Below are 230,686 nucleotides of genomic sequence, written 5' to 3' on the forward strand. Positions count from 1 at the left end.
ACACACCCTGCACCCATTCATGCAAAATCAACGTGTCCCCGCGCTCATAATTACGATCTTTTTTCCGAAACTCTGCGCGTTTCTTTCCTTCCAGTACAAGGTCGAAATATTTTGCGTGCAGCTTTACCTCGTGAATTTTTGCCATCATGTCCACTCCATTACTGTTGAGAATCCCGGCCACTCATCAGCGACCGGATACGTGAATTTTTTCCCGTCATAATTTACGGTTGCTCCACGCGCCAGCGCCTCAAGTTCCCATCGCTGAGGCCTGATACCGTTCTGAGCAAGGTCAACGCGGATACGGGTGATCTGCAATCGTTCAGACCTGGTCAGTCTGGCAGATGGTGCAATTTCATGCGGTTTTAACGGGCTTCCGTTTCTTTGCTGACGGTTTGGCGTTCTCATGTCGTATTTTAATGCGCCCCTGAGCGCCCTCACGACCTCCGGTTCATTCCATTCAATAACACCGTCATCAACCAGATTAAGCACTGCTGCGGCGTGCTCAGAAGGTGTGGGAGCCGGTAACGAAGTATCACCACCGGTGAGCTTTCCACAGTTATTGACAGGACTCCGAGGCGCGGCGATGCCGCTTTTTAAAGTCAGAGGCTCAACGACCGGAACTTTCGGCACAATGCGCCAGTCCGTCGTTCTGGTGATATGAATATGACGCGCGCCGAGATGCGGCGCGTAAATGCCGACCACTCTCTCGACTTCTTCCTCGTACTCGTTAACTTCATCCGACGGACTACGGGCGACCCTGACAGTCTGACAATCGCGCGGGACATTTGCCCCACCCTGCGCGCTGATATACAACGCAAAATCACCACTGTCTGCGGCGGCGCGTGCAGCCTCGACGCGCTCGTCAAACTCATCAGCAATGCTGACGCCGCGAGGCAATTTGCGTAGTTCACGGTAAGCCCCCATTGTCGGCAGACCAACCGTTTTAAATTGTGGGATGCGCCACGTTGACGCCCATGCGGTAACAGCCGCAGCAGTGTCTTTCAGCGGTCTGCCGGTATCGTTATCGAGCTGACCATCCAGTGCATAGCCATCGATGTTTTTTGAGATGTATTTCGCGATATACCCCGCAGCACCGCCCTGGTTAAGGTGTTTTGCCTGAAAACGGTTTCGCGCGGCTCCTCTTTCGTCGCCATCCTCTTTGAGCGCATAGCGACGCATGATTTCGATAATCTGGTTACGCTGGCGTGGATTACAAAAAAGCATCATATGCCAGTGCGGCGTTCCGTCGTGGTGTGGCTCGACGACACGCAAACCGTAGACCTGTAAATCATTATCTTTGAATGCCGTGCGCATCAGGCTCCAGATATGGCAGAGATAACGCTGCGCATCCTTTGGATTAAATGCCTCATCGTTCCAGCCGTGATTTAGCTGGACGGTTTTACTTTCGCCTTTTCCGACCTGACGTGTCGGGTGATACTTTGAAGGCGCGGTAAGCGTGATAAACATCCCCACATCACCCTCTGCGGCGGCGTAACGCTCAATACCGGCAATGGTGTTCATCAGCTCCATCCGGCGAATTTCAGGATTAGAAATACTGCCCATCACCTTACTGATAAGGTCGATGCGCTCGCCGGTTTCCCTGTTTTCAAGGTCACACGATTTAAGAAATTCCAGATTTGCCTGGCGGCGTGCACGCACATCACGAATGGCATGTTTACTGGCATAAGGAGAACGGTCTTTATTCACCTCCCCGACAGCAATCAGTAACGCCTCATGCCAGCGCATACGCTGGCCTTTGAGCTGATGAGTCCACCACTCATCGTTAAACAGACGGGCAATGGCAGAATATGCCTGCCTCGTGGTCATCTGTCCTTTACGGTATTTTTTCCAGTAAAGCGGGGAAATATTGAAAGCACGTGCAGCGCCAGCAACATGACCATAGAGGTGAGCCTGCGCCTCATCCGTAAACAGCGATTCTTTTTCGCCATGTGCATCCACCCAGGCATCGCTGAGTTCCTCATACATCATGAAAAGCTGCGATGAGATACGGGCGGCAAACTTTTTCAGCTCCTTGTCATTCATTCCCGGCAGGCGCGCATAGTGGTCACGCTCTGCCAGAAACAGCAACGACGCGTCGGTGTTCATTTCATGGCGCTGATTCACACGCTCAATGCGCGGCCATAAACGACGCTGAAAAGTGGATGTGAGGAAATAAAACCCGTGCACCGGGCTTTTATTGCGCCGGATGTAGTCATAGCGTGAAGTAAACAGCGAGCGCAAAAAGTAAGGCAGGCGGTTAATCGTGGATAAAACACCTTGCATCTGACGCATCTCGTCACGTGTAAGGGGTCTTTCGCGCCCGACGGCCTCGCGTGGCGCGTTCCATGCATAAGCACCGGTAAACATCTTACCGGTGCCTGCGGCAAATGCTGACGGAGGGACAAAACGCCCGGAGGCTTTAACGGCCATATGAGCCAAAAGCCTCTGAACAACGCTTGCTGAGTTGCTCAACCTGCACGTTTAAATCAGCAAAAGACTTTGCGCTTCCGGTCAGAATATCGTGATGCATCAGGCCTGAAACGAGCTGGCTTAATTTCGGGTAATAACCAACCACCGCCAGCCATTCCTGACCGGCGTTTTTACCGCTTTCCGCTCTCTTTTTCTCGTGGAGAATAAACTGAAAGCTGTCACTGGTAACGACATAACGTTCGCCAATTTCAATACGAATACTCATGCCGTTCTCCGGTAATGTTTGTTTTTTGCTTCAAAGACTGACTGACAGGAAACACAACGCGTGGCTGACGGGTAAGCCGCACGACGGGCAGCAGGTATTGGCGCGTCACACTCTTCGCAAACCAGCGCAGAAGCACCGCAATGTTTTACCCTTGCCGCGTTAATCTGGCGCTCCAGTAATTCAGCCTGTTGTTCCTGAATAAAATCTACGTTGTCCGGCATTACCAGTTCCTTTTGTCGTTCAGTTTTTTAAATTCATCAGCGCAATAGCTGGCGATTTCTGTCGTTAATTTCGTCAGTTCATCCACGGAGGAAATTTGCTTGTGAAATACAGCGCGTTTAACAAGTAAATTGACCACATCAGACAGGAGGTTTAATTCACTCTGATAAATCGCGATAACAGATTCAGTTATTTCGCGTTTTTCTTTATCAAGACCAAGTTGAATAAGAGACAAATCGCCATTTTTCATAACGGCGATTTTTAAGGCGTTATTCAGTAATACAACTGCACGAGAACAGAACATCAAAGCACCTCCCCGCGAGACAATCCGATATTGTGAAATTTTTCCGACTCCTGACTGAGCAGCTCGACTATCTCCACGCGGGATAACTCCGCCTTTGTGATGTGGCGAATCATGGCATCAAGATGAGAAGAAAAGCGCGTCGCAGCGTCGGCCTGTGCTTCGGTTCTGGCCTGTTGCAGCAGTAATGCGTATATACCGCACTGATTTTCAGAAACTGTATGCATAACTTTCTCCAGGCAAAAAGAAGCCCCGCACAATTAAGTGCGTTAAAAACTCTGGTTAATTACTTAATGCAGATATTGCTCCGGTTTTACCGACGTCAGAATTGTCGGTGCATACTCAAACAGACTGAATAATTCACGTAATGCACGGAATAAAGCATCACGCCAGTAACATGACTCTTCATTAATTCGCCAGTATGGCTGGTTGAATTCTTTTTCAGTCAATCCGGCATGCATAAATAAAGTACGACGCTGACTGACTGTTAAAAAACTAATATATGCATACTCACTTGCGCCAACCTGACGGCGTTTTGAGAATGCACCACGCAATTCATCAATTGCACATACCAGTCGTTCACGTTCGACGTCGTTCATTTCTTCAAAACACATCGTTGCGTGACGCTGTTTTAACTGAGCATGGAAGCAAACCGTTAACCGTTCGCGCTCCATCATCTGATTATAATAATCACATGTATCCTGCCAGCGAGGAACGGCAAGATGCTTACCAATTATCCGGCGCATAGCTGCTGGCTGTTTTTCAACGAGATTGAGCGTCATCACTGTCATTTCCATACCCTCCGGCTTTTCAGAAAGGTCAGAGCCTTTTTTAACGGACTCTGTTTTTTGGTGCGGATAATGATTCCCTTACGCCCCTTACCGTGGGTGATGGTGAAGTCAATCGCCCTGGGGCTTTCGTTACGCAGTAACTGAGCAATACAACGAGGCTCATTCATACGGTTCTCCTTAACGTGGTTCACCGAGACCTAACCACATCAACCAGCCGTCACGAATCTCTTTAGGGCGGCTTTCATAAGCCAGTTTTAGTCCGTTATTCCATGCCGGAAGGTATACCCAATATTCACCTGCACGACCTGAAGCTGATTGTGGATCGGTCATATCAATTACAGGCAGCTTTCCTTTATCGATCATCCGACGAACCGCTCCTGTCGATTTTCCTATTAGTTTTGCGAACTCCTGATAAGGAATCGCATCAGTCATGAGTGTTACTTGCTTGCTCATGTCGTCCTCTAGCCCTCATGAATTGCGTTTAATGTCTTATAATGCCTTTTAGTGCCCACATCCAAGCACTAAACAATCTACATCTAAACTAAATACTATTGAGATCTAAACACCATGTCAAACACGATAAGCGAGAAGATAGTCTTAATGCGAAAATCAGAGTATTTGAGCAGACAACAACTTGCTGATTTAACAGGGGTTCCGTATGGCACGCTGAGTTACTATGAAAGTGGTCGTTCAACACCTCCAACAGATGTCATGATGAACATCCTGCAGACCCCACAATTCACCAAATACACTTTATGGTTCATGACCAATCAGATCGCTCCTGAGTCCGGGCAAATTGCGCCCGCTCTCGCACACTTTGGGCAAAACGAAACAACGTCGCCCCACTCCGGTCAAAAGACTGGTTAACAATTCATCGTGAATATATTCATCACAAGTGCCTACTATTGGTGGCTAAATTTCAGCCACCACGAAAAAAGCGATTAGTAGTCGCAAAAAAACACACCACTCGGAGGGTTTTCTGATGGCAATCAAAAAACTCGATGATGGTCGATATGAAGTGGACATCCGCCCTACTGGACGTAATGGAAAACGCATCCGTAGGAAGTTTGATAAGAAAAGCGAAGCTGTCGCTTTCGAGAAATACACGTTGTACAACCACCACAATAAAGAATGGCTATCAAAACCAACAGACAAGCGACGTCTGTCGGAGCTGACACAGATCTGGTGGGATTTAAAGGGTAAACACGAAGAGCATGGGAAATCTAATCTTGGAAAAATTGAAATCTTCACAAAAATAACGAATGACCCATGCGCATTTCAAATTACGAAATCGCTTATCAGCCAGTACTGCGCCACCCGAAGAAGTCAGGGTATTAAACCTTCGAGTATCAATCGTGATTTAACATGTATTAGCGGCATGTTTACAGCCCTGATTGAAGCGGAGTTATTCTTTGGTGAGCACCCTATCAGAGGGACAAAAAGGCTTAAGGAGGAAAAACCAGAAACAGGCTATCTAACACAGGAAGAAATTGCCTTACTGCTTGCAGCACTTGACGGCGACAATAAAAAGATTGCGATTCTTTGCCTGAGTACAGGAGCACGTTGGGGAGAAGCAGCTCGTTTGAAAGCAGAAAATATCATCCATAACCGCGTCACGTTTGTTAAAACGAAAACAAACAAACCACGCACCGTCCCGATCTCAGAGGCTGTTGCCAAAATGATCGCGGATAACAAACGAGGTTTTTTATTCCCTGATGCTGATTACCCTCGCTTCAGACGAACAATGAAAGCAATAAAACCGGATTTGCCAATGGGGCAAGCCACACATGCACTAAGGCACAGCTTTGCCACTCATTTCATGATTAATGGAGGAAGTATTATCACGCTACAACGGATACTAGGTCACACGCGGATTGAGCAAACTATGGTTTACGCTCATTTTGCGCCAGAGTACCTTCAGGACGCCATTTCTCTTAATCCGCTAAGAGGTGGTACTGAGGCCGAGAGTGTCCACACAGTGTCCACAGTAGAGTAACGTTTAAGGGCTTTCAGTGGTAATTTATGCCGCTCAAACCCGCATTGTACCGTTGAAAGCCCCTACTGGTGACACCCTAAATCTCCCTTACACGGGCTTATTTTTTTGTACCACGACTTTCATCCTGTTCTGACACCGCCTTTTCTTTTCTGCTCTACACTATCTACAGACCAATCATAAAGGCATACGACCATGGCAGATTTCCCCGCCAGCTTACTGATTCTTAACGGCAAAAGTACTGACAATGAAACATTACGCGAAGCAATTATGCTGCTGCGTGAGGAAGGAATGACTATCCATGTGCGGGTTACCTGGGAGAAAGGTGATGCTGCGCGTTTTGTTGAGGAAGCCCGCCAGCTTGGCGTGGCAACGGTGATTGCCGGCGGTGGCGATGGCACTATTAATGAAGTCTCCACGGCGTTGATTCAGTGTGAGGGCAATGAAATTCCTGCTTTGGGAATATTGCCGCTAGGTACAGCGAACGATTTTGCCACCAGTGTGGGTATTCCTGAGGCGCTGGATAAGGCACTTAAACTGGCAATTGCTGGTAACGCTATTGCAATTGATATGGCACAGGTCAACAAACAAACCTGTTTTATCAACATGGCAACGGGCGGATTTGGAACACGCATCACCACCGAAACGCCAGAGAAATTAAAAGCCGCGCTGGGTGGCGTCTCTTACATCATTCACGGCTTAATGCGCATGGATACGCTGCAACCGGATCGCTGTGAAATCCGTGGTGAAAATTTTCACTGGCAAGGCGATGCGCTGGTTATTGGTATTGGCAACGGGCGTCAGGCTGGTGGCGGTCAACAACTGTGCCCAAATGCGCTGATCAATGATGGTTTGTTACAACTGCGTATTTTCACCGGCGATGAAATTCTTCCAGCTCTCTTTTCAACCTTAAAACCTGACGAAGAAAATCCGAATATTATTGAAGGCGCTTCGGCATGGTTCGAAATACAAGCGCCTCATGAAATCACCTTTAATCTTGATGGAGAACCGTTAAGCGGGCAACGTTTTCATATCGAAATACTTCCGGCAGCATTGCGTTGCCGGCTACCACCAGATTGCCCGTTATTGCGTTAAACAAATTATTCTCTCTTGCATTAAGGAGAATCAGTTATGCCGGATGCGGTGTAAACACCTTATCCGGCCTACAAACTGAACAGATGAATACTACACTGTAATTAATTTCACCCGTGTATTCTGCAATGCCAGTTTATCCACCTCTGACACGGCATCATCAGTAATAATAATGTCAATTTTTTCGATTGGCAGTACCTGATTAAATCCACGGCGGTTAAATTTCGTTGAGTCCAGTACCGCAACCACTTTATTTGCTGCGGTGACCATAGCACTGCTAATCGAATAACCTTCATTAAAGGTGGTAATGCCATTAACCGCATCGATACCGTCCGCACCAACAAACATTAAATCGGCATTGATATCCTGCAATGAACGCTCGGCAATGGAACCATGCATCGAGCGCGTTTTATGGCGTACCGTGCCACCACAAACCACAAGCGTAATATCTTTATTTTCGGAAAGGGCAAATGCCGCAGGGAGACTGTTGGTAATCACCGTGATATTTTTGGCGGTCATTAATCCTTCGGCGATAAGCATTGTCGTACTTCCGCTGTCGAGAATAACGGTCATCCCTTCGTGGATCATTTTTACTGCTGCCTGTGCAATTCTGTTTTTAGGCGCACTGGCGAGCTGAAAGCGATCTTTAAATCCTACTTCCTGTGTCTCGGTTTCGCTATTGCCGGACATTATTTTCGCCGCACCGCCATGAAAGCGCGTGACCACGCCTTTTTGTTCGAGAAAGCGCAAATCGGCACGGATTGTCGCTTCCGAGGCAGCAAATATTCCCGCCAGATCCTGAACAAGCACGGTCCCCTGTTCATTCACTAATTGGATGATCTTATTCCTTCGCTCGAATGAATTCATCGTCATTTACCCATATTCAATTGCGCATAGTGTAAACGAAGGGGGACCATTGGTGAATGATCTGTTTTGCACAACGCCGGGCCAGCATCACGCTGGCCCACGGTTTCAGGGAATGAGTAACACCTTACCCGGCATGGTATTGCGAGCGATGTCACGCACCGCCTGGGCGAAGCTTTCAAAGCTCCCACGGTGAGCGATTAATGGCTCCAGACATAACTTACGCTCTGCCAGCAAGCGGCTCGCTGTTTCCCACTCCTGCCCCGGCCACGGGCTGGAGTAGTTCATCCAACTGCCGATAACCGTCAGCTCTTTACGCAATATTTTGCCAAATGTCGCCGACGTTAAATGCAGATCCTGATGCAACGTGCCCACCAGCGCCAGTTGTGCATGAGGTCCGGCAATCTCTACCGCCAGTTCGACGGTCTGCGGTACGCCAGCCGTCTCAAGGATAAGCTGATTAAAGCGCAGTTCGCGTAAAACAGCCTGCATTTGTGGCGCACTCATTTCGCTGCTGTTAAATGTTTGCGTGGCACCGAAGGATTTTGCCAGTGCCAGTTTTTCTGGGCTAATGTCGATAGCCGTCACACTCTTCGCCCCCAGCGCACTGGCGCACTGGATCGCCAGCAGGCCGATGGTTCCGGCACCAATAATAATGACGTTTTTATTTTCACAGCCTTGCGCTAAATGGAAAGCGTGCAGGCCGACGGTAATTGGCTCTATAAAGGCACCATCCTGAATCGGCATTTCCTCTGGTAGTGCAAAGACATTTTTTCGATTCACCACAATATATTCTGCCAATCCCCCGTTGCGTCGTGATCCAATAAAATCATATTTCGCACACTGGGAATAAAACCCTTTCAGACATTCCGGACATTTAAAACAGGGTAATAACGGCACACAAGCGACCGCATCGCCAGTTTGTAAATCATTTACCCCACTCCCCACGGCATCAACAAAACCACTGAATTCATGTCCCAATGTTATGGGGTAATAATGTGCGCCATTTTTAAATATCCGAGGCAAATCGGAACCACATAATCCTGAACTGGCAATTTTAATCCGCACATCATCCTGATGACAAATTTCGGGTAACTTATGTTCTTCCACGCGGACAATACCATCAGTATCATTAACAACTGATTTCATAAAAACTCCTGAGTGATAAAGGGGGATATTCTCCCCCTTGGATATAATTTATTGTGCGACAGCAGCTTTCTCTTTGTTAATAACACCGCGCGCCCGACGCCAGGTCATAAAAATACCGGTGAGATAAATAGCGCCGATAATAATGAAACCGGGGATATTCTGCGGGGAGAAAACCTGAATCAGTAACCAGGTAATCGGTGAACCGCCCTGATCCATCGAAGCCACCATGCCTCCGGCTTTTAACGCGCCCGCATTGGCAGCCAGTTGGGTATGCAGGCCAATAGTTTGCGTCGCAATCCACAGGGTGATGCTCATAATGATGACGCCAGAGATCAGGGTGCGGAACAGGTTTCCACGATGCACCGCGACCGCCATCGCCACAAAGAAGCCGATGGTGGCAAGGTCGCCAAACGGCAGCACCTGATTACCCGGCACACAAACGGCAATCAAAATAGTGAGCGGGATAAAAATCAGGCTTGCCGACACCACAGCCGTATGCCCCAGCAGCAACGCCGGATCAAGCCCAATCAAAAACTCCTGACCGCCGAACTTCGCCTGTAAACGGCTACGCGCCTGCTTCGCGATGGGCGTTAAACCATCCATGATAGGTTTGATCACCCGTGGCATCAGCAGCATCACCGCCGCCGTTTTTACCGCCAGTTGCAATACGCCTTTGACATCGTAACCGGCAAGAATGCCGATAATCAGTCCCATCACAAAACCCACGGTGACCAGTTCGCCAAAAGGGCCAAATTTGCGCTGAATATCGTCGGCGCTAAATTTAATCCGGTTAATACCAGGGATTTTTTCGATAATGGCATCGACCAGCACCGCAATCGGCCCCATATACGCCGATGTGCCGTGCGGAATGGCAATGCCTTCCAGCTCAAAGAAATCACGGGTATCGCGGGCAAACCAGTCGCCCAACTTATAAACAAACGCTGCGTGAACCACCACTCCCGCGATGCCAATCAGCCATGAACCTGTCGCCAGGTGCAGCAACGCTCCGGTGAAGGTCATATGCCAGATATTCCAGATATCGACATTCACTACCCGCGTCATACGCGTGAGCAGCATTGCCACGTTAACCAGAATTGCAATTGGAATAGCCACCAGCGCAATTTGCGACGCCCAGGTCATTGGAGATGATCCCGGCCAGCCGACATCGACCACATGCAGATTTAAGTCGAAATTTTCCGCCATCGCTTTCGCCGCCGGGCCAATGGAATCCAGCATTAAGCCAATCACCAGACCGATGCCAACAAAGCCAATCCCGATATGCAGACCCGCTTTAAAGCAATCGCCTGCTTTCATGCCTAATATTTTTGAAAAAATAATAATGACAATCGGCAACATGACCGTAGGGCCAAGGTCGAGAATATAACGCATGACTTCTGAAAACATAGGTCACCCCTGTAAGATAGTCAGAATTTTATTTTGTAATGCTTCGATCCCTACACCAGAAACAAAAGGCATACCGTGAACTAACGGAATATCACCAAAACTGCGGTCAACTTTGGCAGTCGTACAAATCAGATGTACACCATCCATATAAGTTTCTATTTCATTAACCCGACACTGGATTAATTCAACAGGGATATTATGGCTCTGACATAACTCTTTAATCTCTTCCGCCGCCATCGTAGAAGTCGCAACCGCGCCTCCGCAAGCGACAATAATCTTGCGTTTCATAAACAGTCCTTTTTATTAGTACAGAGGGATTTTATTCATTTGAATCTAAAACAGATGTTTTGAAATATTCCATTAATTGCACTTCTGGAATGTTGATAAGCGTTTCGACCACATCGGGTTGTTGCAGCTTGCCAAATAAACAACGTAAAAGTTTCAGTTGCTGCTGTGGATTTTCTACAATCAGGGCGATGATTAATGAAACCGCCACTTCATTATCATCATCTGCTTGCTGAAAATTGATTTTATCCGCGAGTCTTAACAGATAAATGGCTGACGTTTTTGCATGAATCGCCTCGCAGTGCGGTATTGCAATGGCGTGCTGTTCCAGCATAATCCCGGTGGGGAATTCCGCTTCTCTGGCAATTAATGCCTGCGGCCAGGAGTCATGAACAACGCCTTGTGCGACCATTTCGTTGCCAATATGGGTGAGTGCTTCGCGGCGATTAGCAAAAAAAATATCGCTACGAACAAATAGCTTTGTCATATTACATCCTTATTATTTTGCACAACCATAACGATAGGCGCGCAGAACATCAAAAATTTTATCCATAATAAGCTGATGTGGTATCGCCTTGAGTTCCTCACTCTGGATGCGTTCAAATTGTTTTGGCAAATACTGACTAATTATACCCAGTGGAATTTCGACACCGTCAAGGTTCGCCATCATCATCTCGACGCTATTTTTAATTCGACTATGCGGCCAGTAATAACGAATACGATCAGAAAGGCTATAACGAATATCCAGCAAAGAATCGTTAAATCCAGCACGGTAATATTTTTTCCAGTATTGCGGTTCGTCGAGCATGACTTCTTCAATCACGTCAAGACAACTGCTGCGATTTTCCGGCGCGATAAGTTCCTGCTCAATTTGTGCCAGCGCAAATATCGCCTCGCGTAAAGCAAAGGTTAATGCTGGCCCTACTTTCAAAATTGCAAAGTGATCGCGTACTAATTCCCGATACGCCGTCTGGGTCTGGTAATCGGTGGAATGTGCTTCATAGACCATTTTGCTGTTTTCTATCCATTGCGCCAGCGCCTGCGCTTCTTGCGGCTGATAATGGATAATATTGCTGTGATCAAATTCAACGCCAGGCTGTACCACTATCGCAATCACGCGCGTTAACGCCTCTGTCAGGCCACGGGCAATAAACGCTTTTTGATGTGTACGTAAAGTATTGGCGGCATCTTCTACCCTTGTGATGTGCACCGACTGAATGGCGCTGGCCTCACCGCCCGGAACCGGAACTTCGGTGCCAATCACATAAGTCAGTTGTTCACGCTGGCAATCCGTCGCCACGCTTTCCGCTGCGTGGCAAAGTACAGCGGCACGTTCAGCAACCGTTTCTGGCGCTAAAGGTACAGGGTCGCCCGCACAGGACATTGACGCATCAAGATGAATTTTACTGAAACCGGCACGAACATATGCCTTTACCAGCTCGACGGATTTTTCCATCGCTGCATCCGCACGTTCTTGCTGCCAGCAGTTTGGCCCCAGATGGTCGCCGCCGAGAATAATGCGCTCGCGCGCAAACCCAACTCTATCAGCAATCGCAAAAACAAATTCGCGAAAGTCTGCCGGTGTCATTCCGGTATAACCGCCAAATTGATTGACCTGGTTTGACGTTGCTTCAATCAGCACTTTGCGTGTGCTGCTGAGATCGAAAGCCAGCGCCGCTTCAATAACCAACGGATGCGCCGAACAGACAGAACATATGCCGATATGTTCACCGGCTTTATGCCGGGCAATTAACGTTTTCATGGTTTTTCCTTGTTAAATGGCAGATGCGTTATGCCCTGCCCTCGCAGCCACAATCGGCAATCACTTTGCTCACCACATCGCACATTGCCAATTTGGCCGACTGCAAATAATTTCGGGGATCGGTCGCCTCTGGATGTTCCGTCAGATAACGTTTTAACGCCTGCGAGAAGGCATTTTTCAGCTCCGTCGCGACATTGATTTTGCAAATACCCAGGTTGATTGTTTGGCGAATGTCCGCAGAAGACAGTCCCGACGCACCATGCAGTACCAGCGGTAGCGCAACCTGCTGACGTATGGCCTCAAGGCGGGAGAAATCCAGCGCCGGGGCACTGGCATACATACCGTGAGCGGTGCCGATGGCGACCGCCAGGGAATCAATTCCCGTCGCTTGCGTAAATTCGCGGGCTTGTGATGGATTGGTATATAAAGCATCGGCGTCATTGACTTGCACATCGTCTTCCTGACCGCCAAGTTGCCCCAGTTCAGCTTCGACGCTGACATCAAAGCGATGGCAAAAATCCACCACTTCTTTGACTCGTGCAATGTTCTGCGTATAAGGCAAATGCGAGGCGTCAATCATCACCGAGCGCACACCGAAGCGCACTTTCTGCGCGATATCTTCAAACTTTGTGTGATGGTCAAGGTGAATCGCCAGCGGATGGTGATACTGCTTCGCCATCGCGCTAACCAGCGCCAGCAAGTTTTCTGTTCCGGCATGGTTAAACGTGCCGGGCGTTCCGGCGATGATGACCGGCGCATTCAGGCTAGCTGCGGTTTCCACCACTACCTGCATCGTTTCGAGATTGTGAATATTGAATGCCGGAACCGCGTAGCCGCCGCGTTGCGCGTTGTTCAGCATCTGCTTTGTCGATACCACGTACATTTTCACATCCTGTCGTTTGCTTTCGATTTCAAAATATAATGAAATTATTTGTTTTTAAATGTCGAGATAATGATCACAAAAACGACAAAATGAAAATAAATCCAGCAATGACAGACAAAAAAACGGCCTCCCAAGAGGGAAGCCGTAGCAAAGTGCGCGTGGTTTTATGCCGGATGCGGCGTGAACGCCTTATCCGACCTACGGGGTAGTGCTGTGTAGGCATGATAAGACGCTTCAGCGTCGCATCAGGCACAGGTTGTCGGATGCGGCGTGAACGCCTTATCCGACCTACGGGGCAGTGCTGTTCGTATGAAGCGTATCAGGCGATAGTAATTTTGCTATCGAGATAAACGTCCTGCACGACGTTAATCAGTTTCACGCCGTCGGTCATCGATTTCTTAAACGCTTTACGACCAAGGATCAGCCCCATTCCGCCTGCACGTTTGTTGATAACCGCAGTACGCACCGCATCGCTAAGGTCAGTTTCACCGCCCGCAGCGCCGCCGGAGTTAATCAACCCTGCGCGCCCCATATAACAGTTAGCTAACTGATAACGCACCAGATCAATCGGGTTTTCGCTGGTCAACTTGCTGTAAACACGGTCGTCGGTGTAACCGTAATTAATCGCTTTATAGCCGCCGTTATTTTCCGCCATTTTCTGTTTGACGATGTCCGCGCCAATGGTCGCCGCCAGATGGTTCGCCTGGCCGGTCAGGTCGGCGGAAACATGGTAATCAACGCCCTCTTTCTTAAAGGCAGAATTACGCAGATACGCCCACAGCACTGTCACCATGCCCAGTTCATGCGCACGTTCAAAGGCCGCAGAAATTTCTTCAATCTGGCGACGTGACTCCTCCGAGCCAAAATAGATGGTCGCACCAACCGCCACCGCCCCCATGTTGAACGCCTGCTCTACGCTGGCATACAGCGTTTGATCGTAGGTATTCGGGTAACTTAGCGTCTCGTTATGGTTGAGTTTGACGAGGAACGGAATGCGGTGCGCGTAACGCCGCGATACCGATGCCAGCACGCCGTAAGTTGACGCCACACAGTTACAGCCCGCCTCGATCGCCAGTTCGACAATGTTTTTCGGATCAAAGTAGAGTGGGTTAGCGGCAAATGAAGCTCCGGCAGAGTGCTCGACGCCCTGATCAACCGGCAAAATGGAAAGGTATCCCGTTCCCGCCAGACGCCCGGTGTTGTACAACGTCTGCATATTACGTAACACCGCCGGCGGGCGATTATTGTCAATCATCACGCGGTCTACGTAGTCATGTCCGGGAAGATAAAGCTGGTCAGAAGGAATAGTCATACAACGATGCTGTAAAAGGTTGTCGGCATCTTTGCCAAGCAACTGCGCAATATCTGTCATTACTATGCTCCCGTAAATTCCGATTGGATATCGGCTATGGATTGTCCTGGCCCGCCTTTGCGGGCAATCATAATCCTGGTCGTTACAGGCTATTTTTTCCATTCTCAGGATGTTTTTTCAGCGTTTTCTGTTGGCTCGATTCATCAGAAAAAGTGTTACAGCGGTCAAGTTTTCACCGCAAAGGTATTTAAAAGGTATTGTTTGATGGTATTGTCAGCGCGTACCTTACATTACCTGTCATGAAGGAATTAAAAGATGAAAACAACAGCAAAGCTGTCGTTCATGATGTTTGTTGAATGGTTTATCTGGGGCGCGTGGTTTGTGCCATTGTGGTTGTGGTTAAGTAAAAGTGGTTTTAGTGCCGGAGAAATTGGCTGGTCGTATGCCTGTACCGCCATTGCGGCGATCCTGTCGCCGATTCTGGTTGGCTCCATCACAGACCGCTTTTTCTCAGCGCAAAAAGTGCTGGCTGTATTGATGTTCGCTGGCGCAGTGCTGATGTACTTCGCTGCACAGCAAACCACTTTTGCCGGGTTCTTCCCGTTACTGCTGGCCTACTCGCTAACCTATATGCCGACCATTGCGCTGACTAACAGTATCGCCTTTGCCAACGTGCCGGATGTGGAGCGTGATTTCCCGCGCATTCGGGTGATGGGCACTATCGGCTGGATTGCCTCCGGTCTGGCATGTGGATTCTTGCCGCAAATGCTGGGTTATGCCGATATTTCACCGACCAATATTCCACTGCTGATTACCGCCGCAAGTTCTGCTCTGCTCGGTGTGTTTGCGTTTTTCCTGCCCGACACGCCGCCAAAAAGCACTGGCAAAATGGACATTAAAGTCATGCTCGGCCTGGATGCGCTGCTCCTGCTACGCGATAAAAACTTCCTCGTCTTTTTCTTCTGTTCGTTCCTGTTTGCGATGCCGCTGGCATTCTATTACATCTTTGCCAACGGTTATCTGACCGAAGTCGGCATGAAAAACGCCACCGGCTGGATGACGCTCGGCCAGTTCTCTGAAATCTTCTTTATGCTGGCATTGCCGTTTTTCACCAAACGCTTTGGTATCAAAAAGGTATTATTGCTTGGTCTGGTCACTGCCGCAATTCGCTATGGCTTCTTTATTTACGGCAGTGCGGATGAATATTTCACCTACGCGTTACTGTTCCTCGGCATTTTGTTGCACGGCGTAAGTTACGATTTTTACTACGTTACTGCCTACATCTATGTCGATAAAAAAGCTCCCGTGCATATGCGTACCGCCGCGCAGGGGCTGATCACGCTCTGCTGCCAGGGCTTCGGCAGTTTGCTCGGTTATCGTCTTGGCGGCGTGATGATGGAAAAGATGTTCGCTTATCAGGAGCCGGTAAACGGCCTGACTTTCAACTGGGCTGGAATGTGGACTTTCGGCGCGGTGATGATTGCCATTATCGCCGTGCTGTTCATGATTTTTTTCCGCGAATCCGACAACGAAATTACGGCTATCAAAGTCGATGATCGCGATATTGCGTTGACACAAGAGGAAGCAAAATGAAAACAGAACGTATTCTCGGTGCTCTTTACGGGCAGGCGTTAGGGGATGCGATGGGGATGCCCTCCGAGCTTTGGCCTCGTTCCCGCGTCAAAGCACACTTTGGCTGGATTGACCGATTTCTGCCTGGACCAAAGGAGAATAACGCGGCCTGTTATTTTAACCGCGCCGAATTCACCGATGATACCTCGATGGCGCTGTGTCTGGCGGATGCGCTGTTGGAACGTGAAGGCGAGATCGACCCGGATCTGATTGGGCGTAATATTCTCGACTGGGCGCTGCGTTTCGACGCCTTCAACAAAAATGTGCTTGGCCCGACCTCAAAAATTGCGCTTAACGCCATTCGCGACGGTAAACCCGTTGTCGAACTGGAAAACAATGGCGTGACCAACGGTGCCGCGATGCGCGTCTCGCCATTGGGTTGTTTGCTTCCGGCGCGCGATGTTGATTCCTTTATTGATGATGTGGCGCTGGCGTCCAGCCCGACCCACAAATCCGATCTGGCGGTTGCAGGCGCGGTAGTCATCGCATGGGCGATTTCTCGTGCCATTGACGGAGAAAGCTGGTCAGCGATTGTCGATTCGCTGCCTTCGATTGCGCGACATGCTCAGCAAAAACACATCACTACGTTCAGCGCCTCACTGGCAGCGCGTCTGGAGATTGCGCTGAAGATTGTTCGTCACGCCAACGGCACCGAATCCGCCAGCGAACAGCTTTACCAGGTGGTTGGCGCGGGCACCAGCACTATCGAGTCCGTTCCGTGCGCCATTGCGCTGGTTGAACTGGCACAAACCGATCCTAACCGCTGCGCCGTCCTGTGCGCCAATCTTGGCGGCGACACAGACACCATCGGCGCGATGGCGACGGCGATTTGTGGCGCGTTGCATGGCGTTAATGCTATCGATCCGGCATTAAAGGCGGAGCTGGATGCGGTAAATCAGCTTGATTTCAACCGTTACGCCACGGCGCTGGCGAAGTATCGCCAACAACGGGAGGCGGTATGAGCGGCGCTCGGTTACACTCGCTGCTGCCACAATTAACGACGCGTCAGCCGGTTATGGTAATTGGCGCGGCGGTCATTGATGTGATCGCCGACGCTTACGCCCTGCCCTGGCGCGGGTGCGATATCGAACTGAAACAGCAGAGCGTAAATGTTGGCGGCTGTGCGTTGAACATTGCCGTGGCGTTAAAGCGCCTCGGTATCGAAGCGGGTAATGCCTTGCCGCTCGGTCAGGGGGTGTGGGCGGAGATTATTCGCAACCGAATGGCAAAAGAGGGATTAATCAGCCTGATCGATAACGCCGAAGGCGATAACGGCTGGTGTCTGGCGCTGGTTGAGCCGGATGGCGAACGCACTTTTATGTCGTTCAGCGGCGTGGAAAATCAGTGGAATCACCAGTGGCTGGCGCGACTAACCGTTACACCTGGTAGCCTGCTCTATTTTTCTGGTTATCAACTGGCCTCGCCCTGCGGCGAATTGTTAGTGGATTGGCTGGAGGGACTGCAAGACGTGACGCCGTTTATTGATTTTGGCCCTCGTATTGGCGATATCCCGGATGCATTACTTGCGCGCATCATGGCTTGTCGACCGCTGGTGTCGCTTAATCGCCAGGAGGCTGAAATTGCTGCCGAACGTTTTCGTTTATCCGCAGATATAACAACGACTGGCAAGCAGTGGCAGGAGAAATTTGCCGCGCCATTGGTCGTTCGTCTGGATAAAGAAGGTGCCTGGTATTTCAGCGACAACGCATCAGGCTGTGTTCCGGCATTTCCAACGCGAGTCGTTGATACGATTGGTGCAGGTGATAGCCATGCAGGTGGCGTACTTGCCGGGCTGGCATCCGGTCTGTCACTGGCAGATGCAGTGTTGCTGGGTAATGCGGTGGCGTCGTGGGTTGTCGGACATCGCGGCGGTGATTGCGCGCCAACGCGCGAGGAACTACTCCTCGCACACAAAAACATATAGATCGCTGCGACAGTGACTGATGCTGTATTCAATTGGCCGTTGCTGTTGGTCAAGCGCCACTTGCTTGATCACCAGCACCGGTATTTTGCTATCTAACTGAATATGTGACTGAAACTCGGCATCCGGCATTCGGGCGCTAACGCGGGAACGGGTACGCTTTGGAAAAATATGCTGACTGCGAAAGTAGTCATAAAGAGAAATACCGATGGCATCAACATCATGAATTAAATGCGCAGGAACCCACGACTCCTCAATCGATACCGCTTCTTCATCCACGTAGCGAATGCGCTTAAGCAAGAAGACATCACTTCCTGCTTCAACCGCCAGCTGCTGCGCGACGTCTTCGGGGCACTCTACCACTCGCTTGTTAACCCACAGCGTGTCGGGCTTTTTACCGCGCAACACCACCTGCTGCGAAAAGCCTCGCGCTTCTTTTAACGAGTATTCGAAAATGTTGTTGATCTGCGTGCCGTAACCACGCGAACGCGTCACCACACCCTCTTCTTCCAGCGCCTGCATCGCCTTGCGCACCGTAATGCGCGAAACGCCGGTTAACTGACTTAAATCGCGTTCGCCGGGCAAAATATTGCCATGCTCCAGCACCCCGCTGCGCACGGCATTTTTTACCGTTTCGGCAAACTTAATATAAAGCGGCGTGTTGTCAGCCGCTAAAATACGTTCGTTCAGTTGGGCGATAAGCTGGGTATGCGCTTGTTCCATTTGTCTTTTTCCTGCCGGGGAGTCTGGTGGGAGTATATCACTGCTTCTTATTTAAGGCGTTTCTTTAATCCCATGAACGAATGCCTGCAACTCCTCCCCCGTGCCATTAAACACATTAAAATCTACCGGACCATTAATGCCATCCACCTGTCCACGGTCGGAATGCTGCCAGAAACGCCAGGCCAGGCCGTCATTGTCCGGGCGACGTTGATAATAGTGAGCCACCCACCACGGATATTCATTGAAATATCCCGCCAGATTAGTGTGATAAAACGTCGCACCAGCATAAATAATCGGCTTTTTGCCCGTGCTCCTTTCAACCATTTTTAACCACTGACTGACCCGCTTGCGTAATTCTTTTGCTGATAATTTTCCCCGCTCTTCTACGTCCAGCACCGCAGGAAAATCATCTTGTGTAAAATCCACCGTTTGCAGAAATAATCGCGCCTGAACCGGCGCAGCTACCGACGGGGAAAAATAGTGATACGCCCCGCGCAGTAGGCCATTTTCGCGGCTTTGACGCCAGTTACGCGAAAAATAGGGATCCACCAGCTTTTCGCCTTCCGTCGCCTTAATAAAGGCAAATTGTAAGCGGATACCGTTATCGCGCATTTTTGCCACCCGCTGCCAGTCGATCCGCTCCTGCCAGCGTGAAACATCTATTCCGTGAATGGTGTAACTGGCAGGAATGCGAATAGCAAAAGATTTGACTGGGCGATAACCGTAAAAGTGAATGTAGTCTTTGATCTGAATTGCTGTGGAATAGAAAAAATTCACCGTCTGGCGGGGATAAATCGCAACGATGGAAATTAGCCCCAGAGCGCATAACAAAGCGGTGAATTTTTTGCGACTGACGATTTTTAGCTGCATTAGTTTCATCCCTGAATTTCAGCGCAAAAAAGCTGACAATAACCAAAGCAGCTATAGTACGGTGCTCACCACCAGGCGTGGAAGTGGTGAACCGGACCAATTCCGTGGCCGACTTCCAGTGAGTCTGCCTGGGCTAACGCTGCCGACAGCCAGCTTTTTGCTTCCTGAACGGTATCAGCCCAGTTTGTTTGACGCGGGCGCAACGCCGCCAGTGCCGCAGAGAGCGTACAACCGGTGCCGTGGGTGTTTTTGGTCATAATACGCGGCGCAGCAAAGCGTTGTTCGCCGTCGCGAGTAAACAGCCAGTCCGGGCTTTGTTCATCATCCAGATGACCGCCTTTCATCAGCACAGCGCCACAGCCCATCGCCAATAATTCACGTCCCTGCTCCAGCATTTCCTGTTCATTACGCGCGTGTGGCGCATCGAGCAAAGCGGCTGCTTCCGGCAAGTTCGGAGTAATTAATGAAACCTGTGGCAATAATCGACTACGCAGCGTGGCTACCGCCGAAGGTGAAAGCAGAGGGTCGCCGCTTTTCGCCAGCATGACGGTATCCAGCACCACGTTTTGGATCTGATAACGTTGCAGCCGTTCTGCCACCGCTTCAACAATATCGGTTTCCGCCAACATACCGATTTTAGTGGTGTCGATTCGCACATCGCTGAACACCGAATCGAGCTGGGCGGCGACAAAATCAGGCTCAATGCGATACACCGACTGTACGCCACGGGTATTTTGCGCCACCAGCGCGGTGATTACCGAACAGCCGTAAGCGCCAAGTGCCGAAAAAGTTTTAAGATCGGCCTGAATCCCCGCGCCGCCGCTCGGGTCAGTACCGGCTATCGTCAGAGCGTTAATCCGTTTCATGCCTGCACCTCCTGCGTCAGCTGCCAGAGCGCATCAAGGAAATGTGGGACGAAACTGCCCGGCCCTTTGCTTCTGATGACTGCGCGTTCTCCCGCTTGTTTCATCCAGTGACAGGCAGATGCGACATTTTTCAACTGATCGCCTGGTAATGCACAACAGGCAGCAACAACTGCCGATAATGCGCAGCCAGTTCCTACTACTCTGGTCATTAACGGGTCACCGCCATGAATGCCAACGGTGCGACAACCATCGGTAACATAATCCACGTCGCCAGTGACCACGACGATTGCGCCAGTTTCCCGTGCCAGTGTTTGTGCAGCGGGTATCGCATTAGCTGCGGCGTCAGTGGTATCCACTCCCCGTCCACCATTAGCAACGCCAGCTAATGCCATGATTTCCGAAGCATTACCACGTATGGCGGTTGGCTTATGAGACAGAAGTTCCAGACAAAAACGGCGGCGATAGTCGAGTGCACCAACCGCAACCGGATCAAGCGTCCAGGGCGTTTGGGAGCGTTTTGCCTGTTCTATGGCGGCACGCATCGCCTGTGCGCGTAGCTGCGTCAGTGTACCAACGTTAATCAGCAACGCACTGGCAATTGCCGCAAATTGACTGGCCTCTTCGGTTTCGATAACCATCGCTGGCGATGCGCCGAGCGCCAGTAAAGTATTGGCAGTAAAGGTTTGCACCACATCATTGGTCATGCAATGCACAAGGGGGGAATATTGGTGAAAAAGGTGTAACACGGGCGCAGATTGCGCCGGACTCAGCAGGTCGACTTGCATAATTTGCTCCTGCCATAACGTGAAGAAGCAATGACCTGGCGGTCTGTGACTTCCCTACGCTGGCATTATCCAGATCAGGTGATACGGGTATTTCTCAGCCTTCACGCAGAAGGGCACCCCGAGTCGTTTGGTTGCGATAATGAATCGCAAAGGAGGATGTTAATGTCCGGCGCGCGCGTTGTAAACGAGGAAAAACGGCAGTATTACAATAACGTTACGGAACTATTTTATATAAGAATCCAGCACCTTAAGGACAACATCCAGGTCTTCTTCACGCTTTAGTTCATCACCCTGGTGAACAATGTGTTCCGTCAGATGCCCTTTAATCACTTCCCGCATCAGACCGTTTACCGCACCACGAATGGCGGCAATCTGTTGTAGAACGGCAGCGCATTCATGCGGTTCATCGAGCATTTTCTTAAGCGCGACGACCTGTCCCTGAATCTTACTGGCGCGCGCTTTCAGTTTCTGTTTGTCGCGGATGGTATGAGACATGGCAACACCTGGTTAACAAGATAATGAAAAATCATAGCACTATTAATCTACTGGGGGGTAGTATCATGTACTGGGGGGGAGTAGAATCTCTGCATCCATTTAATACTAAGAATTATTATCATGACCGAATTTACCACTCTTCTTCAGCAAGGAAACGCCTGGTTTTTTATTCCCAGCGCCATCTTACTTGGTGCGCTTCATGGCCTGGAGCCAGGGCACTCAAAAACGATGATGGCGGCGTTTATCATCGCCATTAAAGGTACGATTAAACAGGCGGTAATGCTTGGACTGGCAGCAACCATTTCGCATGCTGCGGTAGTCTGGTTGATTGCCTTTGGCGGGATGGTGATCAGCAAACGCTTTACTGCGCAGTCGGCGGAACCGTGGCTACAGTTAATTTCTGCGGTCATCATTCTCGGCACCGCATTATGGATGTTCTGGCGCACATGGCGCGGTGAACGAAACTGGCTTGAGAATATGCACGGGCATGATCACGAGCACCACCATCATGACCATGATCACGAACATCATCACCATCACGAACATGGCGAGAATGTCGAATATCAGGACGCCCATGAGCTGGCTCACGCAAATGACATTAAACGACGCTTTGATGGCAGGGAAGTCACGAACTGGCAGATTTTACTGTTTGGCTTGACTGGCGGACTGATCCCCTGCCCTGCAGCGATAACTGTGCTGCTGATTTGTATTCAACTGAAAGCCCTCACTCTGGGAGCAACTCTGGTCGTTAGCTTCAGTATTGGCCTCGCGTTAACGCTGGTCACCGTGGGCGTTGGCGCAGCAATCAGTGTCCAGCAAGTGGCAAAACGCTGGAGCGGCTTTAACACACTCGCCAAAAAAGCCCCCTATTTTTCCAGCCTGTTAATTGGCTTAGTCGGAGTGTATATGGGCGTGCATGGCGTTATGGGCATAATCCGATAACTCAATCCTTTGGGCTTGCATGTTATCTTCAACCCAGGATGATTCTTAAATCAGCTATTTCCGCTGACTCTTCGCCCGATGAGGATGCTTTTACAGCATCCTTTCATTTACACTTTTTACGAAATCATGGGATCACTAACAAAATATCGCTTGTCGGTTATATTGTATGACAGGAAAGATATGCGACTGATTTTACTGATCCCCAACGTGGAGAGTATATGACCATAAGAAATAAGTTATTGTTGGGTGCGCTGTTGCTGGCAACCAGCGTAGCGTGGGCCGCACCGGCCACTGCGGGTTCGACCAATGCCTCTGGAATTTCAAAGTATGAGTTGAGCAGTTTCATCGCTGACTTCAAGCATTTCAAACCAGGCGATACCGTTCCAGAGATGTACCGCACCGATGAGTACAATATTAAGCAGTGGCAGTTGCGTAACCTGCCTGCGCCTGACGCCGGAACCCACTGGACCTATATGGGTGGCGCATATGTGTTGATCAACGACACTGACGGTAAAATCATTAAAGCCTACGACGGCGAAATATTTTACCATCGCTAAAAAAAGCCCCCTCATCATGAGGGGGAAATGCAGACACCTTGTTATTTTTTATTATTAGCCACTTGCTCGTCTTACTTGTTATTAGTCATATTTCACGTTGATTAATGTGGTAGCCTCCAGTGCGCCAGATTTAACTTTGTTTTTATCATAAACATAGTAACTGGCTGTTATTGGAATTGAGACCGTTGTATCTGTAATTTTTGACTTCGCCGCAATTTCCTTTAAATTTGTATATCCTGTACTACTGTCAGTGATATTTAAAAGTGTGACTGGCGAACCATTACTTTCAAGAATAAATCCTACGCCATTATCTTCCGCACCTTTCAGTATCGTGTTACTGCTGGTTAACAAGTCAGAACTTGATAAATACACCTGCATTTTCCGTGATGTTTGATTTTGTTGACCTAATAAATTTTTACAACGCAGAATAATATCCCCTTTCTTGCTATTTATTGTTGTTTTGTTACCTGTGGCTGGTAACTGTGAAACGGGAATACTCTCTAAAGTAATTAATAAATCATCAGGTTTGCAGGTCGTTGTTATCGGGTTGTATGACAATGCCAGACTAAAGGAATAGACACCTGCATTCTGTGCCAATGCATTTCTGTAGCTATTCACACATGCATCCCACGACTTTCCTCCTAACAAACACAGTAAAAATTGTACTGCGGCACTCCCACGCGTTGTTGATGAAGCACTGGATAATGTCGCGACACCATTAATCATCACTGCTCCGCCGCCCCCCGCAGAAACATTCACTTTCGCGTTACTGGCTGCCGATGTCACCGTTACTGAATAACCACTGGTGAAACTGGTCTGGTTATTTGATAATGTGATGCTGCTTTTGTTAGTCCATTCAAAATGTAAATTTAATTTGATGGTATCGTTATAAAACCCAACAATAATATCCGAAGGACTCATGGGGGTAATGGTATTCGTACTCACGCATGACGAATCATTAAAATTATGTTCATATGTCGCTGTTTGTGTTTGAGTTAGCGCAAAATCCCCCTGAACAACCAAATTATGCTGCGCTGACAACTCTCCATAACATGCCGCATAGCTCGCAGGTATAACCATCATCATGAATATAAATAACACTATGTTAATTCTCATAAAGTTACCCGATGCTTATTGGCAAATATAAGTTCTAGTTTCATCAATCACTTTACCGAAGGTGATTGTGCATGAAAGCCCTTGTTGTTTATCAATAGCCACATTAACTGATGGCGGAATTTCATTGGTGCGTATAAAAAGCTGACTTCCCTGACCGACAACGCCAATATTATGACCATGGATATCATTGACTTCATAACCAAACGTTAATGGTTGTCTATCCGCTCTTAACGCTTTTATAAACCAGGGCTTGCGCTGATCGGTATCAAAATTAACCAGCACGACCGCACCGCGATAAGGGGCGGCAATTTTCCGGTTACCGCGTAATTCTGTTTCGCTATCGCTTTGCGACACATCCAGCATCAGGTGATTTTCCCGATAAGAGGTCATTCCGTCGTATACCACCACCCCATTATGATTTGTCGTGCGATATTTTTGTCCATTCACGTAGGCATCTTTAATTCCTGGTGCATACATCACAGCAAACGTTTCAGAAAGACGGTTTGCCAGATTCACACCGCCAGACCAGGCGATAACGCCCCCTGAAATACTGGCTCCAGCCTGCCTATACGTGCTGGACTGACTATAACTACCATTCACTGTCGCCATCGGCGCGTTCCAGGTTAAATTTGCACCAGCTGTCGTTTCATTCCCCTGATGCTGATGACTCAGGTTGACACCATAGTTAAACTGATCGCGGCTCCCAACCGTTCCCGATATTCCTGTATTGTTTGAGGCAATACCCTGATCATCAAACGTCGTTGAGTTAGACATATATATTTGCCGCCGTGGTGTCGTGACGTCATCACCCCAGTCAAAGGGAATCGAGATAAAAATATTAAAGCGTTTCTCTTCATGATGATTCTCGTCATACGCCTGACTTGCTGCGAGGGTATAGCTTATCCGTTGCAAGTTATTGGAGTAACTCAACTGATAATCTTTACTGCTGCCGCTACGCCCCCAGTAATCTCGCCATAACGTACTTAATGACACAGAACCCCAGCCTTCGGGCAATGACTGGCTCATATTGGCAGAGAAGCTATTTTTACGGCCAAAATCATTCTGGTAATAATCGGCAATATCATAGACATCATTTTTATCGCGACGATAATTATCTTTATTATTTGCCCAGACATAATCGTTAAACGTCCGATAATCGCGCGAAGAATAACGCCAGGCTGCCAGGCCAAAACGCGTCGATGTTTGAGTCACAAATTTGTTGTAGGCTATCTGATAACTTTGTCCGTCAAAAACATCGCCATTATCTTGCTTACTATGAGATTTTGTTGCATCGACAGAAATTGCGCCAATGCGTGTATTCCAGCCAGTCCCAAGAGTAAACGCGTAGTAATTATTGGCAATCATCGTGCCGCCATACAGCGTTAATAAATTATTAAAGCCATACTGGTAACCGACCTGAACAAAATCGCTTTGCTTATTTGCTCCTTCAATATGGCTACGACCCGCCGCAAAATCATATTTCGACACGCCCGGTTGCAACATATTTGGCACCGCCGAATAAGGCACCAGATACGTGGTAACCGAACCGTCAGCCTCTTTCACGCTAACATCAAGATCCGCTCCACCACCCGCTAACTGCAGATCAGTAATCGAAAACGGGCCTGGCGGAACCTCCTTCTGGTAAACGACAAAACCGTTTTGTTCAATAGTTACCAGCGCGTTGCTCTGCGCAATCCCCTGCACCCGTGGGGTAAAATTTTGCTTCGAGTCAGGCAACATCTGCATATCGCGAAACAGTCGCACGCCGCTAAAGCGAACAGAGTCAAAAATATCGCTTGAGGTGTACATATCACCAACACGCAGCGTGCCGAGAATTTGTGCAAATCCGCGTTCCAGATATAGGGTATTGCTTTTCCACTCCCCAGGATTGTTATCCGTTTTGCTGAAACTGGCATCAGAATGCAGTTGCCACCCCAGCAGATTTAATCCACTGTTAAAACGAATATAACTACTCTTACTATTACCCGACGCTTTATAGTCGCTGTAATACTGGCTCATATAATAAGAGGTATAAAAAGCATTAATACCCCGTTCCCAGTTTTCCGGCGGAACATAACCACTTTCCAGTTCATCAACCCAGGCTTGCGGAACGCTGAAATCTAAACGAAAAACACCGATATCCCAGGCATAGCTCCCGCCCTGAACAAGTTGCTCTAATGTTAAACATTGACTGCCACTGGCGAAGTTATCGGTATTAATACCTAACCGCTTTATAATTTCTCTCGCCAGGCATGTTTCTTCAGGATTATCCTTAACGATAACCTCGTATTTTCCATACCATTGCTTATTGACATAAATATCGACGTCATACTGACCCGGTAAAGGTTGATTATCATCCATGCGAATATGAGCAACCTGTTGGTCTTTCATTCCCCCCATCATAAAATGGGTATCAAAGGTTTCTTCTGCTGCATGAACTTCAATGCCGAGCAATAACACAACGATTGCTAATGCGAGTGGGGTTATTCTCAACATAGGCAGCTCCTGCAATTAAATTTTGTCGCTAATATAGTTGCCATCATCATCAATAATGGTCAAATGCCAGTTATTCGTATTATTAGTTTTGACGTTAACACTCTGGCTTTCTAATGGCGCTATCATGATGGTTTCATAATTGACCTTGACATTATTCGCTTTTACATCGGAAATAGTCACCCAGTTCGGTGAATTATTTTTTATCACCAGTCCATTGCCGCTACGATTTACCAGCAATTTCTTAAATGTTGCTTTATTTACCGGGGCAATACCCGACGGTCGGTAAAACAATTTGATTCTGTTTTGCATCGCAAACTTCAGTGCATTCTTGCCTTCTTGTTCTGGACTATTTGGTGGAATATCCAGAACATTCAGATAAAAAATACTCTCCTTATTAGTAGGCAGCTTATTCGGCATAATTTTAATTTTTACTTGCTGCCCGGAATTTGCTCCTATTTTTGCCACTGGCGGCGTTAACATGAAAGGAACCTGAATTTTTTCTGGTGGCAGCGACGTGTCGCCATCATCAATCCACGCCTGCAGCAGCGAAGAGCGATTTCCCTGATTCATCAACTGCACCATCACTTCTTTTTTTTCTGCCGGATAAATAATTCGCGTCCCGTAGATGACAATTCCGGCATGGGCGGGAATGCCCATAGAAAAAATGAGTAAAGGTAATAATCCTTTCATCTTAATGCCCCTTGAATTAAAAGGCCGCCATGGGGATAGCGGCCATGTTTATTGCCTGGAGAAACTTGCAAATTTATTTAATTATTAATCCTGAGCCACACGCATAACTAAAGAAGATACCACATCACCTGATTGCACTGAGCTTTCTGTCAGTTTCAGGTATTTTGCTTTAAACGGAATCGCATATTGACCATCCGCTGTTTTATAGCTTTCAATATTAAAAGGCGCTGAAACATCCAGTACATCACTGTTATCACCTAAATAGAGATAATAACCCACGGTATCGTTACTACTGGCTATAGCCTTATCATTTCCGGTTATTTTATCATTGGTGATCAACGAGAGTTTTACACCAGCTACTTCTTTCGGACAGCTAATTTTTAACATACTGCTGGTTACACCGACGGCATCATCATAGGTCGAGTATTTAGCTTTACCTTCAAATACAGTGGTGGGCACAGTCGGCATATTAATACTTACTGAATCACCACCCGCTTCAAATTTACACGGAGACTCTGCAATATTCCCCTTAATGGTTAAAGTTCCGGTATCAACGTCTGCAGCAAATACGCCAGCACTCATGAAAAAAGAAGAAAAGACAGCGGCAGCAATAATTGAATGTTTCATAATAGGTTCCTTAATAGAATTTATTTTGATTGTTAAGACTCTGTATCTCGTGGAAACAAATTTCTCACATCAAAAAGGTTACCGCAATGTAAACACATTGTTTTATTGATTTAAAGCAAATTAACCATTGCAATATAATTACAACAAATACGTAGGGGAATTAAATATTTGCCATATTTATTAATTGACATAAATTACTGTTAACCACATTCTTCAAATAAATAAAAAAGCTCAAATCATTCATAATAGTGATTTGAGCTTTCAAAATATGATTAAAACAGTGTTGCCTGATTAATCGTAGCGATTTAATACGATTCGACGTTTGCTATCGTTGCCCGCTACCAGCTCTGTAGTAACGCCTTTTACCGGCGAAGAAATACGATGACGGGTATCAACGCTTTGCGATACCTGACCGCAATGCTGTTGGAGTTGGCTATTAACAATATCCATACTGCATGTCGGTGGGCTGATCCTGCCATTGATAGTTAATGTGGCAGGATCTGATGAGAACGCGGGTGACGCCAATCCATAAGCGAGAAAAATAATTCCTGACAGCCAATACTTATTCATTGAACGTTATCCCTGTAGTAAAGGTTATGCCTGGATAGATTGAGTGCATAACAAACTATAGCTGTACATCCACTACACAGCCACGAAGGATGATAAAGAGGCTTTACCTGTACGATCAATCTACTTTGTACAGTTTAGGACTAAGATCCGCTGAATATTCGCAGCATTAAAAAAGTGTTCATTTAAAGCCACAAAAATAAATACACCGCATCAATATATTATTGCTGCGGTGTATACGGAATGACCAGAAAGGTTAATACGCGTTAGACCGCGCGGAAGGAAATCTCGCCAGGAATGACTTCACCCTGCCAGTAGAGCTGGGCAGCCACGCGGTCAGCCAGCTGGCGGTAGATAGTGGTAAATTCACTTTCCGGACGACTGATAACCGTTGGCGTGCCTTTATCGAGATCTTCACGTAAGGAGATGTGTAACGGCATCTGCCCCAGCAACTGTGTGTGATATTTCTCGGCCAGTTTCTCTGCACCACCAGTGCCGAAAATCGGTTCATGGTGACCACAGTTACTGCAAATATGGACGCTCATGTTCTCGACAATACCGAGCACCGGAACTTCGACTTTCTCGAACATCACAATGCCTTTTTTCGCGTCGATCAACGCGATGTCCTGCGGCGTGGTGACCACGACTGCACCGGTTACTGGAATGTTTTGCGCCAGTGTCAATTGAATGTCACCGGTGCCTGGCGGCATGTCGAGCACCAGATAGTCGAGATCCGGCCACAAAGTTTCCTGCAACATCTGCATTAACGCCTTGCTCGCCATCGGACCACGCCACACCATCGCGTTGTCGTCAGTGACCAGATAACCAATTGAATTGGTTGCCAGGCCATGAGACATAATCGGTGCCATGTGAGTCCCGTCCGGCGAGGTCGGACGCTGATTTTCTGCCCCCAGCATGGTTGGGATAGACGGACCATAAATGTCGGCATCCAGAATGCCGACTTTCGCGCCTTCCGCCGCCAGCGCCAGCGCCAGGTTTACCGCCGTGGAGGATTTACCCACGCCGCCTTTGCCGGAACTGACCGCGATAATGTTCTTCACGCCGTTAATTCCCGGCTGATTTTTAACGCGTTTCAGGGTGGCAATATTATGCGACAGTTTCCAGTCGATAGCTTTTGCCCCGGTGATACGCAGCAATTCGGCGCTACATTGCTCTTTTAACTCTTCGAACGCGCTATGCCAGACGAACGGCATAACCAGCTCCACATGCAGCGTGTCGTCCATCCAGGCGACATGATGCAACGCTTTCAGCGTGGTAAGGTTATGCTTCAGGGTTGGGTGCTGAAAATTAGCCAGTGTCCCGGCGACCATTGCGCGCAAGGCTTCTGGTGATTTGGCCTGGGATTGTTCGTTCATCCCGACTCCTTATTTATATAGATAAACCATCAGCTAAATAGTTTACCTGAAGAAAATAGATAAGTACTTACTTAACATTTTCCCATTTGGTACTATCTAACCCCTTTTCACTACTAAGAAGTAATGCCTACTATGACTCAAGTCGCGAAGAAAATTCTGGTGACGTGCGCACTGCCGTACGCTAACGGCTCAATCCACCTCGGCCATATGCTGGAGCACATCCAGGCTGATGTCTGGGTCCGTTACCAGCGAATGCGCGGCCACGAGGTCAACTTCATCTGCGCCGACGATGCCCACGGTACACCGATCATGCTGAAAGCACAGCAGCTTGGTATCACACCGGAGCAGATGATTGGCGAAATGAGTCAGGAGCATCAGACTGATTTCGCAGGCTTTAACATCAGCTATGACAACTATCACTCAACGCACAGCGAAGAGAACCGTCAGTTGTCTGAGCTTATCTATACTCGCCTGAAAGAGAACGGTTTTATTAAAAACCGCACCATCTCTCAGCTGTACGATCCGGAAAAAGGCATGTTCCTGCCGGACCGTTTTGTGAAAGGCACCTGCCCGAAATGTAAAGCACCGGATCAATACGGCGATAACTGTGAAGTCTGCGGCGCAACATATAGCCCGACGGAACTGATCGAGCCGAAATCAGTGGTTTCTGGCGCTACGCCGGTAATGCGTGATTCCGAACACTTCTTCTTTGATCTGCCCTCTTTCAGCGAAATGTTGCAGGCATGGACCCGCAGCGGCGCGTTGCAGGAGCAGGTGGCAAACAAAATGCAGGAATGGTTTGAATCCGGCCTGCAACAGTGGGACATCTCCCGCGACGCACCGTACTTCGGTTTTGAAATTCCGAACGCGCCGGGCAAATACTTCTACGTCTGGCTGGACGCGCCAATTGGCTATATGGGTTCTTTCAAGAATCTGTGTGACAAGCGCGGCGACAGCGTAAGCTTCGATGAATACTGGAAGAAAGACTCCACCGCCGAGCTGTACCACTTCATCGGTAAAGATATTGTTTACTTCCACAGCCTGTTCTGGCCAGCCATGCTGGAAGGCAGCAACTTCCGCAAACCGACCAACCTGTTTGTTCACGGCTATGTAACGGTTAACGGCGCGAAGATGTCCAAGTCTCGCGGCACGTTCATTAAAGCCAGCACCTGGCTGAATCATTTTGACGCTGACAGCCTGCGCTACTACTACACCGCGAAACTCTCTTCGCGTATCGATGATATCGACCTGAACCTGGAAGATTTTGTTCAGCGTGTAAATGCCGATATCGTCAACAAAGTGGTTAACCTGGCCTCCCGTAACGCTGGCTTTATCAACAAGCGTTTTGACGGCGTACTGGCAAGCGAGCTGGCAGACCCTGAACTGTACAAAACCTTTACCGATGCCGCCGAAGCGATTGGCGAAGCGTGGGAAAGCCGTGAGTTTGGTAAAGCTGTGCGCGAAATCATGGCGCTGGCTGACCTGGCTAACCGCTATGTTGACGAGCAGGCTCCGTGGGTGGTGGCGAAACAGGAAGGTCGCGATGCCGACCTGCAGGCGATTTGCTCAATGGGCATTAACCTGTTCCGCGTGCTGATGACGTACCTGAAACCGGTACTGCCGAAACTGACCGAGCGTGCAGAAGCATTCCTCAATACGGAACTGACCTGGGATGGCATCCAGCAACCGCTGCTGGCGCACAAAGTTAATCCGTTCAAAGCACTGTATAACCGCATCGACATGAAGCAGGTTGAAGCACTGGTGGAAGCCTCTAAAGAAGAAGTGAAAGCCACTGCCGCGCCAGTTACTGGCCCGCTGGCTGATGATCCGATTCAGGAAACCATCACCTTTGACGACTTCGCCAAAGTTGACCTGCGCGTGGCGCTGATTGAAAACGCAGAGTTTGTTGAAGGTTCTGACAAACTGCTGCGCCTGACGCTGGATCTTGGTGGTGAAAAACGTAATGTCTTCTCAGGCATCCGTTCTGCTTATCCAGACCCGCAGGCGCTGATTGGTCGTCACACCATTATGGTGGCTAACCTGGCACCGCGTAAAATGCGCTTCGGTATCTCCGAAGGCATGGTGATGGCCGCCGGTCCTGGCGGGAAAGATATCTTCCTGTTAAGCCCGGATGCCGGTGCTAAACCGGGTCATCAAGTGAAATAATCCCCTTCAAGGCGCTGCATCGACAGCGCCTTTTCTTTATAAATTCCTAAAGTTGTTTTCTCGCCTTTTTGTCGCTCTGTAACCTGCGCAAATGCTGTTAGCATCTGTATTAAACTGGATAAAATTACAGGGATGCAGAATGAGACACTTTATCTATCAGGACGAGAAATCACATAAATTCTGGGCGGTGGCGCAGCAGGAAAACGAACTGCATATTAGCTGGGGAAAAGTCGACACCAACGGGCAAAGCCAGGTAAAAAGATTTGCGGATGCTGCTGCTGCGGAAAAAGCAGAGCTGAAGCTAATCGCGGAGAAAATGAAGAAGGGTTATGTGGAAGGTGACTCGGTAAATATGGTTCTCCCGCCAGTCACAAAAGAAAGCCCCCCTTCTGAAGTTAAAACTGCAGTTGTAAGTAAAAACAAACGCCCATGGCTTGCTGATGATGCAGTCATTACGTTAACTGACGATATTAATCGATTTGCTTTCCCTCATCGCACCAGGCCAAGAGAAATTAATTATCTGCGCAATAAAGGTGAAGTATGGAAGCGTATTGCAGATAGCACTTATGCATATGATTTAAAAAAATACTACAGTTCTTATCCGGAAAACTGGCAGCAGGCGTTTGCCGAATTACAGTTGCGAATCCAGGATAATCTACAGACAGGTAGTGCGCAGTCTGATGCGGCATTACTCTGGCACTCCTGGAACTCTTACTCAACAGATGAACTGGTCGATGACTTAGTCGTTCGTTGTGGCCTGGAAACTACCGTTGAAATCACCCTTCTCGCTCTTCAACTTAGATATAAAACAGTAAAAGCCGCCGTCACGACCATAATTCCTCCCGATCTCGAAGCAGAATCGCTACCGAACTGGCATCAACGTCTATGTCATCATCTTTCACTCGCTTCAGAAGATGAGTGGCAACGCTGTGTAGATAAAGTACTTGCTGCTATTCCCTCGCTCTCCCCGGCACGGCAACCTTTTGCGGCGCTACTGATCCCTGAACGACCGGATATCGCCAATGCCATGGCGCTACGTTATGCAGATCAAAACGTTCCGGCGATGACCTGGTTAAGACTGGTGGTAACCGATGATACTGCTCTGACTACAGCAGAAAAATACGACTTCCCACCGTTGTATCGTGATTTTCGCGCTTATCTGGCAATGTTGTTGGCAAATAATGGGGTGCGCGGTGTAAGCCGGATACTTCTTGAGTTAACGGAAGACCATTCTGACGACCCGGATTATGTTTTCAATCACATCAGTGAAACCGAAAACCTTGTCAAATGGCTATGGAAAACGAATCACCCGGATGCGATTCAAATTCTGATCCTCGGTGTAATTGGCAAGAAAAAGCACCTGGAATACTTAAGCAAAGCCTGTCAAAAACATCCTGCTGCGGCTATTGCCGCTTATGCTACTTTGTTGGCAATACATGAAGATACACAGTGGCGTAACGCACTTGTCAAACTGATTACCGCCACGCCAGAGTTGGTATGTGACGTTATTCCCTGGGTTAATGCTAAAGCGGCAGGTATCTTATCTGAATGTCGTCCGCAACCTGCGACTGAAGAATGTGAATATGCCACTGCGGATATGTTGCCAGAGCTGTTTACTTCGCCACCGTGGGTAATAAATAAGAAAAAGAATGCAGTACCCGTATTTGATTTACCGATACTTCCCGTTCCTTCCGTCACTGATATCACACCAGGAATTACAGAATTAATCAGTTATACTGACATATCCAGATTTAGTGACATCGCAAAATATCAGGCATCACAGCAAACATTATTTACCGATCTGCCACTAATTGAAAAAGAGAGCTGGGAGACATCTTTCATTCCTTTTACACCAGAACAACAAATTCTCTGGCGACTGGGGTTTAAGGAATGGCGCAGAACCGGAGAAGAACAATACGAAAAAAAAATAATGCCACAAAGCGCAGTTGATGCCCTGTTACGTTTCGATTTCCCGGCGCTGAAAGCAGAGTTTGCGCAATACCATAACAAAGGCAGTAAATCCTGGCAGTTGTACGCTCTCTGTTTCCTACCCACTCAACATGCTATTTCTTTCCTCAATCAAATAATCAATGAAGAAGAATTCTCCGGCGAGAAAGAGATTCTGGCGATTTTTGGTGATGCGGCCATTCCTGCGTTTATGAAATGTCTGCAACGTAAGCCACAACAGTTGTGGATATTCACTCTCTTCCTGGGCGTCAGCGAATTAGCATTACAGATGGCGCAGCGATTACAGAAAACAATGTCTGCTGAAGATGCCCGAAAATGGCTGGCTAAATTCCCACGCCATGCCGCCGCCGGGCTACTTCCTGTGGCACTGGGCAAACAAGGAAAAGATCGTGATTGTGCCCGCCAGGCGCTCCGCCTGCTGGTGAAATTAAACCAGCGAGAAACGATTGAGGAAATCGCCCAAGGGTATAACCAACCTGATGTTTTAGCTGCGCTGGCAACATTGTTCGATAGCGACCCACTGGAAGAATATCCCGCTAAAATCCCCCCTCTGCCCGGCTTTTATCAGTTCAGCTTATGGCGCAGACCACGGCTTAAAAGTAACAACCTGCCTCTGCCAGATGACGCTATGCGCTACCTCGGCACTATGTTGAGTTTTCCTCGCGACATTACCGCCTACGCTGGGCTGGATATCATTAGAGAAACCTTCACCCGCGAATCACTGGCTGAATTTGGCTGGGATCTTTATACCGCCTGGACAGAAGCTGGCGCCCCCGCAAAAGAAAACTGGGCATTTACCTCGCTGGGAATTTTAGGCAATGACGACACCGCACGTAAATTAACCCCGCTTATCCGTGCCTGGCCGGGGGAATCCCAGCATAAACGAGCAGTTTCCGGGCTGGATGTGTTAGCCAGTATCGGTAGCGATATGGCGCTGATGTTGCTTAATGGCATTGCGCAAAAGATTAAATTCAAAGCATTGCAGGAACATGCCCGCGACAAAATCAATATGGTCGCCGAAAATCGCGGGCTGACAATGGCCGAACTGGAAGACCGACTGGCTCCCGATTTAGGACTTGATACCCACGGCTCTCTGACACTGGATTTCGGCTCACGTCAATTCGCCGTTGGTTTTGATGAAACCTTAAAACCCGTGGTTCGCGACGCAAACGGCAAAGTTCTGAAAGATTTACCTAAACCCAACCAGAGTGATGATAAAACACTGTCAACTGACGCAGTTATCCTCTTCAAACAGTTGAAAAAAGATGTTCGTGCTATCGCCAGCCAGCAAATTACCCGTCTGGAACAGGCTATGTGCCAGCGCAGACGCTGGACGGCAGAGCAGTTCCGCCTGTTCCTGGCAGAACATCCGTTGATGTGTCACTTAACCCGACGACTGTTATGGGGGGTATATAACGATGAAAACACCCTTATGACCTGTTTCCGCGTGGCAGAAGACAGAACTTACAGCAATGCACAGGATGAGCTATTCACGCTGCCAGCAGGGAACATCGGTATTCCGCATGTGCTGGAAATCTCCCCTGAATCCGCCGCTGCATTCAGGCAAATTTACGCTGATTACGAACTGCTTCCCCCCTTCCAACAGCTCGACCGTTGTAGTTACCACCTTGCTGACAATGAACGCAGCGCCCATGAATTGACACGCTGGAGCGGACGGCTTTGCCAGGCCGGGCGCATTGTCGGACTGGAACGCAGAGGCTGGCAACGCCTGGAAGAAAGCGGCAGCGTCTATGCAATGCGCAAATCTACCCTTTATGGCGATCTCGAACTTGAAACAGAACCTTTCTCATTGATTTATGGTGAAACGGGTTATGGCGATTTACTACCTGTTGAAAGCGTAAAAATCACTTCGCCAGGGGAACGCTACAGTACACAGTCCTCGCTCACTTTCTCGGCGCTTGATGCCATCACCGCCAGCGAACTCATTAACGATATTGAATCACTGTTTGATTAAAAGGATTTAACAATGAAAACCTATATTTATCAGGACGAAAAATCACATAAATTCTGGGCGGTTGAGCAGCAGGGAAACGAGTTGCATATAAGTTGGGGTAAGGTCGGCACCACCGGGCAAAGCCAGGTAAAAAACTTTGCGGACGCTGCGGCGGCGGAAAAGGCGGAGCTGAAGTTGATTGCGGAGAAAACGAAAAAGGGGTATGTGGCGGAGAACATTGTAATAACACCGTCATCAGCCCTCGCCAAAGTTACCGAAAGCTCTGAAATACCCCCTTTGCCACAAGCCAAACCAACATCTGCTGGAGCTACTCTTCCCTGGCTGGCAGACGATGCCCAAATCATTCTGCCTACAGAAGTAGCCCCAACAACTCTAAGTCATCGACGCTGGCCAGGCAATCCTGTGCCACAAGATGGTAAATTAACTCTACTTCGCACCGTCGCCGCAAATACTCATCGGCGTTTTAAAAAGATGGTCACCTTTGATTACAGCGCCTGTTCACCGGACTGGCAGCAAGCAATAGCCCGGGCTGTCGACCTTATCGACTCCCCCATTCATACCACGCTGCCGCCACAAGTTCTGGCGGTATTGGTTGCTCTGGAACAAGGTTTCAATCGTAATGATCACGAAGAGTTACTGGATCAAATTGTCCAGGAAGGTGGTCTGGAATATGCCACTGAAGTGATCATTGCGTGGCAATCCATCTGTTTTAGCTGGAATTATGACGCCAGTCTTATTACGGTCACTCCGGCTAAGACGCAGCCTGATTATCTGTCACGGTTCGCCGCAATTGAAATGCGCCTGCGTAAGCATCTGTCACCAGCAAATGACGAGGTATGGCAACGCTGCGCCGGCAAACTGATTGCTGCACTCGGAAACATGCCTGCCTGGAACCAGCCACTAGTTGCGTTATTGTTGCCAGAAAAACCAGAAGTAGCTCATGAAATTGCCAGACGTCTTTGCGGGCAAAAAGGGTTATATGCGCTGGAATGGCTAAAACTAGTGGCCACAGATGAGCAGGTATTGACGGAACTGGAAAAATACCATCCTGGGCACCCAGGGCAGGTATTTGATGATTATTACTGCGGTAAAATCTGGTGTGCGACGGTACTTCAGGAACAACGTGTCGCTGCGCTAGCCCGTTTCATCCCTTATGCTTCCGGCGACACATGCGGTGAAGTGTTGATGCATATCAACCACCCGCAGGCACTTACGTCGCTTATCCATGCGAGCGAGCAAGGAAAGCGTTGCCACGAACGGATGATAAAGGCTTTCGCTCGCTTTCCACATGCTGCTATGGCGGCATTAGCTGAATTGCTGGCGCAAAAAGAGGAAAAAAGCTGGCGTATGATGCTGATGACAATGCTTATCTCTCAACCAGCATTAGCAGAACGGGTAATTCCCTGGCTAACGTCGCCAGCAGCTACAGTGCTGAAATCATGCCAGCAACAACTGACACAATCCTCAAACCATGCCTGCGCCGATATGCTGCCAGCCGTAGTAGTCTCCCCCCCGTGGCTTTCGAAAAAGAAAAAATCTGTAATGCCAGTATTGGACTTAGCGCCATTAATCCTCGAACCACTCTGTTATCTGACAAAAGAACTCAGTAATAAACTTTTGACCAAATATATCTGGTATTCAAAACACATCACAGTTAGTCATGAAGAAAGTATGACCAACCTGTTGGCAAGGATGGGTTTTCAACGACGGGTCGATGGTACATATATTAAAGCTCCCGGAGCCGCAGTTGAGGCATGGCTAAATGAAGATTATTCAACATTAATAAGTAAATTTAAGTTGTTTCATTCATCTGCCAGGCATTATTGGAATTTGGGGATATTGACAACATTGCCGATGGAGAAAGCAGTAAAAGCATGGAATGCCCTTACTCAATCCCCACATACCGATACCGAATACGTCATGTTACATCTGGGTCTCATGGGTTTACCGGGGTTAGTGAACTCAATTACACGTTATCCACAAGAAGCTATGCCAATCACCAATTACTTCGCAGCGAGTGAGCTGGCACCCGCTGTCGCTCGCGCCTTCAACAAACTCAAAACCCTACGACAAGACGCCCGTACCTGGCTTCTTAAATACCCTGAACATGCCATTACCGGCCTGCTGCCAACGGCGCTCGGCAAAGCCGGTGAAGCCCAGGATAATGCCCGCGCCGCCTTGCGTATGTTGACTGAAAATGGTCATCAGCCATTACTGGAACAAGTCGCCCTGCGTTATAACCAACCGGAAGTAACAGCCGCCATCAACGCCCTGCTGGCTCTCGATCCGCTGGATAATCACCCGACAAAAATCCCTACTCTTCCGACCTTTTATCAGCCATCGCTCTGGACGCGCCCGGTATTAAAAGCAAACGCCCAATCACTACCAGATAACGCCCTCCTCCACCTCGGCGAAATGCTCCGCTTCCCCCAGGAAGACGCGCTGTATCCGGGATTATTACAGGTGAAAGATGTCTGTACCGCAGACTCACTGGCTGAATTTGCCTGGGATCTATTTATCGCCTGGCAGACGGCTGGCGCGCCATCGAAAGAGAGTTGGGCGTTCAGTGCGCTAGGTGTTCTCGGCAACGATGACACCGCCCGCAGACTGACGCCGATTATCCGCGCATGGCCTGGCGAATCCCAGCATAAACGGGCCACCGTCGGACTGGATATTCTCGCCGCTATCGGCAGCGATATTGCTCTGATGCAACTTAACGGTATCGCCCAGAAGCTGAAATTCAAAGCATTGCAGGAGCGGGCAAAAGAAAAGATTGCCAACATTGCCGAAAGCCGCGAACTCACGGTCGCGGAACTTGAAGACCGGTTAGCACCGGATCTCGGTCTGGATGATAACGGTTCGCTGCTGCTGGATTTCGGCCCACGCCAGTTCACCGTCAGCTTTGATGAAACCTTAAAACCGTTTGTGCGTGATGTTTCCGGCAGCCGCCTGAAAGACTTACCTAAACCCAATAAAAGCGATGATGAATCGCGGGCGAACGACGCGGTTAACCGCTACAAACTGCTGAAAAAAGATGCCCGTACCGTCGCAGCCCAGCAGGTAGCGAGGCTGGAATCCGCCATGTGCCTGCGCCGTCGCTGGTCAGAGGAAAACTTCCGGCTCTTTCTGGTTGAGCACCCACTGGTACGCCACTTAACCCGCCGCCTGATTTGGGGCGTTTATAGCACCGACAACCAGCTACTGGCTTGCTTTCGCGTTGCGGAAGATAACAGCTACAGTACTGCTGACGATGATCTCTTCACTCTGCCAGAAGGAGCCATTTCTATTGGTATCCCTCACGTTCTGGAAATATCACCGACGGATGCCGCCGCTTTTGGTCAGCTTTTTGCCGACTACGAACTGTTACCGCCGTTCCGCCAGCTTGATCGTAACAGTTACCCCCTGACAGAAGCCGAACGCAATGCCAGCGAACTAACCCGCTGGACAGGCAGAAAATGCCCGAGCGGTCGGGTCATGGGGCTGGCAAATAAAGGCTGGTTGCGTGGCGAACCGCAGGATGCAGGCTGGATCGGCTGGATGATCAAACCTCTTGGTCGCTGGTCGTTAATCATGGAAATCGATGAAGGTTTTGCGGTAGGCATGTCACCAGCCGAACTCAGTGCCGAGCAACTTTTAAGCAAACTATGGCTATGGGATGGAAAAGCAGAGCGTTATGGCTGGGGAAGTAATTCAACTCAGGAAGCGCAGTTCTCCGTGCTCGACGACATCACCGCCAGCGAGCTGATTAACGATATTGAAGCACTGTTTGAATAAGGAAAGAACATGAGCAAGGAATTACCGTGGCTGGCGGATAACGCACAACTGGAACTGAAACACAAAAAGGGGAAAACTCCGCTAAGCCATCGCCGCTGGCCGGGCGAACCGGTGCCCGTTGTTACTGCAAGCCTCATTCAAACATTGGGAGATGAATTACTACAACAAGCAGGCAAGAAGAAAAATATCACCTGGCATTATGATAAATGTTCACTGAAGTGGCAATCCGCTATCCAGCAGGCAATTAATTTGATTGGCGAGCATAAACCGTCAATCCCAGCCTTTACAATGGCGGCTCTGATCTGTATCGAGAAAAATGATCGCCAGCAGTTACTTGATGAAATCGTGCAAAAATATGGGCTGGAATATGCGACGGATGTGGTGATAGCGCGTCAGTTCATTGTACAGAGTTATCATGCTGATCCATCAGCAGTGTGTTTAATGACACCGAACGAGAATACGGGCTATGGCTATCGCTCAGAGACTTTTAGCAATTTCGATTTTCGTCTGCGTAAACATCTTTCACTGGCAGAGGAAAATTGCTGGCAGCATTGTGCCGACAAACTCATTGCCGCACTGCCAGAGATCCCCATAGTTCGCCGCCCTTTTATTGCGCTGCTGCTTCCGGAAAAACCAGAGATAGCGAATGAGCTTGCCAGCCTCGAAAACCCATCAACGAGTGTTTACTCAAAGGAGTGGTTAAAGGTCGTTGCTACTGATACTACGGCGGTAAAAAGCCTCGAACGATACTGGAGCCAGGACGTATTTAGCTATCGTGAAGCCAGTTATATGTCGCATGAAAACCACTTCGGTTACGCTGCCTGTGCCGCCCTTTTGCGCGAACAAGGGTTAGCTGCCGTGCCACGTCTGGCAATGTATGCTCATAAAGACGACTGCGGCAGCCTGCTGGTACAAATAAACCACCCGCTGGTCATCCGCATCTTGTTACTGGTGGCTGATAAAAACAAACCCAGCCTGCAACGCGTGGCTAAATACAGTAAAAATTTCCCCCATTCGACACTCACCGCACTGGCTGAGCTGCTGGCGTTAAAAGAACCACCTGCGCGCCCTGGTTATCCAGTCATCGAAGACAAAAAGCTGCCTGCACAGCAAAAAGCACGTGATGAATACTGGCGCACGTTGTTACAAACGTTGATGGCATCGCTGCCACAACTGGCAGAAGAGGTGAGGCCGTGGTTAAGCTCTCAAGCCCAGGCCGTGCTGAAGAGTTATTTATCGGCACCGCCAAAACCTGCTTTCGAGAGTACTCATAGCAACGACCTGCCAGAAATACTTGTTTCTCCACCGTGGCGAGGTAAGAAAAAAACGGCATTGCTGCGCCTTGATCTAGCGCCTCTCGAATTAGCGCCCAAAGCCCGCTGGCAACCGGGCGAGCAAGAGAGGCTTGCCACCACAGAGCCTGCCCGTTATTTCAGCACGGAATCACTTGCGGAACGCATGGAACGAAAAAGTGGTCGGGTTGTACTACAAGAGCTGGGTTTTGGGAATGATGTATTGCTGTTCCTGAATTATATACTGCCCGGTAAACTGGATGCGGCGCGCGAATCATTAGTGGTTCAGTGGCATTACCACCAGGGCAAAGTCGAGGAAATCAACAATGGCTGGCATTCTCCGGAAGCAAAATCAGCAGAACAGGCGCTTCGTAGCGGCGACGTTGAAGCGTTAATTAACACCTGGGATAATGACAGCTACTCGCGTTATCGTCCTGAAAAGAGTGTCTGGAATCTGTATTTATTGGCACAGCTTCCACGTGAGATGGCAGTGACTTTCTGGCTGCGTATCAATGAGAAAAAACATCTGTTCGCGGGTGAAGACTATTTTCTCAGCATCCTCGGTTTGGATGCACTACCCGGCCTGTTGTTGGCTTTTTCACATCGCCCAAAAGAAACATTTCCGTTAACTTTAAATTTCGGCACAACCGAACTGGCGCTGCCCGTCGCCCGCGTCTGGCACCGTTTTGCCACTCAGCGTGATCTGGCACGTCAGTGGATTTTACAATGGCCGGAACATACGGCTACCGCACTTATTCCTCTCGTCTTTACCAAGCCCAGCGACAACCGCGAAGCCGCATTACTTGCCCTGCGTTTACTGTATGAGCAGGGACATGGTGAATTGCTGCAAACCGTGGCAAACCGCTGGCAACGTGCTGATGTTTGGCCTGCCCTGGAGCAATTGCTTACCCAGAACCCACTGGAAATTTACCCGCCGCGCATTCCGAAAGCCCCTGATTTCTGGCATCCGACAATGTGGCGCAGGCCACGGCTTATCAATAATAATCAGCCTGTTACCGATGATGCTCTGGAAATTATTGGCGAAATGCTGCGCTTTACCCAGGGTGGGTGTTTTTATAGCGGACTGGAACAATTGAAAACGTTCTGCCAGGCGCAAACGCTGGCCACTTTTGCCTGGGATCTGTTTACCGCCTGGCAACAAGCTGGCGCCCCCGCAAAAGACAACTGGGCATTTCTGGCGTTAAGTCTCTTTGGCGATGAAAGCACGGCACGGGATCTGACGACGCAGATCCTCAGCTGGCCGCAGGAAGGCAAATCTGCCCGGGCTGCCAGTGGCCTGAATATACTTACCCTGATGAATAATGATATGGCGCTGATACAACTGCACCATATCTCGCAACGAGCGAAATCGCGCCCTTTACGTGAAAATGCTGCGGAATATCTCCAGTTGGTCGCGAAAAATCGCGGATTAAGCGAGGAAGAGTTAGCGGACAGATTAGTCCCAACACTGGGCCTTGATGATCCGCAGGCGCTTATCTTCGATTTTGGTACACGGCAGTTTAGCGTTCGTTTCGATGAAAACCTCACCCCAGTTATCTACGATCAGCAAAACGTTCGCCAGAAAAGTATTCCCCGGTTGCGAGCCGATGACGATCAACGTAAAGCGCCTGAAGCACTGGCTCGCCTGAAAGGATTGAGAAAAGACGCGACTCAGATCAGCAAAGATCTGCTGCCGCGTCTGGAATCGGCACTGCGCACCACCCGACGCTGGTCGCTGGCCGATTTTTACTCTCTGTTTGTTAAACATCCTTTTACCCGACTGGTTGCCCAGCGACTGATATGGGGCATTTATCCGGCAAATGAACCACGTCGTTTGCTTAATGCATTTCGCGTGGCAGCAGAAGGGGAATTCTGTAATGCCCAGGACGATGTTATTGATCTACCTCCAGATTGCCTGATTGGCATTGCGCACCCGTTAGAAATGCCAACAGAAATGCGTGGTGAATTTGAACAACTTTTTTCCGATTACGAGATTATTCCGCCATTTCGTCAACTGGCACGACGCACGGTACTTCTCACGCCAGATGAAGCAGCAAACAATAGCCTGAACCGCTGGCAGGGGAAGTCAGCCACCGTTGGGCAACTGATGGGGATGCGTTACAAGGGCTGGGCATCAGGGTATGAAGACGAATTTGTCTATGGCTTAGGTGAGTATCGTCTGGTGCTTAAGTTTTCACCCGGTTTTCACCACTACAATGTTGATAGCAAGGCGTTGATGAGTTTCAGTTCTCTTAAAGTGTATCGTGACAATCAATCTGTCACTTTTGCCGAACTCGATGTATTTGATTTGAGTGAAGCCTTAAGTACGCCGGACATCATTTTTCACTAACGCACTGCGGGTAGTAACAAAACTGCCCGCTGTCTGACAACTGAGAAAATCCATGATCGTGCAAAGTGAACTGGTCTCTATTTACGACTATCAGGTCATTGATCCTGAAGACCCCTTTTCCTTCCGACTTGAAATACATAAATATGCCCAATTATTTACTGGAACGGTCTATCGACTGGAACGCTTCCGGTTGCATCCAACATTTAATCAATTTGATCGAGATGATAGCGACCCGCTAATAAATGATGCTTTGATTTATATAAGAGATGAATTTATTGATGAGAGAATATTACGAGGTGAATCACCAGAAACTGTAATAGCAATTTTTAATCGTGAACTACATAATATATTCAGTCAACAAATAGAATTATAATTTATTAAAGGGGGAAGAGGTATTCCCCCTTAGATGCGTTTCAATTTGCTAATTACTTCAACAAATCAATCAACCGTAACAGAGCCACTAACAGCTCCAGTACAGCAATGAGCACGGTTAACTTTCGTGTCAGCGTGTCCATTCGCTCTCCTTATTAAGGAGCGCAACACCAGCACCTTACCCTTACGCTGCCTGTCGATGCCGGTTTACGTATGTTGGTACGAAACGTTGCTCTCCGGATCAGGGCACCGCCTGCGGCACCACCCGTCCGGCAGCCAGGACTTGAAATTGGCCCGATCCAGAACAACCTCCCAACGGGCAGGATTATAAATCTCACTTGCTGAATTGCAATGGAGCGTAGGTATGGTTATAATTCATTCGTTGGTACGAAATGTTGCACAATCAGTAAGTTAACATCAAAGTTGTAAATAAAAAACCTGCCTCACCAGCAGGTTTTTTTATTTCCTGTGATCTACTTTCCAGATATTTTTCCACTCAAACAGTTAATGCGCCAAACATTTATTGCGCGTAGAATATCGTTTATTTTATTAATACATTTCAGGGATGAATATATGTCACCGCAAAATAATCATCTGCAGCGTCCGCCTGCCGCTGTGTTATATGCCTATGAACTGGCAAAATTAAAACAAAATGATCACGCGCCCTGCCCTCCCGGCTGGCAGTTAAGTTTGCCTGCAGCCCGTGCTTTTATTCTTGGCGATGAGGCGCAAAACATCAGCCGTAAAGTCGTAATCAGCCCTTCTGCTATCGAACGCATGTTAGTGACTCTTGCCACCGGGCGCGGTTTAATACTGGTTGGGGAGCCGGGTACGGCAAAATCTCTCCTTTCTGAATTGCTCGCAACAGCCATTAGCGGCGATGCTGGTTTAACCATTCAGGGCGGCGCATCAACCACCGAAGACCAAATCAAGTACGGCTGGAACTACGCTCTGCTAATCAACCATGGTCCGTCAACAGAAGCTCTTGTCCCGGCTCCGCTCTACCAGGGGATGCGTGATGGCAAAATCGTCCGTTTTGAAGAGATAACGCGTACACCGCTGGAAGTACAAGACTGTCTGTTAGGTATGCTTTCTGACAGGGTTATGACGGTTCCGGAACTTACCGGTGAAGCAAGTCAACTCTACGCCCGTGCAGGCTTTAACATTATTGCCACCGCCAATACCCGCGATCGCGGCGTCAATGAAATGAGCGCGGCGCTAAAGCGTCGCTTCGATTTTGAAACCGTCTTTCCGATTATGGATTTCGCCCAGGAACTGGAACTGGTCGCCACTGCTTCGGCGCGTTTGCTGGCTCATAGTGGCATTCCGCACAAAGTACCTGACGCGGTACTGGAATTACTGGTGCGTACCTTCCGCGATCTGCGTGCCAACGGCGAAAAGAAAACGTCAATGGATACCCTGACGGCCATTATGTCTACCGCTGAAGCCGTTAACGTGGCACACGCCGTGGGGGTCCGCGCCTGGTTTTTAGCGAATCGCCCGGGAGAGCCTGCCGATCTGGTGGACTGTATTGCAGGCACCATCGTCAAAGATAACGAAGAAGATCGCGCTCGGCTGCGCCGTTACTTTGAACAGCGTGTTGCCACGTATAAAGAAGCTCACTGGCAGGCTTATTATCAAGCTCGCCACCGTCTGCCGTGAGGGAAGTTGTATGAGCGAGCCGTTAATTGTCGGCATCCGGCATCATAGCCCGGCCTGTGCCCGGCTGGTGAAATCGCTAATCGAAAGTAAGCAACCACGATACGTGTTGATTGAAGGTCCGGCCGATTTTAATGACCGGGTAGATGAATTGTTTTTAGCCCACCAGCTTCCTGTTGCCATATACAGTTATTCTCAATATCAGGACAGTAAGGCCACGGGGCGCGGTGCCTGGACCCCGTTTGCCGAATTCTCCCCGGAGTGGCAGGCATTGCACGCCGCGCGTCGCATTCAGGCGCAAACGTACTTTATCGATTTACCTTGCTGGGCGCAGAGTGAAGAGGATGACGATGAATCGGCTGCGGCTGATGGCGGTCAGGCCTTACTGCTACGCGCTACCCGCATGGATAACAGCGACACGCTGTGGGATCACCTGTTCGAAGATGAAAGCCAGCAAGCTGTGCTGCCATCATCACTGGCTCACTATTTTGAACAACTACGGGGAGAAACCCCTGCTGATGCTCTCAACTGCCAGCGTGAAACCTTTATGGCTCGCTGGATTGCATGGGCTATGCGGCAAAACAATGGCAATGTGTTAGTCGTCTGCGGCGGCTGGCACGCCCCGGCGCTGGCAAAAAGATGGCGCGAATGCTTGCAGGAAAGTCAAAAACCAGAATTACCATCACTGCCAGAAGCTGTTACTGGTTGTTATCTCACACCATACAGTGAAAAACGCCTTGATGTGCTGGCGGGATACCTTTCAGGAATGCCAGCTCCGGTCTGGCAAAACTGGTGCTGGAAATTTGGTTTGCAACGCGCCGGAGAGCTGTTACTGAAAACGATTCTAACCCGTTTACGTCAGCACCACTTACCTGCCTCCACCGCCGATATGGCTGCCGCCCATCTGCATTCGATGGCTCTGGCACAACTGCGCGGTCATACTCTGCCGCTACGTACTGACTGGCTGGATGCATTAGCGGGCTCGCTTATCAAAGAAGCATTAAACGCGCCGCTACCGTGGAGCTATCGTGGAGTCATTCACCCGGATACCGATCCCATTTTGCTGACGCTGATTGATGTCCTGACAGGAGATGGATTTGGCAAACTTGCCCCTTCCACGCCTCTGCCTCCTCTACCAAAAGATGTAACGTCCGAACTGGAACGTACCGAAATCACCCTACCATCCGACCTGGCGTTGAATCGCTTTACCCCCGGCGGCCTGGCACAAAGTCAAGTGCTGCATCGGCTGGCAATCCTCGAACTCCCCGGCATCACACGTCAACACGGAAGTACACTGACGCTTGCGGGTAACGGCGAAGAACAGTGGAAATTAACTCAACCACTTAGCCAACATGCCGCATTGATTGAAGCAGCCTGCTTTGGCGCCACACTTCAGGAAGCTGCACGTAACAAATTAGAAGCAGACATGCTGGATGCAGGAGGAATTAGCAGCATCACTGCATGTCTGAGTCAGGCAGCATTGGCCGGTCTGGCGAACTTTAGTGAGCTGTTACTGGAACAACTCGCGTTGCTCATCGCCCAGGAAAATCAGTTTGCTGAGATGGGCCAGGCGCTGGAGGTGCTTTACGCTTTGTGGCGGCTGGATGAAATCAGCGGTATGCAAGGCTCACAGATATTACAATCAACGTTATGTGCGGCCATCGATCGCACGCTATGGCTATGTGAATCCAACGGCAGACCGGACGAAAAAGAATTTCACACCCATTTGCATAGCTGGCGAGCGTTGTGTCATATCCTGCGCGACCTTCATAGCGGCATTCAACTGTCAGGCGTTTCGCTTTCCGCCGCCCTGGCGTTACTGGAACGCCGCAGCCAGAGCACTCATGCAACGGCGCTGGATCGCGGCGCGGCTCTTGGCGCACTGATGCGTCTGGAACATTCCAACGCCAGTGCCGAAGCGGCGCTGACGATGCTAACGCAATTGTCTCCGGCACAGTCAGGCGAAGCTCTGCACGGTTTGCTGGCGCTGGCCCGTCATCAACTGGCCTGTCAGCCTGCATTTATCGCCGGTTTCAGCCGTCATTTAAATCAACTGAGTGACGCCGATTTTATTAACGCCCTGCCCGATTTGCGCGCGGCGATGGCCTGGCTACCACCACGAGAACGCGGGACGCTGGCGCATCAGGTGCTTGAACATTATCAACTGGCGCAACTTCCTGTTTCGGCGCTGCAAATGCCGTTGCATTGCCCACCGCAAGCTATTGCACATCATCAACAACTCGAACAGCAGGCACTGGCATCGCTGCAACACTGGGGAGTTTTCCATGTCTGAACTGAACGATCTTCTGACTACCCGTGAGCTACAACGCTGGCGATTGATTCTTGGCGAAGCGGCAGAAACTACCCTTGGTGCTCTGGATGGCAATGCCCGGCAGATAGACCACGCGCTGGAGTGGCTGTATGGGCGCGATCCCGAACGTATCCAGCGTGGTGAACGATCCGGTGGATTAGGTAGCTCAAATCTCACCACGCCAGAATGGATCAATAGTATTCATACGCTCTTTCCGCAGCAGGTCATTGAGCGGCTGGAAAGTGACGCGGTGCTGCGCTACGGCATTGAAGATGTGGTGACAAATCTTGAGGTGCTGGAACGTATGCAGCCCTCTGAAAGCCTGTTACGCGCCGTTTTGCACACTAAACATTTGATGAATCCGGACGTGCTGGCCGCCGCTCGCCGGATAGTGCGCCAGGTGGTGGAAGAAATTATGGCGCGACTGGCGAAGGAAGTTCGTCAGGCTTTTTCTGGTGTACGTGACCGCCGCCGCCGCTCGCATATTCCCCTGGCGCGTAATTTCGATTTCAAAAGTACTCTGCGCGCCAACCTGCAACACTGGCATCCGCAACATGGCAAGTTGTATATCGAATCGCCCCGCTTTAACAGCCGAATTAAGCGCCATAGCGAACAATGGCAACTGGTTTTACTGGTTGATCAAAGTGGATCAATGGTGGATTCGGTGATCCACTCGGCAGTGATGGCGGCCTGTCTATGGCAACTACCCGGTATCCGCACACATCTGGTCGCTTTTGACACCAGCGTGGTCGATCTCACGGCAGACGTTGCCGATCCGGTGGAGTTATTAATGAAAGTACAGTTAGGCGGCGGAACGCACATCGCCAGTGCGATGGAGTATGCCCGTCAACTTATTGAACAGCCGGGTAAAAGTGTAATTATTCTGGTGAGCGATTTTTATGAGGGAGGATCATCATCATCACTCATCCACCAGGTGAAACAATGTGTTCAAAGCGGCATCAAAGTGCTGGGACTGACGGCGCTCGATAGCACAGCAACGCCCTGTTATGACCGTAATATGGCCCAGGCGCTGGTTAATGTCGGTGCACAAATTGCTGCCATGACGCCGGGCGAACTGGCGTCATGGCTGGCGGAGAATCTTCAGTCATGAATGCACTACACCCGGAATTATTAGAACTGACGCCACAAGCCCTGACGGCGTTAAGCAATGCTGGTTTTGTTAAGCGCAGCCTTAAGGAGCTGGAAAATGGCAATATCCCGCAAATCAGCCATGAAAACGGCACGCTGATCGCCACATTTAGTGACGGTACACGCAGCCAACTGGCAGGCGGTCAGGCGCTGAAGGAGGCTCAGTGTAGCTGCGGAGCTATCGGTATGTGCCGCCATCGCGTGATGCTGGTGTTAAGTTATCAGCGACTTTGTGCTACCTCTCAGCCCACGGAAAAAGAAGAGGAATGGAATCCGGCAATCTGGCTGGAAGAACTGACTACCCTGCCCACTGCCACGCACAAACGCGCTCAATCCCTGGTCGCCAAAGGTATCACCATTGAACTGTTCTGCGCGCCAGGCGAAATTCCCTCTGCCCGCTTACCGATGAGCGATGTGCGTTTTTATTCCCGCAGCAGCATTCGTTTCGCCCGTTGTGATTGCATTGAAGGAACGCTGTGCGAACACGTAGTACTGGCAGTGCAGGCATTTGCCCAGGCCAAAACGCAGCAGGCAGAATTTACCCATTTAATCTGGCAGATGCGCAGCGAACACGTCGCCTCGAACGACGATCCATTTGCCAGCGACGAAGGCAAAGCATGTCGTCAATATGTCCAACAATTAAGCCAGGCATTATGGCTGGGCGGCATCAGCCAGCCGTTACTCCACTACGAGGCAGCATTCAGCAGCGCACAGCAAGCGGCGGAACGCTGTAACTGGCGATGGGTGAGTGAATCGCTACGGCAACTGCGCGCCAGTATTGATGCCTCCCACGCCCGCGCCAGTCACTATCATGCCGGAGAATGCTTACATCAGCTTGCGGCATTAAACAGTCGATTGAACTGTGCACAAGAGATGGCACGACGCGACGGTGTTAGTGAAGTCCCGCCCATGCCCTGGCGCACGGTCGTTGGTGCAGGCATTGCCGGAGAAGCAAAGCTTGATCATCTGCGGCTGGTATCGTTAGGTATGCGTTGCTGGCAGGACTTCCAACAGTATGGTTTACGGATCTGGTTTAGCGACCCCGACACTGGCAGTATTTTGCATCTGTCACGCAGTTGGTCGAGAAGTGAACAAGAAAAGGCGCCAGCAGCTACGCGTCGGCTGTTTACCTTTCAGGCTGCCGCGCTGGCGGGTGGGCAAATTGTTTCACAAGCTGCACGTCGGAGCGCCGAAGGCGAACTGTTATTAGGTACGCGCAACCGCTTAAGTAGCGTTGTGCCACTGTCACCTGATGCCTGGCAAATGCTGGGGGCACCGTTACGCCAGCCAGGCATTGTGGCTCTGCGGGAATACCTATGCCAGCGTCCACCAGCCTGCATACGACCTCTTAACCAGGTGGATAATTTATTTATTCTGCCGGTGGCGGAATGTCTTTCTCTTGGCTGGGATAGCAGCCGCCAGACGCTGGATGCGCAGGTAATCAGTGACGAAGGCGAAGATAACGTGCTGACGTTATCACTGCCAGCTTCAACCAGTGCGCCCTTTGCAGTTGAACGTATGGCGTCCCTTTTACAACAGCAGGATGATCCTGTGTGTCTGGTTTCTGGTTTTGTCAGTTTTGTTGAGGGGCAATTGACGCTGGAGCCACGGGTAATGATGACGCAAACTCGCGCCTGGGCGCTGGATGCAGAAACTGCGCCTGTGGCACCGCTACCTTCCGCCAGCGTTCTTCCTGTACCGTCCACCGCTCATCAAGTGCTGATGCGCTGCCAGGCGTTGCTTATTCAACTGCTCCATAACGGCTGGCGCTATCAGCAACAGAGCGCCATTAGTCAGGCTGATTTGCTGGCGAACGAACTCACCGTAGTAGGTTTTTATCGGCTGGCGCATGTGTTGAAGCAATTACGCAATTCGGAAGGCGAGACACTGGCAGAAGTATTGAATAACTGTGTTTTACTCTGCGAACAGTTGTTACTGATGCTTGAGCAACAAGGAGGAAAAAATGCTTTTTATTAAGAGATCTACTCCATTTCCGGACTGCTCAAGACGAGGTATAAAGAATATTCTATAGCGCCCTGGTGAGAGTCACCAGTTTTCTGATCTTGATAAAATGGAGTTTTACATGAAGGCTTTCAACAAACTGTTTTCCCTCGTTGTTGCATCTGTTCTGGTTTTCTCTCTCGCTGGCTGTGGTGATAAAGAAGAATCAAAGAAATTTAGTGCCAATCTGAACGGTACTGAAATTGCCATTACCTATGTCTACAAAGGCGACAAGGTGCTTAAGCAATCTTCAGAAACCAAAATTCAGTTTGCAACCATCGGTGCAGCTAACAAAGAAGAGGCGGCTAAAAAGCTTGAGCCGTTAAGTGCAAAATATAAAAACATTACTGGCGTTGAAGAAAAATTAACCTTTACTGATACTTACGCGCAGGAAAATGTGACTATCGATATGGAAAAAGTTGATTTTAAAGCCCTGCAGGGTATTTCCGGCATTAACATTTCTGCTGACGATGCCAAAAAAGGCATCACTATGGCGCAAATGGAACTGGTGATGAAAGCCGCTGGCTTTAAAGAAGTGAAATAATCTGCTGGAGGCCATGCTCTCTGCATGGCCTCCAGACCTGTCTTAGTTTTTCTTCACATGCTGGCGCGCCGCCAGTCCACGCAGAAAATAACGCAAGAATTGATCGCCGCATTCGCGGAAGTTTTTATGCTCCGGCGCACGCATCATCGCAGTAATTTCCGGCATAGAAACGCGGAACTGCTGTTCGGTGAGGATCGCCAGAATGTCATCGGTTTTCAGTGAAAACGCGATGCGCAATTTTTTCAGCACAATATTGTTATTAATACGACGTTCCGGCTCCAGTGCCGGTGCAGATTCATCCCTGCCGCGTTTTTCGTAAATCAGGCCATTCAGGAATGAGGACAAAATAATGTCCGGACAACGTTGAAAACCTTCTTCATCTTCTTTACGCAACCAGATGGCAATCTGTTCGGCAGTGGCTTCGACATTGCCCAGCGCCAGAATGCGCACCAGGTCGTTATTATTGGCTTTTAAAATGTAGCGCACGCTGCGCAGAATATCGTTACTTAGCATGAGGCCTTCAGGTGTTGATGAGGCAAAAAGCCATTTTAGCAGTCTTTTAAAGGCCAATCGCCTCTTTTAAGCTTTTCAGATAACGGCGGCTGACCGGCACGGTTAAGCCATTACGTAAAATTAACTCGGCCTGGCCATTATCTTCCAGGCGAATCTCCTGCAAATGCGCGAGGTTAACCAGATACTGACGATGACAACGCAGTAGCGGTGTACGACTCTCCAGGGTGCGCAAAGTCAGTTCGGTAAAACCTTCTTTCCCTTCGTGACTGGTGACATAAACACCGCTCATCCGACTGCTGACAAACGCCACATCTTTCATTTGCAGCAAATAAATCCGACTATGCCCCGTACAAGGGATAAATTTCAGCGCCTGCTGATTTTCCGGTAACAGCGAAACATCCTGCTTGCTCCGCTCCTGACGCAAACGCGCCAGCGTTTTCGCCAGTCGCGCTTCATCAATTGGCTTCAGGAGATAATCAAAGGCATGTTCTTCAAAGGCTTTAATGGCGTATTCGTCAAACGCGGTGAGAAAAACGATATACGGACGATGTTCCGGGTCGAGCATCCCCACCATTTCCAGACCGCTGATGCGCGGCATCTGGATGTCGAGAAACAGCACGTCCGGGCGCAGTTTATGCACCGCGCCTATCCCTTCCACGGCGTTTGAGCACTCGCCGACAATTTCAATATCGCTCTGTTCTTGCAAAAATACGCGCAGGTTCTCCCGTGCTAACGGTTCATCATCGACAATTAAGACTTTAATCATGCCTCGTCCCTCCATGGCAGTCGTAACGTTATTCGGGTGTAACTATCAGGCTCACAGGCGACGCTTATCCCATAGTCATCGCCAAAACGCTCACGTAAACGCTTATCCACCAGATTCATCCCCAGCCCGCTGGTATTTGTTGCCGGTTGATACAAACCGGCATTGTCTTCGATCTCCAGCATTAAATGTTGCCCTTCACGCCTTGCGCTAATTGCCACTCGCCCTGTATCCAGGAGTTGTGATGTTCCATGTTTAATAGCGTTTTCCACTATTGGTTGCAGGGTAAACGCGGGCAACTGCTGCCGGGATAACTCCTCTGGAATAGAAATGTTGACCTGCAATCGCGACTGGAAGCGCGCCTTTTCAATTTGCAGATAAGCATTCACATGTTCAATCTCGTCGGCGAGAGTAACAAACTCCGAAGGCCGCTTTAAGTTTTTGCGGAAAAAAGTGGAAAGATATTGCACCAGCTGGCTGGCCTGTTCGCTGTCGCGGCGGATAACGGCTTTAATGGTGTTAAGCGCATTGAACAGGAAATGGGGATTCACCTGGGCGTGAAGCAGTTTAATTTCTGACTGGGTGAGCATGGCTTTTTGCCGCTCATATTGCCCGGCGAGGATCTGTGCCGAAAGCAATTGCGCAATCCCCTCCCCCAGCGTGCGGTTGATTGAGCTGAACAAACGGTTTTTCGCTTCATACAATTTGATGGTGCCCATCACCCGTTGATTTTCGCCACGCAATGGAATCACCAGCGTCGACCCCAGTTTGCATTGCGGATGCAAAGAGCAACGGTAAGGCACTTCGTTGCCATCGGCGTAGACCACTTCGCCGGTTTCAATCGCTTTTAAGGTGTAGGTCGAGGAAATCGGTTTGCCTGGCAAATGATGGTCGTCACCGATCCCGGTAAAGGCCAGCAATTTCTCGCGATCGGTAATGGCTACAGCACCAATATCCAGTTCCTGATATAGCACCTGTGCCACTTTCATGCTGTTCACTTCGTTAAAGCCCTGGCGCAAAATGCCTTCCGTCGAGGCTGCGACTTTCAACGCTGTGGCGGAAAAAGCCGAAGTGTATTTTTCAAACATCGCGCGTTTATCAAGCAATATACGCATAAACAGCGCCGCGCCGACGGTATTGGTGACCATCATTGGCGCAGCAATATTACTCACCAGACGCACCGCATCTTCATAAGGTCGGGCGATCGCCAGGATGATCAACATTTGCACCATTTCAGCAACGAACGTGACGGCACCAGCGGTAATGGGGTTAAAAACTTTATCAGTGCGCCCGCGTCGGATCAGGATGCTGTGTACCAGGCCACCGAGCAACCCTTCGACGATAGTCGAGATCATGCAACTTAGCGCGGTCATCCCCCCCATTGAGTATCGATGTAACCCGCCGGTCAGACCAACCAGACCGCCCACCACCGGGCCGCCGAGTAAGCCTCCCATCACCGCGCCAATCGCCCGCGTATTAGCAATCGAATCGTCGATATGCAACCCGAACCAGGTGCCCATGATGCAGAAGATGGAAAAAACGATGTAGCAGAGAAATTTATGCGGCAAACGAACCGTGACCTGCATTAACGGTATGAATAATGGCGTTTTACTCATTAACCATGCAATGACTAAAAAAACGCACATCTGCTGAAGCAGCAGCAACACCAGATTAAAATCGTACATACCCGCAAACCACACTTCCCTTTAAAACGCGTAACATACATTGCCTGCGTTTAACTTTCTTTGAACTCTTGCAGAAAAATGAGAATTCGTGAGTACGATCACTCAAAATCGCCTGGCAAAAATAAAATCACCCTAACGATGAACTAAAAACGGACAAAACTACCTGGTTCGCAAATCTGCGTCTAAAGTTAAACCGGGACCTCGCGAGCATGGGTGGTAGGATGGCGCTTTACACAATTGGTGAAGTGGCGTTGCTTTGTGATATCAATCCTGTCACGTTACGCGCGTGGCAGAGGCGTTACGGATTATTGAAACCGCAGCGCACAGACGGCGGACATCGCCTGTTCAACGATGCCGATATCGACCGGATCCGCGAGATCAAACGCTGGATCGATAACGGCGTGCAGGTCAGCAAAGTTAAAATGCTACTCAGTAATGAGAATGTTGATGTGCAAAACGGCTGGCGCGATCAGCAAGAAACTCTGCTTAATTACCTGCAAAGTGGCAATCTACAAAGTCTGCGAATGTGGATCAAAGAGCGTGGTCAGGATTACCCCGCCCAGACGCTCACCACACATCTGTTCATTCCTCTGCGCCGACGTCTTCAGTGTCAGCAACCAACTCTCCAGGCGTTACTGGCGATCCTCGACGGTGTACTGATCAACTACATCGCCATTTGTCTGGCCTCAGCACGTAAAAAACAGGGCAAAGATGCGCTGGTGGTTGGCTGGAATATTCAGGATACCACGCGTCTGTGGCTGGAAGGATGGATTGCCAGTCAACAAGGATGGCGCATTGATGTCCTCGCCCACTCGCTCAATCAACTACGCCCGGAACTGTTTGAAGGCCGCACGCTATTAGTGTGGTGCGGTGAAAACCAGTCTCCCGCCCAGCAGCAGCAACTCACCAGCTGGCAGGAACAAGGCCATGATATTTTCCCACTCGGCATTTAATGATTCGTTAACAAATGCGCTTTACTGTACAATCCTTTCGTTAACATAAGGAGTGCATTATGCGCATAGCGAAAATTGGGGTTATCACCCTGTTCCTGTTGATGGCGTTAGGCGGTATCGGTGGCGTCATGCTCGCAGGTTATACCTTTATTCTGCGTGCTGGCTGAGTCGCTGCACCAGTCGTTCAAACAGGCGGTCTACGATGATCGCCGCCAGTGCCACCAGCAACGCCCCCTGAATCACATAAGCAGTGTTAAATCCGCTAAGTCCGATGATGATGGGCGTCCCCAGCGTGCTAGCTCCTACCGTTGAGGCGATCGTCGCCGTACCAATGTTGATAATTACTGAAGTCCGCACGCCGGCCAGAATCACTGGCGCTGCCAACGGTAACTCCACTTTACGTAATCGCTGACCCCGGCTCATTCCCATCCCTTTGGCAACGTCTGTCACGCTGGCATCAATCGCTCCCAGTCCGGCAAGTGTTGCCTGTAAGATCGGTAGCACGCCGTAAAGGATCAAGGCAATAATCGCCGGTTGCTGACCAAACCCCATCACCGGAACAGCAATCGCCAGCACAGCTACGGGCGGAAAAGTCTGCCCAACGGCGGCAATGGTTTCTACCATCGGGCGGAACTCCGCGCCCCACGGGCGAGTGACAGCAATTCCCGCACCAGTACCAATGATCACGGCAAACAAACTTGAGATCCCCACCAGCCAGAAATGAGCCAGCGCCAGGGCAGCAAAGCTTTCCTGCTGATAAACAGGCCGAGGTAATTGCGGAAATAAAGCACCAAACAGTGGCTGGCTATAGGGTAGCCAGAAAATCAGTCCCACAAACAGAGCAATGAGCCAGAACAGCGGATCGCGCATTATTTTCATACGCTTACGCCTCCACTAGCAGATCCTGAAAATGCAATGTGCCGCAAGGTTTACCCTGAGCGTCAACCACCGGCAACACTTTACAACCACGAGCGACAAACAATGAGAGCGCATCGCGTAGCGTCATCTCTTCTGCCAGTGCCTCACCTTCAGCGCGTTCGTTGCGGCGCACATAATTGGTCACACTACGTAACGATAACAGGCGCACGCCCAGCTCGCTGCGACCAAAAAACTGGCGCACAAAATCATTCGCCGGGCGAGTAAGCATCGCCAGCGGATTGCCCTGCTGCACCACTTCACCATGATCCATTAACACCAGATGTTCTGCCAGCCGTAGCGCCTCATCAATATCGTGAGTGACCAGCACAATGGTGCGCCCCAGCAAACGGTGAATGCGCGTCATCTCTTGTTGCAACGCGCCGCGCGTCACAGGATCCAGCGCGCCAAACGGTTCATCCATCAGCAAAACTTGCGGATCGGCAGCCAGCGCACGAGCAACGCCGACTCGCTGCTGCTGACCACCAGAAAGTTGATGGGGATAACGCTCGCGTAAATTCGCCTCCAGCCCCAGCAGCGCCATTAATTCATCGATGCGATCGTCAATCCGCGCCCGCGACCATTTTTGTAATTGCGGTACGGTGGCGATGTTTTGCGCCACGCTCCAGTGGGGAAATAAACCTATCGACTGGATGGCGTATCCCATCCGGCGGCGCAGCTCCAGTACTGGCAGCGAGCGAATTTCTTCTCCGGCAAAGCGGATCACTCCGCTGTCATGCTCCACCAGGCGGTTAATCATTTTCAGGGTGGTGGATTTGCCGGAGCCAGATGTGCCAATCAGCACCGAGAAACTCCCCTCCTGAAAATTGAGATTGAGGTCGTTAACGGCTTTTTGTGTGCCGAACAGTTTGCTGACATGGCTAAATTCAATCATGGTTTGTTACCTTCAGCAGTGCGATAAGCAAATCGAACAGCGCGTCGGTAAGCACCGCCAGTACAATCACCGGGATCACTCCCAGCAACACTAAATCAATGGCACTGCTTAGCAGCCCCTGGAAAACCAGTGCGCCAAAACCGCCAGCGCCGATTAACGCCGCAATCACCGCCATACCGACAGTCTGCACCATAACCACCCGCAGGCTGCGCAGAAATACCGGTAACGCCAGCGGTAACTGCACATGCAGGAATCGCTGCGTCCCACTCATGCCCATCGCTCTGGCGCTCTCCAGCACGTCGCGCGGGATCTGATTCAACCCCACTACCACGCCGCGCACCAACGGCAGTAAGGCGTAAAGCACCAGCGCAATCAGTGCGGGTGTCATTCCGGTTCCTGCAACACCAAGCGTTCCGAGCCACGGAAATGCGCTGACCAGCCCGGCAAGCGGCGCAATCAACAGGCCAAAGAGCGCCACCGAAGGCACAGTCTGAATGACATTGAGCAGAGAAAAAATCGTCCCCTGCCGCGCAGTGGAAAAGTAGCACCAGACGCCCAACGGCACGCCAGTCACCAGCGCAGGTAGTACCGAACCAAACAGCAGCGTCAGATGCTGCGCCAGTGCGTCATCGAACACATCCTGACGGTTGGCGTACTCTTTCATTAGCGAGAGATCGTTAAGCGTGCCGGAGTACAGCAGCCACAGCGGAATGATGGCAATCTGTATATGCAACAACCAGCGCCACAACGGATGAGTGGTGATCCGGCGGATTGCATCGCTACAGGCCAGCAATGCCAGCGCCGCAGCCAGCCAGAAGCCACTGCCAAGGCTGGCACGCGCCAGCGAACTGCCACTTTGCGCCAGTTGCGTCGCGGCCTTTCCTGCGCCCCATACCAGCAATACGAAGACGAATTGCGCAAGGATAAGAGCAAAAATGCTGCCTTTTCTACCGGGAACAAAACAGGCTGTCAGCCAGGCGCAACCAACACCCACCAGCATCCAGATCGTTTGCGGCCACAGTTGCCAGAGATGACGCCCTTCACCCGAGACTAAACGATTAGGCGCGTAACTGATAAACGGCAGCGCCGCTGCGATTGCCGTCAGCAACAGCAGCAGCGCCAGAACAGGATTAATACGTAGATAAGTCACGGGAAATTACTTCGTCCACCCTTTTTGTTTCAGGTAGTCGGCAGCCACTTTTTTGGCATCCAGTCCTTCCACTGCAATGCTGGCATTCAGTTGCTGCAATGTTTTTTCATCGAGGCTGGCGAAGACTGGCTGTAGCCACTGTGCCATTTGCGGATACTCTTTCAACACCGACTCACGCACCACTGGCGCAGGCGCGTAGATAGGTTGAACACCTTGTGGATCGCTTAAGGTTTGCAGCCCCAGCGCCGCGACCGGACCGTCAGTGCCGTAAGCCATTGCGGCATTAACGCCAGAAGTTTGCTGGGCAGCGGCTTTAATCGTTACCGCCGTGTCGCCGCCAGCCAGTGACAGTAACTGATCCTGACCGAGCTTAAAGTCATAGGCTTTTTCAAAAGCGGGTAAGGCATCGGCGCGTTCGATAAACTCTGCCGAGGCTGCCAGTTTGAAGGTGCCGCCCTCTTTCAGATAACGACTCAGGTCGGCAAGCGAAGTGAGTTTGTTTTTCTCTGCCACATCCTGACGCACGGCGATGGTCCAGGTGTTATTCGCAGGTGCGGGCGTCAGCCAGATTAACTTGTTTTGCTCTGCATCGAGTTTTTTGACTTTCTCGTAGCCCTGTCCGGCATTTTTCCACGCTGCATCGTTTTCATCTTTAAAGAAGAAAGCGCCATTGCCGGTATATTCCGGGTAGATATCCAGCTCGCCAGAAGTGATCGCCCCGCGCACCACCGGCGTGGTTCCCAACTGGACTTTATTCACTGTCGGTACGCCGTGGCTTTCCAGTACTTGCAAAATAATGTTGCCGAGCAGCGCGCCTTCGGTATCGATTTTTGAACCGACTTTAACGGGAGAAGCCGCCTGTAGCGGCAGGCTCACGGCTGCCAACATAACCAGTGAACCTGCCCAGAGCTTTGAGAGTGGCATGATGCTTTCCTCATTCTTTTACTGTTGTTTTCAGCGAATTAAGAGAAAAGCATAGTTGATAATGGCGAGGTTAGCCTGAGCGAATGGATTCAGTTGCAGAATCAGATAAATACTTAAAAGGCATCTTGCCCGGCGTTTCCTGCCGGATGCGGCGCGAGCGCCTTATCCGGCCTACAAAGGGCGAAAATTCAAAAAGTTGCAAACACCCTGTAGGCCTGATAAGCGCATCAGGCAAAGGGCGCAAACTTCACGCCCTTAATAAAGCGTTACAGCAACTCAAACTCGCCTTTCTTAACGCGTGCGGAATCAGTGCCGATAAAGACGTTGAACTTGCCAGGCTCGGCATCATATTTCATCTGCTGATTCCAGAACTTCAGCGCATCAATATCGATCGGGAAGCTGACAGTCTGAGTTTCGCCCGGTTTGAGGGTGATTTTCTCAAAGCCTTTCAGTTGTTTCACCGGACGGCTCATAGAAGCGGTCACATCCTGCAAATACATCTGAACCACCGTCGCCCCTTCGCGTTTGCCGGTGTTCGTCACCTGTACGCTGGCAGTCACTTTTCCGTCACGCTTCATGGTCGGAGCAGAGAGTTTCACATCAGAGACAGTGAAAGTGGTATAGCTCAGACCATAACCGAACGGGTAAAGCGCACCGTTAGCTTCATCGAAATAGCGTGAAGTGTATTTGTTCGGCTTGTCAGCGTTATACGGGCGCCCCGTATTCAGATGACTATAGTAAACCGGGATCTGCCCGACAGAACGCGGGAAGGACATCGGCAGCTTGCCGGATGGGTTGTAATCGCCAAACAACACATCGGCAATCGCGTTACCGCCTTCCGTACCCGCAAACCAGGTTTCCAGAATCGCGTCAGCCTGCTGATCTTCTTTCACCAGCGCCAGCGGACGCCCGTTCATCAGCACCAGCACCAGCGGTTTACCGGTGGCTTTCAACGCCGCAATCAAATCACGTTGGCTTTGCGGAATAGTGATATCGGTACGGCTGGAGGCTTCATGCGCCATCCCCTGAGCTTCACCGACTACCGCCACCACCACATCAGATTGTTTCGCGGTCTGCACCGCTTCATCAATCATCTCTTGCGCAGAACGAGGATCGACTTTGACCGCTTCTTCATACTGATTCAGGAAGTCGATAATACCTTTATCACTGGTGACGTTTGCCCCTTTGGCATACAGCACTTTACCGTTTTCACCAACGGCATTTTTAATCCCGGTCAGTACGGTCACGGATTGATCGGCAACACCGGCTGCGGACCAGCTGCCCATCACGTCACGTTTACTGTCCGCCAGTGGCCCAACCACCGCAATGGTGGCCGATTTTTTCAGCGGTAACGTTTCGAGACGGTTTTTCAGCAGCACCAGGCTTTCACGCGCCACTTCACGCGCTTCTTTGCGATGCAGGCGGCTTTCAGCATTGGTATCCACCGGGTCAGACTCTTTTGGCCCAAGGTGGCTGTACGGATCGTTAAACAGTCCCATGTCATATTTGACGTTCAGTACGTGACGCGCGGCATCGTCCAGCTCTGCCATAGTCACTTTGCCGGATTTGATCAAACCAGGCAGATACTTCGAGTAGTACTCGTCGCTCATGCTCATGTTGATCCCGGATTTCAGCGCCACGCGCACCGCATCTTCCGGGTCTGCCGCCGTGCCGTGTTTAATCAGTTCTTTGATTGCGCCGTGATCGGAAACGGTGATGCCTTTAAAGCCCCACTGATCGCGCAGAACATCTTTCAGCAGCCAGGAATCGGAGGTTGCTGGCGTGCCGTTCAGCGAATTCAACGCCACCATCACCGCGCCGCTGCCTGCATCCAGCCCCGCTTTGTACGGCGGCATATAGTCATTAAACAGGCGCTGCGGGCTCATATCGACGGTGTTGTACTCTTTGCCGCCTTCTACCGCACCGTAAGCCGCAAAGTGTTTGACGCTGGTCATCACCGAGTAGCGATCTGCCGGGCTTTTACCCTGCATCGCTTCCACCATGGTTTTACCCATTATTGAGGTGAGATACGTATCTTCGCCAAAACCTTCAGAAGCACGTCCCCAGCGCGGATCGCGCGAGACATCGACCATTGGCGCCCAGGTCATATTCAGGCCATCATCTGCCGCTTCATAAGCAGAGACACGCCCAACAGTTTTCACCGCATCGAGGTTAAAAGAAGAGGCCAGACCAAGGCTTATCGGGAAGACAGTGCGCTGACCGTGCAGCACGTCGTAAGCAAAGAAAAGAGGAATTTTCAGGCGGCTTAATTCCATCACCTGATCCTGCATGGCGCGGATATCCTGACGGGTTACGGTGTTGAAAATCGCCCCAACCTGCCCGTCTTTGATCATCTCGCGGATCGCCTCTTTCGGGTTATCCGGGCCGACGCTGATTAAGCGCAGTTGACCAATCTTCTCATCAACCGTCATTTTCTTGAGCAGTTCGGTGACGAACGCATCACGCGCTTCGGGCGTTAATGGATGGTTACCAAACAAATCATCTGCCAGTGCTGGCTGTAAGGCCAGACTTACCGCGATACCTACTGAACATAGCCATTTCATGTGGATTTTTCTTCCTTTGTTGCCCGATGTGGCAGCGAAAATGGTGCAAAAACCGTAGTTTGCCATAAGCATGATGGAGAGAGAAAAAGAATGCTCAGTTTATTGTCTGAATTTTCAAAATATTCACTCGCTGAATTGTCATACAAGGCGCTATTCTAGTTTGTGATATTTTTTCGCCACCACAAGGAGTGGAAAATGTCTTCCATGACAACAACTGATAATAAAGCCTTTTTGAATGAACTTGCCCGTCTGGTCGGTCATTCACACCTGCTCACCGATCCCGCAAAAACGGCCCGCTATCGCAAGGGCTTCCGTTCTGGTCAGGGCGACGCGCTGGCTGTCGTTTTCCCTGGTTCGTTACTGGAATTGTGGCGGGTGCTGAAAGCCTGCGTCACCGCCGACAAAATTATTCTGATGCAGGCTGCCAATACCGGCCTCACCGAAGGCTCGACGCCAAACGGTAACGACTATGATCGCGATATCGTTATCATCAGCACCCTACGTCTCGACAAACTGCACGTTCTCGGCAAGGGCGAACAAGTGCTGGCATATCCTGGCACCACGCTCTATTCGCTGGAAAAAGCTCTCAAACCGCTGGGGCGCGAACCGCACTCGGTGATTGGTTCGTCGTGTATAGGTGCATCGGTCATCGGCGGTATCTGTAATAACTCCGGCGGCTCGCTGGTGCAGCGTGGCCCGGCGTATACCGAAATGTCGTTGTTCGCGCGCATAAATGAAGACGGCAAACTGACGCTGGTGAACCATCTGGGGATTGATCTGGGCGAAACACCGGAGCAGATCCTCAGCAAGCTGGATGACGATCGTATCAAAGAAGATGATGTGCGCCACGATGGTCGTCACGCCCACGATTATGATTATGTTCACCGCGTTAGGGATATTGAAGCCGACACGCCCGCACGTTATAACGCCGACCCGGATCGCCTGTTTGAATCCTCCGGTTGCGCCGGAAAACTGGCAGTATTCGCGGTACGTCTTGATACCTTCGAAGCGGAAAAAAATCAGCAGGTGTTTTATATCGGCACCAACCGGCCGGAAGTGCTGACTGAAATCCGCCGCCATATTCTGGCTAATTTCGAAAATCTGCCGGTTGCAGGGGAATATATGCACCGGGATATCTACGATATCGCGGAAAAATATGGCAAAGACACCTTCCTGATGATCGATAAACTTGGCACCGACAAGATGCCTCTCTTCTTTAATATCAAAGGGCGTACCGATGCGATGCTGGAGAAAGTGAAATTCTTCCGTCCGCATTTTACTGACCGTGCGATGCAAAAATTCGGTCATCTGTTCCCCAGCCATTTACCCCCGCGCATGAAAAACTGGCGCGATAAATATGAACATCATCTGCTGTTAAAAATGGCGGGCGATGGCATTGGCGAAGCTAAATCGTGGCTGGTGGATTATTTCAAACAGGCTGAAGGCGATTTCTTTGTCTGTACGCCGGAGGAAGGCAGCAAAGCATTTTTGCATCGTTTTGCGGCTGCGGGCGCAGCGATCCGTTATCAGGCGGTGCATTCCGATGAAGTCGAAGACATTCTGGCTCTGGATATTGCTCTGCGTCGTAACGATACCGAGTGGTATGAGCATTTGCCGCCGGAGATCGACAGCCAGTTGGTACACAAGCTCTATTACGGCCATTTTATGTGCTATGTCTTCCACCAGGATTACATCGTCAAAAAAGGTGCAGATGTACATGCGTTGAAGGAACAGATGCTAGAGCTGTTACGCCAGCGCGGCGCGCAATACCCTGCCGAGCATAACGTCGGTCATTTATATAAAGCGCCGGAGACGCTGCAGAAGTTTTATCGCGAGAACGATCCGACCAACAGTATGAACCCTGGGATCGGTAAGACCAGTAAGCGGAAAAACTGGCAGGAAGCAGAGTAAATACAGCTGGATGCCTGATGCAGATAGAGGCCTGATAAGATGCGTAAGCATCGCATCAGGCACTGGCACCTAATGCCGGATGCGGCGTAAACGCCTGATCCGGCCTACAAGCAAGCAAACTTAATCGTTCTGTGCCGTCTGCCCCGCTGCCGCCATCTGGGCGGCTTTTTGTTTTTTATAGCTCAACGCCGCAGCCGGAACAGGCATCACTTTACCAGTCTCAATCCAGGTACGCAGGCGGCTGGCATCGGCAAAATGGGTATATTTGCCAAATGCATCCATCACCACCAGCGCCACCGGTTTATTATTGATAACCGTGCGCATCACCAGGCAATGCCCTGCGGCATTGGTAAAACCGGTTTTGGTTAACTGAATATTCCAGTTATCGCGATACACCAGATGGTTAGTATTGCGGAACGGCAGGGTGTACGTCGGATTAGAGAAGGTCGCCATATCTTCACGGGTGGTACTCAACTGACCGATCAACGGATATTGTTTGCTGGCAATCAGCAATTTGGTCAGGTCACGGGCTGTCGAAACGTTATGCACCGACAATCCGGTCGGTTCAACAAAGCGCGTGTTGTTCATTCCGAGTGATTTCGCTTTCGCATTCATCGCTTTAATAAAAGCGTTATAACCACCAGGATAATGGTGCGCCAGGCTTGCCGCCGCGCGGTTTTCTGAAGACATCAGCGCCAGCAACAGCATATCTTTACGGCTGATTTCGCTGTTCAGTCGCACGCGCGAATAGACCCCCTTCATCTCTGGCGTCTGGCTGATATCCACTTTCAGTTTTTCATCCAACGGCAATCGTGCGTCAAGCACCACCATTGCGGTCATTAATTTGGTGATTGACGCAATCGGACGCACCAGATCCGGGTGGTTCGAATAGATCACTTTGTTGGTATTCAGATCAACAATCATCGCACTACCGGAAGCGATTTCCGGCTGCGAAGCGGTGGTAGCGGCAGTCGTTTTCGCAACGACCTGCGGTGCAAAAGGCACAGCCAGCATTAGAGCCAGGCTAAATAAAGAAACTCGAAATTTCGGCATGATGAGCATTCAGATAGTGGTTCACGCGCACGGGTTGCGCACCGCCGGAGTAAGGATTTACTGAGGCTAGCGACGCCATCATAACGAGCAAAAAGTGCGATCGTCAAAGGAGAATCGTGAGGAAATGCTGCATTGCTGACATTTACGCCAGCAATGCAACGCAAAAGAACTTTCTAGAACAGCCGATAACCGTACCCCCACAGAATAACGGTAATAGCGAGCAGCACTTCCAGCACCAGTACGCCAATCGCCAGCGTCGAACTGGAAAAACTAAGACCTTCCTCTTTGTTGATATTCAGGAAGCTCGGAATACCGAGATAAAGCAGATAGCCGGTGTAAAACAGCGCCACCGTCCCCACCAGCGCGCACAGCCAGACCAGCGGATAAAGCGCCACCAGGCCGCTTAAAAATAGCGGCGTCGCGACATATCCGGCAAAGACCATACAGTGCGCAAGCGATGGACGTTGCGGATATTTGCGCGCCATCCACCAGATGACTCGCCCCATCACCGCGACCCCAGCCAGCATAACGCCATAAAACAGGACAGCCAGCGCCAGTCCGGTAAACCAGGATAACTTCAGGATAGTGCCATCGCCAAAATTCCAGCCAATTTGCGTGGTGCCAATGAAGGCACAGATCACCGGAATCGCCGCCATCAGCAAAACGTGGTGGGTGTAGTGATGAGAAATCGTTTCGTTTTCACGATTAATCACCTGCATTTCACGATCGGGATGGGAAAACAGTCCCCAGACATGGCTCATACCGCCCCCTTTTTGTGAGTTGCTGAACCTGACAGTTCAAGTATAAGTCAGCTTGTGGTTATTTTTTGCCCTGTCGTGAAATTTGCGTCGCGTGATGAAACGCCTTTTTCTGCGCAAACAATTCACAGGGTGTATGCTTACAGGCAACCAAAGGGAGACAGACTGGCCTATGGATCTCAATACACTCATCTCACAATATGGTTATGCCGCGCTGGTGCTCGGCAGTCTGGCAGAGGGTGAAACCGTGACTTTGCTGGGAGGCGTTGCAGCACATCAGGGATTATTAAAATTCCCGCTAGTGGTTCTTTCTGTGGCGCTTGGCGGCATGATTGGCGACCAGGTGCTTTATCTGTGCGGACGGCGGTTTGGCGGCAAGCTGTTGCGTCGTATCTCAAAGCATCAGGATAAAATTGAGCGGGCGCAGAAACTGATCCAGCGCCATCCGTATCTGTTTGTTATTGGTACGCGTTTTATGTATGGCTTTCGGGTAATTGGCCCGACGCTGATTGGTGCCAGTCAGTTGCCGCCGAAAATCTTTCTGCCGCTGAATATTCTCGGCGCATTTGCCTGGGCGCTGATTTTTACCACTATCGGTTACGCCGGTGGTCAGGTGATTGCGCCGTGGTTGCACAGTCTTGATCAGCATCTGAAACACTGGGTCTGGTTGATTCTGGTCGTGGTTCTGGTGGTTGGCGTGCGCTGGTGGCTGAAACGGCGCGGGAAGAAAAAGCCGGATAATCAGGCGTAAAGCAGTTGCCACAGATAAGTCGCTCGCGCCGCATCCGACATCAGGTGTCCCATGCCTGATGCGACGCTGGCGCGTCTTATCATGCCTACAACATACCCATTGAAATATCCACATATCCCATTGCACTACTCCGGCTTAAACTGCGGATTCGCCAGCATAAAACCACCATCGACAATTAACGACTGCCCGGTGGTGTAATTTGCGCCTTCGGAACATAACCAGGCCACCAGGCTGGCAATCTCGTGTGTTGCGCCGAAACGCCGCAGGGGAATCGATGGCTCTGCATTGGGCTTCACATCGCCGTCATCCATGCCGTTCATTGGCGTGGCAATTGCACCTGGCGCGACCGCATTCACCAGAATCTTATGCCTGACCAGTTCCAGCGCCATCGCTTTGGTTAACCCGCCGAGTGCATGTTTAGCGGCGGTGTAGGCGCTGGCATCCGGCAGCGGCGTATGTTCATGTACCGATGTAATGTTGATGATGCGACCACCCTGCCCCTGTTTCACCATCTGGCGGGCAGCAATTTGCGAGCATAAAAATGCACCATCGACATCAACGGTAAAAATCTTGCGCCACTCATCAAAAGCCATATCAAGAAACGGCGCTTTGGTCATCGCCCCCGCGTTATTCACCAGCACATCGATGCGCCCCAGTCGTTGAATGAGTCTCTCCAGCGCCTGCGCACCTTCTGGTAGATTGCCGAGATCCAGTTGCACCATCTCCGCACGGACGCCGTGGCTAACTACCTCACGCGCGGTATCTTTTGCCCCTTCTTCATCTGAGTGCCAGGTAATGCCAATATCAAACCCTTGCTGCGCCAGTAATAACGCGCACTCTTTACCGATCCCCGAATCGGAGGCAGTAATAATCGCGACCTGTGCCATGGAGTTCTCCACTTAACGCTGAATAAACGTTAAGTATAGAAGCCGCATATCATCAGCGTTTATAGCCCCCACCCAGCGCGCCGGTGAGTTGAATGGAGGCATCCAGCCACTGCCCTTGCAATAACAGGCCATTGGCTCGCTCACGCAGCGCCGGGATTCTGGCTTCGCTGACGCGGGAACCAGCAATGATGCCCGCGTTAAAGCGTGCCTGCGCCAGACCTACCACACGCAGGGCATCGCGCTCAATTTGCGCCTGATGCTGGTTTTTCTCCGCCAGTGTCTGAACCTGACTGGCTGCCCGCGCCACGTCATTCACCGCCTCAACCACCACTTTGTTGTAGCTGGCGATAGACAAGTTGCTTTCGGCTTTCGCAATATCGAGGTTGGCGTTAAGACGACCGCTATCGAAAATGGGTAGCGTCAGGCCTGCCGTAACACCCATTTGCTGCGCGGAATGTCGGAACAGATCGCTTAAGTGCAACGCATCTTGTTGCAGGAAGGCCATCAGGTTTATGTCGGGATAAAAGGCCGCTTTTGCCGCGTCGATGCTGCTTAAGGATGATTCAACGTACCAGTGCGCCGCCTGCAAATCGGCACGGCGTGCCAGCAAGGAATAACCCAGTTCATCAGGAAGCTGACTTGTCACTTCAGGCAGCACAACCGGATGCAGCTTTAAACCGCTCGTCTGGCTGTTAGTCAGCGCATTTAACCGCGCCTCAATAATTTTCATTTTTCCCGCCACATCATTGCGCTGTTGCCGGGTTTTACTGGCATTAATATCGGTTTCCACACCTTCAACCGAAGAGGTAATTCCGTTCTGATATAGCTGGCGGTCGGTCGCGATAATGGTGTTCTGCTCTTTTTCGATTTGCTGCAAGACCGTGTTTAACGCCGCCTGGGTTTGCCACTCCCAGTACAGACGAGCCACACTGCCAGCCAGCAATTGGCGGGTTTGCTCGCGTTCCGCCGCCCGTGCTTTAACCGTACCGAGGCGCGCTGTGACTTCAGCCCGATTCTTTCCCCAGATATCCAGATGCCAGCCCGCCGTTAGACCAAAAGTACCGTTGGTATACCACGGCCCGGTAGTACCTGCCGCCGGATCGGTCAGGGCAAACGGCCCCATTAACCCTTCCGCCGACATTTTTTGTCGCTCCATATCCGCAGAAAAATCGATCTGCGGACCATCCTGAGTGGCTACAGCTTTCGCCTGCGCTTCAGCCAGTTGAATGCGCTGTTCAGCCACCTGCATATCCGGTGCGTTCTGTAATGCGTTATTAATTAAGGAAGTGAGTTGATTATCGTGATATTCCAGCCACCACTGACTGTCTGGCCAACCATTTTTCAGCGCCGTGGGTAATGCGCTGTCAACTTGCGCAGCGGGCGTTTGCTGGCTTAACGCCTGGCGGGTTTCGTGCACAGGCGCACACCCAGCCAGAATGAGGAACAGCGGAAAACAGGCGATAGCTGGATAAAAGGAATCACGATTCATGGGGGAATAATCAGGTAAGAAAAGGTGCGCGGAGATTACCGTGTGTTGCAATGTATTTTTTAGTTTCGCGTGGCAATACATCAGCAGCAATAAAACGACATATTCAGAAAAATATACAGTAAGTGAATGATATCATCTGATTTATCTTAATCGTTTATGGATAACGGCAAAGGGTTTCATTTTTACCTATACTTATTCAGCACTCACAAATAAAGGAACGCCAATGAAAATTATACTCTGGGCTGTATTGATTATTTTCCTGATTGGGCTACTGGTGGTGACTGGCGTATTTAAGATGATATTTTAAAATTAATTAATGTCATCAGATCCGAAAATAACAAGAATATTTCAGTCTCTCATCCTGTTGCGCTCCTGTCATGTGCATTGCTTCATATAATCACTGGCGCAAGGAGCGCGCAGGGGGCGGCCAATTGCCGCCGCCCCCTGCACCCCCGGGCTCTGGCGAACAAAATCGCCGCTGCGCGGTGCCCTCGGCTTATCCCTTACGGCTACCGGGTCGGGCGCGAGGTAACATCCCTGTAAAACGCGCCCTCAGCCCACATCCATGTGGGCTGCCCCGGCCTCCAGGGAACACCTCGGCGATTTTGGCGCCACCAAACAACCGTGCGGCCTATTGATAAAGAGCTAACACATTGTCAAAAAACATCACTATGGTTTTTAGAGTTTCACGATATCAATTGCCTGAATAGCCCTTGCAATATCTGGGGAATTATTCAACACCCGAACATGCTGAAATAATTCCGTTGCTTCATCGTATTCTTTACGCAAATAACTCAACCACTGTTTAATCCGCGCGACGTGATATAGCCCGGTATCGCCCTGCTTTTCCAGACGGGTATATTTTTGCAGCAAAGCAACGACCTCCGGCCACGGCATTCGCGGTTCGTTATATTTAACCACCCGGCTCAGGTTGGGAATATTCAGCGCCCCGCGCCCAATCATCACCGCGTCGCAGCCGCTGATCGCCATACATTGTTGCGCACTCTGCCAGTCCCAGATTTCACCGTTGGCAATCACCGGAATATTCAGCCGCTGGCGAATCTCGCCAATCGCCTGCCAGTCAATATGCTCCGCACGGTAGCCCTGCTCTTTTGTCCGACCATGCACCACCAGCTCCGTAGCACCAGCCTGCTGGACAGCATCGGCAATTTCAAACTTCTTCTCGCCGCTGTCCCAGCCAAGCCGCACTTTCACACTGACGGGTAAATGCGCCGGTACAGCTTCGCGCATCGCTTTTGCACCCTGGTAGATGAGTTCAGGATCTTTGAGTAACGTCGCCCCACCGCCGCTGCCGTTAACCGTTTTCGATGGACAGCCGCAATTGAGATCCACGCCCCAGGAACCTAACTCCACCGCACGAGCAGCATTTTCCGCCAGCCACTGTGGGAACTGCCCCAGCAGTTGTACCCGCACCAGCGTACCGGATGGCGTTCGACTGGCATTTTGTAGTTCAGGGCAAATGCGATGAAAGACTTTTACCGGCAGCAGTTGATCGACCACGCGGACAAATTCGGTGATGCACAGATCGTAGTCGTTAACTTCGGTCAACAATTCACGCACCAGAGAGTCAAGCACACCCTCCATCGGCGCCAGTAGTACACGCATATCATCACCCGCAAAAAAATGAGGCGCTATGGTAGCGCCTCCGGTCAGCGGATTAAAGTGCTCAGCGTGGTTGCAGACAGTTATCTTCTTTCCAGCCGTACAGCCACTCCATACCACGATAAAACTCTGCCTGCGATTTCCCTTTCCACAGCAGATTACGCACCTGGCGTTCTACCCCCGCAGCGTGGTATACCCGCCCCATTTCACGTGTCGACCAGACGATGCGCGCGGTGCGTGGAATACGTACCGACTCATACAGCGCAAAGGCTTGTGCCGCATCGCCGTCACATTCTGCCAGCGCCTTACCGAGCGTTACCGCGTCTTCCAGTGCCATACAGGCACCCTGCGCCATATATTGCGCCACCGGATGCGCCGCATCGCCCACCAGCGTTATGCGCTTCGTTCCCCACTTCGCCACCGGTTCGCGATCGGCAGTTGACCAGCGTCGCCATGAGGTCGGTTTATCCAGCATCTGGCGCGGGCGTGGATGAATGCCTTCAAAATAGGAGAGCACTTCCTCTTTACTGCCATCCTTCACGCCCCACTCTTCCTGCTGGCGACTGTGGAATGTTACCACCAGGTTATACTGCTTGCCGCCGCGCAAAGGGTAATGCACCAGGTGACAGTGCGGCCCCGCCCACAGTACCGGCGCGTTAATACGCAAATCTTCCGGCATATCGGCACAATCGATAACCGCACGGTAGACCACATGCCCGGTAACGCGCGGCACATCGCCTAATAAGCTCTGACGCACCACTGACTTCACGCCATCACAGCCAATCAGAATATCGCCGCTCCAGCTATTGCCCCGATCGTCGAAAACGGTAACATCGTCCGGCGTCTCGCGAATATCCACGACGTTAGTAGAGGTGTGATATTCGACGTCCGGGTGGGTCAGTACCGCTTCCCACACCGAGGCATGAATATCAACGCGGTGGATCACCGCATAAGGGCCGCCGAAATGGTCACGAAAGGCCTGACCGGTATCAATGCGCACCACTTCTTCGGCGTTTACCGCGTCCATCATAGTGATGTGATCGGTAAACACCGCGCGCTGACGGGCAATTTCGCCGACGCCAAGGCTGTCCAGCGCCGAAAACGCGTTCGGCCCCAGCTGGATGCCCGCGCCAATCTCACCAATCTCATGCGCCTTTTCCAGCAGCACCACTTTGATCCCCTGGCGGGCCAGTGACAGCGCAGTTGCCGCACCGCCGATCCCGCCTCCCACAATTACTGCGCGTGTCACTTTCGTCATTATGGTTCTCCTGGTCAGGCTGAAATTTTATCTTGTTGATTTTCTGGTGCGGCAGCGATGAACGCTGGCAGCTGCGTGCAGGCGTCGTACACTGCTTTACAGCGCGGATATGCACTCAGGTCGCAGTTCATGCGTAACGCATTTGCCCATTGTGGGACAAGGCAGCAGTCTGCCAGCGTCGGCGTCTCGCCCACGCAAAATTGTCCCGACTGGCTCTGGCGCAGCAGTTGTTCCACCGCGCTTAACCCTTGCTGGATCCAGTGCGCATACCAGCGTTTTTTCTCTTCTTCACTGACGTTCAGTTCTTCGGTCAGGTAGCGCAGCACGCGCAGGTTATTCAGAGGATGAATGTCGCAAGCGATGGCATAAACAATTTCCAGGACTTTATTGCGAGCCGGTTCTTCCAGCGGTAACAGCGGAACTTGCGGGTAATGACGATCCAGCCAGTCAATTATCGCCAGCGATTGACCGAGTGACTCGCCATCATCGGTCAGCAGCGTCGGCACCAGCCCGACCGGATTCATCCGCCGGTAGGCCAGTTCGTTTTGCTGACCAATACGGATATTCACCCCTTCGGTCTGGTAATCAATGCCCTTCAGAGCCAGCGCAATGCGTACCCGGTACGACGCTGAACTATTAAAAAAACTGTACAGCTTCATCTTGCACCTCAGACAATCTTCACCGCGATAGGGGTTAAACCCTCAACGTTGCCCGTGATCACATCACCTTTCACCACCGGGCCAACACCTTCCGGCGTGCCGGTGAAGATCAGATCGCCCGGTTGCAGTTCAAAGAAGCCGGACAGGTAGCTGATGGTTTCATTCACTGACCAGATGAGATGACGAATATCGCTGCGCTGATGATCTTCGCCGTTAACCTGTAACCAGATTGGCGCGTTATCAATACCGCCGGTTTCGCTGGCTTTGTGCAGCGGCGCGATGGGCGCAGAGAGATCAAACGCTTTACCAATTTCCCACGGACGCCCCATCTGGCGCATCTCCATTTGACGATCGCGACGGGTCATATCAAGCCCCGTGGCATAACCCCAGACATATTCATGGGCGTTTTCCAGCGGGATATCGCTGCCCTTTTTACCAATTGCCACTACCAGCTCAATTTCATAATGGTAGTTATCGGTCTGCGCCGGATACGGCAGCGCCAGCGTTTCGCCAGCGGCAACCGGAACAACGGCATCCGCTGGTTTGCAGAAGAAGAATGGCGGTTCACGATCCGGATCGAAGCCCATTTCGCGGGCGTGGGCAGCATAGTTACGCCCGACGCAGTAAACGCGGCGCACGGGGAATTGTTCATCACTGCCAACAACCGGTACGGTAACGGGCGCTTGCGGTTCGAATACGTATTGAGTCATTTTTTCTCTCCCAAATTAATAACGCGCTTCGCGGAACAGCCCCAGGGCTTCTTGTACCGGTCTGTCCGAAAAACTAAATAAAACGGTATCTTGCGTGGTCTGGAACGACACGCCGTGCCAGGTCGGCACCACGAAGATATCTTTTGCGGTAAAGGTGAAGGTTTCATTGCCGATAGTGACCTGCCCGCCGCCCTCCACCACGTGGTAGATGGTGCTGTCAGTAGTACGCGCCACGCGGGAGGCGAACCCTTTCGGCAACAGTTGCAGGAAAGCGCCCATCGACGGCATCGGATACCCGCCAGTGACCGGGTTGACGTAGCGCATTTTGTAGCCATCCCACTCATCGGCATCGCCCAGGCGGGTTAAATCGTGCAGCACTTCGCGGCTGCGGTCATAACGATAGTTAAAGATCGGCGAAGAGTTCCCCGTCTGATGGCGCAGCGGCAACATATTGGCGGCATAGCGCGGCAGATAATCCCCCTCTTTGCGCGTTACCGGTTGTTGCTCTTCCGGGTAATCTTCGGCAAAACCGCAGCCCAGAGTGTTCACTAATGGCAGATCCAGTCCATCGAGCCAGATAACCGGTTCGTCGCCAGGATTACCGTGATCATGCCAGCGCCACTGCGGGGTCAGGATAAAATCGCCCTCATTCATTGGCGTGCGTTCGCCATCAACGGCGGTAAATGCGCCTTTACCTTCAACAATAAAACGCAGCGCCGACTGGTTATGACGATGGCTTGGTGCCACTTCGCCTGGCATGATCAGTTGCAAACCGGCATACAAGGTGGCGGTAATGGAGGACTGACCGCGCAGCGCCGGGTTTTCCAGCACCAGTACGCGACGCACCGCCTCTTTCGCGCCAATCAGGCTGCCGCTCTCCAGCAACAACGGGCGGATCTCCTGATAATTCCAGTACGCTGGCGCACAATTAGCGTTGGGCGTTTTCGGCACCAGATGGTGCAACGACTCCCACAGCGGGGTCAGGTTTTGCCCGGAAATATGCTGATAAAATTGCTCGCGGCTATTTTGATTGTTATCAGTCATTGAGATGCTCCTTATTCGTTCACAACGCCTGCGCGAGGCAGTGAGTCAGGGACAGAGGTCGACTGGCGAACGACGGTAATCAGCAGCGTTAACATCACCGCACTGATCGCCGCAGGCACAGCGATAATGAAAAACAGAGTGTCGAAAGAGAAATTCATCGCCATCATCACGCCGCCAGAAAGCGAACCGACAATCGCACCGCAGCGGCCGACGGCGTTTGACCAGCTCACGCCCGTGGCGCGGCTTTGCGTTGGGTAGAGCGTGGCGGTCAGCGCGTTCAGCCCCACTTGCGATCCGCTGATGCCAATGCCAGTGCCAAAGACAGCCAGTGCCATCAGCCATAATCCGTCCTGGCTTAGGCCAATCATCACGATGCATATAACGCCTATGGCATAGCTCACAGCCAACACGCGGAAAGGATTGAATTTATCCATCAGTACGCCCAGCGCCAGCGCGCCCAACGTGCCGCCAATCTGGAATGCGGCGGTGACCCAGGACGCATGTTGCAGGTCGATACCACGATGGTTAAGCAGCGTCGGCATCCAGCTTGAGAGCAGGTAAATGATCAGCAGGCTCATGAAGAAAACGACCCACAGCATCAACGTGATGGTTAACTGACGCCCGGCAAACAACTGGCGAATGCTGCCTTTGGCAATAGCGGCTGGTTCATTGAGATAAAAGTGGGTATCGACATAACGCTCGCGAGTCATGGCACTCACGGTTTTTGCAATTACCGCCTGCGGTAACTGGCGGCGCACCTGCCAGCGTGGCGATTCCGGCAAAACCACCAGCAGCGCGACAAATAAAATCAGCGGTAATACGCCTCCCAGCACCAGAATGCCGTGCCAGCCAATCACCGGCACCAGTTGTGCGCTGACAATCCCGCCAAAGGCTGACCCCAGCGTGAAACCGCAAAACATCAGCGTTACCAGCGCGCCGCGACGACGAGCTGGCAGATATTCCGACGTCATGGTGATGGTATTCGGCATTGCGCCGCCAAGCCCTAACCCGGTGAGAAAGCGCAGGATTACCAGTGTTTGCAGATCTGGTGAAAAAGCAGAGGCAAGACTTAGCGCACCAAATAAAAAGACGCACAACTCAATGACCCGTTTACGACCAAAGCGATCGGACAACGGGCCGCAAAGCAGTGCGCCTGCGGTTAATCCCAACAGACCCGCACCAAACAGCGGCGCGAGATCGCCTGCGGAGAGTTGCCAGTGAGTACGAATATCGGGAGCGATAAAGCCGATAGCCGCCGTGTCAAAACCATCGAGCATTACCACCAGAAAACAGCAGATGATAACGCGCCACTGCATCTTGCCGACCGGAGCGGCATCGATCAGTGCTTGTAAATCACGTCGTTGAGTCATAGTGAATGCCTCAGTGCAGGTAAGGTAGATGTTTCTATTGTTTTGCATATGTTGCGATATTGTGATTAAAGAGATGAAATGTACAATGGCATTTTCGGCAGAGAGATAACCTGGAGGTTATGGCAAATGGCAAACTGGGCGCAGAAATTAAAACTTCATCACCTGCAAATGCTGGTGGCGCTGGGCGAACAAGGCAATCTGACCCATGTAGCGCGGATGATGAATATCACCCAGCCTGCGCTGTCGAAATGGCTGTCACAACTCGAAGATGAGATCGGCCTCACACTCTTTGAGCGGCACAGCAAAGGGCTACGTCCAACCGAAGGCGGCAAATTGTTACTGCAACATGCTCAACGGTTAATCAACGACATGGAGCGATCGCAGCATGAACTGGCGCGCTTTAAACAAGGCGGACTGGTCGGCAGTCTGAAAATAGGTTGTTCTCCTGTCGCCACTGACTGCGTATCCCAGGCGATTTTGCATTTGCTACAAGAGATGCCGACGCTGCACCTGAATATCGAAGAGAAGGTGATGACGCCATTACTGCAAGACCTGCTGGCAGGTTCTGTGGATGTAGTGGTTGGTCGTATTGGTGGTCGTGCGCTGCAACTGCCGCTGAATTATCAGGTGCTCTACACCGAGCCTGTGTGCTTTGTCGCTCGCCCGAACCATCCACTGGCGAAATATGCCGCTCTTGGCTGGAATGATCTGGCTAACTGGCGCTGGATAGTCTGGCCGACCGGGACACCTATTCGTCTCAGTATTGATAATGCGCTGGTAGAACATGGCGTGATGCTGCCAGAAAACACCATTGAATCGGCATCAATGAACGTCAGCACCAACCTGCTACAAAGCAGCGACATGATTTCTATACTCTCTTTACGTCTGGCGCAACGCTATGCCAGTCAGGGGCAACTGGTGATCCTGAATCTGCCGAAGATAGAACAGAAAGGCAGCGTCGGCGTGTTCTGGCGTAATAACGAAACGCCCTCCCGTGCGCTAAGTCGGTTTCTGCACTTTTTGAACCAGAATTAGACCACTGAATTGGACGCTTGCCCGATCTCCGTCTCCTGTAATTCAACTATGCTCAGATTTCATGATGTGATCGGTAGCACGTTTTACAGATTAATTGTATGATGAATCCATCTCATCTGGGGTGTTGATCATGAGTAAGACACTGAACATTATCTGGCAATATTTACGCGCTTTTGTCCTTATTTATGCCTGCCTGTATGCAGGCATTTTCATTGCTTCCCTGCTACCGGTAACCATTCCGGGTAGCATCATCGGGATGCTGATCCTCTTTGTCCTGCTGGCCTTGCAAATTCTTCCGGCGAAGTGGGTCAATCCGGGGTGCTACGTACTGATTCGCTATATGGCGCTATTGTTTGTGCCAATTGGCGTAGGCGTTATGCAATATTTTGATTTGCTACGCGCACAGTTTGGCCCGGTAGTGGTTTCCTGTGCCATTAGTACGCTGGTGGTTTTTCTGGTGGTGAGCTGGAGTTCGCACCTGGTACACGGTGAACGTAAAGTCATAGGTCAGAAAGGATCAGAGAAATGATGGCGAATATCTGGTGGTCGTTACCGCTGACATTGATTGTCTTTTTTGCCGCCCGCAAACTGGCAGCGCGGTATAAATTTCCATTGCTCAACCCGTTGCTGGTGGCAATGGTGGTGATCATTCCTTTTTTAATGCTGACCGGTATCTCTTACGACAGCTATTTTAAAGGGAGTGAGGTTTTAAACGATCTGCTGCAACCGGCGGTGGTGGCGCTGGCCTATCCTTTATATGAACAGCTGCATCAGATCCGCGCGCGCTGGAAGTCGATCATCACCATTTGCTTTATCGGCAGCGTGGTCGCGATGGTGACAGGCACGTCCGTGGCATTGCTGATGGGCGCTTCACCGGAAATCGCCGCGTCAATCCTGCCGAAATCGGTGACTACGCCAATTGCGATGGCGGTTGGCGGCAGTATTGGCGGTATCCCTGCAATTAGCGCAGTTTGCGTCATTTTCGTCGGTATTCTGGGCGCGGTGTTTGGTCATACATTGCTTAATGCGATGCGTATTCGCACCAAAGCGGCGCGCGGTCTGGCGATGGGGACGGCCTCACACGCCCTCGGTACGGCACGCTGTGCCGAGCTGGATTATCAGGAAGGCGCATTTAGTTCGCTGGCACTGGTGCTGTGCGGGATTATTACCTCGCTGATCGCACCGTTCCTTTTCCCGATAATTCTGGCTGTAATGGGCTAAAATTTTGCGATGCGTCGCGCATTTTTGATGTAAGTTTCACGCGTTGCATAATTAATGAGATTCAGATCACATATAAAGGCATAACGGGTTCGTAAACTGTTATCCCATTACATGATTATGAGGCAACGCCATGCATCCACGTTTTCAAACTGCTTTTGCCCAACTTGCGGATAACTTGCAATCTGCACTGGAACCCATTCTGGCAGACAAGTATTTTCCCGCGTTGTTGACCAAAGAGCAGGTCTCTTCGCTGAAGAGTGCAACGGGGCTGGACGAAGACGCGCTGGCTTTCGCACTGCTGCCGCTGGCGGCGGCCTGTGCCCGCACGCCATTGTCGAATTTTAATGTTGGCGCTATTGCGCGCGGCGTGAGTGGAACCTGGTATTTTGGTGCCAATATGGAATTTATTGGCGCGACAATGCAGCAAACCGTTCATGCCGAACAAAGTGCTATCAGCCACGCCTGGTTGAGCGGTGAGAAAGCACTGGCCGCTATCACCGTTAACTACACGCCTTGCGGTCACTGCCGTCAGTTTATGAATGAACTGAATAGCGGTCTGGATCTGCGTATTCATCTACCGGGTCGCGAAGCGCACGCGCTGCGTGACTATCTGCCGGATGCTTTTGGGCCGAAAGATCTGGAGATTAAAACGCTGCTGATGGATGAGCAGGATCACGGCTTTGCACTGACCGGCGATGCGCTTTCTCAGGCGGCAATTGCAGCGGCAAACCGTTCACACATGCCTTACAGCAAGTCCCCAAGCGGCGTGGCGCTGGAATGTAAAGACGGTCGTATTTTCAGCGGCAGCTACGCTGAAAACGCGGCGTTCAACCCGACTCTGCCGCCATTACAAGGAGCGTTAATTCTGTTGAATCTCAAGGGTTATGACTACCCGGATATTCAGCGCGCGATTCTGGCAGAAAAAGCCGATGCGCCGTTGATTCAGTGGGATGCAACCTCCGCAACGCTGAAAGCTCTCGGCTGCAACAATATCGACCGCGTTCTTCTCGCTTAAGCCTGGTGCCGGATGCGGCGTGAACGCCTTGTCCGGCCTACAGGTCTGGCACACTGATAAGCGTCGCATCAGGCTTGCCAACTTATCCTGGTGTCGAAAATCCCGGCAAACAGTTTGCCGTTTCTTGCGCAAAGCCCGCAGGTAAAGTAGCCTGATTGAAATTCCCCAAGATCGAGTTTTCTGCATGTTAAAGCGCGTGTTTTACAGCCTGTTAGTCCTGATCGGCTTGCTGCTGTTGACTGTGCTCGGCCTCGATCGCTGGATGAGCTGGAAAACTGCGCCTTATATCTACGACGAGTTACAGGATCTCCCCTACCGCCAGGTCGGCGTGGTACTTGGCACCGCGAAGTATTATCGCACCGGGGTAATTAATCAGTATTACCGCTACCGTATTCAGGGCGCAATAAATGCCTATAACAGCGGTAAGGTGAATTATCTATTACTTAGCGGCGATAACGCGTTGCAGAGTTATAACGAACCGATGACCATGCGCAAAGATTTAATTGCCGCTGGTGTTGATCCGGCTGATATTGTTCTCGACTACGCAGGTTTTCGAACCCTCGACTCTATCGTACGCACGCGCAAAGTGTTCGATACTAACGACTTCATTATTATCACTCAGCGTTTCCACTGTGAGCGGGCATTATTTATCGCTCTGCATATGGGTATTCAGGCGCAGTGTTATGCCGTACCATCACCCAAAGATATGTGGTCGGTACGTATTCGTGAATTTGCCGCTCGTTTCGGCGCTCTGGCTGATCTTTATATCTTTAAACGTGAGCCACGCTTTTTAGGTCCGCTGGTTCCAATTCCGGCAATGCACCAGGTGCCGGAAGATGCGCAGGGGTATCCGGCCGTTACCCCCGAACAATTACTTGAATTAGAAAAGAAACAAGGAAAGTAGTTATGGATGTTCAGCAGTTTTTTGTCATTGCCGTTTTTTTCCTGATCCCTGTATTTTGTTTTCGCGAAGCCTGGAAAGGTTGGCGTGCTGGCGCAATTGATAAACGGGTTAAAAATTCCCTGGAACCGGTGTATGTCTGGCGTGACAAAAATCCCGGACTCTTCTTCGCTTATATAGTGGCATATAGCGGCTTCGGACTTTTATCCATCGGTATGATTATTTATCTTATTTTTTACCGGTAATATTATTTCTTCCTCTCGTTAATTATTGAGAATAATTATTAGTTCACCCTCAGGCTGCGGATATAACATTCTGAACCGCAGCTATTTGTGAATCTTTTCACAGTTTAAATTCCCCCACACGCTTAGCCTTAATATTAGTACGTTATATTTACCCAAAATAATTTGAGTTGCAGAAAGGTGCGATGTCGCAGCACATGCCACTTGAAGTATTGCGGGTAAAACAGGCGTTCGCCTTAATTACCCATAGCATTAAGGAAGATCACATGCCGCAACAAAATTATCTGGATGAACTCACTCTGGCTTTTACGCCTTTACTGGCGATTAAAGAAGCCTCCCGCTGTTTATTATGTCACGACGCGCCCTGCAGCCAGGCTTGCCCGGCGCAAACCGATCCGGGGAAATTTATTCGCTCAATCTATTTTCGTAATTTTAAAGGTGCTGCCGAGACAATTCGCGAAAATAATGCGCTCGGTGCCGTTTGCGCCAGAGTGTGCCCTACGGAAAAATTATGCCAGAGCGGTTGTACCCGTGCGGGTGTCGATGACCCCATTGATATTGGTCGCTTACAACGTTTTGTTACTGATTTTGAACAACAAACTGGAATGGAAATTTATCAACCAGGCAGCAAGACGCGCGGTAAAGTCGCGATTATTGGTGCTGGTCCTGCCGGATTACAAGCCAGCGTGACGCTGACCAATCTGGGCTACGACGTCACAATTTATGAAAAAGAAGCGCAGCCCGGTGGCTGGTTGTGTAACGGTATTCCGCAATTTCGTTTGCCGCAATCAGTGCTGGAAGCGGAAATCGCTCGCATCGAAAAAATGGGTGTAGCCATTAAGTGCAACTGTGAAATTGGCAAAACGCTTTCGCTGGAACAACTGAAAGCAGAAAACCGCGCAGTGCTGGTCACCGTGGGGTTATCGAGCGGTTCTCGGCTGCCGCTGTTTGAGCATAGCGACGTTGAGATCGCCGTCGATTTCCTGCAACGCGCGCGTCAGGCACAAGGCGATATCAGCATCCCGCAAAGCGCATTAATTATTGGCGGCGGCGATGTCGCGATGGACGTTGCCAGCACGCTGAAAGTTCTCGGCTGCCAGGCGGTGACCTGTGTAGCGCGCGAAGAGTTAGATGAATTTCCGGCAAGCAAGAAAGAGTTCACCAGCGCCCAGAAATTGGGGGTATCGATTATCGATGGATTTACGCCAGTGGCGGTAAATGGCAATAAAGTTACCTTTAAACATGTTTGTTTGCCGGGCGAACTGACAATGGCAGCGGACAAAATTATTCTCGCCGTCGGTCAACATGCCGAACTTACCGCTTTTGCGGCGCTGGAGCCGAAGAGCAACATCATCGAAACGAAAAATTACCAGACTCGCGACCCACAACTGTTTGCCGCTGGCGATATTGTTGAGGGCGACAAAACCGTGGTTTATGCCGTGAAGACCGGGAAAGAAGCCGCCGAGGCGATTCATCACTATTTAGAGGGAGCTTGCTCATGTTAACGAAAGATCTTTCTATTACCTTTTGCGGCGTGAAGTTTCCCAACCCGTTCTGCCTCTCTTCTTCGCCGGTCGGCAACTGCTACGAGATGTGCGCCAAAGCCTACGACACCGGCTGGGGCGGCGTGGTGTTCAAAACGATCGGCTTTTTTATCGCCAACGAAGTTTCGCCACGTTTTGATCATCTGGTGAAAGAAGATACCGGTTTTATTGGCTTCAAAAATATGGAGCAGATTGCCGAACATCCCCTGGAGGAGAATCTGGCCGCTTTGCGTCGGTTGAAAGAAGATTACCCTGACAAGGTGCTGATCGCCTCGATCATGGGGGAAAATGAGCAACAATGGGAGGATTTGGCGCGTCTGGTGCAAAAAGCAGGCGCCGATATGATCGAATGTAATTTCTCCTGCCCGCAGATGACCTCTCATGCGATGGGGAGCGATGTCGGGCAAAGTCCGGAACTGGTAGAAAAATATTGTCGTGCGGTGAAACGCGGTTCCACGCTGCCAATGCTGGCGAAGATGACGCCGAATATCGGTGATATGTGCGAAGTGGCGCTGGCGGCGAAACGCGGCGGCGCAGATGGCATTGCGGCGATTAACACCGTCAAATCCATCACCAATATCGATCTTAATCAGAAAATTGGTATGCCGATCGTCAACGGTAAATCGAGTATTTCCGGTTATTCCGGTAAAGCGGTGAAACCAATCGCCCTGCGCTTTATTCAGCAAATGCGTACCCATCCGGAACTGCGTGATTTCCCGATTAGCGGTATCGGTGGTATTGAGACCTGGGAAGATGCAGCGGAGTTTTTATTACTCGGCGCGGCGACGTTGCAGGTGACCACTGGCATCATGCAGTACGGTTATCGCATTGTGGAAGATATGACGAGCGGGTTGTCGCATTATCTTGCCGATCAGGGGTTTGATTCATTGCAGGAGATGGTTGGCCTGGCGAATCATAATATTGTCCCGGCGGAAGATTTAGACCGCAGTTATATCGTCTATCCCCATATTAATCTTGATAAATGTGTCGGCTGTGGGCGCTGTTATATTTCCTGCTACGACGGTGGGCATCAGGCGATGGAATGGGATGAGAAATCGCGCACGCCGCACTGTAATACCGAGAAGTGCGTCGGTTGTCTGCTTTGCGGTCATGTCTGTCCGGTGGGTTGTATTGATCTCGGGGAAGTGAAGTTTAAGAAAGGAGAAAAAGAACACCCGGTAACGTTGTAAAACCAGAGACGCATCCGGCATTTGGTTCCTGTCGCCGGATGCGGCGTAAACGCCTTATCCGTATATGGACACCTCCCGTTGTGCAAGTTATTTTTCATCTGTGTGACGGGAGTAAGTTGCATTCGTATATCCGGCCTCTCTTACGGTACCGTCGTACCCGGCCATGATGTTATCTGCACATCTGTTTCCTTTCGGCCTGCCGGCTTTGCTTTGCAGGGAGCCATGGATAAGGTCGGATTTGCCAGATGTCGGTCTTACCTGTTACACATCAGTTCTTTATAACTTTGCACACTTACGGCAGGTTTGTTGCTCGTTTACTTACAGGGACGTCAGTGCTGCTTACGCTGCATTCTTCACCCCATGGTATTCTTCACCACGATTTAATATCGCCCACGCTATCCGGATGTTTTTATTTGCCAGCGCCACCACGGCGATATTGTTATTACGTCTTTCTGCCACCGACTGTAGCCAGAGGCTGCGTCTGTCTGTTTTTCCGGCGCTGAACCTCAGGACTGCACGGGCACCATGGATTATCAGCGTTCTCAGGTAACTGTCACCACGTTTGCTGATATGGCCCAGCCGCTCTTTTCCGCCGCTTGAATGCTGTCGCGGAACCAGTCCAATAAAGGCCGACATTTCCCGACCGTTTTTAAATTGCTTCGCATCGCCCACGGCAGCCACCAGTGCACTCGCCACTATCGGGCCAAAACCCTCTATTTCCATCAGCCGTTTTATGCGGATATCGTCCCGTGCCGCCTGCTGAAGACGCCGGTCATGACGCGATATGCGCTCATCCAGCATCTGCATTTCCTCTGACAGCTCGCACAACAGACGGATGAAGCGGTCATTCCACTGCTCCTGCTGCGACAGGATTTCCGGCAGGGCTTTACGCACGTGATTTATCCCCACTGGCAGCACCAGACCAAATTCACTCAACAGCCCCCGGATTTCATTGCACAGTGCAGTCCGCTCGCGGATGATCCTGGCCCGGACCCGGTGCTCTGCCTGTAACGTCTGCTGTGCTTCCGATTTGAGAGCGACAAAACGCATACCAGGCCTGCTGATGGCCTCGCAGATGGCTGCTGCATCATTGGCGTCGTTTTTGTTGCCTTTGAGATAAGGTTTGACGAGTTTCGGCGGAATAATACGCACGGTATGGCCCATGCGGGTGAGCTCGCGGGTCCAGTAATGGGAAGAGCCACAGGCCTCAATACCAATAAGACAGGGAGAAAGGCCGGAGAAAAACGTCATCATGTGGGCACGGCGCAGGGTTTTTCGCAGTACCACTTTTTCATGGTGATCGACGCCGTGGATCTGAAAAACATTTTTTGCAAGGTCGAGACCAATACGCTTAATATTCATGACGGACACCTCCACCTGGGAACTGAGTACACCTCAGTCTGGCACATTGATGCCGTAAGGCGGGAGGTGTCCATCACATCGGCCTACAAAAACCATACAAATCAGTATATTGAGCCCATTGTAGGCCGGATAAAACGCGCCAGCGTTGCATCCGGCATTTGGATCCTGTCGCCGGATGCGGCGTGAACGCCTTATCCGGCCTACAAAACAACACAAATCATGATGTTATGTGCATTTATGACCGAATGCGAGCCACATTCATATCACTTCTTACGCGCGTATTTCAGTGAATCCAGCGCCACGGCGAAGATAATAATCGCCCCTTTAATGATGTACTGCCAGTACGGGTTTACGCCGATGTACGTCAGGCCATAGTTGATGACCGTAAAGATAATAACCCCGGTCACCACGCCAATCACTGTCCCCACACCGCCGCTGAACGATACGCCGCCCACCACGCACGCCGCGATAGCATCCAGCTCATACATAAAGCCGAGGTTGTTAGTCGCAGAGCCGATACGTCCGGCTTCTAACATTCCGCCGAAGGCATAGAACACACCAGACAGCGCATAAATCATCAGCAGATTCAGGCCGACGTTGACACCAGAAACCTTCGCCGCTTCCGGGTTACCGCCGATAGCAAAAATGTTCTTACCGAAGCGGGTTTTGTTCCACAGTACCCAAACGAACGCCACGGCAATCAGCGCGTAGAAGGTGATGTAAGAGAGCCGGAAACTCCCCAATGCAATAAAGCCCTGGGCAAAGGTGGAGAAGCCGCTATCAAAACCGGAAATCGGTGACGCACCAACAAAATCGTAATAGAGCGAGTTGATGCCGTAGACGATAATCATCGTACCAAGCGTGGTAATAAACGGCGTCACGTTGAGATAAGCAATGATCAGGCCGTTGATTAAACCGATAACCGCACCAATGGCACAGACAATCAGAATAACCAGCGCAATCGGCATCGTCGCCATTTCCGGGAACACTTTGTTGGCGTTTTCCATCGACTGCAATAACGTCGCTGCCACCACCGCTGCCAGCCCTACCTGGCGCCCGGCAGAAAGGTCGGTTCCCTGGGTGACAATTAACCCTGCCACGCCAAGCGCGATAATAATACGTACCGATGACTGGGTAAGAATATTACTTAAGTTCAACAGACTTAAAAAAGTAGGATCCTGGAAAATTATAATCGCCAGCAAAACTAAAAGAACGACGTAAATACCGCCCTCTTTCAGGTAAGTAAGAAAACTTTTCTTATTTAACGCACTCATGGGAAGCCCCTAATCTTAAAGGTGCAAAGACGCAAGACGCAGAATTTCGTTTTGCGTTGTTGTTTTTGTATCGACAATTCCAGAAACGAGACCATTGCTCATCACCAGAATACGGTCTGTTATCCCTAACAACTCTGGCATTTCTGAGGAGATAATAATAATCCCCTTGCCTTTCTTCGCCAGTTCAGCAATTAACTGATAAATTTCAAACTTCGCCCCGACATCAATACCGCGCGTCGGTTCATCGAGCATTAATATTTCTGGTTGCGTTAGCAGCCAGCGACCAATAATCACCTTTTGCTGATTACCGCCGGAGAGCGAACCAATTTGTGTTCGATGCCCCGGCGTTTTTACCCGCATCGAATCAATAACCCACTGGGTATCGCTTTTCATCCGCGAGTTATCCAGTAACCCAACTTTATTTTTGTAGTTGCGAATATTGGAAATTAACGAGTTAAAACCAATATCAAGATAGGCATAAATTCCCGTCGAGCGGCGCTCTTCGGTCACCAGTGCAAATCCGTGGTTAATAGCTTCGTTGGCGTTATGGTTATTGATCTTTTTGCCGTGCAACGTAATGGTGCCAGCCGATTTCTCGCGAATACCAAATAACGTCTCAACGATATCAGTACGTTTCGCTCCCACCAGACCGGCAATACCGAGGATCTCCCCTTTGTGCAGATCAAACGAAACATCGCGGATGGAAGGCTGGCGCAGCGACGTCAGGTTACGCACTTCCAGAATCACTTCGCCTGGCGTGTTTTGTTTGTCCGGAAAACGCTGGTTAAGAGAACGCCCAACCATCATGGCGATGATCTTGTCCATCGTCAGCCCTGCCAGCGGTTCGGTGGCGATCCACTGACCGTCACGCAATACGGTGACTTCATCACATAACTGGAAAATTTCTTCCATTTTATGCGAGATATAAACAATACCGCAGCCGCGCTCTTTTAATTTACGAATAATAGTGAACAGATGATTGACCTCTTTTTCGGTTAACGAAGAAGTCGGCTCATCCATAATCACGATTTTCGCGTTATAGGAAAACGCTTTGGCGATTTCGATCATTTGCATTTGCGAAACAGATAATGTCCCGACCCGCGCACGCGGATCGATATCAATATCCAGTTCATCAAAAATCGCTTTGGTTTCACGGTACATTTTGTCCTGATCGACAAACATGCCTTTGGTGGGATATCGCCCCAGCCACATGTTGTCCATCACCGACCGTTGTAATACCAGATTTAACTCCTGGTGTACCATCGAAATACCATTTTCCAGTGCTTCTTTGGCAGAATGAAAATCGATCTCTTTACCCTGGAATAAAATGGTGCCGGAGTCTTTTTGATAAATACCAAACAGGCATTTTAATAATGTCGATTTTCCTGCGCCGTTTTCTCCCATTAATGCATGGATAGAATGTGGCCGGACTTTTAAATTAACGTTATCAAGTGCCTTAACACCAGGAAAGGACTTGTTGATACCGCTCATTTCCAACAAGTATTCCCCGGAAGACGAAGCCGTTGAGCTGACCATATAATTTTACCTTGTTGGCCATACAATAAGGGCGCAGTAAACGACTGCGCCCAATCAGTCTTATTTCTTGCTGAATTCAGCCAGGTTGTCTTTATCTACGCCAACATAAGGAACGCGGACAACTTTATTGTCGATTTTCCAGTTGGTGCCATCAGCCGCACCTTTGCCATCGGCCAGGTTTTTCGCCAGATCAAAGGTCGCTTTCGCCTGGTTGTTAGCATCGTTCAGCACCGTGCCCGCCAGTGCACCGGATTTCACCAGTGCCAGAGCTTCTGGCAGCGCATCGACGCCAAACACCGGAATGCTGGACTTGTTGTGTGCTTTCAGTGCTTCTACCGCGCCCATTGCCATCGCATCGTTGTTGGCAATAACCACTTCGATTTTGTTGGCGTTCGGGCCAGACAGCCAGGCGTCCATCTTATCTTTCGCCTGAGCGGTGTCCCACATTGCGGTATCTAACTGTAACTGTTCCGTTTTGATGCCTTTGTCGTTCAGTTCTTTAATCACGTAGGTGGTACGCGCTTCTGCATCCGGATGGCCCGGTTCACCTTTCAGCAGTACGAACTGAATCTGACCATCTTTGTTGAGATCCCAACCCTGATTCGCCGCCCAGTGTTTAGCAATCAAATCGCCCTGAATAATGCCAGACTCTTTCGAGTCGGTGCCAACGTAGTAGGCTTTGTCGTAGCTATCCAGCGCCTTACGGGAAGGCTCTTTGTTGAAGAAAACGATTGGTACGTTTTGTCCGCGCGCTTTCTCAATCACTGTACCCGCAGCAGCCGGGTCAACCAGGTTGATTGCCAGCGCCTTCACCCCTTTCGCCAACAGCACGTCAATCTGATCGTTCTGCTTGGACTGGTCATTCTGTGAATCATTCATCAGCAACTGGACGTCTGGCGCGGCTTTCGCATCTTGTTCGATAGCCTTACGCACGACAGACATAAAGTTATCGTCATATTTATAAATCGTCACACCAATGCGGGTATCAGCAGCGTGTGCAGCGGCACCGAATAACATGCTGGCCATCACAGCAGACAGGGTTAACACCTTCTTATTCATGGTATCTCCGGTTTTTCTTATGCAGGGTAGTGCTTGAGATAAATGCTCGGCGGGGCAGTATAGTTAATGAAGTGTTACTGAACGCCGAAGCTCACGTTTTAAAATTCGTTCTTCCATGCCCGGTAACGCTCCAGAAAACGGCTTTAATTGTTGTTATGACGCTATAGCCTCGATAAAAGTGATTATTCACTGTTACATATAGGTTACAACGTTAAAACGGTGCAATCATAGCTATCGCATTGTTAAGATACTGTGAAATCACTCACAGATTGAAAGCGGTTACATCGCCTGATTTGTTGAGTTAGTGATCGCCGCCGCATTCTGGCGTGTTGCGACAGAATGCCGACGCACTAACGTCGGCATAAAACAGTGGCTGGCTCGCGGATCAATGTTGCCTGCTGCGCCCTGCAAGGCCAGTTCAGTAGCTAATTTTGCCATCGAAGCAATGGGATAACGCACGGTCGTTAATTGCGGGTCGGTGTAACGGGCAATGGGGATATCATCGAAACCGATGATGGAGAGATGTAACGGAATTGCAATGCCATTATCTTTTAATGCCGTCAGTGCGCCAGCGGCCATATTGTCGTTATAAGCAAACACAGCAGTAAGTTGCAGATTGCGTCCCAGTAGCTCGACCATTGCCGCCTCACCGCCGGGCATGTCCGGCGTGCCGGTGCCAATCCAGCTTTCCGGCGGAACAATATCCTGCTCTTTCAGCGCACTCATCCAGCCTGCTTTGCGCATTGCGTCATCTTCAATGCCGTGGCTGGAAGAAAGATAACCGATGCGTTGATGCCCGTTATTCAGCAACATGCGCGTCGCCATTCGGGCACCGCTGAGATTATCCAGGCAAACGCAACGATGAGCGTAACCCGGTACAACGCGGTTAATCAGCACCATACCGGGAATGTTGTCCATAAACTGCGCCAGTTCGTCGTCGCTTAACGCTTTTGAATGAACAATCAACGCATTACAACGCTGGCGAATTAACACCTCGATGGCGTGACGCTCTTTTTCCGCTTCATGATAGCTGTTGCCAATCAATACATATTTCTGATGTTGTTGGGCGACGAGATCGACGGCTTTCACCAGTGCGCCGAAAAATGCATCAGAAACGTCCATCACCACCACGCCAACGGTATCGCTCACCTGGGTTGCCAGCGCCTGGGCATTGGCGTTTGGTCGGTAATCCAGTTCACTCACGGCTTTCATTACCGCTTCACGCGTGTCCGCACTCACCAGAGTACTGTTATTTAGCACCCGGGAAACCGTTGCCACAGAGACGCCAGCCTGACGCGCTACATCACGAATGGTGATCATATTCACTACCTGTTGTGAGATTGCAGTAGGTTACTGCTTGCTGGCGGCTATTTTGTCAGCACTGAATACAGGACTTCGTGAATCGAGTCACAGCAATGGAAACGGTTACAGCCGTTTTGTTAATGAATGTGATCGAGATCGTTATCTTGATGTTTTAGACAATGCAGGTCCGGCAGCACGGAGGGTTAGCTGACGCCAGAGCCATTCTACCGGCCCCTGGCGGAAGTAACGTAGCCAGATAACAGAGAAGAGGATATTCGCCAGCCATACCGGAATAACAAACGCCAGCAATTCCAGACGGTCAAACTGCATAAACAAACCGAGATGATAAAACAGCGTGGTACAAATCAGCGTTTGTAACAGGTAGTTGGTCAGCGCCATCCGTCCGACGCAGGCGATCGCCAGCACCAGCTTAAAACGGCTTAATTGTGGCCAGTAGCCGAACAGCAACGACGCATAACCCATCGCCTGAAATGGCGCACTCAGTTCACGCGGCATCTGAAGTAAGAAGGCGCACCAGCGATACGCCCAGTCCAGCCGCCATTGTAGTGCGATAGCAGGAAGGTTAATCATCAGCCCAATCGCCACCAGCACAAAACCGGTACGGCGATAGTGGCGCAAGCTGTACTGCCCTTTCAGCCAACCGCTACGCATCAATGCCGCGCCAATTAGCATCATCCCCGCCAGTTGCCAGCCATACTGCGCACCCAGTGCCAGTAAACTGTTCCCTACTCCATCGGCACGGTTACTGATGGCTTCCACGCCGCCGTGAAGTTTCCAGTATTTTTCATACAAAATGGCGGACGCATCCGGCGTCCAGGCGCGACTGGTCTGGCTGTCAGAAATCAACCCCAGCAGCAGCAAAACGCCAAGCCCTACCAGATACAACATGACGCCGGTATTAAACAGGCTTTTTACCGATGGCGCATCGCGCACCAGCCGCCAGCTGATTAAGCCCACCAGCCCGTAAGCCAGCAGAATATCGCCGTCCCAGAATAACAATCCGTGAATAAAGCCCAACAAAACTAACAGGGTGAGCCGCGACTGGATCCAGCGTCTGCCACGGGGCAGCAACATTTGCAGTCCCGCACCAAACAGCAACGCAAAAAGCGTGAGGAATTTCACCTGGCCGATGAGATCGAGAAATGCCCATGTCCAGGCATCTTGCGACGTAATAGCGCCGTACCAGGCGGGATTGAGATAAGCCGCCTTTGGGAGTCCAAAGGCGCTGATGTTTAATAGCAGGATCCCCAGAATGGCGACGCCGCGAACAAAATCGAGCGTGACGTTGCGCTCCATGGTTCCTGCCTTTTAATCAGTTGTGATGACGCACGGCGCGCAGAAACTCGTGGCGCGTATTCTGACTGGATTTGAACAAACCACCGAGGGAGGTCGTTGTCGTGGCGCTGGTTGCATCGCGGATGCCACGCGCTTTCACGCAGTAATGCACCGCATCGATGGAGACCGCCACATTATTGGTGCCCAGCAGCGTTTGTAGCGCAATGAGAATTTGCTGGGTCAGACGTTCCTGCACCTGCGGACGCTGGGCAAAAAACTGCACAATGCGGTTAATTTTTGACAGACCGATCACCGAATCTTTCGGGATATAGGCCACCGTCGCTTTGCCATCAATAGTGACAAAATGGTGTTCACAGGTGCTGGTCAGGGTGATATCGCGCACGGTGACCATTTCATCGACCTTCATTTTATTTTCAATGAGGGTGATTTTCGGGAAGTTGGCGTAATCCAGACCGGAGAAAATTTCATCGACATACATTTTGGCGATGCGATGCGGTGTTTCCATCAAACTGTCATCAGCCAGGTCGAGATTCAGCAGCTGCATGATTTCGGTCATATGACCGGCAATAAGGCTTTTGCGCGTTTCGTTATCCATTTCATGCACGGGCGGGCGTAGCGGTGTTTCCAGTCCTCGCGCAACTAACGCTTCATGAACCAGGGCCGCTTCTTTACTGAGTGATGGCATTTATATTTTCTCCTGCAGGTGTGACGCCTCCGCCCTGCGTGGGGGCAAAGTTATTAAGCTGATTAGCAGCCTGATTATTGTGCGTGAGGTGACGCACATAATCCAGTATTCACAGCGATAATTATTGTAATTGCCGCTGCCTTTCAGCCGTAGATGTTAAAACATCGTTATGCATATGCGGAAGTGAAAGTTACTCACAACACACTGAATAAACGGTATGATGAAAAAATTGCAAACAACATAACAAGGAGCCACGCATGGAAATGCTCGAAGAGCACCGCTGTTTTGAAGGCTGGCAGCAACGCTGGCGGCACGACTCCAGTACCTTAAACTGTCCGATGACGTTCAGCATCTTTCTCCCGCCTCCCCGCGATAACGCCCCGCCGCCAGTGCTGTACTGGCTTTCGGGATTAACCTGTAATGACGAAAATTTCACCACCAAAGCGGGTGCCCAGCGCGTGGCGGCGGAACTGGGGATTGTACTGGTAATGCCAGACACCAGCCCGCGCGGCGAACAGGTTGCCAATGATGACGGCTACGATTTAGGCCAGGGCGCAGGTTTTTATCTTAACGCTACGCAATCGCCGTGGTCGGCGCATTACCGGATGTATGATTATCTGCGCGATGAATTACCGGCGCTGATTCAGTCGCAATTTAACGTCAGCGATCGCTGCGCCATTAGCGGTCATTCGATGGGAGGTCACGGCGCATTGATTATGGCGCTGAAAAACCCTGGCAAATACACCAGCGTTTCCGCCTTTGCGCCAATTGTGAATCCGTGCAGCGTCCCGTGGGGAATCAAAGCGTTTAGCGCCTATCTGGGCGAGGATAAAAATGACTGGGAGGAATGGGACAGTTGCGCGTTGATGTACGCCAGTAATGCGCAGGATGCGATCCCGACGCTTATTGATCAGGGCGATAGCGATCAGTTTCTTGCCGACCAGCTTCAGCCTGCGGTGCTGGCAGAGGCCGCTCGTCAGAAAGCGTGGCCAATGACGTTACGTATTCAGCCGGGTTATGACCACAGTTACTACTTCATCGCCTCTTTTATAGAGGATCATCTGCGCTTCCATGCGCAGCATTTACTGAAGTAAAACTTAGCCCGGTTCGCCGGGCATCTTCTCATCAGAAGCGATAATCCACCGCCATAAAGTAACGACGTCCGTCTTCGTTATAGCTGTAGTCGTCACGACTGAGATCTTTATCAGTCAGGTTCAGCACGCCCGCACGCAGTTTGACGTCTTTGGTCACCTGCCAGGCCGCGCCGGTATTCCAGATCGTATAGCCACCAGGCGTTTTGGCCGTATCACTGTCGGCACGTTTCTGTCCGGTATAGTGACCAGAAACATAGAATGACCAGTCTTCCAGCATCAGCGGTTTCCAGTCCAGCGTACCGTTAGCGGTATGGAACGGCAGGTCGGAAAGCGGTTTGTTTTCGCCATTGCTGACATCACGACCATCGTTGTAGGTGTAGTTGAGTGACAGCTTCCATTCGTCATTGAACGGAATTTTCAACTCAGTCTCCACGCCCTGAATTCGCGCTTTGTTAACGTTGTAGTAGCTGAATACCGGTATCCGTCGTCCGTTAGCGCCCGTTTCAAAACCGACAAAGTTCTGGTAACCCGGTGCAGCGTTAACGTCAGACGTGCGGCTGATGCTAATACGATCTTTCACATCGTTGCGGAAAACAGTCACGCTGGATTCAACCCCTTCCAGCCAACCATCTTCACCCATGTAGTAAAGCCCCAGTTCCCAACTTTCGCTAGTTTCTGGTTTCAGATCCGGGCTGCCGACAATTTTACATGCACCACGGCAGGAATTTGTCGTCCAGTCAGGGCTAAGCTGCAACAAAGAAGGCGCTTTAAAAGCCGTTGCCCAGCCACCTTTCACGGTAACGGTGTCGGTAGCGTTATAGACCAGATAGGCACGCGGGCTCCAGTGATCGCCGTAGGTTTCATGATCATCCATACGCACGCCGGTCGTCAGCGCCAGCGGCTCAAAGATCCGCCATTCATCTTCCACAAACAGCGCGTACTGGCTAGCAGACGTTTTGGTGCTGGTGCCACCGGTCAGGTTTACTGCATCACTAAGTTTATCGTGACGCCATTCACCGCCAACCGTGACAAACTGATTAATCGCCGTCAGCGGCAGCGTGTATTTGCCATCAACGGTATTGCTTTCAGAGGTAATTGGGCTGCTGTTGCCAGGGTTTTTGTTTTCGACTTTCTCGCCGTAATATTTCAGTTCGCTGGTGCCGTAATCCCAGCGACCATTATGGCTGACAGAGTAGTTCTGGCGTTCCAGGCGGTTTTTGTCCAGCGAGTCGGAATCACGATCCTGACGGTCGAAACCGTAACCGGCGGTAAAATCGTGATTTTGATTCGGCGTCCAGGCAAATTCGACATTGCCGTCGCGGCTGGAGAATCCTTCAATACGCGGTGTTTCTCCGGTATCGGTGGTGGTTGAGTTTTGCGGGTCATCCTTTTCACGTTTCGCCAGGCTGCCGTAGGCTTTCATTCCCAGCACACCGTCAATTAATGGCCCGCTGGTGAAGAACTGACCGTTGTACGTGTCACCACGATCACGATGTTCCTGAATGGTGGTATCGACCGTAACAGTGCCCGTCCATTTTTGACCGATTTTTTTGGTGATGATATTGACCACGCCGCCAAGCGCATCAGAACCGTACAACGAGGACATCGGGCCACGTACCACTTCAATACGTTCGATGGAATCAACCGGGATCCAGTTCAGATCAAAGTCATTGTGGCGAAAGACAGCATTGCGGGAGTTAACGCGTTTACCATCGACAAGAATCAGCGTGTAACTGCTGTCCAGCCCACGAATACTGACGCCCTTGCGGTTATCCCCTTCGTTAGTCAGTTGTACGCCCGGCACTTCTTTGAGGACATCTTTCAGGTTCTGTACTGGTTTACGCTGCAGGTCTTCCTGGGTAATGACGCTGATACTGGCAGGTGCGTCTTTAAGGTTTTGTTCAACGGAAGATGCGGTGACAACCATCGTCTCGCCATCATCATCAACCGCCAACACAGGCCATGCACAAGAAATTGCGGACAAACACAGCCCGACCCGTACGAAAGGGTTCAACCTAAACATTCCATATCTCCATGAGGTAACTACGAAAATAAAATGGGTTATCGCTCACATCTTCTTCACGTCCCCTTGCGTACGGCAGCATCGCGGTGGACTTTTTATAGGCAGGAGATCACTCCAGAAAGCCTGAACAGCCTCTGATTTGTCAGCCTTTTTTGATTTCGCGTAACAATAATGCAAACGATAACAATTATCAATTCAATTGTTAAATTTTATATCCGCATGAATATCAAGGAAAAGAAAAAGCCCTCTCGGTTGAGAGGGCTTTATAAGGAAGGAGTAAAACTTATTTCTTATCGTTCTGCGGGAACTTCATTTCGCTGTAACGCACGAAGTGGGTTCCTTTAATCAACTTGTAACCAAACCAGATGGCCAGGAACAGCGGGATACCAATATACGTTGCCGCTACGCCGCCCCAGTCGATGGTATCTTTCAGGAACGCCTCGTAGTTCTGGCCCAGGGTAATAATCAGACACAGAATGAAAGCGAAGATCGGTCCCAACGGGAAGAAGCCCGAACGGTACGGCAGGTCGTTAATGTCGTGTCCCTGCAATACATAGCCGCGACGGAAACGATAGTGGCTGATAGCAATCCCCAGCCAGGCGATAAAACCTGTCATCCCGGAGGTGTTCAGCAGCCACAAATACACCGTCTGGTTACCAAACATGGAGGTCAGGAAACACAGACCGGCAATCACCGTCGTGGCATACAGCGCGTTACGCGGTACACCGCCACGTGACAGTTTGGCGAAAATACGCGGCGCTTTTCCGTCACACGCCAGGGTGTAAAGCATACGGGTAGATGCGTACATACCGGAGTTACCCGCCGACAGTACTGCAGTCAGAATGACCGCGTTCATCACCGCCGCCGCAGAAAGCAGCCCCGCGTGCTGGAACACCAGCGTGAACGGGCTGACGCTGATGTCTTTCACATCGTTACGCAGCAGGCTTGGATCGGTGTACGGAATGATCAGGCTGATGATCAGAATCGCAAACACATAGAACAGCAGGATTCGCCAGAATACCTGACGCACCGCACGCGGAATATTTTTCCCAGGATCTTCAGATTCGCCCGCAGCAATACCAATCAGTTCGGTTCCCTGGAAGGAGAAGCCGACAATCATTGCCACGCCAATCATCGCCGCAAAACCACCGGCAAACGGTGCTTCACCTATCGTCCAGTTGCTCCAGCCCACAGGCTGCGCGCCTTTGAAGATACCGATAATCATCATCACGCCGACGACGATAAAGATAATCACTGTTGTGACTTTGATCAGTGAGAACCAGTACTCCGCTTCACCAAAGCCTCTGACCGAAATGTAGTTCAGCAGGAAAATGACGCCAAGGAACAGCGCACTCCAGATCCAACCGGGAACATCCGGGAACCACCAGCTCATGACTAACTGCGCAGCCACCAGGTCAACGGCGATAGTCACCGCCCAGTTGTACCAGTAGTTCCAGCCCAGCGCGAAGCCAAAGCCCTCTTCCACATAGTTCTGACCGTAAGTCGCAAACGAACCAGACACTGGCATATACGCCGCCAGTTCGCCAAGACTGGTCATCAGGAAGTAGACCATCAGGCCAATCAAAATATACGAGAGCAGCGCCCCGCCCGGACCTGCCTGAGAAATCGTTGCGCCAGAGGCAACAAAAAGACCCGTACCGATGGAGCCGCCAATGGCAATCATCGTCAGGTGACGCGCCTTTAATTCACGGCGTAAGCCCGGCGCTTCTGTTGTTTTAGTTTCGGAAACCATACAAAAATGCTATCCATCTTAAAAATGAGGCGCGATTGTAGCAGACGATTTGCAATCCTTCCGGTAGAAATGCGCTTTTATAAGAGACCTTCATGATCGCCCAGGAATTATAAGTAAAGCAGCCAATCTCTTTTCTGGCGAATGCATGACGCTGGCGCTGCGTCACGAAATCGACACAGCACCAGCATGTTCCTGTATCGCGACTTAACGCGGCACATTAGCGGGATCGCAATAGTCCAGAAAGCGCCGTAGCGCGTTGGAAAGGTGTTTTTGCCGATGATGAATACGCCACAACGTACGCATCAGGCGCGGTAGAGGGACAGCAACTTCACTTAATGTGCCAGCCTGTAATTGATCTTCTATTACCCGTCGCGACAGGCAGCTAATTCCCAACCCATGACGCACCGCGTGTTTGATAGCTTCGGAGTTACCTAATTCCATCGCCATCTCAAATTTCGGTAAATGCGACAGTAACAGATAATCGACAATCTCCCGCGTGCCGGAACCACGTTCGCGCAGGATCCACGGCGCAGCGGCCAGTTGTTCTAAGGTGACCGGACCACGAGCCAACGGCGAAGTCGGCGCGGCGAAAATCACCAGCTCGTCTTCCAGCCACGGTTCAGAAATGATTTCAGTGCTGTGGCATGGTCCTTCAATAAAGCCAATATCAACGCGGAAATCCAGCACCGCCTGCATCACGTCCTGGCTGTTACCAACGCTAAGTTCAATCGGCAACTGCGGGTAATCATGGCGATAACGGGCGATAACTGCAGGCAGGATGTAATTACCAATGGTGCTACTGGCGTAGACACGAATCGCGCCGTTGTCTTCGCGAAACAGTTGTTCGATTTCGACGGCCTGTTCCAGCAACGCCAGCGCACGCGGGTAAAGCAGCCGTCCGTGCTCATTGACCACCAGTCTTTTCCCCACGCGATCAAACAGTTGCACGCCTAGCTGCCCTTCCAGATCGGTCAACGCCGCGCTCACTGCTGATTGCGACAACGCCAGCATCACCGACGCCTGGGTGGTGGAGCCACTTTTCAATACTTCTGCAAAAACTTCCAACTGTCGAAGGGTGATGTGCATAGTCGCTTACCACTTATAAAGATTAATTATAAATATATAATCAATTTTATTTTTAAACCAGTTAGTCGTAACCTTATGCCCGGATAAAGGAGAGGGTTATGACGAATATCACCTTACAGAAACAACATCGTACACTGTGGCATTTCATTCCGGGGTTAGCCCTGAGTGCAGTTATCACCGGGGTCGCCCTGTGGGGTGGTTCCATTCCCGCTGTTGCGGGTGCCGGGTTTAGTGCCCTCACTCTCGCAATCTTGTTGGGGATGGTTTTAGGTAACACAGTATATCCGCATATCTGGAAAAGCTGTGACGGCGGTGTGCTGTTTGCCAAGCAACATTTACTACGTCTGGGTATTATTCTTTACGGTTTCCGTTTGACGTTTTCACAAATTGCCGATGTCGGTATCAGTGGGATCATCATTGACGTGTTGACACTGTCCAGCACCTTCCTGCTGGCCTGCTTCCTGGGGCAGAAAGTGTTTGGCCTGGATAAGCACACCAGTTGGTTGATCGGTGCCGGTAGCAGTATTTGTGGTGCTGCGGCGGTTCTGGCGACTGAGCCGGTAGTGAAAGCGGAAGCCAGTAAAGTGACCGTGGCTGTTGCAACCGTCGTTATCTTCGGGACCGTCGCGATTTTCCTCTACCCGGCGATATATCCGCTGATGTCTCAATGGTTTAGTCCGGAAACTTTCGGTATCTACATTGGTTCGACTGTGCACGAAGTGGCGCAGGTGGTGGCGGCAGGTCATGCCATCAGCCCGGATGCAGAAAACGCAGCAGTTATTTCCAAAATGCTGCGCGTGATGATGCTGGCTCCGTTCCTCATCCTGCTGGCGGCACGTGTTAAACAGCTGTCTGGGGCTAATGGCGGCGAGAAAAGCAAAATCACCATTCCGTGGTTTGCCATCTTGTTCATCGTAGTTGCCATCTTTAACTCGTTCCACCTGTTACCGCAGAGCGTGGTGAACATGCTGGTAACGCTGGATACCTTCCTGCTGGCAATGGCGATGGCGGCGCTGGGTCTGACCACTCACGTCAGCGCGCTGAAAAAAGCCGGGGCGAAACCTCTGCTGATGGCACTGGTACTGTTTGCCTGGCTGATTGTTGGTGGTGCTGCGATTAACTATGTAATTCAAAGCGTCATCGCATAAACCACTACATCTTGCTCCTGTTAACCCGCTATCATTACCGTTTTCCTCCAGCGGGTTTAACAGGAGTCCTCGCATGAAATACATTGGAGCGCACGTTAGTGCTGCTGGCGGTCTGGCAAATGCCGCAATTCGCGCCGCCGAAATTGACGCAACCGCGTTTGCCTTGTTCACCAAAAATCAACGTCAGTGGCGTGCCGCCCCCCTCACGACACAGACCATCGATGAATTCAAAGCCGCCTGTGAAAAATATCACTACACGTCGGCGCAAATTCTTCCCCACGACAGTTATCTGATTAACCTCGGACATCCGGTCGCTGAAGCCCTGGAAAAATCACGCGATGCGTTTATAGATGAAATGCAGCGTTGCGAACAACTGGGGCTTTCTTTGCTCAACTTCCATCCTGGCAGCCATCTGATGCAGATTTCAGAAGAGGATTGCCTTGCGCGCATTGCGGAATCCATCAACATTGCGCTGGATAAAACACAAGGCGTGACAGCGGTGATTGAAAATACCGCCGGTCAGGGCAGCAACTTAGGGTTTAAATTCGAACATCTCGCGGCGATTATCGACGGTGTGGAAGATAAATCCCGCGTTGGCGTCTGCATTGATACCTGCCATGCTTTCGCAGCCGGGTATGATTTGCGTACTCCTGCCGAATGCGAAAAAACGTTCGCGGATTTTGCCCGTATTGTCGGCTTTAAATATCTGCGTGGGATGCACCTCAACGATGCGAAAAGCACCTTTGGCAGCCGCGTTGACCGCCATCATAGCCTCGGTGAAGGCAATATCGGTCATGATGCGTTCCGCTGGATCATGCAGGACGACCGTTTCGACGGCATTCCGCTGATTCTTGAAACCATCAACCCGGATATCTGGGCAGAAGAGATCGCCTGGCTAAAAGCGCAACAAACTGAAAAAGCGGTAGCCTGAAGATGAATAACCGGGAGAAGGAGATCCTTGCAATTTTACGACGTAACCCGCTGATTCAGCAGAATGAAATTGCTGACATGCTGCAAATCAGCCGTTCGCGCGTTGCGGCGCATATTATGGATTTAATGCGCAAAGGGCGGATTAAAGGCAAAGGTTACATTCTCACTGAGCAGGAATACTGCGTAGTGGTGGGGACAATCAATATGGATATTCGCGGGATGGCGGATATCCGTTACCCGCAAGCAGCTTCTCATCCCGGTACGATTCATTGTTCGGCAGGCGGCGTTGGGCGCAATATCGCCCACAATCTGGCATTGTTAGGCCGCGACGTCCATTTACTCTCGGTGATTGGCGATGATTTTTATGGCGAGATGCTCTTAGAAGAGACGCGCCGTGCTGGAGTGAATGTCTCTGGCTGCGTTCGTTTACATGGTCAAAGCACATCGACGTATCTGGCAATTGCCAATCAAGACGAACAAACCGTATTGGCGATTAATGATACCCATCTGCTGGAACAGTTAACGCCGCAATTATTGAACGGATCACGTGATTTACTTCGTCATGCGGGCGTGGTACTGGCAGATTGCAACCTGACTGCCGAGGCGCTGGAGTGGGTCTTTACCCTCGCCGATGAAATCCCGGTATTTGTCGATACCGTTTCAGAATTCAAAGCGGGCAAAATCAAACACTGGCTGGCGCATATTCACACCCTGAAACCCACTTTGCAGGAACTGGAAATTTTATGGGGAAAGGCGATCACCAGCGATGCTGACCGTAATGCCGCAGTGAATGCGTTGCATCAGCAAGGTGTTCAGCAACTGTTTGTTTATTTGCCCGATGAATCCGTTTATTGCAGCGAAAAGGATGGCGAGCAATTTTTGCTGACTGCGCCAACGCATACGACGGTGGACAGTTTTGGTGCCGACGATGGTTTTATGGCAGGCCTGGTGTATAGCTTTCTGGAAGGAAACAGTTTCCGTGACAGCGCCCGTTTTGCGATGGCCTGCGCGGCAATTTCGCGCGCCAGCGGCAGCATAAATAACCCTACCCTGTCTGCCGATAACGCGCTTTCATTAGTGCCGATGGTGTAACAATGCTGCCGGATGCGACGCTTGACGCGTATCATCCGGCCTTGTTATCAACACTTAGTGGGTTTTGATGTAGCCGCGCACGCACTCTTCGACTAATCCCCAGAACCAGTCGGTATCGATGGTGATGCCGACTTTGGTATTAGCGGGCTTGCCGAGAACGCCCAGCTCGTCGCAGACGGTACGCCCGTAGCAAGGGCCGCTGTTGACGTCCACTTCGACGTACATTTCCTGGGTTTTAATACCATCAGGGTTGATTAGATAACCAATGCAGGTGGCGTCATGCACCGGACCGCCAGCAAGGCCATAGTTTTCGAACTGCGTTTTGAGAGTGAAGTTCATGATGTCGCTGAACAGCTCGCCAGCAGGGCCGCCTGCCCTTTCCATCCGCGCAATCACATCCGGGGTACAAACGGTCTGGTTAGTGAGATCGAGGCCCATCATCACCAACGGAACGCCGGAGGTGAACACCACGCGTGCGGCTTCCGGGTCGGCAAAGATGTTGAACTCGGCAGACGGCGTGAAGTTACCTGTTCCGTAAGCGCCACCCATCAGCACAATTTCACGGATTTTTGGCAGGATCGCCGGTTGCATACGCATCGCCACGGCGATGTTTGAAAGCGGCCCCACCGGCACCAGAGTGATATCGCCTTCACTTGCCATCAGGGTATCAATGATGTATTTCACCGCATGGGTGCTTTCTGCCTGGCGGGTCAGCGGCTCGAATACCGGGCCATCCAGTCCGGTTTCACCGTGAATATTATCGGCAACGATTTGTTTGCGCATAATTGGCTGCGGCATTCCCGCATAAACCGGAACATTAATCTCCAGTTTCTGACAAACATTCAGGCCATTAATTAATGTTTTATCAAGCGTCTGATTACCCGCCACAATGGTGATACCTAATAAATCAATCGCCGGATGTTTCGCGGCCATCATTATGGCAATAGCATCATCATGACCCGGATCACAATCCAGAATAATTTTTCTCTTTTCCATTGTTTATTTCCCCTGTTTCAAGTTGCGTTATTTTTTCTACAGCAAAGAAAATTCGACCGGCCGATGATTGAATCTTAACAACAGCGTACGTATGCTAAATATGAGAAATCTCATAGCGGATAAACATCGTGAAAGAAATCCACAATAATGAACTTAAACAGCAACTGATTGGTGAGTCCGCATTTAATGAGTGCTTTTCAACGGATGTTTCAGCCGATACGCGACTGTTTCATTTTTTAGCGCGTGACTACATTGTGCAGGAAGGGCAACAGCCGTCCTGGCTGTTTTATCTGACGCGAGGCCGCGCCAGGCTTTACGCCACGCTTGCCAATGGACGCGTGTCGCTGATTGATTTCTTTGCCGCGCCCTGTTTTATTGGCGAGATTGAGTTAATCGATAAAGACCATGAACCGCGTGCGGTGCAGGCTATTGAAGAGTGTTGGTGTATTGCGCTCCCCATGAAACACTACCGCCCGCTATTATTAAACGACACGCTATTTTTACGAAAACTCTGCGTCGCCTTAAGTCATAAAAATTATCGCAATATTATTTCTTTAACTCAGAATCAATCATTTCCGTTAGTGAATCGCCTGGCAGCATTTATATTACTCTCGCAGGAAGGTGAACTTTATCACGAAAAGCATACGCAAGCGGCAGAGTATTTAGGCGTTTCTTACCGACACCTTTTATATGTTCTCGCACAATTCATTCACGACGGTTTATTAATTAAAAATAAGAAAGGGTATCTGATTAAAAACAGAAAGCAGTTGTCAGGACTGGCGCTGGAGATGGACCCGGAGAATAAATTCTCCGGGATGATGCAGTAAAAATTATTTGCAATAGCGCGATAGCCGGATGCGGCGCTTGACGCGTCTTATCCGGCTTACAAATCGAGCATTACGCCAGCCCAATAAAGAACCCGGCAATGGTCGCACTCATCAGGTTGGAGAGCGTAGCCGCTGCCAGCGCACGTAATCCAAGCTGGGCGATTTCCGGCGCGCGTTTTGGCGAAATAGCCGAGAACGCCCCAACGACAACACCAATAGAACCAAAGTTAGCGAAACCACAAAGCGCAAAGGAGATAATGGCAACTGTTTTCACGTCCAGCGTGCCGCCCGTTTGCAGATATGGCGAGAAACTCAGGTAAGCGACAAATTCGTTAATCGCCAGTTTCTGACCAATCAGGCTACCCGCAAGATTGGCATCACTCCAGTCCACGCCCATGATCCACGCCAGCGGTGCCAGCACATAGCCAAAAATACTTTCGAGAGAGGCATTGGCAAAACCAAACCAGCCGCCAATTCCACCGATAATGCCGTTGATCAGCGCAATAATCGCCACAAACGCCATCACCACCGTCGCCACACCTGCGGCAATTTTCAGTCCGGTCATCGCACCGCTTGCCGCTGCTTCGATAAAACTTTTTGGCGGCGTTTCGCTGAACGACAGGTTTTCAAATGTCACCTGCGAAGGCTCGGTCGCCGGGCTAAGAATACGCGCAAACAAAATACCGCCGGGGATCGCCATCAGCGATGCCGCTAACAGATAGTCAATCGGCACACCCATTCCGGCATAACCAATCATCATCGAACCGGCAATAGATGCCATGCCGCTACAAATTGCGGTAAACAACTCGTTGCGATTCATGCGATCAATAAACGGTTTAACGATCGCCGGGATCTCGTTTTGCCCAAGGAAAATGGTGGTGACCGCGACAAAAGATTCTATTTTGCTGATGTTGAGGGCTTTCTGGAAAATACTGCCAAGAATGCGGATCAGCAGTCCCATCACGCCAATGTAGTACAGCAGACTGATGAGCGCAGTAACAAAAATAATCGCCGGAAGTACGCGAAAGGCGAAGATAAAGCCCGCGCCGTCAAACAGGACATCCATTTTCGGCCCCACCAGCGAACCAAAAATAAAGGCGCTACCCGCATCGCTGTAGGACATGACTTTATGGACGCCCAATGCTGCCTGTTCTACCGCCCATTTTCCCGGTGGGAAGTAGAGCATAATGCCGCCAATGGCGATTTGCAGCAGCAGCGCGGCTCCAACCGTACGCAAACTGATGCTCTTTTTATTCACTGACAACACAAACGCTATTGCCAGTAACACCACCATCCCCACAACACTTCTCATTATATCCATAATGATTTCCCTTCATGCCCGTAAACCCGGCGCCAGCGCCAGGTTTCGGTATGTATGATGAGTACGGGCGACGGCTTTCTGCCCGTCAGAAATTAACCCGCGAGACGCTGGTATTCTTTGGCAATTTCGCTCGCCAGAATGGCGTTGTTAAACACCAACTGGATGTTGGATTTCAGGCTATCGCCACCAGTCAGTTCCGCAACGCGTGCCAGCAGGAACGGCGTACTTTCTTTACCGATTACACCTTGCTCTTCAGCTTCGGCAACTGCCTGATCAATTGCAGCGTTAATACTTTCTTCCGGCATCGCAAACTGTTCCGGAATTGGGTTTGCCACTACCAGGCCACCGTTCAGACCGCTTTGCCATTTCACCGCCATCGCACGGGCAATTTCGCTGGCGCTGTCGAGGCGGATACTGACTTCAAACGGGCTGGTGCGGCAGAAAAACGCTGGCAATGCTTTGGTCTGATAACCAATCAACGGCACACCGAAAGTTTCTAAATATTCGGTGGTTAAGCCTAAATCGAGAATAGATTTTGCTCCGGCACAAACTACGGTGACATTAGTGTGCGCCAGTTCCTGTAAATCGGCGGAAATATCGAAAGTATTTTCCGCCCCGCGATGAACACCGCCAATACCGCCGGTGGCAAATACTTTAATTCCGGCAAGCGCCGCAATAATCATGGTAGAAGCAACGGTGGTTGCACCATTTTTTCCGGCAGCAACAACAAAAGGTAAATCGCGACGGCTAACTTTCGTTACGTTATGTCCTTCACGACCCAGCAATTCAATTTCTTCTTTGCTTAAGCCCACTTTCATCACGCCGCCAATAATAGCGATAGTGGCTGGTACAGCGCCCTGTTGACGAATAGTTTCTTCTACTTCAATTGCGGTCTGGGCGTTTTGCGGGAACGGCATCCCGTGAGAGATAATGGTCGATTCCAGCGCCACAATCGGTTTTTTGTTTTTTAAAGCGTCCTGCACTTCCGGGGAAATTTGTAATAATTCAGGGGAAATTTTTAATTCAGACATTCTGCGTTCTCCACTAACGATATAACGTTGGCAATCGATAAATCAGGGTTATTGGTGTATTCACAGGAGAGCGCCATTGACGAACATCCCTGTGCAAAACGAACAGATTCGGCAAACGGCATCCCGTCTACCCAACACGAAGCAAGTCCCGCCATCATGGCATCACCCGCTCCGGTAACATTAATGACATTGGTTTTAATCGGTGCAGACCAGCCGTTTTCGCCGCTGATATCACTGTAATAAACACCATCGCCACCCATGCTCAGAACCAGTCGGTTCAGGCCATGTTGATGGAACCAGGCGGCAACCTTTGCCACATCTTCACTTCCGGAAAGCGCAATCCCGCTCAAGGTTTCCGCTTCCAGACGGTTTGGCTTCAGGGTGTGAATTTGACTTAATCGCTCACGTACTTTGACGCATTTCCAAGCCGAAACCGGATCGACAAATACCGGTACGTCGGCGGCATTATCCAGAATCCAGACCAATGCCTCTTCACTGATATTACAGTCTGCGACAATGACCTTAGCCCCCTGAATAAATTCACGGTGCTGTGCGAGATATTCCGCTGAAATATAGTTGCTAATATTCATGTCATTTATAGCAACCAGCATTTCACCGGTATTATCGAGTAATGATAAATAGCTCGACGTATTTTCCCCTGGCACAATCAGACATTTATCGACATAAACGCCGGATTGATTGGTTTGCGTTAGCAGCGATTGACCATAAAAATCACTGCCTACGGCGCTCAGTAGCCAGGCTTTATTCCCCAGCAACGCGAGGTTTTGTGCGATATTGCGCCCTACTCCACCGGGAGTAAATTTTATTTTCCCTGGATTTGAATCCGCATAGTTTAATGATTCATGTGAATATCCGGCGACATCAATATTCGCCGAACCTATAATTACGACATAATCCTTTTCGCGCATAGCACGTCCCCTGGTAAAAAATTACCAACTCTGTCAATCCACAAGAATATAGGTACTGCAAAGACGGTTTAAACATGTGTTCATATTTAAACATGTGCTCATAGTATGCATGTTTTACTTAAAGTAAATTACCGCCAGAGGGGCAAAATGAGCAGATTTGAACAGGCTCACAAAACGCTATTATTGGCGGTTTTAGAAAAAGCGAAGAAATTGTGAAGTGATGCACAGAACGGAAACAATAAAAAAGGGCAGAAATTAATCTGCCCTTGAGGAAATGACGTTACTGTTTGATGAGAGTGTCAGCTTTCTGTTGGAAAACAAAACCATTCAAAATCATAGAATTGCCGTCAACAATTTATCACTCACCTTGCACTCATCAAATGATACAGGGCAGAAAATTTCTGCCCTGTAGTTCACGTTTTATTATGCTGCTTTCGCCACAACGTCCGCTTCCGGACGTTTCAGGAAGGCATAGGCCAGACCCGCCACCAGCGTACCAGCAATAATTGCCACCAGGTAACCCAGTACCGGCGTAATGGCGCCAGGGATCAGCAGAACAAACAGACCACCGTGCGGTGCCATCAGTTTCGCACCAATCGCCATTGAGATTGCGCCAGTCAGCGCCCCACCAACGATACAGCACGGCAGCACTCGCATCGGATCACGGGCAGCAAACGGAATTGCACCTTCCGAAATAAAGCACAGGCCAAGTACCAGAGCCGCTTTACCGCCTTCCTGCTGCGCTTTATCGAATTTGCGACGCGCCACCATTGTTGCCAGACCCATTGCCAGCGGTGGCACCATACCTGCCGCCATAATCGCCGCCATCGGGCCATAGGTTTGGGTACTCAGCAGACCAACACCAAACGCGTAAGCCGCTTTGTTTACCGGACCGCCCATGTCAGTACACATCATGCCACCGAGGATCGCGCCCAGCAGAACCGCATTCGCAGTACCCATGGTTTGCAGCCAGTGAGTCAGACTTTCGAGGATGCCAGCAACCGGTTTACCGATCAGGTAGATCATCGCCAGACCAACCACCAGACTGGAAATCAGCGGAATGATCAGAATCGGTTTCAGCGCCTCCATACTCTGTGGCAGTTTCAGTTGCGTACTGATTAACTTCGCGATGTAACCCGCCAGGAAGCCCGCAATAATCCCGCCAATGAAGCCAGAACCTGTGCTGACCGCCAGCATACCGCCAATCAGACCCGGCGTGAGACCCGGACGATCGGCAATGGAGAAGGCAATGTAACCCGCCAGTACCGGCACCATCAGCGCAAAGGCTGAACCACCGCCAATCTGCATCAGCGCCGCCGCCAGCGTCCCTTGCTCTTTAAACGCTTCGATACCAAAAGCAAAGGAAAGCGCGATACACAGACCACCCGCAACCACCATTGGCAGCATGTAGGAAACGCCCGTCAGCAAGTGACGGTACGCGCCTGCACTCTCTTTCTTACCTTCAGTGGTTGCCGTTTGAGCTTTGCCCGCCGGTTCGTAAGGCGTCGCTTCAGCAACCGCTTTATCCAGCTCCTGCGCCGTTTTCTTCAGCGCCAGACCGGTAGAAGTGCGATACATCGGTTTACCGGCAAATTTCGCCAGATCCACTTCGATATCTGCTGCCACAATCACCAGATCCGCTGCTGCCACTTCTTCAGGCGTGATCGCGTTACCCGCACCAACGGAGCCACGGGTTTCAACTTTCACCCACCAGCCACGTTTTTTCGCTTCGGTTTCAATGGCTTCAGCCGCCATAAAGGTGTGCGCCACACCGGTCGGGCAAGCAGTCACCGCAACCACGCGTTTCGGACCGCTGGCGGCAACCGGTGCTGTCGCAGCGGCCGGCGCAGTGTAAGGCTTCGCATGGCCTTTGGCTTCACTCAGGAAGAGCTCAGGGTGCGCGACTGCGCGGGAAATATCGCCCAGCCAGACATTTTTACCGTTCAGCGCGCTGTCGTTCGGGATGGAATCACCCAGAACAATCGCCATTTCAGCGTCGTTCGGATTGTCGATGATTTCCAGTTTTGCTTTTCGCGCCGCCGCGCCCAGCAGGGTCTTCGCCATATAGGCGCGTGCCTGACCGAGATTAGCGTCAATAATCAGCAGCGTTTTCATTATGCCTCTCCTGCTGTCAGTTAAAAGGTTGTAAGTCGACGCGCGCCATCATTGCGGCCAACTGCGGACGATCGGTAATACCCACATTGCTTTGACTTACCGCCAGGGCTGCAACAGCCGTTGCCAGACGCAGTGTGTGTTCACTGGATTCACGCATCAGCAAGCCATAAATGAGGCCGCCAACCATGGAATCCCCTGCGCCAACAGTGCTTACGACATCGACTGACGGTGGTTTGGCGATCCATTCGCCGGAGGCATTAACCCAAAGCGCGCCTTCGGCACCCAGTGAAATTACGACATGCGCGATACCTTGTTCACGTAGCGCATGTGCAGCTTCAATGACATCTTTCATTTCAGGCAGTTTACGGCCTGCCCAGATTTCCAGCTCGCGACGGTTAGGTTTCACCAGCCACGGTGCCGCTTTCAAACCTGCCACTAATGCTTCGCGGCTACTATCAAAGATAATGCAAGGACACTGACTACGCAGGCGAGTCATCCAGTCGGTGAATGCTTCCGGGCTGACGCCTGATGGTAAACTGCCGCTGACACAGACCATATCGAACTGACCAAGCCAGCTCAGAGAATCAGTCACGAAGCGCTCCCAGTCGGCAGGAGTGACTTCGAAACCAGAGAAATTGAGGTCAGTAACTTCGCCGTCTTTTTCCGTCAACTTAACGTTAATGCGGGTACGCCCCTGTACAACCTGGAAACGGTTGGCAATGCCCAGTTCGCTGAACAGTTGCTGAAATCCGTCCTGATTGTCTTTACCCAGGAAGCCGCCAACGGTGACATCAATACCCAGATCTTTCAGAACCTTGGCAACGTTGATACCTTTACCCGCCGCATGAAGACCGGTGGTTTTCACCAGGTTCACTTCGCCGCGTTCAATTTCCGGGCAGAAACCAACAAGGTCATACGCCGGATTGAGGGTGATCGTAGCAACACGTCTGCTCATTACGCGCCCTCCCCAAGACCTGCGGCGATGGCGTCGCCAATTGCCTTCAGTGCCTGTTCAGCATCCGCCCCCTGGGCGGTAAAGCGCAGGCGATGACCTTTCTTAACGCCAAGTGCCACAACTTTCATCAGACTACGTCCGTTTGCCGGTTTGCCGGTGCCATCAAGGTTTGTCACGGTAATATCACTGTTAAATTGTTTAATGGTATTGACCAGCATGGTGCCTGGACGAGCATGCAGGCCGTGTTCGTTGCGCACCACAAACTCCGCGCTTAACACGTCGTCAGTCGGCGCATCATCGCTGGTCAGCAGTGCCAGCAATGTTGCCGCATCTGCTTTCAGCAAACGGTCAGCTTTATTGTCGAGTAACAGATCGGCGAGACGCTTAAGAACCGCGACGGGCTGATCGTCATTCATTGCCACACTCACCAGCATGGCTGCCGTTTCGCCGTCCACATCAAAAGCATTTGCCGCACGGCTTACCGCAATCGCGCTACGCAGGTTGCCTTCGGCGCTATCGCTCAGCCAGATGCCCTGTCCGAGATTCAGCGGCTGTTCATTGATGGCTTTGGTGACGAAGGTGGCGTCAACGGCCCCCGCTTCTTTCAGACGCGCAGCGTTCAGCGCCTGAAGAGTCAGCAGATCGCTGGCAACGATATCCAGCGTCAGCATTTCGTTGTCGAGTTTCAGCTGCTCACTCTGCTTTTCGCCCATCAGCAATGCGCGAAGTTCTTCTGCTGTCGTTGCTGACTTCAATTGTTCAGCAACGGAATCATCGCTCAGTACGTGGGTCAACTGGCGCAGCAGACCCAGATGTTCGTCCGAGCTGGCGGCAATACCGATCGCCACGTATGCCACCTGACCGTCACCCCAGGTGACGCCTTCCGGGAACTGAAACACCTGAACGCCGGTTTTCAGCACCTGATCGCGGGTGTCGGTGGTGCCGTGGGGAATGGCAATACCATTGCCGAGGAACGTTGAGGTTTGCTGCTCGCGCGCCAGCATGCCATTGACGTAGCCTTCAGCTACATTACCGGCCTGCACCAGCGCCGCAGCGACCTGGCGAATCGCCTCTTCTTTGTCTCCGGCCTTTTCGCCCGGATGGATGTCCTGTACGGATAACTGGAACATAGTTCTCCTCTCTTGCTGAATTGAAACGATTCAGCTTCTATGAGAAAAAAAGCGCCAACCTGGCTTAGGGTTAAAGACAAGATCGCGCTGAAACGTTTCAAGAAAGCATAATACTTCTGTTTCAGCACGCAAGGGAAGCTGTAAACTTATGACCAAAAGTTTGATGTGCTGCACAATTTTTTGTCATTTTTCCTAATTGCTGACGGGAAAATCCGTTATCAGCAATTTCATTTCAGCAGCGTCAGCAGACAATCAACAAGAGTGAAATGGCATTTTGATTATTCGTGGCGAGTTTGATTTCACTGACTGTTTATTTTCTGACAAGCAGCGTAAACTCCGCGTCTCCATCTTTCAGTGATCGACCAGCATGCATAACTCCCCCGCAGTCTCCAGCGCGAAATCGTTTGACCTGACATCGACGGCGTTTTTAATCGTTGCCTTTCTCACCGGTATTGCGGGCGCTCTGCAAACCCCAACGCTCAGTATATTCCTTACCGATGAAGTGCACGCCCGTCCGGCGATGGTGGGATTCTTCTTTACCGGCAGTGCTGTCATCGGGATTCTGGTGAGTCAGTTTCTCGCCGGACGCTCTGATAAGCGCGGCGATCGTAAATCACTGATTGTCTTTTGCTGCCTGTTAGGCGTGCTGGCCTGCACCCTTTTTGCCTGGAACCGCAACTACTTTGTTTTGCTGTTCGTTGGTGTCTTTCTTAGTAGCTTTGGCTCTACCGCCAACCCGCAAATGTTTGCTCTTGCCCGTGAGCACGCTGACAAAACCGGGCGTGAAGCGGTGATGTTCAGCTCTTTTTTACGCGCTCAGGTTTCACTGGCATGGGTCATTGGTCCGCCGTTGGCTTATGCCCTGGCGATGGGGTTCAGCTTTACGGTGATGTATCTCAGCGCAGCAGTGGCTTTTATTATCTGCGGCGTGATGGTGTGGCTATTTTTACCATCGATGCAAAAAGAGGTTCCGCTGGCGACCGGCACGGTTGAAGCGCCGCGCCGTAATCGTCGCGATACACTACTGCTGTTTGTCATTTGTACGTTGATGTGGGGGTCAAATAGCCTGTACATCATCAACATGCCACTGTTTATTATCAACGAATTACATCTTCCTGAGAAACTGGCGGGCGTGATGATGGGAACCGCCGCAGGCCTGGAAATCCCGACTATGTTGATTGCGGGTTATTTTGCCAAACGTCTGGGTAAGCGTTTCTTAATGCGCGTTGCCGCCGTGGGTGGCGTCTGTTTTTACGCAGGTATGCTGATGGCGCATTCACCTGTCATTCTGTTGGGTTTGCAGCTACTGAATGCTATTTTTATTGGCATTCTGGGTGGCATCGGGATGCTCTATTTTCAGGATCTGATGCCTGGTCAGGCGGGTTCAGCAACCACGCTCTATACCAATACGTCTCGTGTGGGCTGGATCATCGCGGGGTCAGTGGCGGGCATAGTCGCCGAAATCTGGAATTATCACGCCGTGTTCTGGTTTGCGATGGTGATGATTATCGCCACTCTGTTCTGCTTACTGCGGATTAAAGATGTTTAAGGCGCGGTCAGTATTTCCAGATCGATAAGCCAGGTCATCGCCTGCTGACGCGTATTGCCGCACATTTCAGCACTGGCTTGTAAACCTGCGCAAACTTTCGGACGTAGCGGCGATGTAAAAATTTTACAACGTTGCTGTTCATCAAGCTGAATGCAGGGCGTATTGGCGGGCTTGCCATTTGGCATACCGGGTATAGGGCTGGAAATTGAAGGGGCAGTGCAACACGCCCCGCAATCCGGACGGCATTCCATACGTTGTTCTCTTAAGGTTAACCACCGGATTGATGAGCGTGCACAGTACCACCTTTTTTGCACCAGCAAAAGTGCGAATACCACTTGCCTGAAAGGCTCGTCGCGAGTAGTTTGACGCGATATTTTTGACATTTTCGATAACAGGAATTTTTCGATGCCAAGAGCGAACGAAATTAAAAAAGGTATGGTACTGAATTACAACGGCAAATTGCTGCTGGTTAAGGATATTGATATTCAGTCGCCAACCGCCCGTGGTGCCGCTACGCTGTATAAAATGCGTTTTTCTGATGTCCGTACCGGGCTGAAAGTGGAAGAACGCTTCAAAGGCGATGATATCGTTGACACCGTAACGCTGACCCGTCGTTACGTTGACTTCTCCTACGTCGATGGCAACGAATATGTCTTTATGGATAAAGAAGACTATACCCCGTATACCTTCACAAAAGATCAGATCGAAGAAGAACTGATGTTTATGCCAGAAGGCGGTATGCCGGATATGCAGGTTCTGACCTGGGACGGTCAACTGCTGGCACTTGAACTGCCGCAAACCGTTGATCTGGAAATCGTTGAAACCGCACCGGGCATCAAAGGCGCGTCTGCCAGCGCCCGTAACAAACCGGCGACATTGAGCACCGGTCTGGTCATTCAAGTACCAGAATATTTAAGCCCGGGCGAAAAAATTCGTATCCATATAGAAGAACGCCGTTATATGGGACGTGCTGACTAATTTCAGCCACATTCAGAAAAGGGATAGCTCAGGCTGTCCCTTTTTTAATTTATTATACCAATCTTCTATTTTGCGCTTCCTGAACATCGTTCTCCCGCAATATTCACCAGTACATTGATCGCCCTCACACTTCACCGCATTAACAATCCAGACCAATTTCAATTGCTGTCATATAACTTTACACTGTCGTTGTTAATTAATCGTTACTAAGACGTGACTCCTATGAATACAATCGCCTCCGTTACACTCCCGCAGCACGTACACTCGCCCCGCTACGATCGGCAACAATTGAAATCCCGTATCGTTCATTTTGGGTTTGGAGCCTTCCACCGTGCGCATCAGGCACTATTAACCGACCGTGTGCTGAGTGCGTTGGGTGGTGACTGGGGAATTTGTGAAATCAGCCTGTTCAGTGGTGATCAGCTGATGAGCCAGCTTCGCGCGCAGGATCATTTATACACCGTGTTAGAGAAAGGCGCAGACGGTAACCAGGCGATTATTATTGGAGCCGTTCGCGAGTGCCTGAATGCAAAACTGGATTCATTAGCGGCAATTATTGAGAAGTTTTGCGAGCCGCAGGTGGCAATTGTTTCCCTGACGATTACCGAAAAAGGCTATTGCATTGACCCGGCGACCGGTGCACTCGACACCAGCAATTCGCGGATTATTCACGATCTACAAAACCCTGAAGAGCCTCACTCCGCGCCAGGCATTCTCGTCGAAGCACTGAAACGCCGCCGTGAACGCGGCCTTGCACCGTTTACCGTGCTCTCCTGCGACAACATTCCCGATAATGGCCATGTGGTGAAAAACGCGGTGCTGGGGATGGCGGAAAAACGTTCGCCAGAACTTGCGGAATGGATAAAAGATCACGTCAGCTTTCCGGGAACCATGGTAGACCGCATTGTCCCGGCAGCAACCGACGAATCACTGGAGGAAATTAGCCAACATCTGGGCGTGAATGATCCCTGTGCGATTAGCTGCGAGCCGTTTATCCAATGGGTGGTTGAAGATAACTTTGTCGCGGGGCGCCCTGCCTGGGAAGTCGCTGGCGTGCAGATGGTCAATGATGTCCTGCCGTGGGAGGAGATGAAACTGCGTATGCTTAATGGTAGTCACTCTTTTCTCGCTTATCTGGGTTATCTCGCAGGATTCGCCCACATCAGTGATTGTATGCAGGATCGCGCATTTCGCCGTGCCGCCAGAACGTTAATGCTGGATGAGCAGGCGCCGACGCTGCGGATCAAAGATGTCGATTTAACACAATATGCGGATAAGTTAATTGCACGTTTTGCTAACCCGTCGCTGAAACATAAAACCTGGCAAATCGCGATGGATGGCAGCCAGAAATTACCGCAGCGTATGCTGGCAGGCATTCGCATCCATCTGGCGCACGGAACAGACTGGTCATTGTTGGCATTAGGCGTTGCAGGCTGGATGCGGTATGTGTGCGGTGTTGATGATGCCGGAAATGCTATTGATGTTCGCGATCCGCTTAGCGATAAAATTCGCGACCTGGTTGCGAGCAGCAGCAGTGAACAACGCGTAATCGCCCTGCTTTCTCTGCGTGAAGTTTTCGGTGATGACCTGCCAAATAACCCGCATTTTGTTCAGGCTATCGAACAAGCCTGGCAACAAATCGCGCAGTTTGGGGCGCATCAGGCGCTATTAAACACTCTCAAAATTTAACGATTTCTGCGGTTAAAGCGGATGAAGCCCGCCTTCGTCCGCTCTCCCCTTCTCTTTTCAGCCTTTTTTAGCCAAGATTAACGCACAGTTAACTTATCAGAGTATTGCGGAGCCGCTGTGACCAGGACCAACCTCATCACCGGTTTTCTCGGCAGCGGGAAAACCACGTCGATTCTTCATCTGCTAGCCCATAAAGATCCAAACGAAAAATGGGCGGTACTGGTTAATGAATTTGGGGAAGTCGGAATTGATGGCGCTTTGCTCGCCGATAGCGGCGCATTGCTGAAAGAGATCCCCGGCGGCTGCATGTGCTGCGTTAATGGTTTACCCATGCAGGTAGGGTTGAATACTTTGCTGCGCCAGGGAAAACCAGACCGCTTGTTGATAGAGCCAACCGGGCTGGGCCATCCGAAACAGATCCTCGATCTATTAACCGCACCGGTCTATGACCCCTGGATCGACTTGCGCGCCACGTTGTGTATTCTCGACCCACGCCTGCTACTGGACGAAAAAAGCGTCAAAAATGAAAACTTCCGTGACCAGTTGGCTGCCGCAGACATCATTGTCGCCAATAAATCCGACCGCGCGACGCCCGAAAGCGAGCAAGCGTTGCAACGCTGGTGGCAACAAAATGGTGGCGATCGGCAATTAATTCACAGCGAACATGGGCAAATTGAAGGTCATCTTCTGGATTTACCCCGTCGCAATTTAACCGAGTTGCCTGCCAGCGCCGCCCATTCACATCAGCATATCGTGAAAAAAGGGTTAGCGGCGTTAAGCCTGCCAGAACATCAACGCTGGCGTCGCAGTCTGAACAGCGGACAAGGACATCAGGCCTGCGGCTGGATTTTTGACGCCGACACGGTGTTCGACACCATTGGCATTCTGGAATGGGCACGACTTGCACCGGTGGAACGCGTAAAAGGCGTAATGCGCATTCCAGAAGGGCTGGTGCGAATCAACCGTCAGGGCGATGACCTGCACATTGAAACGCAAAACGTTGCACCGCCGGATAGCCGTATTGAGCTGATCTCCAGCGGCGAAACTGACTGGAACGCCTTACAAAGCGCGCTGTTGAAGCTTCGTTTAGCGACCAGCGCGTAAGGTTGCCTGCGTTTTTCAGTAAGATAATTAGAGAAAATATGATTAAAAATTTGCCGCAAATAGTGTTGTTGAACGTTGTCGGCCTCGTGCTGTTTCTTTCCTGGTACATACCCGTTAATCATGGATTCTGGTTACCGATTGATGCGGATATTTTTTATTTTTTTAATCAGAAACTGGTCGAAAGTAAGGCCTTTTTATGGCTGGTTGCATTGACCAATAATCGTGCCTTCGACGGTTGTTCACTACTGGCAATGGGAATGCTGATGCTGAGTTTCTGGCTGAGAGAAAACGCCTCCGGAAGACGGCGTATCGTAATTATTGGTCTGGTCATGCTGTTAACCGCAGTGGTATTAAACCAGTTGGGCCAGGCATTAATTCCTGTCAAACGGGCCAGTCCGACATTAACCTTTACAGATATTAACCGCGTCAGCGAACTGCTACCTGTACCCACGAAAGATGCATCACGAGATAGCTTTCCCGGCGATCACGGCATGATGCTACTTATTTTTTCCGCCTTTATGTGGCGTTATTTCGGAAAAGTCGCAGGTCTTATCGGCATTATTATTTTTGTGGTTTTTGCATTTCCCAGAGTAATGATTGGCGCACACTGGTTTACCGATATCATTGTCGGCTCCATGACCGTGATATTGATCGGTTTACCCTGGGTGCTGTTGACACCATTAAGTGATCGATTAATCACCTTTTTTGACAAATCACTACCGGGAAAAAGTAAACATTTCCAAAACAAATAACTCACAGTAATTAACATCATCAGGTTTATTTTTATAGTGAGGATAATCCTGATGATACGCACCATTGCTTTCATTCATCGAACACAATGCTCATTCTTTAATTAAATGAATGAATTGCATGTTTTTCGCACAATCGCTCTTTAATTGACCAATCCCACTTATTAACTTTCTGTATCACTTTTTCTTATAAAAAATCATGTAAAACCGCTCGCCAAGACCGCGCCAATCGGGTAATCTCGAACTCGTTTTGCCTCGGCGTTAAATTATCCTCACAGCATATAATTTTGTGCGTTAGTCCACAGATTTGGCCTTAAGGAATTGTTTCAACATGCCCAGGTAATTAGTCTCGTGTCGCTTGGCATTTTTTTATAACGATATTTATCGTTAAGGACTTCAAGGGAAAACAAACAACATGGTCAAATCTCAACCGATTTTGAGATATATCTTGCGCGGCATTCCCGCGATTGCAGTAGCGGTTCTGCTTTCTGCATGTAGTGCAAACAACACCGCAAAGAATATGCATCCTGAGACACGTGCAGTGGGTAGTGAAACATCATCACTGCAAGCTTCTCAGGATGAATTTGAAAACCTGGTTCGTAATGTCGACGTGAAATCGCGAATTATGGATCAGTATGCTGACTGGAAAGGCGTTCGTTATCGTCTGGGCGGCAGCACCAAAAAAGGTATCGATTGTTCTGGTTTTGTACAACGTACATTCCGTGAACAATTTGGCTTAGAACTTCCGCGTTCAACGTATGAACAGCAGGAAATGGGGAAATCAGTTTCCCGCAGTAATTTGCGTACAGGCGACTTAGTCCTGTTCCGCGCGGGTTCAACCGGACGCCATGTCGGTATTTATATCGGTAATAATCAGTTTGTTCACGCATCCACCAGCAGTGGTGTAATTATTTCCAGCATGAATGAGCCGTACTGGAAGAAGCGTTACAACGAAGCACGTCGGGTTCTCAGCCGTAGCTAATAAATCGTTTGGATGCAATCCCTTGGCTATCCTGACGAGTTAACGAAAAGCACTGCTTAGGCAGTGCTTTTTGGTTTTTCTGATCCGAGAAAATGATGTTTCCACATCTTGAACCAGGCTATAGTCCCGTCATTCTTTCCTTTTAGTGTTGTCGTATTTTCAGGATATTATCGGAACCATGTTCATACGAGCTCCCTCTTCTGGACGTAAGATCCTGCTCACCTGCATTATTGCGGGCGTGATGATTGCGATACTGGTCAGCTGTCTTCAGTTTTTAGTGGCCTGGCATAAACACGAAGTCAAATACGACACCTTGATTAGCGACGTACAAAAATATCTCAATACCTATTTTGCCGACCTGAAATCCACCACTGACAGGCTCCAGCCGCTTACCTTAGATACCTGCCAGCAAGCAAACCCGGAGCTGACTGCACGCGCAGCATTTAGCATGAATGTGCGAACGTTTGTGCTGGTGAAAGATAAAAAAAGCTTCTGCTCATCTGCGACTGGTGAGATGGACATCCCACTCAGTGAACTGATCCCGGCACTAAATATCGGCAAAGATATTGATATGGCAATATTGCCAGGCACACCGATGGTGCCCAATAAACCAACGATCGTCATCTGGTATCGTAACCCTTTATTAAAAAATAGCGGCGTTTTTGCGGCATTGAATCTGAACCTGACGCCTTATATTTTCTATAGCTATCACCAGCAAGATTTCAACGGTATCGCACTCATTATTGGTGATACTGCGCTATCGACCTTTACGTCGCATTTGATGAACGTCCGTGAGTTAACCGGCACGCCTGTACGCGAAACCAAAATTGCAGGCCTTCCGCTGACCGTTCGGCTTTATGCTGATGACTGGACATGGAACGATGTGTGGTACGCGTTTTTACTCGGAGGCATGAGTGGAACTGTCGTTGGCCTGCTCTGCTATTACCTGATGAGCGTGCGTATGCGCCCTGGCAGAGAAATTATGATGGCCATCAAACGTGAGCAATTTTACGTGGTGTATCAACCGGTGGTTGATGCACAAACGCTGCGGGTAACCGGCCTGGAAGTACTGCTACGCTGGCGTCACCCGGTAGTGGGTGAAATTCCCCCGGATGCCTTCATTCACTATGCCGAATCGCAAAAGATGATTGTGCCTCTCACCCAGCATCTGTTTGAGCTGATTGCGCGTGATGCCGCAAAATTAGAAAACGTACTGCCGGTGGGCGTGAAATTTGGCATTAACATCGCGCCGGATCATCTGCACAGCGAGAGCTTTAAAGCCGATATACACCGGCTGATTACCTCCCTGCCTGCGCACCATTTCCAGATTGTACTGGAAATTACCGAACGCGATATGCTGAAAGAGCATGAAGCATCACAGCTTTTCGCATGGCTGCATTCTGTCGGCGTAGAAATTGCCATTGATGACTTCGGCACCGGACACAGTGCGCTTATCTATCTGGAACGCTTCACACTCGATTATCTGAAAATTGACCGTGGCTTTATCAACGCCATAGGTACGGAAACGGTCACCTCACCGGTACTTGACGCGGTGCTGACACTGGCGAAACGCCTCAATATGCTGACAGTTGCTGAAGGGGTCGAAACACCGGAACAGGCGCGCTGGCTGCGCGAACGTGGCGTTAATTTCCTGCAAGGTTACTGGATTAGCCGCCCCCTGCCGCTGGATGATTTTATCCGCTGGCTGGAGAAACCTCATACGCCACAGTGGTAAGGTGTGCGTGCGTCCCTTATTATTCATAGTGAAAGTATGCCGGATTGCGGCTAATGATGAGTAAAAGGAAATCCGTTGCAGATGATTGTGCGCATACTGCTGCTGTTTATCGCTCTGTTCACCTTTGGTGTGCAGGCGCAGGCTATCAAGGAAAGCTATGCCTTTGCGGTGCTGGGAGAACCCCGGTACGCGTTTAATTTCAACCATTTTGATTATGTGAACCCCGCCGCGCCAAAAGGTGGGCAAATAACGTTATCCTCCATTGGAACCTTCGATAATTTCAACCGCTATGCACTGCGCGGTAACCCTGGCGCACGTACCGAGCAGCTGTACGACACGCTATTTACCACCTCCGATGACGAGCCAGGCAGTTATTACCCACTGATTGCCGAAAGCGCGCGCTATGCTGACGATTATTCCTGGGTGGAGGTCGCAATTAATCCGCGCGCCCGTTTTCATGATGGTTCGCCCATTACTGCCCGCGATGTTGAATTCACTTTTCAAAAATTTATGACCGAAGGCGTACCGCAATTTCGTCTGGTTTATAAAGGCACTACCGTTAAAGCCATTGCGCCTTTAACCGTGCGCATTGAATTAGCCAAACCCGGTAAAGAAGATATGCTTAGTCTGTTTTCGCTGCCGGTGTTTCCAGAAAAGTACTGGAAAGATCACAAACTTAGCGACCCGCTCGCCACGCCTCCACTTGCCAGTGGTCCGTACCGAATTACGTCCTGGAAAATGGGGCAGAATATTGTCTATTCCCGCGTGAAAGATTACTGGGCGGCAAACTTACCGGTAAACCGTGGACGCTGGAATTTCGACACCATTCGCTACGATTATTACCTCGACGATAATGTCGCTTTTGAAGCGTTTAAAGCTGGCGCTTTTGATTTGCGTATGGAAAACGACGCCAAAAACTGGGCCACGCGCTATACCGGTAAAAATTTCGACAAAAAATACATTATCAAAGACGAGCAAAAGAACGAATCAGCACAGGATACGCGCTGGCTGGCGTTTAATATCCAGCGTCCGGTATTCAGCGATCGCCGGGTCCGGGAAGCCATCACTCTCGCCTTTGACTTTGAATGGATGAACAAGGCGTTGTTTTACAATGCCTGGAGTCGTACTAACAGTTATTTTCAGAATACCGAATACGCGGCCAGAAATTACCCCGACGCTGCGGAACTGGTGCTTCTGGCGCCGATGAAAAAAGAGTTACCGCCAGAAGTCTTCACGCAAATCTACCAGCCGCCTGTATCCAAAGGCGATGGCTACGATCGTGACAACCTGTTAAAAGCCGACAAACTTCTCAACGAAGCAGGCTGGGTGCTGAAGGGTCAGCAACGCGTAAATACCACAACGGGTCAGCCGCTCAGCTTTGAGTTATTGTTGCCTTCGAGCAGCAATAGTCAGTGGGTATTACCGTTCCAGCACAGCCTGCAACGGCTGGGCATCAATATGGACATTCGCAAGGTGGATAACTCGCAAATCACCAACCGAATGCGCAGTCGCGACTATGACATGATGCCGCGCGTGTGGCGAGCAATGCCGTGGCCCAGTTCCGATTTACAGATTTCCTGGTCATCGGAATATATCAACTCCACTTATAATGCCCCCGGTGTGCAAAGTCCGGTTATCGACTCGCTGATCAACCAGATTATTGCCGCGCAGGGAAATAAAGAAAAATTACTGCCGTTGGGGCGCGCACTGGATCGCGTGTTAACGTGGAATTATTACATGCTGCCGATGTGGTACATGGCGGAAGACCGTCTTGCCTGGTGGGATAAATTCTCTCACCCAGCAGTGCGCCCCATTTACAGCCTCGGTATCGATACCTGGTGGTATGACGTCAATAAAGCGGGCAAACTGCCGTCAGCCAGACAACAGGGAGAGTAGATGGGCGCTTATCTGATTCGCCGTCTGTTACTGGTGATCCCAACGTTATGGGCGATTATCACCATCAACTTTTTCATCGTGCAAATTGCGCCTGGCGGTCCGGTCGATCAGGCTATCGCCGCCATTGAGTTTGGTAATGCCGGAGTATTACCCGGCGCAGGCGGCGAAGGTGTTCGTGCCAGCCATGCGCAAACGGGCGTCGGCAATATCAGCGACAGTAATTACCGTGGCGGACGCGGATTAGATCCAGAAGTGATCGCCGAGATCACTCATCGCTACGGTTTCGATAAGCCGATCCACGAACGTTACTTCAAAATGCTCTGGGACTACATCCGCTTTGATTTCGGCGACAGCCTGTTTCGCAGCGCCTCGGTACTGACGCTAATTAAAGACAGTCTGCCGGTTTCCATCACCCTCGGATTGTGGAGCACGCTGATTATCTATCTGGTGTCGATTCCGTTAGGCATTCGCAAAGCCGTTTATAACGGTAGCCGCTTTGACGTCTGGAGTAGCGCATTTATCATCATCGGTTACGCCATTCCGGCCTTTTTATTTGCCATCTTGCTGATTGTCTTCTTCGCAGGGGGCAGCTATTTCGACCTGTTCCCTCTGCGCGGCCTGGTATCCGCTAATTTTGATTCGCTGCCGTGGTATCAGAAAATCACCGATTATCTGTGGCATATCACGCTACCCGTGCTGGCGACAGTGATTGGCGGCTTTGCGGCACTCACGATGCTGACCAAAAACTCATTCCTTGATGAAGTGCGCAAGCAATACGTGGTGACCGCGCGTGCGAAAGGGGTCAGTGAGAAAAATATTCTCTGGAAACATGTGTTTCGTAACGCCATGCTGCTGGTGATTGCCGGTTTTCCGGCGACGTTTATCAGCATGTTTTTCACCGGTTCACTGCTGATTGAGGTGATGTTTTCGCTCAATGGCCTTGGCTTACTGGGCTACGAAGCGACCGTCTCACGCGATTATCCGGTGATGTTTGGCACGCTGTATATTTTCACCCTGATTGGCCTGCTGCTGAATATCGTCAGTGATATCAGCTATACGCTGGTCGATCCGCGTATTGATTTTGAGGGACGCTAATGTCGCGACTCAGCCCCGTCAATCAGGCCCGTTGGGCGCGTTTTCGTCATAACCGTCGCGGCTACTGGTCGTTATGGATTTTTCTCGTCTTGTTTGGTTTGAGTTTGTGTTCTGAACTGATCGCCAACGATAAACCGTTGCTGGTGCGTTATGACGGCAGCTGGTATTTCCCGTTGCTGAAAAACTACAGTGAAAGCGATTTTGGCGGCCCGCTGGCAAGCCAGGCTGATTATCAGGACCCGTGGCTGAAACAACGGCTGGAGGATAATGGCTGGGTACTGTGGGCGCCGATTCGCTTTGGTGCTACCAGTATCAACTTTTCCACCGATAAGCCTTTCCCTTCCCCGCCATCCCGACAAAACTGGCTGGGAACCGATGCCAACGGCGGTGATGTGCTGGCGCGCATTCTGTATGGTACGCGGATCTCGGTTCTGTTTGGTTTGATGTTGACACTCTGTTCCAGCGTGATGGGCGTGCTGGCGGGGGCGCTACAAGGCTATTACGGCGGTAAAGTCGATCTCTGGGGACAACGCTTTATTGAAGTATGGTCGGGAATGCCAACGCTGTTTTTAATTATTCTGCTCTCCAGTGTCGTGCAGCCTAACTTCTGGTGGCTGCTGGCAATTACCGTTTTGTTTGGCTGGATGAGTCTGGTCGGCGTGGTGCGCGCAGAGTTTTTACGTACCCGCAATTTCGACTACATCCGTGCAGCTCAGGCGCTTGGCGTCAGCGATCGCAGTATAATTCTGCGTCATATGTTGCCAAATGCTATGGTCGCTACCCTTACCTTTTTACCGTTTATTTTATGCAGTTCAATAACTACCCTGACCTCGCTCGATTTCCTCGGCTTCGGTCTGCCGCTCGGTTCACCGTCGCTCGGCGAACTGCTGTTACAAGGAAAAAATAACCTCCAGACACCGTGGCTTGGGATCACCGCCTTCTTGTCGGTGGCGATATTGTTGTCTCTGCTGATCTTTATTGGTGAAGCAGTCCGCGACGCATTTGATCCTAATAAGGCGGTGTAGCATGACGCAAACTCTGTTAGCGATTGAAAACTTGTCGGTGGGTTTTCGCCATCAGCAAACTGTTCGTACCGTAGTGAATGATGTTTCACTACAGATTGAGGCTGGCGAAACGCTGGCACTGGTAGGCGAGTCAGGTTCCGGCAAGAGCGTTACCGCACTGTCTATTTTACGTCTGCTCCCTTCCCCACCGGTTGAATATCTTGCTGGAGATATTCGTTTTCATGGCGAATCGCTGCTTCATGCCAGCGAGCAAACGTTGCGCGGCGTACGCGGTAATAAGATAGCCATGATCTTCCAGGAGCCAATGGTGTCGTTAAATCCATTGCATACCCTGGAAAAACAGCTTTATGAAGTGCTTTCACTCCATCGCGGGATGCGACGAGAAGCGGCACGTGGCGAGATATTAAATTGCCTTGATCGCGTAGGTATCCGTCACGCAGCAAAACGACTGACAGATTACCCGCATCAGCTCTCTGGCGGCGAACGCCAGCGGGTGATGATTGCGATGGCGCTATTAACGCGCCCGGAATTATTAATTGCCGATGAACCGACCACCGCGCTGGACGTCTCTGTCCAGGCGCAGATTTTGCAGCTGTTGCGCGAACTGCAACATGAACTGAATATGGGGATGCTGTTTATTACTCATAACCTCAGCATCGTCAGAAAACTGGCTCACCGCGTGGCAGTGATGCAAAACGGTCGCTGTGTGGAGCAAAATAACGCCACTGCGCTATTTGCCTCCCCTGCTCATTCTTACACGCAAAAGCTACTCAACAGCGAGCCGTCAGGCGACCCGGTGCCGTTGCCAGAGCCTGCCTCAACGTTGCTTGATGTTGAACAGCTTCAGGTTGCCTTCCCCATTCGCAAGGGGATTTTAAAACGCGTTGTCGATCATAACGTGGTGGTGAAAAGTGTCAGTTTTACGCTACGGGCAGGTGAAACGCTGGGTTTAGTGGGCGAGTCCGGTTCCGGTAAAAGCACTACGGGACTGGCGCTACTGCGACTGATTAACTCTCAGGGCAGCATCGTCTTTGACGGTCAGCCATTGCAAAATTTAAATCGCCGCCAGCTATTGCCGATTCGCCATCGCATTCAGGTGGTATTTCAGGATCCAAACTCCTCGCTCAATCCACGACTCAACGTATTGCAGATTATTGAGGAGGGATTACGGGTTCACCAGCCGACGCTTTCTGCCGCACAACGCGAAGAACAAGTGAAAGCGGTGATGCATGAAGTGGGATTAGATCCTGAAACGCGCCACCGTTATCCGGCAGAGTTTTCCGGGGGGCAACGACAACGCATAGCGATTGCCAGGGCGTTGATTCTTAAGCCTTCACTGATCATTCTTGATGAACCAACATCGTCGCTCGACAAAACGGTACAGGCGCAAATATTGACGCTATTGAAATCATTGCAACAAAAGCATCAACTGGCCTATTTGTTTATCAGCCACGATTTACACGTCGTCCGCGCGTTATGTCATCAGGTTATCGTACTGCGACAAGGGGAAGTGGTGGAACAAGGGCCGTGCGCGCGCGTATTTGCCGCACCGCAGCAGGAGTATACGCGTCAGCTACTGGCGTTAAGCTGACGCTTAAAAAGGATTGTAATTTGAGAAGGGCTCGGCAATTGCCACACCAAAATTTTTCAGTCGGCATGTCGCAGCAAACTCATCATGGCGATTTACAAACAGGCACGGTTCACCTTCACACTCCAGTACCGAGCATGGAACTTCGATGTCGCTTAACGCCTGACTTAGTTTGTACATCACCGACCATGCATTATCACCATCCGGGCTAAGCAATTTAAGCGCCACCAGGCTGTTGTCACCGCACGGTCCATTTTGCGGAATCGGTTCAACCTTCGAACCTGCGAAACCAGCAGACCAGCGATAGTTCTGCGGCAGTCGATGGACGATTGAGAGTTGTAATGAAGTCACTTATTTTCCCCGGAAGCACATTTACTTCACAATTTGTTTACATCAATTTTAACACATCATCAACAACCCGTCTTTAAACAGATCGTAAAGATTGATGCCTCGCCTGCGTGGCCTCTATGGCTCTGATTTAAATAATATCTGTGGGCGTGGTCACGTTTGCGGGGCTATATGTACCCGTTTCTGCGATCTAACTCAACCTTTTTAACTACAATGATGTGACTTTTTACACAAATTGATTTTACATAAAATAAACAAATGACGGGAGACTGATAGATTTGCGGTTGATATGCATCAACAAAGGAAGCCTTTTAGCTTCCCCGTTGTGCAATAGATCACCGTTTTTTCGGCCGACTGGCGTACAGACAGAAGAGAATGGAGCAGGTCGCACAGAACGCAATCGACCAGATCATCGGCCATGCGGAGTTAAAGGTCGCAAGGGAGAGCAATGCACCGACAATGGCGCCAATACCAAAGCGGAAGGTTCCTGCCAGCGATGATGCCGTTCCCGCCATATGCGGAAACTCATCCAGAATCACTGCCATCGCATTGGATGACACCATCGACACACAACCCACAAACGCCGCCACCCCAACCACCAGCGACCAGAACCCTAGTCCCAGCAGCGCACTGATGACCATCCACGCCGCCATAATAAATTGTATCCACAGCCCCGATCGGAACATATTCAGCGCGCCAATGCGGCGAACAAAGCGACTGTTAAAGATGGTCATCACGAACAAGAAAACAATATTCAGCGCAAAGTAATAACCAAAGTTTTCCGGCGCGACGTGGTTAATTTCAATGTAGACAAACGGTCCGGCGCTTAAGAACGAGAACATCCCGGCAAAGCTAAAACCGCTGGCCAGCATATAACTCAGGACACGCTTATGACGGAACAGCGCAGCGAAGTTACCAATAGTGGTACGGATGTGAAACGGCTGACGACGCTCCGGCGGTAACGTTTCTTTGATCAGGAAGAAGATCATCGCCGAAGCCAGAATCGCCGCCACGGCGAGGATCCAGAAAATGTAATGCCAGCTCAGCCACACCAGCACCCAACCGCCAACAATCGGTGCCATCAGCGGCGCGATGGTCGTTACCAGCATGACAAACGACATCATCCGCGAGAACTCTTCTTTCGGGTAGATATCGCGCATCAGGGCGTTGATGACCACGCTGGCCGCAGCCGCCGCCAGCCCGTGGAAGAAACGCATCACAATCAGCTGATCGATAGTTTGCGCCAGTGCACACGCCACCGCCGCCGCAGCAAATACCAGCGTACCGCCGAGAACCACCGGCTTACGCCCGAAGCTATCCGCCATCGGTCCGTAGATTAACTGCCCCAACGCAAAGCCCAGAATATAAGTACTCAGGGTCATCTGCGTACTGCCCGCCGGCACACCAAACTGCGCAGAAATCACTGGCAGCGCGGGCAGATACATATCAATCGACAGCGGCATCAACATGGCCAGCAGGCCAAGGATAAAGACAATAGCAAACGATGAATGCTGTCGCGTGGTCACAACGGGCTCCTGAATATAATGAAAGTGTTAACTAACGCTGGCGATTTCTTCTGCAGTTAATGGACGATATTCACCGGGTGCTAAATCAGCATCCAGCGTAATGCCGCCAATACGTTCACGATGCAGCTCAACCACGTGGTTACCCACGGCGGCGAACATGCGTTTCACCTGATGATAACGCCCTTCGCTGATGGTCAGACGTACCTGCGTCGGAGTAATCACTTCCAGCACCGCCGGCTTAGTGAGATCTTTTTCGTTATGTAACTGCACGCCTTTAGCAAACTGCTCTGCCGTATCGTCTGCCACCGGGGACTCCAGCGTCACCAGGTAGGTTTTCTCACAATGATGACGCGGAGAAGTAATGCGGTGCGACCACTGACCGTCATCGGTCATCAGCACCAGACCGGTGGTGTCGATATCCAGCCGCCCTGCTGCATGTAGTTTCCACGCCACAGGTTCATCCAGAAAATAGAGCACCGTTGGGTGATCCGGATCGTCAGTAGAACAAACATAGCCCTGAGGCTTATTGAGCATGAAGTAACGTGGTCCGTGTTGCTGTGCCAGCGGGTTTCCATCGTAAGCCACACTGTGTTCAGGGAGCAGTTTAAACGCTGCATTGCGGACGATTTCGCCATCGACGGTGACACGAGTGGCACGGATTTCACGCCCGGCAATAGCACGGCTAACGCCGAGTTGCTGTGCGATAAATTTATCAAGTCGCATGTGTGTGATTTTGCCTGTAAAAAACGGAGGTCGGGTAATGACCCGAAAATCTGAACTGTTGTTCGCCCAGTATAGCGGTCTAATAACTTCCCTCAAGAGAAAAAGATCCGTGGCATACTATTAGCAGAATAATCTACCTACGCGAGACCATGATTTTTACACTCCGTCCATATCAGCAAGAAGCCGTGGATGCCACGCTCAACCATTTTCGTCGTCATAAAACTCCTGCCGTTATCGTGCTGCCTACTGGTGCAGGTAAAAGCCTGGTGATAGCGGAACTGGCACGGCTGGCGCGTGGTCGCGTGCTGGTGCTGGCGCACGTCAAAGAGCTGGTGGCGCAAAACCATGCAAAATATCAGGCGCTGGGGCTGGAAGCCGATATTTTTGCCGCCGGGCTGAAGCGTAAAGAGAGCCACGGCAAAGTGGTGTTTGGCAGCGTACAGTCGGTCGCACGCAATCTCGATGCCTTTCAGGGTGAATTTTCGCTGTTGATTGTCGATGAATGTCACCGTATTGGCGACGACGAAGAGAGTCAGTATCAGCAAATTCTTACTCACCTGACCAAAGTGAATCCCCACTTACGCCTGCTGGGGCTGACTGCCACGCCTTTTCGACTGGGCAAAGGCTGGATCTACCAGTTCCATTATCACGGCATGGTACGCGGCGATGAGAAAGCCCTTTTCCGTGACTGCATTTATGAGCTGCCGCTGCGTTATATGATTAAACACGGTTATCTGACGCCACCAGAACGGCTGGATATGCCGGTAGTGCAATACGATTTCAGCCGCTTGCAGGCACAGAGCAATGGGCTGTTCAGCGAAGCAGATCTCAACCGCGAGCTGAAAAAACAACAACGTATTACGCCGCACATCATCAGCCAGATCATGGAGTTCGCCGCAACGCGCAAAGGGGTGATGATTTTCGCTGCGACGGTTGAACACGCAAAAGAGATTGTGGGATTGCTGCCCGCCGAAGATGCAGCACTCATTACCGGTGACACACCCGGCGCTGAACGTGATGTATTAATTGAAGATTTTAAAACCCAGCGTTTTCGCTATCTGGTCAACGTTGCGGTACTGACCACCGGATTTGACGCCCCGCACGTCGATCTTATCGCCATTCTGCGTCCTACTGAATCAGTGAGTCTTTACCAACAAATTGTCGGGCGCGGTCTGCGTCTGGCTCCCGGCAAGACTGATTGCTTAATTCTTGATTATGCGGGTAATCCTCACGATCTCTACGCGCCAGAAGTTGGCACCCCAAAAGGCAAAAGTGACAACGTTCCGGTACAGGTTTTCTGCCCTGCCTGCGGTTTTGCCAACACCTTCTGGGGCAAAACGACCGCCGACGGGACATTGATTGAACACTTTGGTCGTCGCTGTCAGGGATGGTTTGAAGATGACGACGGTCATCGCGAACAGTGTGACTTCCGTTTCCGTTTTAAAAATTGCCCACAATGTAACGCGGAAAATGATATTGCCGCCCGACGCTGCCGCGAATGTGACACGGTACTGGTTGATCCAGACGACATGTTAAAAGCGGCGCTACGACTGAAAGATGCTCTGGTATTACGCTGTAGCGGCATGTCTTTGCAGCATGGACACGACGAGAAAGGCGAATGGTTGAAAATCACCTATTACGATGAAGACGGCGCGGATGTGAGTGAGCGTTTCCGTCTGCAAACGCCCGCCCAGCGTACCGCCTTCGAGCAGCTTTTTATCCGCCCGCATACGCGCACACCGGGCATCCCTCTGCGCTGGATCACCGCTGCCGATATCCTCGCTCAGCAAGCGTTACTGCGCCATCCGGATTTTGTTGTTGCGCGAATGAAAGGCCAGTACTGGCAAGTGCGTGAAAAAGTGTTCGATTACGAAGGTCGTTTTCGTCGGGCGCATGAATTACGCGGTTAATAGTAGTTTTGATTGATGTATAAGGCGATTGAGTATAGAATCTCGCCCGCTTTTGCATACGCAAAGCAGATCACTTACCTGTTGCTGGGTCGCCTGTAGCAGGATTAATTTAAGAGAGAAAGAAATGTTTACTATCAACGCAGAAGTACGTAAAGAGCAGGGTAAGGGTGCGAGCCGCCGCCTGCGCGCCGCTAACAAGTTCCCGGCAATCATCTACGGTGGCAAAGAAGCGCCGCTGGCTATCGAGCTGGATCACGACAAAGTCATGAACATGCAAGCTAAAGCTGAATTCTACAGCGAAGTTCTGACCATCGTTGTTGACGGTAAAGAAATCAAAGTTAAAGCTCAGGACGTACAGCGTCACCCGTACAAACCGAAGCTGCAGCACATCGACTTCGTTCGCGCTTAATCGCTGAATAAGTTGTAAAAAACCCCGCTCCGGCGGGGTTTTTTGTATCTGCAGATTATGCCTGATGCGACGCAGTGCGTCTTATCAGGCATACAGGTATTACCGTTATTTGCAGGCCAGAGAAGGCGTTCACGCCGCATCTGGCATTCATAACACAAACCCGATTAATTACCGCCAGACGTCCGGCGCTGAAGCTGATCGCGTAAGTTCGGCGGCGTGCCCTTAATGGTCAGGGTATCGGTCGCCGGATCCCAGAAAATCCGTTCGCCTAACAGCATTGCATCAAAGTTGATGGTTAAGCCACCACCGCTACCGGCAAACTTAGTCAACTGACGCAGCGTGCTACGATCTGCCGGGAAGCTCTCTTCCAGTTCATAGCCTTTTTCAGCCGCAAATTCCGTGAAGCTCACCTCACTGACACCCGCCAGTTCTTTCGACAGCGACTCCAGCTCGATCTCTTCACCCGCCTGCAATTGCTCATTACAGTAGCTATAAACCTGCTGGCGAACGTTCTGCCGTTCTGCTTTATCCAGTTGCGCTTCGGCGGTAAAGTCATCGACCGCCTGTAACAGACCACGGTTTTGCGCTTTCGCATTCAACCCTTCGCTGGCACCGAGGAAGTCCATAAAGAAATCAGCCACTTTGCGCCCTACCCGCCCTTTCAGGAAAGTAAGATAACGGGTCGATTCTGGATTGGTTTCCCATTCGGTTAAATCGATACGCGCAACAATATCCGCATGATTAATATCGAGATAATGGGTCGGGTTGATGTCGAGGTTTTCGTTAACGCGCATACTGCTTAAATTGTTCAGTACGCAAATCAGCAAATACTCAACCGCCAGATAGCGATAGTGACAAAACAGCACGAAGCCGCCGTCAGCAAAAGGATATTTCGCCAGTTCGTCACGCAGGCGACCAGTTGCTGCCCGACTAAATGCCAGAAAGTCTTCTTCGCCCTGACGCTGTAAGCGCAGCGTCTGCGCCAGCTCACTCTCCTCGCTAAACAAACCGTAGGCTTTGTTCTTGGCGCTATAGACACGATGCAGCTCTGCCACCATCTCAACGACGGTTTCCGTCGGTTCCAGCAATGAATCGCGCAGCACCAGCTCAAGGTTCTGCTCATCACGCTTGATAAGCTGGTGCAGAGCAATCTGGTTGATATCCAGACTCATGATAAACTCTCCTTTAAGACCGGGCGGTATTCAACCACCGCCGGTTAAGCGACGCAATAAAAGATGGCGGTCATTTTACAGAAGGTGGCGTAACGCGAATGATTTAAAGTATAAAAAAGCAGAAAAAAAACCGTTGCTACGGTAATATGTTGCCCTTTCATCAACTAACTGATTTCGATTTATGCCACAAATTTCCCGCTACAGTGATGAACAGGTTGAACAATTGCTCGCAGAGCTGCTCAACGTACTGGAAAAACATAAGGCTCCGACCGACCTTTCCCTGATGGTGTTAGGCAATATGGTCACCAACCTTATCAACACCAGCATTGCCCCGGCTCAGCGCCAGGCGATTGCCAACTCTTTTGCCCGCGCCTTACAGTCCTCTATCAACGAAGACAAAGCGCACTAAGGGAAACAGATAACAGGTTATGGTAACTCATCGTCAGCGCTACCGTGAAAAAGTCTCCCAGATGGTCAGTTGGGGGCACTGGTTTGCACTGTTCAATATTCTGCTTTCGCTCGTCATTGGCAGCCGTTACCTGTTTATCGCCGACTGGCCGACAACGCTTGCGGGTCGTATTTATTCCTACGTAAGCATTATCGGCCATTTCAGCTTCCTGGTGTTCGCCACCTACTTGCTGATCCTCTTCCCGCTGACCTTTATCGTCGGCTCCCAGAGGCTGATGAGGTTTTTGTCCGTCATTCTGGCAACGGCGGGAATGACGCTATTACTGATCGATAGCGAAGTCTTTACTCGTTTCCATCTCCATCTTAATCCCATCGTCTGGCAACTGGTTATCAACCCAGACGAAAATGAGATGGCGCGCGACTGGCAGCTGATGTTCATCAGCGTGCCGGTTATTTTATTGCTTGAACTGGTGTTTGCGACGTGGAGCTGGCAAAAGCTGCGCAGCCTGACGCGTCGTCGGCGCTTCGCGCGCCCGCTGGCCGCATTCTTATTTATCGCCTTTATCGCCTCGCATGTGGTGTATATCTGGGCCGATGCCAACTTCTATCGCCCGATCACCATGCAGCGCGCTAACCTGCCGCTTTCGTACCCGATGACGGCGCGACGTTTTCTTGAGAAGCATGGTCTGCTTGATGCGCAGGAGTATCAACGCCGTCTTATTGAGCAAGGTAATCCAGACGCCGTTTCCGTTCAGTATCCGTTAAGCGAACTGCGCTATCGCGATATGGGCACCGGGCAGAATGTGCTGTTGATTACTGTCGATGGCCTGAACTACTCACGCTTCGAGAAGCAGATGCCTGCACTGGCAGGTTTTGCTGAGCAAAATATTTCGTTCACGCGCCATATGAGCTCCGGCAACACTACAGACAACGGCATCTTTGGCCTGTTCTATGGCATCTCGCCGAGCTATATGGACGGCATTCTGTCGACCCGTACCCCTGCGGCGTTAATTACTGCGCTTAATCAGCAAGGCTATCAGCTGGGGTTATTCTCGTCAGATGGCTTTACCAGCCCGCTGTATCGCCAGGCATTGTTGTCAGATTTCTCGATGCCGAGCGTACGCACCCAATCTGACGATCAGACCGCCACGCAGTGGATCAACTGGCTGGGCCGCTACGCACAAGAAGATAACCGCTGGTTCTCGTGGGTTTCTTTCAATGGCACTAACATTGACGACAGCAATCAGCAGGCATTTGCACGGAAATATAGCCGCGCGGCAGGTAATGTCGATGACCAGATTAACCGCGTGCTTGATGCGCTGAAAGCGTCCGGCAAGCTGGACAATACGGTGGTGATTATTACTGCCGGTCGGGGTATTCCGCTGAGCGAAGAGGAAGAAACCTTTGACTGGTCCCACGGTCATCTTCAGGTGCCGTTAGTGATTCACTGGCCAGGCACACCGGCACAGCGAATTAATACCCTGACCGACCATACCGATCTGATGACCACGCTGATGCAACGTCTGCTACACGTCAGCACACCGGCGAGCGAATATTCGCAAGGTCAGGATTTGTTCAACCCTGAGCGCCGTCATTACTGGGTTACAGCTGCGGATAACGATACGCTGGCAATTACCACCCCGAAAATGACGCTGGTATTGAACAATAACGGTAAATACCGCACTTACAACTTACGTGGCGAAAGAGTGAAAGACGAAAAACCACAGTTAAGTTTGTTATTGCAAGTGCTGACAGACGAGAAGCGTTTCATCGCTAACTGATTAATTATAAATCAGTTAGCAAAATATCTTACTTGCAATCGTTGTGGAAAACGGTAGTATAAGCAGCCACGAGTCGGCACGTAGCGCAGCCTGGTAGCGCACCGTCATGGGGTGTCGGGGGTCGGAGGTTCAAATCCTCTCGTGCCGACCAAAAATCCCAAGAAAACCAACCTTTACGGTTGGTTTTTTTATATCCATAGCATTGTCTTGCTACCCTCACTTGCAGTTTTACTACATGCCCATACATAAAATGGGGTAACATTCACGCGCCTGGTAGCGTTACCAACGCTACGCTCAAACATAATGATTCTAATAAAACCTCAGGAGACTACTATGCCTGAAGCAACGCCTTTTCAGGTGATGATTGTGGATGATCATCCACTTATGCGACGCGGTGTTCGTCAGTTACTGGAGCTTGATCCTGGTTTTGAAGTGGTCGCCGAAGCAGGCGACGGCGCTAGTGCTATCGATCTGGCTAATCGACTGGATATCGACGTTATCTTGCTGGATCTCAATATGAAAGGTATGAGTGGCCTGGATACCCTCAATGCCTTGCGCAGGGATGGCGTTACCGCGCAAATTATTATCCTGACCGTATCAGATGCCTCCAGCGATATCTTTGCACTGATAGACGCAGGCGCAGACGGCTATCTGCTAAAAGACAGCGACCCGGAAGTATTACTGGAAGCAATTCGCGCCGGAGCAAAAGGCAGCAAAGTCTTTAGCGAACGCGTCAATCAGTACTTACGCGAGCGTGAAATGTTCGGTGCGGAAGAAGATCCCTTCAGCGTGCTAACGGAGCGTGAGCTGGATGTTCTGCACGAACTGGCGCAAGGGCTGTCGAATAAGCAAATTGCCTCGGTGTTGAATATTTCTGAACAGACGGTAAAAGTGCACATTCGCAATCTGCTGCGTAAACTCAATGTCCGCTCACGCGTGGCGGCCACCATTCTGTTCCTGCAACAACGCGGGACACAATAAAAAAATAGCCCGATGGATTTATCATCGGGCTGAGATTGATGACAAACACAAAACTGCCTGATGCGCTATGCTTATCAGGCCTACGCAGATCGAGCAATGTATTGAATTTGCACGATTTTGTAGGCCGGATAAGGCGCTCACGCCGCATCCGGCATAAACATAGCGCACGTTGTCATCCGCCTGGCTCCAATGGCGTCACCATCGGGCTTCTTCTTATTTACTCTCCTGCGGCGACAAATGTTGCATCGCCTGCGCGATACTGCGCTCAATCACCGCACGGCGAGTATCGTTGGCAGGCAAGAGTTTCAACATCATCTCCCACGCAGCAACGGCTTCGCCAAATCGCTGCTGCTCAAAGGCATTAAACGCATACATGCTCAGCACGCGAATATTGCTATGGTCGCTTCTCACCAGTTGACGCAACAACTCGCCGCCCAGGCGGTTATCGTTAGGGTCAGAAGAACGCGTTAACGCCTCCGCGTAACCCAGCGCAGCATCGCTGTTTTTCGGATCGAGGCGATACGCTGTGGCATATGCATCAGTCGCGATACTGGCGTTACCCAGCGCCATCCCAACGCGCCCCAACATAATCCAGCCTTCAATATCTCCTGGATTTTTTTGCAGTTGAGTACGCATCCCCAGCGCAAGACGTGACATCTCTTCTTCGTTGAGCGGATCGGCTTTCGGATCCAGCGCCCTGTCCAGCAATGCCGGAGCTTGCGCTGTGGCCTGCTGCCAGATTTTCACCTGCTGATAATTGCCCGTCTGGTAGTAGCTGACGCCAGCCACAATTAACGCCACCACAATACCCGGCAGATAAACAACATATCCGGCACGCTTACCTTCCGGCACGCTTTGTTCAGGAAACGCTTCCGGCACCACGCGTACCCGACGCCGCGAACGGGCGTAAATGACCCAACCGCCAATGCCAATAGCCACTACTGGCAGCACCCACAGCAGCACGGTCAGCGGCGTTAACGGCGGATCGTAAGTGACGAAGTTGCCGTAACGCGCCACCATATAATCGACAATCTCTTTTTTACTTTTACCTTCCTGCATCAGTTCATACACTTTCTGACGCAGGTCGGTGGCAATCATCGAGTTGGAATCGGCAATGCTGTTGTTCTGGCATTTCGGACAGCGCAGTTCTTCCGTGAGCTGGCGGAACTGCTGTTCCTGTGCTTCATCCTTAAACTGCAACACGTCGATGGTTGCCAGCGCCGAGCCGGAGATCATCAGCATCAGCACGCCCAATAAAAACCTCATTGTGCGGCCTCCTTACTGTATTTCTCCCACAGCGGCTTGATCTCTTCTTCCCAGACGCGAGGATTGAGATCGCCCGCATGGCGATAGCGAATGATGCCGTTGCCATCGATGAGGAACGTTTCTGGCGCGCCATACACGCCAAGATCCAGCCCTAACATGCCGTCGCCATCAAACAGGCTTAGCGCGTAAGGATTGCCCAGTTCTTTCAGCCAGCTAATCGCTTTCTGCCTGTCGTCTTTATAGTTCATACCCACCACGCGGATGCCCTGCGCAGAAAGCTGATTCAGATATTGATGTTCCGCACGGCAGGTCGGGCACCAGGTCGCCCAGACGTTGAGCAGCACCGGTTTGCCCTGGGTCAGCACGTCCGCCTGATAAAACTGACCGGGATTATCCAGTGATTCGAGGCGAAACGTCGGCACCGGCTTGCCAATGAGCGCCGATTCCAGATTGGTCGGATCATCCCCTTCGGCATTACGCGCCAACTGCCACAGCAAGGCTGCGGCAATCGCCAGGAAGATAATCAAAGGAATTAACAATACTTTGCGCTTCATACAGCCTCCGGCGCAGTTTTTTGCGGGTTCACGCGCTTGCGATAGCGAGGATCAAACAGGCATAACAGCCCGCCCAACGCCATCATCAGCCCGCCCGCCCAGATCCAGCGAACAAACGGTTTGTAGTAAAGACGAACTGCCCACGCGCCGTTTTCCAGCTCTTCGCCAAGTGCTGCGTACAGGTCACGGGTAATACCGCCGTCAATTGCCGCTTCAGTCATCATCGAACCAGCGGTGTTGTAATAACGTTTTTCCGCATACAGCACCGTTTCCGGTTTGCCGTCACGCGTCACGCCGATAGTCGCCACACCGCCGCGCCAGTTTGGGCCAGTAACCTCTTTTACATCACGGAAGGTGAAGCGATATTCATGAATATCGACGCTATCGCCGGACTTCATGCGCACATCACGCTCAACGCTATAATTCTGGCTAAAGGCAATGCCAACAATTGTCACTGCCAGCCCCAGGTGAGCCGCCACCATCCCCCAATAACTGAAGGTGGTTTTCGTGCCGCGTGAAATACGCAGCGCAGCTTCCGCAATTGCCAGCACCGCAATCCAGCAGGCCATTGCCAGGCCGAGCACCGTCATCGCCACAACTTTGCTTTCGAACAGCCACGGCAACAGCAGAGACAGCACCACCGTAGAGATGAAGGCGATAATCAATAAATTGCGGATTTTACGTGGGCGATCGCGCCCCCAGCGCACCAGAGGGCCAACACCTAGCAGCAGCGCAAACGGCACCATCAGCCAGGTAAACATGGTGTTGAAGAACGGTTCGCCAATCGAAATACTGCCCAGTCCCAGTTGCTTGTGCACCAGCGGCAGCAGCGTCCCCAGCAACACCACCAGCATCGCGGCGACCAGCAAAACGTTGTTCGCTAACAACAGAGATTCCCGCGACCACAGCGCATTGTTTACGCGTGAGCGAACTTTGTGTCCACGCGCGGCAAACAGCAGCAGTGAACCACCAATCACCAGCACCATAAAGGCGAGGATAAACATACCGCGCGCCGGATCAGACGCAAACGCGTGTACCGATACCAGCACGCCGGAACGCACGAGGAAAGTCCCCAGCAGACACAGCGAGAAGGCACTGATTGCCAGAAGTAATGTCCACGCTTTGAAGCTGGCGCGTTGTTCAGTGACCGCCAGCGAGTGCATCAACGCAGTGCCAACCAGCCACGGCATAAACGAGGCGTTTTCAACCGGATCCCAGAACCACCAGCCGCCCCAGCCGAGTTCGTAATAGGCCCATGCGGAACCGAGCACAATGCCGAGCGTCAGGAAGATCCACGCCGCCAGCGTCCACGGGCGGGTAAAACGTGCGTAGGTGCTGTCCAGACGCCCACTCAGCAAAGAAGCAATGGCAAAAGCAAACGCCACCGAGAAGCCGACGTACCCCATATAAAGCAGAGGCGGATGGAAGATTAGCCCCGGATCCTGCAACAGCGGGTTAAGATCGCGACCTTCAATCGGGAAGTTCGGCAACGTGCGTGAGAACGGGTTAGAGGTAAAGAGAATGAACAGCAAAAAGCCGACACTGACCATCCCCATTATCGCCAGTACACGGGCCACAATATCCAGCGGAATACGCTGACTAAAAATCGCTACCGCAAAGGTCCAGCCGCTCATCAGCAGCACCCACAGCAGTAGCGAGCCTTCATGCGCGCCCCAGGTAGCCGCCACGCGATACCACACCGGAAGCTGGGTATTGGAGTTGCTGGCAACATAGGTGACGGTAAAGTCGTTGACCACGAAAGCATTGACCAGCACCAGAAATGCGCCAGCTACAGACATAAACAGCAGCCAGGCAAACAAGCGGGAAGACGCCATCATGCGCGCGTCCCCGCGCGCCACGCCCCATAGCGGATACACGGACAGCAGCAGCGCAATCCCTAGCGCCAGGCACAGCAGTCCGTTACCAATTTCCGGCATCATGATGCTGGGCCCTTATAAACACTCGCCGGGCGACGGTGGTTAGCTTCCATCGCTTTCTCAACTTCTGGCGGCGTATAGTTTTCATCGTGTTTCGCCAGCACTTCTTTCGCGAGGATATGATTGCCTTTTTCCAGTTCGCCCTGCACCACAACGCCCTGCCCTTCACGGAACAGATCCGGCAAAATGCCTTCGTAAGAGACATCGACCGAACCTTCAGCGTCGTAAATGGTGAACGTTACTTTCAGCGAATTGGGATCGCGCTGCACGCTACCCGGCATCACCATTCCACCGACGCGCAGGCGCTGACCGACTTCCGGCATCTGCTGAGTTTCACGCTTGCCATAGAGAATCTCCCCCGGCGTATAGAAAAGGTCGATATTCGAGCGCAGCGCATACAGCCCCAGACCAATCGTCAGCGCCAGCCCCGCCAGCACAGCACAGGCAATCCACAACCGATTTTTACGGCGAATATTCATGCAGCCTCCTGCTGTTGCGCAGCACGTAAACGCGCCTCACGCGCCCGCTGTTGCGCCACGCCACGCAGAATTGCGCGATGCTGCATCACCGAGTGCACGACCAAAACCACCAGCGGAATAACGGTCATCACCACCGCCAGCCAGACAAAAAAGGCGTAACCGCCCATTGCGAAAAATTCATTCCAGGAAGCAAATGCAGGGGTCATTTACGGCCTCTTTTCAGTATCAGTTCACTCACCCACGGACGGCGTTTTTCCATCAGCAAAATCAAATTACGCATCCGCATCAGCGTCAGCGTGGCGGACAGCAGCAGGAAGCCAAAAATCGACCAGCGTAGCGGCGAACGCATCGCCGGATCGATACTTTGCTGCATCCGCGTTGATCCCTGATGCAGGGTGTTCCACCACTCCACGGAGTAATGAATAATCGGCAGATTCACCACGCCAATCAGCACCAGAATACCTGCCGCACGGCCTGCCAGACGGCGGTCGTCGAAGGCGTGCCACAGGGCAATCACACCCACATACAGAAACAGCAGCACCAGTTCAGAAGTCAGGCGTGCGTCCCATACCCACCAGGTGCCCCACATCGGTTTCCCCCACGCGGAACCGGTGACCAGGGCAATAAAGGTAAACACGGCACCAATGGGCGCCATCGCCGCCACCGCCAGGTTGGCCATTTTCATCTGCCAGACAAGGCCGATAAACGCCGCCACCGCCATTGAGGCATAAATGCCCATCGACCAGATCGCCGCAGGTACATGCAGATAGATAATGCGGTAGCTATTTCCCTGCTGATAATCAGCGGGGGCAAAGCCGAATCCCCAGATCCAGCCGACGGTAAGCACAACCACACTGGCGATTGCCAGCCACGGTATAAACCAGCCACAGATTTGGTACAGCCGTGGTGGGATCGCCAGTTGATGCAGTGTTTTCCACATAGTTTCGATACCAGACTTGAACAAAAATCAGTAATTCAGCGTTATTGAATGCTGATTCGTAACGCTGCCGCCGTCGCAAAAGGGCTTAATGTCGCGGTGCCTGCCAGCAACGCACCTAAAATTGCCAGATACCCGTCAACGGGCAAATGCATGGAAGCCGCGTCCATCGCGGCGGTGGCAAAAATGAGTAATGGGATAGTCAGCGGTAACACCAGTATGCTCAATAGCACACCACCGCGCTTAAGTCCCACCGTCAGCGCCACGCCCGGTGCGCCGAGAAAGCCAAGCGTAGGGGTTCCCAGCAGCAGCGTCAGCGCCATCACTTGCCAGCCATAAACGTCCATTCCCAGTAGCAATGCCACCAGAGGCGAGAGGATGAGTAACGGCAGACCGGTTACCATCCAGTGCGCCATCACCTTCGCCAGCACAACGGCGGGCAAGGGTAACGGCAACAACATCAATTGTTCAAGACTGCCGTCCTGCAAATCGTCACGGAACAGCCGCTCCAGCGCCAGCAGTGAAGAAAGCAGCGCCGCAACCCAGATAATTCCCGGTGCAATGCGCGCCAGCAGCTGCGGCTCCGGGCCAATACTGAGCGGAAAAAGGGTAATAACAATCAGGAAGAACCACAGCGGATTAGCGATTTCGGCGCTATGGCGAAACGCCACGCGCAGCTCAAGACGGAAAATGCGCCAGAACATCATGCGCCCCTCGTTTGCATCAGCGAAATGCGGCGGATTTTACTTTCAGCAACGTTGAGCGGCTGGTGGGTAGTCAGAATCACAATCCCCCCCTGCTCCGTATGCTGCGCCATTCGCTGGGTCAGACGATCGACGCCGTTAACGTCAATCGCGGTAAAAGGTTCGTCGAGGATCCACAGCGTGGCACGGGTCAGCCACAGACGCGCCAGCGCCACGCGGCGTTGTTGCCCGGCAGAGAGTTGATTAACGGGAATATCTTCGAATCCGGCAAGCCCGGCCTGCGCCAGGGCTTTCAGACATTGTGCGGTATCGCCATCGCGATGATAAAAGTGCAGATTTTCTAACGCCGTCAGCCGGGTTTTGATCCCCGGCTGATGGCCTATCCATAACAGATTTTGATGGTAGCTGTCGCGTACCTGATGCAAGGGCTGCCCTTGCCAGAGAACGTCACCCGCATCAGGGCGAGACAATCCCGTCAGCAAACGGAGAAGCGTTGTCTTCCCCGCACCGTTGCTGCCGGTAATTTGTACCCACTCTCCTGCATTCAGCGTAAACGACAAACCACTAAATAATGTTCGTTCATCCCGCTCGCAAAGTAATTCTCTGGCTTCAAGCATACCCACGCAATAACCCTGTTAAAAACCTGTCTCGACTTCGCGCATATCGGGCAGCTTGTGCGCTATCCCTTTATGGCAATCAATACAGGTTTGCCCATCTTTCACCGCCTGGTCGTGCATCTTAGCGGCAACAGATTTCTGGGCGGTTGTATCCATATACTCGAAGTTGTGACAGTTACGGCACTCCTGCGAGTTATTGTCCTTCATGCGCCGCCACTCATTCTGTGCCATCGTCAGGCGATGAGCTTCAAATTTCTGCGGCGTGTCAATAACGCCAAAAATTTTACCATACAGCTCTTTACTTGCTTTGAGCTTGCGTATCATCTTTGGCACAAACTCGTGCGGAACGTGACAATCCGGGCAGGTCGCACGCACGCCGCTACGGTTGTTGTAGTGCACGGAATCCATGTATTCCTGATACACCGTGTTGCGCATTTCGTGGCAGCTAATGCAGAACTCTTCGGTATTGGCTTTTTCCATCCCGGTGTTAAAGCCACCCCAGAAGACGATGCCGCCAACAAAGCCGATCAACAGCAGCGTACCCAGCGCCAGACGGCTGGGGGTACGCCACCATTTCCACAGGCGCTTAATCAGACCAGGCTTACGGTCAGAATTTCCCATAATAACCTCTTATTTCCCGTAACCTTTTGACGGGGTAAAGGTATTCCCCACGATTGGCGCGGTATCGGCCTGCGGCACGTGACATTGCAGACAGAAGTAACGACGCGGAGCCACTTCTGCGCCCACTTTGCCGTCGCTGTCCATAAAGTGAGTAGGACTGATGCGCGGCGCGCCTGTGGTGCGATAGCTTTCAACACCGTGGCACTGCAAGCAGCGGTTGGTATTGGTCGTTACCTGATAACCTTCAACGCTATGCGGGATCATTGGCGGTTGATTCACATAGTTCAGCGGCATTCGTTCCTGCTCTTTTGGCATCCGAATGGCCCCTTCCTGCGTCCCGGATACTTCCGGCGACTGGCTAAAATCGACGCCATTAGCCGCCCAAACCGCGCCGCTCACCACCAGGGCCAGCATCGCCGTCCATTGACACAGCGCCTTCTTCAGGTCATGGCTTTTCATGATTTCGCTCCCGAACTCCATCGTGTAGTTATTGTAAATACATCCTCAGAACAGACATCCACGCAGCGACCGCACGTCATGCAATCGCGGCTGGTGACCTGCACCGGGCTTTGTTCATCCAGCACCGGGGCACGTAGCACATGCGGTTCCGGGCAAACATGAAAACAATCCATACAGCGGTTACATTTCTGCCGATCGGTGGCCGCAACGGTAATCACACCTTTGCTACCCAGCACGCCATACAGCGCGCCAACCGGACAAATGTGCCCGCACCAGCCGTGTTCAACGACCAGTAGATCAAATAAAAACAGTGCGAGAATAAGCAGCGCGCCGCTGCCGAATCCCATTACCAGGCTACGCCCCATCAGGGAAACGGGGTTGATCCATTCCCAGATGAGCGTGCCGGTTAAGGCCGATCCCACCAGGATCACGGCCAACAGCACGTACCGAATGTGGCGCGGGATGGTCGCAGACTGATTGAGCTCAAAGCGCCTGCGTAACCAGTTCGCTAAGTCGGTAATTGGGTTCAGCGGGCAGACCCAGCTACAAAATAATCGCTTTCCTGCCAGGGCGTAGAGCACGGTGATAATTACCGCACCGGTCAACGCCACCGTGGCAGGCAGATGACCGCTGGCAAGACTTTGCAGCGTCATCAGCGGATCGGTCAGCGGAACGGTGTCGAATAACAGGCTACTGCTGTAGTTGCCGTGCAAGATCCACACACCAAACCACGGACCGCTCAAAAACATCCCCAGCACGAAGAACTGACAAAGGCGACGTAACACCAGCCAACGGTGGCTGCGCCACCAGCCTTTTTTCTCCAGCGCCTCGCGCCCGGCGTCACGTTTACGATTTGCCATTGTTCCCCTCCAGCCAGCCGAAGCGGTAATGGTGACCTAACTCCCCTTTCGCCAGTGACAGCGGTAACACCTTGATTGCCGGTTGTTCCAGCACGCACACTTTTTCGCACTTACCGCAACCGGTACAGGCGTCGCTGTGAACCGTCGGCAGAAAGCGGGCGTGCTTACCGGTACGCGTGTTGCGCTCCAGCTCCAGGGTGATGGCCTCATCAATTTTCGGGCATTCGCGATAACAAACATCGCAGCGCAGCCCCTGAAAGTTGAGACAGTTTTCCTGGTCCACCAGCACCGCCAGCCCCATCCGCGCGTCGTCGATCGATTCGATCTCACGATCCAGCGCACCGCTCGGGCACACTTTGGCGCACGGAATGTCCTCACACATTTCGCAAGGAATATCCCGTGCGACAAAATATGGCGTGCCCGCCGACAGGCCAGAAGCCAGCGTCGCCAGTTTTAAGGTGTCATAAGGGCAAGCCTGAACACACTGACCGCAACGCACACAGGCACTGGCAAAGGCGTTCTCGTTTATGGCTCCGGGCGGGCGCAACCGCACGCCAGATGCGCGTGCGGTTTGCTGTTGTAACCCCAGCGCCACACCCACGGCAGCCAGCCCGCCTGCTGTGCGAACAACATCGCGCAGAAAGCGGCGGCGACCATTTTGAGGTTTCGCTGACCGGGACATAATGGCTTACACCTTCTCCAGTTTGACCGCGCACTTCTTGAAGTCCGTCTCTTTCGAGAGCGGATCGGTCGCATCCAGCGTCAGTTTGTTTACCAGCTGTGCGGCGTCGAAGAACGGCATATACACCAGCCCCTGCGGCGGACGGTTACGACCGCGCGTTTCGACAATCGAGATCACTTCGCCACGGCGAGAAACCACTTTCACTTTGTCGCCGCGACGCAGATCGCGCGCTTTCGCATCCAGCGGGTGAATAAACAGTACCGCTTCCGGGAAGGCGCGGTGCAGTTCTGGTACACGGCGCGTCATACTGCCGGTGTGCCAGTGCTCCAGTACGCGTCCGGTAGAGAGCCACAGGTCGTACTCTTCATCCGGTGCTTCCGCCGCCGGTTCGAACGGCAGTGCGAAGATCACCGCTTTGCCATCTGGTTTACCGTAGAACTTATAGCCTTCGCCCGCTTTCACGTACGGGTCGTTACCTTCGCTGTAACGCCACTGAGTTTCTTTACCGTTCACTACCGGCCAGCGCAGACCGCGCGCTTTATGGTAGTCATCGAACGGCGCCAGATCGTGACCGTGACCGCGACCAAACCATGCGTACTCTTCGAACAGCCCTTTTTGCAGATAGAAGCCCAGCTCGCGGGATTCATCGTTCAGTTGATCTTCCGCCAGTTCAGATACCGGGAATTTGCTCACTTCCGGGGTGGCATACAGCACTTCGTACAGCGTTTTGCCGCGCAGTTCCGGTTTCTTCGCCAGCAGCTCTTCCGGCCATACTTCTTCTGTTTTGAAGCGGCGGGAGAACTGGACTAACTGCCAGAGATCCGATTTCGCTTCGCCCGGTGCCTGTACCTGCTGACGCCAGAACTGAGTACGGCGTTCGGCATTACCGTAAGCGCCCTCTTTTTCTACCCACATTGCGGTCGGCAGGATCAAGTCGGCGGCCAGCGCACTGACTGTCGGATACGGATCGGAGACGATGATGAAGTTGCGCGGATCGCGCCAGCCCGGCATACGCTCTTCATTAATGTTCGGCCCGGCCTGCATGTTGTTGGTACACATGGTCCAGTAAACATTCAGCTTGCCGTCTTTCAGCGCACGGTCTTGTGCCACCGCGTGCAGACCGATTTTCGCCGGAATGGTGCCGCTCGGGATATTCCACTTCTTCTCGCAGATATCACGGTGTTTCTCGTTAGTCACCACCATGTCCGCAGGCAGACGGTGAGCAAAGGTGCCCACTTCACGCGCAGTACCACACGCAGAAGGCTGCCCGGTCAGGGAGAACGGACCGCAACCCGGCTGGGAAATTTTGCCGGTCAGCAGGTGCAGGTTGTAGACCAGGTTGTTGGCCCACACGCCACGGGTATGCTGGTTGAAACCCATCGTCCAGTAGGAGATGACTTTCTTGTTCGGATCGGCATACAGCTGCGCCAGTTGTTCTAACTGATCTTTCGGCACGCCGGTCATTTCGGCGGTTTTTTCCAGCGTATATTCGGCAACGAAGGCTTTGTAATCTTCAAAGCTCATTGGTTCGGAAGCGTCGGAGCCCGGATTCTTCGCTGCTTTTTCCAGCGGATGGGTCGGACGTAAACCGTAGCCGATGTCCGTCGCCCCTTTGCGCAGGTTGACGTGTTTGCTGAAGAAGTCCTGATTTATCGCATTGTTTTGAATGATATAGTTGGCGATATAGTTAAGGATCACCAGGTCAGACTGTGGCGTAAAGATGATGCCGTTATCCGCCAGCTCGAAGCTACGATGCTGGTAGGTAGAAAGCACCGCCACGGTGACGTTCTGGTTAGAGAGACGACGGTTAGTGATGCGCGACCAGAGGATCGGGTGCATCTCCGCCATGTTTGCGCCCCACAGCACAAACGCGTCAGCCTGCTCGATGTCGTCATAGCAGCCCATCGGCTCATCCATACCAAAGGTACGCATAAAGCCAACTACTGCCGACGCCATACAGTGACGCGCGTTCGGGTCGATGTTGTTCGAACGGAAACCCGCTTTAAACAGCTTGGAGGCGGCATAACCTTCCCAGATAGTCCACTGACCAGAACCGAACATACCGATCGATTCCGGCCCTTTTTCTTTCAGGACGGTTTTGAATTTCTCTTCCATCACATCGAAAGCCTGATCCCAGGTGATTGGGGTAAATTCGCCTTCTTTGTCATATTTACCGTTTTTCATACGCAGCAGCGGCTGCGTCAAACGGTCTTTACCGTACATGATTTTGGGCAGGAAATAGCCCTTAATGCAGTTCAGGCCACGGTTAACCGGTGCGTCTGGGTCGCCCTGACAGGCCACCACACGCCCCTGCTGCGTTCCGACCAGAACGCCGCAACCAGTACCGCAGAAACGGCACGGCGCTTTATCCCATTTAATGGCTTCCTGCTGACCAACAACGGCGCGGGCAACGCCCGGCACGCTGAGACCGGCAGCCGCCGCAGCGGCCGCAACGGCGTTAGCTTTCATAAAGCTACGACGACTGAGTTTCATGGTGTTTCCTCACCTTGCTCTTCCTGCTGGTGATAAACCAGCGACACCGCCAGCACGCCCTCTACGTTGCGTACTGACTCAATGGTTTGGATCAGCGTTTCGCTGTCTTCTGCTTCCACCACCACAATCAACTGACCGCTCGGCGCGTCGCTGACAGCAACTTCACAGCCGGGAAAGGCGTTCAGTTGGGTGCTGATGTCTGAAATTCGTTCGCTTTTGGCCTGCACGACCAGGCTGCAAACTTGCCAGTTAGTGTGCATGGAGATACTCCGCAGTTATGGCTGATACCGGACAGCTGGCTGCACATGCTCCACATCCGTTGCAAAGTTGGCTATTAAGTTGCGGCTGGTAGATCCCGGAGAGCGTCGGGCGAAAGATAATTGCCATTGGCTCGCAGCTATCCTGACAGCGGCGGCATTCAACTGTTTGATACGCCAGGCACGCCTCCCCGATGGTGAACAGCAAATCCCAGGCCCTGGTGTGGCGCGGAGAAAATAGCGATTCGGGGCAAGCCTGCGCGCAGGCGTAACAGAAGCTGCACTCGTTATTTTTGAAATTAACGCTCGGATAACCACCTGCGCCGCGTTCAAGAATGTTGTTTTCACAAGCATTAATACAGGCGTCGCAGCGGGTGCAATGGGTCAGAAAATGAGATTCATCACCGGACCAGGGCGGACGGATACCGTTACTGGCTTTGCGCCAGCGACCAGTGAGTATGCCCCGACGGGATGCATCAATCTTCACATTGACCTTCCATCATTAACGCGCTCTGAAAACTGAGAGCGACCAAATAAACCGCATAATTAATAAGCCATTTTTATAGCCGCTAAGATATTAAAGGATGTGTCAAAGATGCATACCCCGATCGAGGTAAAACCTGTAGCAGGATCAAAAGAGTGGCGGGAAGCGTGGCAAAAACGGGCTTTTGCTCACATTTCAAATGGTTATAAACATATTTATATAGCGATTAATTCACCAGAGATATTTCTGCTGGTTTGTTCTCTCATCAGAATTTAACACTAAAAGAGCAGGTGAAATTGTCTGAATGTTCTTTAAGTTATTCATAAAGCAAATTAATAAATCTGATGAATATGTTAACCTTCAGCGACATCATCGGTGAAAACCTATAAATGAAGAAGGAAAGCAAAAAAATGAAGACCATTCTACCTGCAGTATTGTTTGCCGCTTTCGCTACCACTTCCGCCTGGGCGGCAGAGAGTGTCCAGCCACTGGAGAAAGTAGCGCCTTATCCACAAGCTGAAAAAGGCATGAAGCGTCAGGTGATTCAGTTAACTCCGCAAGAAGATGAATCTACCCTGAAAGTAGAACTGTTGATCGGTCAGACGCTGGAAGTCGATTGCAACCTGCATCGTCTCGGCGGGAAGCTGGAAAGTAAAACGCTGGAAGGCTGGGGCTATGATTATTATGTCTTTGATAAAGTTAGCTCGCCGGTTTCGACGATGATGGCCTGCCCGGATGGCAAGAAAGAGAAGAAATTTGTCACCGCGTATCTGGGCGATGCTGGAATGCTGCGTTACAACAGCAAGCTGCCGATCGTGGTGTATACGCCAGACAACGTGGATGTGAAGTACCGGGTCTGGAAGGCGGAAGAGAAAATTGACAACGCGGTAGTTCGCTAAACTGCTGTGAGGTGCTGCACTCCGTATGTCGGATAAGGTGGTCACGCCGCATCCGACATATGGCGCACGAGCCGGTTGCCTGATGCGACGCTGACGCGTCTTATCAGGCCTACGCCGCTGTGAAGTGCCGCACTCCGTAGGTCGGATAAGGCGGTTACGCCGCATCCGACACTCAATGCCGGATGTGGCACATCATTACAATGCAATATCCGCCACTTCTTTTTGAACGGGTTGCGGTTTCAACTGCGGTTTCGGCGTACTATCTGCCGCCTGCGGCTTGTCGTATTTCAGCCCCAGCACTTCGCTGGTGTACTGCAACTCGCGTTCTGTTGCTGCCACATCACCGTTCAGCTTGCGTCCATAAGACGGAACGATCGCTTTCAACGTGGCCTGCCATTGCGGGCTGGAAACACGATCACCAAACACTTTTTCCAGCAGATTCAACATAATCGGCGCGGCAGTTGACGCCCCCGGAGATGCCCCCAGCAGCGCGGCAATGGTTCCTTGCTGGTCGCTGACCACTTCTGTCCCCAAACGCAGTACACCGCCTTTATCGGCATCGCGTTTGATAATCTGCACACGCTGTCCTGCTTGCCACAAACGCCAGTCCTCTTTTTTCGCTTGCGGATAGTACTCTTTCAACGCTTCAAAACGATCCTCTTCACTCAACATCACCTGACTTACCAGATATTTCACCAGATCGAAATTATCCAGCCCGACGTGCATCATCGGCATCACGTTGGAAGTGGTGGTGGAACTCATCAGATCCCACAGTGAACCGTTTTTGAGGAATTTGGTTGAGAAGGTGGCAAATGGCCCAAACAGCACTACGCGTTTACCGTCCAGCACACGGGTATCGATATGCGGAACCGACATCGGTGGTGCGCCAACGGAGGCTTTCCCATAGACCTTCGCCAGATGATGGTTAACCACGTCCGGGTTTTCCGAAACAAGGAACTGCCCACCTACCGGGAAACCGGCGTAGTCTTTCGCTTCCGGAATACCGGATTCCTGTAACAGCTTCAGCGCCGCACCGCCCGCGCCGATAAAGACAAATTTCGCGCGGATGTTCTGTGCTGTGCCGTTTTTCAGATCGGCAACGGTGACGGTCCAGGTGTTATCGTCATTACGTTTGAGAGCGCGGACTTCACTGCTGAGTTGCAGCGAGAAGTTAGACTTCTTCTGCAAGGAAGCTATTAACTGGCGGGTGATCTCGCCGTAGTTCACATCAGTGCCGATTTCTGTACGTGTAGCCGCCACTTTCTGCTGTGGAGCGCGCCCTTCCATCACTAACGGTGCCCACTCTTTGATCTGCGCGTGATCTTCAGAGTAACGCATACCGCGAAACAGCGAACTTTGTTGCAACGCGGCGTAACGGGCGCGTAGGAAATTGACGTTATCCTCGCCCCAGACAAAGCTCATATGCGGAACGGTATTGATAAATGAACGCGGAGTACGCAGCACGCCGCGCTCAACCTGGTGCGCCCAGAACTGGCGGGAAATCTGAAATGCTTCGTTAATGGCGACTGCTTTTTCAATACTGATGCTGCCATCGGCGTTTTGCGGGGTGTAGTTCAGTTCCATCAGTGCAGAATGCCCGGTTCCGGCGTTGTTCCAGCCGTTCGAACTCTCCTGCGCAACCCCCTCCAGGCGCTCTACCATGGTCATCGACCACTCTGGCTCCAGCTCGCGTAAATAAGTCCCCAATGTGGCGCTCATAATGCCGCCGCCAATCAACAGTACATCAGTTTCCTGCTCCTCGGACGCTTTCGCTTTTGCCGCCATCGAAACGGCATTAAGCCCCACGGCCATCGAGAAGAGCATGGCAGTCACTTTTTTCATCTTGTTAATGCCTTACTTTTAGTCGCTTTATTGCAGGTGAGATTTGCGCGGCATCAACGGTAACACTTAAGTAACAACATTTAAATAATGTTTATAAATTATATTCTAATTTTAGAAACATTGTAATTTCGTTGATTAATTATAGGGTTATTGGAAATGAAGGGATTTTTAGAATATTTACCTGGCGGCAGAAATCCGCCAGGTCAGCGTCAAAATATTATGCCGTCCGGGCAACGGCATCACGCGAAGCAGCATCGCGCTCTTCGCCAGTCAGCTCGCTAAGTTGCCCGTTGCGCATCTCCAGCAGGCGGTCGGCGTGGATAAAGTAATGGTCATCATGGCTGATGGCGAAAATAGTTTTCCCCATCTCCTGCATCAGCGGCAGCAGCACCTGATAAAACTCACGGCGGAAGTGTGGGTCCTGATCCGCCGCCCATTCATCCAGCAGGATAATATCGCGTTCTTCTGCCAGCGCCAGCAACAGAGCCACGCGTTTTTTCTGCCCTTTTGATAACTTCAGGTTAACAATACGCCCGTTACTTAACTCCAGCTTATGCGCCATTTTCAGCTGCGCCAGCCACTTCTCAACCAGTTGCGGATTAGCGGGTTTCCCCTCCGGCCCCAGCAGTTGATCAAACAGCCAGACATCGGTAAACACGGCGGAAAACAACTTGCGATAATCCTCCGGTTTTTCGCCGCTGATGGGTTTACCATCCAGCAAAATTTCACCGCTTTGCGGCTGATACAACCCCGTCAGCAACATCGCCAGCGTCGATTTTCCACTACCGTTGCCACCAATCAGAAACAACAGTTCGCCACGTTTAATGGTGAGGTTGAGTGGGCCAACGGAAAACGCGTTGTCCTGATAACTAAACGTCACGTTACGTAGCTCCAGCGTTTGCCAGTCAGGAAACGCCTGCGGGCATGGAAACTCCGCTTTGAAAGGCGCGAGTGCGAATTTGTTCAGCTTGTTAAACGCCACCTGCGCCGTCAGCAGCGTCGGCAATGCGCCAACCGCAGAAAGCAGCGGCGTACGCAGGAATAACAACGTCAACGAATAGGTCGCGGCAACGTTGGTATCAGCCCAACCGAGACTGTTCGCCATCCAGAACACCAGACCGATTGCGCCCAGCATCATGATGTTCGACCAGTTCACGGCACTAAGATGGAAGGTGTCTGCGCGAATAATATGATGGCGATACTCTTGCGCATCAGGAATGTAGAGGTTGTTAAACACATACTCGGCGCGTTCCCGGTTCAGAGTCAGCTCTTTGCGCCCTTCGAGTACAGTTTGAAAATCCGTGTACAGCTTGTCTTCGGTTTCACGCAGGGTCGCCATATGTTTGTACACCCGCGCCACCAGTACAAAACCACCCCAGATGGTGACTGCCATCCAGATAGCCGTTACCAGCAACATTTTGCCCGACAGCATCCACAGATACGCCGCTGAACCGATAGTGAGAATGATCCCCTGCACCAGTTCCGGCAGACGCACAAAAGCAATGGTGATATTGCGCACATCGCTGGTTAATCCCGCCAGCAATGAGGCGCTTCCGAGTTGTTCGATACGCTCAACGTGGGTATCCAGAATCCGCTTGATAAATTCGCTACGCAGTCGGTAAACGAAGTGATGACCCAGGGTAGTAAGAGCCAGTTGCGATCCCAGCGTCACTGCCATCAACAGCAGCAATAACCCCAGAAACTCCGGCAACACCAGCAGACTGGTATCCGCCGTTTCGATAAGGCGCTGATTGATAAAAGCAATTAAGCCAATGCCTAATGCCGCACTGGCGAGGCTTAGCGCCATCACACTAATAAATGGCCAGCGATACTGCCGCCAGACAAGTACAAGAAGTTCCATGCAGAAAACCCGGACAATGAATTACAGCCCGCAGTTTAAACATCTTCGCGCGCACAGCAATAATAATTCTTATTTTTATTCTTTTTTACCTGCCTGACGAAAAGTCAGGTTGTAGCGGCAGTCGGCGGTGAGTGGATGAAACCCCGCTTTCAGCGGTTGAACGCCATGATAAAACAGCCGCGACTCACCGCCCCAAACCACCACGTCGCCATGCTCCAGCAACAGTCGTTTTAGCGGATCATTACGTTTCAGGCCACCAAATTGAAAAATCGCGGGTAAGCCCAGAGAAACAGAAACAATCGGCGCGCGCAGATCCGGTTCGTCTTTATCCTGATGCAGCGACAGTTTCGCGCCAGGGGCGTAGCGGTTGATCAGGCAAGCGTCAGGCTGGAAATCTGGATAGCCCGCCGCCGTGGCTGCACGCTGACATAAATCATGAAAACTTTGCGGCATCACAGGCCACGGATTATTTGTTTGCGGATCAATGGGCGAATAGAGATAACCCTGCCGATTGGTGGTCCAGCCCAGACGCCCGCAGTTGGTCATCGCCACCGACATGGTATATCCGCCGGGGGTGACCATCTGGCGAAACGGCGACTGGCGGGCGACATTGCTGATTCCCTGCATCAGTTGCTCCGCAGCATTAAAGGCAAAACGCCGCAGGATCACCGCGCCAGGTGCCAGGGGTTCTTGCCACGGTTCAGCATCAGCAAACAGATCCAACATTATTTCTCCTCGTTTTCAGCTTCACGGCGTAGCAACTGTGCTTTACGCGAAACACCCCAGCGGTAACCAGAAAGTGTGCCATCACCACGTACCACCCGATGACAAGGTATAACGATCGCTAACTTATTGGCGGCGCAGGCACTTGCCACGGCACGTACCGCTTTCGGTTTGCCGATGGTGTTTGCCAGTTGCTGATAACTCACAGTTTCACCGCAAGGAATGGTACGCAGCACCTGCCAGACTTGCTGCTGAAAAGCGGTGCCGCGAATATCCAGCGGCAACGTCAGCGGCGTATCTCGCTGGTTAAGGCTGGCGATCACTTCACGCACATGTTGCTGAAACGTCGGGTCAGCGGGTGCGTTGTCGGCAGCGGGAAACATCTGCCGCAGTTCACTGATTAATGTCGCGTCATCATCACCCAGTAATATCGCGCAAATCCCCCGCTCGCTTTCTGCCACCAGGCAACGACCCAGCTCACAATCAGCCAGCGCATAACGCACAGCCAGGCTTTCGCCACCGTGACGAAACTGTTTAGCCGTCATGCCCAGCGTTTCATCGGCTTTACGGTAGTAACTGCTGCCGTCGGGGAATCCGGCATTGAGAATTGCCTGGGTCACGCTCTCCCCTTTCACTAACGATTCCCGCAATCGGCGAGCGCGCCAGGCCTGCTGCCAGGCTTTCGGCGTCATTCCGGTAGTCGCTTTAAACAACCGATGCAGATGGAACGGACTCATCGCCACCTGGTCGGCTAAGGCTTCCAGCGTTACAGGCGTTTCCTGTTCCAGCAGTCGGCAGGCGTGGGTAATTTTATCAAGGCGATGTTGTTGGGGATTGGCTTTGTCTGGCTGACAACGTTTGCAGGGGCGAAAGCCAGCGGCAAGCGCCTCGCTGGCATCGGCATAGAAAGAAACGTTTTCCCGCAGGGCGTGTTTAGCCCGGCAAGACGGACGGCAAAAGATGCCTGTGGTGCGCACGGCGAAAACGAATTCGCCGTCGGCATTCGGGTCGCGGGCTAAGACAGATTGCCAGCGTTGATCGTCAGTTAAGCATATGGCGTTTTTCATAATCAGCTCCCTGGTTAAGGATAGCCTTTAGTCTGCCCGGTCACCATCACGCAAAAACCAACAATCTTGCGCTTTAATTTTTTTCGCTCACCAGGAAACTTTTAAACTGCGGCGACATCCAGGTTTTAAAACTATCGCCCTCTTTGGTGATCATATAAACCGCCAGCCCTTCCCGGCGAACGACTTCTTTGGCTTTCTCTGGCCCGAGCACCATTAAGCCAGTATCCCAGGCGTCGGCTTCCAGCGCCGTCGGGGCAATCACCGTCACGGATACCAGATTGTGTTCAATGGGACGCCCGGTTTGCGGATCAATTACATGGGAAAGGCGTTTGCCGTCCAGCTCGTAATAGTTGCGATAGCTGCCAGAAGTGCTGATACCGTGACCATTGATGTCAACCACGGCCTGAACCGCGTTTTCTTTATCGGTCGGTTTTTGGATCGCCACCCGCCACGGCTGCCCTTCGCCGTTCATGCCACGGCTGTTCAGCGCGCCGCCCACCGACACCAGATAGCGGGAAAGCCCTTCCTGCTCCATTAAGCGTGCCAGATGATCTGCCGCATAACCTTCGCCAACGGTAGAGAGATCGACATATAAATCCGGCAGATCTTTTTGCAGATATTGCTGATGTGACTGATTAATGACCGTCAGATGCTGTAAACCCGTTTTGGCTTTCATCGCGTCGATCTGTTCCTGGTTCGGGATTTGTACTGGCTGTTGTTCCGGGCCAAAGCCCCACAGATTCACCAGCGGCCCGACAGTAATATCCATCGCGCCATCGGTTTTGGCGCCAATGCGCAGCGAGGTGGTGATGATATCGGCCATCGCTTCACTTACCGGCCACGGCGACAAACTTTTCGAGTCGTTAAAGCGCATCAGCGCGGAGTCTTTTTTATAGGTCGAAAGCAGCTGATCGTCGGCGTCCAGCTGGGTCTGAATCTTCTCTTTAAGTTCAGCACTGCGTTTGGCGTCAATGCCAGGGATGCTGGCACGCCAGAAAGTTCCCATCGTTTTGCCTTCAAGAACGGTAACTTCAGTAGCGTGGGGTTTGGCGGGTTGTGTTTTTTGATCGCAACCAACAAAGAAGAGCGCGGCAGCCAGCAATGCCACGCGGGTAAAACTTATTTCCATACGTGATTATCCTCATGCGAACGGTCGCAAGAGTACACCAAAAAACTGCGTTTGTACGCTGAAAACAATGAAAAAAGGGCCCGCAGGCCCTTTGTTCGATATAAATCGAGATTAGAACTGGTAAACCAGACCCAGAGCTACGATGTCATCAGTGTTGATGCCAGCAGCGCGGGTGAACTGGTTGTCGTCCAGCAGGTTGATTTTGTAGTCAACGTAGGTGGACATGTTTTTGTTGAAGTAGTAGGTAGCACCAACATCAACATATTTCAGGATATCTTCGTCGTCGTAGTTACGACCAGCAACGACACCCAGGTTTTTACCTTTAGACTGCAGGTATGCTACAGACGGACGCAGACCGAAGTCGAACTGGTACTGAGCAACAGCTTCGAAGTTCTGTGCTTTGTTCGCCCAACCCAGGGAACCTACGCGAGTTGCGTTGTAGGTCTGGGTGTACTGAGCAGCCAGGTAGATGTTGTTAGCGTCGTATTTCAGACCACCAGTGTAGGTTTCAGCACGGTCGCCGTTACCCAAATAACGCTCACCATAACCGTTCAGGCCGAAGTTCTGATCATCAGTACGTTTGGAGCTGGAAACTGCAGCACCGATACCGAAGCCTTCGTAATCATAAGTGATAGAACCGCCAACGCCGTCGCCGTTCTGACGCAGAGCACCACGACCGTTGTTGGTCATGCCTTCGCCGCTTACGCTACCGTTTTTACCCTGGTACTGAACAGCAAAGTTCAGACCGTCAACCAGACCGAAGAAGTCGGTGTTACGGTAGGTCGCGAAGCCGTTACCACGCTGCTGCATGAAGTTGTCAGAACCGTAAGTGTCGCCACCGAATTCTGGCAGTACGTCGGTCCAGGAAGTTACGTCGTAAACAACGCCGTAGTTACGACCGTAGTCGAAAGAACCAACGTCCTGGAATTTCAGACCAGCGAATGCCACACGGGTCCAGGAGTTTTCTTTGTTGTCTTCAGAGGTATTGCCCTGGATCTGATATTCCCACTGGCCGTAACCGGTCAGCTGGTCAGTAACCTGAGTTTCGCCTTTGAAACCAAGACGTACATAGGTCTGGTCGCCGTCTTCTGACTTGTTGTCAGAGAAATAGTGCAGGCCGTCTACTTTACCGTACAGATCTAATTTGTTGCCGTCTTTGTTGTAAACTTCAGCAGCGTTTGCTGCGCCTGCTACCAGCAGAGCTGGGACCAGGAGGGACAGTACTTTAACTTTCATGTTATTAACCCTCTGTTATATGCCTTTATTTGCTTTTTTATGCCACTGCATACTGATTAACCCTCATTAATCAGTCGGCAAGTCCATTCTCCCCAAAAATGCAGAATAATCCAACACGAATATGATACTAAAACTTTTAAGATGTTTCATTTATCGCTATAGATGTTTCAAAATGTAAATATAATGGAACTTTTTAAGATTCTTGATGATTGGCGAAATAAGCACCTAACATCAAGCAATAATAATTCAAAGGTAAAATCAATAACTTATTCTTAAGTACTTGATAGCACTGAATGCCAAAACAAAATCTTCACTCGCAACTAAAATATGTCTCGCTATCATCATTAACTTTATTTATTACCGTCATTCATTTCTGAATGTCTGTTTACCCCTATTTCAACCGGATGCCTCGCATCCGGTTTTTTTTTACCCTTCTTTACACAACTTTTATTTTTTGTACTACCGCTGGAAAATTATAACGTTTGCTAACAATTTCACAAAAAATTAACAAGATATAATTCCCGCCATCTTTTCTTTATCCGTAATTAATTTCGCCCTTCTTTTTTGCAGATTATTTGTACAGCAAAATGCGGTGTGTACATCTATTTCCCATCGGGCAGAACGAGACATATCGTTGAGGAATAGAGAATCATCTATCGGGTAATAGTCTGGAATTTCGCACTGTACCCTTTATACTGCCCTATCACTTCGCGAAGTTTTAACAGGTCATAAACACGAATGCGTCAGAAAGAGACAACGGCCACGACCCGCTTTTCACTCCTACCGGGGAGCATTACCCGCTTCTTTTTACTGTTGATCATTGTGTTGCTGGTGATGATGGGTGTAATGGTACAAAGCGCAGTCAACGCCTGGCTGAAAGATAAAAGCTACCAGATTGTCGACATTACTCATGCTATACAAAAGCGCGTCGATACCTGGCGTTACGTGACCTGGCAGATCTACGACAACATCGCTGCAACGACTTCACCTTCCACCAGTGAAAGTTTGCAAGAGACGCGTCTGAAACAGGATGTCTACTATCTGGAAAAACCGCGTCGCAAAACAGAAGCCCTGATCTTTGGTTCTCACGACAACTCAACGCTTGAGATGACCCAACGAATGTCTACTTATCTGGACACATTATGGGGCGCAGAAAATGTACCGTGGTCGATGTATTATCTGAACGGGCAGGATAACAGCCTGATTCTTATCTCGACCCTGCCGTTAAAAGATCTCACCTCCGGATTTAAAGAATCGACTGTCAGTGACATTGTTGATTCTCGTCGCGCGGAGATGCTGCAACAGGCTAACGCCCTGGATGAACGTGAAAGTTTTTCTAACCTGCGCCGTCTTGCCTGGCAGAACGGTCATTATTTTACCTTGCGTACAACCTTTAACCAGCCGGGACATCTGGCAACGGTGGTTGCATTTGATCTGCCTATTAATGATCTAATCCCGCCAGGGATGCCGCTGGATAGCTTCCGTCTTGAACCAGAAGCAGGTACTGCGGGTAACAATAATAATGAGAAAGAAGCAACGGATAGCGTCAGCATTAACTTTAATAGTTCGAAGATTGAAATCTCTTCGTCGCTCAACTCCACCGATATGCGGCTGGTCTGGCAGGTTCCTTACGGCACTTTGCTACTGGATACATTGCAAAATATTCTGCTGCCACTGCTGCTGAACATTGGTTTGCTGGCGCTGGCGCTTTTTGGTTACACCACCTTTCGCCATTTTTCCGGGCGCAGCACAGAAAGCGTTCCCAGCACCGCAGTGAATAACGAACTGCGTATCTTGCGGGCAATAAATGAAGAGATTGTGTCACTGCTGCCACTCGGTCTGCTGGTTCACGATCAGGAATCGAATCGCACAGTTATCAGCAATAAGATTGCCGACCATCTGCTGCCGCATTTGAATCTGCAAAACATCACCACCATGGCAGAACAGCATCAGGGGATTATTCAGGCAACCGTCAATAACGAGCTGTATGAAATTCGCATGTTCCGCAGCCAGATAGCGCCGCGTACGCAAATCTTCATCATTCGCGATCAGGATCGCGAGGTGCTGGTGAACAAGAAACTCAAGCAGGCGCAGCGTCTGTACGAGAAAAACCAGCAGGGCCGGATGGCCTTTATGCAAAACATTGGCGATGCGCTGAAAGAACCCGCACGGTCACTGGCGGAAAGTGCGGCTAAACTCAACTCTCCGGAAAGCAAACAACTGGCAAATCAGGCTGATGTGCTGGTGCGCCTGGTCGATGAAATTCAGCTAGCGAACATGCTTGCGGACGATAGCTGGAAGAGCGAGACCGAGCTTTTCTCCGTACAGGATTTAATCGATGAAGTGGTGCCTGCTGTGCTACCGGCAATGAAGCGCAAAGGCCTGCAACTACTGATTAACAATCATCTGAAAGCACACGATATGCGCCGTGGCGATCGCGATGCTTTACGCCGTATTTTGCTGCTGTTGATGCAATATGCCGTCACCTCAACGCAACTGGGAAAAATTACCCTTGAGGTTGATCAGGATGAATCCTCTGACGAACGTCTGACTTTCCGCATTCTGGACACCGGAGACGGTGTAAGCATTCATGAAATGGATAATTTACACTTCCCGTTCATCAACCAGACCCAAAGCGATCGCTATGGCAAGGCGGACCCGCTGGCATTCTGGTTGAGTGATCAACTGGCGCGAAAACTGGGCGGTCATTTAAATATTAAAACGCGGGACGGGCTTGGTACACGCTACTCCGTGCATATCAAAATGCTGCCTGCAGACCCGGACGTTGAAGAGGAAGAGGAACGTTTACTGGATGATGTCACCGTGATGGTGGATGTAACTTCCACAGAAATTCGGAATATTGTCACTCGCCAGTTAGAAAATTGGGGTGCAACCTGTATCACACCCGATGAAAGATTAATTAGTCAGGATTATGATATCTTTTTAACGGATAATCCGTCTAATCTTACTGCCTCTGGCTTGCTTTTAAGCGATGATGAGTCTGGCGTACGGGAAATTGGGCCTGGTCAATTGTGCGTCAACTTCAATATGAGCAATGCTATGCAGGAAGCGGTCTTACAATTAATTGAAGTGCAACTGGCGCAGGAAGAGGTGACAGAATCGCCTATGGGTGGAGATGAAAATGCGCAACTCCATGCCAGCGGCTATTATGCGCTCTTTGTAGACACAGTACCGGATGATGTTAAGAGGCTATATACTGAAGCAGCAACCAGTGACTTTGCTGCATTAGCCCAAACGGCTCATCGTCTTAAAGGCGTGTTTGCCATGCTAAATCTGGTACCCGGCAAGCAGTTATGTGAAACGCTGGAACATCTTATTCGCGAGAAGGATGTCCCAGGAACAGAAAAATACATCAGCGACATTGACAGCTATGTCAAGAGCTTGCTGTAGCAAGGTAGCCTATTACATGAACAATATGAACGTAATTATTGCCGATGACCATCCGATAGTACTGTTCGGTATTCGCAAATCACTTGAACAAATCGAGTGGGTGAATGTTGTCGGCGAATTTGAAGATTCCACAGCACTGATCAACAACCTGCCGAAACTGGATGCGCACGTGTTGATTACCGATCTCTCCATGCCTGGAGATAAATACGGTGACGGGATCACCTTGATCAAATACATCAAGCGTCATTTCCCAAGCCTGTCGATCATTGTTCTGACCATGAACAACAACCCGGCAATTCTTAGCGCGGTACTGGATCTGGATATCGAAGGGATCGTCCTGAAGCAAGGCGCGCCTACGGATCTGCCAAAAGCTCTCGCCGCGCTGCAAAAAGGCAAGAAATTTACCCCGGAAAGCGTATCTCGTCTGCTGGAGAAAATCAGCGCCAGTGGTTACGGCGACAAGCGTCTCTCACCTAAAGAGAGTGAAGTACTGCGCCTGTTTGCAGAAGGTTTCCTGGTTACCGAGATTGCTAAAAAGCTCAACCGTAGCATCAAAACCATCAGCAGCCAGAAGAAATCCGCGATGATGAAGCTAGGTGTCGAGAACGATATCGCCCTGCTGAATTATCTCTCTTCTGTGACCTTAAGTCCGGCAGATAAAGAGTAATCTCCCGACAGGCCAGATAAGCTCCGACCGCCGGATGCGGCGTAAACGCCTTATCCGGCCTACAAATCCCGCCATTTCAATACATTACACAAACGTAGGCCTGATAAGACGCGCCAGCGTCGCATCAGGCGTTTGCACCGACCGCTCCTACGATTTCCGCGCTTTCCTGACCCTCTCGGCATACATTGTCAGCGTCTGTTTTATGACATCCAGCGTCACTGGCTTCGACAGACAGCTATCCATCCCGGACTCCAGACACCGCTGCTTCTCTTCAGCCAACGCATTGGCAGTCACCCCGATTACCGGCAACGTTAGCCCTAACTGACGAATACGTTGCGTTAACCGGTAACCGTCCATATTCGGCATGTTGACGTCGCTAAGCACGATATCGATATGATTCTTGCTTAGTACATTAAGCGCATCGACACCATCATTTGCCGTTTTACACTGATAGCCCAACGATCCGAGCTGATCGGCTAGTAAGCGACGGTTAATCGGATGATCGTCAACCACCAGAATCATCATGTCGTCATTGCTGGTGGAGTCTTTGTCCGTCAACGGCAGAACGTTGGCAGGATCATCACTTTCAATTTCTATCCGATAGATACGCGCCAGTAGCACAGGCAGTTCATGCGACGAGGCGACGCTATGCACCCACTCACCGGGCGCTCTCTCCAGCGGAATGCCAATATGTCGACGGCAGAACGTCACCACCGCTCTGCCCTGCCATTTTTCACTCAGCGCCTCATCAGTAATCAACACATCCTCCGGTAAGGGTTCCTGACCTTCGTATGTTGTAACGATTACACCACTGCGCTGCAAACTGGTTTCGATAAACTGGCATAGTGACGCATTGCGTACCGCCAACCAGCAGCGTTTACCCGTTAATCCTTCGACACCTTTTTTATGTGGATATTGCGCACCATACAGCGGAATACGTACCGTAAACTGGCTTCCCATACCTGGTTCAGACTCTACTGAGATATCACCGTCCATCATGCTGATCAGTTTTTCACAAATCGCCAGTCCCAGACCGGTTCCCTGGAAGTTACGCTGTACACCCGTCCCTACCTGGAAGAAGGGATCGAACAGCCGCACCACTTCTTTCGCCGGAATCCCCACGCCAGTATCGCGAACGCGAATAGAAAGATAATCGCCATCAGCACGGACATGCAGAACAATGCAGCCGGTATCGGTAAATTTAATGGCGTTACTCAACAGATTGGAGATGACCTGCTGTAAACGCATCGGATCGCCGTTTAAGGTTACCGGCACATCCGGTTCAATAAAGCAGTACAAACCAAGCTGCTTTCGCACCACCAGCGGCAAATAGTTGGCGGTGATATGGTTCATCACTTCACGCGGTGAAAACTCACGCGGCTCTATCTTTAACTGTTCCGATTCAATCTTCGAGAAATCGAGAATGTCGCTGATAATTTTCAACAGCAGGCTGGAAGAGTTATTCATTGCCGTCACCAGACGGTCAACGCCTTTCGGCAACTCTTTGGTTTGCAACAGATCCAGGTTACCGATAATGCCATACAGCGGCGTTCGCAACTCGTGGCTAACGGTGGCAAGGAACATCGATTTCGACTGACTCGCCTGTTCTGCCGCCTGCGCCATCTCTTGCAACGACTCTTCCATCTTCACACGTGAAGAAACATCGACAAGTACGCAAATCGCCACGTTTTCATTACGATAGCGCGAATGAACAAAGCTGATTTGCAGATTAGTATTGTTGCTGGTCAGGACATCGACAAAATTGACTTGCTGCCCACAGATAATTTGCGTCAGCCGCTGGCGATCCTCATGCGTAAGCATATTGAGATAGGTATGTGCCAGTTCGTTACTCAAAATATTGACACCATCAGCGGTGCGCAAAATACAGATCCCCACCGGGGCGGAGGCGACAATCTTGCGATTAAACTGCTCGTGTTCTTCCAGCCGCTGGGCGTCACTTTCTGCCGGAATGAAAATACGCCGCTCGTACATCCGCGCGAGGGTAAACAGTGCCGCACCGGCAATAACATTCAGCAAAATTGCGTTAAGTATCAGCATTCGAATGCGTTCCAGCACCTGATCTACGGGCACCGAGTAAACGATACTTAACGATGATGGCGGCAGATTTTTCTTCAGCACCAGCTCATGGAAGCCAGGTGTATAACCAAACCAGGAACGTTCCTGCATCCAACGCGGTTCAGCCTCGATTTTGCTTTCTGGTCCGGTCAACGAAATCAGGGTATGACCATTCTCATCAAGGATAGTAACCCCCATCGGTAATGTACCTGGTAAGAAGAAGTTCTCCATCCGAATGGTTTGCTCAACGCCCAACAAAGCCTGCAAACGGTTCGCCAGATACACCGGCGTCAGCGCGTAGAAATATCCAACGCCAGGACGCGGGCCTTCGCTGATCCAATAAAGGTTGCTGCCGCTGTCATCCTGCGGAGCATTACGATACTTATTGATGCGCTCATGCAGAGCTTTCAGGGCGGTGTCGCGTTCAACCGGCATATCACGCAGGCCAAAGTTTGCCATGCAGAGGTTATCGCTGCCGATCAAAAATACGCGGTTGAGATCGTAAGCTGCAGAGAAATTATCGCGCCAGTAGCGCATAAACCACGCCAGCGACTCCAGAGAGCCGCGCCAGGTGTTACTCATCGCGGAACAGTCGGAATCGGCAAACAACGGTTCGAACACGGGCACATCCGCTTGCGTTTCTCGCCCACGCGGGGAAAGCACGCCGTTTTCTACAGATAAGCGATTTTCAGCAATGTACTTCAGCTCTTTCATCACGTCAGAAGTGCGCTGAATAAACCGCTGAGCCTGATCGGAACTCAGGTTAAATTCCTGACGAATCTCTGATTCTCGCTGATGCAGGGCATTGACGATGTAAAACACTGATGAAAAAGCAATCAACAGCCAGAGCAATAACGCCAATGCTCTGAACATATAGCGCGAGACTTTCAGGGTTGTGCGAAAAGAAGCAAGGTATTTCAAAGGGGCGAAGCTCCGCCTCAGGTGACCGATGGAGTGTGGTTAAGGTAGCGGTAAAAGCGTGCCACCGCAATGTTCTCTCTTCTCGGTAATATGATACACCGCCGAGAAATCATCACCTTAACCCCCAATAATAGTGCTATGCCGGAACAATACTGATGGAGAAAAGGACGCGTAATATGAAATGGATATATCCTCGCCGCTTACGCAATCAAATGATCCTGATGGCAATCCTGATGGTCATTGTCCCAACGCTTACTATTGGTTATATCGTAGAAACGGAAGGACGTTCAGCAGTCTTATCTGAAAAAGAGAAAAAACTTTCTGCCGTGGTCAACCTGCTTAATCAGGCGCTAGGCGATCGCTACGATCTCTATATCGACTTACCGCGTGAGGAGCGTATCCGCGCATTGAATGCAGAGCTTGCCCCCATTACCGAAAATATTACTCGCGCCTTTCCTGGCATAGGCGCTGGTTATTATAACAAGACGCTGGATGCGATAATCACCTACGCGCCTTCATCACTATATCAGAATAATGTGGGCGTGACGATTGCTGCGGATCACCCTGGTCGCGAAGTTATGCGTACAAATACCCCTTTGGTTTATTCAGGCAGGCAGGTGCGCGGCGATATTTTGAATTCAATGATCCCCATTGAGCGTAATGGTGAAGTCCTCGGTTATATCTGGGCCAATGAATTAACCGAAGATATTCGCCGCCAGGCCTGGAAAATGGATGTGAGGATTATCATTGTACTCACCGCCGGTTTGCTGATAAGCCTGCTGTTGATTGTGCTTTTCTCCCGTCGCCTGAGCGCCAATATAGATATCATTACCGACGGCCTCTCGACTCTGGCGCAAAATATTCCCACTCGATTACCACAATTGCCCGGTGAAATGGGGCAAATCAGTCAGAGTGTTAACAACCTCGCCCAGGCACTGCGTGAAACGCGGACACTTAACGATCTGATTATTGAAAACGCTGCCGATGGCGTCATTGCCATTGACCGCCAGGGTGATGTAACCACCATGAACCCAGCAGCAGAAGTCATCACTGGCTATCAACGTCATGAACTGGTAGGGCAGCCTTACTCCATGTTGTTCGACAATACTCAGTTCTACAGTCCAGTACTGGATACGCTGGAACATGGCACCGAACACGTGGCGCTGGAGATCAGTTTTCCAGGCCGTGACCGCACCATTGAACTCAGTGTCACTACCAGTCGTATTCATAACACGCATGGTGAAATGATCGGTGCTTTGGTGATTTTCTCTGATTTAACTGCCCGCAAAGAAACCCAACGCCGCATGGCGCAAGCTGAACGCCTCGCCACGCTGGGTGAGCTGATGGCTGGCGTGGCGCATGAAGTCCGTAATCCGCTGACAGCTATTCGTGGTTATGTACAGATCTTGCGCCAACAAACCAGTGATCCAATACATCAGGAATATCTTTCTGTAGTACTCAAAGAAATCGACTCAATTAACAAAGTCATTCAGCAATTGCTCGATTTTTCACGCCCACGCCACAGTCAATGGCAACAAGTCAGCCTCAATGCATTGGTTGAAGAAACTCTGGTACTGGTACAAACCGCCGGCGTACAAGCGCGGGTCGACTTCATAAGCGAACTGGATAATGAATTAAGTCCGATTAGCGCCGATCGTGAACTGCTCAAACAGGTACTACTGAATATCCTGATCAATGCCGTCCAGGCTATCAGTGCACGAGGGAAAATTTGCATTCGAACCTGGCAATACAGCGACTCACAACAGGCCATTTCGATAGAAGACAACGGCTGTGGCATTGATCTCTCTCTGCAAAAGAAGATCTTCGATCCCTTTTTCACCACCAAAGCCTCAGGAACCGGGCTTGGTCTGGCGTTAAGTCAACGCATCATTAACGCCCATCAAGGTGATATTCGCGTCGCCAGTTTGCCGGGCTACGGCGCAACCTTCACCCTTATTTTACCGATCAACCCACAGGGAAATCAGACCGTATGACCGCTATTAATCGCATCCTTATTGTTGATGATGAAGATAATGTTCGCCGTATGCTGAGCACCGCTTTTGCACTACAAGGATACGAAACACATTGTGCGAACAACGGACGCACAGCATTACACCTGTTTGCCGATATTCACCCTGACGTGGTGTTGATGGATATCCGTATGCCAGAGATGGACGGCATCAAGGCACTAAAGGAGATGCGCAGCCATGAGACTCGGACACCCGTTATTCTGATGACGGCCTATGCTGAAGTGGAAACCGCCGTCGAAGCACTACGCTGCGGGGCCTTTGACTATGTTATTAAACCGTTTGATCTCGATGAGTTGAATTTAATCGTTCAGCGCGCTTTACAACTCCAGTCAATGAAAAAAGAGATCCGCCATCTGCACCAGGCACTGAGCACCAGTTGGCAATGGGGGCATATTCTCACCAACAGCCCGGCGATGATGGACATCTGCAAAGACACCGCCAAAATTGCCCTTTCTCAGGCCAGCGTCTTGATTAGCGGTGAAAGCGGCACCGGGAAAGAATTGATTGCCAGAGCGATTCACTACAATTCGCGGCGGGCAAAGGGGCCGTTTATTAAAGTCAACTGCGCGGCGCTGCCGGAATCGTTGCTCGAAAGTGAACTGTTTGGTCATGAAAAAGGCGCATTTACTGGTGCACAAACCTTGCGTCAGGGATTATTTGAACGCGCCAACGAGGGGACTCTGCTCCTCGACGAAATTGGCGAAATGCCGCTGGTACTGCAAGCCAAATTACTACGCATTCTGCAGGAACGGGAATTTGAACGGATTGGCGGTCATCAGACCATAAAAGTTGATATCCGCATCATTGCCGCCACCAACCGTGACTTGCAGGCGATGGTAAAAGAAGGCACCTTCCGTGAAGATCTCTTTTATCGCCTTAACGTTATTCATTTAGTACTGCCGCCTCTGCGCGATCGTCGGGAAGATATTTCCCTGTTAGCTAATCACTTTTTGCAAAAATTCAGTAGTGAGAATCAGCGCGATATTATCGACATCGATCCGATGGCAATGTCACTGCTTACCACCTGGTCATGGCCGGGAAATATTCGAGAGCTTTCCAACGTCATTGAACGCGCCGTCGTGATGAACTCAGGCCCGATCATTTTTTCTGAGGATCTTCCGCCACAGATTCGTCAGCCAGTCTGTAATGCTGGTGAGGCAAAAACAGCCCCTGCCGGTGAGCGTAATTTAAAAGAGGAAATTAAACGCGTCGAAAAACGCATCATTATGGAAGTGCTGGAACAACAAGAAGGAAACCGAACCCGCACCGCTTTGATGCTGGGCATCAGTCGCCGTGCATTGATGTATAAACTCCAGGAATACGGTATCGATCCGGCGGATGTATAACACCAAAACTTGCTATGCAGAAATTTGCACAGTGCGCAAATTTTTGCATAGCCGCTCAATTTCCTTCTTAACCTCCATCTAATTTATTCTTTTTATTCAATCAGTTAAGAAACAACATCCAATATTCTCATTCTGGCACTCCCCTTGCTATTCCCTGACTGTACCCACAACGGTGTATGTAAGAGGGATAAATAATGAAAACAAAATTGATGACATTACAAGACGCCTCCGGCTTCTTTCGTGACGGCATGACCATCATGGTGGGCGGATTTATGGGGATTGGCACTCCATCCCGCCTGGTTGAAGCATTACTGGAATCTGGCGTTCGCGACCTGACATTGATAGCCAATGATACCGCGTTTGTTGATACCGGCATCGGTCCGCTCATCGTCAATGGTCGAGTCCGCAAAGTAATTGCTTCACATATCGGCACCAACCCGGAAACAGGTCGGCGCATGATATCTGGTGAGATGGACGTCGTTCTGGTGCCGCAAGGTACGCTAATCGAGCAAATTCGCTGTGGTGGAGCTGGACTTGGTGGTTTTCTCACCCCAACTGGTGTCGGCACCGTCGTAGAGGAAGGCAAACAGACACTGACACTCGACGGCAAAACCTGGCTGCTTGAACGCCCGCTGCGCGCCGACCTGGCGCTCATTCGCGCTCATCGTTGCGACCCACTTGGCAACCTGACCTATCAACTTAGCGCCCGCAACTTTAACCCCCTGATAGCCCTTGCGGCTGATATCACGCTGGTAGAGCCAGATGAACTGGTCGAAGTCGGTGAGCTGCAACCTGACCATATTGTCACCCCTGGTGCCGTTATCGACCACATCATCGTTTCACAGGAGAGTAAATAATGGATGCGAAACAACGTATTGCACGCCGTGTGGCACAAGAGCTTCGTGATGGTGACATCGTGAATCTGGGCATTGGTCTGCCGACGATGGTCGCCAACTATTTGCCTGAAGGCATTCATATCACTCTGCAATCGGAAAACGGCTTCCTCGGTTTAGGCCCGGTCACAACAGCGCATCCAGATCTGGTGAACGCTGGCGGACAGCCATGTGGTGTTTTGCCTGGTGCAGCCATGTTTGACAGCGCCATGTCATTTGCGCTGATCCGTGGCGGTCATATTGATGCCTGTGTGCTCGGTGGTTTGCAGGTAGACGAAGAAGCCAACCTCGCGAACTGGGTAGTGCCTGGGAAAATGGTGCCCGGTATGGGTGGCGCAATGGATCTGGTGACCGGGGCGCGCAAAGTGATCATTGCCATGGAACATTGCGCCAAAGATGGTTCACCGAAAATTTTGCGCCGCTGCACCATGCCGCTCACTGCGCAACACGCGGTGCATATGCTGGTCACTGAACTGGCTGTCTTTCGTTTTATTGACGGCAAAATGTGGCTCACCGAAATTGCCGACGGGTGTGATTTAGCCACCGTGCGTGCCAAAACCGAAGCTCAGTTTGAAGTAGCCACCGATCTGAATACGCAACGGGGTGATTTATGATTGGTCGCATCTCGCGTTTTATGACGCGCTTTGTCAGCCGGTGGCTTCCCGATCCTCTGATCTTTGCCATGTTGCTGACGTTGCTAACGTTCGTGATCGCGCTTTGGTTAACACCACAAACGCCGATCAGCATGGTGAAAATGTGGGGGGACGGTTTCTGGAACTTGCTGGCGTTCGGTATGCAGATGGCGCTGATCATCGTTACCGGTCATGCCCTTGCCAGCTCCGCTCCGGTGAAAAGCTTGCTGCGCACTGCCGCCTCCGCCGCAAAGACGCCCGTACAGGGCGTCATGCTGGTCACTTTCTTCGGTTCCGTCGCTTGTGTCATCAACTGGGGATTTGGTCTGGTTGTCGGCGCAATGTTCGCCCGTGAAGTCGCCCGGCGAGTACCCGGTTCTGATTATCCGTTGCTCATTGCCTGCGCCTACATTGGTTTTCTCACCTGGGGTGGCGGCTTCTCTGGCTCAATGCCTCTGTTGGCTGCAACACCGGGCAACCCGGTTGAGCATATCGCCGGGATTATCCCGGTGGGCGATACTCTGTTCAGTGGTTTTAACATTTTCATCACTGTGGCGTTGATTGTAGTGATGCCATTTATCACCCGCATGATGATGCCAAAACCATCCGACGTGGTGAGTATCGATCCGAAACTACTCATGGAAGAGGCTGATTTTCAAAAGCAGCTACCGAAAGATGCCCCACCATCCGAGCGACTGGAGGAAAGTCGCATCCTGACGTTGATCATCGGCGCACTGGGTATTGCTTACCTGGCGATGTACTTCATCGAACATGGCTTCAACATCACCATCAATACCGTCAACTTGATGTTTATGATTGCAGGTCTGCTGCTACATAAAACGCCAATGGCTTATATGCGTGCTATCAGCGCGGCAGCACGCAGTACCGCCGGTATTCTGGTGCAATTCCCCTTCTACGCCGGGATCCAACTGATGATGGAGCACTCCGGTCTGGGCGGACTCATTACCGAATTTTTTATCAATGTCGCTAACAAAGACACCTTCCCGGTAATGACCTTCTTTAGTTCTGCACTGATTAACTTCGCCGTTCCGTCTGGCGGCGGTCACTGGGTTATTCAGGGACCTTTCGTGATACCCGCAGCTCAGGCGCTGGGCGCTGATCTCGGTAAATCGGTAATGGCGATCGCCTACGGCGAGCAATGGATGAACATGGCACAACCGTTCTGGGCGCTGCCAGCACTGGCAATCGCCGGGCTCGGTGTCCGCGACATCATGGGCTATTGCATCACTGCCCTGCTCTTCTCCGGCGTCATTTTCGTCATTGGTTTAACGCTGTTCTGACGGCAACTCTACAGACAGAAGGAAGATAAAATGAAAAATTGTGTCATCGTCAGTGCGGTACGTACTGCCATCGGTAGTTTTAATGGTTCACTCGCCTCCACCAGCGCCATCGACCTGGGGGCAACAGTAATTCAGGCCGCCATTGAACGCGCAAAACTCGATTCACAACACGTCGATGAAGTGATTATGGGTAACGTATTGCAGGCCGGGCTGGGGCAAAATCCGGCTCGTCAGGCACTGCTAAAAAGCGGACTGGCAGAAACGGTGTGCGGATTTACGATCAACAAAGTATGTGGTTCTGGTCTGAAAAGCGTGGCGCTTGCCGCCCAGGCAATTCAGGCCGGTCAGGCACAGAGCATCGTAGCGGGTGGAATGGAGAACATGAGTTTAGCGCCCTATTTACTCGATGCAAAAGCACGCTCTGGTTATCGTCTTGGAGACGGGCAGGTTTATGACGTAATCCTGCGCGATGGCCTGATGTGCGCCACTCACGGTTATCATATGGGGATTACCGCCGAGAACGTGGCCAAAGAGTACGGAATTACCCGTGAAATGCAGGATGAACTGGCGCTACATTCACAGCGTAAGGCGGCAGCAGCCATTGAGTCCGGCGCTTTTACCGCCGAAATCGTCCCGGTAAATGTTGTCACACGGAAGAAAAACATCGTCTTCGATCGCGATGAATTCCCGAAAGTAGATTCTACTGCAGAAGCTCTGGCTGCATTGCGCCCGGCCTTCGACAAAGCCGGAACGGTCACCGCCGGGAACGCGTCTGGCATTAACGACGGGGCTGCCGCACTGGTGATTATGGAAGAATCGGCGGCGCTGGCGGCAGGCCTAAAACCACTGGCACGCATTAAAAGCTATGCCAGCGGCGGCGTGCCTCCCGCATTGATGGGTATGGGGCCAGTGCCTGCCACACAAAAAGCATTACAACTGGCGGGGCTGCAACTGGCAGACATTGATCTCATCGAAGCCAATGAAGCATTTGCTGCGCAGTTCCTTGCCGTTGGGAAAACCCTGGGCTTTGATCCTGAGAAAGTGAATGTCAACGGCGGAGCCATCGCGCTGGGGCATCCTATCGGCGCCAGCGGTGCACGTATTCTGGTCACGCTATTACATGCAATGCAGGCACGAGATAAAACGCTGGGTCTGGCAACGCTGTGCATTGGTGGCGGTCAGGGAATTGCGATGGTGATTGAACGGTTGAATTAACGAACAAAAACGCCCGATAGCGAAAGTCATCGGGCGTTTTCTTAAACATCGACAGTGAAAGTAACCTCATTAATTACCAGTCAAAACTTTTCACCAGCGTCAGTTCGCCAGCATTACGCATCGGGACAACAAAGGTTTCCTGTTTCTCATTGACCGATCCTTCATCGGTGATCAGCGTCAGTTGAGCAGTCGTCAACTCCGTTTCGCTGCGTCCGCCATAGTAGTTGATATACACCTGATAGCGCCCGTGAATCGGCGCTGGCATGGCGAAAATCTCTGGACCGTACCCCGTCGTGACATCCATATCCAGTGCACCACTGTTTTTCAGCACCGTGTTACCGTACCAGGCGTGTTCGCCATCAGGCGTAACGACATGGAGATCGAGATCGGTATTATCCGTATCCCACGAGAGAACCAGCCGTAAACGCGCACGAATCGTTCCTGTACCCGGCGTTGAGTAAAACTGCATTTTTTGTCGGCTTTGCCCATCCGGGCTGATGACCTGCACGCTGTTGCTGCCTTCGGTGAAAATATAAGGGCGCGCAAATGAACCATCGGATTCAATTCTCTGCGGCATACTGGCGCCGTTGACCACCAGTCGCCCCTGTTGGACTTTGCCCGCCGCCGCATAATTTTTGATTTTGCCACGGATCTGCGCTGAGATATTTTGATCATCGGCCATATTGACGGACGATGCGGGGTAATTAATCGATTGTGAAAAATTGGCATCTTCACCCTCCGCCGGATGCCAGCCTGAGAGCGGCGCATCAATCTCGACTTCCTGCACACCTTCGCCGTGAGCAACAGGCGAAAGCGCCACCAGTAACAACGGAAGAAAAATCTTTCGCATAGCATTAGTCCATTAATAATTGTCGGGTCAGCGTTTCGATATACGTCTCATCCAGCCCGGTGGGATAGCCATCAAAGGCCAGATGCAGATACTCGTGGGTTAAATCAAGCCGATCCTGAAGCGTAAAGAAATTACGAATAAACAGCCGCTTCTGCTGCCGATCGGTATAGGGGAAACCTGAGACTAAACGGCAGACCGCAAACACGTCTGGTTCGTTGTACCCCGTCTCGCCTTGTAATATACGCCGCCACTGCGGCATTTTTTTCGCCAGCCAGGCTTTCGCTTTGGGTAATAACTGGCAGGAAGAGCGTGGCGCTCCCCAGCGGCTAAGGCTGTTGTCGGGATAAGCAAACGCGAGTATCTGGTCGTAACGCTCTCCCTGCCCCGCCTGAGCCGTGGCTTGCCGCCAGGAGAGTGTGCCTTCGGTAGCCCGACTGCCGTGATAATGAACCGGATCGCCCGCATAGATGAGATCCTGCGTCCAGGCGGTCATTGTCCGCGCCCCCGTGGTGGCTGGCGAAGCAGAAACACGCTGCGTGGCGCTGCTGTCCGGGATGGTCAGGCAATCGCCTTCCCGATTGGCGTTTTGCTGTAAAAAAGTGCGAATCGCCACGGTCATGGCTTTCGCAGCCTCTGGAGGCGTGCTTTTCGCCTCGCGATCCAGAACTCTGGCTACGTACTCTTCACGATCGAGATGCGACTGCAATTTCAGTTTGCCCTTTTCGCTCAGTAAGGTCGTCTCACCGTGGCTGACAAACGTAATGTGGTTACCATTGGCAAACGTCACACGATAGCGCCCATTGAGCACGCCCGGCGATACGGACTTTGTGCTTTTCTCCTGGGTGACTTTCTTCAAAGGATAACGAGCAAACAGATCAACCTGCACACATTGCCCACTGGCAACTTGCGTCGGTACAGGTAAAACCTGATTCAGCGCCGTCGCATAACGGGTCAGTACCGTTTTGCTGGTGCCGCTGCCAGTAACCCACAGCGGTGTACCATCGGTTAACCAGCCGGCAAAGCCCCCTTGGCGGATTTCCTGCTTATCATCGGCAAACCAGCTCCAGGTTTTCACCCGTACCCGACTACCGAGCATGGACGCGACACCGATTTTCGCATCGTCCAGCACCACATCCAGTAAGATTTCCTGAGCTTTGTTTTGCGCGGGTAACGTCGCTAATGAATCAAGTAGCGATTTAACCGTTACCGAGGTTTCTGGCTTCAGCGTAGATAGAGATGCCAGCCACGCTGATGCCTGACGCTGTTGCCAGTATTGCCGCCATGCATCCGCGCCAATATGCAGCCGTTGCGGCGCAAAATAGAGTCCGCAGGAACGTACCAGTGCGGTATCACGCGTTATGCTCTCCCCTGCCTGACAACAATAAACCTCTTCCGGGGAGTTGCCGCGACACTGGTAGGGCTGCTCCGGTTGATGGGTATCCTCCAGCCAGGCGTATACATACAGTTTCCACAAACTCCCTAACGGCGTGGTGAGCGTGTCAGGTAACGTCGTGACTTTTGCCACGCCTGACGGAGTAAGCTGATACAGTTGGTCATGCTGCGCGCCCCGCAGCGCCAGTTGTAGCGGTGGCTCCCCTGCAATCGTCGACAGAGAAACCAACGCCAATAGCCAGACGATTCTGCGCCAGTTCACTTATTTCACCTGCATCCCGGTCCATTCGCTCCCTGCCGCAACGCTTTGCTGTGCAGGTGCATAGGAACGCACATAACGAGCAGGCGGCAGAACGAATTGCCCTTTTTGCGAGAAGCGCAGCAAATGGCGGAAAGTGACCGTTCCCGTCAGTTCTTTCACCGGCACCATATAGGCCAGCTCGCCCATTTCATTACGCGCTTTTTCCAGCAACTGCCCCTGCTGTTTCGCGGCGTTGGGTTTATTGACCGAAATGCCCCACGTTGTGCGTTCAACATCGGCTCCCGGCGGCAGCGGTACTTCTACCTGACCGTAGCGCAGAGATGCATCCTGCTCGTTGGTAAGCGTTACCTCATCAAGGTACAGGGCGTCGCTGTCGATCTCATTACCGGTCACCAACTGCAGAGTAAAACTCATCTCTTCTTCACCAGGGATAAGCCGATACAACTGGCGTTCAACGGTCACCGGAATGTTACTTTGTTGAGCCGCTTTTGCCGGTTCACGCCAGCGAACCTGCACGTTTTGCGGCGATAATTCGTCACCAAAAGAGAGAATGTCCGGCACACACTGACCAACCCAACGCCAGTATTCGCCCCCTCCGGTTAACTTATGTTTGGCCCATGCGCCCGCAGGCGCAGGTAACACAACCGGAGGCATCGTCGCCATATATTTCGCCAGCCAGTTCATGGCCAGTGCGCGTTCAATAGTGGATTGCTCAGCAGTCAAACCACTTAAAATGGCGGCCGCCTGGGTGGTGTCGCCACCGCTATTGAGCAGCACAACCGTGTGCGCCAGCGGCTGGTTGCTGTTCGCTGCCTTATCCCACGCATATTGCTGAACCTGTGGCATCACAGTGGACTTCAACTGCGCTTTTTTCAGCAACGTCATGGTTAAAACGTTAGCAACCGCATCTGCCAGTGGAGATTCCGGTGTATCGAGGATCAGGCTGTCATTGATATCGCGGGTGTCTTCCTCAGAGAAATCTTCTGTTTTAGTTCCGCGCCGGGCGATAGCTTCATCCAACCCTTTCAACAACGTTTTGCACGGCAGATTCATCTCCTGCGCCCACGCCAGCACCAGCGCCCGATGCAATAACGGCATGTTATCTGCCTGCTCGGCATAACTGTCGAGCATATGCTGCCAGTATTCCGGTTGCTGCGTTACGCCGAGCGCCTGACTGGCCTGCCAGTCGGCGTACCATGCCCATGCCGTGAGGAAGGCGTCGCCATTGCCATCTTCACCCCACCAGGTAAAGCGCGCGCCTGGCCCCGCCAGTTGCATCAGCCGCAGACGGTTATCCTGAATCATCTGACGAATGTCGTTAGCGGCGGCACTTTGATGATCGGCAAGCGAACGCCAGGCGAGACTGAGCGGGATCAGACGGCTACCGGTGTTGATCACGCCCCCCCAGGGTTCATCGACTAACGCATCAAGGTTATTGCGGAAAATCTCCTGCGGCGTTTCACTACTTTGTATCCGGATATTGCTCGCCAGCTCGGGCAACATCAGCGCGTTATCACCGCCGCCGAGCATGACGTTTTTCTGCTGTTCAACGGGCCAGGTGTTATCCACAAAAGACAGCTTTGTGCTAATGCTGTCCTGCACTTGCCCATTTTGTTGCAGCTCTGCGCTTAACAAACCAGATTGCAGAATGTTCTGCTCCAGCGAAATATAGTTCGCCCCTTTGTGCAGCGTCAGCGTCTGACGCATCTCAGCGCCCGCAAATTTACTCACCAGTTCCACAGGTTCGTTATCCTGCTGACTGAAGATAAACAGCCCTGCCGCCGGTTTGTCGCCCAGACGATATACCGTTGGCATACTCCACTTCATGTAGAGATTTTTTTCCGAACGCAGATAAGCACGCCCTTGCCCAACCAGCCCGTCGCCGTTCATCCCTCGCGCGGTAATACGCCAGCGGGTTAACGAATCAGGCATCAGGAACGTGAAATACGCTTTGCCTTGTTTATCGGTTGTAAGTGACGGCATCCATGCCGCAGTATCCACCTCTTCGCGTCGTGGACGTTCCAGCATTTTTACTCGCCGCTCGCTGCGGTTAGTCGCGCCAGGCGCAACCGGCTCGCTGGAGAGCGCCTGGTCGTAGCTGATAAATGACAAGCTGGAACTGGTGCGCACATTGTTACGCCCCAGCGGATAGAAAAATTTGCCGATATTCGGCGCGATTTCCGGTTGCAGTGCGTAGATCATTTCATCGACCACGCCAACCGTTAGCTGCGCGGAAACCGGTTTACCCTTCAGCAACGAGGTTAATTCAACATTGACCAGTTCACCTGGCTGGTAATGGGTTTTGTCCGTTTTCACCCGAATATCCAGCTGGGGAACGGCAACTTTGATCCCGGCGTTCTGAAAACTGAACTGACCGTTACGGGTATACAGCACCGAAAAAGTGATGTTAGGCGCAAAGGAATTGCTCACCGGTACGCGGGCTTCATACTGGGTATCGTTTAAGCGTTGTAACTTCAGCCAGTTTGCCGGGCGCGATAGCAGCGACTGCTGTTCCACGCGATCGCGTTCCAGCGTCAATAACGCTTCATCGATTGGCTCCGGGAAGGTAATCAGCATCTTCGCGGTTTCGCCTGGCTGGTACAGCGTTTTATCCGCCACGATATCTACCGTACCAGTATGCGCCGTGCTGCCCTTACCGCTGACTGCATGGCTTAACCCGGCGAGAATTAAGCCGTCTTTATCGCGTAATGTCAGGTTGTAGTTGCCAGGTTTATCGAAATTGACGGTAAAGAATTTGCCGCCTGACGGTAGCTCTCCGCTATGGCTCGTGCGGTCTTCGAGACGCAACCATTCATACGTAACAGGAACCTGTTTTGAGGCTTCCAGCGCGCCATAACGAAAAACAACCGGCTCGCCGCTATTACTGTATTGCGCGGCGGTGCTTAGAGAGTAATGCGCAAGACCGCGTTCAATGAGGATCTCTTTGGTGGTGGTGACACGATATGCCGCACCATCGCTGGCGGAAACGGTTAACAAATAGCGGCTCGGTTTATCGGCAGCGGGAAGGTTTAATGCTACATTGCCTTTATCGTCCGAAACAGCATCGCTACCTTCCAGCGACACCGGGAAACGTCCAGCATAACGCAAATCGTTACCAACCATCGAAAGTTGCTGAGCGCGCAAACTTAACTGCACGCGGGCATCTTTTACCGGTTCGCCATCCGGGTAGAGCAGTTGCAGTTTGCCGCTGACCGCTTCGCCAGTTTTGAAATCTTTTTTATCGAGAGCTAAACCAATCTCGAAATGTGGTTTGATGTAGTTGGCTACGCGAAAACTACTGCTGTAGACCTGATTGCGGTAAGCCAGGCGTAACTCATAACCTCCGGCAACGGCATTTTCTGGCAGGCGGAAACTCCCCTGCCCGCCATTGCGCGCATCCAGCGTGACATTGACGGTTTGCAACAGGCTGCCGTTGGCGTCCAGCACCGAGAGTTTTGCCGGGGCGCTGACGATGGGCGATGAATGCATCGGGTCGTGGAACTCGCGCCCCATCACTTTAACATCAACACGGTCGCCTGCCCGATACAGCGGGCGGTCGGTAAAGATATACAAGCGGGTGTTGTAGATTTCGCTTTCGTAGAAGAAGTTCTCGGAGACAAAAACGCCGCCTTCAGCATCTTTACCCAGAATGTATGAACGTTCCGGCGATATATGTTGTAACTGCAAGGTGCCACTATCATCAGTCACACCACGTGTCATCACGCCAAGACCGTCAGTCCACAGAACTTCCGAACCAGGTTTAGCTTCACCCCGTTTTTTGCCAGCGGTCCACACCAGAAGCTCGTTACCTGACACTTTACTAAGCGCCACGGTATCGGAAACAAACACCACCGTTGTCGCCCGATACCCACCTACCATTGCCTCGACGAGGTACAGTCCCGGCTCTTGTTTGCCGAGAGGAATATAGATGTTGCCCGGTTGCGGCGAGATGAAGTTACTGGATGCGCCTTCCAGTTTTACCCCTTGCTGTGGCTCAACCGGTTTTGCCTGCCATAGTGGATAACGGAACTGTTCCACCAGTGGATATTTCTTCAGCGGTGAAAACTGGCTGTTTTGTACATAACGGGAAGGTTTGATGATGGCATTGCCGAGCTGCAATTCCGGTAATGCCTGGGTCACATTCTGCCGTGATTGATAAGAGAAAGAACGCTGCATTACACGGCGAGATTTGCCGTACCAGTTATCCCACAGCCAGGTTAGCGTATTGTTCAGACCGTCGCCCAGATACTGCGGTTGTACTACAATGCGGTGCAGGTTTTTCTGCTGACGCAGAAATGCCATCGGATCAGGAATACGATACAGGCGAACATCCACGCCGCCGTACTCTTCCATCTGATAACGTTGATAATCGCGCCCCGGCGCTTCCAGCCGCACTTTCGCCTCTTCGCTGCTACTAAAACTGCTGTCAGCGAGCAAAAAGAACGTTCCCCCGGCGGGCGGCGCATAGTTGCTGGAAGGAAGCGAATCGTCAGCATTAACAAGCCCCGTCCCCATAAGAGACAGGCTCAAGCACGCTGCTATCGCGCCAGAAAATTTAAACGATAAATGCCAATGAAATTGGGATTGGAATCGTTGGGTATCCATCGGGTGTCCTTCCATGTCATAAGTTGTTGCAGACTGACTGCGCGCATTCCGTTGTCAGTTTTCGTGGCGCTTCCGGTGTGGTAGATGACGTAACGCCCCATCCAGACCATTAAGTGCTGGGCATCGCCCTGATCGAAAAAAATCATATCGCCAGGCAGTGCCTGGTTTATGTCCTGGCCAATAAACTGGCTGTTGTACTGAATCAAATTAATCGCGGTTACGTAGGGGCCGGTTTTCCCGTTCCCCTGATTCCAGTTTTGTGCCAGTTGTCGTTGCTCAGGTGTTAGCGTCATTTCTGGCGGTAGATACTGGTTTGACAGACCGTTACTTTTTAGCCATTTGCTATCGTGAACTTTCAGCGACTCGTTCGCTGCAAAGCGCACCAGACCTGCGCAATCCTGCTGATACCAACGTGGGCTTGGCCCCTGGCGTAGCTGTTCCTGCGCAATGCGCACAAACCAGGCACGAAATAGTCCCGATTGTTCGACATTCAGCATTTCACTCTGAACGCAAAAACAACGCAGCCAGCAAATCAGTGCCAGCAGTCCACGCCTCATAATGGCTGCCAGTTGATTGGTAACCATTGCCAGGCGGCGCCCGGTTTCATCTGGTCCAGCTTCATGACATAACGAGGCTGTTGCGATAAAGCGTCCAGTTTCGGCATTAATAAAGTTTGTGCGGCGTTATAAAAAACCGGTTCGAGATTCTTCGGCAGACTAGTCAGCGTTTCGTTACGCAGCAGTTTCGCCATTCCTTGTGGATTGATATAGACCGGAACGACGCCATCAGTGGGTATCACATCCACCATTGCCGGGCGGGTTTTATTCAGTGTTTGCAGCGCGTTATTAACCAGCATGTCATCGAGGGAGAAAAGCAGCGTTTTGTTTTGCATCGCCAGCGACACGCGGAAAAAATAATCCGACATTAATTGATCTGGTTGCGCTGACTGTGCTTTCGGATACTGACCGTATCGGGAACTCACTTCGCGACGCCAGATTTGCGCTTCGCCCTGCTGAGTTTGAGTTACCGGTAATACGCCTTCTGGCGCTTTGCTTTCACGAGCACCAATATTTTGGGTAAACAGTTTCCCTGGCAATTGCGCCTGTTCGTCAGTGCCATCAAACTGACCAACAAACAGCGGGGTTTGCAGTTTTGAATCCTCATACCAGCACAGTCCGGCTGCACCATCTAACGCCCCATTCAACTTGTCGTTTTCCTGAGCGATTTGTGAGAGCATCTCTTCGGCAATACCGTGCGAATACGGCACCGCCACACAGAAACTGGCACCGGCAGGCATACTGTTCCACACGGGCGTGAAATCGAAACTGGCATCTACGCTTGCGGATTCATCATTTAACGCCAGAAAGCTATGCCAGCCGTCGTTGCCCATTTCGAAGCGCACGCCAGCAAAAGAAGGCATTAATCGCTGGTAGCCAAAACCCAGCAAATTTGCGCTAACCACGATGCGCTGGCGTACTGGCGTTTTTCCGGCAGTACGATCTTCCAGGACAAAACTAGCTTCCCAGCGTTTTTTACCGCTCAACAAATCACTTGCGATCGCCGTGGCTTCGGTATCCTGCTGGTCATCTTTAAACAGCATATCCGTGCTGGAAAACACCAGCATCTTGTCCTGATATGTCGCGAACATCAGGGCGGTATTGCCGTTATAGCGCAACTGATAAACAGGGATGGTTTCACTATTTAGCTTAATACTACTGATTTCCGTCTTGCTTAACTGGCTGTCGCTGGTAGCAGCAAACAGCAATGGCTCCAGCAACTTGCTCAAGCCACTACGCTGGATAAGCACCATATAATGTGAAAGATGGCCTTGTTTATCGTGCCATAGCGCCGCCTGCGCGGGCTGGTCTAAGAGTGACGAAAAGAGCTTATCTTTCAGCGTGAGATCGTGTTCATAGACAATGCGGCGAATACTGCCTTCAATGCCCAGACGATCGGCATGATTCTGATAATAGAAAACGAAATCTTCACTCAGGACATCGTGGAGAAAAGGAATAGTAAGGAGATCTTTGGGAAGCTGGCTTAGAGAGTCGCTATCGAGAAAGAGGTCAGGCTCATTGAGATCGATTTGCAGATTGTTGTGCACCACCAGCGGCGACAACGTTTTTTCAGGCCCACTACCAGCATATTGCAATGCCCAAACGCCTGCGGAAAGCAGTGCTATTGCACCCAAACCTACAAAGCCATAGAACCGCCAGCCTTTCGCCTTTTTTTCACCACTCATTGCCACATTCCTTGTGTAAAGCCAGCCACTTTTTATGGGCGATGCGCAACTTTATCGCGCCCTAATACGACAAAAGCCCAGGCTTTACAGCCTGGACTTTTCAATTCAAAAAAGGGAGATGGCTCCCTTTTGGGATGAAGAAATAAAATTATTCTTCTTCTGGCTCGTCGTCAACGTCCACTTCCGGAGCGATTTCATCGTCCCCTTCCGCAGCACTGCCGTCGATGGTATCCAGATCTTCTTCGTCAACCGGTTCAGCAACACGTTGCAGACCCACTACGTTTTCATCTTCCGCAGTACGGATGAGGATCACGCCCTGGGTGTTACGGCCCACGATGCTGATTTCCGAAACGCGAGTACGTACCAGCGTACCGGCATCGGTGATCATCATGATCTGGTCGCAATCATCTACCTGCACCGCGCCAACCACTAAACCGTTACGTTCGGTAACCTTGATGGAGATAACCCCTTTCGTCGCACGCGACTTAGTTGGGTATTCCGCCACAGCAGTACGTTTACCGTAACCATTTTGTGTTGCAGTAAGGATTGCGCCATCGCCACGCGGTACGATCAGAGACACGACTTTATCGCCTTCGCCTAAGCGAATACCGCGAACACCGGTGGTGTTGCAGCCCATCGCACGGACAGAAGACTCTTTAAAGCGCACCACTTTACCTTCGGCGGAGAACAGCATTACTTCATCTTCGCCACTGGTCAGGTCAACGCCGATCAGCTCATCGCCTTCAACCAGTTTGATCGCCACTTTACCGGCGGTACGCAGACGGTTGAATTCGGTGAGGACGGTTTTCTTCACCGTACCGTTAGCGGTCGCCATGAAGACTTTCACGCCTTCTTCAAACTCGGTCACCGGCAGGATCGCGGTGATACGTTCGTCCTGCTCCAGCGGCAGCAGGTTGACGATAGGACGACCGCGCGCACCACGAGAGGCTTCCGGTAACTGGTAGACCTTCATCGAATAGACGCGACCACGGCTGGAGAAGCACAGGATATGATCGTGAGTGTTCGCCACCAGCAGCCTGTCGATAAAGTCTTCTTCTTTAATACGTGCGGCAGATTTACCTTTCCCGCCACGACGCTGCGCTTCGTATTCAGAAAGCGGCTGATACTTAACGTAGCCCTGGTGAGAGAGCGTGACGACGACATCTTCCTGGGTGATCAGATCTTCCAGGTTGATGTCTGCGCTGTTGGCGGTGATTTCAGTACGACGTTTGTCACCGAACTGTTCACGAACCAGCTCCAGCTCTTCACGGATCACTTCCATCAGACGATCGGCGCTACCCAGAATACGCAGCAGTTCCGCGATCTGATCCAGCAGCTCTTTGTATTCGTCGAGCAGTTTTTCATGCTCGAGACCGGTCAGTTTCTGCAAACGCAGATCCAGAATTGCCTGGGCTTGCTGTTCGGTCAGATAGTACAGACCATCGCGCACACCGAACTCTGGCTCCAGCCATTCCGGACGCGCAGCATCGTCGCCAGCACGTTCCAGCATCGCGGCAACGTTGCCCAGCTGCCACGGATTAGCAACCAGCGCGGTTTTCGCTTCTGCAGGCGTTGGCGCATGACGGATCAGTTCGATGATCGGGTCGATGTTTGCCAGCGCCACGGCTAATGCTTCAAGGATATGCGCACGGTCGCGAGCTTTACGCAGTTCGAAAATAGTACGACGGGTCACCACTTCGCGGCGGTGACGAACAAACGCCGCGATGATGTCTTTCAGGTTCATAATCTTCGGCTGACCATGGTGCAATGCCACCATGTTGATACCGAAAGAAACCTGCAACTGGGTCTGGGAGTAGAGGTTGTTGAGCACCACTTCACCGACCGCATCGCGTTTCACTTCAATCACGATGCGCATGCCGTCTTTGTCAGACTCGTCACGCAGCGCGCTGATGCCTTCCACGCGTTTTTCTTTTACCAGTTCCGCAATCTTCTCGATCAGGCGCGCTTTGTTCACCTGATACGGAATTTCGTGGACGATAATGGTTTCACGCCCGGTTTTGGCGTCGACTTCCACTTCTGCACGGGCGCGGATGTACACCTTGCCGCGACCGGTACGGTAAGCTTCTTCAATACCGCGACGACCGTTAATGATTGCCGCCGTCGGGAAGTCTGGACCCGGGATGTGTTCCATCAGCCCTTCAATGCTGATGTCTTCATCATCGATATACGCCAGACAACCATTGATGACTTCCGTCAGGTTGTGTGGCGGGATGTTGGTTGCCATACCTACGGCGATACCGGAAGAACCGTTCACCAGCAGGTTAGGAATTTTGGTCGGCATGACGTCCGGAATTTTTTCCGTGCCGTCATAGTTATCAACAAAATCGACCGTCTCTTTTTCGAGATCGGCCATCAGTTCATGGGCAATTTTCGCCAGACGGATTTCCGTATAACGCATTGCCGCCGCAGAGTCGCCGTCGATAGAACCGAAGTTACCCTGACCGTCTACCAGCATGTAACGCAGCGAAAATGGCTGCGCCATACGGACGATCGTGTCATAGACCGCCGAGTCACCATGGGGATGGTATTTACCGATTACGTCACCAACGACACGGGCAGATTTTTTATAGGCTTTGTTCCAGTCATTGCCTAGTACGTTCATGGCGTAAAGTACGCGACGGTGTACCGGCTTCAGGCCATCTCGGACATCTGGCAGCGCACGGCCAACAATGACCGACATCGCATAATCCAGATAGGAGCTTTTCAGCTCTTCCTCAATGTTGACCGGTGTAATTTCTCTCGCAAGGTCGCTCATCTAACCGCTATCCCTCTACTGTATCCCGGATTCAAAGGTCGCAAATTATAACACAGCCGCGCAGATTGAGGTAAACCTATACGCTTTATTCACCTGCAATGCCTGATATACTCGATTGTCTTGCCAATTACGGAGTAGAAGTGCCAATGAATGCCGAAAAATCGCCGGTAAACCATAACGTAGACCACGAAGAGATCGCTAAATTTGAAGCTGTCGCCTCCCGCTGGTGGGATCTGGAAGGCGAGTTCAAACCGCTGCACCGCATTAACCCACTGCGTCTGGGCTATATTGCCGAGCGTGCTGGCGGTTTATTTGGCAAAAAGGTGCTCGATGTCGGTTGCGGCGGCGGCATTCTGGCTGAGAGTATGGCGCGAGAAGGCGCGACGGTAACCGGCCTGGATATGGGCTTTGAACCACTACAGGTTGCAAAGCTACACGCGCTGGAAAGCGGTATTCAGGTGGAGTACGTGCAGGAGACCGTTGAAGAACACGCGGCAAAACATGCCGGGCAGTACGATGTTGTGACCTGCATGGAGATGCTGGAGCACGTCCCCGATCCACAGTCAGTAGTCAGAGCCTGTGCGCAACTGGTAAAACCGGGCGGCGATGTCTTTTTCTCTACGCTTAACCGTAACGGTAAGTCATGGCTGATGGCGGTGGTCGGCGCGGAATATATTTTGCGCATGGTGCCTAAAGGTACGCATGATGTGAAGAAATTTATTAAACCGGCAGAACTGCTGGGCTGGGTGGATCAGACCAGTTTAAAAGAGCGTCATATGACCGGGCTGCATTACAACCCGATCACTAATTCCTTTAAACTCGGCCCCGGCGTGGATGTGAACTATATGCTGCACACGCAGAATAAGTGAGATTGTTGACCGGATTCATCCGGCAACCGTACCAATGCCTGATGCGACGCTTGCCGCGTCTTATCAGGCTTACAAATGACTCCCCCGTAGGTCGGATAAGGCGTTTACGCCGCATCCGGCAACTATGCCGGGCGGACAACAATTACCATTTCACCGTCATCGACAAAAATCCTGCCGTCTGGGCAAAATCATCACTTCCCTTCTGCCATGCGACACTGCCGCGCAGGGAAACTCGCTGACTAATATTGCCAGTTATTCCCACTTTTATTTCACCACGCTGCTTCGCCGTATCGTCGCTGATATTGCTGTCATCTTCTTCAATTTCCGCCGAATTGGGATCGTGATAATAATTCAAATCCAGAGTTGGCGTGATATAGAAAGTATTACGCCATTCGCTATGTATCCCGACACGCGTCAGAATATCATCGCCCTGCGATTGCGACACCCGCGCATGGTTAGCGGCGGTAAAATCATCCTGCTGCACGCCCTGATAAACCACCTGCGCCTGCGGTTCGATTACCACACTATGCCCCGGTAACCACTGATACCCTGCTTCCAGCGAGGCGACGATCCCCGACGAGTGGTAATGATCCGTGCCGTCACCTTGTTCGGAAACATCATTGCTAAACCATGCATATTGCAGCCAGCTATCCAGCCACGCCCCCTGCTGCTGGCTACCATGCTGAAACCAGCTCGAAGTCAGCCCAATAGCATAGCCGTGGTTCTGGTTATCGGCGCGGGTTCCGGTCATATTCGAGCGGCTGTCCCCCTGGTTATCGCTGTAGCCACCAATGGCTCCCAGCGTCCATTCGCCATCATCGCCCCATCGCCCGCTAAACAGGTCGCCGCTAAGCTGCACCGTAGAGGTGTCTTCATGCTGAGCCAGCTGCCCCGCCGCCGTGTAATGATAACGTCCGCCGATAATGCGCAAATGCAGCGTCTGACCGTCGCCACCTGCGTGATCGCGTCGCTCCATCACAAACGCCTGATTTGCCGCCCGCAGGTTATTAAGATATCCACCGATTTTTGCATTCAGCATCGGCTGATAAACGGGCGTTGGGTCAGGAGCCGGCGTGGGATCGGGAGTCGGATCAGGTGGCGATGGCGGCGTGACTTTTTGTGATCGCAGATACCAGTCGTTGTTATCTTCCACCAACGTATAGTCGTAAGCGCCCATATTGACGTAGCCACTGCCTGCCAGACTGAACTGCGCATTGTTTTGAAACTGCGTGGGATCAGCTGCGAAATCAACCACTTTAATGCCTGTAGATGTCGGCTCACCAATCCCTGTAATGGGGTTAACCACAACCGTGGTATTGCCAGCAGTATTACCGTTCAACACCAACTGGTCGCTTGCTGAGTCATCGCCGTTTAATTCGCTGTCGAGCAGTAACGTACCGCCGCCGGTGTAATCACCGTTTACCGTCAGCGTATCGCCAACGACGCCATTTTGCAGGCTAACCGCACCGGACGTATTGGTCAGATCACCATTAACCGTCACGTCGGCAAGATAGGTCAGGTTGTCAGTTTCAAGGTCGGTATTAAGCTCACCTGTCAACGTCACGCCATCGGTGGCATTCACCAGCGTACCGCCACCGTTAAACAATGAGGCGTCAAGCGCCACAGACGTATCCTGCCCGGTTAAACGCAAAACCGTGCTATCGCTGATGTCGATAGTGCCGCTGGAACTGGCATCAATAGACTGAATATCCTGATCCGCGCCAGTCTCGAACGTTGCCCCGTCACCAACCCACAGCGACGAAGCGTAAGGAAAGATATCCGCAACATCACCTTTCAGCGTACCTTCTTCCACTCGCACCGCCGACTGCGCCGTGCCGCTGGCAGTCAGTTCCAGCGTTCCTGCACCGGTTTTCGTCAGTGTGGTTCCCACATCCTGCTGCTGTCCACTGCTATCGGCGATCAATGCGCCCCACTGCGTCACAGCACCATCATCAACCACAATTTCGCCATCAGCGCGCATTTCGATATCACGCCCATGACCAGCCATCGCAGAGCGAGTATCGACATCAGCCGTAATCTCCATCGCGCTATCTTGTTGATTATCAGTGAAGATAACCTGGCGGTTATAGTGAGTATCACCAAGCTGAGAATTGTTGCTCACCACCAGCGTGCCGGAAGCGATTTGTGTTGTGCCGAGGTATTGATTGTCATTCGCCAGGCTTACCTGTCCATCGCCTGCATCTACCACTACATAGACGCCTTTTTTCCCGTCATCGCCAATATGCAAATCCTCACCACTATAAAGATCGACAACGTCCTGCTGACCAATTACCGTACCGCCACTGCCACTGATTTCCAGCCCATCGTTCTCTGACGTACCGCTCTGCCAGGTGGTGAAATCGGAGAGATCTAATATGCCACCGTTTAACACAATTGACTGCGGATCGTCCTGCATCGCCGCCAGATCCGCCGCGTTTCCCGCCAGCGAGAGGATTGCGCCATCTTCCACCACAATATCGCCGGTCAGCGCCATCGACGACGCCCCCGCCAGCGCATAGCTACCATTTTCAGCAATGGTCAGTTGTCCTTCACCTTCAATAGTTCCGCTAAACCCGCCAGCATTTACAGTCACGTTACCGCCAGCATCAATATTTAAAGTGCCATTCTGAAAACCCGTCAGTGAGTGAACAAAAGTCTGCTGTGTTGCGCCAACGTTAAGTTCTGCCTGATCATCCCGATGACTGATACTGCCCACCATCAGGCCATAGCAATTTTGTGGATTACTCTGGCAACGATCATCGCCAACATTCATCAGCGAATTGCTACGCCCCAGCGTCACTTCACCGTTTTCAACCCGCATCTCACCGGTAAAATTATTATTATCCGCATTAAGCACCAGTTCGCCTGCGCCGGTTTTGCTGATACTTCCGGTTCCGGCAATGGAATCGAGCGCACCATCGTTGCTCAGGTCACCAATAATCAACGTTTTATTACCAGCGATATCAAACCTGACCTGACTTGAATCGATGTACATAAAGCCGCCCGCCGACGCAGATGGCACATCGCCATATCCTGTGGCACTGTTGTTCTCATCCACCAAAACGCCACCGTTATAGCTGTAGCCGGCATCAACCGAAATATCAATAAGATAGGGAGAGTTCGCACTACTGCTATAAATTGCACCACCGTAGCCTTCAGCAATATTATCTGTAAACGTGGTGTTATTAATTATTGTGAACTCTGATGGGTGAATGGTTTCCGTATTATTATCGGTGATATCGATAGCGCCGCCATCGCCATCACTGTAACTTGTTGATGTATATGCCCGATTATTATTAAAAATCGTATTATTTAAGTAAATATTATTATTAATCGAATAAATTGCGCCACCTTTGCCATCGTTAGCAATATTACCTGTAAATACAGAATTGGTAACGCTAAGATCAATATCACCAGCGTCATTTGTACCCGCAGAATAGATAGCCCCGCCATATCCTCCTGCCACATTACTGTCGAAGATAACCTGAGTAAGATTCAGCGTTGAGTTTTCTTTCGCAAAAATAGCACCTCCATTATTATATTCACCACTCACGGTATTATTTTCGAACAGAGTCATACCTGTTCCACCTTGTGCTGACAATATGAAATCAGCTCCTTGTTGTAAAAATACCGCCCCGCCACTGGCATCATTTGCCATAGAGGAAAAAATAAGCCATTGCCCGTCAGCAACACTCCAGGTCTGCATACTACCTGAGAGGCTCTGGCGACTGGCCAGGCAACTGGTAGAAACATTAACCCCCTGACATGAAGCCAGAATCTGCGACGCCGCGTTTGCACGCGTAAACACGCAAGCAACGACAGCCGGGAAAATTAACAGATACCCTTTCCTGATAAAAATAATCCATTTTTTATTCATGATCTGACAGCCTGTGAGAAATAACACGCTATCATTAAAAGGCATATTACGATTGTAGATAATAACCAATTGTAAACAAGAAATTTTTAAAATAATCGAACCAGAAATAATATTTACAGAAAGGTATTAATTATTTCTTTCAAAGTTTACTTGATTATTAAACAATGATAATTAAAACATATTAAACTGATTAATTCATTTCTTGTTTACCTGGAATAATCAATATCGCAAACTTTAATTTTACATCTACTGATTAAAAAATATCTGTTTCGTGAACGCCCCCCCTTTACATTTGCTCACATCATAAACATAACAATAAGTGTCGACATGATATGAGTTTGTGATGGTATCAATTTTCGCCACATCTGACATAAGCGCAATAAATAACCTGGATCAATAATTATCTTAAATTGAACGTTCAAGAAATCGCCGAACGGTTATTTTTAACAATTTTTTCTCTTCCCATTGACTTTCCCGAACACCTTGTCTGACCTAAGGTGCGTGGAAGTCACCTTTTCCGTTGCGAGTTATCCACAAAGTTATGCACTTGCAAGAGGGCCATTTTCACACTATCTTGCAGTGAATCCCAAACATACCCCCTATATATAGTGTTCATTGCGACTTTTCTCACTACAGGTAGTCAAAGCGACACTATTGCGGAAAGTATTCCCAAAACAGGTACTACATACATGAATCAGAATCTGCTGGTGACAAAGCGCAACGGTAGCACAGAGCGCATCAATCTCGACAAAATCCATCGTGTTCTGGATTGGGCGGCAGAAGGACTGCATAACGTTTCGATTTCCCAGGTCGAACTGCGCTCCCACATTCAGTTTTATGACGGTATCAAGACTTCTGACATCCACGAAACCATTATCAAGGCTGCCGCAGACCTGATCTCCCGTGAAGCACCGGATTATCAGTACCTCGCCGCGCGCCTGGCAATTTTCCACCTGCGTAAAAAAGCCTACGGTCAGTTTGAGCCGCCTGCGCTGTATGACCATGTGAAGAAAATGGTCGAAATGGGCAAATACGATAATCATCTGCTGGAAGACTACACGGAAGAAGAGTTCAAGCAGATGGACACGTTTATCGATCACGACCGTGATATGACCTTCTCTTACGCTGCCGTTAAGCAACTGGAAGGGAAATATCTGGTACAGAACCGCGTGACCGGCGAAATCTACGAGAGCGCCCAGTTCCTCTATATTCTGGTTGCTGCCTGCCTGTTCTCAAACTACCCGCGTGAAACGCGTCTGCAATACGTGAAGCGTTTTTACGACGCGGTTTCCACATTTAAAATTTCGCTGCCGACGCCAATCATGTCCGGCGTGCGTACCCCGACTCGTCAGTTCAGCTCCTGCGTACTGATTGAGTGCGGTGACAGCCTGGATTCCATCAATGCGACCTCCAGCGCGATTGTAAAATACGTCTCCCAGCGTGCCGGTATCGGTATCAACGCCGGGCGTATTCGTGCACTGGGTAGCCCGATTCGCGGCGGCGAAGCATTCCACACCGGCTGTATTCCGTTCTATAAGCATTTCCAGACGGCGGTGAAATCCTGCTCCCAGGGCGGTGTGCGTGGCGGTGCAGCAACGCTGTTCTACCCAATTTGGCATCTGGAAGTAGAAAGCCTGCTGGTGCTGAAAAACAACCGTGGGGTTGAAGGCAACCGCGTGCGTCATATGGACTACGGGGTACAAATCAACAAACTGATGTATACCCGCCTGCTGAAAGGTGAAGATATCACCCTGTTCAGCCCGTCCGATGTGCCAGGGTTATACGACGCGTTCTTCGCCGATCAGGAAGAATTTGAGCACCTGTACACCAAATATGAAAAAGACGACAGCATCCGCAAACAGCGTGTGAAAGCCGTTGAGCTGTTCTCGCTGATGATGCAGGAACGTGCGTCTACCGGTCGTATCTATATTCAGAACGTTGACCACTGCAACACCCACAGCCCGTTTGATCCGGCTATTGCACCAGTGCGCCAGTCTAACCTGTGCCTGGAAATCGCCCTGCCGACCAAACCGCTGAATGACGTCAACGACGAAAACGGTGAAATCGCGCTGTGTACGCTGTCTGCTTTCAACCTGGGCGCAATTAATAGCCTGGATGAACTGGAAGAGCTGGCGATTCTGGCGGTACGCGCACTCGACGCGCTGCTGGATTATCAGGATTACCCGATCCCGGCAGCCAAACGCGGAGCGATGGGTCGTCGCACGCTGGGTATTGGTGTGATCAACTTCGCTTACTATCTGGCGAAGCACGGTAAACGCTACTCCGACGGCAGTGCCAACAACCTGACGCATAAAACCTTCGAAGCAATTCAATATTACCTGCTGAAAGCGTCTAACGAGCTGGCGAAAGAACAAGGCGCGTGCCCGTGGTTTAACGAAACCACTTACGCGAAAGGTATCCTGCCGATCGATACCTACAAAAAAGATCTGGATGCTATCACCAATGAACCGCTGCATTACGACTGGGAAGCGTTGCGAGAGTCAATCAAAACGCACGGTCTGCGTAACTCCACGCTTTCTGCTCTGATGCCGTCCGAGACCTCTTCGCAGATCTCTAACGCCACTAACGGTATTGAACCGCCGCGCGGTTACGTCAGCATCAAAGCGTCGAAAGACGGTATTCTGCGCCAGGTGGTGCCGGACTACGAACACCTGCACGACGCCTATGAGCTGCTGTGGGAAATGCCGGGTAACGATGGCTACCTGCAACTGGTGGGTATCATGCAGAAATTTATCGATCAGTCGATCTCTGCTAACACCAACTACGATCCGTCACGCTTCCCGTCAGGAAAAGTGCCGATGCAGCAGTTGCTGAAAGACCTGCTCACCGCCTACAAATTCGGGGTCAAAACGCTGTATTATCAGAACACCCGTGATGGCGCTGAAGACGCGCAGGACGATCTAGTGCCGTCAATCCAGGACGATGGCTGCGAAAGCGGCGCATGTAAGATCTGATATTGAGATGCCGGATGCGGCGTGAACGCCTTATCCGGCCTACGGCTCGAATTTGTAGGCCTGATAAGACTCGCCAGCGTCGCATCAGGCTCTGGATGCCGGATGCGGCGTAAAATGCCTTATCCGGCATTAAACTCCCAACAGGACACATTCATGGCATATACCACCTTTTCACAGACGAAGAATGATCAGCTCAAAGAACCCATGTTCTTTGGTCAGCCGGTCAACGTGGCTCGCTACGATCAGCAAAAATATGAAATCTTCGAAAAATTGATCGAAAAACAGCTCTCTTTCTTCTGGCGTCCAGAAGAAGTTGACGTCTCCCGCGACCGTATCGATTATCAGGCGCTGCCGGAGCACGAAAAACACATCTTTATCAGCAATCTAAAGTACCAGACGCTGCTGGACTCTATTCAGGGCCGTAGTCCGAACGTGGCGCTGCTGCCGCTGATCTCCATTCCGGAACTGGAAACCTGGGTAGAAACCTGGGCGTTTTCGGAAACTATTCACTCCCGCTCCTACACGCACATCATTCGTAATATCGTTAACGATCCGTCTGTTGTGTTTGATGATATCGTCACCAACGAGCAGATCCAGAAACGCGCGGAAGGGATTTCAGCTTACTACGACGAACTGATCGAAATGACCAGTTACTGGCATCTGCTGGGCGAAGGCACCCATACCGTCAACGGCAAAACCGTGACCGTTAGCCTGCGCGAGCTGAAGAAAAAACTTTATCTCTGCCTGATGAGCGTTAACGCGCTGGAAGCGATCCGCTTCTACGTCAGCTTCGCCTGCTCTTTCGCATTCGCGGAACGTGAGCTGATGGAGGGCAACGCCAAAATTATTCGCCTGATTGCCCGTGACGAAGCCCTGCACCTGACCGGCACCCAGCATATGCTGAATCTGTTGCGCAGCGGCGCGGACGATCCTGAGATGGCGGAAATTGCCGAAGAGTGTAAACAAGAGTGCTATGACCTGTTTGTCCAGGCGGCACAGCAGGAGAAAGACTGGGCGGATTATCTGTTCCGTGACGGTTCGATGATTGGTCTGAATAAAGACATTCTCTGCCAGTACGTCGAGTACATCACCAATATCCGTATGCAGGCGGTTGGTTTAGATCTGCCGTTCCAGACGCGCTCCAACCCAATCCCGTGGATCAACACCTGGCTGGTGTCTGATAACGTACAGGTTGCTCCGCAGGAAGTGGAAGTCAGTTCTTATCTGGTCGGACAGATTGACTCGGAAGTAGACACCGACGATTTGAGTAACTTCCAACTCTGATGGCTCGCGTTACCCTGCGCATCACTGGCACACAACTGCTGTGCCAGGATGAACACCCTTCTCTTCTGGCGGCGCTGGAATCCCACAATGTGGCGGTTGAGTATCAGTGCCGCGAAGGCTACTGCGGCTCCTGTCGCACGCGCCTTGTCGCAGGCCAGGTGGACTGGATTGCCGAACCGTTAGCCTTTATTCAACCTGGGGAAATTTTGCCCTGTTGTTGCCGGGCAAAAGGTGATATTGAAATCGAGATGTGATCGGGTACTAGCGCCAGATGCGACGCTTACGCGTCTTATCTGGCCTACAACGATTACATGGCAGAATAATACGCTTTCACCTGCTCCCAGTCCGCTTTAGGGATCGGCTCCAGATATTTCTCCAACTGGCGGAAGTCATGATGAATAGCCTTATGGCGACGCAGACGACGGCGACTTTTCTCCAGATCAAGAAAACCTGCTTCTGCCTTACCTTCTGTTTTCACATAGATATGGCGAACATAACAGCAACCATGCTGACGATTAACGCTATGCATCTTTTTAAATGCCAGCGCCACCGCTTTCAACATTGCTTGCCGTACATCGTCGGAATAAGGCGTTACTGCGTGTTGTGAATACCAGTCAGCAATGCTGACAAACCCCGCCATATCTTCAGTCACCAGCAACGCGCGCCATTCACCCTCAATTTTCACCGCTTCACCAAAAACGATGTTCGGCACAATCACACCGGCGCGCTTCAGATCTTTTATTACAGCTATCTCCCGAACAATCGTCGGACGCCCAAACGGATAGCGGATAGAATAAAACAAGTGGTGAGTCATGCGCTTCACATACAACTTTTTGCCGTTGTGCTCGACGCATTGCACCCCGCTCATACCGTTGCGGCGGTAATTCGGCTCCTCAACCCAGTCACCTTCTGTAGCCCACCAATGATTGAACTCATCGTGTTTTGCTGAAACTGCCATACCCTGTCGCCTGTCTTTATTGTTAACGACAATGACTATAGGTGTTTACCTTAAGAAAAACTTAATAAAAAGTGTTTCTTACTGGATTTCTTTTGCCGGGAACAAATCATCCCGCTCTAAAGAACTGCAAGTAAGGATAACCAACAGACTTTATGAAGAATTAAATATGTCCGCTATTTTACTATGACGTAGATGAGGCTTTGAATGAAGAGATATACCGGATGGCACTTACGTGCCATCCGACACTGAAGTTACTCTTTATTGAGGAATTTTACTGCTTTATCCGGGAAGTCCGTAAACAGCCCATTAACACCTGCTTTGTTATACAGGGCGTCATACAGTTGATTCACATCGGTCGTATATGCCGGCAGTTTATCCGACCGCACGGTATAAGGATGCACTACCAGCTTATTCTGCTGTGCATCTTTCACCATTCCAGTAAGTTTAATATTGCCCGGCTGCGATGTCTCATCAATGACCATATGGTAATCGGGGCCAATGCCGTCAGCATATTCCGCCACCTGCTTCATGGCGCCCGGCTTAAACATCCAGTCATAGCTGTAATTTACCCAGGTTCCGTCCGGCTGTTTCTGCTGAGTTTCATTCCAGTCAGTATAAGCAATCAACTGAACCAGATTGAGATCCATGCCCATTTTCGGTTCCAGCTCATTTTTAATGCGTTTCAGCTCATCAGCATCAAAGCATTGCAAATAAACTTTATCCCCTTTGCTGGTGTAACCATATTTTTTCAGCACTTCCAGAGTTTTAGCCGCTATATCTTTCCCTTCCTGGTGATGGAACCACGGCGCTTTAATCTCCGGGTAGATGCCGATGTTTTTCCCGGTCGAATGGTTTAACCCCTGAACAAATTCAATCTCTTCTTCGAAAGTATGCACCCGGAAGTCAGATTTACCCATCGGGAAGCGTCCAGGGAAAGTCTGCACTTTCTTACCGTTTTCAATATCGAAGCCTTCGGTAAATTTCAGTGATTTAATTTCATCCAGCGTGAAATCTATCGCGTAGTAACGACCGTCTTTGCGTGCCCTGTCCGGGAAACGATCGGCGACATCAGTAACGCGATCAAGATAGTGGTCATGCAGGACGACCAGATGGTCGTCTTTGGTCATTACCAAATCCTGCTCCAGATAGTCAGCCCCCTGTGCATACGCCATCGCTTTTGCTGGCAGCGTATGCTCCGGCAAATAACCACTGGCGCCGCGATGGGCTATTACAATTTTCTCGCTGTTGTCTGCCGCCATTGCACTGCTTCCCATGATCATTCCACTCATCATGATCGCCATGCTAAGGTTTTTCAGCGTCAATTTCATGCCATTAGCCTCCGTTGCGTTTTTGCTGTAATTCCTGATGGCGACGTTTTTCGCCAATCATCACGACAATTAACAAGATAACTGCCAGAATGCTGCCGCCAATCATTACCATAAAGCCGCCATCCCAGCCGAAGTAGTCAACGGTATAGCCGACAATCGCACTTGCGGCCACAGAACCACCAAGATAACCAAACAGTCCGGTAAAGCCTGCCGCCGTACCTGCCGCTTTTTTCGGTGCCAGTTCCAGCGCGTGCAGACCGATGAGCATGACAGGGCCATAAATCAGGAAGCCAATGACAATCATACAAATCATATCTACGGTCGGGTTGCCCGCCGGGTTCATCCAGTAAACGATAGTGGCAATGGTCACCAGAGTCATAAAGAAGACGCCGGTTGCGCCACGGTTACCACGGAAGACTTTATCCGACATCCAGCCGCACAAAAGGGTGCCCGGAATGCCCGCGTACTCATAAAGGAAGTAGGCCCAGGAAGATTTATCCAGCGCGAAGTGTTTCACCTCTTTCAGGTAGGTTGGCGACCAGTCGAGGATGCCGTAGCGCAGCAGGTAAACGAACACGTTGGCGATAGCGATGTACCACAGCAGTTTGTTCGGCAGCACGTACTGCATGAAAATCTGCTTCGCGGTCAGCTCCTGTTCCGCTTTTTCGTTATAATCGTCCGGATAGTCATTTTTGTACTCTTCGATCGGCGGCAGGCCACAGGATTGCGGGGTATCGCGCATCATGGCAAAAGCGAAAAGCGCCACCAGAATGGCACAGAAAGCCGGCATATAAAGCGCCGCGTGCCAGTCATTGAACCAGGCCATCCCCAGCAAGAACAACAGCGGCGGAATACCACCACCAACGTTATGCGCACAGTTCCACACCGACACAATGCCGCCACGTTCTTTCTGTGACCACCAGTGCACCATGGTACGACCACACGGCGGCCATCCCATCCCCTGGAACCAGCCGCAGAGGAACAACAGCACGAACATCACCGCAATACTGGAAGTCGCCCACGGCACAAATCCCATAAACAGCATCACTGCCGCAGCAAGAATCAAACCAGCTGGCAGGAAAACGCGCGGATTCGAGCGATCCGATACCGAGCCCATGATGAATTTCGAAAATCCATAGGCGATTGAGATCCCTGAAAGCGCAAAACCTAAATCACCACGCGAGAATCCCTGCTCCACCAGGTAAGGCATTGCAAGAGCAAAGTTCTTACGAACCAGATAGTAAGCAGCATAACCAAAGAATATCCCCAGGAAAATTTGCCAGCGTAATCGACGATAGGTCGGGTCGATCTCCGCAGCAGGTAAGCGCGCTTTGTGTGGCGCCGGTTTAAAAATACTCAACATTTATAGCCTCCGTGGCCCATGGTCTTATTTATGATTAACAGCCTGATTCAGTAGAAGAACCTGCCGTTTTTTGAGTTGCCGCGATGTTAAGAAAACATTCATAAATTAAATGTGAATTACCGCACACATTATTAAACACAATGATTGAAATGTTCTGAAAGACGCATGAAATCACGTTTCACTTTCGAATTATGAGCGAATATGCGCGAAATCAAACAATTCATGTTTTTACTATGGCTAAATGGTAAAAAACGAACTTCAGAGGGATAACAATGAAAACTCGCGACTCGCAATCAAGTGACGTGATTATCATTGGCGGCGGCGCAACGGGAGCCGGGATTGCCCGCGACTGTGCCCTGCGCGGGCTGCGCGTGATTTTGGTTGAGCGCCATGACATCGCCACAGGCGCGACCGGGCGTAACCACGGTCTGCTACACAGCGGCGCGCGCTATGCGGTAACCGATGCGGAATCGGCCCGTGAATGTATTAGTGAAAACAAGATATTAAAACGTATTGCGCGTCATTGTGTTGAGCCGACCAACGGCCTGTTTATCACCCTGCCAGAAGATGACCTCTCCTTTCAAACCACTTTTATTCGCGCTTGCGAAGAAGCAGGAATAAGCGCAGAAGCCATCGATCCGCAGCAAGCGCGCATTATCGAACCTTCCGTTAACCCGGCATTGATAGGTGCAGTGAAAGTCCCGGATGGCACCGTTGACCCATTTCGTTTGACCGCAGCAAATATGCTCGATGCAAAAGAACACGGTGCGGTTATCCTTACCGCCCACGAAGTCACTGGCCTGATTCGTGAAGGCGCGACGGTGTGTGGCGTTCGTGTGCGTAACCATCTCACCGGCGAAACCCAGGCACTTCATGCACCTGTGGTGGTTAATGCTGCCGGGATCTGGGGACAACATATTGCCGAATATGCCGATCTGCGTATTCGCATGTTCCCGGCAAAAGGATCGCTGCTGATCATGGATCACCGCATTAATCAGCATGTGATCAACCGCTGCCGTAAACCTTCTGATGCCGATATTCTGGTTCCCGGCGATACCATTTCGCTGATTGGAACCACCTCTTTACGTATTGATTACAATGAGATCGACGACAACAGAGTGACGGCAGAAGAAGTGGATATTCTGCTGCGTGAAGGGGAAAAACTGGCTCCGGTGATGGCGAAAACGCGTATTCTGCGAGCCTACTCTGGCGTGCGCCCGTTGGTTGCCAGCGATGATGACCCGAGCGGACGTAACGTCAGTCGCGGCATCGTGCTGCTCGACCACGCCGAACGCGATGGTCTTGACGGATTTATCACCATCACCGGCGGCAAACTGATGACCTACCGCCTGATGGCGGAATGGGCTACTGACTCGGTGTGCCGCAAACTGGGCAACACGCGCCCCTGCATCACTGCCGATACGCCGCTACCAGGTTCACAGGAACTGGCTGAAGCCACGCTGCAAAAAATTATCTCCCTCCCAGCCCCGCTGCGCGGTTCTGCGGTTTACCGTCACGGCGATCGTACGCCAGCCTGGTTAAGTGAAGGCCGTTTGCACCGCAGCCTGGTCTGTGAATGCGAAGCCGTTACCGCAGGCGAAGTGCAATATGCAGTAGAAAATTTAAACGTTAACAGTCTGTTAGATTTGCGCCGTCGTACCCGTGTGGGAATGGGCACCTGCCAAGGCGAACTCTGCGCCTGCCGCGCCGCCGGGCTGCTGCAACGCTTTAATGTCACCACCTCTGCGCAATCTATCGAGCAACTTTCCACCTTCCTGAACGAACGCTGGAAAGGCGTGCAACCTGTTGCCTGGGGCGATGCGCTGCGCGAAAGCGAATTTACCCGGTGGGTTTATCAGGGACTGTGTGGTCTGGAGAAGGAGCAGAAAGATGCGATTTGATACTGTCATTATGGGCGGCGGTCTTGCCGGATTACTCTGCGGCCTGCAACTACAAAAACACGGCCTGCGCTGTGCGATTGTCACTCGTGGTCAAAGCGCGCTGCATTTTTCGTCCGGATCGCTGGATTTACTGAGCCATCTGCCTGACGGTCAAACGGTGACAGACATTCACGACGGCCTGGAATCTTTGTGCCATCAAGCTCCTGCCCATCCTTACAGTGTTCTCGGCTCACAGCGCGTGCTCGATCTCGCTTGCAGGGCGCAGGCATTGATCGCTGAAAGCGGTGCGCAATTGCAGGGTAGCGTTGAACTGGCTCACCAGCGAGTTACACCGCTCGGCACTCTGCGCTCAACCTGGCTAAGCTCGCCAGAAGTCCCCGTCTGGCCGTTGCCAGCGAAGAAAATATGTGTGGTGGGTATCAGCGGGCTGATGGATTTTCAGGCGCATCTTGCGGCAGCTTCGTTACGTGAATTGGATCTTTCGGTTGAAACCGCAGAAATAGAACTGCCGGAACTGGATGTGCTACGTAATAACGCCACCGAGTTCCGCGCAGTAAATATTGCCCGTTTCCTTGATAACGAAGAAAACTGGCCACTGTTGCTTGATGCGCTTATCCCTGTCGCCAACACCTGTGAAATGATCCTGATGCCAGCCTGCTTCGGCCTGGCTGATGACAAACTCTGGCGCTGGCTGAACGAACAATTGCCCTGTTCATTAATGTTACTGCCGACACTGCCACCTTCCGTGCTGGGCATTCGTCTGCAAAATCAGCTTCAACGTCAGTTCGTGCGCCAGGGCGGTGTATGGATGCCGGGCGATGAAGTGAAAAAAGTGACCTGTAAAAATGGCGTGGTGAATGAAATCTGGACCCGTAATCACGCCGACATCCCGCTGCGTCCACGTTTCGCGGTTCTCGCCAGCGGCAGCTTCTTTAGCGGCGGACTGGTTGCGGAACGCAACGGCATTCGCGAGCCGATTCTCGGCCTTGATGTGCTGCAAACCGCCACGCGGGGTGAGTGGTATCGAAGTGATTTTTTTGCGGCGCAACCATGGCAGCAGTTCGGTGTAACCACTGATGAGACGCTACGCCCGTCGCAGGCAGGGCAAACCATTGAAAACCTGTTTGCCATCGGTTCGGTGCTGGGCGGATTTGATCCCATCGCCCAGGGATGCGGCGGCGGCGTTTGTGCTGTCAGTGCTTTACATGCCGCTCAACAGATTGCCCAACGCGCAGGAGGCCAACAATGAACGATACCAGCTTCGAAAATTGCATTAAGTGTACCGTCTGTACCACCGCCTGCCCGGTAAGCCGGGTGAATCCGGGCTATCCGGGGCCAAAACAGGCCGGGCCGGATGGCGAGCGTCTGCGTCTGAAAGATGGCGCCCTGTATGACGAGGCGCTGAAATATTGCATTAACTGCAAACGTTGCGAAGTCGCCTGCCCGTCCGATGTGAAGATTGGCGATATCATCCAGCGCGCGCGGGCGAAATATGACACTACGCGCCCGTCGCTGCGCAATTTCGTTTTGAGTCATACCGACCTGATGGGTAGCGTTTCCACGCCGTTCGCGCCTATCGTCAACACCGCTACCTCGCTGAAACCAGTGCGACAACTGCTTGATGCGGCGTTAAAAATTGACCATCGCCGCACGCTGCCGAAATACTCCTTCGGCACTTTTCGTCGCTGGTATCGCAGTGTGGCTGCGCAGCAGGCGCAATATAAAGACCAGGTGGCCTTTTTCCACGGCTGCTTCGTTAACTACAACCATCCGCAGTTAGGCAAGGATTTAATTAAAGTGCTCAACGCGATGGGCACCGGCGTACAACTGCTCAGCAAAGAGAAATGCTGCGGTGTGCCACTCATCGCCAACGGTTTTACCGATAAAGCGCGTAAACAGGCAATCACTAACGTGGAATCGATCCGCGAAGCTGTGGGGGGAAAAGGTATTCCGGTGATTGCCACCTCCTCTACCTGTACGTTTGCCTTGCGCGACGAGTACCCGGAAGTGCTGAATGTCGACAACAAAGGCTTGCGCGATCATATCGAACTGGCAACCCGCTGGCTGTGGCGCAAGCTGGACGAAGGCAAAACCTTGCCGCTGAAATCACTGCCGCTAAAAGTGGTCTATCACACCCCGTGCCATATGGAAAAAATGGGCTGGACGCTCTACACCCTGGAACTTTTACGTAAGATCCCAGGGCTTGAGCTAACAGTGCTGGATTCCCAGTGCTGCGGTATTGCGGGTACTTACGGTTTCAAAAAAGAGAACTACCCCACCTCACAAGCCATCGGTGCACCGCTGTTCCGCCAGATAGAAGAGAGCGGCGCGGATCTGGTGGTTACCGACTGCGAAACCTGCAAATGGCAGATTGAGATGTCCACAAGTCTTCGCTGCGAACATCCGATTACGCTGCTGGCTCAGGCGCTGGTTTAAACTCCCTTCTGATGCCCGGTAAGCGCATTGCTTATCGGGCATTTTTGCGTGCGCGATTCCGTACCCAATGTATGCGTTTCATCACAATGAAAATTCCTCTGAAAACGTCTCGCAAAGGCTGAAACTGGCAGATGTCAAAGGCCTGGGATAACCGTAATGTCGCGTCATCATAAATATCAGGTGACGGACAACCATGACTGAATCAACAACCTCCTCCCCGCATGATGCGGTATTTAAAACCTTTATGTTCTCACCCGATACCGCACGGGATTTTCTGGAAATACATCTACCGGAACCGTTACGTAAGCTGTGTAATCTGCATACGTTAAGGCTGGAACCCACAAGTTTTATTGAAAAAAGCTTACGCGCTTACTACTCGGATGTTTTGTGGTCGGTAGAAACCAGCGAAGGTGACGGCTATATCTACTGCGTAATTGAACATCAAAGTTCTGCGGAAAAGAATATGGCCTTTCGGCTGATGCGCTATGCCACCGCCGCCATGCAGCGTCACCTGGATAAAGGTTATGACAAAGTCCCGCTGGTAGTGCCATTGCTGTTTTATCATGGCGAAACCTCGCCCTACCCGTATTCTCTCAACTGGCTGGATGAATTTAACGATCCGCAACTTGCCCGGCAGTTGTACACCGAAGCTTTTCCGTTGGTGGATATCACCATCGTACCTGACGATGAGATCATGCAACATCGGCGTATAGCCCTGCTGGAACTTATTCAAAAACATATTCGCGACCGCGATTTAATCGGCATGGTCGACAGGATCACCACGCTTTTGGTTAGAGGCTTCACTAATGACAGCCAATTGCAAACACTGTTTAATTATCTCCTGCAATGTGGCGATACCTCCCGTTTCACCCGCTTTATTCAGGAGATTGCCGAACGTTCACCACTACAAAAGGAGAGATTGATGACTATTGCTGAACGGCTACGGCAGGAAGGACATCAAATTGGCTGGCAGGAGGGTAAGATTGAAGGCTGGCAAGAAGGTAAATTAGAAGGCTTGCAGGAAGGCATGCATGAACAAGCCATTAAAATCGCCTTGCGTATGCTGGAACAAGGCTTTGAACGTGAGATTGTGCGGGCAACAACCCAGCTAACCGATGCCGATCTCACCCCATTAAGCCTGAAATGAACGCGACAACGTGCCGGGTAAAAGACTTCTCCCCGGCACGCCCTCTTTCACGCCCCCTGTGGCGACAGTGTCAACGACTCCACAACCTCAATCCAGCCATGCTCGCTGGCAATATCCAGGCCGTTTAGCCAGCGGCGCAGCATATTAAGCGCCATCATTGCGCACACCTCCTGACGGATAGCCTGGCTGTAGCGCGTGGTGCTGAAATGTACTCGCAGGGCGAAAGTGCCGTCTGGCGTAGCCAGCGCAAAGTTGAGATGCTCATCTTCCAAACCAGAAACCGCCAGCGCCAGCCCGGCGAAATGGTTAGCTCGGCGTTCCGTTATCCAGTGCGCAGTTTGCGCCAGGGTTTCTTCCTGTGAAGGAACCACTTCACACGCCAGTAATGGCGCCCCCGCGCGAGAAAGTTGCAAAGCCAGCAAGCCACCGGTGAATTGCTCGCTCAACGTCAGACTGAACTGGCGGCTTTGTAGTTCGCGGCTGATTTGCGCTGGCAGCCCTTCGGTGCCTTCGAAAATCACACTCTGTCCGGCAACACGTTTAACGTCCAGCCACAGTTTTTCCATTGCCTGTTGCTCGCTTGCCGGTCCGGTGAGTTTCAGTTCAATAATCGGCATGGAGGAGCGATAGCCCATCGTCACACCTGGCGGTAGTTGCAACGCATCCAGGCTTTGCGCCAGATCGCTTTCTGAACGACCAAAAGTGGTCAGCCGCAGACAAACCGGCGGTTGCGGCAAAGAAAAACGCTCACGCAGGCGCGGCAGGATTTCGTGCTCGACCATCACTTTAAATTCCGACGGCACGCCTGGGGTAAAGAACATCAGGCAACGGTTAAGTTGCACAGCAAAACCACAGGCCGTACCAACCGGATTATTGATAAATTCTGCACTGGCAGGCAGCTCCGCCTGTTTGCGGTTGCTCGGCGCCATTACGCGACCACGTTCGCGGAAATAGCGTTCCATCTCTTCGAGCCAGGCTTCATGAAGAACCAGGCTTTCACCTTTGGCGGTCGCTGCGGCGAGTGCGCTTAAATCATCACTGGTCGGCCCCAGTCCGCCATTGACGATCAGCACATCGGCGTGCTGGCTACGTTCGCGAAGAATGGTCACTAAATCCTCAAGGTTATCGCCCACAGTATTGCGGCGAGATAATGGCAACCCCTGATGAAAGAAAAAATCCGCCAGCCAGGCAGCGTTAGTGTCAACGATTTGCCCGTGTAACACTTCATCCCCGGTGGATAACATTTCCACTTTTAACATGGTTATCTCCTGCTTTTGTTATCGAATCACTATAACGCAAAGGGAGATAAGGCGTAGTAAGAAACTGAATGGCGCGGCAGAACGCCGCGCCGGAAGGCATCAGAAGCTGGCGCTAACCCCAACATACGGGCCGTCAGCCACCGCGTTGTCGCGATTGCCGTCTTTAGCCGACAGGTTCAGGTAGCGGTAGCCCGCCTCAATGCTGATCGGGCGCATAATGGTGTAACGCGCACCAGCATTCGCTTCTTCATAACTTTTAATACCGCTGGAGAGCGAATCCGGAGAGTAGTAATACTCGCCAAACAGACGGAAGCTATCGCCAATTTGCCACTGCAAGCCACCGCCTACCGCTGCGGCATAGCCTTCATCGCCGTCGTTCGGGTTGGTGTAAACGCCTTTACCGCCCACAGTTGCCATTAACGGTCCCAGCGGCAGATTCAATCCCAGGCCAACGCCCGCGACATCACCGTCGTCATCGTTATGTGTCCAGTTACCGCTTAATGCCAGACCGGTCGATTCAGTACCGAAACCGACGCCAATATTGGTATATTCTTTTCCCGCCTGACCGCTAATGCTTATCGCATTTGCCGATGCAGAAACCAATAGCATTCCAGCCAGAACTGGCAGTGCAAATTTTTTCATTTTTACCTTTTCCCGCAAGAAGATAATTAAAAGTCCCCAAAGCTGCGGGATTGTACTGCCTGACACAGAGGATTCAATGCGTGAAAAAAGCGATCTGCTAACTTATTGTAACTAAATACTTCTTTAATAATTAAGTGCAGAAAAAGTAGCCACCAAAAATTAATTGCCAGAAAAATAATCATCGCGGTTATCGTCGCAAAAAAGGCCAATGCCACTTTCACGAGTTGATCCATTGCCGTATTCTTTTGTTTTATTTTCAGAGGTAAGGAATATTCCCATGCGGCAACGGACTATAGTTTGTCCCTTAATTCAAAATGATGGTGCTTATCTGCTGTGTAAAATGGCCGACGATCGCGGCGTTTTCCCCGGACAATGGGCGCTGTCTGGCGGCGGCGTAGAACCCGGTGAGCGCATTGAAGAAGCATTACGTCGTGAAATCAGAGAAGAGCTGGGCGAGCAACTGATTCTTACTGACATCACGCCATGGACTTTCAGTGATGACATTCGTATCAAGACGTATGCAGATGGTCGCAAGGAAGAGATTTATATGATTTACCTGATCTTTGACTGCGTCTCTGCCAACCGTGAAGTGAAAATTAACGAAGAGTTTCAGGAATACGCATGGGTAAAACCTGAAGATCTTGCTCACTATGATTTGAATGTCGCCACTCAGAAAACGTTACGTTTGAAAGGTCTGATGTAACAGTAATGACAGCCATTATTGGCTGTCATATTAACAAATCACCGATTAACAAACTCACCATCCAGTAAAACGTTGCCATTTTCAACATGCATTACCAGCCCATCCAGATAATCTGGTTTAAATGTCACGTTTCGTTTATCTTTAGCGATATAGGTCAGACAATGGTTATGGGTGAAAATAACGATATTTTTATCTGGCGCTTTACTTTGCAACTCCTTAATTGTGTTATAAATCTCATTTCTACATTGTAGAAAACGTTTATCTACCGTCAGTTTTTTTCCAGCAGAAAACCAGGTCGCTGATTGAATAGTCCGAACGGTATTACTGGAATAAAGATCGAAATCAGGGATGTCCGCGCTAAAAGCTTTGCCCAGTTCACGGGCATTCTGAGCACCTTTCACCGTAATGCCCGTTTTGTCTGACAAGCATTGATTAGAGGAGCGATCGCAGCGTTCCGCATGGCGAAACAGAACCACAACCGGGTGCTGCTGCGCTAATCTGGCCAGCGTTTTATTGTCGATACGCGGCAAACCATTACTGCTCCAGGCAGCATGTGTACCCAGCCCCGCAATCGCCCCAAGCACCAGTAAAATGTAGATATATTTTTTAGACTTCAACGAAGTCCGACAAAAAGCTAACACTTAAGCTCCACCTATAGACAAGCGTAGCCAGCTAAATGACCGCGAAAACAAACGACATTTTCACTGGTAAATAGTGGCTGGGATAGTATTAAAACATTACGATGCACGCAAAATGCCTTAAATCTTGTCAAATTAAAAGCCTGAATAAGATACAAAAACAAAAAAAATAATATTTAAGCCTTATATTCATTCCTTAAGGTTAAATTAATGTTCTAACCTTAGAATTTCATTCCAAATGGCAAAATACAAATAACATTCCCTATGAAAAATATTAGCGAATAGCGGGGAAAGGTATTCAATGGCCGAAGGAAAAACAATGTCAGACTTTTTACCTTTTTCGCGTCCGGCAATAGGCGCGGAAGAACTCGCTGCAGTTCAAGAGGTTTTCGAATCCGGTTGGATAACCACTGGTCCGAAGAATCAGGCACTGGAAGCGGCCTTTTGCCAGTTGACAGGAAATCAACACGCTATCGCAGTCAGCTCGGCCACTGCTGGAATGCATATCACACTGATGGCGCTGGGGATTGGCGCTGATGATGAAGTCATCACTCCCTCCATGACCTGGGTTTCAACCCTCAATATGATCTCCCTGTTGGGCGCAAAGCCGGTGATGGTGGACGTTGATCGCGATACGCTGATGATCACGCCTGAAGCGATCGAAGCGGCCATTACGCCCTACACCAAAGCGATTATCCCGGTGCATTATGCCGGAGCGCCAGCAGATATTGACGCCATTCGCGCCATTGCTGAACGCCACGGTATCGCGGTCATTGAAGATGCCGCCCACGCCGTCGGTACGTATTACAAAGGTCAGCATACTGGTGCAAAGGGCACCGCTATTTTTTCGTTCCACGCCATCAAAAATATTACCTGCGCGGAAGGCGGCCTGATTGTTACCGATAATGAAAACCTCGCCCGCCAGTTACGCATGTTGAAATTTCATGGTCTGGGTGTCGATGCATATGACAGGCAAACCTGGGGACGCGCGCCGCAGGCTGAAGTATTAACGCCGGGCTATAAGTACAATCTGACCGATATTAACGCTGCGATAGCTCTGACGCAGTTGAATAAATTAGAGCAACTAAATACTCGCCGTCGCGACATTGCCCTGCAATATCAGCAAGCACTGGCAGCTCTCCCTTTCCAGCCTTTAAGCGTTCCTGCATGGTTGCACGTTCACGCCTGGCATCTGTTTATCATACGTGTTGATGAACAACGTTGTGGTATCAGCCGCGATGCTCTGATGGAAGCGTTAAAAGAAAGAGGCATTGGAACCGGGTTACATTTCCGCGCCGCCCACACGCAAAAATATTATCGCAAGCGTTTTCCCACGCTGTCGTTGCCGAATACGGAATGGAATAGCGAACGCATCTGTTCGTTGCCGCTTTTCCCGGATATGACCACCGCCGATGCCGACCGCGTCATCACTGCCCTTCAGCAACTCGCAGGACAATAAGCCATGTTTGAAATCCACCCTGTTAAGAAAGTCTCGGTGGTTATTCCCGTTTATAACGAGCAGGAAAGCTTACCGGAATTAATCAGGCGCACCACCACAGCCTGTGAATCGCTGGGGAAAGAGTATGAGATCCTGCTGATTGATGACGGCAGCAACGACAACTCCGCACAAATGCTGGTCGATGCCTCACAAGCGGAGGGCAGCCATATTGTGTCTATTTTGCTTAATCGCAATTACGGACAACATTCGGCAATTATGGCGGGATTCAGTCACGTTACCGGCGACTTAATCATTACTCTTGATGCCGATCTCCAGAATCCACCAGAAGAAATCCCCCATCTGGTGGAAAAAGCCGATGAAGGTTACGACGTGGTAGGGACTGTGCGCCAGAACCGCCAGGATAGCTGGTTTCGTAAATCCGCCTCGAAGATGATTAACCGGTTGATCCAGCGCACCACCGGCAAAGCGATGGGCGACTACGGCTGTATGTTACGCGCCTATCGCCGCCATATTATCGATGCCATGCTGCACTGCCATGAACGCAGCACCTTTATCCCGATTCTGGCGAATATCTTTGCCCGCCGCGCCATTGAAATTCCAGTGCATCATGCCGAGCGTGAATTTGGTGAATCCAAATACAGCTTTATGCGCCTGATTAATTTGATGTACGACCTGGTGACCTGCCTTACCACTACGCCGCTACGTATGCTGAGTCTGCTCGGCAGCATTATTGCGATTGGAGGTTTTAGCATCGCGGTACTGCTGGTGATTTTACGCCTGACCTTCGGACCACAATGGGCGGCAGAAGGCGTCTTTATGCTATTTGCCGTGCTGTTTACTTTTATTGGCGCTCAGTTTATCGGCATGGGATTACTCGGTGAATATATCGGCAGGATCTACACCGATGTCCGCGCCCGCCCCCGCTATTTTGTTCAGCAAGTTATCCGTCCATCCAGCAAGGAAAATGAATAATGAAAGCCGTCGTTTTTGCCTACCACGATATGGGATGCCTGGGCATTGAAGCCTTGCTGGCTGCCGGTTACGAAATTAGCGCCATTTTTACTCATACCGATAATCCTGGCGAAAAAGCATTTTATGGTTCGGTGGCTCGTCTGGCGGCGGAAAGAGGCATTCCGGTTTATGCGCCGGATAACGTTAATCATCCGCTGTGGGTAGAACGCATAGCCCAACTGTCACCTGATGTGATTTTCTCTTTTTATTATCGCCATCTGATCAGTGACGATATTTTGCAGCTTGCTACCGCAGGCGCATTTAATCTGCATGGTTCGCTGTTACCGAAATATCGTGGTCGCGCGCCGCTGAACTGGGTGCTGGTGAACGGTGAAACGGAAACTGGCGTTACATTGCACCGAATGGTGAAACGCGCCGATGCCGGAGCCATTGTGGCCCAACTGCGCGTTGCCATTGCGCCAGACGATATTGCCATTACGCTACATCATAAATTGTGCCACGCCGCGCGTCAGTTGCTGGAGCAGACATTACCCGCGATTAAACACGGTAATATTCTGGAAATCGCCCAACGTGAGAACGAAGCCACCTGTTTTGGTCGCAGAACACCGGAGGACAGCCGCCTGGAATGGCATAAACCGGCTTGTGTACTCCACAACATGGTGCGTGCCGTTGCCGATCCCTGGCCTGGCGCCTTTAGTTATGTTGGCAATCAGAAATTTACAGTCTGGTCGTCCCGCGTACATTCTCTTACTACTGCCGCACAACCGGGCAGCGTGATTTCTGTTGCACCGCTGTTGATTGCCTGTGGTTATGGCACGCTGGAAATCGTCACCGGACAGGCGGGCGACGGCATTACCATGCAAGGCTCACAATTAGCGCAAACACTGGGGCTGGTGCAAGGTTCTCGATTAAATAGCCAATCAACCTGCGCTGCCCGACGCCGTACCCGGGTACTCATCCTTGGCGTTAATGGCTTTATTGGCAACCATCTGACAGAACGCCTGCTGCGCGAAGATCATTATGAAGTTTACGGTCTGGATATCGGCAGCGACGCCATTAGTCGTTTCCTTAATCATCCGCATTTTCACTTTGTCGAAGGCGATATCAGTATTCATTCCGAATGGCTTGAGTATCACGTCAAAAAATGTGATGTCGTCTTGCCGCTGGTGGCGATAGCCACACCGATTGAATATACCCGCAACCCGCTGCGCGTATTTGAACTCGATTTTGAAGAGAATCTGCGCATTATCCGTTATTGCGTGAAATACCGTAAGCGAATCATCTTCCCATCGACTTCAGAAGTTTATGGGATGTGTAGTGATAAATACTTCGATGAAGACCATTCTAATTTGATCGTCGGCCCGGTGAATAAACCGCGCTGGATTTATTCGGTTTCAAAACAATTACTTGATCGGGTGATCTGGGCGTATGGCGAAAAAGAGGGTTTACAGTTCACCCTCTTCCGCCCGTTTAACTGGATGGGGCCACGGCTGGATAACCTTAATGCGGCACGAATCGGCAGCTCGCGCGCAATTACCCAACTCATTCTTAATCTGGTTGAAGGCTCACCAATTAAGCTGATTGATGGCGGAAAACAAAAACGCTGCTTTACTGATATTCGGGATGGCATTGAAGCGTTATACCGCATTATCGAAAATGCGGGGAATCGCTGCGACGGCGAAATTATCAACATTGGCAATCCTGATAACGAAGCGAGCATTGAGGAACTGGGCGAGATGCTGCTGGCGAGCTTCGAAAAACATCCACTGCGCCATCACTTCCCACCGTTTGCAGGCTTTCGCGTGGTAGAAAGTAGCAGTTACTACGGCAAAGGATATCAGGACGTAGAGCATCGAAAACCGAGCATCCGCAATGCTCGCCGCTGCCTGGGCTGGGAACCGAAAATTGATATGCAGGAAACCATCGACGAAACACTAGATTTCTTCCTGCGCACTGTCGATCTTGCGGAAAAATCATCATGACCAAAGTGGGCTTACGCATTGATGTCGACACCTTTCGTGGCACCCGTGAAGGCGTGCCGCGTCTGCTGGAAATCTTGAGTAAGCATAATATTCAGGCCAGCATTTTTTTCAGCGTTGGCCCGGACAATATGGGCCGCCATCTCTGGCGACTGGTGAGGCCACAGTTTTTGTGGAAGATGCTGCGCTCAAACGCGGCATCGCTTTATGGCTGGGATATTTTACTGGCAGGTACGGCATGGCCAGGTAAAGAGATTGGTCATGCTAACGCCGATATCATTCGTGAAGCGGCTAAACACCACGAAGTCGGCCTGCACGCCTGGGATCACTATGCCTGGCAAGCCCATAGCGGTCACTGGGATCGGCAAACAATGGTCGACGATATCGCACACGGCCTTCGCACTCTGGAAGAGATTATCGGCCAACCGGTAACCTGCTCCGCTGCCGCTGGCTGGCGTGCCGACCAACAGGTGATCGAAGCAAAAGAAGCGTTCCATTTGCGCTACAACAGCGATTGTCGTGGGGCGATGCCGTTTCGTCCATTGCTCGAATCAGGAAAGCCCGGCACTGCGCAAATCCCGGTGACCTTACCCACCTGGGATGAAGTGATTGGTCGGAATGTGAAAGCAGAAGATTTTAACGGTTGGCTACTCAACCGCATCCTGCGAGATAAAGGTACGCCGGTTTATACCATTCATGCAGAAGTTGAAGGCTGCGCTTATCAGCATAATTTTGTGGATCTCCTGAAACGCGCAGCTCGTGCAGGTATTATGTTTTGTCCTTTAAGCGACTTGTTATCAGAGAATTTACCGCTCGGTCACGTCGTTCGCGGAAGTATTGCCGGACGTGAAGGCTGGCTGGGTTGCCAACAAGTTGCGGGTAGTCGGTGATGAAATCGGTACGTTATCTTATCGGCCTCTTCGCGTTTATTGTCTGTTATTACGTGTTACCGATCAGCACACGTCTGCTCTGGCAACCTGATGAAACGCGTTATGCGGAAATTAGTCGGGAAATGCTGGCTTCCGGCGACTGGATTGTGCCTCATCTGTTAGGGCTACGTTATTTCGAAAAACCCATTGCCGGATACTGGATTAACAGTATTGGGCAATGGTTATTTGGCGCGAATAACATTGGTGTGCGGGCTGGTGTTATCTTTGCAACCCTGTTAACCGCCGCGCTGGTGGCCTGGTTTACTCTGCGCTTATGGCGCGATAAGCGTCTGGCACTACTCGCCGCTGTGGTTTATCTCTCGCTGTTTATTGTCTATGCCATCGGCACTTATGCCGTGCTCGATCCATTTATTGCATTCTGGCTGGTGGCAGGGATGTGCAGCTTCTGGCTGGCAATGCAGGCACAAACGAGGAGAGGCAAAAGCGCGGGATTTTTGCTGCTGGGGTTAACCTGTGGCATGGGGGTGATGACCAAAGGTTTCCTCGCCCTCGCCGTGCCGGTATTAAGCGTGCTGCCGTGGGTAGCGACGCAAAAACGCTGGAAAGATTTCTTTATTTACGGCTGGCTGGCGGTTATCAGTTGCGTACTAACGGTTCTCCCCTGGGGGCTGGCGATAGCGCAGCGGGAGCCTGATTTCTGGCACTATTTTTTCTGGGTTGAGCATATACAACGCTTTGCGATGGATGATGCCCAACATAAAGCCCCGATCTGGTACTACTTGCCTGTCATCATTGCCGGTAGCCTGCCGTGGCTGGGATTACTCCCCGGCGCACTTTACGCAGGCTGGAAAAATCGCAATCATTCCGCAACCGTCTATTTGTTAAGCTGGATGGTGATGCCGCTGCTGTTTTTCTCCGTCGCCAAAGGCAAATTGCCCACTTATATTCTCTCCTGCTTTGCGCCTTTAGCGATGTTGATGGCGCATTACGCTTTGCAGTCGGCAAAAAATAATCCTCTGGCGCTGCGAATTAATGGCTGGGTTAACATTGCATTTGGCGTCACGGGTATTATTGCCACGTTTGTTGTCTCCCCCTGGGGACCGATGAATACACCTGTCTGGCAGACTTTCGAGATCTATAAAGTCTTTTGCTCATGGTCTATTTTTTCGCTGTGGGCATTTTTCGGCTGGTACACCTTAACAAACGTGGATAAAACCTGGCCTTTTGCCGCACTTTGCCCGCTGGGGATGGCGTTGCTGGTAGGATTTTCAATTCCTGACAGAGTTATGGAAGGAAAACATCCGCAATTTTTTGTCGAGATGACGCAAGAATCACTTCAGCCGAGCCGCTATATTCTTACTGATAGCGTCGGTGTTGCCGCAGGTCTGGCATGGAGCCTGCAACGCGATGACATCATCATGTATCGTCAGACGGGTGAGTTGAAATACGGCCTTAATTATACGGATGCGCAAGGGAGATTTGTCAGCGGTGATAATTTTTCCAAATGGTTAAATCAGCATCGCCAGGAGGGGATTATTACACTCGTGCTTTCGGTTGACCACGATGAAGACATCAACAGCCTCGCCATTCCGCCCGCTGATGCTATCGATCATCAGGGACGTCTGGTGCTCATTCAGTACCGCCCAAAATGATCTGGCTGATTTTAGTCTTTGCCAGCCTGCTTAGTGTAGCCGGGCAGTTGTGTCAGAAACAGGCAACCGGCTTTGTGGCAATAAACAAACGGCGCAAACATATCGTACTGTGGCTGGGACTGGCGCTGGCTTGTCTTGGCCTTGCGATGGTGCTTTGGCTACTGGTCTTACAGAATGTACCGGTGGGCATTGCCTACCCGATGTTGAGTCTGAATTTTGTCTGGGTGACGCTGGCTGCGGTAAAACTGTGGCACGAGCCGGTATCGATGCGTCACTGGTGCGGGGTGGCATTCATTATTGGCGGCATTGTGATCTTGGGGAGTACCGTATAATGGGTCTGATGTGGGGATTATTCAGCGTCATTATTGCTTCTGCAGCACAATTAAGTCTGGGTTTTGCGGCGAGTCATCTGCCGCCGATGACGCACTTATGGGATTTTATCGCGGCTCTGTTAGCTTTTGGCCTGGATGCCCGGATACTGTTACTCGGGCTGCTGGGTTATCTGCTTTCCGTTTTTTGTTGGTATAAAACGCTACATAAACTTGCGCTAAGCAAAGCCTATGCCTTGCTCAGTATGAGTTATGTGCTGGTATGGATTGCTTCAATGGTACTTCCCGGCTGGGAAGGGACTTTTTCGCTGAAAGCACTACTGGGAGTAGCCTTTATTATGAGCGGGTTGATGCTGATTTTCCTGCCCACGACAAAACAACGTTACTGAGTTTTCCCTGCCGCTTTACACTGCCGTTCCCACTCATCGGGGCTATAACTGCTTGCCGAGAGGACTTTCACCGTGTGCAACTTTTCACGATTAATACAGTAAAGCGCATTCTGCAAAGGCGAGAGTAAATCCCCCACTTTCACGGCGAAGTCACTCTTCACTTCAGCGATCATTTTTATCGCACCGCCAGCACCGCAGAGCATAAGAACATGTCTGTTATCTTGTTTATCGCAACATGATTTTTTGACCAGCCATTCCATTGCATTATCCTGTTTGCTAAGAGTTTTCACATTAAGTTACAGATTAACAGATAAACTCTTTATCAACGGCAATGGAATGGCAAAAATGAGATGTGAAACGGATGATCCATTACTGCTGGCGTTGAACCCACTCTTTCAACGCCTGGCGTGAGATCTTAATGCCGCCGTTTTTCAGTTCAGGAGGAAGCGTCAGCCAACGCACCGGCTGCTGAAAACGTGCCAGTTTATCTTTCACCCATTCGCTGAGATCAACGACTTCGCTGTCATACTCCACGACAGCCACCGGGCGATGACCAAACTCCTTGTCTGCAACGGGGACGATAAACACCTGCAAAACCGCAGGATGCGCAGCAATAACCCGCTCCACTTCTTCCGGCTGAATACCTTCGCCACCGCTAAAGAACAGATTATCTAAGCGCCCGACAATAGTCAGTTTACCGTTATGCATCTCGCCGCGATCGCGCGTAGCGTACCAGCCTTCGTCGTTCACCAGCGGCACCAGTTGTCCGTTACGCCAGTAACCTTCGGCCATACTGGCAGCGCGCAACCACACTTCATCGTTAACGATTTTTACTTCCCGACCGGGCAGCGGCGAACCGACGTCCGCCAGACCGTCCGCTTCCTTTGCGCATACCGTGGAGGCGAACTCCGTCAGACCATAGCCGCAAAAGCAACGGATGCCCTGCTCGCGCGCCTGTTCCGTCAACTCGACCGGGATCGCCGCGCCGCCAAGCAATACCGCTTTCAGAGAAACTGAACTACGGTTAACCAGCAAACGCCAGAGCTGCGTCGGCACCAGCGAAGCGTGAGTACAACCTGCCAGCATTTGCTCCAGTGGCTGTTTATCGCGTACCGTCATCCGTGCGCCAGCGTAGAACCAGCGCCACATAATTCCCTGACCGGAAACGTGAAATAGCGGCAAAGAGAGCAGCCAGTCATCGTGCTCGCCAAACGGAATCAGCGATAACACACCTTCGGCGCTGGCAAGATGAGCCTGATAAGTATGAACAGCGGCTTTTGGCAACCCGGTAGAACCAGAGGTCAACGTCATTGAGCACAGACGTGTCGGCTGCCACATTGCTGCATATGCGCCCTCTCCAGCCTGAATTTGCAGCGAAGTTAACGCCGAAAAGGTGTTCTCCCCTTCCGGCACCAGCGCAAATTGCAGAGTAAGATTGGGCAGCAACTCCTCAAGCAACGGCTGCGGAAGCTGTGGGTTGACGGGAAGCACCCGCACACCGCATTGCAGCAACGCCAGCCAGGCCAGCAGCGTTTGCGGTGTATTCCACGCCCGCAGCATCACGCCGCTGCCCTCAACCACGCCCTGCGCCGCAAAGCCCGACGCTAATTCATCGACGCGAGCACAAAGCTCGCGCCAGTTGAGTTGCTCATCATTGAGCCGTAAGGCGATGGCATCTCCCCGCACCTGCCGCCAGTGACGCCACGGCCAGTCAGAGAAGATCATAGCAGCCGCTCCAGTGCATCTGATTCCACTAACGGTAGCGGGCTACCCGGCCAGCGACGAACCTGCTGCGCCTGCATCAGATCCAGCGTGTCCAGCCCCGGAATGGTGTCTGGCGTTAACCAGGCAGCAATCCGCGCCAGTTGCGTTAAGCCTAAGCTAGACTCGATGGAAGAACTGATCACCGCCGTCAGCCCCAGCGCGTGCGCCGACTGCACCTGCTCGCGTACTTTTTCCAGGCTGCCAGTGAGTGTGGGTTTGATAACCACCGCGCGCACACCCTCTTCCGCCACAAAGGCAAAATCCGGCTCGCGCAGGCTTTCATCCCAGGCAATGGCAATGCCGGTTTCACGGGCAAAGGCTCGCGAATCATCGCGGGTTTTGCACGGCTCTTCGAGAAAAGCGATGCGGTCGCGATAATCCGGGTTAACGTATTTGGCAAACTGCTGGCTCTTCAGCGGCGTCCAGGCGCGATTCGCGTCAAGACGCAAATGCAGATCCGGAACCGCTTCCAGCAACAGATTCACCACCATGCCGTCGCGCACGGCTTCGTATAATCCCACTTTGACCTTCGCCACTTTCTCACCTGGCATATCGGCAAGTTTGAGGATCAGATCGTCAGGATCGCCGTTACACAGCGGTGCCGCACGGTAATTGGCTGCCTGCGGTAACGTATCGGTAAGCTCTGCCAGCGCGCAGCTCACGCCAAAGGCAACGGAAGGCATTTGCGGTAATTCGCAATCACCTGCCAGCCAGTCATTTACCCAGGCAAGCAGCACACTTTGCGCCTCCTCCCTGGTTTCCTGACTGAAGCCCGGCAGTGGGGAGATCTCTCCCCACCCTTCGCGCTCGCCGTCGCGCAGGCAAACGTACAGCCCGTCGCGGGTTTTTAACCGCCTGTCGCGCAGAACCACCCCCGCGTCCATGGGGATCTGCCAGCGGTATACCTGCGCGCTACGCATTACGGATTCCGTTTGAATTTGCTGAAATCAGGCTGACGTTTCTGGTTGAAAGCATTACGACCTTCCTGACCTTCTTCCGTCATGTAGAACAGCATAGTGGCGTTACCCGCCAGCTCTTGCAGCCCCGCCTGACCGTCGCAGTCGGCGTTCAGCGCAGCTTTCAGGCAGCGCAGCGCCATCGGGCTGTTTTGCAGCATTTCGCGGCACCAGCGGACGGTTTCTTTTTCCAGATCCGCCAGTGGCACAACGGTGTTCACAAGGCCCATGTCCAGCGCCTGTTTTGCGTCGTACTGACGGCACAGGAACCAGATTTCACGCGCTTTTTTCTGTCCGACAATACGCGCCATATATGAAGCACCCCAGCCGCCGTCGAAGGAGCCGACTTTCGGGCCAGTCTGACCGAAGATGGCGTTTTCTGCCGCAATGGTCAGGTCGCACATCATGTGCAGAACGTGACCGCCGCCGATGGAGTAGCCAGCCACCATCGCGACAACCGGTTTCGGGCAGGTGCGGATCTGACGCTGGAAGTCCAGCACGTTCAGGTGATGTACGCCGGAGTCATCTTTATAGCCGCCGTAATCACCACGCACTTTCTGGTCACCGCCGGAGCAGAACGCTTTATCGCCTGCACCAGTCAGAATGATCACGCCGATGTTGTCGTCATAACGCGCATCCGCCAGTGCCTGGATCATCTCTTTTACCGTCAGAGGACGGAAGGCATTGCGCACCTGCGGACGATTAATGGTGATTTTTGCGATACCGTCGGCAGATTTTTCATAACGAATGTCCTCGAAACCTTCGGAACAGTCGTGCCATTCAACCGGTGCGTAAAGCATTGCTTCATCAGGATAAATCATAGTGTGTCCTTTAGTCAGAAACGCAAGATCTGCGCCAGACTTGCGATTACGCCAGCGGGATTTTCCCGGTGCGCGTTATGTCCGGCGCGAGGAATGACATGGCAGTCAGCAGCCAGTTCCGCCGCCAGAGCGCGGAATTTGCTGTCACGTTCACCACATAAATAATAAAACGCAAATGTGCGGGCGCTAAGGTTAGCACGTAAATCAGGCTGGACGGACAATGAGGTTGCTTCCAGCATGGCGGCAAGCGTTGCGCCATTATTGTTACTACGCAGCGTCACCAGTTCCTGGCGCTGCTCGTCATTGAGCGAGGCAAAAACCGGTTGTTGATACCAGTCGGCAAAGACCGCCGTTAATGGTTCTGTGCGAAAACGCTGCGCCCAACGGTGATCCGAACGCTGGCGTTCCGCGCGTTGTTCAGCACTTTGCAGCCCAGGATGACCACCTTCGACAATAACGCCACAAAGCCCCGGCATCCCCTGACAGGCCGCCATCATCGCCACGCGTCCACCGAGCGAGTACCCCACCAGCCAGTGATTAGGCATGTTGTAACTAACAAGGGTTTTACGCAGTAAGTCGATGACATCATCAAATCCATCGACGCTAATTTCCGCCGAACCGCCGTGACCAGGGAGATCAACATACAACCGCGAGTAGTCGGCAAACGCTTCGCCGACTTGCTGCCACTCCTGGCAATCGCCGGAAAAACCGTGCAGAAAAACCAGCCAGGGTAAACCTGGCTTGCCGTGTTTTGCCTGCGCGTGCAGGATCATAAATGGCTTACCTGCGCCAGCAACTGCTGGAGGGTCTGCGCACCATCGGTGTCGTTAACCACCATCTCAATCACGGTGGTGGTCGGGGAGCGCCAGGCGTCGGCAAGCGCCGTTTCAAGTTCATGCCAGTTTTGCGGGCGATGATATTTCAACTCAAACATCGCAGCGGCGTGCTCAAAATGGACGTTTTGCGGCATCAGATAGAAACGCTCACGCTCGCTTGTCGGCGTTGGTAGCAGCGAGAAAATTTGCCCGCCGTTGTTGTTCACCACTATTAATACCAGCGGCGCGGAAACCTGGCGCAGTAACGCCAGTGCGTTCAGGTCGTAAAGTGCGGAGAGATCGCCAACAATCGCCAGCGTGGGTTTACCACTCGCCCGCTGAACGCCTGCGGCGGTAGAGAGCAGTCCGTCAATACCGCTGGCTCCACGGTTGCTGTAAACCGGATAACCTGCCGGAAGTTGCGAGAGCGCATCGATCAGACGCACCACCAGGCTGTTACCGACAAACAGTTGCCCCTGTTCCGGTAGATACTCGCTGATGCGGTGTGCCAGTTGCGCTTCACCAAATGCATCACGGCGCGCAACAACCGCCTGCATTGCCTGTTCAGCCAGGCGCGGGAGTTCAACGCACCAGGGTTGGCGTTTTTCTGCCGGATGCAGCTCCAGCCAGTCGGCGATATTAGCAATCAGCCGACGTCCACGATGGTGCGCCGGGTCGAGTCGCCCTTCGATATTATCAACAATCCAGTACTCTTCCGGCTCACAACTCGCCTGCCATTGCAGTAACCGTTTGCCGGTCAGACTGCTCCCCAGTTGCACAACAATCTGCGCCTGCTGTAACTCGCTGGTTGCTTTGGCATTGCCTAACCACAGATCAGCGCACGGCAGCGGCTGTCCGGTTTGCGACAGTACGTCGCCAATCAGCGGCCAGCCAAGAGTTTGCGCCCACTGGGCCACTTTTTTGCCCTCTTCCGCACTCATGCGACCCGCAACGACCACGCCGCGTTTTTGCCGCCAGAAGAACCAGTCGCGCTGTTTTTCACTTTCCAGACGAGGCGCTTCACGCAGCCACGGTTTATTGTCCTGCCACCAGTCGCCCAGACGTTGTTGCCACGCAAGTCCTGTGTCGTCCATCTCGCCATACAACGGTTCAGCAAACGGGCAGTTGATATGGACTCCGCCAGCATGAAGCGTACCGAGAGCATGGTCGATGGTAGAAACCAGCCAGCGAGCGGGAATATCCTGCGTCGGACGCGGTAGTGAAATGCTATGCATGGGGTGGGAGGCGAACATTCCCGGCTGGCGAATCGCCTGATTCGCGCCGCAGTCGATCAGTTCCGGCGGACGATCGGCGGTTAAGAGGATCAGTTTCTCTCCAGTTAACCCCGCTTCAATCAGTGCCGGATAGAGATTTGCCACCGCCGTGCCGGAAGTCACTATCACCGCCACCGGCTGTTTGCTGACTTTCGCCAGCCCTAGCGCCAGATGCCCCAGCCCACGCTCATCAAAATGGGTGTGGTGGATGAATGCAGAATTTTCCGCCGCCGCTAACGTTAACGGCGTAGAACGGGAGCCAGGGGCAATGCAGACGTGTCTGACGCCATGACGCGTTAATGCTTCCAGAATGACCGCCGCCCAGCGTCGGTTAAATGCGCTTACTGACATGAGTTTGTCCGGTATCAATATTGCGGCTAAGTATAAGGAGCTACAAAAATAGATTATTGATATGAATCGGTAATGATGCGACTCATTACTATTCCATTTGTAATAATGTTCGCAACCCTGCCGCTTTGTTGTCGATTTCCTGCCACTCCTGCTCGGGGTCGGAGCCTCGGACAATGCCTGCTCCGGCATATAATCGCACCACATTGTCACTGATTTTCGCCGAGCGCAGGGAAACGCAGAATTCGCTTTGTTGTAATGAGAGATAACCCGCAGAACCGGCATACCATTCACGGGTAAACGGTTCGTGCCGGGCGATGAACTGCCGCGCCAGATTGCGCGGCAAACCAGCAACTGCTGCCGTTGGCTGCAACTGATGTAAACAGATCACATCATCCGCTTTGTTGAGTGAAGTCCAGATACAGCGGCGCAGATGCTGCACTTTACGCAGACGCAGTATCTGCGGCGGTAACACATCCAGCGTCTGGGTATCGGCCTGCAATCGTTGGCAGATATCTTCCACCACCAGCATGTTCTCGCGCTGGTTTTTATCATCCGCCATCAGCCACTCACCCAACTGCTGCGCCTGCTTATCATCAGAATGATTTGCTACCGTTCCAGCCAGAGCTTCGGTACGCAGAGCTTTGTCTCGCCGCCGCCATAGCCGCTCAGGCGTTGAGCCAAGAAAAGCATTTTCGCCATCAAAGGCCATGTAAAAATGATAGCAGTTCAGATTGAGCCGCCGGCTGGCAGCCATCATCGCCGCCGCATTGACCGGACTTGCGAAATGCAGGTCAGTCGCCCGAGCAAGAACCACTTTGTCGAGCTCACCTTCGGCGATGGTTTTCGTTGCCAGTTCGATTAATCGCGTCCAGCCAGTTTTGTCCGGCCAGTGTTGTTCTTTCGTGGTGGTTAAACGTAACGCGGGCAAAGGTTTAATATTCGCCAGTGTGGCGATAAATTCTTTTGCCTTAACTGCATCGTGCTGAAGGGAATTTTCACTGAATAGCGTCAGCCGTAGCGTGGCTTTACCGCCACAGCGCCGCCATTCCAGGCGTGGTAAAAGTAGATTGCCCTGCAACGGGTCAAACGCATTCAGTCCCCAGATGCGTAAGTCGGCGTGTTCTGGATACTGACGAAGAAAACGTTGCGCCTGATCCAACGACGTAAAGCGGGTGATTGCGCCCAGCACAGCAGCTTCTTCATCGCCATTACGTTGTTGCCAGTAAAATTGCGGATACGTTTGCTGACTGGCCAGCCAGCTTAAGGCATCAAAAGCGTCATTGAGAGGGAAAGGAATGTCGAAAACCCGAATGCCGGGTGTCGCAGGAATCTCTTGCGACAAATGGCGCAGTAGATTTTCCAGCGCCGTAGTAAGTGATTGCACGCGGACCTCTCCCTGTTAAAAGCCTCACATTATACGGGGTACTACAGAAAAAATGCAGTACCCCAGTGTAGGGAGGTTTTAACGGCGAGCCAGCAACAGTCCTAATACCAGTCCAACAGCCGCGCCAACGCCAATTCCCTGCCAGGGTTTTTCGTGGACGTAGTCATCGGCGCGATAAACCGCCTGCTTCGCCCGATAGTAATAACTGTCAGAAGCCTGGCTTACCCTTTTTTTCACATCATCCAGCGCCTTTTCTGCACGCGCCTTTAACTCAACATATTTTTGATCGGCGGGATCGCCAGAGGAACGTAGTACCTCTTCAAGTGTTTCACTCAGCAACGTCAGGTCGTCATCGATACGTGTATCACCAAACTGATTAGACATTATCGTTCTCCATTTGCGTAAAACCTGCCACTAACTATAGACAACGGTTATCGATTACGCCTGAATAACCTCGCGCGCCATCCCGATATGCGGAATACCATCTTCCTCATAAATATCGGTCACAGGAATGAAACCAAATTGCCCATAAAAGTTTTGTAAATGCGCCTGCGCCCCCAGATAAATCGGCTTCTCCGGCCAGTGGCGAGTACACGATTCCAGCGCCTTGCTCATCAATTGCTGACCGATTTTTTCACCGCGTAAGGCTTCGCTGACAATCACCCGACCAATCACGACGGGTTGCAGTTCGTCGTCACTTTTCAGAATCCTCGCATACGCCACCAGTATCCCGTTATGCCAACCGAGAATGTGGCGATTTTCTCCCTCCAGATCGTCACCATCGATATCCTGGTAAGGACAGTTTTGTTCCACTACAAATACCGCACAGCGCAGTTGTAATAAGGCATAAAGCTGAGAAACGGATAAATCAGAATGATGCAGATCTTGCCAGTCGATCATGGAAGGCTCCTTTGTGCTGTTTGCTTTATACTAGTCGGAATATTTTCAGCAGCGTGATGAACTCATGGAATTAATTTTTTTAGGCACTTCAGCAGGTGTTCCGACCCGGACACGTAATGTCACAGCCATATTGCTTAATCTGCAACATCCGACGCAAGCCGGGCTTTGGTTATTTGACTGTGGTGAAGGTACACAACACCAGATGTTGCACACGGCATTTAACCCGGGAAAACTGGACAAGATTTTTATAAGCCATCTTCATGGCGATCACCTTTTTGGCTTGCCCGGGTTGCTATGCAGTCGTTCCATGTCAGGCATTGTGCAACCATTAACGATTTATGGTCCGAAAGGTATCCGCGAATTTGTTGAGACAGCGTTACGCATTAGCGGCTCATGGACCGATTATCCGCTGGAAATTGTTGAAATTACGGCAGGAGAAATAGTTGATGATGGCCTGCGCAAGGTAACGGCATATCCAATGGAACATCCACTGGAGTGTTACGGCTATCGTATTGAAGAACATGATAAACCAGGCGCGCTGAATGCCCAGGCGTTAAAAGATGCCGGCGTACAACCCGGTCCGCTGTTCCAGGATTTGAAAAAAGGCAAAACAGTCACGCTGGAAGACGGTCGGCAGATTAATGGCGCTGATTACTTAGCCGCGCCTACGCCGGGTAAATCAATCGCCATTTTCGGTGATACCGGCCCTTGCGATGCCGCAATCGATCTTGCTAAAGGTGTCGACATAATGGTTCACGAAACGACGCTGGATATGGAGATGGAAGCCAAAGCTAACAGCCGTGGGCACAGTTCAAGCCGTCAGGCGGCGACTCTGGCTCGTGAGGCGGGTGTCGGCAAATTGATCATTACCCACGTCAGCTCACGCTATGATGATAAAGGCTGTCAGCATTTATTACGCGAGTGCCGGGCAATTTTCCCGGCAACAGAACTGGCGAGCGATTTCGCGGTGTTTCACGTATAATTTTTAATTAATTGATAACAGGGCAAAATAGCCCTGTTTCATCAGCCAATGGTTCAGGCTACTTTTATATAAATCTATTAAGAGAACAATATGTTTGAGCATGATATTTATCATTAGTAGTGATAAATAAAAAACTCCCCTTACTCGCCTATGTCCTGGCTTTATCCCGATCGAGGTGACTTTATTGCTGTGGTCGGCAGAATGCAGGATATCAGCGCCGTGCGTCAGGTAAAAGCCGCGTTGTTATCGTCAAAAGAATTATCTGTTTATTCTATTAATGCCCCTGATTTTATTCCCGGCATTGATTTCTCCGACCACCTTAATTACTGGCAGCAGGATATTCCCGCCGTCATGATTACAGACACAGCTTTTTATCGTAATAAACAATATCACCAGCCCGGCGATACAGCAGACAGACTGAACTATCAGAAAATGGCGCAGGTGGTGGATGGTGTTATAACCTTGTTGTACAACAGTAAATAATAAAATTTTCTCGAGGCGGCTCCAGAAAAAGCAGCTTGTATATTTTATTTTTCTCCGTCTGTTTTAAGATGCGCAAAAGGAAATCTGACGGGAGAAATAAGATGGGAATGATTGCGTATTTTGCGGAAATAAACTCAGAAAAGGCCAACAAGCTGATTGAGTCTAATGAAAAATCTTTAATGGACGATATTCATGAAACGCTTTCAGGCTCAAGGCGACTGGATATTGATAAACGCTGGGATTTTTTACATTTTGGCCTGACGGGCACATCTGCCTTTGATCCAGCGAAAAATGATCCGCTGAGTCGTGCTGTGCTCGGTGAACATAGTCTCGAAGAGGGCATCGATGGTTTCCTGGGATTGACATGGAATCAGGAATTAGCCGCTACTATCGACCGCCTGGAGACACTCGACCGAAATGAGCTGCGTAAAAAGTTTTCCATTCAGCGGCTCAATGAAATGGAGATTTATCCGGGAGTGACTTTTTCAGAAGAGTTAGAGGGGCAGCTCTTTGCGTCCATCATGCTTGATATGGAAAAACTGATTAGCGCGTATCGACGTATGCTACGGCAAGGGAATCATGCGCTGACGGTTATTGTTGGGTGATGGTGTCAGGGCACCATAAAAAAACCGCCGAACATGTCGGCGGCTTTCTCAGCTTACAGACTGACGACTTACATCATCGGCATTGCTAACCGCACAATGCTAATCAGCGGTTGCGGCCATACACCCAGCACCAGAACCAGCAGTGCAGAGATTAGCACCACGATACCACCTGCTGTGTACTGCCAGTCTGACGGCGCATCACGGTTTGGCTGTTCTGAACCATGAAGGTACAGACTCACCGCCACACGCAGGTAGTAGTAGAGACCAATTGCCGAACCGACAACCACGGCACCCACCAGCCACCACAAGTGTGCCTGGACACCGACCGCCAGCACGTAGAACTTACCGATAAAGCCCAGCGTCATCGGGATACCGGCCAGAGACAGCATCATCACCGTCATCACTGCCGCGAGGATCGGACGATGCCAGAACAGACCACGGTAAGAGAACAGGGAATCAGCATCCGGGCCACGGTACGGGCTGGACATCAGGCTGACTACACCGAACGCACCGAGGCTACTGAACAGATAACCGGCCAGGTAAACCCCTACCGCTTCCATCGACATCTCGCCAGTTTGCAGCGCAATCAGCGCCACCAGCAGATAGCCGAGGTGAGAGATAGATGAGTAACCGAGCAGACGTTTGATGTTGGTCTGGCTCAGCGCCATCAGGTTACCGAAGATGATGGAGGCAAAGGCGATAATCGCCAGCACCACGCGAATCGCTTCGCTGTCACCCACCGGTGCGTAAAGGAACAAACGCATCACCACACCGAAGATAGCGATTTTGCTCGCCGTCGCCAGGAAGGTGGAAACCGGAGCTGGCGCGCCCTGGTATACGTCTGGCGTCCACAGGTGGAACGGCACCAGAGAGAGTTTGAAGCCGAGGCCAACAATCATCAGGCCGAAACCTGCCAGCAACAGCGGCTCGTTGAGCATACCATCGCCGAGGTTTTTACCCAGTGCAACAAACGACAGGTCACCAGACTGCGCGTACACCAGCGCCATACCGAACAGCAGAAAAGAAGACGCGGCGGCAGAGAGAATGGTGTATTTGATACTGGCTTCAAGCGAACGTTTCTGGCGGAAAGCGTAACCGACCAGGCCAAACAGCGGCAGAGAGATCAGTTCGATACCGAGGAACAGAGACGCCAGATGGTTGGCATTCGCCAGCAGGATCCCGCCCAGCGCGGCAATTAACACCAACAGGTAGAACTCGTCCTTGTTGTCGTTATAGCCTTCAAGCCACGGGTAAGCGAAAGTACAGGTGGCGAGGCTCGCCAACAGTACCAGCCCGGTGTAAAGCATGGCGAAACCATCAACGCGCATCAGCGGCGTAACGTCCATAGCGCCCGCCTGGCCGACAAACCAGAGCGAAACCAGCGCCGCGTTAAGCCCAATAACCGAGAGCGTAGCGTTGAGGAAATGATTGCGTCGCCACGCAATGGAGAGCATCACAACCACCACCGTCAAGCCGACGATCAGCAACGGTAGCAGTGCGATCAGGTTTTGTGGAGTTATTGTCATGGCGATTTACGGCCTTGTAGTAGTAACGGAATTAACAAACCACTGCTGGATATTGCCAATCGCGGAGTGCGAGGTATCCAGAATCGGCTGCGGATAGAAGCCCAGCAGTACCAGCAGCACCACCAGCAACAGGATCATAAACAGCTCACGCAGCGACATCCCTGGCAGTTCCTGGCTGGCAATCTGGCTTTTCGCTTTACCGAAGTAAGCGCGATGCAACATCGCCAGCGAATAAACAGATGCAAAGACCAGCCCAAAGGTAGAGATAACGGTAATCACCGGGACAACCTGGAAGCTGCCGAACAGAATCATAAATTCGCCGACAAAGTTACCGGTGCCAGGCATCCCAAGCGTTGCCACCGCAAAGAACAGGGACAGTGCTGGCAGCCATTTCATCTTGCTCCACAGACCGCCCATCATGCGCATGTCGCGGGTGTGGATACGTTCATAAAGCTGACCGCAGAGAATAAACAGACCCGCCGCCGACAAGCCGTGCGCAATCATCTGAATAACCGCACCCTGGTAGGCCAACTGGCTGCCGGTGTAGATAGCAATCAGCACGAAGCCCATGTGGGAAACCGAGGTGTAGGCGATCAGACGTTTGATATCAGTCTGGGCAAAGGCCATCCACGCACCGTAGAAGATGCCGATAACACCCAGCCACATAGCGATTGGCGCGAACTCTGCCGACGCGTTCGGGAACAGCGGCAGGGAGAAACGCAGCAGACCGTAAGCGGCGGTTTTCAGCAAGATCCCCGCGAGGTCAACGGAACCGGCAGTCGGTGCCTGGGAGTGCGCATCCGGCAGCCAGCCGTGCAGTGGAACCACCGGCATTTTCACCGCAAAGGCGATGAAGAAGCCCAGCATCAGCAGATATTCCACACCGCTGGACATTGGCGTATTCAGCAACTCTTCATAGTTGAAGGTCCAGACGCCGGTCGCATTGTAGTGAACAAAAACCAGCGCCAGGATGGCGATCAACATCACCAGACCACTCGCCTGGGTATAAATGAAGAACTTGGTTGCCGCCGTGATACGCGTTTTACCGTCAGAGGCTTTATGCCCCCACAGTGCGATCAGGAAGTACATCGGCACCAGCATCATTTCCCAGAAGAAGAAGAACAGGAACATGTCGATGGCAAGGAACACGCCGATAACGCCGCCCAGGATCCACATCAGGTTGAGGTGGAAGAAGCCCTGATATTTTTCGATCTCATTCCACGAGCAAAGTACCGCCAGCACGCCGAGCAGACCGGTCAGGACGACCATCAGCAGCGACAGACCATCAATGGCGAGATGGATAGAGATTCCAAAACGCGGGATCCACGGCATGTCGAATTCAGACTGCCACTGCGGAATTCCGGCGGATTGCGTCAGTGAATAACCGCCCTGCAACCACAGTTGCAGCGACAGCGCCAGCGTCAATCCCATGGTGATCAGCGCGATCCAGCGCGGCACCTTGACGCCAAAGCGTTCGGTCTGCCAGCACAGGAAGCCGCCGATAAAGGGAATTAATATTAGCCAGGGTAGTAACATGGCGATCTTTATTCCTTGTAAAAGTCCCGTCAGGACCGGATTTTCAACGAATTCTCACGACAGAAAATTCTCTTCGGATTGCGGTTGTAGTGTCGGATGCGCCGCGAAGGCGGCTTATCCGACCTACGTACTTATATGCCCAGGGGCGACCCCACAATCCTTAACTCAACGCAGTACCATCAACAGTGCCAGCACCACGACCGCACCGATGCTCATGGATGCCACATACCAGCGCAGGTAGCCGTTCTCACTGAACAGCAGACCTTTACCCGCAAGGCGCGAGAGAACCGCCGGAATGTTCATCATTGAGTTCAGCGGATCGCGTTTCAGCAACCAGGCGATACCCAGGAACGGCTTGACGAACACTTTGTCGTACAACCAGTCAAAGCCCCAGGCGTTGTACCACCAGGTTCCCAGCAGGCGACCCGGCGCACTGTTGGCAATGGAGGTCACCAGAGTACGTTTACCCAGCCACAGCCAGGCTGCCAGCAGAATGCCGACGACCGCAACCACGCCAGAGGTAATTTCCAGGGTCAACATGCTGCCGTGTGCCAGTTCCGTAGTTTGCGGAAGCACGCCCTGCAGCGGCGGTACAATCAGTGCGCCAACGAAGGTGGAAAGGATCAGCAGCACAATCAGCGGCAGGCTGTGGGTGATCCCTTTCACGGCGTGAGCGTGAATTTGTTCTTTTCCGTGGAAGACGATGAAAATCATACGGAAGGTGTAGAGCGAGGTCATAAACGCACCGACCAGACCTGCCACCATCAGATTGATATGACCATTCGCCATCGCACCCGCGAGGATCTCATCTTTACTGAAGAAGCCCGCAGTGACCAGCGGCAGTGCCGACAGTGCCGCGCCGCCCACCAGGAAGCAGAGATAAACCAGCGGAATAGATTTACGCAGACCGCCCATCTTGAAGATGTTCTGTTCGTGATGACAAGCCAGAATGACGGAACCGGATGCCAGGAACAGCAACGCTTTAAAGAACGCGTGGGTCATCAAGTGGAAAATCGCCGCATCCCATGCCTGTACGCCAAGCGCCAGGAACATGTAGCCAATCTGGCTCATGGTGGAGTAAGCGAGAACACGTTTGATGTCGGTTTGTACCAGCGCGGCAAAGCCTGCCAGCACCAGCGTCACCGCACCCACGATACCGACCAGATGCAGAATTTCCGGAGTCATCAGGAACAGACCGTGGGTACGGGCGATCAGGTAGACACCAGCGGTTACCATCGTTGCAGCGTGGATCAGCGCAGAGACAGGCGTCGGGCCAGCCATCGCGTCGGCAAGCCATGTCTGCAACGGCAGCTGCGCAGATTTACCGACCGCACCGCCCAGCAGCATCAGCGTCGCCCACATCAGCATGTTATTGCCTTCAGCAAAGTGCGCTGGTGCCAGTTCCACCATTTCGCGGAAGTTCAGGGTGCCCAGTTCGTTGTAGAGAATGAACAGCGCGAAAGCGAGGAACACGTCACCCACACGGGTCACGACGAACGCTTTCATTGCCGCTGCGCCATTCTTCGGATCGGTGTAATAGAACCCGATCAGCAGATAGGAGCACAGGCCCACGCCTTCCCAGCCGAGGTACATCAGCAGCAGGTTGTCGGCGAGAACCAGAACCACCATGCTGGCGATGAACAGGTTGGTGTAGGCGAAGAAGCGAGAGTATCCCTCTTCACCGCGCATATACCAGGAAGCGTACATGTGGATCAGGAAACCCACACCGGTGACCACCGAGAGCATGGTCAGCGACAGGCCGTCCAGCACCAGGTTGAAACCGATATTAAAGTCGCCTACCGACATCCACGTCCACAGCGGCTGGCTGTAAGCCTGCTCGCCATTAGCGAAGAAATCGACGCCAATAAAGGCAGTTACCAGCGCCGCCAGGCCTACAGAGCCAACGCCCACGATCGCCGAGACGTTTTCAGACCAGCGCCCACGGGAGAACGCCAGCAGGACGAAGCCAATCAATGGCAAAATAATGGTTAAGGCAAGCATGTTCATCCGCGCATCTCACTTACTGAATCGATGTTCAGGTTCTGGCGACGACGGTGAAGTTGCAGCAGCAGCGCAAGGCCGATACTCGCTTCCGCCGCCGCGAGGCTGATGGCGAGAATGTACATCACCTGACCGTCGGTCTGGCCCCAGTAGCTACCGGCGACCACAAAGGCCAGCGCGGAGGCGTTAATCATGATTTCCAGACCAATCAGCATAAACAGCAGATTGCGACGGATAACCAGACCGGTTAAGCCAAGAACGAATAAGATTGCCGCGAGGATCAGTCCATGTTGTAAGGGGATCATGCGCGCTCCTCCGTTTTTCTTTTCGCGCTGTCGTCTTTACGATTGCTCAGCACTTCACCCGCACGCTCTTCACGACCGACGTGGAAGGCGACAACCAGACCGGCCAGCAGCAGCATAGAAGCCAGTTCAACCGCCAGTACGTAAGGCCCGAACAGCGTAATACCCACTGCTTTAGCACTGATTGGCGTACCGTCGATACCCTGATCGTTAACACCGAGAATGGCGTAAACAATCACCACCAGCATGATGGCCGACAAAATTGCCGGGCCAATCCACACCTGCGGTTTCAGCCACTGGCGCTCCTGTTCAATTTCCGAACCGCCCAGGTTGAGCATCATCACCACGAACACGAACAGCACCATAATGGCACCCGCGTAGACGATAATTTCCAGCGCACCGGCGAAGTAAGCGCCCAGTGAGAAGAACACTCCAGAAATCGCCAGCAGCGAAATAATCAGGTACAGCAGCGCGTGTACCGGATTGGTATGGGTGATCACTCGCAAGGTCGCAAGTATGGCTATCAGGCCACAGATATAAAAAGCGAACTCCATTGCCCCTCTCCTTACGGTAACAGGCTCTTGACGTCGATAGGCTTGGCTTCGTTCTCTGCTTCGCCCTTATCTTTGCCGTCGATTGCCATACCTGCCATCCGGTAGAAGTTATATTCCGGGTATTTGCCCGGACCGGAGATCAGCAGATCCTCTTTCTCGTAAACCAGATCCTGGCGCTTGTATTCCCCCATTTCGAAATCCGGGGTTAACTGGATCGCCGTGGTCGGACAGGCTTCTTCGCACAGACCACAGAAAATGCAGCGTGAGAAGTTGATGCGGAAAAATTCCGGATACCAGCGACCGTCTTTGGTTTCTGCTTTTTGCAGCGAGATACAGCCGACCGGGCAGGCTACCGCGCAGAGGTTACAGGCTACGCAACGCTCTTCGCCGTCCGGGTCGCGGGTCAGAACGATACGACCACGATAACGGGGCGGCAGATAGACCGGCTCTTCCGGGTACATTCGCGTTTCGCGTTTGGCGAACGCGTGCAGGCCGATCATCCAGATACTACGAACCTGGGTGCCGAAACCTACTAACAATTCTTTTAAGGTCATGGTCTTAGTGCCCCTTATTGCGCCTGCCAGAGAATGACAGCCGCCGTTACCAGCAAGTTGATCAGCGTCAGCGGCAGGCAGATTTTCCAGCCGAAGGACATTACCTGGTCATAACGCGGACGCGGTAACGACGCACGAATCAAAATGAACATCATCATAAAGAACGCGGTTTTCAGCGCGAACCAGATGAATGGCGGTAACAACGGGCCTTGCCAGCCACCGAAGAACAGTGTCACCATCAGTGCAGAGATGGTCACAATCCCGATGTATTCACCCACGAAGAACAGACCGAACTTCATACCGGAATATTCAATGTGGTAACCATCCGCCAGTTCCTGCTCGGCTTCCGGCTGGTCAAACGGATGACGGTGACACACCGCCACGCCCGCAATGGCAAAGGTAATAAAACCAAAGAATTGCGGGATGACGTTCCACACATGCGCCTGGCTGTTGACGATGTCGGTCATGTTGAATGAACCGGCCTGCGCCACCACGCCCATCAGGGAAAGCCCGAGGAACACTTCGTAGCTCAGGGTCTGCGCAGAAGCACGCATCGCACCCAACAGCGAGTATTTGTTGTTACTTGACCAGCCCGCAAACAGCACCGCGTAGACCGCCAGACCTGCCATCATCAGGAAGAACAAAATCCCGATGTTCAGGTCGGCAACCACCCAACCCGGACTGACTGGCACAATCGCAAAGGCCAGCAGCAGCGAGGTAAAGGCAATCATCGGCGCCAGGGTAAAGATGACGCGATCCGAGAATTTCGGGATCCAGTCTTCTTTAAAGAACATTTTGATCATGTCCGCGACCAGCTGGAGCGAACCGCCCCAGCCAACACGGTTAGGTCCGTAACGGTTCTGGAACAGACCCAGCAGGCGACGTTCGCCAAAGCTCATGAATGCCCCGCAGGTGACAACCACCAGCAGGATCACCACCGCTTTGAGGATGGTCAGCAGGATCTCAATCAGTTCCGGTGATAACCAACTCATTGTTGTGCCTCCTTGAGATCCTCAAGATGCGCGCCAGCCAGCACTGGAGCAATGCCGGACATCCCCATCGGCAAGCCCACCTGCCCTGCCGTCAGCCCTTCGGCGATTTCAACCGGCAACGTGACCGTGTTGCCATCGTAACTAAAGGAGACGCGTGTACCCGCGTTCACACCCAACTTCGCGGCATCTGCCGGGTTAAGTTTGATGTACGGCTGCGGCATACGGCTCTGGAAGACCGGAGCACGCTGTGACAGTTCATCGCTGCCAAACAGGTGGTAGTACGGCGCGATACGCCATTTCCCTTCCTGCGGCTGGAAGCGTGCCGGTACGCTGGTGAAGTAATCCAGACCGTTTTCGCTGGTTTCAAACAGACGCACACCCGGATCGCCAAAGCGCAGTTTGCCGCCCACTTCATCCTGGAACTTGTTCCACGCCTGCGGGGAGTTCCAGCCCGGCGCCCAGGCAAACGGCACTTGCGAACGGTGCGCGGTCGGCTGGTTGTTACCTTCCATCGAGAAGGTGAACATGGTGTCAATATCCTGCGGCTGACGCGGCTCATGAACGCTGATGTTGGCGCGCATGGCGGTACGACCACTGTAACGGTGCGGCTCACGAGCCAGTTTCTGACCACGAATGCGGAATGTCGCATCCGGCGCGGCATCTTTGATACCCGCCAGCTCCGGGATTTTCGCCACAACGGCGTCAATCACATGGTCGAGCTGCGTCCAGTCCACTTCACGGCTCAGCAGGGTGCTGTGCAGCGAGTGCAGCCAGCGCCAGCTTTCCAGCATGACCGTTTTGCTGTCGTAATAGGACGGGTCGTAAACTTGGAAGAAACGTTGAGCGCGACCTTCGTTGTTGATAACCGTACCGTCGCTTTCAGCAAAGCTGGCGGCGGAAAGCACCAGATGGGCGTTTTCCATGATCGCTGTGCGTTGATGGTCAACCACCATCACCAGCGGCGCTTTAGCCAGCGCAGCATTCACGCGGGTTGCGGAAGCGTGACGATGCAGATCGTTTTCCAGCACCACCACCGCGTCGGCGCGTCCGGTTTCCAGTTCGGTTAACGCTTCTTCAAGCGAACCGCCGCCCATAATGCCCAGCCCCATGCTGTTGACGGAACGGGCAATCATGGTGATACCTACGTCAGCGCCGCGACCTTTCAGGGCTTTCGCCACGTTAGCCGCCGCCTGAATCACTTCTGTGCTACCGGCGTTCGTCCCGGAGATAATCAACGGTTTCTTCGCACCAGCCAGTGCCTGCACGATGACGTCGATTTTGCTTTGCAGCTCAGGCTCGATACCGTCAACTGCCGGTGCGGAGTTATCCAGCGCATGGGCGATGGCAAAACCTAAACGCGCCTGATCTTCAACCGGTGCGCGGTAAGTCCACGCTGCGATATCATCCAGACGGGTGTCATCAACGTTAGTGACAAACAGCGGATGCTTCGCACGTTGACCGATGTTGAGGATTGCCGCAATCTGCCAGTCAGCCACTTTCTGTGCTGCCGCCATTTCGCGTGCTTTACCTTTCACCGCCTGACGCACCGCTAGCGCGACGCGTGCGCCGGTCTGGGTAACATCTTCGCCCAGTACCAGTACCGCATCATAAGATTCGATTTCGCGCAGCGCCGGCGTATAAATGCCGCCTTCACGCAGCACTTTCAGCGCCAGTTGCAGACGTTCCTGCTCACCGTGAGCGATACCGGTGTAGAAGTTTTCTTCGCCCACCAGCTCACGCAGCGCAAAGTTGCTTTCTACGCTGGCTCGCGGAGAACCGATGCCGATCACTTTCTTCGACTGACGCAGAATATCTGCTGCGCCCTGCATTGCCTGTTCGGCGTTGAGGGTAATGAAATCATCGCCACGACGCTGTACCGGCTGACGCGGACGATCTTTCAGGTTGACGTAGCCGTAACCGAAACGACCACGGTCGCAGAGGAAGTAGTGGTTTACCGTACCGTTGTAACGGTTTTCGATACGACGCAGTTCGCCGTAACGTTCGCCGGGGCTGATGTTACAGCCGATGGAACATTGCTGGCAGATGCTCGGCGCAAACTGCATATCCCATTTACGGTTGTAACGCTCGGAGTGCGTTTTGTCGGTAAATACGCCGGTCGGGCAAATTTCGACCAGGTTACCGGAAAATTCGCTTTCCAGGGTGCCATCTTCCGGGCGACCGAAGTAGACGTTGTCGTGCGCGCCATAAACGCCCAGATCCGTACCGTCAGCGTAATCTTTGTAGTAACGCACACAGCGGTAACAGGCGATGCAGCGGTTCATTTCATGAGAGATGAACGGCCCCAGATCCTGATTGCGGTGGGTACGTTTGGTGAAACGGTAGCGACGGAAGGTATGCCCGGTCATCACGGTCATATCCTGAAGGTGGCAGTTACCGCCTTCTTCACATACCGGACAGTCGTGCGGGTGGTTAGTCATTAACCACTCGACCACACTTTCACGGAACTGTTTCGCTTCTTCGTCGTCAATGGAAATAAAGG

The 230,686-nt window shown here is 51.4% G+C and carries 201 protein-coding genes, 1 tRNA gene, 1 pseudogene and 1 riboswitch (1 of these 204 cut by a window edge); of the genes and pseudogenes, 82 read left to right on the top strand and 121 right to left on the bottom strand.

All coding sequences use genetic code 11. The annotated features are described in order from the left end of the window. The 9 genes from WES_RS22880 to WES_RS07810 form a co-directional block, all read right to left on the bottom strand. The coding region (locus WES_RS22880; protein ID WP_016235237.1) for a DUF3850 domain-containing protein at positions 1-148 on the bottom strand (148 nt) is incomplete at its 3' end. Beyond that, on the bottom strand, positions 145-2,430 hold the full coding sequence (locus WES_RS07840; RefSeq protein WP_016235238.1) for a replication endonuclease: 2,286 nt from the start codon (positions 2,428-2,430) through the stop codon (positions 145-147). The genes WES_RS22880 and WES_RS07840, both read right to left, overlap by 4 nt. After that, positions 2,420-2,695: a DUF5405 family protein gene (locus WES_RS07835; RefSeq protein WP_000027668.1), complete on the bottom strand. Its 276-nt coding sequence runs from the start codon at positions 2,693-2,695 to the stop codon at positions 2,420-2,422. Before WES_RS07835 ends, WES_RS07840 begins: the two co-directional genes overlap by 11 nt. Next, positions 2,692-2,916, bottom strand: a complete 225-nt coding sequence (locus WES_RS07830) for a TraR/DksA C4-type zinc finger protein (RefSeq protein WP_001113264.1) — start codon at positions 2,914-2,916, stop codon at positions 2,692-2,694. Before WES_RS07830 ends, WES_RS07835 begins: the two co-directional genes overlap by 4 nt. After that, positions 2,916-3,218 carry a DUF5405 family protein gene (locus WES_RS07825; protein ID WP_015979591.1) on the bottom strand — a complete coding sequence of 101 codons (303 nt, stop codon included), beginning with the start codon at positions 3,216-3,218 and terminating at the stop codon, positions 2,916-2,918. Before WES_RS07825 ends, WES_RS07830 begins: the two co-directional genes overlap by 1 nt. Then, the gene (locus tag WES_RS07820) at positions 3,218-3,442 is read right to left on the bottom strand and encodes a DUF2732 family protein (protein WP_000557701.1); all 225 of its coding nucleotides are present in this window, start codon (positions 3,440-3,442) and stop codon (positions 3,218-3,220) included. Before WES_RS07820 ends, WES_RS07825 begins: the two co-directional genes overlap by 1 nt. 63 nt (positions 3,443-3,505) lie before the next feature. Continuing rightward, positions 3,506-4,006 (bottom strand): hypothetical protein, encoded by a 501-nt coding sequence (locus WES_RS07815; RefSeq protein WP_000217662.1) that lies wholly within the window; start codon positions 4,004-4,006, stop codon positions 3,506-3,508. Next, positions 4,003-4,173, bottom strand: coding sequence for a hypothetical protein (locus WES_RS24275; RefSeq protein WP_001005162.1), 171 nt, complete (start codon positions 4,171-4,173; stop codon positions 4,003-4,005). Before WES_RS24275 ends, WES_RS07815 begins: the two co-directional genes overlap by 4 nt. Positions 4,174-4,183: 10 nt before the next feature. Continuing rightward, positions 4,184-4,459: a regulatory phage cox family protein gene (locus WES_RS07810; RefSeq protein WP_000043869.1), complete on the bottom strand. Its 276-nt coding sequence runs from the start codon at positions 4,457-4,459 to the stop codon at positions 4,184-4,186. 114 nt (positions 4,460-4,573) lie between these two features. Here WES_RS07810 and WES_RS07805 point away from each other — a divergent pair, with 114 nt between their 5' ends. The 3 genes from WES_RS07805 to yegS all read left to right on the top strand — a co-directional run bounded on the left by WES_RS07805 (position 4,574) and on the right by yegS (position 7,094). After that, a complete protein-coding gene (locus tag WES_RS07805; protein ID WP_001306384.1) occupies positions 4,574-4,873 on the top strand; it encodes a helix-turn-helix domain-containing protein in 300 nt (99 codons plus the stop codon). Between the two features lie 115 nt (positions 4,874-4,988). Next, entirely contained in the window at positions 4,989-6,002 is a 1,014-nt protein-coding gene (locus tag WES_RS07800; RefSeq protein WP_000985260.1) for a site-specific integrase, read from the top strand. 192 nt (positions 6,003-6,194) lie between these two features. After that, on the top strand, positions 6,195-7,094 hold the full coding sequence (yegS, locus tag WES_RS07795) for a lipid kinase YegS (RefSeq protein ID WP_000753104.1): 900 nt from the start codon (positions 6,195-6,197) through the stop codon (positions 7,092-7,094). A gap of 90 nt (positions 7,095-7,184) precedes the next feature. Here yegS and WES_RS07790 read toward each other — a convergent pair whose 3' ends face one another. The 8 genes from WES_RS07790 to fbaB all read right to left on the bottom strand — a co-directional run bounded on the left by WES_RS07790 (position 7,185) and on the right by fbaB (position 14,810). Then, positions 7,185-7,958: a DeoR/GlpR family DNA-binding transcription regulator gene (locus WES_RS07790; protein WP_010351518.1), complete on the bottom strand. Its 774-nt coding sequence runs from the start codon at positions 7,956-7,958 to the stop codon at positions 7,185-7,187. 105 nt (positions 7,959-8,063) lie between these two features. Continuing rightward, positions 8,064-9,104 (bottom strand): galactitol-1-phosphate 5-dehydrogenase, encoded by a 1,041-nt coding sequence (gene gatD, locus WES_RS07785; RefSeq protein ID WP_016158573.1) that lies wholly within the window; start codon positions 9,102-9,104, stop codon positions 8,064-8,066. Positions 9,105-9,152: 48 nt separating this feature from the next. Continuing rightward, complete coding sequence (locus WES_RS07780) at positions 9,153-10,508, bottom strand: PTS galactitol transporter subunit IIC (RefSeq protein WP_016158574.1); 1,356 nt, start codon at positions 10,506-10,508, stop codon at positions 9,153-9,155. A gap of 3 nt (positions 10,509-10,511) precedes the next feature. Further along, complete coding sequence (gatB, locus tag WES_RS07775; protein ID WP_000823282.1) at positions 10,512-10,796, bottom strand: PTS galactitol transporter subunit IIB; 285 nt, start codon at positions 10,794-10,796, stop codon at positions 10,512-10,514. A 31-nt stretch (positions 10,797-10,827) separates the two neighbouring features. After that, entirely contained in the window at positions 10,828-11,280 is a 453-nt protein-coding gene (gene gatA, locus WES_RS07770; RefSeq protein ID WP_016158575.1) for a PTS galactitol transporter subunit IIA, read from the bottom strand. A 12-nt stretch (positions 11,281-11,292) separates the two neighbouring features. Then, on the bottom strand, positions 11,293-12,555 hold the full coding sequence (gene gatZ / locus WES_RS07765; RefSeq protein ID WP_016158576.1) for a tagatose-bisphosphate aldolase subunit GatZ: 1,263 nt from the start codon (positions 12,553-12,555) through the stop codon (positions 11,293-11,295). A gap of 28 nt (positions 12,556-12,583) precedes the next feature. Then, positions 12,584-13,438, bottom strand: coding sequence for a tagatose bisphosphate family class II aldolase (locus tag WES_RS07760; protein WP_016158577.1), 855 nt, complete (start codon positions 13,436-13,438; stop codon positions 12,584-12,586). A gap of 319 nt (positions 13,439-13,757) precedes the next feature. Continuing rightward, positions 13,758-14,810 (bottom strand): class I fructose-bisphosphate aldolase, encoded by a 1,053-nt coding sequence (gene fbaB / locus WES_RS07755; protein ID WP_016158578.1) that lies wholly within the window; start codon positions 14,808-14,810, stop codon positions 13,758-13,760. A 255-nt stretch (positions 14,811-15,065) separates the two neighbouring features. Here fbaB and WES_RS07750 point away from each other — a divergent pair, with 255 nt between their 5' ends. Genes WES_RS07750 through WES_RS07740 form a run of 3 tightly spaced genes read left to right on the top strand, consistent with a single transcriptional unit; the run spans position 15,066 to position 18,306 of the window. After that, positions 15,066-16,343, top strand: a complete 1,278-nt coding sequence (locus tag WES_RS07750) for a nucleoside permease (protein WP_016158579.1) — start codon at positions 15,066-15,068, stop codon at positions 16,341-16,343. Continuing rightward, a complete protein-coding gene (locus WES_RS07745) occupies positions 16,340-17,344 on the top strand; it encodes an ADP-ribosylglycohydrolase family protein (protein ID WP_016158580.1) in 1,005 nt (334 codons plus the stop codon). The genes WES_RS07750 and WES_RS07745 overlap by 4 nt, the downstream gene beginning before the upstream one ends. Further along, the gene (locus WES_RS07740) at positions 17,341-18,306 is read left to right on the top strand and encodes a carbohydrate kinase family protein (RefSeq protein ID WP_016158581.1); all 966 of its coding nucleotides are present in this window, start codon (positions 17,341-17,343) and stop codon (positions 18,304-18,306) included. Before WES_RS07745 ends, WES_RS07740 begins: the two co-directional genes overlap by 4 nt. Here WES_RS07740 and WES_RS07735 read toward each other — a convergent pair. From WES_RS07735 to rcnR, 5 genes are all read right to left on the bottom strand, one after another. Further along, positions 18,280-19,026, bottom strand: coding sequence for a GntR family transcriptional regulator (locus WES_RS07735; RefSeq protein WP_000434024.1), 747 nt, complete (start codon positions 19,024-19,026; stop codon positions 18,280-18,282). The genes WES_RS07740 and WES_RS07735 overlap by 27 nt on opposite strands. A 51-nt stretch (positions 19,027-19,077) precedes the next feature. After that, positions 19,078-19,896 (bottom strand): glycoside hydrolase family 25 protein, encoded by an 819-nt coding sequence (locus WES_RS07730; RefSeq protein WP_016158582.1) that lies wholly within the window; start codon positions 19,894-19,896, stop codon positions 19,078-19,080. A gap of 65 nt (positions 19,897-19,961) precedes the next feature. Further along, on the bottom strand, positions 19,962-20,762 hold the full coding sequence (thiD, locus tag WES_RS07725) for a bifunctional hydroxymethylpyrimidine kinase/phosphomethylpyrimidine kinase (protein ID WP_016158583.1): 801 nt from the start codon (positions 20,760-20,762) through the stop codon (positions 19,962-19,964). Continuing rightward, positions 20,759-21,547 (bottom strand): hydroxyethylthiazole kinase, encoded by a 789-nt coding sequence (gene thiM / locus WES_RS07720; RefSeq protein ID WP_016158584.1) that lies wholly within the window; start codon positions 21,545-21,547, stop codon positions 20,759-20,761. Before thiM ends, thiD begins: the two co-directional genes overlap by 4 nt. Before the next feature lie 34 nt (positions 21,548-21,581). Next, a riboswitch (TPP riboswitch) is annotated at positions 21,582-21,678 on the bottom strand. Positions 21,679-21,769: 91 nt separating this feature from the next. After that, entirely contained in the window at positions 21,770-22,042 is a 273-nt protein-coding gene (gene rcnR, locus WES_RS07715) for a Ni(II)/Co(II)-binding transcriptional repressor RcnR (RefSeq protein WP_000019944.1), read from the bottom strand. 120 nt (positions 22,043-22,162) lie between these two features. Between rcnR and WES_RS07710 the strand changes: the two genes are divergently transcribed. Continuing rightward, positions 22,163-22,984 carry a nickel/cobalt efflux protein RcnA gene (locus WES_RS07710; protein WP_016158586.1) on the top strand — a complete coding sequence of 274 codons (822 nt, stop codon included), beginning with the start codon at positions 22,163-22,165 and terminating at the stop codon, positions 22,982-22,984. 218 nt (positions 22,985-23,202) lie between these two features. After that, a complete protein-coding gene (gene rcnB, locus WES_RS07705; RefSeq protein ID WP_000155512.1) occupies positions 23,203-23,541 on the top strand; it encodes a Ni(II)/Co(II) efflux transporter accessory subunit RcnB in 339 nt (112 codons plus the stop codon). An 81-nt stretch (positions 23,542-23,622) separates the two neighbouring features. Here rcnB and WES_RS07700 read toward each other — a convergent pair whose 3' ends face one another. From WES_RS07700 to apbC, 6 genes are all read right to left on the bottom strand, one after another. Then, positions 23,623-24,657 (bottom strand): putative fimbrial-like adhesin protein, encoded by a 1,035-nt coding sequence (locus tag WES_RS07700; RefSeq protein ID WP_024195140.1) that lies wholly within the window; start codon positions 24,655-24,657, stop codon positions 23,623-23,625. A 15-nt stretch (positions 24,658-24,672) separates the two neighbouring features. Continuing rightward, positions 24,673-27,153 (bottom strand): fimbrial biogenesis outer membrane usher protein, encoded by a 2,481-nt coding sequence (locus WES_RS07695; RefSeq protein WP_016158588.1) that lies wholly within the window; start codon positions 27,151-27,153, stop codon positions 24,673-24,675. Between the two features lie 15 nt (positions 27,154-27,168). After that, positions 27,169-27,843 carry a fimbria/pilus periplasmic chaperone gene (locus WES_RS07690; RefSeq protein WP_016158589.1) on the bottom strand — a complete coding sequence of 225 codons (675 nt, stop codon included), beginning with the start codon at positions 27,841-27,843 and terminating at the stop codon, positions 27,169-27,171. Between the two features lie 84 nt (positions 27,844-27,927). Further along, the gene (locus WES_RS07685) at positions 27,928-28,470 is read right to left on the bottom strand and encodes a fimbrial protein (RefSeq protein ID WP_000682825.1); all 543 of its coding nucleotides are present in this window, start codon (positions 28,468-28,470) and stop codon (positions 27,928-27,930) included. A 291-nt stretch (positions 28,471-28,761) separates the two neighbouring features. After that, positions 28,762-29,040, bottom strand: coding sequence for a DUF2574 family protein (locus WES_RS07680; RefSeq protein WP_016158590.1), 279 nt, complete (start codon positions 29,038-29,040; stop codon positions 28,762-28,764). Positions 29,041-29,303: 263 nt separating this feature from the next. Beyond that, positions 29,304-30,413 carry an iron-sulfur cluster carrier protein ApbC gene (gene apbC / locus WES_RS07675; RefSeq protein ID WP_001005449.1) on the bottom strand — a complete coding sequence of 370 codons (1,110 nt, stop codon included), beginning with the start codon at positions 30,411-30,413 and terminating at the stop codon, positions 29,304-29,306. A 132-nt stretch (positions 30,414-30,545) separates the two neighbouring features. Here apbC and metG point away from each other — a divergent pair, with 132 nt between their 5' ends. From metG to WES_RS07620, 10 genes are all read left to right on the top strand, one after another. Then, the gene (gene metG / locus WES_RS07670; RefSeq protein WP_016158591.1) at positions 30,546-32,579 is read left to right on the top strand and encodes a methionine--tRNA ligase; all 2,034 of its coding nucleotides are present in this window, start codon (positions 30,546-30,548) and stop codon (positions 32,577-32,579) included. A gap of 139 nt (positions 32,580-32,718) precedes the next feature. After that, on the top strand, positions 32,719-36,522 hold the full coding sequence (locus WES_RS07665; protein ID WP_016158592.1) for a DUF4132 domain-containing protein: 3,804 nt from the start codon (positions 32,719-32,721) through the stop codon (positions 36,520-36,522). A 12-nt stretch (positions 36,523-36,534) separates the two neighbouring features. Then, positions 36,535-40,296: a DUF4132 domain-containing protein gene (locus tag WES_RS07660; protein ID WP_016235239.1), complete on the top strand. Its 3,762-nt coding sequence runs from the start codon at positions 36,535-36,537 to the stop codon at positions 40,294-40,296. Between the two features lie 9 nt (positions 40,297-40,305). After that, a complete protein-coding gene (gene yehI / locus WES_RS07655) occupies positions 40,306-43,938 on the top strand; it encodes a DUF4132 domain-containing protein YehI (RefSeq protein WP_016158595.1) in 3,633 nt (1,210 codons plus the stop codon). Between the two features lie 52 nt (positions 43,939-43,990). Continuing rightward, a complete protein-coding gene (locus WES_RS07650) occupies positions 43,991-44,311 on the top strand; it encodes a hypothetical protein (RefSeq protein ID WP_016158596.1) in 321 nt (106 codons plus the stop codon). Positions 44,312-44,883: 572 nt separating this feature from the next. Beyond that, the gene (locus WES_RS07640) at positions 44,884-45,972 is read left to right on the top strand and encodes an ATP-binding protein (RefSeq protein WP_016235240.1); all 1,089 of its coding nucleotides are present in this window, start codon (positions 44,884-44,886) and stop codon (positions 45,970-45,972) included. A 10-nt stretch (positions 45,973-45,982) separates the two neighbouring features. Then, positions 45,983-48,262, top strand: a complete 2,280-nt coding sequence (locus WES_RS07635) for a DUF5682 family protein (protein ID WP_016158598.1) — start codon at positions 45,983-45,985, stop codon at positions 48,260-48,262. After that, positions 48,255-49,391: a VWA domain-containing protein gene (locus tag WES_RS07630; protein WP_016158599.1), complete on the top strand. Its 1,137-nt coding sequence runs from the start codon at positions 48,255-48,257 to the stop codon at positions 49,389-49,391. The genes WES_RS07635 and WES_RS07630 overlap by 8 nt, the downstream gene beginning before the upstream one ends. Beyond that, positions 49,388-51,406 (top strand): SWIM zinc finger family protein, encoded by a 2,019-nt coding sequence (locus WES_RS07625; RefSeq protein ID WP_016158600.1) that lies wholly within the window; start codon positions 49,388-49,390, stop codon positions 51,404-51,406. Before WES_RS07630 ends, WES_RS07625 begins: the two co-directional genes overlap by 4 nt. Before the next feature lie 106 nt (positions 51,407-51,512). Then, positions 51,513-51,974, top strand: a complete 462-nt coding sequence (locus WES_RS07620; protein ID WP_010354037.1) for a YehR family lipoprotein — start codon at positions 51,513-51,515, stop codon at positions 51,972-51,974. Between the two features lie 42 nt (positions 51,975-52,016). On the opposite strand, the gene WES_RS07615 is transcribed toward WES_RS07620, so the two are convergent. Genes WES_RS07615 through btsS form a run of 3 tightly spaced genes read right to left on the bottom strand, consistent with a single transcriptional unit; the run spans position 52,017 to position 54,935 of the window. Continuing rightward, complete coding sequence (locus tag WES_RS07615; protein ID WP_010354036.1) at positions 52,017-52,487, bottom strand: YehS family protein; 471 nt, start codon at positions 52,485-52,487, stop codon at positions 52,017-52,019. A gap of 46 nt (positions 52,488-52,533) precedes the next feature. After that, positions 52,534-53,253, bottom strand: a complete 720-nt coding sequence (gene btsR, locus WES_RS07610) for a two-component system response regulator BtsR (RefSeq protein WP_010348973.1) — start codon at positions 53,251-53,253, stop codon at positions 52,534-52,536. Further along, positions 53,250-54,935, bottom strand: a complete 1,686-nt coding sequence (gene btsS, locus WES_RS07605) for a two-component regulatory system sensor histidine kinase BtsS (RefSeq protein WP_016158601.1) — start codon at positions 54,933-54,935, stop codon at positions 53,250-53,252. Before btsS ends, btsR begins: the two co-directional genes overlap by 4 nt. A 221-nt stretch (positions 54,936-55,156) precedes the next feature. Here btsS and mlrA point away from each other — a divergent pair, with 221 nt between their 5' ends. After that, entirely contained in the window at positions 55,157-55,888 is a 732-nt protein-coding gene (gene mlrA, locus WES_RS07600; protein ID WP_001240390.1) for an HTH-type transcriptional regulator MlrA, read from the top strand. A 59-nt stretch (positions 55,889-55,947) separates the two neighbouring features. Beyond that, entirely contained in the window at positions 55,948-56,055 is a 108-nt protein-coding gene (locus WES_RS07595; RefSeq protein ID WP_001216965.1) for a protein YohO, read from the top strand. Here WES_RS07595 and yehW read toward each other — a convergent pair. The 5 genes from yehW to bglX all read right to left on the bottom strand — a co-directional run bounded on the left by yehW (position 56,036) and on the right by bglX (position 62,336). After that, positions 56,036-56,767, bottom strand: coding sequence for a glycine betaine ABC transporter permease YehW (gene yehW, locus WES_RS07590; RefSeq protein ID WP_016158603.1), 732 nt, complete (start codon positions 56,765-56,767; stop codon positions 56,036-56,038). The two genes, WES_RS07595 and yehW, sit on opposite strands and share 20 nt — an antisense overlap. A 4-nt stretch (positions 56,768-56,771) precedes the next feature. Further along, complete coding sequence (gene yehX / locus WES_RS07585; RefSeq protein ID WP_016158604.1) at positions 56,772-57,698, bottom strand: glycine betaine ABC transporter ATP binding protein YehX; 927 nt, start codon at positions 57,696-57,698, stop codon at positions 56,772-56,774. After that, positions 57,691-58,848 carry a glycine betaine ABC transporter permease YehY gene (gene yehY / locus WES_RS07580; RefSeq protein WP_016158605.1) on the bottom strand — a complete coding sequence of 386 codons (1,158 nt, stop codon included), beginning with the start codon at positions 58,846-58,848 and terminating at the stop codon, positions 57,691-57,693. Before yehY ends, yehX begins: the two co-directional genes overlap by 8 nt. A gap of 6 nt (positions 58,849-58,854) precedes the next feature. Further along, positions 58,855-59,772, bottom strand: a complete 918-nt coding sequence (gene osmF, locus WES_RS07575) for a glycine betaine ABC transporter substrate-binding protein OsmF (RefSeq protein WP_016158606.1) — start codon at positions 59,770-59,772, stop codon at positions 58,855-58,857. Positions 59,773-60,038: 266 nt separating this feature from the next. Continuing rightward, entirely contained in the window at positions 60,039-62,336 is a 2,298-nt protein-coding gene (gene bglX / locus WES_RS07570) for a beta-glucosidase BglX (RefSeq protein ID WP_000871476.1), read from the bottom strand. Between the two features lie 195 nt (positions 62,337-62,531). Here bglX and dld point away from each other — a divergent pair, with 195 nt between their 5' ends. After that, the gene (dld, locus tag WES_RS07565) at positions 62,532-64,247 is read left to right on the top strand and encodes a D-lactate dehydrogenase (protein WP_016158607.1); all 1,716 of its coding nucleotides are present in this window, start codon (positions 62,532-62,534) and stop codon (positions 64,245-64,247) included. A gap of 120 nt (positions 64,248-64,367) precedes the next feature. Here dld and pbpG read toward each other — a convergent pair whose 3' ends face one another. Both pbpG and WES_RS07555 read right to left on the bottom strand, forming a co-directional pair. Beyond that, the gene (gene pbpG / locus WES_RS07560) at positions 64,368-65,300 is read right to left on the bottom strand and encodes a D-alanyl-D-alanine endopeptidase (protein WP_024195141.1); all 933 of its coding nucleotides are present in this window, start codon (positions 65,298-65,300) and stop codon (positions 64,368-64,370) included. A gap of 173 nt (positions 65,301-65,473) precedes the next feature. Next, the gene (locus WES_RS07555) at positions 65,474-66,061 is read right to left on the bottom strand and encodes a Yip1 family protein (protein ID WP_000020073.1); all 588 of its coding nucleotides are present in this window, start codon (positions 66,059-66,061) and stop codon (positions 65,474-65,476) included. Positions 66,062-66,230: 169 nt separating this feature from the next. On the opposite strand from WES_RS07555, the gene WES_RS07550 reads away from it, so the two are divergent. Beyond that, positions 66,231-66,809: a DedA family protein gene (locus WES_RS07550; protein WP_010356678.1), complete on the top strand. Its 579-nt coding sequence runs from the start codon at positions 66,231-66,233 to the stop codon at positions 66,807-66,809. Positions 66,810-66,934: 125 nt separating this feature from the next. Here the strand turns inward: WES_RS07550 and WES_RS07545 are convergent, their stop codons facing one another. Together WES_RS07545 and mdtQ are read right to left on the bottom strand one after the other, a co-directional pair. Continuing rightward, the gene (locus WES_RS07545; RefSeq protein WP_016158609.1) at positions 66,935-67,696 is read right to left on the bottom strand and encodes an SDR family oxidoreductase; all 762 of its coding nucleotides are present in this window, start codon (positions 67,694-67,696) and stop codon (positions 66,935-66,937) included. A 52-nt stretch (positions 67,697-67,748) separates the two neighbouring features. Beyond that, on the bottom strand, positions 67,749-69,185 hold the full coding sequence (gene mdtQ / locus WES_RS07540) for a multidrug resistance outer membrane protein MdtQ (protein ID WP_016158610.1): 1,437 nt from the start codon (positions 69,183-69,185) through the stop codon (positions 67,749-67,751). 223 nt (positions 69,186-69,408) lie between these two features. Here mdtQ and yohP point away from each other — a divergent pair, with 223 nt between their 5' ends. Then, positions 69,409-69,492 (top strand): small membrane protein YohP, encoded by an 84-nt coding sequence (yohP, locus tag WES_RS24565; RefSeq protein WP_000691708.1) that lies wholly within the window; start codon positions 69,409-69,411, stop codon positions 69,490-69,492. A gap of 371 nt (positions 69,493-69,863) precedes the next feature. Here the strand turns inward: yohP and dusC are convergent, their stop codons facing one another. The 6 genes from dusC to WES_RS07510 form a co-directional block, all read right to left on the bottom strand. Then, positions 69,864-70,811 (bottom strand): tRNA dihydrouridine(16) synthase DusC, encoded by a 948-nt coding sequence (gene dusC, locus WES_RS07535; protein ID WP_024195142.1) that lies wholly within the window; start codon positions 70,809-70,811, stop codon positions 69,864-69,866. A 61-nt stretch (positions 70,812-70,872) separates the two neighbouring features. Further along, on the bottom strand, positions 70,873-72,066 hold the full coding sequence (locus WES_RS07530; protein WP_016158613.1) for a 3-hydroxybenzoate 6-monooxygenase: 1,194 nt from the start codon (positions 72,064-72,066) through the stop codon (positions 70,873-70,875). Positions 72,067-72,080: 14 nt separating this feature from the next. Continuing rightward, entirely contained in the window at positions 72,081-72,725 is a 645-nt protein-coding gene (gene maiA / locus WES_RS07525) for a maleylacetoacetate isomerase (RefSeq protein WP_016158614.1), read from the bottom strand. 8 nt (positions 72,726-72,733) lie between these two features. Next, positions 72,734-73,435 carry a fumarylacetoacetate hydrolase family protein gene (locus WES_RS07520; RefSeq protein ID WP_000196041.1) on the bottom strand — a complete coding sequence of 234 codons (702 nt, stop codon included), beginning with the start codon at positions 73,433-73,435 and terminating at the stop codon, positions 72,734-72,736. Between the two features lie 15 nt (positions 73,436-73,450). Then, positions 73,451-74,479, bottom strand: a complete 1,029-nt coding sequence (gtdA, locus tag WES_RS07515) for a gentisate 1,2-dioxygenase (RefSeq protein WP_016158615.1) — start codon at positions 74,477-74,479, stop codon at positions 73,451-73,453. 11 nt (positions 74,480-74,490) lie between these two features. Continuing rightward, complete coding sequence (locus tag WES_RS07510) at positions 74,491-75,849, bottom strand: 3-hydroxybenzoate transporter MhbT (RefSeq protein WP_016158616.1); 1,359 nt, start codon at positions 75,847-75,849, stop codon at positions 74,491-74,493. 126 nt (positions 75,850-75,975) lie between these two features. On the opposite strand from WES_RS07510, the gene WES_RS07505 reads away from it, so the two are divergent. The 8 genes from WES_RS07505 to preA all read left to right on the top strand — a co-directional run bounded on the left by WES_RS07505 (position 75,976) and on the right by preA (position 82,997). Continuing rightward, positions 75,976-76,884: a LysR substrate-binding domain-containing protein gene (locus tag WES_RS07505; protein WP_016158617.1), complete on the top strand. Its 909-nt coding sequence runs from the start codon at positions 75,976-75,978 to the stop codon at positions 76,882-76,884. Positions 76,885-77,014: 130 nt separating this feature from the next. Further along, positions 77,015-77,413, top strand: coding sequence for a CidA/LrgA family protein (locus WES_RS07500; RefSeq protein WP_001516704.1), 399 nt, complete (start codon positions 77,015-77,017; stop codon positions 77,411-77,413). Further along, positions 77,410-78,105, top strand: coding sequence for a CidB/LrgB family autolysis modulator (locus WES_RS07495; RefSeq protein ID WP_000968208.1), 696 nt, complete (start codon positions 77,410-77,412; stop codon positions 78,103-78,105). The genes WES_RS07500 and WES_RS07495 overlap by 4 nt, the downstream gene beginning before the upstream one ends. 130 nt (positions 78,106-78,235) lie before the next feature. Continuing rightward, positions 78,236-79,120 (top strand): cytidine deaminase, encoded by an 885-nt coding sequence (gene cdd / locus WES_RS07490; RefSeq protein ID WP_000553573.1) that lies wholly within the window; start codon positions 78,236-78,238, stop codon positions 79,118-79,120. 184 nt (positions 79,121-79,304) lie between these two features. Then, complete coding sequence (sanA, locus tag WES_RS07485; RefSeq protein ID WP_000920075.1) at positions 79,305-80,024, top strand: outer membrane permeability protein SanA; 720 nt, start codon at positions 79,305-79,307, stop codon at positions 80,022-80,024. Between the two features lie 2 nt (positions 80,025-80,026). After that, positions 80,027-80,266: a DUF2542 family protein gene (locus tag WES_RS07480; RefSeq protein ID WP_000383083.1), complete on the top strand. Its 240-nt coding sequence runs from the start codon at positions 80,027-80,029 to the stop codon at positions 80,264-80,266. Positions 80,267-80,529: 263 nt separating this feature from the next. After that, on the top strand, positions 80,530-81,768 hold the full coding sequence (locus WES_RS07475; protein WP_016158618.1) for an NAD(P)-dependent oxidoreductase: 1,239 nt from the start codon (positions 80,530-80,532) through the stop codon (positions 81,766-81,768). Then, entirely contained in the window at positions 81,762-82,997 is a 1,236-nt protein-coding gene (preA, locus tag WES_RS07470; RefSeq protein WP_016158619.1) for an NAD-dependent dihydropyrimidine dehydrogenase subunit PreA, read from the top strand. Before WES_RS07475 ends, preA begins: the two co-directional genes overlap by 7 nt. Positions 82,998-83,336: 339 nt before the next feature. Here preA and WES_RS07465 read toward each other — a convergent pair whose 3' ends face one another. The 7 genes from WES_RS07465 to folE form a co-directional block, all read right to left on the bottom strand. Further along, positions 83,337-84,359, bottom strand: a complete 1,023-nt coding sequence (locus WES_RS07465) for an IS110 family RNA-guided transposase (protein ID WP_016158620.1) — start codon at positions 84,357-84,359, stop codon at positions 83,337-83,339. Positions 84,360-84,622: 263 nt separating this feature from the next. Further along, entirely contained in the window at positions 84,623-85,633 is a 1,011-nt protein-coding gene (gene mglC, locus WES_RS07460) for a galactose/methyl galactoside ABC transporter permease MglC (RefSeq protein WP_001275121.1), read from the bottom strand. Between the two features lie 15 nt (positions 85,634-85,648). Continuing rightward, on the bottom strand, positions 85,649-87,169 hold the full coding sequence (gene mglA / locus WES_RS07455; protein WP_000255012.1) for a galactose/methyl galactoside ABC transporter ATP-binding protein MglA: 1,521 nt from the start codon (positions 87,167-87,169) through the stop codon (positions 85,649-85,651). 60 nt (positions 87,170-87,229) lie between these two features. Next, the gene (gene mglB / locus WES_RS07450; protein WP_001036961.1) at positions 87,230-88,228 is read right to left on the bottom strand and encodes a galactose/glucose ABC transporter substrate-binding protein MglB; all 999 of its coding nucleotides are present in this window, start codon (positions 88,226-88,228) and stop codon (positions 87,230-87,232) included. A gap of 279 nt (positions 88,229-88,507) precedes the next feature. After that, positions 88,508-89,548 (bottom strand): HTH-type transcriptional regulator GalS, encoded by a 1,041-nt coding sequence (galS, locus tag WES_RS07445; RefSeq protein WP_000628678.1) that lies wholly within the window; start codon positions 89,546-89,548, stop codon positions 88,508-88,510. 141 nt (positions 89,549-89,689) lie between these two features. Continuing rightward, entirely contained in the window at positions 89,690-90,847 is a 1,158-nt protein-coding gene (gene yeiB, locus WES_RS07440) for a DUF418 domain-containing protein YeiB (RefSeq protein ID WP_016158621.1), read from the bottom strand. 16 nt (positions 90,848-90,863) lie between these two features. Beyond that, on the bottom strand, positions 90,864-91,532 hold the full coding sequence (folE, locus tag WES_RS07435) for a GTP cyclohydrolase I FolE (protein WP_001139613.1): 669 nt from the start codon (positions 91,530-91,532) through the stop codon (positions 90,864-90,866). 257 nt (positions 91,533-91,789) lie between these two features. Between folE and yeiG the strand changes: the two genes are divergently transcribed. Further along, on the top strand, positions 91,790-92,626 hold the full coding sequence (gene yeiG, locus WES_RS07430) for an S-formylglutathione hydrolase (protein ID WP_016158622.1): 837 nt from the start codon (positions 91,790-91,792) through the stop codon (positions 92,624-92,626). 31 nt (positions 92,627-92,657) lie between these two features. On the opposite strand, the gene cirA is transcribed toward yeiG, so the two are convergent. The 3 genes from cirA to yieE all read right to left on the bottom strand — a co-directional run bounded on the left by cirA (position 92,658) and on the right by yieE (position 97,488). Beyond that, the gene (gene cirA / locus WES_RS07425) at positions 92,658-94,649 is read right to left on the bottom strand and encodes a catecholate siderophore receptor CirA (protein WP_000489285.1); all 1,992 of its coding nucleotides are present in this window, start codon (positions 94,647-94,649) and stop codon (positions 92,658-92,660) included. 283 nt (positions 94,650-94,932) lie between these two features. Beyond that, positions 94,933-96,402, bottom strand: coding sequence for a lysine-specific permease (gene lysP / locus WES_RS07420; protein ID WP_000253268.1), 1,470 nt, complete (start codon positions 96,400-96,402; stop codon positions 94,933-94,935). A gap of 204 nt (positions 96,403-96,606) precedes the next feature. Then, positions 96,607-97,488, bottom strand: coding sequence for a DNA-binding transcriptional regulator YeiE (gene yieE / locus WES_RS07415; RefSeq protein ID WP_016158623.1), 882 nt, complete (start codon positions 97,486-97,488; stop codon positions 96,607-96,609). A gap of 98 nt (positions 97,489-97,586) precedes the next feature. Here yieE and WES_RS07410 point away from each other — a divergent pair, with 98 nt between their 5' ends. The 3 genes from WES_RS07410 (at position 97,587) to WES_RS07400 (ending at position 100,658) form a co-directional block, all read left to right on the top strand. Further along, positions 97,587-98,636, top strand: coding sequence for a YeiH family protein (locus WES_RS07410; RefSeq protein WP_000182062.1), 1,050 nt, complete (start codon positions 97,587-97,589; stop codon positions 98,634-98,636). A 73-nt stretch (positions 98,637-98,709) separates the two neighbouring features. Next, positions 98,710-99,567: a deoxyribonuclease IV gene (nfo, locus tag WES_RS07405; protein ID WP_000873880.1), complete on the top strand. Its 858-nt coding sequence runs from the start codon at positions 98,710-98,712 to the stop codon at positions 99,565-99,567. A 2-nt stretch (positions 99,568-99,569) separates the two neighbouring features. Continuing rightward, complete coding sequence (locus WES_RS07400) at positions 99,570-100,658, top strand: sugar kinase (RefSeq protein WP_001064981.1); 1,089 nt, start codon at positions 99,570-99,572, stop codon at positions 100,656-100,658. Positions 100,659-100,712: 54 nt separating this feature from the next. On the opposite strand, the gene rihB is transcribed toward WES_RS07400, so the two are convergent. Continuing rightward, positions 100,713-101,654 carry a ribosylpyrimidine nucleosidase gene (gene rihB, locus WES_RS07395; RefSeq protein WP_000415411.1) on the bottom strand — a complete coding sequence of 314 codons (942 nt, stop codon included), beginning with the start codon at positions 101,652-101,654 and terminating at the stop codon, positions 100,713-100,715. Between the two features lie 128 nt (positions 101,655-101,782). Between rihB and WES_RS07390 the strand changes: the two genes are divergently transcribed. Continuing rightward, positions 101,783-102,481, top strand: coding sequence for a transcriptional regulator YeiL (locus tag WES_RS07390; RefSeq protein WP_016158624.1), 699 nt, complete (start codon positions 101,783-101,785; stop codon positions 102,479-102,481). A 70-nt stretch (positions 102,482-102,551) separates the two neighbouring features. Here the strand turns inward: WES_RS07390 and WES_RS07385 are convergent, their stop codons facing one another. The 6 genes from WES_RS07385 to fruB form a co-directional block, all read right to left on the bottom strand. Continuing rightward, on the bottom strand, positions 102,552-103,802 hold the full coding sequence (locus WES_RS07385) for a NupC/NupG family nucleoside CNT transporter (RefSeq protein WP_000353892.1): 1,251 nt from the start codon (positions 103,800-103,802) through the stop codon (positions 102,552-102,554). 92 nt (positions 103,803-103,894) lie between these two features. Then, entirely contained in the window at positions 103,895-104,833 is a 939-nt protein-coding gene (gene psuG / locus WES_RS07380) for a pseudouridine-5'-phosphate glycosidase (protein WP_016235242.1), read from the bottom strand. Beyond that, positions 104,821-105,762, bottom strand: a complete 942-nt coding sequence (locus WES_RS07375; protein ID WP_016158627.1) for a pseudouridine kinase — start codon at positions 105,760-105,762, stop codon at positions 104,821-104,823. The genes psuG and WES_RS07375 overlap by 13 nt, the downstream gene beginning before the upstream one ends. Before the next feature lie 423 nt (positions 105,763-106,185). Continuing rightward, positions 106,186-107,877 carry a PTS fructose transporter subunit IIBC gene (fruA, locus tag WES_RS07370; protein WP_016158628.1) on the bottom strand — a complete coding sequence of 564 codons (1,692 nt, stop codon included), beginning with the start codon at positions 107,875-107,877 and terminating at the stop codon, positions 106,186-106,188. A gap of 16 nt (positions 107,878-107,893) precedes the next feature. After that, on the bottom strand, positions 107,894-108,832 hold the full coding sequence (gene fruK / locus WES_RS07365) for a 1-phosphofructokinase (protein WP_000091270.1): 939 nt from the start codon (positions 108,830-108,832) through the stop codon (positions 107,894-107,896). After that, positions 108,832-109,962 (bottom strand): fused PTS fructose transporter subunit IIA/HPr protein, encoded by a 1,131-nt coding sequence (gene fruB / locus WES_RS07360; protein WP_000487253.1) that lies wholly within the window; start codon positions 109,960-109,962, stop codon positions 108,832-108,834. The genes fruK and fruB overlap by 1 nt, the downstream gene beginning before the upstream one ends. A gap of 367 nt (positions 109,963-110,329) precedes the next feature. On the opposite strand from fruB, the gene setB reads away from it, so the two are divergent. Continuing rightward, positions 110,330-111,511, top strand: coding sequence for a sugar efflux transporter SetB (gene setB / locus WES_RS07355; protein WP_000551965.1), 1,182 nt, complete (start codon positions 110,330-110,332; stop codon positions 111,509-111,511). Here the strand turns inward: setB and WES_RS07350 are convergent. Beyond that, the gene (locus WES_RS07350) at positions 111,508-111,762 is read right to left on the bottom strand and encodes a YkgJ family cysteine cluster protein (protein WP_016158629.1); all 255 of its coding nucleotides are present in this window, start codon (positions 111,760-111,762) and stop codon (positions 111,508-111,510) included. The genes setB and WES_RS07350 overlap by 4 nt on opposite strands. A gap of 154 nt (positions 111,763-111,916) precedes the next feature. Here WES_RS07350 and yeiP point away from each other — a divergent pair, with 154 nt between their 5' ends. The 10 genes from yeiP to yejF all read left to right on the top strand — a co-directional run bounded on the left by yeiP (position 111,917) and on the right by yejF (position 124,355). Beyond that, complete coding sequence (gene yeiP / locus WES_RS07345) at positions 111,917-112,489, top strand: elongation factor P-like protein YeiP (RefSeq protein WP_001136831.1); 573 nt, start codon at positions 111,917-111,919, stop codon at positions 112,487-112,489. Between the two features lie 222 nt (positions 112,490-112,711). Continuing rightward, complete coding sequence (locus tag WES_RS07340; RefSeq protein WP_016158630.1) at positions 112,712-114,178, top strand: mannitol dehydrogenase family protein; 1,467 nt, start codon at positions 112,712-112,714, stop codon at positions 114,176-114,178. A 117-nt stretch (positions 114,179-114,295) separates the two neighbouring features. Continuing rightward, positions 114,296-115,282: a zinc-binding GTPase YeiR gene (gene yeiR / locus WES_RS07335; protein WP_016158631.1), complete on the top strand. Its 987-nt coding sequence runs from the start codon at positions 114,296-114,298 to the stop codon at positions 115,280-115,282. 38 nt (positions 115,283-115,320) lie between these two features. Next, positions 115,321-116,034, top strand: a complete 714-nt coding sequence (gene lpxT, locus WES_RS07330) for a Kdo(2)-lipid A phosphotransferase (protein WP_016158632.1) — start codon at positions 115,321-115,323, stop codon at positions 116,032-116,034. 412 nt (positions 116,035-116,446) lie between these two features. Then, positions 116,447-117,013, top strand: coding sequence for a bifunctional murein DD-endopeptidase/murein LD-carboxypeptidase (mepS, locus tag WES_RS07325; protein ID WP_000241011.1), 567 nt, complete (start codon positions 116,447-116,449; stop codon positions 117,011-117,013). 178 nt (positions 117,014-117,191) lie between these two features. Further along, positions 117,192-118,748 (top strand): cyclic di-GMP phosphodiesterase, encoded by a 1,557-nt coding sequence (locus WES_RS07320; protein WP_016158633.1) that lies wholly within the window; start codon positions 117,192-117,194, stop codon positions 118,746-118,748. Between the two features lie 81 nt (positions 118,749-118,829). Further along, positions 118,830-120,644, top strand: a complete 1,815-nt coding sequence (locus tag WES_RS07315; protein WP_016158634.1) for an extracellular solute-binding protein — start codon at positions 118,830-118,832, stop codon at positions 120,642-120,644. Beyond that, entirely contained in the window at positions 120,645-121,739 is a 1,095-nt protein-coding gene (locus WES_RS07310) for a microcin C ABC transporter permease YejB (protein ID WP_000501604.1), read from the top strand. After that, positions 121,739-122,764, top strand: coding sequence for an ABC transporter permease (locus WES_RS07305; RefSeq protein WP_016158635.1), 1,026 nt, complete (start codon positions 121,739-121,741; stop codon positions 122,762-122,764). Before WES_RS07310 ends, WES_RS07305 begins: the two co-directional genes overlap by 1 nt. 1 nt (position 122,765) lies before the next feature. Continuing rightward, positions 122,766-124,355 (top strand): microcin C ABC transporter ATP-binding protein YejF, encoded by a 1,590-nt coding sequence (gene yejF, locus WES_RS07300; protein WP_016158636.1) that lies wholly within the window; start codon positions 122,766-122,768, stop codon positions 124,353-124,355. 3 nt (positions 124,356-124,358) lie between these two features. On the opposite strand, the gene WES_RS07295 is transcribed toward yejF, so the two are convergent. From WES_RS07295 to rsuA, 3 genes are all read right to left on the bottom strand, one after another. After that, entirely contained in the window at positions 124,359-124,703 is a 345-nt protein-coding gene (locus WES_RS07295; RefSeq protein WP_000202796.1) for a YejG family protein, read from the bottom strand. 332 nt (positions 124,704-125,035) lie between these two features. Next, positions 125,036-126,226 (bottom strand): multidrug efflux MFS transporter Bcr, encoded by a 1,191-nt coding sequence (bcr, locus tag WES_RS07290; RefSeq protein WP_000213383.1) that lies wholly within the window; start codon positions 126,224-126,226, stop codon positions 125,036-125,038. A 27-nt stretch (positions 126,227-126,253) separates the two neighbouring features. Next, the gene (rsuA, locus tag WES_RS07285) at positions 126,254-126,949 is read right to left on the bottom strand and encodes a 16S rRNA pseudouridine(516) synthase RsuA (RefSeq protein WP_001234832.1); all 696 of its coding nucleotides are present in this window, start codon (positions 126,947-126,949) and stop codon (positions 126,254-126,256) included. A gap of 149 nt (positions 126,950-127,098) precedes the next feature. Between rsuA and WES_RS07280 the strand changes: the two genes are divergently transcribed. Then, complete coding sequence (locus tag WES_RS07280; RefSeq protein WP_000578060.1) at positions 127,099-128,859, top strand: DNA repair helicase RadD; 1,761 nt, start codon at positions 127,099-127,101, stop codon at positions 128,857-128,859. Between the two features lie 124 nt (positions 128,860-128,983). Continuing rightward, complete coding sequence (rplY, locus tag WES_RS07275; protein ID WP_000494183.1) at positions 128,984-129,268, top strand: 50S ribosomal protein L25; 285 nt, start codon at positions 128,984-128,986, stop codon at positions 129,266-129,268. A gap of 164 nt (positions 129,269-129,432) precedes the next feature. Here rplY and yejK read toward each other — a convergent pair whose 3' ends face one another. After that, the gene (gene yejK / locus WES_RS07270) at positions 129,433-130,440 is read right to left on the bottom strand and encodes a nucleoid-associated protein YejK (RefSeq protein WP_000050780.1); all 1,008 of its coding nucleotides are present in this window, start codon (positions 130,438-130,440) and stop codon (positions 129,433-129,435) included. 181 nt (positions 130,441-130,621) lie between these two features. Here yejK and WES_RS07265 point away from each other — a divergent pair, with 181 nt between their 5' ends. The 4 genes from WES_RS07265 to narP all read left to right on the top strand — a co-directional run bounded on the left by WES_RS07265 (position 130,622) and on the right by narP (position 133,610). Then, complete coding sequence (locus WES_RS07265; protein WP_001135667.1) at positions 130,622-130,849, top strand: YejL family protein; 228 nt, start codon at positions 130,622-130,624, stop codon at positions 130,847-130,849. Between the two features lie 19 nt (positions 130,850-130,868). Next, the gene (gene yejM / locus WES_RS07260; protein WP_016158637.1) at positions 130,869-132,629 is read left to right on the top strand and encodes an LPS biosynthesis-modulating metalloenzyme YejM; all 1,761 of its coding nucleotides are present in this window, start codon (positions 130,869-130,871) and stop codon (positions 132,627-132,629) included. Positions 132,630-132,703: 74 nt separating this feature from the next. Beyond that, positions 132,704-132,780 (top strand) — tRNA-Pro (locus tag WES_RS07255). A 182-nt stretch (positions 132,781-132,962) separates the two neighbouring features. Beyond that, positions 132,963-133,610, top strand: a complete 648-nt coding sequence (narP, locus tag WES_RS07250) for a nitrate/nitrite response regulator protein NarP (protein ID WP_010350424.1) — start codon at positions 132,963-132,965, stop codon at positions 133,608-133,610. 213 nt (positions 133,611-133,823) lie between these two features. Here narP and ccmH read toward each other — a convergent pair whose 3' ends face one another. The 15 genes from ccmH to napF are packed head-to-tail and all read right to left on the bottom strand — an operon-like array spanning position 133,824 to position 145,963. Continuing rightward, positions 133,824-134,876, bottom strand: coding sequence for a cytochrome c-type biogenesis thiol:disulfide oxidoreductase CcmH (ccmH, locus tag WES_RS07245; protein WP_016158638.1), 1,053 nt, complete (start codon positions 134,874-134,876; stop codon positions 133,824-133,826). After that, positions 134,873-135,430 (bottom strand): thiol:disulfide interchange protein DsbE, encoded by a 558-nt coding sequence (dsbE, locus tag WES_RS07240; protein WP_000824453.1) that lies wholly within the window; start codon positions 135,428-135,430, stop codon positions 134,873-134,875. The genes ccmH and dsbE overlap by 4 nt, the downstream gene beginning before the upstream one ends. After that, entirely contained in the window at positions 135,427-137,370 is a 1,944-nt protein-coding gene (gene ccmF, locus WES_RS07235; protein ID WP_016158639.1) for a cytochrome c-type biogenesis heme lyase CcmF, read from the bottom strand. Before ccmF ends, dsbE begins: the two co-directional genes overlap by 4 nt. After that, the gene (gene ccmE, locus WES_RS07230; protein ID WP_016158640.1) at positions 137,367-137,846 is read right to left on the bottom strand and encodes a cytochrome c maturation protein CcmE; all 480 of its coding nucleotides are present in this window, start codon (positions 137,844-137,846) and stop codon (positions 137,367-137,369) included. Before ccmE ends, ccmF begins: the two co-directional genes overlap by 4 nt. Continuing rightward, the gene (ccmD, locus tag WES_RS07225; RefSeq protein ID WP_000186540.1) at positions 137,843-138,052 is read right to left on the bottom strand and encodes a heme exporter protein CcmD; all 210 of its coding nucleotides are present in this window, start codon (positions 138,050-138,052) and stop codon (positions 137,843-137,845) included. Before ccmD ends, ccmE begins: the two co-directional genes overlap by 4 nt. After that, complete coding sequence (gene ccmC / locus WES_RS07220; RefSeq protein WP_001295447.1) at positions 138,049-138,786, bottom strand: heme exporter protein CcmC; 738 nt, start codon at positions 138,784-138,786, stop codon at positions 138,049-138,051. Before ccmC ends, ccmD begins: the two co-directional genes overlap by 4 nt. A 41-nt stretch (positions 138,787-138,827) precedes the next feature. Beyond that, positions 138,828-139,490 (bottom strand): heme exporter protein CcmB, encoded by a 663-nt coding sequence (ccmB, locus tag WES_RS07215; RefSeq protein ID WP_000971724.1) that lies wholly within the window; start codon positions 139,488-139,490, stop codon positions 138,828-138,830. Continuing rightward, a complete protein-coding gene (ccmA, locus tag WES_RS07210) occupies positions 139,487-140,110 on the bottom strand; it encodes a cytochrome c biogenesis heme-transporting ATPase CcmA (protein WP_077637338.1) in 624 nt (207 codons plus the stop codon). The genes ccmB and ccmA overlap by 4 nt, the downstream gene beginning before the upstream one ends. A 12-nt stretch (positions 140,111-140,122) precedes the next feature. After that, positions 140,123-140,725 carry a cytochrome c-type protein NapC gene (gene napC / locus WES_RS07205; RefSeq protein ID WP_000528377.1) on the bottom strand — a complete coding sequence of 201 codons (603 nt, stop codon included), beginning with the start codon at positions 140,723-140,725 and terminating at the stop codon, positions 140,123-140,125. Between the two features lie 9 nt (positions 140,726-140,734). Next, positions 140,735-141,184, bottom strand: coding sequence for a nitrate reductase cytochrome c-type subunit (napB, locus tag WES_RS07200; RefSeq protein WP_000835177.1), 450 nt, complete (start codon positions 141,182-141,184; stop codon positions 140,735-140,737). Then, a complete protein-coding gene (gene napH / locus WES_RS07195) occupies positions 141,181-142,044 on the bottom strand; it encodes a quinol dehydrogenase ferredoxin subunit NapH (RefSeq protein ID WP_016158642.1) in 864 nt (287 codons plus the stop codon). The genes napB and napH overlap by 4 nt, the downstream gene beginning before the upstream one ends. After that, positions 142,031-142,726, bottom strand: a complete 696-nt coding sequence (gene napG / locus WES_RS07190; RefSeq protein ID WP_000091291.1) for a ferredoxin-type protein NapG — start codon at positions 142,724-142,726, stop codon at positions 142,031-142,033. Before napG ends, napH begins: the two co-directional genes overlap by 14 nt. A 6-nt stretch (positions 142,727-142,732) precedes the next feature. After that, positions 142,733-145,219 carry a periplasmic nitrate reductase subunit alpha gene (gene napA, locus WES_RS07185; protein WP_016235243.1) on the bottom strand — a complete coding sequence of 829 codons (2,487 nt, stop codon included), beginning with the start codon at positions 145,217-145,219 and terminating at the stop codon, positions 142,733-142,735. Further along, on the bottom strand, positions 145,216-145,479 hold the full coding sequence (gene napD / locus WES_RS07180; protein WP_000557378.1) for a chaperone NapD: 264 nt from the start codon (positions 145,477-145,479) through the stop codon (positions 145,216-145,218). The genes napA and napD overlap by 4 nt, the downstream gene beginning before the upstream one ends. Continuing rightward, the gene (gene napF, locus WES_RS07175; RefSeq protein WP_016158645.1) at positions 145,469-145,963 is read right to left on the bottom strand and encodes a ferredoxin-type protein NapF; all 495 of its coding nucleotides are present in this window, start codon (positions 145,961-145,963) and stop codon (positions 145,469-145,471) included. Before napF ends, napD begins: the two co-directional genes overlap by 11 nt. A gap of 108 nt (positions 145,964-146,071) precedes the next feature. Between napF and WES_RS24680 the strand changes: the two genes are divergently transcribed. Next, positions 146,072-146,236 (top strand): hypothetical protein, encoded by a 165-nt coding sequence (locus WES_RS24680; RefSeq protein WP_016158646.1) that lies wholly within the window; start codon positions 146,072-146,074, stop codon positions 146,234-146,236. Between the two features lie 113 nt (positions 146,237-146,349). Then, complete coding sequence (gene eco / locus WES_RS07165) at positions 146,350-146,859, top strand: serine protease inhibitor ecotin (protein ID WP_258286476.1); 510 nt, start codon at positions 146,350-146,352, stop codon at positions 146,857-146,859. A gap of 195 nt (positions 146,860-147,054) precedes the next feature. Here eco and mqo read toward each other — a convergent pair whose 3' ends face one another. The 6 genes from mqo to ompC form a co-directional block, all read right to left on the bottom strand. Further along, the gene (gene mqo / locus WES_RS07160) at positions 147,055-148,701 is read right to left on the bottom strand and encodes a malate dehydrogenase (quinone) (RefSeq protein WP_000758044.1); all 1,647 of its coding nucleotides are present in this window, start codon (positions 148,699-148,701) and stop codon (positions 147,055-147,057) included. 217 nt (positions 148,702-148,918) lie between these two features. Beyond that, positions 148,919-150,562 (bottom strand): microcin J25 efflux ABC transporter YojI, encoded by a 1,644-nt coding sequence (gene yojI / locus WES_RS07155; protein WP_016158647.1) that lies wholly within the window; start codon positions 150,560-150,562, stop codon positions 148,919-148,921. Between the two features lie 75 nt (positions 150,563-150,637). Next, positions 150,638-151,288, bottom strand: a complete 651-nt coding sequence (gene alkB, locus WES_RS07150) for a DNA oxidative demethylase AlkB (protein WP_016158648.1) — start codon at positions 151,286-151,288, stop codon at positions 150,638-150,640. Next, complete coding sequence (gene ada / locus WES_RS07145) at positions 151,288-152,352, bottom strand: bifunctional DNA-binding transcriptional regulator/O6-methylguanine-DNA methyltransferase Ada (RefSeq protein WP_016158649.1); 1,065 nt, start codon at positions 152,350-152,352, stop codon at positions 151,288-151,290. The genes alkB and ada overlap by 1 nt, the downstream gene beginning before the upstream one ends. 73 nt (positions 152,353-152,425) lie before the next feature. Further along, positions 152,426-153,481 (bottom strand): FAD:protein FMN transferase ApbE, encoded by a 1,056-nt coding sequence (apbE, locus tag WES_RS07140; RefSeq protein WP_016158650.1) that lies wholly within the window; start codon positions 153,479-153,481, stop codon positions 152,426-152,428. A 111-nt stretch (positions 153,482-153,592) separates the two neighbouring features. Next, positions 153,593-154,717, bottom strand: a complete 1,125-nt coding sequence (gene ompC / locus WES_RS07135) for a porin OmpC (protein WP_016158651.1) — start codon at positions 154,715-154,717, stop codon at positions 153,593-153,595. A 738-nt stretch (positions 154,718-155,455) separates the two neighbouring features. Here ompC and rcsD point away from each other — a divergent pair. Both rcsD and rcsB read left to right on the top strand, forming a co-directional pair. Then, the gene (gene rcsD / locus WES_RS07130) at positions 155,456-158,128 is read left to right on the top strand and encodes a phosphotransferase RcsD (RefSeq protein WP_016158652.1); all 2,673 of its coding nucleotides are present in this window, start codon (positions 155,456-155,458) and stop codon (positions 158,126-158,128) included. A 16-nt stretch (positions 158,129-158,144) separates the two neighbouring features. Continuing rightward, positions 158,145-158,795, top strand: coding sequence for a response regulator transcription factor RcsB (gene rcsB / locus WES_RS07125; RefSeq protein WP_001516743.1), 651 nt, complete (start codon positions 158,145-158,147; stop codon positions 158,793-158,795). Positions 158,796-158,942: 147 nt separating this feature from the next. On the opposite strand, the gene rcsC is transcribed toward rcsB, so the two are convergent. Then, the gene (gene rcsC / locus WES_RS07120) at positions 158,943-161,792 is read right to left on the bottom strand and encodes a two-component system sensor histidine kinase RcsC (protein WP_016158653.1); all 2,850 of its coding nucleotides are present in this window, start codon (positions 161,790-161,792) and stop codon (positions 158,943-158,945) included. A 176-nt stretch (positions 161,793-161,968) separates the two neighbouring features. On the opposite strand from rcsC, the gene atoS reads away from it, so the two are divergent. The 6 genes from atoS (at position 161,969) to atoB (ending at position 169,209) form a co-directional block, all read left to right on the top strand. After that, positions 161,969-163,786: a two-component system sensor histidine kinase AtoS gene (gene atoS / locus WES_RS07115; RefSeq protein WP_016158654.1), complete on the top strand. Its 1,818-nt coding sequence runs from the start codon at positions 161,969-161,971 to the stop codon at positions 163,784-163,786. Beyond that, positions 163,783-165,168: an acetoacetate metabolism transcriptional regulator AtoC gene (gene atoC, locus WES_RS07110; RefSeq protein WP_016158655.1), complete on the top strand. Its 1,386-nt coding sequence runs from the start codon at positions 163,783-163,785 to the stop codon at positions 165,166-165,168. Before atoS ends, atoC begins: the two co-directional genes overlap by 4 nt. A 194-nt stretch (positions 165,169-165,362) precedes the next feature. After that, positions 165,363-166,025 (top strand): acetate CoA-transferase subunit alpha, encoded by a 663-nt coding sequence (gene atoD, locus WES_RS07105; protein WP_000850522.1) that lies wholly within the window; start codon positions 165,363-165,365, stop codon positions 166,023-166,025. Continuing rightward, the gene (gene atoA, locus WES_RS07100) at positions 166,025-166,675 is read left to right on the top strand and encodes an acetate CoA-transferase subunit beta (RefSeq protein WP_000339061.1); all 651 of its coding nucleotides are present in this window, start codon (positions 166,025-166,027) and stop codon (positions 166,673-166,675) included. Before atoD ends, atoA begins: the two co-directional genes overlap by 1 nt. Further along, positions 166,672-167,994 (top strand): TIGR00366 family protein, encoded by a 1,323-nt coding sequence (locus WES_RS07095; RefSeq protein ID WP_000580270.1) that lies wholly within the window; start codon positions 166,672-166,674, stop codon positions 167,992-167,994. Before atoA ends, WES_RS07095 begins: the two co-directional genes overlap by 4 nt. 30 nt (positions 167,995-168,024) lie before the next feature. Further along, a complete protein-coding gene (gene atoB, locus WES_RS07090; protein WP_016158656.1) occupies positions 168,025-169,209 on the top strand; it encodes an acetyl-CoA acetyltransferase in 1,185 nt (394 codons plus the stop codon). Positions 169,210-169,282: 73 nt separating this feature from the next. Here the strand turns inward: atoB and WES_RS07085 are convergent, their stop codons facing one another. The 6 genes from WES_RS07085 to gyrA all read right to left on the bottom strand — a co-directional run bounded on the left by WES_RS07085 (position 169,283) and on the right by gyrA (position 181,336). After that, on the bottom strand, positions 169,283-170,059 hold the full coding sequence (locus WES_RS07085) for a YfaP family protein (RefSeq protein ID WP_016158657.1): 777 nt from the start codon (positions 170,057-170,059) through the stop codon (positions 169,283-169,285). A gap of 4 nt (positions 170,060-170,063) precedes the next feature. Next, positions 170,064-171,713, bottom strand: a complete 1,650-nt coding sequence (locus WES_RS07080) for a YfaQ family protein (RefSeq protein ID WP_016158658.1) — start codon at positions 171,711-171,713, stop codon at positions 170,064-170,066. Then, positions 171,714-176,228, bottom strand: a complete 4,515-nt coding sequence (locus WES_RS07075; protein WP_016158659.1) for an alpha-2-macroglobulin family protein — start codon at positions 176,226-176,228, stop codon at positions 171,714-171,716. Between the two features lie 23 nt (positions 176,229-176,251). Beyond that, on the bottom strand, positions 176,252-176,875 hold the full coding sequence (locus tag WES_RS07070) for a DUF1175 domain-containing protein (protein WP_016235244.1): 624 nt from the start codon (positions 176,873-176,875) through the stop codon (positions 176,252-176,254). Next, on the bottom strand, positions 176,872-178,560 hold the full coding sequence (locus tag WES_RS07065) for a DUF2138 domain-containing protein (protein ID WP_016158661.1): 1,689 nt from the start codon (positions 178,558-178,560) through the stop codon (positions 176,872-176,874). Before WES_RS07065 ends, WES_RS07070 begins: the two co-directional genes overlap by 4 nt. Before the next feature lie 148 nt (positions 178,561-178,708). Further along, a complete protein-coding gene (gene gyrA, locus WES_RS07060; protein WP_001281237.1) occupies positions 178,709-181,336 on the bottom strand; it encodes a DNA topoisomerase (ATP-hydrolyzing) subunit A in 2,628 nt (875 codons plus the stop codon). A 146-nt stretch (positions 181,337-181,482) separates the two neighbouring features. On the opposite strand from gyrA, the gene ubiG reads away from it, so the two are divergent. Then, positions 181,483-182,205: a bifunctional 2-polyprenyl-6-hydroxyphenol methylase/3-demethylubiquinol 3-O-methyltransferase UbiG gene (ubiG, locus tag WES_RS07055; RefSeq protein ID WP_000990774.1), complete on the top strand. Its 723-nt coding sequence runs from the start codon at positions 181,483-181,485 to the stop codon at positions 182,203-182,205. Between the two features lie 142 nt (positions 182,206-182,347). On the opposite strand, the gene yfaL is transcribed toward ubiG, so the two are convergent. After that, positions 182,348-186,082: an AIDA-I family autotransporter adhesin YfaL/EhaC gene (gene yfaL / locus WES_RS07050; protein WP_016235245.1), complete on the bottom strand. Its 3,735-nt coding sequence runs from the start codon at positions 186,080-186,082 to the stop codon at positions 182,348-182,350. Between the two features lie 689 nt (positions 186,083-186,771). Here yfaL and nrdA point away from each other — a divergent pair. The 3 genes from nrdA (at position 186,772) to yfaE (ending at position 190,595) form a co-directional block, all read left to right on the top strand. Continuing rightward, positions 186,772-189,057: a class 1a ribonucleoside-diphosphate reductase subunit alpha gene (gene nrdA / locus WES_RS07045; protein WP_016158664.1), complete on the top strand. Its 2,286-nt coding sequence runs from the start codon at positions 186,772-186,774 to the stop codon at positions 189,055-189,057. Positions 189,058-189,210: 153 nt separating this feature from the next. Then, positions 189,211-190,341 carry a class Ia ribonucleoside-diphosphate reductase subunit beta gene (gene nrdB / locus WES_RS07040; RefSeq protein WP_000332038.1) on the top strand — a complete coding sequence of 377 codons (1,131 nt, stop codon included), beginning with the start codon at positions 189,211-189,213 and terminating at the stop codon, positions 190,339-190,341. After that, positions 190,341-190,595, top strand: a complete 255-nt coding sequence (gene yfaE / locus WES_RS07035) for a ferredoxin-like diferric-tyrosyl radical cofactor maintenance protein YfaE (protein ID WP_000135040.1) — start codon at positions 190,341-190,343, stop codon at positions 190,593-190,595. The genes nrdB and yfaE overlap by 1 nt, the downstream gene beginning before the upstream one ends. Positions 190,596-190,648: 53 nt before the next feature. Here the strand turns inward: yfaE and inaA are convergent, their stop codons facing one another. From inaA to glpT, 3 genes are all read right to left on the bottom strand, one after another. Then, positions 190,649-191,299 carry a lipopolysaccharide kinase InaA gene (inaA, locus tag WES_RS07030; protein ID WP_000301023.1) on the bottom strand — a complete coding sequence of 217 codons (651 nt, stop codon included), beginning with the start codon at positions 191,297-191,299 and terminating at the stop codon, positions 190,649-190,651. Positions 191,300-191,550: 251 nt separating this feature from the next. After that, the gene (gene glpQ, locus WES_RS07025; RefSeq protein WP_000779064.1) at positions 191,551-192,627 is read right to left on the bottom strand and encodes a glycerophosphodiester phosphodiesterase; all 1,077 of its coding nucleotides are present in this window, start codon (positions 192,625-192,627) and stop codon (positions 191,551-191,553) included. A gap of 4 nt (positions 192,628-192,631) precedes the next feature. Continuing rightward, the gene (glpT, locus tag WES_RS07020; protein WP_016158665.1) at positions 192,632-193,990 is read right to left on the bottom strand and encodes a glycerol-3-phosphate transporter; all 1,359 of its coding nucleotides are present in this window, start codon (positions 193,988-193,990) and stop codon (positions 192,632-192,634) included. 272 nt (positions 193,991-194,262) lie between these two features. Between glpT and glpA the strand changes: the two genes are divergently transcribed. From glpA to WES_RS07000, 4 genes are all read left to right on the top strand, one after another. Beyond that, positions 194,263-195,891 carry an anaerobic glycerol-3-phosphate dehydrogenase subunit A gene (gene glpA / locus WES_RS07015; RefSeq protein WP_016158666.1) on the top strand — a complete coding sequence of 543 codons (1,629 nt, stop codon included), beginning with the start codon at positions 194,263-194,265 and terminating at the stop codon, positions 195,889-195,891. Continuing rightward, positions 195,881-197,140: a glycerol-3-phosphate dehydrogenase subunit GlpB gene (glpB, locus tag WES_RS07010; RefSeq protein ID WP_016158667.1), complete on the top strand. Its 1,260-nt coding sequence runs from the start codon at positions 195,881-195,883 to the stop codon at positions 197,138-197,140. Before glpA ends, glpB begins: the two co-directional genes overlap by 11 nt. Next, positions 197,137-198,327 (top strand): anaerobic glycerol-3-phosphate dehydrogenase subunit GlpC, encoded by a 1,191-nt coding sequence (gene glpC / locus WES_RS07005; protein ID WP_001000373.1) that lies wholly within the window; start codon positions 197,137-197,139, stop codon positions 198,325-198,327. Before glpB ends, glpC begins: the two co-directional genes overlap by 4 nt. Before the next feature lie 193 nt (positions 198,328-198,520). Continuing rightward, on the top strand, positions 198,521-199,474 hold the full coding sequence (locus tag WES_RS07000; RefSeq protein ID WP_016158668.1) for an ISNCY family transposase: 954 nt from the start codon (positions 198,521-198,523) through the stop codon (positions 199,472-199,474). 47 nt (positions 199,475-199,521) lie between these two features. Here the strand turns inward: WES_RS07000 and WES_RS06995 are convergent, their stop codons facing one another. From WES_RS06995 to WES_RS0121615, 3 genes are all read right to left on the bottom strand, one after another. Continuing rightward, positions 199,522-200,733, bottom strand: coding sequence for a nicotinamide mononucleotide deamidase-related protein YfaY (locus tag WES_RS06995; RefSeq protein ID WP_016158669.1), 1,212 nt, complete (start codon positions 200,731-200,733; stop codon positions 199,522-199,524). Between the two features lie 99 nt (positions 200,734-200,832). After that, positions 200,833-201,375, bottom strand: a complete 543-nt coding sequence (locus WES_RS06990) for a YfaZ family outer membrane protein (RefSeq protein WP_000712687.1) — start codon at positions 201,373-201,375, stop codon at positions 200,833-200,835. Between the two features lie 26 nt (positions 201,376-201,401). Then, positions 201,402-201,608, bottom strand: coding sequence for a hypothetical protein (locus WES_RS0121615; RefSeq protein ID WP_024195144.1), 207 nt, complete (start codon positions 201,606-201,608; stop codon positions 201,402-201,404). A 44-nt stretch (positions 201,609-201,652) separates the two neighbouring features. Here WES_RS0121615 and nudI point away from each other — a divergent pair, with 44 nt between their 5' ends. Next, positions 201,653-202,078, top strand: a complete 426-nt coding sequence (gene nudI, locus WES_RS06985) for a nucleoside triphosphatase NudI (RefSeq protein WP_001249882.1) — start codon at positions 201,653-201,655, stop codon at positions 202,076-202,078. A gap of 38 nt (positions 202,079-202,116) precedes the next feature. On the opposite strand, the gene ais is transcribed toward nudI, so the two are convergent. Next, positions 202,117-202,719, bottom strand: a complete 603-nt coding sequence (gene ais / locus WES_RS06980; protein WP_016158670.1) for a lipopolysaccharide core heptose(II)-phosphate phosphatase Ais — start codon at positions 202,717-202,719, stop codon at positions 202,117-202,119. A 316-nt stretch (positions 202,720-203,035) separates the two neighbouring features. Here ais and arnB point away from each other — a divergent pair, with 316 nt between their 5' ends. The 7 genes from arnB to arnF are packed head-to-tail and all read left to right on the top strand — an operon-like array spanning position 203,036 to position 210,386. Beyond that, positions 203,036-204,175 (top strand): UDP-4-amino-4-deoxy-L-arabinose aminotransferase, encoded by a 1,140-nt coding sequence (arnB, locus tag WES_RS06975; RefSeq protein ID WP_016158671.1) that lies wholly within the window; start codon positions 203,036-203,038, stop codon positions 204,173-204,175. Positions 204,176-204,178: 3 nt separating this feature from the next. Continuing rightward, the gene (gene arnC / locus WES_RS06970) at positions 204,179-205,147 is read left to right on the top strand and encodes an undecaprenyl-phosphate 4-deoxy-4-formamido-L-arabinose transferase (protein ID WP_000461645.1); all 969 of its coding nucleotides are present in this window, start codon (positions 204,179-204,181) and stop codon (positions 205,145-205,147) included. Next, on the top strand, positions 205,147-207,129 hold the full coding sequence (arnA, locus tag WES_RS06965; protein WP_016158672.1) for a bifunctional UDP-4-amino-4-deoxy-L-arabinose formyltransferase/UDP-glucuronic acid oxidase ArnA: 1,983 nt from the start codon (positions 205,147-205,149) through the stop codon (positions 207,127-207,129). The genes arnC and arnA overlap by 1 nt, the downstream gene beginning before the upstream one ends. Next, the gene (gene arnD, locus WES_RS06960; protein WP_016158673.1) at positions 207,126-208,016 is read left to right on the top strand and encodes a 4-deoxy-4-formamido-L-arabinose-phosphoundecaprenol deformylase; all 891 of its coding nucleotides are present in this window, start codon (positions 207,126-207,128) and stop codon (positions 208,014-208,016) included. Before arnA ends, arnD begins: the two co-directional genes overlap by 4 nt. Continuing rightward, positions 208,016-209,668 carry a lipid IV(A) 4-amino-4-deoxy-L-arabinosyltransferase gene (arnT, locus tag WES_RS06955; protein WP_016158674.1) on the top strand — a complete coding sequence of 551 codons (1,653 nt, stop codon included), beginning with the start codon at positions 208,016-208,018 and terminating at the stop codon, positions 209,666-209,668. Before arnD ends, arnT begins: the two co-directional genes overlap by 1 nt. Further along, entirely contained in the window at positions 209,665-210,000 is a 336-nt protein-coding gene (gene arnE, locus WES_RS06950) for a 4-amino-4-deoxy-L-arabinose-phosphoundecaprenol flippase subunit ArnE (protein WP_000638003.1), read from the top strand. The genes arnT and arnE overlap by 4 nt, the downstream gene beginning before the upstream one ends. Beyond that, complete coding sequence (gene arnF, locus WES_RS06945; RefSeq protein ID WP_000523865.1) at positions 210,000-210,386, top strand: 4-amino-4-deoxy-L-arabinose-phosphoundecaprenol flippase subunit ArnF; 387 nt, start codon at positions 210,000-210,002, stop codon at positions 210,384-210,386. The genes arnE and arnF overlap by 1 nt, the downstream gene beginning before the upstream one ends. On the opposite strand, the gene pmrD is transcribed toward arnF, so the two are convergent. The 9 genes from pmrD to WES_RS06900 form a co-directional block, all read right to left on the bottom strand. Next, positions 210,380-210,646 (bottom strand): signal transduction protein PmrD, encoded by a 267-nt coding sequence (gene pmrD, locus WES_RS06940; protein ID WP_010356695.1) that lies wholly within the window; start codon positions 210,644-210,646, stop codon positions 210,380-210,382. The two genes, arnF and pmrD, sit on opposite strands and share 7 nt — an antisense overlap. Before the next feature lie 109 nt (positions 210,647-210,755). Continuing rightward, entirely contained in the window at positions 210,756-212,111 is a 1,356-nt protein-coding gene (gene menE / locus WES_RS06935) for an o-succinylbenzoate--CoA ligase (RefSeq protein WP_016158675.1), read from the bottom strand. Next, entirely contained in the window at positions 212,108-213,070 is a 963-nt protein-coding gene (gene menC, locus WES_RS06930; protein ID WP_016158676.1) for an o-succinylbenzoate synthase, read from the bottom strand. The genes menE and menC overlap by 4 nt, the downstream gene beginning before the upstream one ends. Next, positions 213,070-213,927, bottom strand: a complete 858-nt coding sequence (gene menB / locus WES_RS06925; protein ID WP_000639990.1) for a 1,4-dihydroxy-2-naphthoyl-CoA synthase — start codon at positions 213,925-213,927, stop codon at positions 213,070-213,072. Before menB ends, menC begins: the two co-directional genes overlap by 1 nt. Before the next feature lie 14 nt (positions 213,928-213,941). Beyond that, positions 213,942-214,700 (bottom strand): 2-succinyl-6-hydroxy-2,4-cyclohexadiene-1-carboxylate synthase, encoded by a 759-nt coding sequence (gene menH, locus WES_RS06920; protein ID WP_016158677.1) that lies wholly within the window; start codon positions 214,698-214,700, stop codon positions 213,942-213,944. Then, positions 214,697-216,367 (bottom strand): 2-succinyl-5-enolpyruvyl-6-hydroxy-3-cyclohexene-1-carboxylic-acid synthase, encoded by a 1,671-nt coding sequence (gene menD, locus WES_RS06915; RefSeq protein WP_016158678.1) that lies wholly within the window; start codon positions 216,365-216,367, stop codon positions 214,697-214,699. Before menD ends, menH begins: the two co-directional genes overlap by 4 nt. 88 nt (positions 216,368-216,455) lie before the next feature. After that, on the bottom strand, positions 216,456-217,751 hold the full coding sequence (gene menF / locus WES_RS06910) for an isochorismate synthase MenF (RefSeq protein ID WP_016158679.1): 1,296 nt from the start codon (positions 217,749-217,751) through the stop codon (positions 216,456-216,458). 78 nt (positions 217,752-217,829) lie between these two features. Beyond that, the gene (elaB, locus tag WES_RS06905) at positions 217,830-218,135 is read right to left on the bottom strand and encodes a stress response protein ElaB (RefSeq protein WP_000070621.1); all 306 of its coding nucleotides are present in this window, start codon (positions 218,133-218,135) and stop codon (positions 217,830-217,832) included. Between the two features lie 54 nt (positions 218,136-218,189). Continuing rightward, positions 218,190-218,651 (bottom strand): GNAT family N-acetyltransferase, encoded by a 462-nt coding sequence (locus tag WES_RS06900; protein ID WP_016158680.1) that lies wholly within the window; start codon positions 218,649-218,651, stop codon positions 218,190-218,192. A 64-nt stretch (positions 218,652-218,715) separates the two neighbouring features. Here WES_RS06900 and rbn point away from each other — a divergent pair, with 64 nt between their 5' ends. From rbn to WES_RS06885, 3 genes and pseudogenes are all read left to right on the top strand, one after another. Beyond that, on the top strand, positions 218,716-219,633 hold the full coding sequence (gene rbn, locus WES_RS06895) for a ribonuclease BN (RefSeq protein WP_016158681.1): 918 nt from the start codon (positions 218,716-218,718) through the stop codon (positions 219,631-219,633). 129 nt (positions 219,634-219,762) lie between these two features. Then, positions 219,763-220,116, top strand: a pseudogene (locus WES_RS23730) (M28 family peptidase); the annotation flags it as partial. Between the two features lie 101 nt (positions 220,117-220,217). After that, the gene (locus WES_RS06885) at positions 220,218-220,721 is read left to right on the top strand and encodes a YfbM family protein (protein ID WP_016158683.1); all 504 of its coding nucleotides are present in this window, start codon (positions 220,218-220,220) and stop codon (positions 220,719-220,721) included. Positions 220,722-220,789: 68 nt separating this feature from the next. Here the strand turns inward: WES_RS06885 and nuoN are convergent, their stop codons facing one another. From nuoN to nuoG, 8 genes are all read right to left on the bottom strand, one after another. After that, positions 220,790-222,247 (bottom strand): NADH-quinone oxidoreductase subunit NuoN, encoded by a 1,458-nt coding sequence (nuoN, locus tag WES_RS06880; protein ID WP_000156703.1) that lies wholly within the window; start codon positions 222,245-222,247, stop codon positions 220,790-220,792. A 6-nt stretch (positions 222,248-222,253) separates the two neighbouring features. Then, positions 222,254-223,783 (bottom strand): NADH-quinone oxidoreductase subunit M, encoded by a 1,530-nt coding sequence (gene nuoM, locus WES_RS06875; RefSeq protein WP_000926452.1) that lies wholly within the window; start codon positions 223,781-223,783, stop codon positions 222,254-222,256. A 165-nt stretch (positions 223,784-223,948) separates the two neighbouring features. Then, positions 223,949-225,790 (bottom strand): NADH-quinone oxidoreductase subunit L, encoded by a 1,842-nt coding sequence (nuoL, locus tag WES_RS06870; protein ID WP_001056629.1) that lies wholly within the window; start codon positions 225,788-225,790, stop codon positions 223,949-223,951. Continuing rightward, on the bottom strand, positions 225,787-226,089 hold the full coding sequence (nuoK, locus tag WES_RS06865) for an NADH-quinone oxidoreductase subunit NuoK (protein ID WP_000612644.1): 303 nt from the start codon (positions 226,087-226,089) through the stop codon (positions 225,787-225,789). The genes nuoL and nuoK overlap by 4 nt, the downstream gene beginning before the upstream one ends. Beyond that, positions 226,086-226,640 (bottom strand): NADH-quinone oxidoreductase subunit J, encoded by a 555-nt coding sequence (nuoJ, locus tag WES_RS06860; protein ID WP_000393513.1) that lies wholly within the window; start codon positions 226,638-226,640, stop codon positions 226,086-226,088. The genes nuoK and nuoJ overlap by 4 nt, the downstream gene beginning before the upstream one ends. An 11-nt stretch (positions 226,641-226,651) precedes the next feature. Then, positions 226,652-227,194 carry an NADH-quinone oxidoreductase subunit NuoI gene (nuoI, locus tag WES_RS06855; protein ID WP_000172749.1) on the bottom strand — a complete coding sequence of 181 codons (543 nt, stop codon included), beginning with the start codon at positions 227,192-227,194 and terminating at the stop codon, positions 226,652-226,654. A gap of 14 nt (positions 227,195-227,208) precedes the next feature. Then, positions 227,209-228,186 (bottom strand): NADH-quinone oxidoreductase subunit NuoH, encoded by a 978-nt coding sequence (gene nuoH / locus WES_RS06850; protein ID WP_000118685.1) that lies wholly within the window; start codon positions 228,184-228,186, stop codon positions 227,209-227,211. After that, positions 228,183-230,686, bottom strand: the 3' portion of a protein-coding gene (gene nuoG / locus WES_RS06845) for an NADH-quinone oxidoreductase subunit NuoG (RefSeq protein ID WP_016158684.1). The gene runs 223 nt beyond the window's last position; the window shows 2,504 of its 2,727 coding nt (coding positions 224-2,727); its start codon lies beyond the right edge, outside the window — the gene reads right to left on this strand; it ends in the stop codon at positions 228,183-228,185. The genes nuoH and nuoG overlap by 4 nt, the downstream gene beginning before the upstream one ends.

It is taken from the genome of Escherichia sp. KTE31 (genome assembly GCF_000407925.1).
In the GTDB taxonomy this organism is placed as follows: Bacteria; Pseudomonadota; Gammaproteobacteria; order Enterobacterales; family Enterobacteriaceae; genus Escherichia; species Escherichia ruysiae.

Coding starts and splice junctions, on each gene's coding strand:
- WES_RS06900 (WP_016158680.1), bottom strand. CDS start 218,651: ATGATCGACTGGCAAGATCTGCATCATTCTGATTTATCCGTTTCTCAG.
- mlrA (WP_001240390.1), top strand. CDS start 55,157: ATGGCGCTTTACACAATTGGTGAAGTGGCGTTGCTTTGTGATATCAAT.
- WES_RS07615 (WP_010354036.1), bottom strand. CDS start 52,487: ATGCTAAGTAACGATATTCTGCGCAGCGTGCGCTACATTTTAAAAGCC.
- WES_RS07650 (WP_016158596.1), top strand. CDS start 43,991: ATGATCGTGCAAAGTGAACTGGTCTCTATTTACGACTATCAGGTCATT.
- WES_RS07085 (WP_016158657.1), bottom strand. CDS start 170,059: ATGCGAAAGATTTTTCTTCCGTTGTTACTGGTGGCGCTTTCGCCTGTT.
- nuoM (WP_000926452.1), bottom strand. CDS start 223,783: ATGTTACTACCCTGGCTAATATTAATTCCCTTTATCGGCGGCTTCCTG.
- sanA (WP_000920075.1), top strand. CDS start 79,305: ATGTTAAAGCGCGTGTTTTACAGCCTGTTAGTCCTGATCGGCTTGCTG.
- menC (WP_016158676.1), bottom strand. CDS start 213,070: ATGCGTAGCGCGCAGGTATACCGCTGGCAGATCCCCATGGACGCGGGG.
- yojI (WP_016158647.1), bottom strand. CDS start 150,562: ATGGAACTTCTTGTACTTGTCTGGCGGCAGTATCGCTGGCCATTTATT.
- nuoJ (WP_000393513.1), bottom strand. CDS start 226,640: ATGGAGTTCGCTTTTTATATCTGTGGCCTGATAGCCATACTTGCGACC.
- WES_RS07735 (WP_000434024.1), bottom strand. CDS start 19,026: ATGGAACAAGCGCATACCCAGCTTATCGCCCAACTGAACGAACGTATT.
- WES_RS07710 (WP_016158586.1), top strand. CDS start 22,163: ATGACCGAATTTACCACTCTTCTTCAGCAAGGAAACGCCTGGTTTTTT.
- WES_RS07400 (WP_001064981.1), top strand. CDS start 99,570: ATGAATAACCGGGAGAAGGAGATCCTTGCAATTTTACGACGTAACCCG.
- WES_RS07320 (WP_016158633.1), top strand. CDS start 117,192: ATGTTCATACGAGCTCCCTCTTCTGGACGTAAGATCCTGCTCACCTGC.
- btsS (WP_016158601.1), bottom strand. CDS start 54,935: ATGTACGATTTTAATCTGGTGTTGCTGCTGCTTCAGCAGATGTGCGTT.
- WES_RS07835 (WP_000027668.1), bottom strand. CDS start 2,695: ATGAGTATTCGTATTGAAATTGGCGAACGTTATGTCGTTACCAGTGAC.
- WES_RS07740 (WP_016158581.1), top strand. CDS start 17,341: ATGAGCGGCGCTCGGTTACACTCGCTGCTGCCACAATTAACGACGCGT.
- yeiB (WP_016158621.1), bottom strand. CDS start 90,847: ATGGAGCGCAACGTCACGCTCGATTTTGTTCGCGGCGTCGCCATTCTG.
- WES_RS07825 (WP_015979591.1), bottom strand. CDS start 3,218: ATGTTCTGTTCTCGTGCAGTTGTATTACTGAATAACGCCTTAAAAATC.
- nuoN (WP_000156703.1), bottom strand. CDS start 222,247: ATGACAATAACTCCACAAAACCTGATCGCACTGCTACCGTTGCTGATC.
- arnD (WP_016158673.1), top strand. CDS start 207,126: ATGACCAAAGTGGGCTTACGCATTGATGTCGACACCTTTCGTGGCACC.
- WES_RS07095 (WP_000580270.1), top strand. CDS start 166,672: ATGATTGGTCGCATCTCGCGTTTTATGACGCGCTTTGTCAGCCGGTGG.
- WES_RS07595 (WP_001216965.1), top strand. CDS start 55,948: ATGCGCATAGCGAAAATTGGGGTTATCACCCTGTTCCTGTTGATGGCG.
- WES_RS07840 (WP_016235238.1), bottom strand. CDS start 2,430: ATGGCCGTTAAAGCCTCCGGGCGTTTTGTCCCTCCGTCAGCATTTGCC.
- WES_RS07805 (WP_001306384.1), top strand. CDS start 4,574: ATGTCAAACACGATAAGCGAGAAGATAGTCTTAATGCGAAAATCAGAG.
- ccmC (WP_001295447.1), bottom strand. CDS start 138,786: ATGTGGAAAACACTGCATCAACTGGCGATCCCACCACGGCTGTACCAA.
- WES_RS07625 (WP_016158600.1), top strand. CDS start 49,388: ATGAATGCACTACACCCGGAATTATTAGAACTGACGCCACAAGCCCTG.
- mdtQ (WP_016158610.1), bottom strand. CDS start 69,185: ATGAATCGTGATTCCTTTTATCCAGCTATCGCCTGTTTTCCGCTGTTC.
- pbpG (WP_024195141.1), bottom strand. CDS start 65,300: ATGCCGAAATTTCGAGTTTCTTTATTTAGCCTGGCTCTAATGCTGGCT.
- yfaE (WP_000135040.1), top strand. CDS start 190,341: ATGGCTCGCGTTACCCTGCGCATCACTGGCACACAACTGCTGTGCCAG.
- glpQ (WP_000779064.1), bottom strand. CDS start 192,627: ATGAAATTGACGCTGAAAAACCTTAGCATGGCGATCATGATGAGTGGA.
- thiM (WP_016158584.1), bottom strand. CDS start 21,547: ATGCAAGTCGACCTGCTGAGTCCGGCGCAATCTGCGCCCGTGTTACAC.
- alkB (WP_016158648.1), bottom strand. CDS start 151,288: ATGTTGGATCTGTTTGCTGATGCTGAACCGTGGCAAGAACCCCTGGCA.
- rcsB (WP_001516743.1), top strand. CDS start 158,145: ATGAACAATATGAACGTAATTATTGCCGATGACCATCCGATAGTACTG.
- WES_RS07265 (WP_001135667.1), top strand. CDS start 130,622: ATGCCACAAATTTCCCGCTACAGTGATGAACAGGTTGAACAATTGCTC.
- ccmB (WP_000971724.1), bottom strand. CDS start 139,490: ATGATGTTCTGGCGCATTTTCCGTCTTGAGCTGCGCGTGGCGTTTCGC.
- napG (WP_000091291.1), bottom strand. CDS start 142,726: ATGTCCCGGTCAGCGAAACCTCAAAATGGTCGCCGCCGCTTTCTGCGC.
- WES_RS07620 (WP_010354037.1), top strand. CDS start 51,513: ATGAAGGCTTTCAACAAACTGTTTTCCCTCGTTGTTGCATCTGTTCTG.
- WES_RS07745 (WP_016158580.1), top strand. CDS start 16,340: ATGAAAACAGAACGTATTCTCGGTGCTCTTTACGGGCAGGCGTTAGGG.
- elaB (WP_000070621.1), bottom strand. CDS start 218,135: ATGTCTAATCAGTTTGGTGATACACGTATCGATGACGACCTGACGTTG.
- menD (WP_016158678.1), bottom strand. CDS start 216,367: ATGTCAGTAAGCGCATTTAACCGACGCTGGGCGGCGGTCATTCTGGAA.
- dusC (WP_024195142.1), bottom strand. CDS start 70,811: ATGCGTGTACTACTGGCGCCGATGGAGGGTGTGCTTGACTCTCTGGTG.
- WES_RS07545 (WP_016158609.1), bottom strand. CDS start 67,696: ATGGCACAGGTCGCGATTATTACTGCCTCCGATTCGGGGATCGGTAAA.
- glpA (WP_016158666.1), top strand. CDS start 194,263: ATGAAAACTCGCGACTCGCAATCAAGTGACGTGATTATCATTGGCGGC.
- rihB (WP_000415411.1), bottom strand. CDS start 101,654: ATGGAAAAGAGAAAAATTATTCTGGATTGTGATCCGGGTCATGATGAT.
- gyrA (WP_001281237.1), bottom strand. CDS start 181,336: ATGAGCGACCTTGCGAGAGAAATTACACCGGTCAACATTGAGGAAGAG.
- nrdB (WP_000332038.1), top strand. CDS start 189,211: ATGGCATATACCACCTTTTCACAGACGAAGAATGATCAGCTCAAAGAA.
- nudI (WP_001249882.1), top strand. CDS start 201,653: ATGCGGCAACGGACTATAGTTTGTCCCTTAATTCAAAATGATGGTGCT.
- fruA (WP_016158628.1), bottom strand. CDS start 107,877: ATGAAAACGCTGCTGATTATTGACGCTAATCTCGGTCAGGCACGCGCC.
- folE (WP_001139613.1), bottom strand. CDS start 91,532: ATGCCATCACTCAGTAAAGAAGCGGCCCTGGTTCATGAAGCGTTAGTT.
- WES_RS07800 (WP_000985260.1), top strand. CDS start 4,989: ATGGCAATCAAAAAACTCGATGATGGTCGATATGAAGTGGACATCCGC.
- osmF (WP_016158606.1), bottom strand. CDS start 59,772: ATGCCACTCTCAAAGCTCTGGGCAGGTTCACTGGTTATGTTGGCAGCC.
- ompC (WP_016158651.1), bottom strand. CDS start 154,717: ATGAAAGTTAAAGTACTGTCCCTCCTGGTCCCAGCTCTGCTGGTAGCA.
- WES_RS06885 (WP_016158683.1), top strand. CDS start 220,218: ATGGGAATGATTGCGTATTTTGCGGAAATAAACTCAGAAAAGGCCAAC.
- gatA (WP_016158575.1), bottom strand. CDS start 11,280: ATGACAAAGCTATTTGTTCGTAGCGATATTTTTTTTGCTAATCGCCGC.
- arnE (WP_000638003.1), top strand. CDS start 209,665: ATGATCTGGCTGATTTTAGTCTTTGCCAGCCTGCTTAGTGTAGCCGGG.
- WES_RS07410 (WP_000182062.1), top strand. CDS start 97,587: ATGACGAATATCACCTTACAGAAACAACATCGTACACTGTGGCATTTC.
- yehW (WP_016158603.1), bottom strand. CDS start 56,767: ATGAAAATAATGCGCGATCCGCTGTTCTGGCTCATTGCTCTGTTTGTG.
- nfo (WP_000873880.1), top strand. CDS start 98,710: ATGAAATACATTGGAGCGCACGTTAGTGCTGCTGGCGGTCTGGCAAAT.
- dsbE (WP_000824453.1), bottom strand. CDS start 135,430: ATGAAGCGCAAAGTATTGTTAATTCCTTTGATTATCTTCCTGGCGATT.
- WES_RS07305 (WP_016158635.1), top strand. CDS start 121,739: ATGTCGCGACTCAGCCCCGTCAATCAGGCCCGTTGGGCGCGTTTTCGT.
- WES_RS0121615 (WP_024195144.1), bottom strand. CDS start 201,608: ATGGATCAACTCGTGAAAGTGGCATTGGCCTTTTTTGCGACGATAACC.
- metG (WP_016158591.1), top strand. CDS start 30,546: ATGACTCAAGTCGCGAAGAAAATTCTGGTGACGTGCGCACTGCCGTAC.
- mglB (WP_001036961.1), bottom strand. CDS start 88,228: ATGAATAAGAAGGTGTTAACCCTGTCTGCTGTGATGGCCAGCATGTTA.
- glpT (WP_016158665.1), bottom strand. CDS start 193,990: ATGTTGAGTATTTTTAAACCGGCGCCACACAAAGCGCGCTTACCTGCT.
- WES_RS07790 (WP_010351518.1), bottom strand. CDS start 7,958: ATGAATTCATTCGAGCGAAGGAATAAGATCATCCAATTAGTGAATGAA.
- nuoI (WP_000172749.1), bottom strand. CDS start 227,194: ATGACCTTAAAAGAATTGTTAGTAGGTTTCGGCACCCAGGTTCGTAGT.
- yohP (WP_000691708.1), top strand. CDS start 69,409: ATGAAAATTATACTCTGGGCTGTATTGATTATTTTCCTGATTGGGCTA.
- napH (WP_016158642.1), bottom strand. CDS start 142,044: ATGGCAAATCGTAAACGTGACGCCGGGCGCGAGGCGCTGGAGAAAAAA.
- arnT (WP_016158674.1), top strand. CDS start 208,016: ATGAAATCGGTACGTTATCTTATCGGCCTCTTCGCGTTTATTGTCTGT.
- WES_RS07350 (WP_016158629.1), bottom strand. CDS start 111,762: ATGGAATGCCGTCCGGATTGCGGGGCGTGTTGCACTGCCCCTTCAATT.
- WES_RS07310 (WP_000501604.1), top strand. CDS start 120,645: ATGGGCGCTTATCTGATTCGCCGTCTGTTACTGGTGATCCCAACGTTA.
- WES_RS07635 (WP_016158598.1), top strand. CDS start 45,983: ATGAGCGAGCCGTTAATTGTCGGCATCCGGCATCATAGCCCGGCCTGT.
- arnB (WP_016158671.1), top strand. CDS start 203,036: ATGTCAGACTTTTTACCTTTTTCGCGTCCGGCAATAGGCGCGGAAGAA.
- WES_RS07750 (WP_016158579.1), top strand. CDS start 15,066: ATGAAAACAACAGCAAAGCTGTCGTTCATGATGTTTGTTGAATGGTTT.
- menE (WP_016158675.1), bottom strand. CDS start 212,111: ATGATCTTCTCTGACTGGCCGTGGCGTCACTGGCGGCAGGTGCGGGGA.
- arnC (WP_000461645.1), top strand. CDS start 204,179: ATGTTTGAAATCCACCCTGTTAAGAAAGTCTCGGTGGTTATTCCCGTT.
- WES_RS07315 (WP_016158634.1), top strand. CDS start 118,830: ATGATTGTGCGCATACTGCTGCTGTTTATCGCTCTGTTCACCTTTGGT.
- ccmE (WP_016158640.1), bottom strand. CDS start 137,846: ATGAATATTCGCCGTAAAAATCGGTTGTGGATTGCCTGTGCTGTGCTG.
- WES_RS07680 (WP_016158590.1), bottom strand. CDS start 29,040: ATGAATAAGTATTGGCTGTCAGGAATTATTTTTCTCGCTTATGGATTG.
- maiA (WP_016158614.1), bottom strand. CDS start 72,725: ATGAAGCTGTACAGTTTTTTTAATAGTTCAGCGTCGTACCGGGTACGC.
- WES_RS07630 (WP_016158599.1), top strand. CDS start 48,255: ATGTCTGAACTGAACGATCTTCTGACTACCCGTGAGCTACAACGCTGG.
- bglX (WP_000871476.1), bottom strand. CDS start 62,336: ATGAAATGGCTATGTTCAGTAGGTATCGCGGTAAGTCTGGCCTTACAG.
- nuoH (WP_000118685.1), bottom strand. CDS start 228,186: ATGAGTTGGTTATCACCGGAACTGATTGAGATCCTGCTGACCATCCTC.
- apbC (WP_001005449.1), bottom strand. CDS start 30,413: ATGAACGAACAATCCCAGGCCAAATCACCAGAAGCCTTGCGCGCAATG.
- galS (WP_000628678.1), bottom strand. CDS start 89,548: ATGATCACCATTCGTGATGTAGCGCGTCAGGCTGGCGTCTCTGTGGCA.
- lpxT (WP_016158632.1), top strand. CDS start 115,321: ATGATTAAAAATTTGCCGCAAATAGTGTTGTTGAACGTTGTCGGCCTC.
- arnF (WP_000523865.1), top strand. CDS start 210,000: ATGGGTCTGATGTGGGGATTATTCAGCGTCATTATTGCTTCTGCAGCA.
- WES_RS07830 (WP_001113264.1), bottom strand. CDS start 2,916: ATGCCGGACAACGTAGATTTTATTCAGGAACAACAGGCTGAATTACTG.
- WES_RS07685 (WP_000682825.1), bottom strand. CDS start 28,470: ATGAAACATTCAATTATTGCTGCCGCTGTCTTTTCTTCTTTTTTCATG.
- WES_RS07510 (WP_016158616.1), bottom strand. CDS start 75,849: ATGACTCAACGACGTGATTTACAAGCACTGATCGATGCCGCTCCGGTC.
- apbE (WP_016158650.1), bottom strand. CDS start 153,481: ATGGAAATAAGTTTTACCCGCGTGGCATTGCTGGCTGCCGCGCTCTTC.
- WES_RS06995 (WP_016158669.1), bottom strand. CDS start 200,733: ATGTTAAAAGTGGAAATGTTATCCACCGGGGATGAAGTGTTACACGGG.
- rplY (WP_000494183.1), top strand. CDS start 128,984: ATGTTTACTATCAACGCAGAAGTACGTAAAGAGCAGGGTAAGGGTGCG.
- napD (WP_000557378.1), bottom strand. CDS start 145,479: ATGCACACTAACTGGCAAGTTTGCAGCCTGGTCGTGCAGGCCAAAAGC.
- rbn (WP_016158681.1), top strand. CDS start 218,716: ATGGAATTAATTTTTTTAGGCACTTCAGCAGGTGTTCCGACCCGGACA.
- atoD (WP_000850522.1), top strand. CDS start 165,363: ATGAAAACAAAATTGATGACATTACAAGACGCCTCCGGCTTCTTTCGT.
- ccmF (WP_016158639.1), bottom strand. CDS start 137,370: ATGATGCCGGAAATTGGTAACGGACTGCTGTGCCTGGCGCTAGGGATT.
- yehX (WP_016158604.1), bottom strand. CDS start 57,698: ATGATTGAATTTAGCCATGTCAGCAAACTGTTCGGCACACAAAAAGCC.
- thiD (WP_016158583.1), bottom strand. CDS start 20,762: ATGAAACGGATTAACGCTCTGACGATAGCCGGTACTGACCCGAGCGGC.
- WES_RS07500 (WP_001516704.1), top strand. CDS start 77,015: ATGAGTAAGACACTGAACATTATCTGGCAATATTTACGCGCTTTTGTC.
- btsR (WP_010348973.1), bottom strand. CDS start 53,253: ATGATTAAAGTCTTAATTGTCGATGATGAACCGTTAGCACGGGAGAAC.
- fbaB (WP_016158578.1), bottom strand. CDS start 14,810: ATGACAGATATTGCGCAGTTGCTTGGCAAAGATGCCGACAACCTTTTA.
- yegS (WP_000753104.1), top strand. CDS start 6,195: ATGGCAGATTTCCCCGCCAGCTTACTGATTCTTAACGGCAAAAGTACT.
- WES_RS07465 (WP_016158620.1), bottom strand. CDS start 84,359: ATGAATATTAAGCGTATTGGTCTCGACCTTGCAAAAAATGTTTTTCAG.
- WES_RS07690 (WP_016158589.1), bottom strand. CDS start 27,843: ATGAAAGGATTATTACCTTTACTCATTTTTTCTATGGGCATTCCCGCC.
- WES_RS07070 (WP_016235244.1), bottom strand. CDS start 176,875: ATGAGGCGTGGACTGCTGGCACTGATTTGCTGGCTGCGTTGTTTTTGC.
- WES_RS07075 (WP_016158659.1), bottom strand. CDS start 176,228: ATGGGGACGGGGCTTGTTAATGCTGACGATTCGCTTCCTTCCAGCAAC.
- WES_RS06990 (WP_000712687.1), bottom strand. CDS start 201,375: ATGAAAAAATTTGCACTGCCAGTTCTGGCTGGAATGCTATTGGTTTCT.
- mglA (WP_000255012.1), bottom strand. CDS start 87,169: ATGGTCAGCTCAACGGCTTCGTCTTCCGGGGAATACTTGTTGGAAATG.
- WES_RS07505 (WP_016158617.1), top strand. CDS start 75,976: ATGGCAAACTGGGCGCAGAAATTAAAACTTCATCACCTGCAAATGCTG.
- dld (WP_016158607.1), top strand. CDS start 62,532: ATGTCTTCCATGACAACAACTGATAATAAAGCCTTTTTGAATGAACTT.
- menH (WP_016158677.1), bottom strand. CDS start 214,700: ATGATCCTGCACGCGCAGGCAAAACACGGCAAGCCAGGTTTACCCTGG.
- WES_RS07820 (WP_000557701.1), bottom strand. CDS start 3,442: ATGCATACAGTTTCTGAAAATCAGTGCGGTATATACGCATTACTGCTG.
- WES_RS07520 (WP_000196041.1), bottom strand. CDS start 73,435: ATGACTCAATACGTATTCGAACCGCAAGCGCCCGTTACCGTACCGGTT.
- rcsD (WP_016158652.1), top strand. CDS start 155,456: ATGCGTCAGAAAGAGACAACGGCCACGACCCGCTTTTCACTCCTACCG.
- setB (WP_000551965.1), top strand. CDS start 110,330: ATGCATAACTCCCCCGCAGTCTCCAGCGCGAAATCGTTTGACCTGACA.
- WES_RS24680 (WP_016158646.1), top strand. CDS start 146,072: ATGCATACCCCGATCGAGGTAAAACCTGTAGCAGGATCAAAAGAGTGG.
- yejF (WP_016158636.1), top strand. CDS start 122,766: ATGACGCAAACTCTGTTAGCGATTGAAAACTTGTCGGTGGGTTTTCGC.
- gatD (WP_016158573.1), bottom strand. CDS start 9,104: ATGAAATCAGTTGTTAATGATACTGATGGTATTGTCCGCGTGGAAGAA.
- WES_RS07780 (WP_016158574.1), bottom strand. CDS start 10,508: ATGTTTTCAGAAGTCATGCGTTATATTCTCGACCTTGGCCCTACGGTC.
- WES_RS07665 (WP_016158592.1), top strand. CDS start 32,719: ATGAGACACTTTATCTATCAGGACGAGAAATCACATAAATTCTGGGCG.
- WES_RS07340 (WP_016158630.1), top strand. CDS start 112,712: ATGAATACAATCGCCTCCGTTACACTCCCGCAGCACGTACACTCGCCC.
- WES_RS07555 (WP_000020073.1), bottom strand. CDS start 66,061: ATGAGCCATGTCTGGGGACTGTTTTCCCATCCCGATCGTGAAATGCAG.
- lysP (WP_000253268.1), bottom strand. CDS start 96,402: ATGGTTTCCGAAACTAAAACAACAGAAGCGCCGGGCTTACGCCGTGAA.
- cirA (WP_000489285.1), bottom strand. CDS start 94,649: ATGTTTAGGTTGAACCCTTTCGTACGGGTCGGGCTGTGTTTGTCCGCA.
- gatZ (WP_016158576.1), bottom strand. CDS start 12,555: ATGAAAACGTTAATTGCCCGGCATAAAGCCGGTGAACATATCGGCATA.
- ccmD (WP_000186540.1), bottom strand. CDS start 138,052: ATGACCCCTGCATTTGCTTCCTGGAATGAATTTTTCGCAATGGGCGGT.
- rcnB (WP_000155512.1), top strand. CDS start 23,203: ATGACCATAAGAAATAAGTTATTGTTGGGTGCGCTGTTGCTGGCAACC.
- mqo (WP_000758044.1), bottom strand. CDS start 148,701: ATGAAAAAAGTGACTGCCATGCTCTTCTCGATGGCCGTGGGGCTTAAT.
- atoA (WP_000339061.1), top strand. CDS start 166,025: ATGGATGCGAAACAACGTATTGCACGCCGTGTGGCACAAGAGCTTCGT.
- WES_RS07660 (WP_016235239.1), top strand. CDS start 36,535: ATGAAAACCTATATTTATCAGGACGAAAAATCACATAAATTCTGGGCG.
- rcnR (WP_000019944.1), bottom strand. CDS start 22,042: ATGTCTCATACCATCCGCGACAAACAGAAACTGAAAGCGCGCGCCAGT.
- menB (WP_000639990.1), bottom strand. CDS start 213,927: ATGATTTATCCTGATGAAGCAATGCTTTACGCACCGGTTGAATGGCAC.
- WES_RS07760 (WP_016158577.1), bottom strand. CDS start 13,438: ATGTACGTGGTATCGACAAAGCAGATGCTGAACAACGCGCAACGCGGC.
- yfaL (WP_016235245.1), bottom strand. CDS start 186,082: ATGAATAAAAAATGGATTATTTTTATCAGGAAAGGGTATCTGTTAATT.
- cdd (WP_000553573.1), top strand. CDS start 78,236: ATGCATCCACGTTTTCAAACTGCTTTTGCCCAACTTGCGGATAACTTG.
- atoC (WP_016158655.1), top strand. CDS start 163,783: ATGACCGCTATTAATCGCATCCTTATTGTTGATGATGAAGATAATGTT.
- fruK (WP_000091270.1), bottom strand. CDS start 108,832: ATGAGCAGACGTGTTGCTACGATCACCCTCAATCCGGCGTATGACCTT.
- WES_RS07550 (WP_010356678.1), top strand. CDS start 66,231: ATGGATCTCAATACACTCATCTCACAATATGGTTATGCCGCGCTGGTG.
- napB (WP_000835177.1), bottom strand. CDS start 141,184: ATGAAAAGCCATGACCTGAAGAAGGCGCTGTGTCAATGGACGGCGATG.
- yieE (WP_016158623.1), bottom strand. CDS start 97,488: ATGCACATCACCCTTCGACAGTTGGAAGTTTTTGCAGAAGTATTGAAA.
- ccmH (WP_016158638.1), bottom strand. CDS start 134,876: ATGAGGTTTTTATTGGGCGTGCTGATGCTGATGATCTCCGGCTCGGCG.
- WES_RS07385 (WP_000353892.1), bottom strand. CDS start 103,802: ATGGATATAATGAGAAGTGTTGTGGGGATGGTGGTGTTACTGGCAATA.
- yejM (WP_016158637.1), top strand. CDS start 130,869: ATGGTAACTCATCGTCAGCGCTACCGTGAAAAAGTCTCCCAGATGGTC.
- inaA (WP_000301023.1), bottom strand. CDS start 191,299: ATGGCAGTTTCAGCAAAACACGATGAGTTCAATCATTGGTGGGCTACA.
- WES_RS07700 (WP_024195140.1), bottom strand. CDS start 24,657: ATGAGAATTAACATAGTGTTATTTATATTCATGATGATGGTTATACCT.
- WES_RS07730 (WP_016158582.1), bottom strand. CDS start 19,896: ATGCAGCTAAAAATCGTCAGTCGCAAAAAATTCACCGCTTTGTTATGC.
- mglC (WP_001275121.1), bottom strand. CDS start 85,633: ATGAGTGCGTTAAATAAGAAAAGTTTTCTTACTTACCTGAAAGAGGGC.
- WES_RS07000 (WP_016158668.1), top strand. CDS start 198,521: ATGACTGAATCAACAACCTCCTCCCCGCATGATGCGGTATTTAAAACC.
- mepS (WP_000241011.1), top strand. CDS start 116,447: ATGGTCAAATCTCAACCGATTTTGAGATATATCTTGCGCGGCATTCCC.
- psuG (WP_016235242.1), bottom strand. CDS start 104,833: ATGTCTGAATTAAAAATTTCCCCTGAATTATTACAAATTTCCCCGGAA.
- gatB (WP_000823282.1), bottom strand. CDS start 10,796: ATGAAACGCAAGATTATTGTCGCTTGCGGAGGCGCGGTTGCGACTTCT.
- fruB (WP_000487253.1), bottom strand. CDS start 109,962: ATGTTCCAGTTATCCGTACAGGACATCCATCCGGGCGAAAAGGCCGGA.
- yejK (WP_000050780.1), bottom strand. CDS start 130,440: ATGAGTCTGGATATCAACCAGATTGCTCTGCACCAGCTTATCAAGCGT.
- ada (WP_016158649.1), bottom strand. CDS start 152,352: ATGAAAAACGCCATATGCTTAACTGACGATCAACGCTGGCAATCTGTC.
- rsuA (WP_001234832.1), bottom strand. CDS start 126,949: ATGCGACTTGATAAATTTATCGCACAGCAACTCGGCGTTAGCCGTGCT.
- eco (WP_258286476.1), top strand. CDS start 146,350: ATGAAGAAGGAAAGCAAAAAAATGAAGACCATTCTACCTGCAGTATTG.
- nrdA (WP_016158664.1), top strand. CDS start 186,772: ATGAATCAGAATCTGCTGGTGACAAAGCGCAACGGTAGCACAGAGCGC.
- WES_RS24275 (WP_001005162.1), bottom strand. CDS start 4,173: ATGAATGAGCCTCGTTGTATTGCTCAGTTACTGCGTAACGAAAGCCCC.
- glpC (WP_001000373.1), top strand. CDS start 197,137: ATGAACGATACCAGCTTCGAAAATTGCATTAAGTGTACCGTCTGTACC.
- WES_RS07480 (WP_000383083.1), top strand. CDS start 80,027: ATGGATGTTCAGCAGTTTTTTGTCATTGCCGTTTTTTTCCTGATCCCT.
- WES_RS07815 (WP_000217662.1), bottom strand. CDS start 4,006: ATGACAGTGATGACGCTCAATCTCGTTGAAAAACAGCCAGCAGCTATG.
- WES_RS07375 (WP_016158627.1), bottom strand. CDS start 105,762: ATGCGCGAAAAGGATTATGTCGTAATTATAGGTTCGGCGAATATTGAT.
- napC (WP_000528377.1), bottom strand. CDS start 140,725: ATGGGAAATTCTGACCGTAAGCCTGGTCTGATTAAGCGCCTGTGGAAA.
- yehI (WP_016158595.1), top strand. CDS start 40,306: ATGAGCAAGGAATTACCGTGGCTGGCGGATAACGCACAACTGGAACTG.
- WES_RS07475 (WP_016158618.1), top strand. CDS start 80,530: ATGCCGCAACAAAATTATCTGGATGAACTCACTCTGGCTTTTACGCCT.
- WES_RS07280 (WP_000578060.1), top strand. CDS start 127,099: ATGATTTTTACACTCCGTCCATATCAGCAAGAAGCCGTGGATGCCACG.
- nuoL (WP_001056629.1), bottom strand. CDS start 225,790: ATGAACATGCTTGCCTTAACCATTATTTTGCCATTGATTGGCTTCGTC.
- atoB (WP_016158656.1), top strand. CDS start 168,025: ATGAAAAATTGTGTCATCGTCAGTGCGGTACGTACTGCCATCGGTAGT.
- glpB (WP_016158667.1), top strand. CDS start 195,881: ATGCGATTTGATACTGTCATTATGGGCGGCGGTCTTGCCGGATTACTC.
- ubiG (WP_000990774.1), top strand. CDS start 181,483: ATGAATGCCGAAAAATCGCCGGTAAACCATAACGTAGACCACGAAGAG.
- nuoK (WP_000612644.1), bottom strand. CDS start 226,089: ATGATCCCCTTACAACATGGACTGATCCTCGCGGCAATCTTATTCGTT.
- pmrD (WP_010356695.1), bottom strand. CDS start 210,646: ATGGAATGGCTGGTCAAAAAATCATGTTGCGATAAACAAGATAACAGA.
- atoS (WP_016158654.1), top strand. CDS start 161,969: ATGAAATGGATATATCCTCGCCGCTTACGCAATCAAATGATCCTGATG.
- yeiP (WP_001136831.1), top strand. CDS start 111,917: ATGCCAAGAGCGAACGAAATTAAAAAAGGTATGGTACTGAATTACAAC.
- gtdA (WP_016158615.1), bottom strand. CDS start 74,479: ATGACTGATAACAATCAAAATAGCCGCGAGCAATTTTATCAGCATATT.
- WES_RS07640 (WP_016235240.1), top strand. CDS start 44,884: ATGTCACCGCAAAATAATCATCTGCAGCGTCCGCCTGCCGCTGTGTTA.
- arnA (WP_016158672.1), top strand. CDS start 205,147: ATGAAAGCCGTCGTTTTTGCCTACCACGATATGGGATGCCTGGGCATT.
- WES_RS07530 (WP_016158613.1), bottom strand. CDS start 72,066: ATGACGAAAGTGACACGCGCAGTAATTGTGGGAGGCGGGATCGGCGGT.
- preA (WP_016158619.1), top strand. CDS start 81,762: ATGTTAACGAAAGATCTTTCTATTACCTTTTGCGGCGTGAAGTTTCCC.
- WES_RS07065 (WP_016158661.1), bottom strand. CDS start 178,560: ATGAGTGGTGAAAAAAAGGCGAAAGGCTGGCGGTTCTATGGCTTTGTA.
- WES_RS07495 (WP_000968208.1), top strand. CDS start 77,410: ATGATGGCGAATATCTGGTGGTCGTTACCGCTGACATTGATTGTCTTT.
- WES_RS07695 (WP_016158588.1), bottom strand. CDS start 27,153: ATGTTGAGAATAACCCCACTCGCATTAGCAATCGTTGTGTTATTGCTC.
- yeiG (WP_016158622.1), top strand. CDS start 91,790: ATGGAAATGCTCGAAGAGCACCGCTGTTTTGAAGGCTGGCAGCAACGC.
- WES_RS07810 (WP_000043869.1), bottom strand. CDS start 4,459: ATGAGCAAGCAAGTAACACTCATGACTGATGCGATTCCTTATCAGGAG.
- narP (WP_010350424.1), top strand. CDS start 132,963: ATGCCTGAAGCAACGCCTTTTCAGGTGATGATTGTGGATGATCATCCA.
- napA (WP_016235243.1), bottom strand. CDS start 145,219: ATGAAACTCAGTCGTCGTAGCTTTATGAAAGCTAACGCCGTTGCGGCC.